The organism is Nodosilinea sp. FACHB-131 (genome assembly GCF_014695395.1).
In the GTDB taxonomy this organism is placed as follows: Bacteria; Cyanobacteriota; Cyanobacteriia; order Phormidesmidales; family Phormidesmidaceae; genus Nodosilinea.
This window is the reverse complement of sequence record NZ_JACJOF010000004.1, coordinates 1-230,686: the sequence shown is the minus strand read 5'-3', so window position 1 is coordinate 230,686 and position 230,686 is coordinate 1. Positions and strand designations below refer to the sequence as shown.

Here is a 230,686-nt window from a genome sequence, read left to right as displayed (position 1 = left end):
GGGCCCCTGGCCCAGCTACCAGAGGTGCCACATGACCTACCATGTCCGCATGTTGGACATGCCGTCGAGCGATCGCCCGCGAGAACGGCTGCTATCTTACGGGGCTAAAAGCCTCTCGGCCGCAGAGCTACTGGCCATTCTGCTGGGCACTGGCCAGGGGCCAGGCAAGCTGTCAGCGGTGGGGCTAGGCCAGCTCATTCTGCAAGAAATGGGGCAAAACCAGCGCGATCCGCTCACCTCTTTAAGGGATGTGTCGGCCCACGATCTGGAGCAAATCTCAGGCGTTGGCCCGGCTAAAGCCACCACCATATTAGCCGCCATTGAGCTGGGGAAACGGGTGCTGCAAGCGATTCCGCCCGAAAAAACTGTCGTAGATGACCCCGCCATTGCCGCCGCCGCGCTCAGCCACGAATTGATGTGGCAAGCCCAGGAGCGCTTCGCCGTAGTGCTGCTCGACGTGCGCCACCGGCTGATGGGCACCAAGGTAATTACTATCGGCACCGCCACCGAAACCTTGGCTCACCCCAGAGAAATCTTCAAAACCGTAATTCGCCACGGCGCCGTGCGCTGCATTGTGGCGCACAACCATCCCTCAGGCAACCTCGAACCTTCCCCCGACGACCTCTCGCTCACCCGTCAGCTCCTTCAGGGGGCGCAGATTCTTGCCGTGCCGGTGCTCGACCATTTAATTATTGGCAATGGCGACTTCCGCAGCCTGCGCCAAACCACCCAGCTCTGGCAAGAAACGCCTCAGGGGGTGTAGAGGTGCGTTGGGTCTTCAGGGCGATGAGACGCATAACGCAGCAATAGCTACCCGAGGGATAGCCGGGGCTCTTCTAAAAGACCAAAAAAAGGAGAGTGCAACGGCTAAAACCCGACCCCGAAAGGATCATGCACCCTCCTACAGTTCTGTCTGAGAGGCTCTTTGGAGGCTTTGCGATCGCCTAGATCGGCGCAGCGGCAGAACCTTCCAGCGCTGGTGCTACGGTTGCTAGGTCAAAGCTGTCGTTGATGTCGCCGAGGGGCGTAGTCAACGAGGCCGTAGCAATGCCGCCACTGACATCAATAACGCCATCGATACCGGCAAAGAAGTCGGCGCCCTGGTTGGTGAAGGCCACTACGTCAAAGGCGGTTTCAAACAGCCCCAATGGGCTTTCGATCGCAGCATCAAGCACGCCGTCGGTGATCGTACCAGTACCGTTTAGGTCTTGAACAAACCCGGCCACATATTCACTAGCCAATGGACCGATGTTAAGATCGGTCGCGACCGGCAGGCTCAGACTAGGGCTGATGGGCACCGAGGCGTCTAAACTAGCCAGTCCGTCAGCGAAATTCAGCGACCCAGTCACCGCCGAGAGGGGCACCGACAGATCGCCATAGACACTTGAGGATGCCACAATATTGCCGCTGTTAAAGTCCACGACACCGTTGATGTCGCTCACCAGAGGCAGCGCCGTAGCGAAGGGGAAGACCGCGTCATCCTCAAAGTCAATGTCGGCTACTAGCTGGCCAAAAGGCGTGGCCAGATCGAGGTTGAGATCACCCCCGGCCACATCCACGGTGCCGCTGAGGGGGCCTAGAGCTGTGGCTAAATCGAGGGTAAACGCGCCGTTGGCAAACGGTACGGTGTCATCAATGGCATTGATGGCATCTAGCACGAAGGTGCTAGCGGCAGCAGCTAGGTCAACCGGTGGCAAGGTAGCTGTTTGACCATCAGTGGCGATCGCCGCCTCTAAGATTCCCCCATCTAGGGTGAAGGTGCCATCTGAGACAGCGGCCAGATCGGCAAAGCCTCGCAGAGTTGTAGGGGCATCAAAGGTGCCCGTTAGGGCCGTGCCATCGGCCAGCAGCAGGTTGGCAGCAAACCGGCCATCTTCCACAGAAATTTGGCCAGTAGCATCGGGCAGGCCGCTGGCCAAATCGGCCACTAGGTCAGCAAAGCTGGGGTCGAAAGCGGCTAGCAGGGTCAACACACTGGTGCTGCTGAAGAAGGATTCGTTGGGAGTAAATTCAACAACAGCTTCTTCTTCGTTGAAAAAATCTTGGTTGGGCGACAAATCAGTATCAGTCAAAGACATAGGGAACACCCTTGCTTTCCTTTAGATAAACATCAGCGACAGATGACCTGTCGCAGGCGGCGGTGGGGCCACCCACTGGTCTGCAATGCTCCGCTGGGTATTGTGCCACAGGAATCTAAGAGTGCCTAGGTAAATTTTTGGGCGATCGCATCGTCATTTCTACCTATTCCCGTAGCCTTACACTGCAAGCCCGTCACTGCCGAAACGGCGCGATCGGCTTGCGCCCTCTACCCCGGACCGCCCTCACACCACCCAACCGCGCCCAGCCGCCAAAGCGATACACCCACACCAGCACCACCACCCAGTGCATCAGCACCACCAACCAAAGTGATCCCGTAATCCAATACGCGCCGATCAGTACCAGCCCCAACCAGCCCGCTAGCACCAAAAAGCGAGGGTCAGAGAGGCCAGCCCCAGCCCCTCTGTACAGGGTTCTATCCAACACAACGTGATACAGAATAAACGCCACAAAGCTGACGATGCCCCACAGCAGCCAGCGATCGCTGGGCACCCCTTCCACCGGGTGGGGCAGCAGTATGACGCGAAAGATCGTTTCTTCGAGCAGGGCAGGGGCAACGAAGCGGCGCAGGGCGTCCAGAGCAAAGCCTACTGGGCTAACCACCGCCTGCTGCCGCACCAAAAATCGTTTTCTCAACCCAAAGGGCAGCGCCACCAGGCCGTAGAGCGACAGCATGACCAGCCCCAGCAAGCCCATGGGCCAGCTCAACCCGGTGGCAAAGGCATCGGCCAGCCGCTGGGTGCCCCGTCCCAAAATGAGAACACCCCCAAAAAAAGTCGTCGGGGGAAGCGGCTGCACCATCGGGTCAAAGCCGCCCACCATGTTGGTACGCAAAAACCACAGCTGACCGCCATGCTCCAAAAAAATGCGGGCTACCCGGTCGTGGGCCCAACGAGGCATCATGCTGTGCCAGGTGAGCATACCGCTCAACAACCTGCGGCTGTTGGTAAGATCGCCGGTTGAGTCAACCCCAGCCAGCGATTCAGCATTGGCTTGCCAGTCGGGACGCACCACACCGTAGGGCACCAGCATCGCTTCGAGGTCGTTGCCCAAAGCGGCAAAACGTCGAGATCGCTCGACCTCTGGGCTATCAGGGTTTTGCTGCACCCAGGCGGCAATCTCAGGCTGGCTGTCGATCTGACGGCGAATCTGCTGAATCGCAATAAACAAGGCCTGGTTCGAGTCTTGCACACAGGACGTGGCGGGGGTGACCGGAGCCACGCCCGTGCCATCGCCAACGCGATAGCGAGCTGCAATCACCTGGAGCTGTAGCAACAGCTCGCGAAACAGCGAAATGCGCATGTCGCCAAACTGAAACGGAGCGATGAAGGCGTCGAGCTTGACCACCACATCGGACACGGGGCGAATGCCGAGCCAGCCCCGCTGCATGTCGCCCATGTAGTCGGCCCAGTCGTGGGCACCAGACACAATGCCGTTAGGGTTGTGGGCGTAGATCTGCTGGTACTGAATATCAAACTGCAGCTCGTTGGTGATAGGTTCGCGCACCACCTGCGCTAGTCCGTAGGCAAAGTGGCCAGTTATGGTGCCGACTGGAGCAAACTCTGCTTTCTCGCCGCCGATGCCGCCGAAGAGGTGAATCACGAGGCCATAGTCGCCCTCTTGCCACTGGGCTTGGGCGGTGTCGGCACTGCCAGCGGTGGCGCTCACCAGCAGGCGCTGAAGGGTGCCTTGGCGCTGGGGCGTGCCTTGCCAGTTGTCGTGATCGACGTAGCGGCGACCTGGGACCAACCCAAGCACCACATCGTCAGGCTGAAGCTGAACCAGGGCTCTGGGCTTAAGGGCCTGCACAGTGAATAGACCGTCCTCGGCGCGGCTGCCATAGATATACCAGCCAGCGCTGCCGGCGGGCGACTCGACCAAGTTTCGCAGGTTAGACATGAAGCGATCGCCTGCCATCGCCGGCTGCTGCGGAATATGCACAGTGCCCGTAGGACCGCTAAAGTTACCCGATCCGGCGTTATAAAACTGAACCCGAAAGTATTCGGTTGGGCAGGGCGGCTCACCAGGGCAGCTCGTAGGCGGCGAAGTCTTGACGGTTTCGTCAGGCCCCAGGAGCTTTACCAGGCCATATTCTCTACCGGTGATTTGAATGGGCTCAAGGCCAACCCGCAGTAGGGGGCGATCGCCTTCTGTGACCACCTCCACCTCGGCCAAACGGACGGTAACGTCATCGTTGGGTCGTGCCCCCGCTAGAGATTGCAGCGGCCCGACCGCCTTGCGGCCATTCAGCCGGGTGGGCAATATGTTGCCGTTGGCCAAAAACCGCTCGGCCTGGCTATTAAAGGCAACATCACGAGTAACGGCCTTCATATAGGCTTGGGATTGGGCATTGGGTTTCCAGGTGAGCTTCACCCTTTGGCCTGCCAGTTCAGGAAAGTCAGGGGAGCTATACCACAGATCCATCCACACCCAGTCGCCCGGGACGGCAGCGTATTCGGCCTCACTGGGGAGAATGAGCCTTCCGTTCCACAGCCCGTTGGGGCGCAGAAAGGGAGCGGTAGGCAGAGGCTTGGGTGGGAAGGTCTCAACTCGGTTAGCGGGCAGGGTGAGGGCGCGGTCGTAGTTGGTGACGGCACCGTTGGGCTCAGCCCCAGTATCTAGGGCCTGAGAGAAGAAGTCGGTGGCCAGTGGCTCGCGGGGTGGCGGTGCTGCACATTCTGTTTTGGCGGCTAGCAATCCCAAAAAGCAGGCTACGGCAACAATGACAGCAACCCGCTGCACCAATCGCTGGAGACGGAGAGGCAACGGCAAGTCTAGACCAGAAGGCCGTAGCATTAGGAACGCCTACCCTGGGGCAGAAAAACGCTAGTAAACCACATTCGGCCCCCCAGAAAGTCAGCCTTAAGGAAAATCAAAGCTTCGCCTTCCTGGGCGGCAGTCCTTAAGCGATGGCTCTCATCAAGAGAGTTAGCCTCAATTGTCCTGGGAGCATCGGGCTACGGTACTGACCCAGCACGATCGCTTTCCTGCCGCGATCGCAGCCCCTCCACGATCGCATTCACAATCACCGCATCGTTCCAGGCGAAGGGCTCTTCGCCCAGGCGCACGATCACCAGCTCCTCTGACGGAATCACGTACACTCGCTGGTGGTGGCGACCGTCGAGATAAAATGTGTCGGCAGCGGCAAATGGGGCCGACGAAGCCCGGTTGACCTGGGGGTAGTCGGCGGTGCGGGCTTTGAGCCAAATGTGCAGGCCAAAGGTTGGCTCCAGTGGCGATGCTACCAACATTTGCTCTAGCCAGCTTTTGGGGATGACCTGGCGATCGCCCACTTTACCCCCGTGCAGCAGCATTTGCCCCAGCCGCACCCAGTCTGGAGCGGTGGCGAAAAAGCAGCAAAAAGGTTTTGCGCTCCCCCCCGGACGGTCTAGCCAGAGAAAGCCATCCCCCGCGCCTAGGGGCTGCCAGAGGCGACGGCTCAGGTAGTCACCAAAGGATTCTCCTGTGGCCCGCTCTAGCACGATGCTGAGCAGTTGTGAGTTGAAGTTGCTATAGTCGAACGCCTCCCCAGGAGCGCTTTCCAAGGGAATATCCAGAATGAGTTTTTGGGTATTCGAGCCGCCGTAGAGCTGCACCAGGTCAGAGCGCAGCGTGTCGATGCGGCTGTCGTTGCGCAAGCCCGACTGCATGTAGAGCAGGTCGGCCAGGGTAATGTCGCCCCTGGGGTCGTTGGCCCATTCTGAGATGTAGGTGTCGACAGGGTCTTGGATAGAGCCGATGTGCCCTTCGTCGATCGCCACGCCGATCAGCAGCGCCAGCAGAGTTTTGACCATCGACATCGAGTTGACGGGGTCATTGGCCTGGTGGCCCTGCCAGTATTGCTCCAGCACCAGGCGATCGCGGTGCATCACCAGCAGCGCCACCGAGTTTTGCTCCTCGGCAAAGTCTAGTGCCTTTTGCAGCGCCTCGGGCGGAATTTCGGTCGGCTCGGCCTTCGCCAGCGGTGGGGCTTGAGGACCAACGCCGGGGACGAGTTGCTGAGGCTGGTACCAGTCTGCCGAGGTAATGGGGGTATCTGGGTAGGTAAGCGATCGCCCCAGCAGTCGCCAATCGACCGAAACCCGCAGCAGCCCACCCACGGCGACTAGACCCACCACCGTCCACAGCCCAGGTCGAAGGACTGCTCTCGTCATACTGTCGTCGAGTTATTCCCTGCGATTCCAGGCTCTATTTTAACTAGCTCGACTAAGCCATCTGCAGCAGCAAGATCCCAGGATTCTTCTTTGCTGTGCCTAGGTCGATCTGTCAACTCAGACCTCTAGGAACTGCACCGACCCTACATGCCCATGATGCAGTAGCCAGAATCGACGTAGAGAATCTGGCCAGTCATCCCCGTGGATAGGTCGCTGCACAGAAATGCCGCTGTATTGCCCACTTCGGTCTGGGTGACGGTGCGGCGCAGGGGAGCAACTTCTTCGACGTGGTGGATCATATCGAGAATGCCGCCCACCGCTGACGAAGCCAGGGTGCGAATGGGGCCAGCGGAAATGCCGTTGACGCGAATATTGTTGGGACCAAGCTCAGAGGCTAGGTAGCGCACGTTCATTTCTAGTGCTGCCTTAGCGATACCCATAACGTTATAGTTGGGCACCACCCGCGCGCCGCCCAAGTAGGTAAGGGTAACAATGCTGCCGCCATCGGTCATCAACGGCTTAGCCCCACGTGCCAGGGTAATTAACGAGTAGGCGCTGACATCTAGCGCTAGCTGAAAGCCTGCTTTAGACGTATTGCTGAAGTCGCCCGTTAGATCGTCCCGATTGGCAAAGGCCAGGCAGTGAATCAAAATATCGAGCTTGCCCCACTTTTCGCCAATGGTGCTGAAGACCTGCTCAACCTGGGCTTCATCCTGTACATTGCAGGGCAAAAACAAGCTGGGGTTGAGGGGGTCAACCAGGTCTTTGACCTTGCCTTCCATCCTGCCTCTCTCGTCGGGCAGGTAGGTGATGCCTAGGTTGGCCCCGGCTTTGTGCAACTGCTGGGCAATGCCCCAGGCAATAGATTTATTGTTGGCAATGCCCGTTACCAGGGCGTTTTTACCAGTCAGGTCTAGCATGGCTCTCGGTGGTGATTCGCATTTAGGAGTCTACGGGAATTTGGGGCCGGTGAATAGGGTATAGCCCGATAGAATGGGTAGACTTGGCACACAGAATTTTGCCTGTTGAATTGAACGTTTACTTCTCTTCTACCCATGGAAGTCATCCCCGCTATTGATTTGATTGACGGTCGCTGTGTGCGGCTGTATCAGGGCGACTATGCCCAAACCGAGGTGTTTAACGACAACCCGGTGGAGGTGGCGCGGCAGTGGGTAGACCAGGGGGCAACTCGGCTACACCTGGTAGATCTCGACGGGGCCAAGTCAGGCAAGCCTGAGAACTGGCGGGCTATTGAGGCGATCGCCCAAGCCGTAGACATTCCCATCGAAGTGGGGGGCGGGCTGCGCGATCGCGCCCGCGTCACCGATCTATTTTCCCTGGGCGTGCAGTACGCCATCCTCGGCACCGCTGCGATCGAAAATCCCGAGCTGGTCAGCGATCTCAGCGGCGAATTTCCTGGCCAGATCATCGTTGGCATCGACGCCCGCGACGGCAAGGTGGCCACGCGCGGCTGGCTTGAAACCTCGGAGGTGGACGCGATCGCCCTCGCTCAGCAAATGGAGCAGCGCGGCGCGGCGGCCGTGATCTATACGGATATCCAGCGCGACGGCACCCTGCAAGGCCCCAACATCCCGGCCATGCGAGCCATGGCCGAGGCCGTGTCGATGCCGGTGATTGCCTCTGGTGGCGTCGGTGCCCTGCGCGACCTGCTGAGTCTGCTGGCTCTAGAGAGCCAGGGAGTTACCGGCGTAATTGTGGGCCGAGCCCTCTACACGGGAGATGTGAGCCTTAAAGAAGCCGTGCGAGCGGTGGGCAATGGGCGGTGGCAGGATGTGCCCCCGTCCCTGGGTGATTCGGCCTTTGCTTAGGGATGGATATGGTGAAGGAGCGGCCTGTAGGCTTATTTTGCACAAGGCAAATCTAAGTATGAACTCTGGTTTATTAGCTCCTCCCTTTGAAGCTGCTGCCCTGGCAGCGGCCAGCACTTCTACCTTAAAAGCTAGTCTGCTGAAGCAAGTAGACGAGCGAGAGGCTGAGCCAATGGCCAAGAAGGTTCGTTTAGCAAACGAGACCCTGTTGCCGCTCTTTAGTGAGTTAGAACGCCGTAACCCTACTCCCGATTTGAATCAACAAATCTCTTTGCTAAAAGGAATTTGGATTCCTATTTGGTCTACTATTCCGTTTCAAGACATCATCCCCGGCCGAGTGCATCACGAGTCCTACCAAATCTTTGACGACAATGGCTTTTACGCCAATTTAGCCCGCTACAAACCGGGCCGTAAAACCCCAATTTTGAGCTGGGTCTCTCGCTGGCTACTCAGTTACGATTTCATGATCATGCAGAGCTACGAAATTCAAGCGCTGGCGGAAGCTGATCACCCCTCAGCTCCAGGGCAACTAGGGCAAGACTATTGGGAAATTCAAAACGTTTGTATCCGGCAGGTTTTGCGCTTTGGTTCGCCTTCCTTTAGTGCTGAGGCGGCTCAAGATTGGTTCGATCAAACTGTAGCCAATTATCAAAAAAATCCTGCATCTCAGCAGCAAACCGCTGTGCCCACACAGGGTAAGAATCGCGTTACGACAAAGCAATACGAGCAAATCGCCAAAGCTCGGCCTCGCCTTGACCATCTATATATCGACCAAGATTTTCGCCTGGTCAAAACCCAACGAGAAAAATCTCAGCGCCCGTCCTACACTGTAGCGCTGCGCCTACCGAGCTAACCCCTACCTTCAGGGGCAAAAGATTCGCTTTTGGTGGCTCCCATCATTTTGCAAACTCTGCCAGTAGTGTTGGAAACTGTTCTGGTGGCGGAAATTTACTGAAGCTATAGGTGGCAGGTGTTGTTGCCCAAGGCAGCTTTTCGTCGGTATAGGTTTCAATGAACGGGCTAAACAACCGAGCATCGTCCATTAGGCTGGCGCGGATGTTCACGAAGTCATCTAGACCCTCGGGACGGGTAAAAAGCCAGCTCATGCAGTGGCCACAGAAATAATGGCGGGTCGCGCCATGCAGGCCGCCAATCACCGGGCTACCCGATGTAATTTTGAAGCTTTGGCTCGGGTGGAGGGCACTTAGCGAAAAGGCGCTGGATGTCATTTGCTGGCAGCCGGTGCAGTGGCAGGCCATGGTAATTAGAGGTTCTGAACTTACTTCAAATTGAACCTGCCCGCATCTACAACGCCCCCTCTTGGGAGAAGTGATATTTGCCAAAATTTATTCCTAAGTTTCTCTCAACGTAGCGCAATCTTGCTTGGCCATCCAAAGTTTTTGTAACGCTGAATTAGCGGGATAGTTGTGGCACGAAAAAGGCCAGTTAGACATTTCAGCTCTACTAACGAGGCAACACATGGGTAGGTAGAGCTACCGAATGACTAGGCCGTGAGCTAGGCATCAATATTTTGAATGAATTCTTTAATCAAACAATATGCTGATTGGCCCCAATCACGTTGGTAGCGGGTAGCGTGGCTGGTATAGCCCGTCTGTTAGATCAACTGTCTCCCGAACCAGTTGCGCGACGCTCTCAACAGCAGCGATGAGTTCCGTAGGAGACGCACCAAGGTGCGCGAGCGTCTTCTGCACCCGAAGCCCGAATTCCCGCGGGGCCTGCTCAAACTCGGCAATCTCCTCAAGGGCCGTCTTGTCGTTGATCAGGTAGGTGCGGTTCAAAGCGAAAAGCACCAATACCAGCTGGTTCACGGCACAGGTTAGGCAAGCTGCCGTCCCATAACTGTCAGAGCGCGTGGCAAACTTGCGGGCGAATCCAGCGAGCCCAAATTCGGCCATCCAAAGATAGTCCTGCATTACGGACCGCCGCAGGGCCTCCGGGTAGTCCGCGACCCGCCGCTTCAGCAAATCGAGCCGTGCCTCGGGATCAAACAGGGGAACACATACCGCGATGTCGCCAAGGTAGGTGCCGCTGAAGTATCCGAAGGGTGGCTGCTGGGAATAGTGAAGCTCGTACCGGCCTGCTTCAGCCTCGGCGATGACTCGCTCCATGTGTTCGAGGCTGCGATAGAGGAAATCGACGCGCTGGCCGCCAATGGTCAGCCAGGCTCCACCGTTAATCCAGGGACCCCACTCATAAAAGTTTGTGACTACTGGTGCGGCGGTGTCGTTGACGGCGTCAGCCAGCTCACGAAGGCTTTGAATAGAGAAAGGATCCGCTTCTGAGTAGAAGATACCGAGATCGATATCTGACTCTGGCTGAGCGCGATCGCGGGCATGCGACCCCCCAAGCACGACAGCCCTAATCCCACGGATCGTGCCAAGCCGCTTTACGAGCGACGATACCAGTTCGCGTTGTTCCGGCGAGAGTTGTTTCATGGCCAGGGTTAGCGATCGCCTCAAACAGAAGAGTTGGTAGGTCTATGGGTTAACAAGACCTCTTTTTGAAGGGGGATTTAGGTAGCCTCACCTTCTCAGGCTAAACCTTGGTCAGGAGCTCTGCACCCTTAGGGTCGATCGCAGCTGGCGCCCGACTAATCCCCGGCAGCAGGTTTTCTACTAGGGTGTGGCTTTCCTCCAGCAGATAGCTCAAGAATGCTTGAGACACTACCGAGAGCTGCTTACCCGCCAGGTGGGCTACATACCAGTGGCGATCGATGGGGAAGTGGTCAACATCAAGGATGGCAAACTCACCCCTGGTGCCCTCAGAGATAATGGTGTGCAGCGACAGCACTGAGATGCCCAGACCACCTGCGATCGCCTGCTTAATCGCCTCGTTGCTGCCCAGCTCCAGCCGCACCTTCACATTCACATCGTGCTCGGCAAACAGCTTTTGCACCGCGTGACGGGTGCCTGACCCTGGCTCGCGCATGATGAACTGCTCGCCATTGAGAACGCTGATGGGCGATCGCGCCTTGCCCACCAGCGGGTGATCCTGCGGCCCCAGCACCACCAGGGGATTTTCAAGAAAGGGGTAGATCTTCAGATCGGGCTGCTCGGGCGGCGTGCTGATGATATAGAGATCGTCATCGTTGTTGGCCATGCGCTCTTGAATCTGCTGGTGGTTCGTCACCTTCAGCGAAATATCAATGCCGGGGAACCGCTGACAAAATGGTCCCAGCAGCCGGGGCACAAAATATTTGGCCGTGGTAATCACCGCCAGGCGCAGCTGGCCCTGTTTGAGACCCTTGAGGTCAGATACCGCCATCTCAAACTGGTCAAGGCCGTCAAAAATTTCCTGGCAGGTTTCTAGCAGCTTTTGCCCTGCCTGGGTGAGGTAGAGGCGCTTGCCAATCTGTTCGAACAGAGGTAGCCCCACCGCCTTGGTTAACTGCTTCACCTGAATCGACACCGTGGGCTGGGTCAGGTAGAGTTCCTCGGCGGCGCGGGTAAAGCTGCCGTGGCGGGCAGTTGCTTCAAAAACCTTAAGCTGGTGCAGCGTGGCATGAATCAACGAACGACCTCCCCAATCAAGCAACGGCGCTTTTTACATAGACGCTATTCTATCAAATCAGGAAGACTTAGTCTGCTTTTTCTATGAATGAGTCGTCACGGAAAGAACCGGCAGGGGGAGGACAGGCTGAAAAAGGGGTTTAAGGTGCAGGGTTTAGGGTGTGAGGTGCAGCCCTAAACCCTGCACCTCACGCCCCAAACCCGCATCTGTAATAACTTTAAGCGCTGTCTGAATGGCTAGCCGCCCGTCTTGATCGTGTCGATTTTGCGCACAAACAGGTCGGAGAAGATGGTGATCACTCGCCGAGGCCGGGTCTTGATGTTGGCGCTCAGGGACATGCCCGATTGCAGCTTCACGGGCTGCCCATCGATCGCAATCGCCTGATCGCCTAGGGTAATCTCTGCCGGAAAGCGAAAGGTGGGGTTGATCTGGTCGGGGGGCAGCGCGTCGGAGCCAATCCGGGTCAGGGTGCCCTTCACATCACCAAACTCGCTGTAGGGAAATGAGTCAATGCGAACATCGACCTCCATGCCCTCGCGCACAAAGCCAATATCGCGGTTGGTGATAAACACCCGCGCCACCAGGGCATCGCTGGGCACAATTTCAAGAATCGGCTCGGTGGAGTTAGCTACATAGCCCGCCTGGTTGGCCTTGAGGTTAAACACCGTGCCGTTCACCGGGGCGCGCAGTTCTTGATAGGTGAGGGTTTGCTGAAGCTGGGCAATCTGGCTGTCAAGCTCTTGCAGGCGGTTGTCGTTTTCGAGAATGGTTTTGGTCAGTTGGCTATCGATGGTGGCGATCTGGTTATCGTTGGCGGCGATCCGCTGCTGCAGGTCATCCTGGGAGGCGATTGAGGTGTTGCGAAATTGCTCCTGGGCCTGGGCGATCGCCAGCTCTAGCCGCTGCCCTTCCTCCACCAAGCGATTGACCTCAGTCTGGCGGTTATTCACCTCCTGCTCCTGCTGGAGGTATTGAATTTCACCAATGCCCCCGGCCTCATACAGCGGCCGAATGCGATCGAGAATATTTTGGTTGACCCGCAGCGCATCGCGGGCATTGGCCAGCTGGGCCTCGGTTTGGGTGAGCTGGCGACGCAGCTGGTCAACCTCCAGGTTAGCGATGCTGAGGCGCGAGTTGAGTTCGGCATTAGAAGCCCGCAGGCGATCGCGCTGGGCGACAGGCAAGCTTTCCCCGGTCACATCCCCCGCTAGCTGAGCGCGGTAGAGAGCGTTTTCGGCCACTAGAGCGGCGCGGTTGCTGGTCAGCTGAATCAAACCGGGGGCGATATCTACCGGGGCGCTGGCCTCAATATTGTCGGCTAGCTGCGATTTGTAGTAAGCATTTTCTTCCCGCACCTTGGTGCGAATGGTCTCCAGGGAGGTGAGCTGAGCCTGGGTAGTCTCGGGGTCAAACCGCAGCAGCGGGTCGCCCACCTCCACAGCCTGTCCCTCGGCGACCAGCACCTCGCGCACTACGCCGCCCACCGGAGCCTGCACCGGCTGCACCATGCCCTTGGGTTCTAGCTTGCCCTGGGCCGGGATAGCCTCCTCAAACTTAGCCAAACAGGCCCAGGCTAGGGTAAACGCTGTCACCCCCACCAGGCTCCACACCACCGCCCGGGACCAGCGAGGCGACTGACGAAGAATCACCGGCTTGTCAAACTGCACCTTTTGCCGCGAGGGCTGGTTGGCCAGCACGACATCGCCGTTTTGGTCGGGGGTGGCGGGGGGGGTAGGGGGGATGCTGTTGATGCGAACCATGGTAGGGGGAGTAGGGGAGTAAGGGGGTGAGGGGGTAGGGGAGATGGGGAGTTTTAATTTTGAACTTTGAATTGGAGGATTAAATTCAAAGTTCAAAATTAAAAATTGGCGTGCCGTTCAGACGCCGGTGAGCTGCTGCTGGTAGAGGGTGAAATAGCGGCCCTGGAGTTCCATCAATTCGGCGTGGGTGCCCAGCTCGACCGCTGAACCCTGCTCCATCACCAAAATCTGGTCGGCCTGCTGAATGGTGTTAAGCCGGTGGGTAATGAAGAACACCGTGCGGCCCTCGGCCCAGCCTTTGAGGTTCATCGAGACCTGGTGCTCGGTGTCGTAGTCGAGGGCGCTGGTGGCTTCATCCAAAATTAGCAGACGTGGATTTTGCAGAATGGTGCGGGCGATCGCAATTCGCTGCCGCTGCCCACCTGATAGGGTCGAGCCCCGCTCGCCGACACGGGTGTTGTAGCCCAGGGGTAAATCCATGATGAAGTCGTGGCAGCAGGCAATTTTTGCCGCCTCAATAATCACGCTGGGCTCAGCATCAGGGTTGGTGAGTGAGATGTTCTCCTGAATGGTGCCCTCAAACAGCAGACTATCCTGCGGCACAATGCCGATCTGCCGCCGCAGCGAATGCAGCTCGACTTTGCTGATGTCGTAGTGGTCGATTAGAATGCGGCCCGACTCGAGCTCGTAGAGGCGAGGCAGCAGCTTCATCAGGGTGCTCTTACCCGAGCCGCTCTGACCCACTACACCAATGAAAATTCCCGCCGGAAACTCCAGGCTAACACTGGCCAATTGCAGTGGTCCTGAGGGCGCAAAGCGAAAGGCCACGTTCTCGAAGGTGACCTGCCCGGTAATCTCAGGCATCGGAATCTGGTTGGCTTCGTCGGCCTCCGTCTCTTGAGGATGGTCGATGATGTCAGACAGCCGCTCCAGGGACAGAGCCGTTTCCTGAAAGTTTTGCCACAGCTGGGCCAAGCGCAAAATCGGCGCAGTCACGTAGCCCGAGATAATCCGAAAGGCGATCAGCTGACCCAGGGTGAGCTGCCCCTCCAGCACCAGGTAGGCCCCCACCCACAGCACCAGCAGAGCCGAGAGCTTGTTGAGAAAGTTGCTGGCCGAGTTGGCGGTGGTGGAGGTCAACACTGTGTTAAACCCAGCGCTAACGTATTCGGCGTAGCGCTCCTGCCACTTCCAGCGGGTGCGCAGCTCAATATTCTGGGCCTTGACGGTCTGAATGCCCGACAGAGACTCCACTAGCAGCGACTGGGTGGCGGCATTGCGCTCAGCCTTGATGCGCAGCTGCTTGCGCACAATGGGGGCAGTCAGCGCTGTCACCAGCACAAACAGCGGAATCGTGGCCAGGGCGACCAGGGTCAGCACCCAGCTGTAGATGAACATCACCACGATGTACAGCACCGAGAACACCGCGTCGAGCACCACCGTCAGCGCCGTGCCGGTGAGAAATTGGCGAATGTTCTCTAGCTCGTTGATGCGGCTGGAGAGCTCGCCCACGGGGCGTTTGTCAAAGTAGCGCAGGGGCAGACGAAACAGGTGGTCGATGATCTCCGACCCCAGAGCCATGTCGATGCGGTTGGTAGTATCGACAAACAGATAGGTGCGCAGACTGGTGAGCAGGGCCTCAAAAATGGCCACCACCACCAGGAAAACGCCCAGCACTTGCAGGGTATCGACGCTGTTTTGCACAATCACCCGGTCAATGATGATCTGCACCATCAGCGGGTTGGCCAAGCCAAACAGCTGCACAAAGAACGAGGCCACAAACACCTCAATCAGCACCCAGCGGTACTTTTGAATTGAGGGCCAAAACCACTGGAGGCCAAACTTTTGCTGGGGGGTTTCGCGGGTGGGCTCTAATAAAAGGACTTCTCCACCCTCGCCCCAGGCCTCGGCAAAGCTCTCAGGGGTGCGGCGAATCACGCCCACCGCTGGGTCGCCCAGAATGTAAGCTTTTTCGCTGGTTTCGTAGAGCACCGCAAAGCTCTCCTGCCAGCGGATCAGGCAGGGGGTATTGAGGCGGCCAAAGGCCCCTACGGGCACCCGCACTAGCTGGGTTTTGAGGCCCATCATCTCACTTACGGAGCCGCAGATCGGCAGCGACAGCTGGCCCATGCGCTCATGCTGGTTGGTCAAAATGCGGCGAATCACGTCCTTGCGAAAGGGCATGGAAAACTGCTGGCTGAGCATGTCGAAGCAGGCCAGCGCCCCATCGACCTCGCCCCGACCCCGCGCGAAGGGGTAGCCGCGGCCCGACGACTTCTCTATAGCTGAGGACGCCTGGGCGCGGGGCCCCAGATCGGCCTCGGTGGCGTAGGGAATGTCGTTGACATCTAGCACCTCTACGGATCGAGCAACGGCTTCTGGCTCTAGATCAGAGGGTTCGGGCAGGGTTTCGGCCAGCACCGCCGGGGTCATGCCTAGCACCCGCGCTCCTTGGGGGCTGAGGATCTCCACGGGCCGATCGAGCGCCAGGGTTGAACCCACGGGCAGGTTGAGCACCGTGCCTCCGCTGAGCACCCAGAGCAGGGCGCGATCGAGCTGGGCTAGGTTGTTAGAACCAGCGGGCAGGGTGACGATCGCCGATTCGTCACAGACAGTCTGGGCCTTGGCCCTGAGATCGCCCACATCGAGGGCGTGGGTTTTGGCATGCTCGGCGACCAGGTCAAAGGCCTCGATCGCATAGACGCGATCGCGTACCTCCCCGCCAAACTCCGGGTACTCGTTGAGCAAACTCAAGAAGGTGTACGACGGCAGGGTGAGGGCCAGCACCTCGCTTGAGGCGATTACCGTTTCGCAGGGCACCCCGCGAATCAAGCTGATCACCCCTAGCATTTCACCCCGGCTAAAGCGACCTAGGGTCACCGGCTGCTGACTGCGCGGGTCGTAACCCAGCAGCCGGGCCTGCCCCTCCAGCAGCACAATCACCTGCTGGGTCAGCACCTCCCGCCGCAGCAATGGCTGGCCGACGCGGTACTTGAGGGGCTGGGCCGTTTGCAAGAGCTGCTGTAACGCCTCGGCAGGCAGCCGATCAAACGGCTCCAGAGACTGAAAAGTTTGCTGAATCGAGAGCGACGTTTGAGTCATAGGAGATTAACGCACGGTGGGGGCAGCCGGGCAGCTTTAATATGCCAAAGCAGGAGCGTAGTATTCACCAGGTTTGATCAATACGCTCGGTCAGCGATAGGCAGATGCACTAAATCGATACACAACGTAATTTAAGCTCGGCGACGGTTTGATGACCTGTCGTAGCTTGCCCCATCGTAAGCGGTTGGACGGTCTCAACAAGATAACGTCGGGTTAAAGTGGCCGACTTTTTACCTTCTAGCCCCCGAACCGTAAAGCCATACCCTGAGAAAAGTGCTGCTGCAGCGAACGACTCACCCGGTTGACCATCCTCTTGTGCCACTTTTATCCTCTGCCGCGTTACATAGGCGGTCTATACAAAGCGCTGGTAGCGTCTATATACAGACAATCCGTCAACAAACCACCGACCGTTGCTATGTCTACGCTGTCCTCTACGTTTTCTGTACCTCGCTGGCTCCAGGCCAGTGCGCTAGGACTAACCCTGGGCCTGGTTGCGGGCTGCGAAAACTACCCTGCTACCGGCAACACCGTCACCACCGGCACCTACGAGGCCACTGCCACCGTTACCCAAACCTGGCAGGTCGACTACGCCCGCAGCTTTGACCGCCGCCAGACCATTCACCAAGAAACCTTCGAGTCTAACTCCCTCGTTAACCGCAACGGCGTGCGCCCTGAAGGTGCCGCCACCGGCCCCGACGACAACGGGCTGTATTGGCCGCCCTTGCCTCCTCGCCCCACTGCTGATGAGCTAGAAGCCCGCAAGCGCGAAGCCATCGAGCAGCGCACCGATCCGATACTGCTCAAGGATGTTAAGTACGCCATCACCTTTGACTACAACGGTCAGCGGCGCACCCTACCCACTACCCGCACCGTCTATCGCGAAGCCTCTAGCGCCTTTGCCGAGCAGCAGGCGCTAGAGGTCACCTTTGGCCCCGGCGAGCAGAGCATTGGCGCAGCGCGGCGAATTGCGAATTTTGATCGGTAGCCCTACCCCCCAGCGCCTCGGTAAATGCGGGCGGCCTGCTCAGGGCTGAGGCGGTTAGCACCGGGCCAGTAAGGTTGCACCGGTTCGGAAAATTTGGGGAGGGCCATCGAAGGAGCACCAGCACCCGGCCTGACGGTGTCGTTAAACTCCAGGGAAAGCCCACCGGGCTTAACCGACTTAGCATGTTCTAGGTCGGCATAAATTTTGCTGTGGGGCGGTATGAAGGCTTTAGAATCCTCGTCGTAGGCCAGAAGCTCGGCGGTATCGAGCTTGTAGATCCAGCCGTGGATGGCCAAGGTGCCTGCGTGCAGCTTTGAGCGCACCGAAGGGTAGGTTTGCAGGTTGTCGATTTGGGTGAGGACGTTTTGGGCCACCAGCAAATCAAGCTTTTCTTTTTTGGGCAAATCACTGTAATGGTCTTCGACCAGCTTGCGGGTGGCTTCGGTGTGGCGCAGCCAGTGGTAGACCAGAGGCATTTTTTCTTCTAGCTCACCGATTTGAAGCAGCCCTTTCATAGCTCCGCACTGGGTGTGGCCGCAGACAATCACCTGGCGAATATCAAGGGCCTCCATAGCGTACTCAATGGTGGCTCCTTCGCCGCCGTTGGTGGCTTCGTAGGGGGGAATAATATTGCCCGCGTTGCGGATGATGAACAGATCACCGATATCCGCCTGGGTAATGATAGTGGGGTCCACCCGCGAGTCGGAGCAGCCGATAAACAACACCCGAGGGTGCTGGCCTTTGGCCAACTGCTGGATCAGCTCTTGGTGGTCGGGAATATAGTTTTCCTGAAACTCACGCAGACCTTGCAGCAGCTTTTCCATAGATCACGCAGGAAGTTAGGGCAATCAGGCCCAGGCGATCGCCTGAACCCGCATCTATTGTTATCCCATATCTAAGGCATCAGCACAGCAAAGATTTACTTATCACGGCAATCATCCCTGCTTTTGAGGGGAAGCAGGACACTCGTCTAGCCCCACAATTGATACCATTCCCACAGCCAGATTGAAAATTCAGCGCAATAATGAGCTTGACTTCCTATTGCTGCGGCTATGCGTAATCCCTTTTGGCGGTTTAAGTCTTTGCCCTGGGCGATTTTGTTTCAGGTGGCTTTGGTAGCGGTGGCGATCGCCACCGCCGCCGACCTGCTGCTAGCCCAGGGATTAGCCCTATTGCTAGCCAACACCGGCAGCAGCCTAATGCCCCTGATGCAGCTGCTGTTCATGGCGCTGCCCATCGCCGCCGGCTTTGGCATCGGTGCCCTAGGCCTCACCATTTTGGAACGCTGGTTTAAGAGTGTGTACATCGACACTGGCGTACTATGGGCGTTGGTGCCCTGCATCGCCCTGGTGCTGTTTGTCAAAGGGTTTTTGCCCATCCCTACCGCGCTGGTTGCCATGTCTTACCCCCTCCTGGTAGGAGTGCTGCTGGGAATTTTTGTGGTGGGCAAACGCCACTGGCGACGCTGGTAGCGGCAGAATCAACCGGGGCAAGCTGAGCAAACCACGTAAGTAATGTCATTAGACATAAGACAGTTGATGAAAGCCATCCTCAAAAGCTTGCTTATCGGTAGTCTGTTGGCTCTGGGCCTGCCCGCCCTAGCAGAAAATCCCCGCATTGAAATTGATTCCGACACTGAAGCGATCAGCGATCAAGCGATCGAGCAGGGGGCCATTCGCGTCGTCGTCAGCTATACGCCGCTCGATTACGACGCCGAAGACGTTAGCGACAACCTGACGATTCAGCTATTTCACAACAACGAGCTCAAGCTGTCCACCACCGACACCGCTGCGATGTTTGCGGGCATTGAGCTAATCGATCTCGACAGCGATGGCACTTCAGAGGTGGTGGTTCAAACCTACAGCGGTGGTGCCCACTGCTGCTTGGCCACCACCACCTACACTTGGCAAAACGAGCAGTTTAACCCCGTTTATTTTGGCTACCTCGACGGGGGCGGCGGCGACTTCAAAGACCTTGATGGCGATGGGCTGATGGAGTTTGTCACCCTCGACAACGCTTTTTTCTACAGCTTTAGCTCCTACGCCGGGTCGTACCCACCCAGCATCATTCTCACCTACGAAAATGGCGAGTACCGCGACACCACAACGCAGTTCACCAATTATTTGGAGGACACTGCGGCTGCTATGCGCTTCACGGTAGAAGACCCAGAGTTTGCCGATCGCAGCGACAAAAACGGGGTGTTAGCGGGCTATGTAGCTCAAAACATTCGCCTCGGCCGCTACCGAGAAGCCTGGCTGTTTATGCTGGCCCACTACGATCGCACCGACGACTGGGGCCTGCAAATCTACACCGACCAGGGTGAATCAGCCGGTGCCTATCCCGACTTTCCCACTGCCCTCTATGCCTTTTTGCAAGAGCTGGGCTATTTGGATGCCAACGGTAGGCCTCAGCCCACCGTCGATCGCTCCCCAGTGGAGGCCGAGCGGGCAAGTTTTCAGTAGCAGTTTTAGGATTCCAGGGCAGACCTTGCCGCAGATTGAGACGATGGCAAAATTCTGAGATCTAGCGCCGTAGCCTCAAAAAAGGGTAGACCGCAATGGCCTACCCTTCACATATTTAACGCTTACGGAGCCGACTAAACAGATTTAGAAGCCGGTGCGACGGTAGTTGCCACTATTGCCGCCGCCAGCGCCACTGCTACTGCGAGCGTCATCGCGGGGGCGAGCTTTGTTGACCCGCAATTCACGGCCCATCCACTCGGCTCCATCAAGGGCTTCGATGATGGTGTCTTCTTGAGCTTCAGCGGCCATGTCCACAAAGGCAAAGCCTCGGGGGCGACCGGTTTCGCGATCGGTGGGCAGGCTGACCCGCTTAACGTCGCCGTATTCTGCAAACACCCGCTCTAAATCTTCGCGAGTGACATCGTAGGACAAGTTACCAACGTAGAGTGACATAGGATTGTCTCCGTACTGTACAAAGTGCAGTGAGTAAACGGAGACAAAGCTGTATCGGAAATCAGAATGAAATGAAACAAGCGAAATCTACCGAAAACTAACTAAGACAATTTTAACACTGCAAATCTGCCCCTGGAAGGGGTCAAGCCACTTCCCAGGAGCAGTCCTTAAGTGTCGTATATCAAGCCTTCAGGCGCTTCAGGATTGTCTTCTAGATACCGATCAAAGCCGGTTTTCTTAGGAATCTGGTGCTGGTGCGACACCTCGGCTCGCATCTCTTCCACCACGTCCCAGGCGGCAGCGGCTTCGGCAGAGGTTTCGCCCTTTTCGGCGGTGATTTGATGGGCGTAGTCGATCGCCTTTTGCAGTTCGTCTTGGAAATCCTTGCTGTCAACGCTCATAGTCGTTTTCCTCGTAGATCATCTTCAAGGTATGGGCCTATCTTACCTGTCTCCCGATCGCAGCAGCCGTTCCTTAAACAAAGCCTTAGCGCAGCCTCCCGAGGGAGGAAAGGGGATAATCAATTAATGCTCGAACACCCCTGTGTACTGAAGCAAATCTAGGGCGACGAAGGTGGGCAAACAGTTAAAACAATCCTGCGCTAGCTCCCACCGGCCCTCGCGCTTGAGCATGGCGGTCAGGGTTTGGTGAATGCTGTGCAGGTAGAGCACGTCATTAGCGGCGTAGCGCAGCTGCTCGTCGGAAAGATTCATGGCGTTGCCCCAGTCAGAGCTTTGGGCGGTTTTGTCGAGCTCGATGCCCTCTAACTCTTTAACCAACTCTTTGAGGCCGTGGCGGGGGCTATAGGTGCGGCTCAGTTTGCTGGCGATTTTGCTGCAAAACACCGGGGCCACGGTAATGCCCAGATTGTGCTTGAGGGTGGCTAAATCGAACCGAGCAAAGTGAAACAGCTTAAGAACGTTCGGCGCTTCCAGTAGTTCTTTGAGTAGAGGGGCTTCTTTTTGGCCAAGTTCGATGCGCACCACCGACACATAGCCCTCGGCGTCGGAGAGCTGCACCAGGCAAAGGCGATCGCGCTGGGGCAGTAGCCCCATGGTCTCGGTGTCGCAGGCAATCGCACTAGCCTGTTGATAGCGAGCCAGCAGGTCGGGGGTGAGGTCGCGATCGCAGATTTCAAAACCGTCGGCCATGGGTCTCCTAATTGTTGTCAGATGGGTCAGGCTGCTAGGGCAACCAGTCGTGGTCTAGAGCCTGCTCAAGGCCAAACCAGGGTTGCTCAGGAATCTCGCAAAGCCGCATGGGGCTACTCTTCAGCGATCGCTTATCACTGCGGCTCAAGCTCTCATTTTCCTCAATCGGGTTCTCCAAATCGAGCGCATCAAAGCTGCGGGATTGCAGATAAGCAACCGTATCGGCTATCCAGAGCTGATAATCCGCATCGTCAAAGACGTTGACTCAACCTTGGCTTCGCTGCTCATCTGCAACTCCTCCTTTGATTGATTTACGAGTTAGACAATCCAGCGGAGGCTAGCTTTACTCCAGCCCGCCCAACGCCTTAGCCACCGTATTCACATCCTTGTCACCTCGACCCGAGGAGTTGATCACAATGCGGGGATTGCCCGTCAGTTGAGGACACAGCGTTTCGAGATAGGCAAAGGCGTGGGCCGTCTCCAGCGCAGGGATAATGCCCTCCAGACGCGACACCCGCTGAAACGCGTCTAGTGCCTCCTGGTCGGTGACGCTGTAGTATTCGGCTCGGCCTGCGTCCTTTAGAAAGCTGTGCTCAGGGCCAACACCGGGATAATCTAGACCAGCACTGATGGAGTGAGCCTCAATCACCTGGCCTTCACTATCTTGTAGGAGGTAGCTCATCGCCCCGTGGAGCACACCAACTCGGCCCTCCGTCAGGGTGGCGGCATGCTTGCCGCTGGCCACACCGCTGCCCGCCGCCTCAATGCCAATCATCCGCACCGTGGGCTCATTGACAAACTCATGGAACAGGCCCATGGCGTTAGAACCACCGCCCACGCAAGCCATCAGAATATCGGGCAGGCCACCAAACTTCTCCTGGCACTGGGCGCGGGTCTCTTCGCCGATAATGGCGTGGAAATCGCGCACCATCATGGGGTAAGGATGCGGGCCGGCGACGGAACCGAGAATGTAGTGGGTGGTTTCCACGTTCGTCACCCAGTCGCGAATCGCTTCAGAAGTGGCGTCTTTGAGGGTGCCGGTGCCCGCCGTCACGCCGCGCACTTCGGCCCCCATCAGCCGCATGCGAAACACGTTCAGCGACTGGCGCTCCATGTCTTGCACGCCCATGTAGATGATGCACTGGAGGCCAAACCGAGCGCACACCGTAGCGGTGGCAACCCCATGCTGCCCGGCTCCGGTCTCAGCAATGATGCGCTGCTTGCCCATGCGCTTGGCCAGCAGCACCTGCCCTAGAGCATTGTTGATCTTGTGCGCCCCAGTATGGTTGAGGTCTTCGCGCTTGAGATAAATATCGGGTCCGCTGCCGTCGGGGCGGCGGTAGTGGGCAGTGAGCCGCTCAGCGAAGTAGAGGGGCGTAGCTCGGCCGACGTAGTCTTTGAGCAGGCCATTCAGCTCGGCCTCAAAGTCGGCCTCGTCGCGGTATTGGTAAAACGCCTGCTCTAGCTCAAAGAGAGCGGGCATGAGAGTTTCGGGCACGTACTTGCCGCCAAACTGGCCAAAGCGGCCCAGGGCATCGGGACGAGCATCGGTTACAGCAGGGCGAGGCGAAAGCGGCGTCTGGGTCACGGTGGCAGCGGGGTGAAGGGTTGTAAGTAGCCCTCATTATAAGGAATGCCCTGACCCGTTGCTAGCGGGTTAGGCCGTGTGCCGTAGCGGAGTCGCGGCCTGCCGCCGTTGCAGCGAATGAATGTGATGAAATAGGTTCCAGCAATATTCCTCTGGCAGTCCACAGGTAGCAGCCCCCCGCATGACCACGCTGGAATACCACTCGTTGGGGGCAATTTCTGCGTGGGTCTTGCTGATCACTGAGTAGGTGCGGGTTTGGGCATAGGCTTGCCCGTTAGCCACTACGGTGACCATTTCGTGGCAATAACCCTCTTCGCGCAGATCCAGGGCGGGGCTGAGTCGCCAGGGCAGGTGGTAGAGTACGCCCTGCACCTTGGCGGTGGGGTCGGGGACAACATCCAATACGCCGCAGTTGCGCAGGCGCGATCGCCGAAAGAACCCCAGCCGATACCCAGCGAGCGTCGCTGGCCCAACCACGTAGGCGTGGGTGCTTTCGCCCAGCGATCGCTTCAAATCGACCGGGCACATGCAAGAGCCGTAGGCAAAGTAGTAGAAGCGATCGTCCGGGTTATGAAACGGGATGACACTGGTCATGGGCGGTCACTGAGAGCGGAGAGTTGAGAGCAACGGGAATTGAGTTAACCTACCCCTAACCCCTACTAGGAGGGGATAGAGGCAAAGGCTATCTAAGAGCAAAGCTCTGTGATTGAAGGACTACAAACACAATCCACGGTTTTCCGGTCGGGATGCCGATGATTGCTGCTGTTACTTTCGTTTATATCACTCTATTTCCCAAGCAGAAAGGTTTCTTGATGAAGCCTTGACAAGTCTTTAAAGTGTCCAAGGGAAGGAAGCTAGAAACCGGGTTTCTAAATCAATGACGTTGATCTTCAGTGGTGTAAAGAAGAAACTCGGTCGCTGCGGGAATGCTCGATCGCAGGATTTCGGTACGATGCGTTTTGCTAAGTGAGTGAGGGGCGCGATCGCACTCCTCCCCTTCTAATCGCCATACGCCCAATGGATATCTTAAAACCACCGCTGGTTATGCCAATGCAGGCAGCGACAACGCTATAACCACAGCGTGACATTGATGATCACGCTGTGGTTTTGCCAATGCAGGGGGTGGTAATGGCAATGCGGTGCCTGGTTATAGCAATGCGATCGCCTGCTATGGCAATGCGTCGGCTGGCTCTACGATGTCGTCCACCGGCAACGCTATGTCACGGCCATCAATATGTTCACCGGAATGAGGCACAGCCTATGTCTAGTAAGGCCCAAACATGCCATTGGCCGGGTTATCGGCCTCGTCGCTACAACAAAAATCGCTGAAGTGCTGCAAAAACTCGGCCTTGGTGAGCCATCCATCCTGGTCGGTATCTAGCGGTGGAAACACCAGTGGCGCATAGACCGGCGACTCATTAAAGGCAGCCAGCAACTGTCCCCATTCAGCCTGGTTAACTTTGCCATCTTCATCCTGGTCAAAGACATCGAAGATGATCTCCATCAGGCTGAGAATGTCGTCATTGTGAGGCTCAGTATCAGATAGACTGTCGTCGTAGTAAGCCAGCCATTCGGCTCGGCAAACTTCGTGATTGTGGGCAGTGTCGGCCTTTTTTTCGAGCCCCTGCCACTTGCGCATCAGCTTGTCTTGCAGCACCAGGCAGCGGGGCGATCGCAGTGACCAGTTGCGCAGAGTAGACAGCTTCTTAAACATCAGCTCGAAGTCTTTTTTGACCAACACCCCCGTGTAGTCAGAGTCGTACATGCTAAACAACTTGGTCAATTTGCGCTGTTGCAAGTCAGTTAGCATGGCCTGTATTCCCCTCTGCGCCGGCAGTTGCTACTACAGTCATTAGCCTATAGCACTTTCAGGTTGCCAGCTGAGTCGGCCATCCCCAGGCTCAGCTAGTTTCTTCATGTGAATCGGGTAGAGCTTTGGCCCAATAGCACGACGGTCAAGGCTCAGCTTGGATGCGATCGCGGCCCTGCTGCTTAGCCTGATAGAGCCGGGCATCGGCGGCGGTAATCAAATTAATGGGATCGAGGGTGACCGAGGGCTGACAGGTGGCAATACCCAGGCTGAGGGTAATCCAAGGGCTAACGATGGATTTTGCATGGGGCAGATGCAACGCCTTCACCGCCTGACGCAGGGTTTCAGCTAGGTAGACAGCGCCGTAGGCATCAGTGCTGGGCAAAACGACCGCAAACTCTTCGCCGCCATAGCGGGCCGCGAGGTGGGTGCCGCGGTGGATGGTTTGAACGATCGTCTGGGCCACCAGGCGCAGGCAGACATCCCCTGCCTGGTGACCATAGTGGTCGTTGTAGAGCTTGAAGTAGTCGATATCCAGCAAGATGAGAGAGAAAGGCTGATGCTCGCGGACAGCGCGTCGCCATTCTTGCTCCAGGTATTGGTCAAAGTGGCGGCGGTTGGCAATAGTAGTGAGGCCGTCTACTAAGGTGAGTCGCTGTAGCTCTTGGTTGGCGCTTTGCAGGGCTAGCTCGGCCTGCCTGCGCACGTCAATTTCGCTCTGGAGCTGCTGGTTGAGCTGCTTAAGCGTATCGGTGCGGGCCGCCACCTGAGCTTCGAGGTCAGCATTGAACTGCTGAAGCAGAGTGGTTTGCTGCTCCAGATTGGCAAATAGCTGAGCCACCGATCGCGACAGCTGAGCAATCTCGTCCCGGCCAGGAAAAATGGGCATGGAAATATGGGTATCCCCTGTGCGAATGCGTTCGGCGGTAGCAGCAATGACCAGCACCGGCTTGATCATCTGCCCCGCAATCCACCAGGTCAGGGCACCGCTGATGATGCCAAGCACTACACCCCACAAAAAAATGCTGCCCTTGAGCGCGCTGGCAGCGGCAAACGCCTCGTCGGTAGACTGGCGCACTAAGACAATCCACCCCAACCCCTCGTAGGTGCGATAGCCCTGGGTGGCAGCGTAGCCGGTAACGTAGGTGTTGTCGTCAAACCAGGGCTCTACTACAAAGCCCGTTTGCCCCTGCAATGCAGCCTGAAAGCTGACCAGTGGTTGAAAGAGGTTGGGAGAAAATTGCTCATAGCTTTGGTCCTGATTAGGGGACAAGAGCACCTGCCCCGTATTCGCCAAAATTTGAATGTCAACCTGACCATAATCTTGCAGCGGGATGAGCAGGTTATCGCGCAGGGTGGTAGCCCACTGCCAGTAGAGGTGTGCGCCCAATACGCCCATCAGTTCGCCCTCTAAAGTGCGCACCGGGGTGGCGATGTCTACCAGGCGAATGGGTTCTCGGCTGGGGTTGGGCAGCAGGTTTGCAAGCAGATTGGCCGGGTGCACGTTCTGCACGTTGGCCTGGGTCTGACCTTCAACAAACCAGGGCCGTTCGGCCACGTTTGCCCCTTCTAACAGGCGGTGGGTGCTGGCTAGCACAACGCCCTTAGGATTGGTCAAACCAATCCAGGCAAAGTCACTAAAGGATTCTTGCAGTCGTTCTAGTAAGACCCGCTTGGACTCGGCTGGCTGGGTTGGCGATCGCATGTCATCTAGCAAAGCTACAGTTTGCAGCTCGTGGTAGTAGATGTACATGTCGCGATCGAGGGCACCGGCGAGCTGGTAGGCCAACTGAGCCATCCGTTCGCCGCGATCGCTCTGGGCTTGGGCCTGGCTGATTTCACCCACAACCGCCGCCAGCAGCATCGAGAAGATGAGGATAGTGGTGGCGATCGCTGCACCCAAGCGGCTGCGAAAGCTGCGGCGCAGGTTTAATTTACCTAACCAAAATCGAACGCGTTTCACAGTCGACGGCTAGCTCACTCCACGGGCAGTATGCCCATCGTAATCGGTAGCCGTAGGGGGAAATAGGCCCGATTTACAAATACCCCGCCGCCTGCATCGTAAACAAGCGGGCGTAGCGACCGTCCTGCCGCAGCAGCTCCTCGTGGCTGCCCTGCTCAATTAGCTTGCCCTGGGCCAGCACAATGATGTTGTCGGCCCGCCGCACCGTCGAAAAGCGGTGGGAAATCAGGATCGCCATCTGATTTTGGGTGGCGGCCCGAAACTGCTCAAACAGACGGGTCTCAGCCTCTGCATCCATGGCCGAGGTGGGTTCATCCAGCACCAGAATGTCAGCCTCGGTGCGCATAAAGGCGCGGGAGAGGGCGATCTTTTGCCACTGGCCGCCCGAAAGCTCCTGCCCCCCAAAGAACCACTTCCCCAGCTGGGTGTTAAAGCCCTCCGGCAGATCCTCAATAAACTCTGTAGCGGTGCCCTTGGCGGCGGCGACCTGCCAACGCTGGGCATCTTCAAAGTCGGTGACATCGCCGACGCCAATGTTTTCGCCCACCTTAAACTGGTAGCGCACAAAGTCCTGAAAAATCACGCCGATGCGCTGCTGCACCACGTCGGCATCCCACTCTTGCAGATCGCGGCCATCCAGCAAAATGCGGCCCGCGCTGGGGGTGTAGAGCCGGGTCAACAGCTTGATCAGGGTGGTTTTGCCGGAGCCGTTTTCGCCCACGATCGCCATCTTTTCCCCCGGTTTCAGGTGAAAAGAAACCCCTTCTAACGCCAGGCGATCGCTGCCCGGATAGCTAAATGACACCCGCTCAAACCGCAGCCCATCGCTGGGGTCAAGGCCCCGATCGGCGGTGCCCATATCCTCCGGCACCGGCTGTTCGAGAAATTCGTAGAGGTTGGCCAGGTACAATCCGTCTTCGTACATGCCGCCGATCGCTGTTAGGGTGCTGGCAAAGGTAGTCTGCCCCTGGCGAAACACCGTCAGGTACATGGTCAACTCGCCCAGCGAAATGCGGCCTGCGATCGCCTCCAGCACAATCCAGCAGTAGGCCAGGTAAAACGATACAGTGCTGAGCAAGCCCAGCCCGTAGCTCCAGCCGCTGCGGCGCACCGTCAGGCTGCGGTCTTCTTTATAGAGGCGCTGAAAAATATCCTGGTAGCGATCGAGCAGCAGCGACCCGAGGCCAAACAGCTTTACCTCTTTGGCAAAATCCTCCCGCGCCAGCAGCGCCTCTAAATAGATTTGCTGGCGGGTTTCGGGCGATCGCCACTTAAACAGGCGAAAGGCTTCCCCGGCAAACTGGGTTTCAGCGATGAAGGCCGGCAGGGTAGCGATCGCCAGCAGCGCCACTGCCCAACCCGAAAATTGCAGCAGCAATCCTCCAAAGGTGAGCAGCGACAGCAGGTCTTGGACCACCCCAAAGGTGCGATTCACCATGCTCAGAGGCCGCGACGACGCCTCGCGCCGAGCCTGGGTCATTTTGTCGTAAAACTCAGAATCTTCGAAGTAGGTCAGCGGCAGGGTCTGGGCCTTTTCGAGAATCATCACGTTGACCCGCTGCCCTAGCAGCACCCGCAGCAGCGATTGGCATAGGGTCAAGCCCTGGCGTGCCCCCGCCAAGCCTGCCACCAATAGCGCTTCCAAAGCCAGGTACATCAGCGCTGCCTGGCGATCAATTGCCAGTCCTGACTGGGCGGCCTTGACCACACCATCGACAATCAGCTTGCCAACGTAGGCGATCGCCGCCGGCAGCAAGCCTGCCACTAGGGTTAGCAACCCTAACGCCACTGTCAGCCGCCAGTCGGTCTGCCACACCAGCTGAAGAGCTCGCTGTCCGTAGCGATACATGGCCAAGGACTGACCCAGATTGCGCCACGACGCTTTTTTGGGGGGAGCCGAAACCCGTTTTACCCTGTATTCACTCATTTTTCTACGATAGCGTCTTGGCTAGGGAGGGTGAGTGGGTAGGGGGATGGGGGGTGGGGAAGGTAGGGAGATGAGGAAGATGGGGGGATGAGGGGTTATTGCATTGGCGGGGCGGCGACACTGGATGAAACTGGGCGATGCTCTTCCATAGGTTGGGAGCTGTTTGACGCAGTGTTTGCCTGCTCCGGTTGTACGCCGGTCAGATATTCGGGGTGATTGAGCTCGCGCACCTTGAGGACGATCAAATACTCATAAAACGCCTGGAGGGTGCACCAGGCCAGCCCGGCGCGACCATCGCGCCAGCCACCGAGGATAAACATCATGTAGAGCCACCGGGTCAGGGGTCGCAGGGGCAGTCGCAGCGAGAGATCCTTTAACGCTCGGCGGCGCTCGACTTCAGACTTGCCCCAAATCATGGCCCGCCAGTCTACGCGGCCTTCCTTGAGCTGCCGCAGGGTTTCGGCGGCCTCATCGGTGGAGTAGCGGTTGTGCTTATCGATCCACCGGTTGAGTCCCTTGCTACAGGTGTAGTGGGGATAGGTCTCCTGCAAAAATCCGGTGGGGCCATCTACAATCTCGCGCTCGGTGTGACCGTAGTCGTCAAACCACACTTTGCCCCGGCGCAGCAGCCGCAGCTGGTAGCGCGGAAACTGGGTGCTGCGGCGAATCCAGCTGCCCATAAACATGACTCGCTCGGCCACGTAGTAACCCACGGTGTCGCTGTCGGGTTGGGCGATCGCCGCCAAACATTCGGCAAACAGCTCTGGCGTCATGCGCTCATCGGCTTCGAGAATGTAGGCCCAGTCGTAGCGATAGGGAACATGCTCCAGCATCCAGGTGCGCTGCTGGCCGTGGCTGGCGAAGGGATGTTCGATGAAGCGGACGGGGTATTGGGTGGCAATAGCTTGGGTGCGATCGCTGCTGCACGAGTCCACCACAATGACATCGTCAGACAGCAAGGCCGACTCTATACAAGCGGCAATATCCCGCTCCTCATTGTGGGTCAATATAAAAATCGAGAACATAGTCGCGGCACGCCCCAACGTTAGACAGGAAATCCTCTCTGGTTTAGAGAACCCATTTTGGCTCCCAAACTGAAATTTACTCAGCAATTGCGCTGCCAACCACAGTTGGGCGACATCTTTACTCCCTCGTCATTGCATCCAACAAATATCAAATAAAAAGGGGCAGCCAGTGGCTGCCCCAACGGGTCATTAATAGGATTTAAACGGTAGGCTGTAACGCTTAGTCGATGGCTCTTTTCAGCGCATCCTTCACATCTTCTTTAGCGTGGGTGGCTTGGGCTTCGGCCTGCTTGGCATGCCCCTCCGCTTTGCTCCTGGTGTCGCCTGTAATTTCACCCGCAGCAGCTTGCACCTTGCCCTCGATATTTTGAGCGGTCGCCTTGACTCGATCTTCAATGGACATAGGGTTAATTTCCTTAACGAAAATCTTTCCTTACTTTAGAGTTAAGCCCAATGGTATACATCTCCAGAAAGTAGCAATCGGGCTCTACATTTCGACAGAGACTGAGGTGGGGATATCCGTCTTGGCGGTGGCATAGAACCCAGCTCAATCCCGCGTTACACTGTTAAAAACGCGTATTTGGGCGTCTTCGGTCTATGAGTTTAGAGATTAAAGCCGTGCAGGCACCGTATGGCGATGCGACGTACCGTACGCCGCCCCCAGATTTGCCCTCCTTGCTGCTCAAGGAGCGGATTGTGTATCTGGGCCTGCCCCTGTTCTCAGGGGATGACGTTAAACAGCAGGTAGGTATTGACGTTACTGAGCTGATTATTGCTCAGCTGCTCTTTTTGCAGTTTGATGACCCCGATAAGCCGATCTTCTTCTACATCAACTCTACTGGCACCTCCTGGCATGACGGCAGCATGGTTGGCTATGACACCGAAGCCTTTGCCATCTGCGACACCATGAACTACATCAAGCCCCCCGTGCACACCATCTGCATTGGTCAGGCCATGGGGTCAGCGGCGGTAATTTTGGCGGCGGGCACCAAGGGCTATCGGGCTAGTCTGCCCCATGCTCGCATTGTGCTCAACCAGCCTCGCAGCGGTGCCCAGGGCCAGGCCACTGACATCGAGATTCGGGCTAAGGAAGTGCTCGACAACAAGCGCTCCATGATGAGCATTCTGGCTAAGAGCACCGGCAAAACCCTAGAGCAGGTGCTGAGCGACTCCGATCGTATGTTCTACATGAACCCAGAAGAAGCCAAGGAATACGGCATCATCGACCGGGTGCTGTCTAGCCGCAAAGAGTTGCCGGTGCCCGCTGGGGCAGGGCTTTAGGCCTAGGTACCAGGTTTAGGAGCAATCGCCCCTTAAGGCCGGTCTTTAACCATCCCACGTCCGTTGTTTTATTTTTAGGTTGAAAGAGCACTATGCCCATCGGCACTCCCAAAGTCCCCTATCGTTTGCCCGGTAGCCAGTACTCCCAGTGGGTCGACATCTACACCCGCCTAAACCAGGAGCGGATTATTTTTCTCGGTCAAGAGGTCACCGACACTCTGGCCAACTCCATCGTGGCAGCGATGCTGTACCTCGACTCCGACGACAACACCAAGCCCATTTACCTCTACATCAACTCCCCCGGGGGGTCGGTGACGGCGGGCATGGCCATCTACGATACCATGCAGTACATCAAGTCTGACGTGGTCACTATCTGTCTGGGTCTGGCCGCTTCCATGGGGGCGTTTTTGCTGGCGGCGGGCAGCCACGGCAAGCGGGTTGCCCTGCCCCACTCGCGGATCATGATTCACCAACCCATGGGCGGCACTGGTCGGCAGCGTCTCCAGGCCAGCGACATTGCCATTGAGGCCAAAGAAATTCTGCGAGTTCGTCAAGAACTCAACGAGATGATGGCCCGCCACACCGGTCGCTCCATTGATCAAATTCAGAAGGACACCGATCGCGACTACTTCATGTCGGCAGAGGAGGCCGTCGCCTACGGCCTGATCGACCGAGTGATTGAAGACCGCACTCAGGAAATCGTCTCTCCTGCCACCGCTGCGGTGTAATTGGCTGCGCCATTTTTGCCGACCGTTGGCAGAATAGGGCCAGCACACGTACCTCATTCTACTGAGTTGGCGAACTATGGCGCTGGCGCATTACTACCGCATATTGGGACTGAGAACCGGGGCCAGCTTTGGCGATGTCAAGCTGGCCTACCGCAACTTGGCCCGGCTCTATCACCCCGACACCAATCCCGGCGATCAGTTAGCAAAAGAAAAATTTATTCAGGTCACCCAGGCCTATCAAGCGCTTGTGAATGCGCTGCCCATGGAAGCCATCACGGCTCAGCGCAAGGCTACTCCTAGCCCAGCCACCAAAGCACCTGCCCAAGCAACTCCACCCCCTGCCGTCCACCGCCCCTCGGTACCCGCCGCCGCTCCACCTGTTGAAGAGGTTGAACTCACGGTTAGCCAAACCCCTGGAGGGTCAGAGGCCGATCAACAGCTTAAGGTGAACAGTTTTAAGCAGCTGCGAGAGCTATTTAAGGGGCAGCGTTTTCCCCGGGCAGTGGCTTTGGTAGAAGGGCTGGTTCAGCGCTTCCCGGAAGACCCGGAGATTCGCCAGTGGCATGCCATCACCTATTACCGCTGGGGTCACGACTTGCTTAACCATGGCAACCTGCAAAAAGCCGAAGCCTGCCTGAAAAAGGCTCGCCGTGTTGACCCGCAAAATCGCTCTCTGCGCCAGGCACTGCACCACGACTTTCAGCGTCTAGAGCAGCTGCGGCAGCATTTCGTACCCCAGGCCCAGTAGCAGCTACTTGCGCTCAGGCTTTCTATCAGTTCGCGATTAGGGTCTCGAACCAGCGCTCAAAGCGAATGGCTAGAGCACTGAGGGAATACTCGGTTTCGGCTTGACGGCGACAGGCGTGGCGATCGAGCTGGTCGATTTTGGCGATCGCATCCACTAGCCCCTGTACATCATCCGGCGGCACTAGCCAGCCCGTTTTGCCCGGCTGCACAATTTCAGCCGGGCCGCCTCGGGCATAGGCAATCACTGGCACGCCGCAGGCCAGAGCCTCGATCGCCACATTGCCAAAGGCTTCGACCCAGCGTGGGGTCATCACTAGGGCGCGGCACTGGCGCAGCACCTGCTGTAGCTCGTGGGTGGGTAAGAACCCTAGGTAGCAGTCGGCGGCGCGGGGAAAGCGATCGCAAAGGGTCTGCCAATAGGCGGCGTCTTCCAGCTTGCCCAAAATCTTTAGCGGAGCCTGGGCAATAGCGGCCGCCTCTAGGGCATCCTCTAGCCCCTTTTCAGGGGAGATGCGTCCCAGCCAGGCCAGGGCATCACCGGGGGTTGAGCAAAATTCGTATAAGTCCAGGTCAATGGCGCTGCTAAGCAGTTCAAAGGCATCGGCTACCCCAAATGTTTGGGCCTGGGTACGCGTGTAGGCCCCCAAGTGCTGGGGAAACTGCTGAGCTACCTGGCAGATGGCTTCATCCATCGCATCGCTGAGGGAGCCCATGGTAACAAAGTGGGCCACCGGAGTAACGAAAAACTCGGTCAGGTAAAAGGGCAACCAGTCGTAGGCCAGGTTGACGATCAGGTCAAACTCATCCTGGTGCTGCCGAGCGTAGCGCCACATAGCGCCCAGCGCACTGTCTGCGGGGAGCACGACCGGCGCGCTGCGTCCTTGGGTATGGGCCGTAGGCTGCAACTGCCCCGGCACCGTCACGATAGCAGCATCCCCTAGGCTCGACCCCTCCGGTGCCAGCACCGTTACTTGATGGCCGCGATCGCGCATTCCCTGGGTGAGGTTGAGCAGGGTGAGCTCGACTCCGCCCCCCAGGCCAGACCCTAGCGGCCCGACGGGAGTTGAGACAAACAACAGGCGACGAGAAAGGGGCATAGAGGAAGAGCTGGAAAGATCAGGGGTGGGGAGATCAGGCGGATGGGCGCTAGTTAGCGGGAGGGAGACGATGACCCTCCGGAGTCAGTCGTTGGCCATCGCTGTCGTGAGGTGCGTCGAGAGAGTTAGTCTCAGGAGGCAGTGCCCCTGAATAGGTCGCTGCAGGGATGCGGTTGAGCTGGTTGAGGGCCCACTGGGCAGTTTCCTGCACGCCAACATCGGGGTCTTGGGTGGCGTGGGCCAGCATGTGGCTGAGCTGAACCACCGTGTCGTAAATCCGGCTCAGGTCGCGAATGGCGTTTTTGCGCACCTCGGGGCTGGGGTCTTGCAGGCCTAGAGCCAAGGCTCGGTGCATGGGCTTGAGGCTGCGGCTACTAATCTCGGCCAGGGCAGCCAGAATCAAGCTTTTTTCCTGGGAATCGGCATCGAGCAGGCCGTCGATCAACGGCTGAATGGCGTCAGAATGGCCGCGCTGACCCAGTTCCCAAATGGCGTGGCGACGTACCGCACCATCGCGGTTGGCTAGCTCATGGATCAACGAGTCCACAATGTCCCCAGGGGTGAGCCGGGTAGTGGGGTCTATCAGGTCGGTGGTCGCTGCAGCCGGGGTAGCCAGACCAAGGGCAGGAGAATCCAACGTCCCCGTGTGCCCTACTGTATTCGGGGGAGCAGTGGAATTGTCTGGGGCTGGGGAAAGCTCAGTAATGCTCCTGGACTGTGAGTCTGCGCTGGGTACTCGTTCCGAGTTAGCGGTAGAACGCTTTGCCGATCGCCCCTGCCCCAAGAACCGCCAGCCCACCAAACAGCCGACCAGCGCCAAACCTCCTAGCACTAGCCAGGTCCAGCGGCGACCAGACTCAGCAGTTTCAACCGCTGGGGTAGTCTCAACCGCCAAAGGTTCAGCCCCTCGGTCTTCATCAGCAGGGGACTGAGCTAGTGCAGTGGTCTCAGCCTTAGACGATTCAGCCAGTGCAGGAGCATCGGCCGTCGCTACCACAGGCGTTGCTGCTGATGGCGCTGGCACTTCAGCCGTCGGAAACAGCACCGGTGCCTCTGGTTTAGGGGATGTATTCTCAGTCAGCAGTTGAGGCGTGCTCATGCGCTGCCAGGTGGCCTGATCGAGAGTGCCGCTAGCGGGTAGACCCGCCTTTGACTGAAAGGCGGCGATCGCCTCCTGGGTCGGCCCCCCATAACGACCATCCACAGGCCCCTGGTAGAGCCCCAGCAGCCGCATCTGCCGCTGAAGCATCGTGACTTCGTCGCTTTCGGTCCCCGGTTGCAGCAGCACGGGGTTAGGATCAGATGCCTCTGTCTGGGCGATCGGCTGGGTATCCAGTTGGGCAGGCTCTAGGTCGGTGGTAGCTTTGGCGATCGCAGCCCCTAACCCTGGCAAAACAGTTACAGATAAACCCGCCGCCAGAGTCAAAACAGCAAACCCCACCCCAGAAGCACTGCGGCAGCTCTGCCCTCTTCCTGGCGTTGGCATTCTAAATCTCATATCGGCCCATAGCTGGCAGCGGCGGTTACCCAGTGTGGATGCCCCTAAGGTAACTTAACCTGCCGAGGGCGGCGTGATCTAGGGTGGATGGGTAGGGAGTGGATGGGTAAGGGGTAGGGGGTGGATGGGTAGCGGATCGGTACCTCTAACTAGGCCATCGTCTACAACAGGATTGCCTGCCTATTTCCTCTTCGAAGATTAAGCCAAGCGGTCAGCTCAGGATGCAACTCTACCCATCCACCCCCTACTCCCCACCCATCCACTGCCTCGCCTAGTCCGGTTCCACTGGGGTACTGTCTGTCGAGGTTGCGGTCTCGTAAGCTAGGGTTAACTGGCGCAGCTTTTGAGTCAGAGCATCGCGCTGGTTGATCAGGTAAATGCTCACCAGGGTAAAACTAACGCCCAGCCACTGCAACGCACTTAAGGTTTCACTCAAAAACAGGTTGCCAAACAGCAGGGCAAATACCGGGGTCAAAAAGGTCAGGGCGCTGAGGCTGGTGAGGTTGCCCTGGGCCGCCAAAAAAAAGAAAATACCGTAGGCCAGGGCGCTGCCAAAGATGGTTGAGTAGGCGATCGCCCCCCAATCCAATCCCGTCAACCCCTGCCAGGGCTGCACTTTCCCCAGGGACGACAGCACAAACAGAGGAATGCCCCCTAGCACCATGTGCCAGCCTGTGGCCACAACAGGGTCGACATGGCGGCAGACGTAGCGAATCAAAATTGTGCCAGTGGCCATCGACAGGGCCGCCAGCAGCATCAGCCATTCGCCGCCTTGCGAGAGGGTTGTTAGGGCGGTGCCCTCAGTCAGCCAGGCCGTGTCGCCATGGAAGAGTGAAAAAATCCATTCGTCGGGCAGGCCTAGCAGGCTAATACCCGCAATGCCCCACAACAGACCAATCCAGCCGAGGGCACCGATGTACTCGCCAAAAAGACCTCGCGCCATGACCGCCACCGCTAAGGGTTGAGAATCAATCATCACCGAGCCCAGGCCGGCCCCAGTCCGCTGCAGACCCGCCGCCAAAAATCCTTGAAATAGTGTGCCATCCACCAGAGCAAAAAGCGCTATCCACAGCCAGCCCTGGCGGCTAATAGTCTGGGAACGGCCCAAAAACAACCCCACCAACAGTACGAGCAGACCCGCAGGCACCAGCCGTACACCCGCCATAAAGAACGGCGTGGTGTGGGGCATGGCTCCCTTCATCGCCACCATGGCTGTGCCCCACAAAAAGAAAGGCGCAATCAGCACAATGGGGTTGCGAGTGACCGGCTGGGGAACGGAGACTGAATCCATAGTGGGGAAATGAAGGGCGATAGTTTCAAAGACCCGCCCAAGGGCGAGCGCAGCGGCCAAAAAGCTTTCTTTAAGGAATGTTAACGCAGTTCGGGGTAGGGCGCTGTCCTTCCCAGAATCGCTCAATCCCTAGCAAGCTGCGGCGCTAGGCCCCGCCACAGTGTTGTTTTGGCTACAATAGACCCTGGCTCTAGCACGTTCAGTGCCGGGGCTATCTGCTATTCACCCTTGTCCGCCTACAGTTGTTGATACCCCTATGATTTGGCCGTTTTCTCGCCGTTCTCGCAAGTCCATTGCCCGCATCGAAGTGACTGGCGTGATCGGGGCCGCCACCCGTAAGCGGATGCTAGAGGCCCTCAAAGAGATTGAGGAAAAGCGCTTTCCGGCTCTGCTGCTGCGTATCGACAGCCCTGGCGGCACCGTGGGCGACTCCCAAGAAATCTACACTGCCCTCAAACGGCTCAAAGACAAGCTCAAAATTGTGGCCAGCTTTGGCAATATCTCCGCCTCAGGTGGGGTCTATATCGGCATGGGCGCCAACCACATTGTGGCCAACCCTGGCACGATCACCGGCAGCATCGGCGTCATTTTGCGGGGTAATAACCTGGAGCGCCTGCTCGATAAAGTAGGCGTGTCGTTCAAGGTGATTAAGTCTGGCCCCTATAAAGACATTCTCGCCTTCGATCGCGAACTCACCGATCCCGAAAAGGGCATTCTGCAGGAGCTGATCGACGTCAGCTATAGCCAGTTTGTCAAAACCGTTGCCGAGGCTCGCCACCTCAGCGAAGAGACGGTACGTAGCTTTGCCGACGGCCGCATTTTTACCGGCGAACAGGCCCTCCAACTGGGTGTTGTAGACCGGCTCGGCAGCGAGGAAGACGCCCGCCGCTGGGCTGCCGAGCTGGCCGGTCTCGACCCTGACAAGGCCGAGTGCATCACCTTTGATGAGAAAAAGCCTCTCCTGCGACGGCTAGTGCCTGGCAATAGCCATGTCGCTGTTTCTGGGCTAGCCTACCCCGCCCTGTCGTTACCTGCCCTCAATGCAACCCTAGAGTGGCTAGAGTTCGAACGCTCCACCAGCGGCATGCCCCTGTGGCTCTATCGTCCTTAAGGGCAAGCACAGATCAGTGCCCTGGTAGGATTAAAGCAGTAAAATGCAGTCAATTCTCCGCCTCAATTGTAGCCGTCGGTGCCGTTGGGGCTTTAAGAATGACCTTTGGAGGCTAACGCGTGGACTGGCGAGTGTGGGCAATTCGGGGAGCGGTAACGGTACCAGAAAATACGGAGGGGGCGATTCGGGAGGCCGTCACAGAGTTGATGGATGCCCTCGAAGAGCGCAACCACCTCGACCCGGCCTGCATTATCAGCGCCACCTTCTCCGTTACCCGCGACTTGGATGCGGTGTTTCCGGCGGCAATCGCCCGCCAGCGGCCTCAGTGGGACAACGTTGCCTTCCTCGACGTGCAGCATATGCATGTTGAAGGCAGCTTACCCTGCTGCATCCGCATCCTGATGCATGTGCAGCTTCCCGTCCCCCACGGCAAAATTCAGCATGTCTACCTGCGCGGCGCCCGCGACCTGCGTCCCGACCTGGTAGTCACAGGCTAGAAGGACGATTTTGACCTGTAAAAACGACCCCAGATTGTGGCTTTGTGAGCCTAAATCTGGGGTCGTTTCTGTTGAGCTATCTCTTCTAATGTCGCTTCAGCCGAATGCCCAAAAATAAGTCGTACAGAAAGCCGAAGAAGTCTTTCATCTGTAGAAGCCCCAGGGACTGGGGAGACCCTTTTTCATCAAGCAGGGGCTGCATCACCTCATAGGTTGGCTTGTACTTGTACCAGGGCACGGAGGGCCACAGGTGATGTACCAGGTGATAGTTCTGACCCATGATCAGCAGATTGAGAATTGGGCTGGGGTAGACCCGAGCATTCTTCCAGCGATCGCGATCTTCAAACGGTCGGTGGGGCAAATAGTCAAAAAACAAGCCCAGGGCAATGCCCACCACGAGAGCAGGTGAAAACCAGTAGTTAAAGAGGTAGCCCAAAAAATCGAACCGACAGGCGATAAATACCAGCAGTCCCACCGCAAAGCGACCCAAAAACCACTCCAGCAGCTCCCAATTGCGCCAGAGACGGCGCTGAAAAAAGTAGATCTCGTGGTAGAAAAAGCGCGCCGCAATTAGCCACAGCGGCCCGCCCGTCGACACAAAATGATCGGGGTCGTTTTTAGGATCATTGACGTGGGCGTGGTGCTGTAAATGCACCCGCGTAAACACCGGAAATGAGAACCCCAGGATCAGAGCGCTGCCGTGGCCCAGCAGGGCGTTCACCACGCGGTTGCGGTGAGCTGAGTTGTGGCTGGCGTCATGAATCACTGTCCCCGCCAGGTGTAGGGACAGCACGTTCATTAGAAACACACACCAGCTGGCCCAATGCCAGCAAAAATAGCCCACCGTAGACAGACTGATCAGCCCGACGGAAGCTATAAACATGAGAGAGTTGAGGCTCAATCCGCCTTCGGTTTTGAGTAACTCAGGGGGAACCGTTTTTCGAACCGTCAGGGCTTCAGCTGCCACCGACATGATGCGTCGCTCCTACACCAGTGCCTTCGGTAGTATACGTTACGGTGCTTTATTAATAAAGTTTTATGACACAGCCTAAAGATACCCACTGTCCGGGCAGCTTGCCGTCGATAGCGCGCCATAGAAGGTGATAGACGAGCGTCACTCGCCTTAGCCCCTTGGCCATTGCCCATGGTCCGTAAAAACGCTGAAATTTTTGCCGGTTTTAGGGTGACGCGTAAAGCCCATCGGCATTCGTGCTACTATCCCTGTGCTTTATGGCTGCTAGTCTACGGGCTTGATTAAGGGTCCCATGCGGTAGCGTTTTACTCTCAGTAGAGGTCGTTTATGCCCCTGCGCAACTCTGTCCGCCGCACCAAAATTGTTGCCACTATCGGCCCTGCCACCCAAAATGCCGACGTGCTGCGGGAGCTGATCGAGGCTGGGGCCACCACCCTGCGGCTCAACTTCTCCCACGGCAGCCACGACGACCACCAGCGCAGCATTCGCCTGATTCGGCAGATTTCCTTCGAACTCAACCAGCCGGTGGGGATTCTGCAAGACCTCCAGGGGCCAAAAATTCGCCTGGGCAAGTTTGAGCACGGCCCTATCCAGCTGGCTAAAGGCGATCCCTTTGTGCTCACCAGCGAGATTATTCTGGGCACCCAGGAGCGGGCCTGCGTCACCTACGACAAGCTGGCCCAGGAAGTGCCCCCCGGCTCCACGATTTTGCTGGACGACGGCAAAGTCGAAATGCAGGTAGAGTCAGTCGATCTGATGGCTCAGGAGCTTCACTGTCGCGTGGTGGTGGGCGGCACCCTGTCGAACAATAAGGGGGTCAACTTCCCTGGAGTTTACCTCTCGGTTAAGGCACTCACCGACAAAGACCGCGAAGACCTGCTGTTTGGCCTTAACCAAGGTGTTGACTGGGTAGCCCTCAGCTTTGTGCGCAACCCCCAGGACGTGCTGGAGATTAAGGAGATTATCCATGCCGCTGGCAAAAATGTGCCGGTAATCGTCAAGATTGAAAAGCACGAGGCCATTGAGCAGATGGAGGCTATTCTCTCCCTCTCAGACGGAGTCATGGTGGCCCGGGGCGATCTGGGAGTCGAGCTACCCGCCGAGGAGGTGCCGATTCTGCAAAAGCGGCTGATTGCCATGTCCAACGCCCTGGGCATTCCGGTAATTACCGCTACCCAGATGCTCGACAGCATGGTGTCGAACCCCCGCCCTACCCGAGCTGAGGTGTCTGACATTGCTAACGCCATTCTTGACGGCACCGATGCGGTGATGCTCTCCAACGAAACCGCCGTGGGCAAGTTTCCAGTAGAGGCTGTGGCCACCATGGCGAAGGTGGCCGTGTGCACCGAGCAGGAGGGGCTGACCCTGGGCGATCGCAAGGACGGTGGCGGAGCCCGCTCAATTCCCAACGCCATCAGCCAGGCCGTGGGCCGCATTGCGACGCAGCTCAACGCGGCCGCCATCATGACCCTGACCAAATCGGGGGCTACCGCCCGCAACGTCTCGAAGTATCGACCCCAAACGCCGATTTTAGCAGTCACCCCCCATGTTCACGTGGCGCGGCAGCTCCAGCTGGTGTGGGGAGTGCGGCCGCTGCTGGTGCTGGATTTGCCCTCTAGCACCCAGACCTTTCAAGCGGCCATGAGCGTTGCCCAAGAAAAGACGCTGCTCAACGACGGCGATCTGGTGGTGCTAACGGCGGGGACGCTGCAAGGGATTTCAGGTTCTACCGATTTGATCAAGGTGGACGTGGTGACAGCGGTGCTGGGGCGCGGCGTGGGCATTGGCGAAGCCTCGGTGAGCGGCCGAGCCCGAGTTGCCCACACCAGCTTGGAGGTCAACGACTTTAACGACGGCGAAATTTTGGTGGTGCCCCATACTAGCGCCGACTTTGTCGAGGCTATTCGGCGGGCGGGCGGCATTGTCACAGAAGATGACAGCCCCACCAGCCACGCAGCGGTCATTGGTCTGCGGCTAGGGGTACCGGTGATTGTAGGGGTTAAAAACGCCACCGAAATCATCCGCGATGGCAGCATTCTGACCCTCGATACCCGGCGGGGGCTGATCTACTCTGGGGCTCTAGGGCCGGTTAAGAATGAGCCCGCCATGAGCTTTTAGTGCGTTTTGGCCAGCCTGATTCTCAGTCGGTTATAACAAAAGACTCCGGCACCTGAATGCCGGAGTCTTTTGCTTTATTGAACTATGCCTTTGGGACGTTAAAATAATGCCCCGGCTTAACCTATTTATAAAGCTCAGTAGACAGGCGAACTGCCAGAATACCAGGCAATAGAGCTACGGCTAGGGCAATAAAGATCTGGGTGTCTGAAAGGGGCATAAAAAATACTCCTCAAGCTGAGTGAATAGCGCTTAAGCAAAGACGCTTGGTCTAGACCGATTGTTAACTAAGATGGGAACTTTCGCGAGGCCGGTCAGCCTAACTGTTACAGAGCTTAACGGGAATCCTCAAGGCAGCGCTAGGGTTTCTAGTTGGGGTTAGCCCTGAGGGGCTGCTAGGCTGAAGAGCCACGATCGCTGCGGTCTTTCTTTTATTCGGTGTGCTTCGCGATGCTTGATATGGATACAACTCAACCCGTCCGTGGTGACTTTGATCGGCAGCTGCTGCGGGTGCAGCGCGATCTGCTGCGCATGGGGGCGTTGGTTGAAAACTCCTGCGTGCTGGCTCGGGAGGCACTGTGCGATCGCAATCTCGATGCCGCCCAGCGGCTCCACCGTCACGATAAGCAGATCGACCAGTTCTACCGCCAAATCGAGATGGACTGCATGCACCTGTTTACGCTCCAGGCCCAGCCCGAGGCCAAGGATCTGCGGCGCGTTGGAGCCTTTATGCAGCTCGTGCGCGACCTAGAACGCATCGGTGACTACGCCGAAGATTTGGGGGAAGTAGCGCTTAAACTCTTTCCTTACCCCGTACACCCGCTGATGGGGCGGGTGCAGACCATGCTCGATCGCTGCCGATCGATGGTCGCAATGTGCCTGCTGGCCCTCTCTGACCTCGACGCCAAGAGCGGCTTAGAGATTAAGCAAAAAGACGACGCTATCGACGCCGACTACGAAGAGCTATACGCCCTACTAGCCCACCAGACCAACCTGACTGGTTCAGTGGAGCCGACAGTACTGCTGGTGTTGGCTATTCGCTATATGGAGCGGATTGCCGACCATGCCACCAACATTGGCAAGCGGGTGGCCTACATTGTCACGGGCGAGCGGAAGTGATGGATTGAGGGAGGGGTGTCAGGTTTAGGGTGTTGGGTATTGGGGGTAGCTCAGGACCTTGCCCCGATACTTTGAACCTCGCGCCTGCTTTACAAAACGTTGCCTTCCATTGACAAAAAGATTTGACAGCGGTCCATTTCCTGAGAAACTGTAGGGTGTAACCGGCTCCCCATCGTTTGAGGGGTTTAGCCTCCCTGAGAGGCTGGGCCTGAGGTGAGGGTTACTTTTCGCTGCCGGGTTCATCTGCGGCTGTAGCAGTTACACTTGGGCGTTGGCTACCCCAGTCTGTCGGTTGTCCTCTCGGCCATAGCTAGAGGAGGGAGCCAGAGCGCTTGTCTGCACCTTGCCTTGAGGAAGACGAATCGAGGCCAGTTGCCGCTACGGCTTCACCCCCAGCACTGGTTTCGGCGTCGCCTCGTTGCTACAGGCAGCGTACTGAGACCGCATCCCTGGTGCTCACACGGGTTGATGACCTGTCGTAGCCCGGGGCACCCCAGTCATGAATAGTTTTAGGAATCAGTCGCTACATGGAACTCTCGATCGCGGCCTTACTGGCAAGCTTTGCCAAAGATAAAACCCACACCCTCAAGGGCCTAGAGAAAAAGCTGCACTGCAACGACGATGCCAGCCAGCGTGACTTGCAAATTGCCGTTGATGCCCTAGAGCGGATTGGGGTGCTGGTCAAAGAGCGAGGCAAGTATCGTCGCGAGCTGGGGGAAAATGTGATTGAGGGCAAGCTGCGCTGCTCAAGCAAGGGCTTTTGCTTTGCCATTCAGGACGAAGAGGGGGCCGACGACATCTACGTGCGTGAGAGCCAGCTGAATACGGCCTGGAACGGCGATCGCGTTCTGGTCAAAGTCACCAAGGAGGGCAGCCGCCGTCGCAGCCCCGAAGGCGAAGTGCAACTCATTCTGGAGCGGGCCAATGCCTCAGTGCTAGCCCGCGTCAAGCAAGAATCTGACGACTACCGCGCCGTACCCCTCGACGATCGCCTGCTGTTTGAGCTAGCCCTGGTGGCCAACGGCGGCAACCTAGCCGACGCCGTCGACCAGCTGGCTCATGTCGAAATTGTGCGCTATCCCCTGGGACAGCACCCGCCCCAGGGCCGGGTAGCCCAAATTCTCGGCAGCGACGCCGAAGCCGCCGCCGACATCGACATCGTCTACTGCAAGCACGACCTGCCCCGCAAGTTTTCTGACGCGGTGCTCAAAGCCGCCCAGGCGCTGCCCACCCGCGTGCTCAAAGCCGATTTCAAAGACCGCCTTGACTTGCGCGAGGCCCTCACCGTAGCCATTGACGGCCCCAACGCCCAGGTGATCGACGACGCCATCAGCCTAGAGCGCACCGCCGCTGGCCAGTGGCGGCTAGGAATTCACATTGCCGATATTTCCCACTACGTCCCGGCTCATTCGCCCATTGACCAGGAGGCCTGCAAGCGCGGCACCTCGGTCTATCTGGGCGATGAGGTGATTCCCATGCTGCCGCCCCCCCTGTCTGGGCCGCTGGGGTCGCTGCTGGCGGGCAAAGACCGGCTGGCGATTTCAGTGCTGGTCACCCTCGACGACACGGGTGCTGTGAAGGAGTACGAGGTGCAGCCCACGGTGGTGGCTGTAGATCACCAAATCTCCTACCAGGAAGCCCAGGGAATATTGGAGCGCGACAACTCCGATGTGCTCAAGAGCCTAGGCATCAAGCCGAAGGCCCTCAAGGCTCTAGAGCCAGTCTACGACCTGATGGATAACCTGCTCTACCTGAGCCAGGCGATCAAGCGGCAGCGCCTCCACCGCGGTTCCTTTGAGCTAAATTTGCCCGAGTACGACTTCCCCGCCGATGCGGGTGAGCCGCTAGCCCATTACCGATCGCCCAAGTTTCAGTACGACGATGAAGGACTGCTGGGGGTGATGGTGACGGCCACTAGCCTGCCCTCCCGACAGATTGTGACCGAGTGCATGCTGCTGGGCAATCAGCTGATCGCTCAGCAGCTCAAGGCGCTGGGGGTGCCCGCCATCTACCGCCTGCACCGCGCCCCCGACGCCAGCGATGTGCAGGAATTGGTCAAGCTGGCCGAAAACATGGAGATTCAGCTCACCCTCGATGACGAAGCGGCGCCCCAGCCTAAGGACTACCAGCGGTTTGTGGAGCAGTTTGCCGCCTCAGGGGCTGAGAAAATTCTCACCTACCTGCTACTCGAGACTATTCAGCCCGCTTTTTATAGCACCCACGCCGACCTGCACTTTGGGCTGGCTCTCACCGAGGGCTATACCCACTTCACTTCCCCCTCCCGCCGCTACGCGGATCTGCTCATCCACCGCATTCTCCATGCAGTGTTTGAGTCGGGCCGCGATCGCCGCTCCACCCGCTCCAAAGATCCGGCTAACCTGCGCCACAGCTCCTGCCACGGCCAGGTCAACTGGAACGTGCTGCCCCCCGAGATTCAGCACGAGCTAGAGGATGACATTCCCCGCATCGCCATTCACCTCACCGAGCGCGAGCGCCTAGCCCAGGAGGCCGAGTCAGACCTGGAGGGGCTGAAAAAAGCGGAGTTTATGCGATCGCATACCGGCGAGGTCTTCCACGGCCTGATTACCGGCGTGCAGTCCTACGGCTTCTTCGTCGAAATTGAAGAATTGCTGGTCGAAGGGCTCGTCCACGTCAGCTCCCTCAAAGACGACTGGTACGAATATCGCGCCCGCCAGCAAAAGCTCGTCGGCCGCAAAAACCGCCAGCAATACCGTCTTGGCGACAAAGTTGATGTGCAGGTCAAAAGCGTCGACTACTACCGTCAGCAGATCGACCTCGTCGCCGTCGGCGGTGGCAGCCAGGCCCCCGAAGACGAAGACAACAACTACAGCGAAGACGATAACGGCGAACCCATCAACAGTCGAGATGACAGCCAAGATGATGGTCAAGACGATGGGCGCGATGAGGGTGAGTAAGTGAGTGAGGGAGACAGGGAGGGTGGGGGAGATGGAGATTGGGGCGCTGGCTTGAATACTAGCAGGTCGTTAGGATGAAGCAGGACAGGTGGGGGCGCAGTCATCTCAACTTGGAATTACCTGCTTCTCTACCTCCCCCATCCTCCCCATCGTCCCCACCCCTTCCCCATGCCTACAACCCCACCCCCTGCACCCTCTCGTCCTCTCATTGTGGGAGTGACCGGCGCATCGGGTTTGATTTATGCCGTGCGCACGTTGCGACACGTGCTCAACGCCGACGGCGTCGTGGATTTAGTTGCATCCAAGGCCTCGCAAATGGTGTGGCAGGCCGAATCAGGTATTCACATGCCCCTCGACCCTGAGAAGCAGGAGCAGTTTTGGCGCGACCAGGCTGAGGTACCCACCGCAGGCAAGCTGCGCTGCCATCCCTGGGGAGATGTGGGGGCTACCATTGCCAGCGGCTCGTACCGGGCAGCGGGGATGGTGGTAATACCGTGCAGCATGAGCACTGTGGGACGACTGGCGGCGGGCCTGAGTTCTGACCTGTTGGAGCGAGCCGCCGACGTCCAGCTCAAAGAAGGCCGCAAGCTGGTGGTGGTGCCACGCGAAACTCCCTTTAGCCTGATTCACCTGCGCAACCTGACGACCCTAGCCGAGGCCGGGGCGCGCATTGTGCCCGCAATTCCGGCCTGGTACCACCAGCCTCAGACTATCGATGACTTGGTGGATTTTGTGGTGGCCCGCGCCCTCGATCAGCTCGACATCGACTGTGTGCCCCTTAACCGCTGGCAGGGGCACCTATCTAACGTCTAACCTCCGCGAGTCACGATAGGATGAGCAAGATGACGCTATAGGGCTGACCATGGCTACCATACGTCTAATTGTGGTCTTACTGGTTTTGGGGGCAGTGCTGCTGCTGGGGGTGCAGAACTTGGCCCCGACTCTACCCCTGGTCTTTTTTGGCGGTACAACCCAGGCTTTGCCGCTTGGCATTTGGCTGACGGGGGCCGTAGGTTTAGGGGCGTTAACCACCCTGGTATTGACGGCCCTGCTAGGGTCCATTGGCCCCGGCGGCGGCAATCGCTCCACGGCCTATAAATATCGGCCTCAGTCCTTCTACGAACCCACCGGTTCATCCTCTGGGACGGCCTCGACGGCTAGCCAGGCTGGGCGCAACGTGCCACCGCCCTACACCACACCCGGATCGAGAAGTGGTGGAGCGGGGCGATCGCCCGCCTCTCCAAGCACCAGCAGCAATAATTCCGCTGACGATGACCCCAGCTGGCGAGCCTGGACAAATTTGAAATCGCCCGCCCAGTGGAGCGATTGGGAATCGCTCAGCCAGGCTCCTAAACCCGAAACTACCTCGTCATCCTCCTCAGCCTCGGGGATAGTCGATAGCGTCACCACCTGGTTTAGCAGCAGCAAGCAGCAGGCCAAACAGCAGCAGCGAGTCAACGAGTCGCTGCGCGAACTCGACACCGACTGGGACGGGCTAGAAAATCGCCCCTACCGAGCGCCTGGAGTCAGTCCAGTAGAGGATCACCTGGATGACATTACCCAGGGCTGGGGACAGAACAGTGACCCCAGCCGCGACCCCAATCGTGACTTTGAAGCCTCCCAAGCGCCGCGCCGAACGTATCGCGATGGCTCGCTGTACTCCTACAGCTATCGCGATGAGAGCGACCCAGCACCTCAGAGCGGCCAGGTTGACAATATCTATGCCCCCCCCGATGACGTCATCTACGGCAATGACCCAGACCCCCGGTATGCTGACACGGCCTATACCAGAGGCTCGGTCTATGCGGCTGACAATAGTGCCTACACTAGAGATGAGGCGAAAGATGACGACCTCGGTGAACCCGAAATCGCTGAAGATGGCGTCGTCGATGCCGATTATCGAGTGATTGTGCCTCCCTACACCGCCGCTGCCGAAGCAACCGTCACCACCTGGACCGATCGCAACGAACCTGCCCCAAACCGCCCCCCCAGCGACGAATGGGACGACGCCGACGACGCCCTCACCCCCTAAATTCTGCCGGGCGTTATTTCGGACGGCCCTAGCCTTGTCCTACCTATCTCCCTCCCCCCACCCACCTACCCATCCACCCATCGACTCTTCCATGACCCTGACCGATCGCCTCAACGGCATTAACCTCTACCTCATCGGCATGATGGGCGCTGGCAAAAGCAGCACGGGCGCGGCCCTAGCCCAGATGCTCGGCTATCAGTTCTTTGATACCGATGCCGTGATAGAGGCAGCGGCGGGGCAGTCTATTCCCGACCTCTTTGCCAGGCAGGGAGAAACCGCCTTTCGCCAGCTAGAAACCGAGGTGCTGGCAGAACTGTCAGCCTACCGTCGCCTGGTGATCGCCACGGGTGGCGGCATTGTCACCCAGCAGCAAAACTGGAGCTACCTGCACCACGGCATTGTGGTGTGGCTGGATGTGCCAACCGCAGTGCTGCAAGGGCGATTGGCGGGGGATGAGGGCCGACCGCTGTTGCAGGGGCAGGATTGGGAAACTAAGCTGACAACCCTTTTAGAGCAGCGGCAGCACCTCTACGCCCAAGCCGATGTGCGGATGACGGTGGAGGCAGGGGATGAGGTGGGGGCGATCGCCGCCCGCATTCTCGACCTGGTGGCCGAAAGAATTAGCGCTAAGACTGATTCTGCCGTGCTCAATTGATACACTACTGGCAGCTTAATTTCCGCCAACCCTATCGGTAGCGCCATGGTTCAGTCTCCTTCTTCACAAACGGACAGCATCCACGAGGCTGAGGCCGCTCGAGTTCGCATCCTCAGCGAGGCGTTGCCCTACATTCAGCAGTTTCGGGGCCGCACGGTGGTGGTGAAGTACGGCGGCGCGGCGATGAAAGACGGCAGCCTAAAAGCCGGCGTGATCCGCGACATTGTGTTTATGTCCTGTGTGGGCATTCGCCCGGTGGTAGTGCACGGCGGTGGCCCCGAAATCAACATCTGGCTGGGCAAGCTGGGCATTGAGCCCCAGTTTAAAGACGGCCTGCGGGTCACCGATGCCCCGACGATGGATGTGGTGGAAATGGTGCTGGTGGGCCGGGTCAACAAGGAGCTGGTGTCGCTGATCAATCAGGAGGGAGGCAAGGCCGTGGGCCTCTGCGGCAAAGACGGCAGCCTGATCACCGCTCGGCCCCAAGGCTCGGCCGATGTGGGTTTTGTGGGCGAGGTGAGCAACATTAACTCGGGCATTATCAAAACGCTGGTGGAGGCGGGCTACATTCCCATCGTGTCGAGCGTGGCCAGCGACGAAACAGGCCAGGCCTACAACATCAACGCCGACACCGTAGCGGGGGAAATTGCCGCTGCCTTGGGGGCCGAAAAGCTGATTTTGCTCACCGACACCAAGGGCATTTTGGAAGACTACCACGACCCTTCTACCCTGCTGCCCAAGCTCGATATTCAGCAGGCGCGGCAGCTGATTGAGACCGGGGTGGTGTCTGGGGGAATGATTCCGAAAGTGAACTGCTGTGTGCGATCGCTCGCCCAGGGCGTCGGTGCCGCCCACATTCTCGACGGTCGCGTACCCCACGCCCTGCTGCTGGAGATCTTTAGCGATCTGGGTATTGGCTCGATGATTGTGGCCTCAGAGTTTCGGGGGTAGGCCCAAAGGAATTTTGTAGGGGCGCAGCCTGCTGCGCCCCTACGCACATTTTTCAAAGAAATGCCGCCCTAGGAAATCACTTCCAAGAAGCTGGGGCGATGGCTGACCTCGGCCCACCAACTATTGAGCTTAGGAATTTCGCTGGTGACGGCGGCAAATTCTGGCGTTTTCGACAGATAGAGCATCACCGGCATGAGGTAGAAATCGGCCAGGGTAATGGTGGGACCGAGCAGGTAGGGGCTACAGGAAGCGATCGCCTCAATTGCCTCCAGGGCCGTCTTCGCCTTGGGTGTCGCGTCGGCCACGGCAGCATCATCGGGTTGCCCGCCCTGGCTGGGCACAATCAGCCGCTGAATGGTGATCGTGCTGATTGCCGGGGTGTAGAGATAGCTATCGACGATCCCCATAATTTGGCGCATGCGGGCCTGGCCCATAGGGTCGGCGGGGGTGAAGGCGCGGTTGCCTACTACCGTATCGAGATATTCCACAATGGCACAGGTTTCGTAAAGCGTTTCCCCATCGATCTCCAGGGTGGGGACCTTGCCAAAGGGATGCTTAGCCAGGTACTCGGGATCGCGATCGCTAAAGATATCGACTTCTTTAAAGTCGTAGGGCGTGTTGGTTTCCGCCAAAATCATGCGGACGGTGCGCACATAGGTACTGATGGTCGGTCCGTAGAGCGTGTATTGGGTCATCTCAGTTAGCCAGTAAGTATCAGTGCCACAAGCGGCCTCTTCAACCTACCGCGATTCGTCTTGTGCCGGTATTGTCCAAGACTCTATCTGCCCCTAGAACCATCGTCCGCAGTAGCGCAGCCCATTGTGGAGCAGGCGTATTCTACCGGGTAGGGATTGTATCATTCAAAAGCTGTCCCCCACGGTGCTTGGGTCATTATTTTTGAAGCCACTATTAGCAAAGTTCAGTCTCAGATAAAACCACTACATGCCTCGCCATCGGTTTCGGGCCAATTTGCAAATTCTAACCCAACGTTTAAGCTGGATTTATATCGGCGCGATCGCCGTTTGGTTTGGGTTGCGACTCGTTTTCTTCGACCGATTTTGGTGGCTGGCGCTGTTGAATACGATCGCGTTTTATTTATTCGTGCCCGTTGTTCTCCTGCTGCCGCTGGGTATTTGGCTGCGAAGGTGGGCGCTCGCGACGGGTCTGACCACTACCCTGTGGTCGCTACCCTGAGGCAGCAGACGCCTTAGAAGATTCTTGGAAAAGAGAACACCAGCTTTAATTCAGCACCTGTAGCCGCTGTAGGGTGGGCACTGCCCACCATTAGGGCAGCTATTCTTCAGAAGTTGCCTTAAACAATTCGCCCAAGACCGCGCCCTCAGCAAAAGAAATCGGCATAGGAGGCGATCGCCCCGCTGGGTTCTGGCCCCTGACCGTAGGCCCGCTGAATATTGTCGAAGGTCATCACCGCCTGGGGGGTGTCATCGGCTAGCAGCTGCCGATTGAGCAGCAGTAGGCGATCGTAGCGGTGCAGGGCCTCGCCCCACTCATGGCTGCAAACCACTAGAGTTTTGCCCTCGGCCTGAAGTTCGGCGAAGATCGCCAGCATTAGGGCTTCGGTCTTTTTGTCGATGCCGGTAAACGGTTCATCGAGCAGCAGCAGGTCAGCATCCTGGGCTAGAGCGCGAGCGAGAAACACGCGCTGCTGCTGACCGCCAGAGAGCTGACCGATGGGGCGATCGCACAAATGCAGCATATCCACCCGTTCGAGAGCCACGGTAACCCGCTGCCGTGCCCGCTGGCTAGGCCGCCGAAACCATCCCGCCAAAGCCGATTGCGCCATCATCGCCACCTGCCCGGCGGTGATCGGGTAATCCCAGTCGATGCGCGATCGCTGGGGCACGTAGGCCACCGACTGCCGCCGTCGTCGCAGCGGCGCACCCTGAAAAAGCACCTGCCCCCGACAGGGCACCAGCCCCAGCATCGCTTGAATTAGGGTGCTTTTGCCCGCACCGTTGGGGCCAATCAACCCGACCAGTTCCCCTGCGTTTAGGGACAGAGAAACGTTCTCTAGGGCTGACATTCCCCGGTAGTTGACAGACAGGTTTTGAACCTCTAGCATGGCACCCATGAAATGATAACCATTATCACTATCATACTAAAGCAGTTGTCCATTTCTGGGAAAAAGTAGGTCATGTTTTTACACCGAACGGCCCAGCCATTGCCGCTGGGGGTAAGGCGGTGGGGCGCTGCGATCGCCCTGGCGGTAGGGCTAGTCGGGTGCAGCGGCAACCGTGGCCCAGTCACAGAATCCGAAGCTGATGCCCCGGTAGCCCAGGCAGACAGCCCAGTGGTCGTTGCCACCACCAGCGTGCTCTGCGACCTCACCCAGCAAATTGCCGAAACCACCGTCACTCTCACCTGCCTGCTCGACCCCGGCACCGACCCCCACACCTACCAGGTCAAACCCTCCGATCGCCAAGCCCTTGAGCAAGCCGACCTGGTGCTCTACGACGGCTACGGCTTTGCCCCCACCCTAATCGAGATGGTGGAAGCGAGCACCACTGAGGCAACGCGGGTGGCTGTTTACGAGCAGGCAGTGCCAACGCCGCTGATGGGCGAGGCCCACGCCCACGACCACAGCAATGAAGCCGCTCATGCAGAGGGCGATGAGCACAACCACGACCACGGCGATGAGCACAACCACGACCACGGCAATGAGCACGACCACCGTGCCACCGCCGATGCCGACGCTGTGCCCGATCCGCACATCTGGCACAGCGCTACCCACAATGCCGCTATGGCCTCGGTGATTGCCGATCGCCTCACCGAAATTAACCCCGATCAAGCTGACCTCTACGCCGAGAATGCCAACCGCCTAGTCTCGCAGTTTGAAGACATTGACCGCTGGATTCAAACCCAGGTGGCTACCATAGCCGCCGACCAGCGCCAGCTCGTGACAACCCACAATTCCTTTGGCTACTTTGCCGAGGCCTACGGCTTTGAAGTCAAGGGGGCGCTCAGTGGTCTCAGCACTGACGAAAAGCCGACGCCCGGTGCGCTCACGGCCCTAGTGGAGCAGGTCAAAGCCGCCCAGGTGCCCACCATTTTTGCCGAAACTACCACCAACCCCCAACTGATTGAAACCGTTGCTAAGGATGCGGGCGTTACCGTAGCAGAGCAACCCCTCTTCGTGGAAGGACCGGGTGGCCCCGGCAGTGCCGCCGCAACCATGCAGGAGGTGCTGGTGGTGAATACCTGCGTGGTGGTTGAGGCACTGGGGGGCAGCTGCGATCGCGATAATGCTCCGCTTTAGGTTGGAGTGGGGTTTAAGGTGTCGGGCAACGGTGACAACTTAAGGCGCTAGGCTAGCCGTCAAGTGCCTTTTGGAGAGAGTGACATGACTCGGAGTTCCAGCCATCGAGATCACGTTCGTCCCCGCAATCAACCTTATGTAGAGAACGAAGAAGTCAAAGCTCGGCTGAACGACCTACTAACGTCAACGGTGTACGCGCAAAGCGGTTTGTATCGACAACTGGGACTGCGGGCGCGAATCTTGACCTTGCCGTTGATGCTGGCCGCTATTCTGACGCTTCTGTGGCGGCAGGTGCCGTCGGTGCATGAGTTGTGTCGGGTGTTAAACCGCGAAGACCTGCTGTGGTGCAAAGCAACTTCCGTGAGTCAACAAGCGCTCTCGACCCGACTGCTAGAGTTTCCTAGCACACTGTTTGAGCAGGTCTTCAAGGACGTAGTGCCGCTGATTCAGCACCGCTGGGGCGAGCGAGTTCAGCGCCCCCTCCCTGAGAGTGTGAGGGTGGCGCTGCGGTCCTTTGAGCAGGTCTGGATTGCCGACGGCTCGACGCTAGAAGCGCTGTTTCGCAAGCTCAAGAGTCTAGAAGACACCCCGGTTGGAGAGCTAGGCGGCAAGATGATGGTCATTCTGGATTTAGTGCGACAGACGCCTGTCGCCGTGTGGATAGAGGCCAATCCCTACACCCATGACACAACGTTTATGCCCCGATTGCATCAAGCCATTGGCCCCAAAACGTTGATGCTTCTAGACCGTGGGTTTTGGGACTTTCGGTTTTTTGAGTTTCTCATCAACCAAGGGGCAGGCTTCATTACGCGGGTGCGGGCGAATGGTCCAATTGAGGTGCTCAAGCCCCTTAGCGAGAGCCCCTGGCATCGCGATTCCCAAGTCCGCTTAGGCAAGGGCTATCAGGGTAATCCCATCCTGACGCTGCGCTTGGTGGAAGTCCGACGAGGCCAGCAGTGGCACACCTATCTCACCTCGGTGCTTGACCCCACCGTCTTGCCGCCAGGAGTCGTCGCGGATCTTTATCAACGACGATGGCGCATCGAAGAGTCCTTCAACCTGGTCAAACGCCTGCTTGGCCTCAGCTACCTCTGGACCGGCTCACCCAATGGCATTCGCTTACAGGTTTGGGCAACCTGGATCATCTACCTCGTCTTGGTCGATTTAGCCGATGACCTGGCCAATGCCTTAAGTCTTCCGGTTGAGCGCGTGTCTCTAGAAATGCTCTTTCGCGGTCTCTATCACTTCTCCGTTGCTCACTCGAAGGGGCAAGCCCATGACCTCATTACCTACTTCGCTGACCCTGCCAATGCTGACCTTGGTACGGTCAAAGCCCGCCGTAAAAAGCCCCCTACACTTACCTTCGACCCCGCACCGACTACCTTGACTGCTGAAGCCTATGCTTAAGTTGTCACCATTGGGTATAGGGTACAGGGTGTAAGGTTCCCTTGAACCCTGCACCTTATACCCTAGACCCTGCTCCTACTCCTTCATCAACGGTCTGAGCAATGCACTCACCCGCAGCACCTCGGCCACCGACCAAGCCTGGGCAAACGTGCCGCGCGGCTCCATTGGGGCGTCGCCGTCAAAAATTTCGCTGATGGTGCCCAGGCAGCCGCCGCCGTGCAGGTGGTGAATCAGCGGGTCGAGAAAGCTGTGGGCCAAGTCGGCGTCTTGATAGACCTGCCAGTGGGCTTGAACAAAAGGCCCGATTAGCCAGCTCCAGACGGTGCCCTGGTGATAGGCTCCGTCGCGCTGCACCAGGTCGCCGCCGTAGTGGCCACGATAGTCAGGGTGGGCCGGATCGAGCGATCGCAACCCGTGGGAGGTCAATAATTGCTGGGCTACTACATTCACCACCGCTCGCTGCTGCTCGGCACTGAGGCAGGGTTCTCCCAGGGCGGCATCGGGCAGGGAAACGGCGAAAATTTGGTTGGGCCGCAGGGCCGCGTCTGCGCCGTCGGGGCCATCCAGCAGGTCATAGCAGTAGCCCAAATCGTCGCTCCAAAATCGCTGAAATCCCTGACGGGTTTGGGACGCCAACTCCTGAAACAGACCGACGGGTTGGCCTAACATTCCCGCAAAATCGGTCATTACCAGCAGGGCGTTGTACCACAGGGCGTTGACCTCCACCGGCTTGCCGATGCGAGGGGTGACTACCCAATCGCCTACCTTGGCATCCATCCAGGTGAGTTGCACCCCAGGCTCCCCGGCAGAGAGCAGCCCATCAGTGGCATCGACCTGAATGCCGTGGCGGGTACCTTTGCAGTGCCAGGTAATCACCTCCTGCAGCTGAGGAAAGAGGTCTTCGATTAACGCCGTATCGGCAGTGGCTTGATGGTAGGCCCGCAGAGCCTCAAAGTACCAAAGGGTGGCATCTACGGTGTTGTAGTGGGGCGCTTGACCATTCTCAGGAAAGGCGTTGGGCAGCATGCCCTGGTCGAGATAGCGGGCAAAGGTCTGCAAGATCAGCCGAGCCAGGGCCGGACGCCCGGTGGTGAGCGTTAACCCCGGCAGGGCAATCATGGTGTCGCGGCCCCAGTCGCCAAACCAGGGGTAGCCTGCAATCACGGTTTTGCCCGGATTGGCCGACGTTAGAGGCGCTAGGTCAGACCATTCTGCCGTCTCATCTGCTGGTGGGGAGGCAGTGGGGATCTCCTGGTTTACCTCATCTTGCGGACTGGCGACAGGCGCAAAGTTCTCCAACGTGAGGGGGGTAGAGGTACCTTCGAAATCTCTGGCCCCAGTGGAATCGTTAGCTTCAAGCACCGTAATGGGGCGGCTGACGATGAACTGGTCGGCAGCCAGGACTAGCTGACTTACCCAGGCGGGCGGCGAGTCGTCGGGTTGGGCCGTCCTGCCCTGGGTAGTCAAATGTTGCTCGTGGGCCAGGCGGCGGAGCAGGGCACTTTGCCCTGAGCGATCGGCCTCGGCCTCGGTGGTGGCCACCAGGGTGAACGACTGGCCCTGACCAAGAGTGGGGGCAAAGGTGGCCGCGTGCAGATGGTCGTCGTAGGGATGAATGCCCCGGTAGGTTTCGACGGCGAGGCTGTAGCCCTTGTGCCAGGTGTGGGCGGGCTGAGCTGGAGCGGTTTCGCTGAGCAAATAGAAGGGCTCAACGTTTCCTTTGGCCTGAATGCGCAGGCCCTGGGGGCAGTCGGCGATCGCCATTTGCCACCCCTGGCCCTGGGTGCTGTGGTGGTGGTGGCGGTGGTTGACCAAGACTTTCAGCGTGAGTTCCATGGGGGCGCTGGCGCGGCTGAGGGTGTAGCGCACGTAGGTGGTGTTGGCCCCAGGCTCCATCCAGACGCGCTTTTCGAGGCGAGCATCGGCGATCGCATAGACCCAGATCGGGATGGTGCCCTCCAGCCGAAACGATTCTAAGTAGAGATAGCCCTCGGGTTGCAGCGTGCCATCGGTCCAGCGATCGCAGTACAGCGCGTGGGACTGACCCAAATAAGTCGCGATTTCGTCAACCTTAGTCACCAGCAGAGTGCGCTCCAGCGGCGGTTTGAGCGCCGCCACCAGCAGCCCGTGATAGTGGCGAGTGAGCACCCCAGCCACCGTGCCGCTGCCGTAGCCACCAATGCCATTGGTAACCAGCCATTCCTGCTGGGTGGCGATCGCCGCGTTACCGCACAGGTGACGCCCCAAGGAAATAGTCATACGTTAATCCACCCGTGTTTTGCCAGCGAGGATATTTACTCGCCGCTACTATAGCCAACCTGCGGCAGGTCGCACTGCTACCTAAAGGGCGATTACATCCTCTGCGGCGAAGCTTTACAAAGATTTCTTCAAATCCCTTGAACTCACCCACCCATCCACCCCCTACCCATCTACCCATCCACCCACACCCTTCCCCTAAAACTGCCCCTGCCAAGAAAGCGACTGCTCAGCGCTGTTAGTTCCCAGCGATCGCACTGCCGTAATTTCAATTTGGGCATACTTGCCCCGGGTCAGCGGCCCCCGGTCAATGGGTAGGCGACCCAGGGCCAGCTCAAAGCGGTTGCCCGCCAGGCTCACCAGTTCCGCTGGCACCACATCGTCGTAAACGGTGACGTAGCGCAGGCGGCGATCGTCCCTGGGGTCGCCATCGGTGGTTCTCAGCGTCAGGCGAAACTGGGTAGTCAGGTAGGCTGACTCCCCAGCCAGATCGAGCACCACAGCCTTGAGGTTGGCCCCGCTGCCCTGCACCCCTCCCGAGGCCAGACGGGTAACGTCGCTGGCCCGCACCGCATTGGTGACGGTGATGGTGAGCTGGTCGGCTTGGCGGCTGGTAGTGTAGTCGGCCCAGAGGCTGTCGGGGAAGGTGGCGGTCAACGCTCCATCGGGCTGAATCTCGGTGCGTACATCGCCGCCCGCAAAGCTGCCCAAGGGCCGGGGAGCTTGCCAGCTGAGACTGACATCCCCTTCCACTCGCCCGGTATATTCGCGGTAGGTGTCGTTGACTCGCGACCCAGGGGCCAGTAGGGCGTTAGCTCCCGATTTCTCAGCCCACAGATTTCGAGAAAGACGCACCGGTTGGCTGGCCAAGGTTTGCAGCCCTACCGACATAGCTGGGGTTTCGCTCAGCAACGGCTCCAGCTGGTTGACAATCCACAGCTGACCGTCAGCACCAGGGGCGCCGTCGCGGCCAAAGGAACCGTTGCTGCCGCTGCTGCCGTCGTAGCAGCGGTAGCGGTTCGCCCGGCATTGATAGTCAGCCTGGCCAGGGGTGCCGGTGCAGGTTTGAATCTCCCAATCGCGCACATCACAGCGACAGCCGATGGTGCCGCTGCCGCCGCGCCCGCCACGTCCAAAGCGCCCGCCGCGAGCGTCTACCGAGAGCCGTTGCAGGGCCGCGCGATCGCCATAGTAAACCGTCAGATTGCCACCGCTGCCGCCACTGCCGCCGCTGCCGCCGTCACCGCCATCGCCGCCGTCAGGGGCGCGCAGGTTGTAGTTGACGTTGCGGGGTTGGCCACCACAGCGGGGACGGTAGCCGTTTTCACCATTCTCGCCGTCTTCGCCATCGCTGCCGGTGAGGCTAAAGCTGGCGGAGGTGCCGTCGGCTACGGTAGTTTGGCTAGTTCCAGCGGTGCCATCGCGTCCCGATCGCCCACTGCGGCCATCGCTGCCATCGCTGCCGTAGGTACGGGTTTCTTGGGCCCAGGCCAGCATCGAGCAGCCGTTTGACCCCGGCAACGGCAAGGTGGTTGCAAGCCCTAGGCAAAGCGGGGCCAAAGCAAAGGCAAGGGCGCGTCTCATGGCGGGTTTTCTCGGTGTGCAAAGCTACCCTAGGGTAGCCACGGGCACGACTAGATAGTGCGATCGTTGTGCCAGAATTTACGGTCAGTTGCTCTGCATTCAAAAAGCCGCAAGCGGTTCAGCTTGTTGAACCCTGTATTAATGGTTCGAGCGTTGCAACACGATGAATTGCTCTATAACAACGGTGTTTGTCGATCGACGACATCCTAAATTGAGCTGCTGCGGTGCTTATGAAGTCATGCATTAACGTCACAAGGTACCGCAGTGTAGATGGGCGATCAGTGCCCTGGAGCATCGGCAAAACTAGGGGGCGCATCGAGTAACCCCAGCACAAAACTTGATTACTGAGCTGCGTTACTTAATTGCGACGGGCCATAGATAAGTAACGCTCGAAGGAAACTTGATTTTCTGATAACGTTACTTATCCACGGGGTGTCGTAGTTAAGTAACGCCTAAGCAAAACTTGATTTTGTCATAGCGTTACTTATGAATGGGGCTTGCCAATCAAGTAACGTCCAAGCAAAACTTGATTTCCTCTCTTCGTAAGCAGTACTCGTTTTCAAGTTCTACCTGGAAATGCCCTTGTAGTGGCTCTGCTACTTGCGCTCAGAAGGCAGTGCCTGCCGCTATTCATTAAGAGCCTTGTCGGTGACGCTATGTTGGATGAACTGCTGACGTTATTGGGCGATCGCTATAGGTTAGCGGTGCATTGCGGTCAGAGAGGGAATTTCATTTATACAAAACGAAAATTTGACCGTGAATGCACCCTACGAGTTTTTTGCGAGTCAAAGGTCTGAAGTAATCTTTAAATCGAGCTGAGGTATTTGTCTGCTACAGCTTACAAGCCTGCATGCGAGAGAAGAGGCTTGTTACCCTGCTACCTCGCTTGTCCCCCGCACTTTGATGTACCAAAGGGAGGTGTCCGCTAGGGCTCAACGTGTCATATTTTATATGCCATGTCCACTTAGCATTTTCTCGCCAGCCCACACAATCTCCAAACTCTTTAAAGGCTTCTTTATAGTATATTCCATCAGCGATACCACCGACTTTCTCAGAGAGATAAATCTCTTTTTGCACACTGAAGCCAAACTTGCCTTGGCTGTACTGCACCCACAGCCGATCAATCGTCAAAAGCTCCTCACAGGGAAAGTTCAATAACTCATCAGGCTCAAAGAACTGTCCCTCCTCTTTACCTACTGTAGTAATCATCAGTCGATAGGTTTCGTCATCTGCTTCTTTCCATTGGCCGTTTTGCAAATATTTCTCTAATCGCTGGTAGCGCGACGTAGTCACAATTTGCGTTAGAACCTTAAGCGCTTCTTCAAGGGCTGGGTCAAGTCTTTTGGTGGTATCTTGCCAGCAAGTATAGGCAAGATCGGTAGCCCCTCGGTCAAGCATGTGCCGCAACAGCCAAGCGGGGTTCACTTGAGAAGCGTAGAGCAAAATAGTCGGTTTCCACCAATCATCTTTAAAGCGGTCATACAGCAGAGCCTCTTGTTGAGTGCGGGCAATTTCGGCAGCGGCTAAGTATTCTTGAAAGCTTAGGTGAGCAAACTCATATTCGTCTTCTTGTTGCACCAGTAACTCGCTAATTTGCACCACCTGGTCTAGAAAGTCTTCTACATTGATGAGTTCTTCCTGTTGTCGTAGGGAGCGGGTTAGTACTTGGCTCAAATCTTGGTAGGCAATACGCTCTAAACGCTGCTGCATCATATATAGCGCCAGCATTTGCAGTGCCACTTGGGCCTCGCACTGGGTGAGCAGCGTATCGAGCTGGCGGGCACGGGGGCGGTCTCGCAACTGCAACTGGCAAATTTCTTTGTATAGCTCTACCCGCCGCTGGGGCAGCCGCACCCTCGGATACCGCCGATGAAAGGTAACAATCATATTCAGTAGCAGCGGGTTTTTAGCCAAATCTTTTAGCTCCTGGCGAGTTTCAATTTGGTGCAGCAGGTCTTGGGCAGCTTCGTTGGCGAGTTTGACCACATCGGGGGTGTCTCTGCCACCGTGGGCGTAGCGCTCTTGGCACTGATACCAGCGCGTTACAAAATCGCGTCGCTGAATAACATCAAAGTCGCGTACCCAGAGAGCAGTCGAAAGCTCTAAGCGGTGGGCAGCGTCTTGGTCGCGGTAGGCTTTGGGTCGTGAGGTGACGATAAAAACTGAGTTGCCGTAGCGGCGCATTTGACTGTTGATCCAGTTTGCTACAGCAGGGCGTTGATCTTTAGCCACTTCGTCAAAGCCGTCAAGCATAATCACCGCATCGCCCCGGCGCAGCATATCCGTCGCCCAGTTAGCCGGTACGGGCATGTCTCTACCTTCTTTTGGCAAGCTGGGGATGTGGTGTTGGGTAATGAGCGTCGGTAGGTCGGGCACGTTTTCGCTGGCTAGTAGGTCGCGATACTTGCGCAGCACCAGCAATATCGGAATCCGCTTTTTGACCTGGTGACGACTGTACTGTTTAGTGGCGTAGATGTAGGCGATGTGCTTGAGCAGCGTGGTTTTGCCATAGCCACCCCAAGCGAGTATCACCAACTGGCGAAAGGGTTTCGTTTGCTCGGCCTTACGCAAAAAATGCCAAATGTTGAGGTTGGTGGCTCGCTCCAGTTCTTGGGGATTGAACGAGTCTGCTGCTGCCTTAAAGCCAGGTAATGTGCCGCTAAGATCCAGCGCTAGGGGCACAAAGACTTCTTCCAGCATGGGGGTGAAAATGCCCTCTTGCTGGGGTACACCCTCAGGGCGGTACGACTGACAATCCCACGTCTGGCACTGCAGGTACCAATCTTCAAATCCGCTGAGGCGAGTTGTGACCTGCTCGGTTCTGCGGTCTATGCTCTGATCAATGGCCTGCCCTGTCTGCTCTAGCCGCCGCCGATTGCCTTTATCGATGGGTTTGAGCAGCGTTGTGCCATAGGCAATGCCCAGCCCAATCACTGCTGAGGCGATCGCTTTAGGAATGCTGCTATCGTCTTTGATGAGTTGCCAAAAAGCGGTTGCCCCACCCGCGGTCAGGCCCCCAGCCGCGAGCGCTTTAAGCAACAGTTCAGCCACTCGCTCATTCAAGGGAGCGTTAGGGCCTTGAGGTGGGGTTGGTGTCATGGGGCGGCAGCAGGGGCAGATTGCCTCTTATTTTGGCCTACCTCAACGAAAACTAATGCAGCATCTACTATGGTTGACAATTAATCCGCTGCCCTACCACTTAGGTAAACCGGTAGGACAAATCGTGCTAGCGTCGAAGCATTGCTTCTCCAAAGACAAGTGCCATGCTGCGAAGCTATGAAGCCATTTACCAAGACGGACAGTTGAAGTGGCTTTCAGAACCGCCGCAGATTGGCTCTGCGCGAGTTATCATCACCATCCTAGAAGACACTACAGCTAACCCTACTCAGCGTGTGGCCTCCAGTGCGATCGCGGGCAAGGGCAAAACCTTGGGCGATATCGTTAGCCCCGTCCTCACAGAAGATGACTGGGAATGTCTGAAGTGATTGTGCTGGATACGCACATTTGGTTTTGGTTCATCAATCAAGAATTTGAGCGGTTTCCGGCCCATTGGAGAACTCAGATCGAAACCTCTGCCCAGGTAGGTGTTTCGCCTGTCTCTTGCTATGAAATTGCGCTCGCAGAGCAGCGAAGGCGCTTAGAATTACCCTGCTCTGTAGATCAGTGGTTTGAAGAAGCATTAAATCCATCAGGCATTACTCTGCTGCCTCTTACTGCTGAAATAGCTTGCCGCGCCGTAGGACTATCCCCCGTACACAAAGATCCGTTTGATCGCATGATTATTGCGACGGCGCTGTTGTTCGAGGGGCAGCTTGCCAGCATCGATAGCTTATTTCCTCAATACCCAGAGCTTGAGGGCTATCTCATGAAGCGATGAGAGCCAAAGTCCCTCAACAATTGTTCTAAGCTACCGAGGCCCGATCGCGCTGCAACTCCTGAATGCGATCTAAACTGCCCACCGGTATCGCGTTGATCAAGGCCTGGGTGTAGGGGGTCTGGGGCTGGCGATAGACCTGCTCGGCGGGGCCAATTTCTTCGACCCGGCCCTGGTTCATCACCATAATGCGATCGCTCATAAACTTCACCACCGCCAGATCGTGGGAAATAAAGATATAGGTAAGGTCAAATTCCGCCTGAATCTCCTTCAGCAGGTTGAGCACCTGCGCCTGCACCGACACATCCAGAGCCGACACCGACTCGTCGCAAATGATGAACTTGGGATTGAGGGCCAAAGCGCGGGCAATGCACACCCGCTGGCGCTGCCCGCCCGAAAACTCGTGGGGATAGCGGTTCATGGCGCTGGCGGGTAAACCGACGCGATCGAGCAGGTAAGCCACCCGCTCCTGCTGGTTGCGTTTGCTTTTGATCACACCGTGGATTTTGAGCGGTTCGGCGATCGCCGCCCCAATGCTCATGCGCGGGTCGAGCGAGCTGTAGGGGTCTTGAAACACAATTTGCATGTCCCGGCGCAGCTGCCGCAGCGGCGATGAGCCCAGCGCCAGCACGTCGCGCCCCTCAAACCAAATCTTGCCGCCCATGGCGGGCACCAGCCGCAGCAGCGCTCGACCCAGGGTAGTTTTGCCGCAGCCCGACTCACCTACTAGACCAAAGGTTTCACCCTTCTGAATTTGAAACGACACATCCTGCACCGCCATCACGTGGCTGCGGGTTTTGCCAAAGATGCCTCGCACCGGGTAGCCCACCTGGAGATTTTCTACCGCCAGTAGAGGACCGTTGGCCGCCAGAGATGCCGCCCGCGTCGTCAGCTCCTCCTCCGTTAGGGGGGCAAAGCGGGCCTGGGCCTCAGCATCGAGCACCCGCTCGCGAATGATGGGGATTGCACCCGCCACCGGTTGGCCCCCGTTGGCGGCAGCAGCGTTGATCTCGGTGCCCGCCAGCTCCACAGACATAAAGTCGGCTACCGTGGGCAACAGCCGCAGCCGCTGGTTGGGCTGGGGGCGACAGGCCAGCAAGCCCTTGGTGTAGGGGTGCTGGGGCTGGGCAAAGATATCCCATACTGGGCCAGCTTCAACAATTTTGCCCTGATACATCACCGCCACCTGGTCGGCAATCTCGGCAATAATGCCCAGGTCGTGGGTGATGAAAATTAGCGACATACCGCGGCGATCGCGCAGTTCGCGCAGCAGGTCAAGAATCGTTGCCTGCACCGTTACATCCAGCGCCGTGGTAGGTTCGTCGGCAATCAGCAGAGCCGGGTTGCAGGAGATCGCCATAGCAATCATCACTCGCTGAATCTGCCCCCCGGACAGCTCATGGGGATAGCGATCAAGAATGGCCTGCTGACGGCGATCGACCTCTTCTTTGAGAGATTCGTCGTCGTGACGCGGCTTTTCGGTTTTGATGGTGGCCGCTAGGGCGGCATCGGCGGGCAGCAGTTTGACCTCCTGCAGCCGGGCGATCGCCTGCTGACGGGCCGCTTCCTTTGAAATATTCTGGTGCTGACGAATCGCCTCCACCATTTGAAACCCAACCGTATATACCGGGTTCAGCGAGCTCATCGGCTCCTGAAAAATCATCGACACCTGGCCACCCCGATAGGCCTGTAGCTGGGTCTCGCTGAGGGCGCCCAGGTCAACGGCGTCGCCCGTGCCGCCATTGAACCAAATTTCGCCGTTGACAACCTTGCCCGGTGGGTTGGGCACCAGCCCCATCACCGCCAGCGACGTCACCGACTTCCCCGACCCCGACTCGCCCACAATGCCCAGGGTTTGCCCCCGCTGCACCTGAAACGAAATGTCATTCACGGCTTGAATGAGCTGGCCGTCGACCTCAAATTGAACGGTGAGGTGCTTAACGTTGAGAATGGTATCGCTCATGAGGTTGCTTACAGACCGACGATTCAGAACAGGGTATCCCGCGGCGCAGTCCCATTCAGAGTGAACCCGGAGCAAACCCCAGTGCAATACTGAATTAGCTGCTTGAAAGAGAATTTTAATTAATCTCAGCAATGGACCATAGTAGATGAATCATAACAGCGTCCCTCCTGCGGATTTCGTTCGCCCCTAACTCACCCATGCTGACCCTCGCGATCGCCATTGTGACCATGTTGATTGGCTCCGCCCTGTGCTCCTGCAGTGAGGCGGCGCTGCTATCAGTGCCAGTTCTTAAGGCCCAACAGCTAGCTGAGTCTAAAAAACCTGCGGCCATAACCCTGCTGGCCATTCGCCGAAAGATTAACCGGCCCATTGCCACCATTGTGATTCTCAACAACCTATTCAACATTGTGGGCAGCGTTTTAGCCGGGGGCATTGCCGCCACGGTTTTTAACGATGCCTTGCTAGGCCTGTTTACCGGGGTGTTGACCCTACTCGTTATCTTGTTCGGGGAAATCTTCCCCAAGGTTTTGGGCGAGCGCTATGCCATTCCCGTCGCCCTGGCTGTAGCTACGCCGGTGCGGTGGGTATCTTGGCTGTTTACTCCAGTAGTACTGCTGCTTGAGAAAGTGACAGCGCCCCTCGTGGGCGACGGCAATCGCCCCAGCACCAACGAGGCCGAGATTAAGCTGCTAGCCACTATCGGCCACCAAGAAGGCATCATCGAAGCCGACGAAGCCGAAATGATTCTGCGGGTGTTTCGCCTCAACGATATGAAGTCGGTCAACATCATGACGCCCCGAGTAGCCGTCACCCACCTGCCCGGCGACCTCACCATTGCCGAAGCCGAGGCCCAAATCCTTAACTCTCAGCACAGCCGCATCTTAATTAGTGACAACGACATCGATCGCATTGTGGGGCTAGCGCTCAAAAACGAGCTGCTCACCGCCTTGATTCGCGGTCAGGGAGACCAGTTGCTCAGCCAGGTGGCCCGCCCAGTGCGCTTTGTAGCCGAGTCCGAACGGGCCGATAAGCTGCTGCAAGACTTTCAATCCGCTCGCGAGCACTTGGCCGTGGTGGTCGATGAGTACGGCGGTGTGTCGGGGGTTGTCACCCTTGAAGACGTGCTAGAGGTGCTGACTGGCGAAATTGTCGATGAGACCGATCGCAGCATTGACCTACAGATACTGGCCCGCCAGCGCGGTAGGCAAATCTTAAGCACCCGTGGCTTCAATGACCCTTCAGAAAGTTAGGCTCACTCAACCATCGAGAGCTAACGCCTGTTTCCACACAATCTTGTGTCAGAATGCTCCCGCCATTATTTTTTAATCAGACCAAAAACCTGCTGCAGCTCATTAACAAACAATGACCTTATCGAGGGCACTTTTTACCAAAAGTATTGGCCTTCAGCTCACTGTTAACTATCGTTTCACCAGCAGGGATCAGCAAGCTCAGGGGCTATATTGAATGTGGAGCTGATGATGCTCCCCTGGCAGATAAAACAGCCAAAAGTCAACCCAGAAAAAGGAGTGAAACGCTGTTAGCTCTACATCTGTCTCGTTCAAACGGCAACACCCAACGCTCAAACCAACCCTTCCTTCAGTAGCAAATGGGAGTTCTAAGCGCGACAAATTCACCTTCTTTGAGGTGTAAGTCTTGTCCCTTATCTCCACGAAAGCTCGCCCCAAAACAGGAAGTTCTTTGGTCAAGAGAATGGGTGTTGTTGTTTTAAAAGAAATCAGTTTTACAAAGGTTTATTGGACTCTTTCTGTAGTTTTGTCACGATGCTGCCTAGGCAACGGTTTGCTACAGTCGGGAAGGCAACTCTCTCCCCATTTCCTTCCCTATGGAGCATTTCCCCGAGGTCGAGCTAGCGCCCGGTGCCCTCTGGAGCAAGATTCAGCAGCAGACGCGCCACGCCCAGAGCTGTGGCGCCCTTCACTCCATCGACACCCGCTACGAGTTTTTAGAGCAGGGGGGCATGCGGTTCTTAGTCAGAATTTTGGCCAACCTGGCTCGCAAGGAAAAGGCCGATCTGGCCCAGCAGAGCCAGCAGCGCGTGGGCAAACCCATCAATCCTTTTTTGCCCTACGACCCAGACCTGTTTGTGGCCAATCTGTCGGCCACCCACCTGTGTCTTTTGAATAAATACAATGTGGTCGACCACCACATTTTGATCGTCACCCGCGCCTACGAAGATCAAGACAGCTGGCTGACCCTAGCCGACTTTGAAGCCCTAGCCACCTGTATGGCCGACATTGACGGGCTGGCATTCTACAACGGCGGTCGCTTGGCAGGGTCTAGTCAGCCCCACAAACACCTTCAGCTGGTGCCACCGCCCCTCTGCCCCGATCGCAGCCCGCTGCCCCTAGCTACCGTGGTGGCCGACTTAGCCCTTGAGCCCAATGCTTCTAACCCGGTAGCGTCTCCCCGACTGCCCTTTCACCACGCCATTGCAGCCCTTAGAGAGGGGGCCTTTCCCAGCGGCAAAATGCTGCTAGAGACTTACCTCGCCCTGCTGACTCACCTAGGAGTTGATTGGAGTCAGCCCCCCCCGGCGTTTCCCTATAATCTATTGGTTACCCGCGAGTGGATGATGGCGGTGGCTCGCCAGCAGGATCACTACCAGTCGATTCCGGTAAACTCGCTGGGGTTTGCGGGGTCGCTGCTGGTTAAAAACTCGGAGCAGCTTGACCTACTCAAAACCATTGGCCCGATGACGGTGCTACAGCAGGTGGCCTGTCCGAGATAGCCAGGGATAATGTGGGTCAAGCCTTAGACCCTAAACCTTAAACCTTGAATCGTGAACCCGCTTGGCCGAGCAAATCGCTCACTTTAGCGAGAAATCAGTACACTGGTCAGTAGAACAGGCTTACTCGACTCTTTAGCTCCGGGAGCTGGCCGTGCCGTCAATCATCGGGATTCTGGCATTAATCATTATTGGCTACACCGTTGGCTCGGTGCGCATCATCAATCAAGGTACCGAAGCGCTGGTAGAGCGGCTGGGGCGCTACAACCGCAAACTCAAGCCAGGGTTAAACTTCATCGTGCCGGTGCTCGACTACATTGTGCTACGTGACAGTGTGCGCGAGCAGATTCTTGATGTGGCTAAGCAGGGCGCGATCACTAGAGACAACGTGTCGCTGGAAGTTGACGCGGTGGTGTACTGGCGGATCTTGGAGCTAGAGCTGACCTACTACGCGATCGAGAACGTTGAACAGGCCATTCAAGAACTGGTCACAACTACCCTGCGATCGGAAATCGGCAAGATGGAGTTTGAAAAGACCTTTTCCTCTCGCGATGAGCTAAACCGGGCGTTGCTCTCCCAGCTCGACGAAGCTACCGAGCCTTGGGGAGTGAAGGTGACGCGGGTCGAAGTGCAGGAAATTATTCCCCCTGAAGAGGTGAGGCGCTCGATGCAGTTGCAGCAGGCGGCGGAGCTGAAAAGCCGGGCCATGGTGCTCGAAGCCCAGGGCGAACAGGAGGCCGCCATTAAGCGAGCTGAGGCTACGGTGCGATCGATTCAAATGCTCTCCCAGGCATTGCAAAACCAGGGAGACACCTCTGAAATTTTGAACTATCTGCTAGCTCAGCGCTACGTAGAGGCCAACCAAAGACTCGGGGAGAGCGAAAACTCCAAAGTGGTCTTCATGGATCCTAAAATGTTGACGGAGGGTATAGTCGAGCTGATGCACACGGACACCGCCTCTCCCAAGAAAGACCCTGATGACTTCCCCAGCCGCCGTCGGTAGCACCCTTACGGTCAAAACATCGCTACCATAGAGGATTGTGCATTCCCTGTGGCCATGACTGTTTCTCCCCTGTCTCCCACTGATTCACCTCTCGTAGACGCTGTTGCCCAGGCAACCCCTTCAGCCGAGGGAATTTTGCCAGCGCCCTTGCTAGGGAAGTCTTTGGAGGAGCTGACCGAGTGGGTGCAGGCCCAGGGGCAGCCGAGCTATCGGGGCAAGCAGCTTTACCAGTGGATCTATCAGCAGGGGGCGCGATCGCTCCAAGACATCACCGTCTTCTCTAAAGCCTGGCGTCAGGCTATGGCTCACATCGATCTGGGACGCTCCACCCTGCACCACCGGGTGGTAGCCAGCGATGGCACCGTTAAGTATTTGCTCAAGCTAGCCGACGGCCAAATTATTGAAACCGTGGGCATTCCCTCGGCCAAGCGGCTGACGGTGTGCGTGTCGTCGCAGGTGGGCTGCCCCATGGCCTGCGACTTCTGCGCCACGGGCAAGGGCGGCTTTATGCGCAACCTAGCCACCCATGAGATTATTGACCAGGTGCTCACGGTCCAGGAAGACTTTGGTCAGCGGGTCAGCCACATTGTGTTTATGGGCATGGGCGAGCCGCTGCTGAATGCCGCCAACACTGTGGCCACTATCCGCTGTCTCAACCGAGATGTAGGCATTGGCCAGCGGGCGATGACCCTGTCCACAGTGGGAGTGCCAGGCCGCATCCGAGCCTTGGCAGCAGAGCAATTGCAGGTGACCTTGGCCGTGAGCCTGCACGCCTCGAACCAAGCCCAGCGATTGCGGCTGATTCCCAGTGCCGGCGCCTATCCCCTAGAGGTACTGCTCGACGAGTGCCGCGAGTACGTAGAGCTGACGGGGCGACGGGTGACCTTTGAGTACATTCTGCTGGCGGGGCTCAACGACCAACCCGCCAACGCCGCCGAGCTAGCTCAGCACCTGCGAGGCTTTCAAAGCCACGTCAACCTGATTCCCTACAACCCCATTGATGAAGCGGACTACCAGCGCCCCAGCGAAGCGAGCATCCGCAACTTTGTCGCCGAGCTAGAGAAGCGCAGGATTGCTGTCACCGTGCGCTACTCGCGCGGGCTAGAGGAAAATGCCGCCTGTGGGCAGCTGCGTGCCTCCAAGCGGTAGAGCTATACCGATGGGGAGATCTCGCCTAAATCAGTGGGTTTGCACGCTTCTGAACGCTTGATAGTTTGTTAAGTTGTGAGTCATAAGGTTTTGCTACTTCCTGCTAAAGGTAGCTGAGTTCTCTTCGTCTTTGTAGGTTTGCATGGCCCTAGCTCCTGTACCGCCGCTAACATCTCTAACGGCTAACCCCCTAGATGTGTCTAACTGGCTGCTGACCCTGTCACAGGTGCGGATGTCAGTCCATGGACAAGATCGCCTACCGCCCCACCAGCCCATGGTGGTGGTGAGCAATCACCGCAGCATTATGGATGCGCCCCTGACGATGAGCGCCCTGGGTCGTCCGGTACGATTTGCCTGTCACCACTACATGAGCCAGGTGCCGGGCCTACGCACGGTGATCAACGCCCTGGGTTGCTTACCCCTAGATGCCCCCGATAAAGGCCAAACTGCTTTCTTTCGGCGGGCCATGAAAGCGCTCAAGGACGGGGAAGCGGTAGGCATTTTCCCAGAGGGGGCGGCCCCGATGGTGAACAAAACCACCCCCGATAATCTCAACACCTTTCATCGAGGGTTTGCCCAACTGGCCCTGCGGGCACCGGTAGACGAACTGGCGATTGTGCCCGTTGCGATCGCTGCCCACCGTGAAACCAACAACTCGGTGGTGCCCCTGCGGTTGCTCAGCCTGTTCGACTCTTCTGAACCGCTGTTCCAGCAGCCGGGCTGGCACCCAGCCGTGTTTTACCAAGAGGTAGACATTATGATTGGTCGCCCGGTGCGGGTGGATAGCCGGCTGCGATCGCACTACCGCAGCAAAGGCAACGGTGCTCTAGCCTCAGAGCTCACCCAGTGCTGCCAAGACGAAGTTGCTATGCTGCTCAAACAAGGGTTTTACTAGGGTGCTTCTGATACCCCAGTGGGTATAACTGTATTGGTCAGCCTATTCGTGCGCCCGTCGTCACCCCTACTTCTCCATGTCTGAACCTGCCATTCTTAAGCTCTATGCCCCCGTCGGTAAAAATCCTCACCATCCCCTATTCATTTATTTACCCGGCATGGATGGCAGCGGCGAGCTATTTGGGCTTCAAAGCGCAGGTCTTAAATCCCACTTTGACATTCGCTGCCTAGTGATTCCGGGCAATGACATGTCCTCTTGGGAAGGCCTAGCCCATCAGGCGGTGCAGCTGATTCGCCAAGAAGCCGGCACCGCCCCGGTATATCTTTGCGGCGAGTCGTTTGGAGCCTGCTTGGCTCTGCGGGTGATGGCCCTGGCCCCTACCCTGGCCAGCCACCTGATTTTGATTAACTCCGCCTCGGCATTCCACCGCTTTCCGTGGCTGCACTGGGTGGCCAGCCTCACCCCCTGGGTCGCCCCACCCCTGTACCAAAGCTCAACCTTGACCAGCCTGCCGGTGCTGGCTAACCTCAGCCGCATTGGGGAGGTTAGTCGCCAGGCTTTAATGAAGGCCATGGGTGGGGTGAGTCAGGCTAGCGCCGCGTGGCGGCTGTCGCTGCTGTCGCAGTTTCGCCTAGAGCCTCTGCGCCTGCAACGGGTGACTGCACCGACCCTTTTGGTGGCATCCTTAGGCGATCGCCTTCTGCCCTCCTTAGAAGAAGCCCAGCGCCTAGCCGCGTTACTGCCTAACTCCCGCATCTATCCCCTGCCCCACAGCGGTCACGTCAGCCTGCTCGAAGACGGCGTCAACCTAGGGGCCATTATGGGGGCGGTAGGGTTTTTGCCTAAAGCCGCGATCGCTAAGGAATCGGCAGCCCAAGAAATTCAGCGTGAACCGATTGCGTCCTAGTAAGCGGATAGCGGATAGGGGAAGCGAGTCCCTAAGCCTGTCCCTTGCCTAGCGTCTTCCTCATCTCCCTCATCTCCCCCACCCCCTCATCTCCATCACTCACTCACCAACTCCACCACCGTCACCTCCGGCGGACACCCTAACCGCCCCGGCGCATAGCTGCCTAGACCCCGGTTGACGTAGAGCTGGTTTTGACCCACAGCGTGTAGTCCTGAAACCCATTCCCAATGGCGCACAATTTTGGAGCGCTTGCGTTTGCGCTTGAGATACGGCAGGTCGAAGGGCAGCTTCGGCAGCACCGACAGCTGCAGAGACTGAATGAGGGCAGACACAGGGCCGATGCCCGGCAGCACAACCTGCCCGCCGTGGGTGTGGCCAGAGAGCTGCAAATCGACCCGCCAGGCAGCCAGAGGTTCTGCTGTGTCCGGGTTGTGGGAGAGCACTAGCCGGGGCTGGGTCGGAGACAGCGAGTCGAGCAGCGGCGCTGGGTGAAACTCCCGCGACCAAAAATCTGCCAGTCCCACCACCGGCAGCTCCTCGCCCAGGGGATAGGCAATCTCGTTCCATAGGGCGCAGATACCAGCCTGCTGGAGCGATTGCAGGATTGTCTTGCGCCCCTTCTTAGTGACGTTGTCGTGGTTACCGAGCACCGCCACCGTGCCAAAGCGGCTTTTGAGCTGGCTGAGATAAGTTACCAAGTCAACAATAGGAGCGGGGTCGCGGGTGACATAGTCGCCCGTTAGGGCAATTAGATCGGGGGCTAGCTCATTGACGCGATCGATCGCCTGCTGCAACAACCCACTCGAGAGGCGCTGCCCATCGTAGTGAAAGTCAGAGAGTTGCACAATGCGGCAGCCCTCTAGCCGCTGGGGCAGATCGCGGATGGGGACAGTCACCGTTTCAACGGTTAGGGGGCCGGTCCGAAGAGGTCGCATGGGCAGTGAGAACGCATTATACGCACGCTAGCCCGTTTACCCGCCGGTTGCCATGAGCCTGGGATATTCTTCAGCGAGCTTTGCTCAATTTGCTTAACACCGCACCACTAGCTTCGCGCTTTGGTTAGTCTAGGCAGAGAAGCCGCTGTAGCTGACCCAAGCTTTGAAAAAGAAGTATCCAGACAGCAGCGCTAGCAGCGCGCGAAACATTATATTTACCGTCTGGTCGGGTAGGCGGGGCAGGTAGCGGGTGCTTACCTGCACCCCAATCGCCCCTGCCGCCCCCAAAATCAAGCCGGTAACCAGCAGCACGTTGCCCGCCTGGGCATGCCACAGACAGGCCCACAGCCCGGTAATCACGATCGCCCCCAGACTGGTCTGCACCGCTACCTTAATCGGCTCTTGCAGCAGCAAAATTTGCAGCGGCACCATCACCACGCCGCCGCCAACGCCAAACAGCCCAGCCAAAAAACCCGCCAGCCCGCCAATGCCCAGGCGAAACACCGTAGGCGATATTGACTGCGATCGCGTTTTGGGCAGCACAGCACCACCGTTCGTTTCGGCCTGCTGCGCCTGACGAATGACCTGTTTTTTAATACCAATTAGGTAGATGTTGAGCAGCAGAAACAGGCCAAAAATTCCCAGTAGGGCATATTCAGGCAGGGCCGTGGCCAGCTTTTGGCCCAGGTAGGCGGTGATCAGAGCGGGCAGGCCCAGCATGGCGACATTGCTGAGGTTGAGAAAGCCCATGCGCCAGTTTTGCACGCTACCAACCAGGGAAATCAGGGCGATCGCCAGGGTGCTCGTCCCCACTGCCTGCACCCCGGACAGCCCTAAGGCCACCATCACTGGCACCATCACCGTGCCGCCGCCAATGCCCAAAAACCCCGCCAGCACCCCGGCCAATAGCCCGGCCAGCGCCAATACCAATCCACTCCCCACCGCATTCTCCCTGGCTGCTCAGCAGCGTCTATCAATCAGGCGATCGCCTCATCTTACCCGCTGGCGAGCCTGTAGATGGTAGCTGTTTGGGGCACTATTGACCTATGTATGCCGATTGAGCTGCTTCAGAGTCTACCTATGCCCAACATCCGCGATACCGACGGAAATATCCGCACTGACTTTGAAAAGGCATTTCGAGACAGCTATCAATTTCAGTACAACTTGCCCTACGACGGGCCGCAAACGGTCAAATTTACGACCCATTCCATTGGAGAGTTAGTACTGCCCTCAGGCCAGTTGATAGCCTGTGATCCGCTCTTACCCCCTGATCTCAGGTACTGCTTTACACAAACTGTAAAGCCGGGGCGCTATCCTGTGGTGCTGAGTCTTGCGGGCTTCAAACCTAGACAAGATAGAAGAATCGCTTGTGCCATGCTACAGGTGAGCCAACAAACGCCAGTTCGATGGGAGCTGGCGATTCTCAATTCTGACAGGCCCGCTAATTATCAAAACTACGGCGTAGATTCAGGCACCGGCAGCTTCATGGATGCCGAGGTTGCCCAAATCTTGAAGCAGATGGATGAACCTAATCCTGACGAGTACGCCGCCGCATGGCAAGAAAGTAGAGAAGCGGCGTGGGCATTGCAAAGGGCAGCTTCCGACAGATTTGAAAATGAATACTGCCAACCCGTAGTTGATGAAATGGAGAGCAATGGAGAAGCAGCCGTCAGCGCTGAATATCCTTACGACAGAAAAGGGGATTGGGCTAATTTTTGCATCAACGAGAGCACCGGGGCCAACGTGATGGCCTTTGGTTCAGGCTGGGGAGACGGTGGCTATGCCTCTTACTGGGGATACGACGACAATGGCCAAATTGTCTGCATCGTCACTGACTTTAGGCTCTTTGGTTTTGGTAAAAATGAGGATGACTAATCGCACTAATCTCTAGCGTCAAGCCTTCTGCATCATGTAACCAATTTCCATGGCCATAGAGATAACTCAGAATCTGGCTTAAGCCTAGGCGGCAGCCACTGGAGCGACAAATTCCTCTGGCCCCAGCAGCGAAATGCAGGGGGTGTGGAAAAATTCTTGAGCGACGGCTTCGGCGTCAAGCACTGTCACCGCTGCCACCATGTCTTGAAACTGCTGGTCATACTCGACCCCCAGTCCCAAAACTTCGTACCAGCCCAACAGCTGGGCGATTTGGGCGTTGGTTTGCTTGCCCAGGGCGTACTGGCCCAGCAGCTTGTTTTTGGCCGACTGTAGCTCATCGTCAGAGAGCACCGTCTCTTGCAGCCGTTCCACCTCAAAGCGCAGACCCTCTAGAGCCGTGGCGGCATTCTCTGGGGCGGTGCCAATGTAGGCCACAAACTGCGACAGCCCCAAGCGAGTGGGGTAAAAGGCTGATACATCGTAGGCTAGACCCCGCTTTTCGCGCAGTTCGACAAATAGACGGCTAGAGAGCCCGTTGCCCAGGTAGGTGTTGATTAGCTTGAGGGCGGCGTAAGCGGGGTGCTTTACCGGGGCAGCCGGGTAGCCCACCATGACGATCGCCTGGTTGGTCTCCTGAGCCACCATTGAGCAGGTGGCAGCGGGAGCCACCGCAGGCAGGGTTAGCACCGGAGGCGGCGTTGCCGGAGCCTGCCAATCGCCTAGGGTCTGCTCAACCTGGGCCTGGGCCGCCTCAGGGCTAATGCGGCCCACAATGGTCACCACTACGTTGTCGGGACGGATGTGTTGGCGATGAAAGTCGATCAGGGCCTGTTGGGTAATGGCCGCAACCGAGGCTTCGGTGCCAATGCCGGGCAGGGCGTATGGGTGCTCGCCGTACATGTCCTGGCGCAGCTGGTTGAAGGCGATGGTGAAGGGCTGCTCCTGCATCGAGCGAATCTGCTGCAAGGTGAGCCGCCGCTCTAGGTCGATTTCGTCGAGGGGAAAGCTGGGCTGCCGCAGAAGGGTGGCAGCTAGGGCAAAAATTTCGGGAAAGTCGGCAGAGACGGTTTTGAGGCTGATGAGGCTGTAGTCGGCGGCGGCATCGGTGCCTAGGCTGGCCCCTACCGACTCGACGGTTTCTGCGATCGCCATCGATGAAAGCGTCTCGGTGCCCTTGGTCAGCAGCCCCATCAAAAAGCTCACCAGCCCCGCCTGATGGGGACTTTCAAAGGCGCTTCCAGCCCGAATAAACAGACGAGCGGAGACAATATCAGCAACGGGATTTTCTAAAACAATCACCGTCAGGCCATTGGCTAAAACGGTGCGGTGCAGGCGCGGCGCTTGAAGAAGAGAAACTGTCACAGGGCAAGAAGTAGGTTAACGAAACGAACAGGGAATGGTTTTGAAATGGTTTGGATTTGTTAGGGCTTGGCGATCGCGGCGCTGGCCAGTCTAACTATAGTCTGCCCAGGCGGCATTAGGCTGGACGCAAAATAGTGGACACATAGCGCAGGGGAGTAAGGTACTGGGCGGCTAGCTGACGCAGGCGCTCCTCGGTGTAGCGCTTTAGGGTGGGGACATAGCTGAGACAGCGGTCGGCGTTGGTAACGGTACCGTAGTAGCCATAGAGACCCGCCAGCTGCCCCGGAGCTTCGGTGGAAAAGGCGTAGTCGTTGCATAGCAAGCGCTTGGCGCGGGCCAGTTCGGCTTCGGTAATCGGTTTAGCTGCCAGTTCGCTGATGCGATCGCACACAATCGCCTCCACTCGGTCCACATCCTTGCCGTCGAGCCAGGCCTGAATAGTAAACAGACTACAGTCGCGCTGAAGTGAAAATCCGGCACTGATGTCTTGTACCAGCTGGCGGTCTTCCCGCAGCTCGCGCACTAGGCGAGACGAGCGCCCCTCCGCCAGAATGGCCGCCAGCAGGTCTAAGCCATAGGCGGTTTCGAGCTGGGCAATGCCGGGGGCCAGCCAAGCGATGCACAGGCGCGACTGCTCGAGGCGCGGCAGGTGCAGGGTTTCGCGGCGCACTCCCGGTAGGGAGGGGATGGGCGCGATCGCCGCCGCTGGACAGGGCAGTGGGGAAGCAAAACCGCGAAAGGCATGCTTGACCATCGCCACCGTGGGCTCCAGGGGAATACCGCCTGTAATCACCACCGTCATGTTGTCGGGCTGATAGTGGGCTTGGTGAAAGCAGCGCATCTCTTCAGGCGATCGCTGCTGCAAAATTTCCGCCGTGCCCAGCACCGGGCGACCGTAGGGATGGTCTTGGTAGACCAGCTCCGACATCGCCTGGTAGCCTAACCAGTCGGGGTCATCCTGGGCCTGGCGAATTTCTTCGAGCACCACCTGCCGCTCACGGCCAAACTCATCGGCGGGGATTGCTGCATGTAGCAGCAGATCGGCCAGGTAGGGCAGAGTCTGCGCCAGCATGTCGGCCGCAATGGTGATGTAAAAGTGAGCGTAGTCGTGGCTGGTGGCGGCGTTGGTCATGCCCCCCTGGGTTTCGATCGCGTAGTCAAACACCCCCGGCGGCAGCTGATCGGTGCCCTTAAAGATCATGTGCTCCAAAAAGTGGGCCATGCCCGCCCACTCCGCCGGTTCACTACAGGCCCCGGCTTTCACCCACACATCGGCCACAACTACGGGCGTAGCCGCAATCTCCTGGTGGATCAGGGTCAGCCCGTTCTCCATACGAATTACACTGGCGGGAAAATCAACCGAATTCAACGGTGCAGGCCCTACAAGAAACCACCAAGCCACCTTGAAACTGACCTGCTAAGCTTTTGCAGTATCTAGGTTTGAGGCTAGCTATGCTGTCAATACTAGCGCTCAAGTAAGCTAAATCACATTTTCTGAGAATTGGGGCGCAGGCTCTTCCCCAAAGCAGTGCAATTAACTGCTGCCCCAGCCCATGGCCCAGGGCTGTGTGACCTCAAAGATCTGGGAGCCGTAGGTTGGATGAAACGTAGTGTAACCCAACAGCAGCAAGCTTTTTGGAGATCCGCGATCGCGCTTCCATCCCATATATTGAATCTGGACAGACCGCTCGGTTTTCTAATGAAAGCGCCGTCATTGCCACACTCCCGAGCAAAAGACAGTGAAAATGACCTTGGGAGCACCTTTCCCCAAGGTTTGGTTAAATTTCCTCCAAAAGCAATTCCCCCATCTGCGAGAGACAGGGGAATGCCAAAAGTTTTGAAGGCCTCACCGCAACGCCGTCTTACCTCAGTTTCCGACCTGGGAAAACCAGGGGGGTGCCGTGGCATTTGGCTTAAAGTTTCCGAGTACAAGCTCGGTCTACTGCCGCCGGTGCAACTTGGCTCCCGTTCGGAACAAACATAGATCGACAAACATTGTTGGTAGTCACCAACGCCGTAGTGAGACCTCCTCTACTATAACCAACAGCCCGGGACAAACCGCAAGGGGAAAACCGACCTTAACCGATCTGCCATCACTACCACCGTGATCTAATATGGCAGCACCGGGCTTGGCCCAGTGTTTTCAACCTCCGCAAACCCCTATGGTTCCTGACGACTCTGCTTCTCTGGCTATAACCGAGGCTGCTGCCGACCCAGATATGCTCTCGGTCGATGTCTCTACTCCAGCGCCTTCGGATATGCCGGAGGCCACTGCTCAAACCCATTCAGATGTCTCGAACGCCCCTGAGGTTGCGGCGGACGCTGCCCCCCCAGTGCCCGCGCCCCCGATCGACCCCCGTACCCAGCTACGGCTGCGTAACGACGGCGAGCACCTAGTGCTGCTGATGCCCAACGGCCCCCAAGCTGAAGCTGAAGGGGGTGCCCTGGGGTGGGGAGAGCTGTTGCAGCACTTTAAACAGCGGCTGAATGGCAGCGAGCCCTTTTGGCAGCCCAATACGGTGGTGCACCTAGCCGCCCGCGATCGACTGCTCGATGCCCGCCAGCTCCAGGCCCTAGAAGAAATTCTTACGGCAGCCCAGCTCACTCTCAAGCGGGTTGCCACCAGTCGCCGCCAGACCGCCATGGCCGCCGTCGCAGCGGGCTACTCGGTCGACCAGCTTGCTGCCGAAGATACCCTGGTGCAGTCGCCTCCCGCCCCCGGCAAGCCCCTGGCCGAACCGCTGTATCTGCAAACCACGGTGCGGAGCGGGGTCGAGATTCGCCATCCCGGCACCATTGTTGTGCTAGGGGATGTCAACCCCGGCAGCTCGCTGGTGGCGGAGGGCGACATTTTGGTGTGGGGACGGCTGCGGGGGATGGCTCACGCGGGGTCAGGGGGCGATCGCAGCCGCTGCATCATGGCCCTGCAAATGCACCCTACTCAGCTGCGTCTAGCCGATCTGGTAGCCCGTGCCCCCGATGGTCCCACCGGAGACTACTTACCCGAGGTGGCCTACGTGGGCAACAACGGCATCCGCATTGCCCAGGCCCAGGCTTTTGCCCAGCAGCACTTCAACGCCACCCTAGAGCGGGGAGCACAGCCAACCGATGCGTTTTAGGTTTAGTAGTCTGCTAAGCCAAAGGTGCCAGGGCAATGGGGGTTTAAGGTATACGGTGTATGGTTCACGGCAGTCCTTAAGCCACATACCCTAAACCTCAGACCTTATAGATCGACCAAATTCACAGTTCTCAGCCTGCACCCATAGCGTATTATTAACGGTTGTTTTCATCGGGTAGTTGGTTCTTTAAGGAAAGTTGGGTTCGTCCATGACTCGCATTATCGTAATGACCTCGGGCAAAGGGGGCGTTGGCAAGAGCACCTGCACCGCCAACCTGGGTATGGCCTTGGCCCAGCGTAAGCAGCGGGTTGCTGTCGTCGATGCCGACTTTGGCCTGCGCAACCTCGACCTGCTACTGGGCTTAGAGAACCGCATCGTCTACACTGCGCTAGATGTGCTGGCGGGCGACTGCACAGTCGAAAAAGCTTTGGTCAAAGACAAGCGCCAGCCTACCCTCGGCCTGCTGGCGGCGGCCCAAAACCGCAACAAAGAGGCGATCACTCCCGAGCAGATGAAGCAGCTGGTAGCCGGGCTAGCCCCCAGTCATGACTTTATTTTGATCGACTGCCCAGCGGGGATTGAGATGGGGTTTCAGAATGCGATCGCCCCCGCTAAAGAGGCGATCGTCGTCACCACTCCTGAAATTTCTGCCGTGCGCGATGCCGATCGCGTGATCGGCCTGCTCGAAGCCAATGATGTGAAGTTTACCAAGCTGCTGATCAACCGCATCAAGCCCAAGATGGTGCAGGAAGACCAGATGATGTCGGTGCGTGATGTGCTCGATATTCTCGCTGTGCCCCTGCTGGGCGTAGTGCCCGACGACGAGCGGGTGATTGTCTCATCTAACCGGGGCGAGCCTTTGGTGCTTGACAAAGAGCTCTCCTTAGCTGGGGTCGCCTTCAACAACGTGGCCCGTCGCCTGCTGGGCGAAGAGGTCCCCCTCATCGACCTCAATGCCACCCACGACGACTTGTTCAGCCGCCTGCGCCGTTTTTTTCGGGGCTAGGGCCGTTTATTGCCACGGTGTTTAATGTTTTCTCTACCTAGCCGCCAGTGCCGATGCTAAGTGAACTTCTCGATAGGCTGTTTAACCGCAGTCGCACCCTGACCCCTAGAGCCGAGGTCAAGCAGCGGCTACAGTTTGTGCTGGCCCACGATCGCGCCGACCTCACCCCCGAAGTGGTCGAAAAAATGCGTAAAGAGATTCTTGAAGTAGTCTCTCGCTACGTTGAGCTTGACCAAGAGCATTTAGAATTTACCCTCGAAAGCGACCAGCGCATGACGGCGCTAATTGCCAACCTACCCATTCGTCGGGTGCGCCCTGAGCTCCCTCCCCGCGAAGAATTGGTTCCTCCTGCCGCTGCCCCTACATCTGCCGCCGAACCTGCGCCTGCCGCCGAGGCCGCTGCCACCAGCGTTAAGCCCTCAGCTGAGCCTGCTGCAACTGAACCCGCAAAGGCTGTAGAACCCGCAGCATCCCCTGAAACCACAGCATCAACCGAATCTCAAGCAGCCACCGACCCCACAAAACCTGCGATCGCCGCCGATGAGTAGCGCCCCCGACGTCTGTGATTCTCTAGCTGCCTGTGTAGAGGCTCTGGCGCTCAGCACCATTCAGCGCCACGTGTTTATCTGCGCTGACCAGACTAAACCCAAGTGCTGCGACAAAGCCGAGAGCATCGTCGCCTGGGATTATCTCAAGAACCGTTTAAAAGAATTGGGGTTAGATCGGCCCACCGCCGATCGCCCGATATCTGTTTTTCGCACTAAGGCCAACTGCCTGCGGGTTTGCCACAAAGGCCCGATCTTGCTGGTCTACCCCGACGGCGTCTGGTACCACAGCGCCACTCCAGCGGTGATCGAGCGCATCATTCAAGAGCATTTTATTGGCGGCCAAGTTGTCGAAGAATTTGCGTTTTTGGAGCACCCTCTGGAAGCCTGACCAAAGCAGATACTCTCCTCTTAAGAGCATTAATCAATCCGAAATCGCTCAAATAGCTCATGGAAGTCCTCGGGCTGTGCTGCGTAGTTCAGCATTTGCTCGCTCAAAACCACCCACTTTTGCGAACTGCGCGTCCATAGATTACCAACGGGCCTAAGCCAGCTTGTGTCATCCAACGTGCCAGGTTTTACATTGGTAATTTTCAAGTTTCTAGCAGGATTGTGAAACAGCCTTGTCCCACAATTTTCACAGAATAGGCAGCTCACTTCGCGTCCACTATTACCGACTCGAACCCATTGCTTTGGCTGGCCCTGAAGAATGACCACTGCTGCGCGAGGAACCGGCATCGACATGCCAAAGGCACTGGAAGACTGTTTTTGACATTCCTGGCAGTGACAGACGTATAGAGTTAGCGGTTCGGAGCGAATCTCATATCGAATTTGCCCACATTGACAACCGCCAGTGTACGGAGCAGACATACTTTTGTGCTCTAAAGAATAGGTTATGGGTATTATCGCCCGCTCCTCCAAGCGCTTGCGGATTCCTTACCCGTGAAGCTTGGTATAATCCCCGGCAGACCTATGGGGTAACAACAGCATGGCAGACTGGCGGCTGATTGAGGGGGGCATTACGGCACCCAAAGGATTCCAGGCAGCGGGAATTACCGCAGGGCTCAAACCCTCTGGTGCGCCTGACCTGGCACTGATCTATTCAGACTGTGAGGCGATCGCAGCGGGAGTTTTTACCACTAGCCACGTGCGCGCCGCCTGCGTTGACTACTGCCGCCAGCGCCTCGAAGCTCGCCCTAGCGCCCGCGCTATTCTGATCAACGCCGGTCAAGCCAACGCCTGCACCGGCAACCAGGGCTGGGTCGATACGGTCGAAAGCGCTGCCTCCCTAGGGTCTGCCCTCAACCTGCCCCCCGAAGCCGTGCTGATTGCCTCGACCGGAGTAATTGGCCAGCGCATCAAAATGGACCAGCTCAAGGCGGGCATTCCCAAGCTGGTCGAAAGTCTGTCGTTTGAAGGCTCTGATGCCGCCGCTGGGGCGATTGTTACCACTGACCTGGTGACCAAATCGGTGGCGATGGAAACCACTATCAGCGATCGCCCGGTGCGCATCGGCGGCATCGCCAAGGGCTCGGGCATGATTCACCCCAATATGGCTACCATGCTGGCCTTTGTCACCTGCGACGCCACCGTGTCGCCCACCCTGTGGCAAGATATGCTGCGCCGCGCCGCCGATCGCAGCTTTAACCAGATCACCGTCGATGGCGACAGCAGCACCAACGATACCCTAATTGCCCTGGCCAATGGCGAGTCGCGCACCCCCGCCATCACCGACGAAGGGGCCGAGGCCGACCAGCTCGAAGCCATGCTCACGGCCGTCTGCCAATACTTGGCCAAATGCGTCGCCCGCGACGGCGAAGGGGCCACCTGTTTGATCGAAGTCACCGTCACCGGAGCCGTTACCGCCGCCGCTGCGGGCCAGGTGGCCAAGACCATTGCCGGGTCATCCCTGGTAAAAGCGGCTATCTTTGGCCACGACCCCAACTGGGGCCGCATTGCCGCCGCCGCTGGCCGAGCCGGCATTACCTTTGACCAAAGCGACCTGCGGGTGCAGCTGGGAGAGTTTTTGCTGATGGAGCACGGTCAGCCCCTGGACTTCGATCGCCCCGCCGCCAGCGCCTACCTGACGGCGGCCACCCAGGGCGAATACCTGAAAACCGATACTGTTGCCATTCAGGTCAGCATTGGCGATGGCCCCGGCAGCGGCCAGGCCTGGGGCTGCGATCTGAGCTACGACTACGTCAAGATCAACGCCGAATATACGACCTAGCCACTTGGGGTTACTAGGTTCGCTGAAAATGTCCATGTCGTTATCCTAGGGCTGCCGCGCCCCCCGTCCCAGCTGCTGGCGGCGGCGGGCCAAGCGCGAGTAGGTCTGCCAGTTTTGGGCTTTACCCTGAAGTCGAGCCTTGAGCTGCTGGGCGGCCAAGGCGTAGCCGCCATCGGCTCCATCAATCAGGTGAAAGTGGCGATCGCGCCGGTCCATAATCAGGCAGGTCATCAGCGCTCGGTCGGACACATGCACCCCATAGACCAAATGGCCCTGGGCCAGCCGACTCTCCAGGTAGGCAACAATCTGGTCGGTCTGAGCAGGGCTGCCGGCAATCACCATGCGCAGCATATCGTCAATTTTTTGATAGTCTGAGGCGGCCCGCACCGAAGCTTTGTAGCGGCCCCAGTCAACGCCGCCCGCTTCCACGTCAAACCGCATCAGGCCTAAACCTAAGAGGCTTTCCAGATAGGCCCGAGCGGTGTAGGTGACGCGATCGCCCCATCTAGTACTTTTGGCTCTAGCTTTTGCCTCGGCCCGCAGCCGCCTTGGGTTGATTGATAGATTGAGGGCCGACGGAGCCACAGGGTGGTAGCTTTCCCCCCCGCCGTAGATGTCGCCGATGGTTTCCAGAATTTCTCGATACAGATATTTGTTGACGTAGCCACCGCTGGGCAGCGCCGCCACCATCAAGCTCAGGGTATGGCCCCGCGGGCTGGGGATATCTTGCCAGCGGCACTCTAGCCCAGCCAGGTTAGTAGTTGACCGATCGCCCGGCGCATCTAGCCGATAAGTCGAATCGGTTTTAATCAATTCAGTGGCGTAGGTGAGGCCACCGCCGATAAAACTGGCCTGGTAATAGCTGGGGCTAAGGCGAATTTTTGCCACTCGCACCGGGTGCTGGGGGGCAATCGCCGCCAGCGGCACAATCCCTACCCGCAGATCTAGCCCAAACGACTCATGGGCCAGCGCCCGAACACCCAGCAGCGCCTCCCGAGCCGTCTGCACTGCCCCAGGGGGCACCAACAGCAGCGCTCCGTCGCCCCCAAACACAAAGGGAATCTCCAAGGGAGCCGTGGCGTTGAGCACCGCCATAATCGAGCTGGCCCCCAGCACGTTGACCTCTTTGTACTGTCCTCGCGCGATCGCCTGGGTCGAATCGACCACATCGGTAATCAACACATACCAATCGTTTGGAGCCTCAACGTAGTTTTGAGGGTTAGCTAATTCTAAAAATTGCTTGAGGGGCGGTAGGTCGGCGTAGAACGTGTCAGAAGACATGGAGAGCAAGCCCAACTGGCAGTAACGATGCGCTAAAAGACCCCAGGTAAACTACCTGTTTCTACATATTGTGAAACCCAAATTGCTGGCTCTCAGGATGCCAGACGTGAGCTACACCATATCTTTGTATGCTGTGCTCATACCTCGATTCTAGAAGGGGCTGGCACGTCGCTCTAGAGAGAGAAGGCAGGTTCTGGCTTCAAGTTTTCAAGTAATGTTGACAGTAGCGCCACGCAACCTGCTATATTATCAAAGCGAAAGCAATGGGGTGTCGCCAAGTGGTAAGGCACCGGGTTTTGGTCCCGGCATTCCTAGGTTCGAATCCTAGCACCCCAGTTTTGAGTCACTCATCTTCGTCTTCCTCATCCTCAATGGCTTGGATGGCGAGGAGAATTTCCTCTTCCTGAATTTCGAAGTCTGCCTCAGCCACCTCTCCCATGTCGAAGGCAAGCTGGAGGGCGAGCAGTTGCTTTTGCAGGCTTTCGAGGTCGTTAGTGGCTACGTCGGCCTGCTCTAGTAGTTTGTTAGCGACCCAGCTGACGCCCTCAATGGGGCCGAGCACGGGGGCAAAGAGAAGTTTAAACAGCATGGAAAAAATTATTAGGGTGCAAGGTGCAGGGTTTAGGGCGCAAGGATTGCCTTGCACTCCTAAACCTTAAATCCCTACTTGAGCTGGGCGAAGTTGTAGGGAGCAGTGAAATTGTTATAGCGAATGCGCAGGCGATCGCCAAAGGTGCCGTCTATAGCTTCCACCGCCTGACTAAACTCGGCCTCGCTCTCCCAGGGAATCAAGAAAGCAGCGTTGTAGATCATCACATCGGTTTGGGGCGCGTTTTCGAGCACGTCCTTTGCCAAGGGAGACAGCGCTTGGCGAAACTGGTCAACAATTCCCTGCTTGCGCTCCTCTAGGGCCGCTTCAATCTGCTGACCAATGAAGATCACCTGCTCCATACCCAGCTGCGTACCCTCTAGCTGGTCGCGCTGGGCCCGTAGGTCAGCATTTTCGGCCATCATCAACTCCAGCTCGGTGGAGGGTTCCCACTGCACCTTAACGCTCACCTCCCGGCAGCCGTTGAGCCGCCCAAACAACTGGGTCAGGTCCTCAGCATAGGGAGTCACCAAATCTTCCTGTACCTGGTCCCAGCTTTCGACAATCAAACCAAACTGAAGCGGCAGCAGCGTGCGGTGGCCCTGCTCCATGGCTGCTTCTAGCACCTTTTCATGGCCCAGCAGATTTTTGCGGCTCGACAGGTAGCGCTTCTGGCAAGCCAGGGAATAGAGAAAGGTAAAGTCGCCCAGCTGTTGAGCCTGCACCACCTGCTCGTCTAAACCCACCAGGGGTAACTCAGCGGGGCCAGGGGCCGGGAAAATACCGTAAAGATAGTAGCGATCAGCCATAGGATAGTCTCTTGGGGGATGCGCCTAGGATGCCCAAACCCTCAAAGCCTTCGACAGGGTAGTCAAAGCTGCTGGGTAGTTAGGCCACCGCTCCTACAGTCCAACGCCTGGGGAAAGGCTGCGCTTAGGGCGATCGCAACTCAAACCGCTGCGAGTGAAAATCTCTAGGAGTAACTCGCTATAGTGTGTGAGGCATTGTCTTGGCGGGTTAGGAGGTCACAACCATGACAACGGCATCGCATACAGCCCCAGGTTGGCTCAGTCTCATTACCGGGCACAGTCAGATTAAGCGACTTGTAGCCCTGATGCTGGTAATTTTGGTTGGTATAGCCAGTGCCGGCTGCGACCCGACTCGGTTTGCCCGAGCCAGCGCCGATGTGCCCCGCCTGGTGCTGAGCGCCCTGAGCGACCCAAAAACCTTCAACCCCATTCTCAGTCAGGAGTCGCCCAACATTTTTGGGTTGACCTTTGAGGGGCTAACTACCACCGATGGGATTAGTGGCGAGACCGTACCCGCCCTGGCCGAAAGCTGGGAGATCTCCGACGACGGCACCATCCTGGTATTTACCCTGCGCGATGGGCTGCGCTGGTCTGACGGCGAACCCCTGACCGTAGACGACGTGGTCTTTACCTACGATGTGCTGTTCAATCCAGCCATTCCAACCAACAGCCGCGACGGGTTTCGCATTGGCACCGAAGGGCGCTTTCCGCAGGTCAGCAAGGTGGACGAGCGCCGGGTGCAGTTTACGCTGCCCGAGCCCTTTGCCCCAATGCTGCGAAACACGTCTTTAGAAGTTATTCCAGCCCATATTTTGCGGCCCACAGTAGAGGGCGCCGATGGCCAAGGCAACCCCCTGTTTCTTTCGACCTGGGGCACTGACACGGCCCCTAAGAAAATCGTGGGCAATGGCCCCTACCGCTTAGCCCAATATATTTCTGGGGAGCGGCTGGTCTTTGAGCGCAACCCCTACTATTGGCGAAAAGACGACCAGGGCAACCAGCAGCCCTACATTGAGCAGATTGTCTGGCAAATTGTCGGCTCTACCGATACGGCTTTCTTCCAGTTTCGCTCGGGCGGGTTAGACCTGGAGAGCGTGCAGCCCGACTTTTTCTCGCTGCTAAAGCGCGAAGAAGAGCGTGGCGATTTCACCATCTACAATGGCGGCCCAGGCATGGGCACCAACTTTTTTGCCTTTAACCTCAACCGCGCTAGCCGCAACGGTAAGCCTTTGGTCAACCCGGTTAAATCGGCCTGGTTCAACAACGTAGCGTTTCGCCAGGCGGTCTCCTACGCCATCGATCGCCAGACCATGGTGAACAACATCTTTCAGGGCTTGGGGCAACCCCAGACCTCACCCATGTCGGTGCCTAGCCCCTTCTTTGCCCCACCCGAGATGGGTATTCGCACCTATGACTACGACCTTGAAAAAGCAAAGCAGCTGCTGCTGGCCAATGGGTTTCAGTACAACGCGGCCAACAACCTGCTCGATGCCGAAGGTAACCGGGTGCGCTTCACGCTGATTACGAACTCTGGCAACAAAATTCGTGAAGCGATTGGGGCGCAAATTAAGAATGACCTGGCCAAGCTGGGCATTCAGGTAGATTTTCAGCCACTAGCCTTTAACTCTCTAGTCGATCGCCTCACCGACAGTTTGGAATGGGAGGCGCTGGTGCTGGGCCTAACGGGCGGCACAGAACCCAACGGTGGTGCTAACGTGTGGCTCCTCGACGGTGCCCTCCACGCGTTTAACCAGAACGCTGGCCCTGGTCAAGACCCCTTGGAGGGTTGGCAGGCCGCCGACTGGGAGCGCCGCATTGCCGATCTATACATCCAGGCCGCCCAGGTAATCGACGAAGACGAGCGCTTTGAGCTGTACAAAGAAACCCAGCAGCTCACCCAGGAATACCTGCCGTTCATGTACTTGATCAACAACCTATCGCTCACCGCTGTGCGCAACCGGGTGCAGGGGGTGAAATTTACCGCCCTCGGTGGCGCCCTTTGGAACATCCATGAATTAACTGTTGAGTAGCCTGTCTTTTGGATTTTGGGCGGCGATGCACCCTGCATAGGATGGCGTGGCTCAGTAGCGATCGAGCAGTAGGCTAACCTCGGCCTCCAAAGTCATGCCTGCCATAGCGGTTAACTCTGCTCGCCGCACCGCCAGATAGGTTTGGGCTAGCGGTGCGCCCAAAGCATCCAACAGGAGAGGATTGGCCTCCAGTGCAGCGAGAGACTCCGCTAGGGATCGAGGCAGCAGGGCAATGCCGCGATCGCCCCTTTCCTCCTCCGACAAACTCCCCGGGTCTTGCTGCACCGGCTCCGGCAGCGAATAGCCCTGGGCAATGCCGTCGAGACCAGCGGCGATCGCCCCTCCCAGTGCCAAGTATGGGTTTGCCGCCCCATCCACCGTCTTCAGCTCCAGATGGGTGGGGCTGGGCAGCGAAAAATTGCTCGGCACCCGCAGCGCCGCCTCCCGATTATCCATGCCCCAAGCGGCGTAGGCGCCGCTCCAGCTGTGGGGTTGCAGCCGCCGATAAGAGTTGGGGCTGGGGGTGGTGATCGCCATCAGGGCGGGCAGGTGATGCAGTAGCCCAGCGGTAAAGGAGCGGGCAGTGTCGGAGAGCCCACCAGCCCCATTGGGCATCAGATTTTGCTCTCCCTCCCACAGACTCAAGTGCAGGTGGCACCCGCTGCCTGCACAGGACTCAAACAGCTTGGGCACAAAGGAAGCAACTAGACCGTGCTGGTGGGCGATCGCCTTTACCGTCTCGCGATAGACTACATGCTGATCGGCGGCAGCTAAGGCATCGGTGTAGCGCACCGAAATTTCCTGCTGCCCCGGCCCCGACTCGGGGTAATACTGCTCTACGGCCATGCCCTGGGCACTGAGGGCATCGGCGATCGCCATCACCACCTCCTGGTGCAGATCCATCGCCAGCGTAGTGGCAAAGGGCAGATTGTCGGCAGGAAGAATGTCTGGGTCACGTTGCTTAAGCAAGTAAAACTCCGGCTCAAAGGCCGCTTTGATCGTCAACCCGCGATCGCTCGCCCGCTGCACCATACGTTTGAGAAACTGCCTTGAACACCAGGGCCAGGGCTGGCCATCCTTCACCATCTCTCCCAGCGCCCGAGCCTGCCCAGGCGCGTAGGGAAGCATCTGTAGCGTCTCCCAGTCGGGCACCAGCCAGACCTCCCCCACCGGCCCCAGCCCGCTACCGGGGGCCACTGCATCAGCTACCACCGGAATTGCCTGCTGCGCCGCCGACAGACCCACGGCAACAGCATCTCCCCCTTCTAGTTGCCGGGTCAGTGCATCAATATGGATTGCCTTGCCGCGAATGACGTTGCCGTTGTCACACCACACCACCCGCACAAAACGAATCTTGCCCTCTTGCAGCCGGCTCAAGATCGTCGAGGCATTCTCTGGCATAGACCTGTCTGGCATAAAATCGTCGTCTGGAGCCTAAGAATCTTGGCCCCCAGCAACCCAATCATAGTAGGCCCCTCCACATCCCTCACCAAACAAGACGGGAACTGAGTAGGTTGCTTGGGTTGGTCCTGATTGCTGGCGATCTATTGATGCGGTGCCGTGGTGCTCCCACCAGACGTTGGCAAGCCATACCAGGCTCCTAGCTCAACTGCGCTGTACATTCTAAAATCAGACGCTGGTTGACCAGCGCGTAGGGTTGCACCACCAACGCCCGACGAAACGCTTGAATTGCCTCCCCATACTGCCCTAAGGCCGCATGGCACAGCCCCAGCCCATGGAGTGCTCCGAAGTGGTAGGGCACCAGCCCAATCACCCGCTCGCAGTCAGTTAGGGCTTCCGCGTAGCGGCGTTGCACAAAGTAGAGTACCGCTCGGCGATTCCAGGCTTCAGCAAAATCCGGCAGTTCACTCACCAAAGTTGAAAGCAGGGCCTCTGCCGCATCCAGCTGGCCGCTATCCACTAAAGCCTGAGCGTCTTGCAAACGCTGGTTGCCCACCTCACCCTTTTGGTAAAACCAGCGCTGCCAGAGAGCAGCGGTTGCTAACTCGCGCTGATACTCGTCGGCCTGCTTCAGGCTCTGCAGCAGCACTTCTAGGGTCGAGTCATCCATGCTTCCTTTGCCTAACCGTTGTGTTGCGCCTTTAATTATCAAGTATTTGACTGAGATTGGCTGTCTAAAAGCGTTTTAGCCGTTAGCCCTCAGGGCTAAAAGCGTTGCAAGTAACAATAAGTGAACTGATTTTTTCAAAGTTGTGAGCAGTTCTAAGCAGATGGGCAGACTACAAATGTGCAAGGAATAAGCCCTACGCACTGAGTCTGTTTCTACCGCTTCTTTGCAGTAGCAGCCAGGTGCATCCAATGGCATTCTCTTTGCAATTTCATTGAACACATTAATCGTTTAGGGATTCAAAATCATGGCTGTCGAAAAAGTAAACTCTTCCTCTAGCTTGGCTGAAGTTGTTGACCGCATTTTGGATAAAGGCATTGTGATCGATGCTTGGGTTCGTGTTTCTCTGGTAGGGATTGAACTGCTGGCTATCGAAGCCCGCGTTGTCATCGCTTCCGTTGACACCTACCTAAAGTACGCCGAAGCTGTCGGCCTGACCGCTCAAGCTGCTGTACCTGCTGCCTAAGAGCGCCGTTTTTGATACCTAATGGGGCAGCGGAATACTGGATCAACCAATGTTTAGCTGCCCCATAAATCAAGCAAACTCAAGGCTTAAATAGCGACTACTAACGGCAATTCTGCCCTCGGCAAGCTTCAGAACAGCGCCTTATTATTGCGCTAAGACACTCAAACATAGCTAAGTTTTAGAGTCTGGCAACGTTCTTCTCTCCGCGCCATTTCCTCTCCTTGCCGTTCTCAAATATTCTCCACATATTTACCCCGTTTCATTTTCACTAAAGGGAGAGCAGTTCTGTGACAGCACTTTATGACCAGTGGCAAGCCGCTCGACAGCTGCGCCAGAGCGAGGTGGTTAACCGACGCGATCAGGTCTCTGCTGACCTAGAGCGCTGGCAGACTGATCGGCTGACCCACGCCGTGCGGCTGCGCCAAGACCTCGACCAGCTGATGGCCGACCTGCGCGCCAACACTACCCTATGGCTAGCTCAAACGACCGCCGATCGCGTCGTCCAGATCCTACCCCGGCAGCAGGCCCGCCAAGATTACGTGCAGCAGCTCCAGGCCGATACCGAAGTGCTGCTCGCCAACTACCAGGCCGATCGCGAAATTAGCGCCGCTGAAGTGCGCCAGCAGCTAGAGTACGACTGCCAGCTCCTCCAGGCTACGGTTAGCGAATTGCGCCTAGAAATTGCCCAAGAGCTACGCCAGGTGCAGCAACAGGTAGCCGACATTCAGGCCCAAACCGCTGTCGATCGGGCGGGCTATCGCCAACAGCAGGCCATGGTGCGGGCCGAACTGCTGCCCCAGCTCACCGCCTACGTCGAAGACCTCCAGGTACAGGTGCAGGCCACCCTCAAAGACTTGACCGCTGTGCGCCAGCAGGCAGCGGTGGTCAACCAGGAGCAGCGGCAGAGCGATCGCGCCGCCCTGAGCGATTCCGTAGACGCCATGTTTACCGAACTGGCCGACTTTCGCCACCAGCTTCAGGCCCAGCGAGCCCAGCTCTCCCACGTGGTCTGGGGCGGCGCTGCCGTAGCCCAGCCCTCAGCCCCTCGCCCTGCAGCGACTCGGCCTGCCGCCACCTCGGTACCCAGAATTCCAGCGCCAGCCAAGGCGGCCCCTAAAGCGGCACCAAAAGCTGTGGTAGCAAAAGCTGCCCCAGCTCCGGCGGCTCCGGCGGCCAAAGCCGCTCCGGCTCGGTCGGCCGTGGCCAAGGCCGCTCCTACTCGTGCTGTAGCCGCAACCCGCTCTGCCCCAGTTGCCACCGTCATGGCCCCAGCTGCCCCAGCGGCGGTTGTGGAACCGCCCCCCGCCCCCGAAGCCCCTTCCCTTGAAGAGGTAGTTTACAACTACCTGCATTTGGCTCAGGGTGCCCGTCTCAGCGAAATTGAGACCGAGCTGGGCATCAACCGATTTCAGGCGGTAGACGCGCTGCGATCGCTCATCCAAAAAGACCTCGTAGTCAAGCAAGATCGTACCTATCTCGTCCAAGAGGAAGCCGTTCTGTGAACACCGTTCTACAAGCCCGCCCCCGCAACTTTGTCTCCACCCCCACTCTAGAGCGCACCAGCCTCAGAGCCCTGCGGTACCTGCAATCGGGGTACTCAATTCACCTCAAAGGCCCCGCCGGCACCGGCAAAACCACCCTGGCTCTGCACCTGGCTGACCTGCTGGCCCGCCCCATCATGCTGCTGTTTGGCGATGACGAGTTCAAGACCTCAGACCTGATCGGCAACCAGTCGGGCTACACGCGCAAAAAAGTGGTCGACAACTACATCCACAGCGTCGTGAAGGTAGAAGACGAGCTGCGCCACAACTGGACTGACTCGCGCCTCACCCTGGCCTGCCGCGAAGGCTTCACCATGGTGTACGACGAATTCAACCGCTCCCGTCCCGAAGTCAACAACGTGCTGCTGTCGGCCCTCGAAGAAAAACTCCTGGTGCTACCTCCCAGCAACAACCGGGCCGAGTACATCCGCGTCAGCCCTCACTTCCGCGCCATTCTTACCTCCAACCCGGAAGAATACTGCGGCGTCCACGGCACCCAAGATGCGCTGCAAGATCGCCTCATCACCATCAACATGCCTGAGCCTGACGAACTGGCCCAGCAGCAAATTTTGGTGCAAAAGGTTGGCATCGACAGCTCCGCGGCTCTGCAAATTGTGCAGTTAGTCAAGGCTTTCCAGTCAGCGGTCGCCCCAGACATGGTCTCCAGTCTGCGTCCTAGCCTCATGATTGCTACCATCTGCCACGACCACGGCATTTTGCCCCTAGCCGAAAATGCCGACTTCCGCGACCTGTGTAGCGACATTCTGCTGGCCCGCTCTAAAGAGCCTACTCCAGAAGCCACTCGCCACCTGTGGAACCTGTTTAACCGCTTTGTAGTGTCCCAGGCCACACTGGTCAACGACCTTACCCTCAAACCCGAGGCCCAGCCCGCAGCCCGTTTCCATGGCGAAGAAGAGGATGACGCCCCACTTCAGCCCCTTGAGACGCTGGTTGAGTCTGCTACAGACAATGTTGTGATTGAGGATAAGCCCGTCATCGAGGCCCAAGACCTTCAGGAGGAAGAACTCGTCGGGTCCGCCGTCCCCGAGACTGAAAGCGAAACCCTAGTAGAAGCGCCCGCTAAGGCTGAGTCTTCGACAGAGATGCTCCGGGTGCAGGTCAGCCCCAACGATGATATTGAAACCCGCATTTTCGACTATCTCGACGCGACTGGTACCGCATCTCTCGTTAACATCGAAGCAGCCCTAGATTTAAATCGCTTTCAGGCTGTTAACGCTATTAAGTCGATGCTCGATCAGAGCTTAATAGAAAAACAGGAAACTGACGGGCAGCTCCAGGGCTATCAGCTGAGTTCTAACTGAAGGTAATCTGCTGTGACCCCCTCCACCCCCACGACCCGCCCCCAACCCGGTCGAAGCATGGCTACTGCCACCCAGGGGTCTTCCCTGGTAGATGTCATTGAGCGGGTGCTCGACAAAGGCATTGTGATTGCCGGGGATATCTCGGTCTCCGTCGGTTCTACAGAACTGCTGAGCATTCGCATTCGCCTAATTATCTCCTCGGTAGATAAAGCTCGCGAAATCGGCATTAATTGGTGGGAAAGTGACCCCTACCTCAGCAGCCGCACCAATGAACTGCTAGAGGCCAATCAACAGCTCCAAACCCGTTTAGAAACCCTAGAAGCCGAACTCAAGGCTCTGCGGTCCGCCGAACCCGTAAGTTAGGCCAGCAACCCAGTCGATTTGTTTCAGATCAACCCCCGGGTTCATAGGATCCAGGGGTTTTCCATTTATTGTTGTTTTCTGAATACCGTCATGTTGACGCTTCGCACCCTTCGACAAATTGCCACTAGCCGTACAATTGCCAGCTTTCGCTCGGCCCCCAGCCGCAGTCAGGGCGATAGGCAAGGCCTGGTGCTCAGGCACCAATGCCTGCGCTCAGTCGATGCCAGCCGCATGGGTCACCAACAAAGTCGAGCCAAAGCAGAAGAAGCCCGTCGCCAATGGCTTCAACAGCAGTGGCAAAATCGGTCATAGCCAGTGCAACAGAGGCAGAATCGCCTTTTGAGATGCACTAGACTGTGGCTATGACTTCCGAAAATGCCGAGCCAGACCTGTTGACCAATCTGGCGCTACAGCCCCCTGCCAAAACCGATGCAGGCCTAGCGCCGCTGCTGCTCACCGTCATTGAGTTGGTGCGGCAGCTCATGGAAGCTCAAGTAATTCGCCGAATGGAATCGGGCGACCTGAACGACAATGACCTCGAGCGAGCCGCCGACAGCCTGCGCAAGCTAGAGGAGCAGGTCATTTCGATGTGCGAAATTTTTGATGTTGACCCGGTCGACCTCAACATTGACCTGGGGGAAATCGGTACTCTGCTACCCAAAGAAGGGAACTACTACCCTGGTCAAAAAAATCAGAACCCGACTATTCTAGAGCTGCTCGATCGCCTCCTTGATACCGGTGTTGTCGTCGAAGGCGACGTTGACCTGGGGATGGCTCAGCTCAACCTCATCCACGCCAAGCTACGTCTAGTGCTCACCTCCAAACCCATCTAGGCCACCCTCCTACCCATCCACCCTCCTACCCATCCACCCTCCTACTTCCCTACCCCTGCCACTGCCACAGCTTAATGGTCTTATCGGTACTGGCACTAGCTAACACTTTGCCACCCGCCTGTACCGCTACTTGATGCACAGGATTGATATGGGCCGATAGGGTATTTTTGAGCGTGCCGTCTTTGCTGTGCCAAAACCGTAGGGTACCGTCGCTGCTACCGCTAACCAGCCGCTGACCGTCGGGGAAAAAGGCCACAGTATTCACTTCCTGAGTGTGGCCTTGGAGAGTATGCAGCAGGGTACCTGCGGTCAAATCCCACAGACGCACGGTGCGGTCTTTGCTGGCGCTGGCGATCAGGCGACCGTCTGGGCTGATCGCTACTTGGTTGACGGTATTAGTGTGGCCAACCAGAACTTTGAGGGTAGTGGCGGTTTGCGCATCCCAAAGGCGTACGGTATTGTCGAGTCCGCCGCTAATCAGCCGCTGGTCGGCAGCGGCAAAGGCCACGGTTTTGAGCATGCCCGCCGAACCTGGCAGAGTTTTAATCAGATTGCCCTGGCTCAGATTCCACAGCTTCAGGGTGCCGTCTTCACTGGCACTGACGATTAGGTTGCCACCGTGGCCAAGGGCGATCGCATTCACATCGCGCAAATGGCCCTTGAGGGTGTGACGTAGCGTTCCATCGCCTATCTGCCAAATTTTTACGGTCGCATCATCGCCACAGCTGACGAGCAGCTGCCCGCGCCGATCAATGGCCACAGCGTTAACACCCCGAGCATGCCCCTTAAGGGTGTGCAGCAAGTCTCCCGTTTGCCAGTTCCAAATGCGAACGCTGTCATCTAGGCTGCCACTGACTAGCACGGGCTGTTGGGCGCTAAAAGCAAGGGCAGTAACCCACGACTGGTGCCCCTTCAAGGTAGTCATGAGCTGCCAGCCCAGGCCAGAGCTTGGCGGCTGCGAGCTAGGTGGCCGTGAGCTGGGGCCATTACTAACTGGCTGGGAGCCCACGGGTCTAAGCGAACCAGAGGCAGGTTTGCCTGAAATCGGCCCCGACTGAGGACTGGGGGTAGGGTTAGCCGGGGGAATCTGGGGCTCAGCTATAGAAGGCAGCGAGGTAGTGGGCATAACCAGGCCAGCCGACTGACCTGGTCTGCTCAGGGGGGGGCGATCGATGCCGCTGAATAGGCTTTGGCCAGACTGATTTGAAACCCAGCCTGGCACCGCACCCTCAATTTTGGGCAGTCGCCGCAAATCATCCAGCACGGCTTGGGCAGTTTGGTAGCGTTCGCTAACCAAATCCTTAGTCATGTAGTTGAGCACCTCCGCCAGGCCGGGGTGAATGGTGCGCCCCTGCTTTTGCAGGTGCTCTTGCCACAGCCAGCGGCCCTCCTGAGGGCTATATAAATCTTCTGGCTTGCGGCCAGTCAACAGATGTAGGCAGGTGGCCCCCAAACTATAGAGGTCACTGGAGGGGTAAGCCTGACCGCTGCGCAGCTGTTCAATAGGGGCATAGCCTTCGGTGCCAATGCGTGTGCCCGGCTCATAGCGAATCGCTTCACTAAACTGTTTAGCCACGCCAAAATCGATTAGCACGGGCTTTTGGTCAATTTTGCGCCGGATGATATTCGATGGAGTGATGTCTCGGTGAATGACGCCGTGCTCGTGGATGAAGTGCAGCACTGGCAGCAGATCTTCCAGCAGCTGGCGCAGGCTTCCTTCGCTGTAGGCCGCTTGGGCCGAAATTTCCTGATGCAGGGTAAGCCCCTGAATCATCTGCTGCACCAGGTAGAGATACTTATTTTGCTCAAAGTAAGCCAACAGCGTGGGAATTTGTGGGTGCTCTCCCAGTTCGTGCAGCCGCACCGCTTCCTGCTCAAACAGCTGTACAGCCTTTAAGAATGACTTGGTGCCTTGAGTTTGGGGAGCAAACTGCTTGATCACACAGCGGGTATTGAGGCGATCGGCATCGAGGGCAAAGTAGGTGCGCCCAAAGCCGCCCCGGCCAATCAGCTTCAGGGGACGGTAACGGCCCCGGAGACGATGCTCTAAAGGGCTGCCGCAGGTGGGGCAAACCGCAGCCAGGGTAGCGTGATTAGGCTGGGCGCAGTGGGGATTGAGGCAGCAGATCATCACAACGGTAAACCCGGAAGCGGAGGCATAGCTTCTGCTTATGCTTACTTCCATTTAACCCGCAATCGGTCGGAGAGGGGGATTTTGCCCAGCCGGCTAAGGCACAGAATGGTGCTGCACAACCAAGGGGAGGCAGGATAACGACGCTAGGTAATTCCTGAGCTAAACAAAAGCGTAGCGGGAGCTGAGGGCGATCGCAGTCTCAATCTTCGTTTTTACTACAGTGCTGGAGCGTTTAATGCTCGGTCAAGGCGTGGAACCGGCGCTATATTTCGTAATAATTGGGCGATCGCGCCAACCGGCCCAAACCCGTGCGGTATGGTGAAGAACAGCTGTTACTGAGCAATCCACCACCGTCCCTATGACCCTGGCCCAGCCTTCCCACAACAAAGCCAAAGCCCTCCGCCCTGGGGCCACCCGCCCCGCCAAAGAACTCTGTAGCGAGTGCGGCTTTTGCGATACCTACTATATTCACTACGTCAAAGAGGCCTGCGCCTTTCTCAATCAACAGTTCCCGACGTTGGAGCAGCAGACCCACGGGCGCAGCCGCGATCTAGAGGCTGAGAACGATGTCTACTTTGGCGTGCACCAGGACATGATGGCCGCCCGCAAGCAGCAGCCCATTGAGGGGGCGCAGTGGACCGGTATCGTCAGCACCATTGCCATTGAAATGCTGACCAAAGGGCTCGTGGAGGGGGTGGTGTGCGTTCAGAATACGGAGAGCGATCGCTTCCAGCCCCAGCCAGTCCTCGCTACCACCCCCGAAGAAATCTTGGCAGCGCGGGTCAATAAGCCCACCCTGTCGCCTAACCTATCCGTCTTGGAACAGGTTGAGCGATCGGGCATGAAGCGCCTGCTAGTGATTGGCGTCGGTTGCCAGATCCAAGCGCTGCGGGCGGTGGAAAAGCAGTTGGGTCTGGAGCAGCTCTACGTACTGGGTACCCCCTGTGTCGATAACGTCAGCCGCGCCGGGCTACAAAAGTTTCTCGAAACCACTAGCCGATCGCCCAACACGGTAGTCCACTACGAATTCATGCAGGATTTTCGGGTGCACTTCAAGCATGAAGATGGCTCTACCGAAACGGTGCCCTTCTTTGGCCTCAAGACCAACCAGCTCAAGGATGTATTTGCCCCCTCCTGCATGAGCTGTTTTGACTATGTGAACGGTTTGGCTGATTTAGTCGTGGGCTACATGGGTGCCCCCTTTGGCTGGCAGTGGATCGTGGTGCGCAACGATCGCGGCCAGGCCATGCTCGACACCGTAATGGACCAGCTCGATACCCAGCCGGTGATGTCGGTAGGCGATCGCAAGGCTGCCGTACAGCAGAGCATCCCTGCCTACGATAAGGCCGTTACCCTGCCCATGTGGGCCGCCAAGCTAATGGGTGTCGTGATCGAGCGCATCGGCCCCAAGGGGCTAGAGTACGCCCGCTTTTCGATCGATTCCCACTTCACCCGCAACTACCTATACGTCAAGCGCAACTATCCGCAAAAGCTAGCCGCCCATGTGCCCGAGTTTGCCAAGCGCATTGTCAGTCAGTACAAGCTGCCCGATTAACTTGTAGGCAAAAAGGGGGTGGCGCGATGATCGCGCCGCCCCCTTATCGATAGAAAAAACCTTAGCGGTTGTGGGACTTGCTACACCACGCTATTGCCCTGAGCCAGCCAGGTTTTTAGTTCCGCAGGAGCCTGAGCCTGGGCCAAAACTGCCCTGAGCTGTTCACCGTCTAGCACCTCTGTCTCAAGCAGCGTTTGAGTGGCAGACTCCAACAACCCCCGATTGAGCTGAAGGATGGCCACCGCCACCGTGCGAGCACCGTTGAGCAGCAGATTCACCTGGCGATCGATTTCAGTAGCCACTTCGGGGCTAGTTACCCGCCTGTCACTCCCTCCATCTAGAAACTGGGCCGAGGCTTTGGCAAAGGCTACAGGTCCAAGGCTGGCACTCATGCCGTATTGGGTCACTGCTTTCTCAGCCAGGTCGGTTGCTTTTTGGATGTCGTCGCTAGCGCCAGTAGAGACTTTGCCAAAAACAATTTCCTCAGCGGCGCGTCCCCCCAACAGGGTGGCGAGTTGTCCCCGCAGTTCGTCTTCAAGCATCAAGAAGCGGTCGTTCTCTGGCATTTGTAGGGTATAACCCAAGGCTCCTAGCCCTCGCGGCACAATAGAGATTTTGGTTACTCGGTTGCCACCCGGCACCAGTGCCCCTACCAAGGCATGGCCCACTTCGTGGTAAGCCACCGTCTGCCGCTCCATCGGCGTGAGCACTCTAGACCGCTTCTCTAGCCCGGCGACCACCCGCTCGATCGCCTCCATAAAATCAGTCATCAGCACTGCTTGACGATTGTGGCGGGCGGCCATCAGCGCCGCTTCGTTAACCAGGTTGGCCAGATCGGCTCCAGCGAAACCAGCGGTTTGCCCAGCAATTTCTGCCAGGTTCACATCCTCACCAAGGGCTACGCCTTGACCGTGAACCTGTAAGATCTCTAGTCTGCCGCTCTTATCGGGGCGATCGACCAGCACTTGACGGTCAAAACGGCCTGGGCGGCGTAGGGCCGGGTCTAAGGTTTCGGGACGGTTAGTGGCAGCAATTACAATCACACCGTCATTGCCGTCAAAGCCATCCATCTCGGTCAGCAGCTGATTTAGGGTTTGCTCACGCTCGTCATTGCCGCCTACAGGGTTGCCGCCACGGGTTTTACCGACCGCATCTAGCTCGTCAATAAACACAATGCACGGAGCCTGGCGCTTGGCTTTATTAAACAAATCGCGCACTCGTGAAGCACCAACCCCCACAAACATTTCCACAAACTCCGAGCCTGCCATGCTGAGGAAAGGTACCCCAGCCTCGCCAGCAACAGCCTTGGCTAGCAGAGTTTTGCCGGTGCCAGGAGGCCCTACCAGTAATACCCCTTTAGGAATTTTGGCTCCCAGCTTACGGTACTTGTCACCATTAGCCAAAAAGTCGACCACCTCTTGCAGTTCCTGCTTGGCCTCGTCTACCCCAGCCACATCGGCAAAGGTGATGCCCGTCTTGCTCTTACCATAGCTGCGGGCCTTGCTTTTACCCATGCCCACAGCAGTGCCAACACCGCCGCCCACGCTACTAAATTTTGCAGCTAGGGCCAGGGCTCCGACCAGCAAGCCTGATGAAATAATCAATCCTGCGATGCTCGCTGGCGTTAAAGGTTCAGGGGCAATGGTAATTTGCACTCCCTGGCTTTTAAGCTTGCTGATCACCTCATCCGTCGGCCCAATCGGTTGCGTAGTATAGCGGCGGCGGCCAAATTCAGGCTTGAGAGTGTAGTCAATGCGATCGCGCCCGATCGTCACCCGCTGCACCTGGGCACTGTTGACCTGCTCCACAAAGGTGCTGTAGACCGACTGCAAGGGGGTTTCCGTTTTCATGGGTCAAATCCTATAGGAGAGGGGCAACAAAGGTGCGAGGAGCTGGGGAAGATCCTCGCCAACCGCTCACTTTCTTGATCTTGCAGTATCTGCCCTTGCCCTTCCATAGGGGAAACGCCCCAAGCTAGCAGTAGTTACCGAAGGGCCAAATGCCAGTTATACGGTGCTTACAACCTGGCCTGGAGGATTGCCGTACTCCCCGTAATCAGGCAGTGCAACTCTCAATCCAAAATCAGTGCCACGTATCACGTATATATAGAGCCAAACGTTCCCCTAGCCTCCCTAGTCAAAGTTGAGGCGAGCCAGCTCGAAGAGGTTTCTATGGCCTACGGGAAAGGGCGGAGCTATCACCCACCCGCGCCAGGAACTCAGCGACCTCAATACCGGTCTCGAAGCCTATGCCCACACCTTGGTCAAGGTCGGTATAGAGCACTAGTCATCTAAGTATTTGACTAGTGCTCGGCATAAAAAAGTTACCTAAATTCGATTAAGTATCGAAAAAATACTCAGTACACAATATGAAGTTCTCACTAAGATAGAAGCCTGAGGTGCACACCCCTAGGCTTACCCGTCGGCCCCCGGCATACTTGGAGAACAGTTAGAAACACAACAGGCGATCGCCATAGTCGTCCTAGCGACTTTACAACCGTGATCGCTTGGCTACAATAGCTGGGTATTTTAGTAGGTAAACGTTGGTCACTTCCGTAGAAGTGCCCTCGACGTTAACTGGCTATTACCAAAGGCCAATGGAGCACCCCCGTTTTCATCCTAGGCGTAGCGGCCCTAACTAGGCACTTGATCGCGCTTTAGGCTCATCATATTTGCTGCTGCTGTAAGGTTTGGCCTCCAACCAAAGCCTTACTCCACGCACGTTATCGGTTTTATTGTTCGGCATATCGGTCTTAGAAACATGAGTCGTCATCTACTGCGAAAGGCTTTGCGGCTTCCTCAGGCAGCAATTAAGCGATTAGTTACTGGGCTGCTACAACTTGTGCTTTTGGCTAACCGACCGGCCCGTTTGGCCCGGTCAGGTTTTGTGCTGCCTACCACGGTGTTGTTAGTGCTTATGGTGGTGCTCACTGCCACCGCTCTTACCTATCGCTCCTTTACCCGCAGCGATATGGCCATCTCCCAGCGCGAGCAGCAGGTCATTTCCAACGCCGCGACGCCGGCGGTCGACCGGGCCAAGGCCAAAATTGAGTTTTTGTTTCAGACCGATAACCGGTTTCCCAGCGGGGTGCCTGCCAGCGACATTCTGGCCGACCTCATGCTGATCACCAACACCTATGCGGGCTATACAGGCCGCGTTACCCGCCTGCCGGGTGCCAACGACCCCTATACTCTTCCTGACGAAACCCGGGTTGACATCAATGACGATGGTGAGCTAGACAACGCCTGGTCATTCAATATCGATCTCAATGGCGATGGCACGGTTGCCGCCAACGAACTAGTTGTCTACTCAATTCTGGTCGACGACCAAGGACCAAAAGCCGCTACCACTACTCGCATTGATGGCCCCGTAAACCAGGCCAAAGCCAATGCCCTAGTAACCCGCACTGGACCTCTAGCCACTACCGAAGCTAGCGCGGCCTGTGCCGGTGCGCTAGCAGAAGGCGGTTGGCAGGTGGTACAGCAGGGCAACAACTCAACCCTTCAAAAGAACTTCCAGGTCAATGCTTTTGTCGCCAACCTCAACGATGCTAACCGCACATTTGAAACCCTAGAGTTTCAGCAGTCGCGTACTGCCGCTCGGGCCAATAAGTGGGGTGCCTGGTTCCGCTACGACCTAGATGTCTCTCCTGGTCCAGAATTTAACTGGAACGGGGCCATGCACACCGATGGCAACTTCTTTACCTTTGCCGGCAGCGGCACTGGCGCGGGGGAAGGCTATAGATCGCACATGGTCAGCTCCCACAACTCCTGCCTCTACAGCAAGGAAGCCTCTGAAATTTCGCTCTCCGAAGTCGACCTCAACGGCGACGATAGAGCCGTTCCAGGCACAGTAGTCAATGGTCAACAGGAGTTCCAGGGGCAGGCCGTTAGGGGCACCATGCGGTTTGACAACACTACCAGTGGCAGCCCTTCCATTATTCACGTTTGGAATGGCGCTGGTGTGCCAGCTAAAATCAACCTTACCCTCAATAACACCAACGACTCCGTAAGAACTAGCGGTTCAGACAACAACGTGCGTCCTTCGGATGTTGCAATGAACCCCCTAGCACTGTTTACCCGTGATGTTACTGAGCACATTAATCCCGGAGTTTGGCAGCGCGATCCTAACTGGGACGGCAATAATGCGGATGGCTTTAAAACTCGTGAACGCATCATCAACGACAAGGTAGTTCGCCCCTTTGTAGACGATTTCTACCGAGCTGACAACCGCTGGGGGCCAAAACCTCGCTACGACAGCCGTGACACCACCCTAGATGTCACTAATAACGCAGCTACCATTGGCGATCGCATTAATGGCCTAGGTCGGCTCACCGACGCAGATAATGGTTTAGACGGGTATTGGGAGCGCCAGGCCATTAAAACCGGTATGCGCCTAATTGTGGGCCAGCGCCTGGAGCTAGGCAATGCCAACGGGTGGAACTCTAGCCCCGTTAGTGCAGCCCTAAACGCTAACAACGGGGCCGACCCTCTCTACCCCGCCAAGGTGACACCCACTACCGCTACTCGATACGGTCGCAGCCACGAGCAGTTACAGCGCAAAGCCCTGCGCGATAACCTGACAGCCGTGCAGGGTATGACCGTGTACCACTACCAAATTAACAGCGGCACCTTCCCCGCCGCCTGCATGGCTACGACGGCCCACCCTGGTACGGCTCAAACTATTCTCAACAGCCGCACCTTCAATAACTACCCAGTTTCCACTACCCGGCTGCGGGCCGACTTCTTAAACGGCACCGGCACCAACGGCTGGGAGTTTGCGCTCAACCCGGCCTTTGATACAGAGAGTGAATTTGCCACGCAGATCGCCTCCGGTCAGCCCTTGGGCAACGCCCTCAGAAACTTGGCCTACTTTGCGGGCGACCCCAAAGGTGGTGCTCCTTCGTTTAAGCCCGTGCAAGATGCCGATGTGCATCCAGCCCCTTACTTCAACATGTGGGGCGACTTTTCCCCCCTGCGGCGAGTCTTTGTCGAATATCTTGATGCAGGTACAACCTACGCCAACCTCAGCCCTGCTGACAAAGCCACTCTGCACAGTGCCGCCTGCACCATTAGCCTGCTGGCCTACAACATCCAAAGCGATTATTTAGAGGCCCGTGCTTTAGTCAGCAACCCCATTGGCAATGTCAACTTTCAGAACATTGCTACTCAAATGCGAAACGCGCTGTTTCGGATTAACAACTATGTGGGCCGCACCGGTGCTGATGACCCGACGATTAGAGGCATCAGTTCGTCGGCACTGTTTGCTCTAATGGGCAAAAGCAGAGATTGGACAGACACCAACGTCAATAACGCTACCTGCGAACCTGGCTTCACAGATTCTCCCGGTTATCAAAAAGCGTGCGACTTTGGCGAGTATTTTGCCGAGTACACCCGTCAAGACTGGATCACAATCCTTGGGAGCCAAGCCACTAACGCGACAGCAGCCGAGGTAGATGCCATTCTCAACTTCACTCAACAAATTGATTATCTGACTAGCACCATTCGCGATCGTGAACTGGGCTTCAGGCAGGGGCTACCTATCACTAGCCTAGGTTCTGGTGGGACTGATACCGTGACTTGGGATCCAGCAACCGGATATACAGAGCCACTGTCTCTGACCTCTATGAGTGCCAACTTCAAGCTGCAGTGCAACCCTAACTTCTTTAAAGGTACCGTTGCTTCCGGTACTGGTGGTAAAGATGATCTTGGCATTCTTGGCTACATTGCTTGTAGCAAGTCGACAGTTATGGGCGTCCGCCACCCGTCGCTGTACTACCTGTTTCCACTAGCCGACCACGATCTCGATGGCGATGGCCGCACCCAGCAGCCCGATGGCACCGTTTTCACCACTAACCCTCAGCCCGCTGAAGAGTACATTACTAACCCCTACGTTCGTGCAGTCAACCCCCCTGGCTCTGCCACGATTCTCTTCCGCCGGGTAGGCAACGGTACAGACCCTGTGCTTGATACCGACAACCTTGCAGCTATACCCAGGCCAACACCAACAACACTCACAAGCTGGACTGTGCCTGCGACTACAGCTACTGGGGCACCCACAGTCGCCAACATCAGCGATCAGGCTCAGGCCTTCAAAATCCTTGGCCCTGGCGGTGCCATCATTCGAGTTCCCTTCTTAGACAAAGGCGTCTACAACGGCCGCGAGCAGCTCAATACTCGAGTGCTAGATATGGATATTGAGGCGCTAACCACTCGTAGGGCCATTGCCGGAGGCGACTTCTGGCTATCGTCCAACCCCGACAACCGAGGCGAGGGTGTCGTCTTTGCCTTCAGAGAAGATGCCGTGCGGGAAGACGAAATTACTCGACCTAAAAACACGTCGGCAACCGTCACTGCGGCCTACTGCGAAACCCTCAATGGCTCTGCCCCCAAGCGATTCAACATCGAAACAGAGGAAAGTTGCCGCATGCGGGTTGAGCCCAGTACCCCTGTCTTCCAAGACCCTCCTCTAACGGCTGAGTTGATTAGTCTCAAACCTGTAGACTTTTTCGCCGACCCACAGCGCAGAGCCCATGGCTTTAGACTGCGAACCTTTAGCGGCAACCCAGCCGACTTTAGCGGCACTGGCTTTTCCCGCCAGGTAGGCATGACCCTTGTTACCGACAACAGCGTCTACATTCAGGGAGACTTCAACCCCCACAGCACCACTGGTGCAATTGCCAACATCATCGAAGAGTTTACGCAGACTCTCTATAATCAAACCCCTGCTGCAGCCTTCGGTCTTCCCTTTTACAACGCCCGCACAGGTCTCAACACCAATACCTTTGCTACGCTCTCAGCAGACCACTGGCGACCAGTAGAAATTTTGGCCGATGCCATTACCATTCTCTCTGGCACTTTTAGGGACGGTGCTGTGGAAGATGGCTTTGTGAAGGTTAGACCGGCAAGCACTGGCGGCGCTGACTCGTCATACATGAATCAAAACCGTCCTACGCTGTCTGCTGCTGAGACCAACTGGGTGCGTGAGAGTACGGCTACAGGCGCGCCAGTGTGGGTTGACCGCAATGGCACCTACTATCGAAATAACGCTGGCACCCCTGCGATTCAGCCGTACTATAGCGTCTACAACAGCGACAGCACATGGACGGATTTCAGCCGTACCGATGATGACAGACATCGCAACCTCCAAAGGGCTACCACGACGTTCGTCAATGGCACCTTTGTCAGCGGGCTGGTGCCCCAGCGGTACCAGCAGGGTTACGGCGGTCTTCATAACTTTGTCCGCTTTCTAGAAGACTGGAACAACGATGTGGATCTACACATTGCTGGCTCGCTGATTCAGCTCAACTTCTCGACCAATGCCACGGGTCCCTTTGAGCATGATGCTTGGCATCCAACCCAAGACCCCGAAGCCGCTGAAAGGCTGGGTTATTACAAGCCGCCCAGTCGTCGTTGGGGCTACGATGTGGCTCTGCTCTATGTGCCTCCGGCCCCTGCAGCCCGACGCTTTGTGAGCATTGGCACCCCCCGCAGCGAGTACTACCGCGAGCTGCCATCCGATGACCCATACATCGTTAACCTGCGCTGTGCAGAAAATGCTGCTGGTACAAGGCTGATGCCTAATTTCTGTACAAAAGCCTAACTAACAACTGCATCCGCACTGTGACACCAGGAGCCGCACATCGTGATTACCAATCGACTCAAACGCCATCTTCACTGGGCTGGGGGGCGCTCCCCAGCCCAAGGGCAACAGGGCCTCACCCTGATTGAATGTCTAGTCGCCATTATTGTTGTGGGTCTCGTTAGCAGCGCCATTGCTCCTGCCCTGGTTATTTCGGTAGCCACTCGGGTACAGAGCCAAAAGGCAGAGCAGGCCCTAGAGCTAGCCCAGTCTGAAATCGATCGGGTGCGACTACTCGTCGAGCGCGCTGAGGCCAATACCGGCAACCTGCCGCCCTCTACTACCATCACTGGCACTAACCCAGATAGCAGAGTTGCCGAGGTGCCAGGGCCAACATACGGTGCCCCTGTGGCCGCCCCCACTACGGCTTTTCAGACCCGTGCAGCTAGCCTCAATGGCAACCAGTTTGCAGTGCAGACCTACCGTACCCCAGGCCGATTTGTCGGCAGTGTGCCCGTTACCTTTGGCATGGGCGTGCGCGTGTACGACTACGAAGCTGTGCTGTCAGGCAGCGGCAACTTATCTAAAGACCCCGCTGCTCTACGCATGGTTGATGGTGCAGGGCAGCGGGGACGACGCCCTCTGGTTGCTCTTTATACCAATGTCACAGTAGGGGATGGCCGTACTTCCCTATGTCAATACATTCAGCATCTCGATACTGCGGCTTCGGTACCTACCGGCTGCAACTAACTGTGCGATCTACAATCATCTCTTGAGGGTGACACCCTATGGCTAATAAAGCCGATATGAATTTAATGCTGGCTTGGCTGCTGCGAGCGAAACAAACTAGTCGGCGGGGCTTTACCCTAATTGAGCTGCTGGTTGCGATCGTGGTTGGGTCGCTCATCGTTGGCACCATGCTGTATTTGGTGGTTGAGATGCTGAGAATCAACCGCCGCGAAGAGATACTGACCCAAACGCAGCAGGACATGCGCCGCGCGATCGATTACATCACTCGCGATGCTGGTGAGGCAGTCTTCATTTACTCAAGCCCTGCTGCGGTACTTGGCCAGCTTAATGACTTTCCACGCACTGGCGAAGTGCCAGTGCTGGCCTTTTGGCGGTTAGACCCGCTAGATCCAACTAATGCTGGCGTTCGAACCTTTTTTAACAGCACATGTTCCTCAGCTTTTTCAGGAACCAAACTTAACGAGTGCAATACTCTGCGACTTCGTCAGGGCTACTATACCCTTGTGATCTATGCCCAACAGCAAAATACTGGCAACGACATTTGGGGTGGCAAGTCTAGAATTGTGCGCTACGAGCTGCCCAAATACACGGCAACTGGGTTGGCCAACCTAACTATCACGCCGGGCTATGCAGAACCGACAGGTAGCACCAATACCTTTGCAAATTGGACCAAAGGAACAGGAGCTACCCCTCGTAACCTGTCAGTGCTGACCGACTTTGTAGATAATACTAATCCAAACGAAGCGACCACTGGCCTTTGCCCAACAGGCTATTTACAGACTCCGGCCAATGCCAATAATTTCTATGCTTGTGTACTGGAAGGTACTACACGGGTTGACAATAACGACAGTAGCCTAACTGTTGGCAGTAACCAAACACTGATTGTATTTTTGCGAGGCAATACCGCCACCGAAAGTTCGGCTCTTGGGTCATTTTCGCAGGCCGGGCGCTTGCCCACATTAAAGTCTGAAGTGCTAATTCGGGGTGTTATCGATAAGCAACCTGGGTTGTAGTTGGTAAGGTGCAGTTCAAGGTTAGTTTGAGTTGAGTTGTTGTACTTTGGTAGCTGCTATGAAACGCCTGCGCACACTAGCCAAACAGTCTGAAGTGGGGTTTACCCTGATTGAGTTGCTGGTGGTTATTGTTATTGCTGGGGTGCTAGCTGGTATCGCGGCACCGAGCTGGTTTGCCTTTTCAAACCGCCAAAGGGCGATCGCTGTACGCAGCGATGTTATTCAGGCGGTTAAAACTGCTCAGCAAGACGCTATACAGTTGCGGCAAGCCAGACAGATACAGGTTGTGACTACTGCGCCTAATCCCACCCTTAGAATTGGCTCGTTAGACTTCAGTACCGGTACCGCAGTATTTAACGGCAGGGAACAGGTACTTGGGGGAGAAGCCAACAAAACAGGGCAAATTACGCTGACGGCATATAGGGTGCTGCCAAACGGCACTAAAGACAGTACGGTCAACAGTATTGCCTTTAACCACCAGGGATTACCTACTGATAGAAATAGTCTACCCTTTGTCATTAATATTAGCGGTGGACCAGGCACGATTCAGCAGTGCGTAATTGTGGCTAACTTGTTGGGTAGTCTCAAAACTGCTAACAACACTGAATGTGATAACCCCAGAGTCGGTCTCAACTAAGCAAATACCACATGGTTAAGAGCTGCAGCTAGGCTATCCGATGCCCAATTGTCTACTCCCGCCTGGCCCCATTTCGTGATAAAAACAATGGGCACGTTTTGCTAAGTGAGGTATCCCATGGTTGCATCTTCCCCATCCCTTGAGGGCCAGGTTGCTATCGTCACAGGGGCTTCGCGGGGCATTGGTCGGGCCGTGGCGATCGCCCTAGGGGCATCAGGAGCTCAGGTTGTTGTTAATTACGCTCGTTCTAGCGCGGCTGCCGATGAGGTAGTAGCTGAAATTACGCAGGCAGGCGGTAGTGCTGTAGCTGTCCAGGCTGATGTCTCCCAAACAGATCAGGTAGACGCGCTGATAAGCGGCACCCTAGAGAAATTTGGCCGCGTCAATATCTTGGTCAACAACGCTGGCATTACCCGCGACACCCTGCTGCTGCGCATGAAGCTTGAAGACTGGCAGGCCGTCATTGACCTCAACCTGACTGGGGTGTTTTTGTGCACTCGAGCTGTGGCCAAGATTATGCTGAAGCAGCGATCGGGGCGAATCGTCAACATTGCTTCAGTGGCGGGTCAGATGGGCAACCCAGGTCAGGCCAACTATAGCGCAGCCAAGGCTGGCGTGATTGGGTTTACTAAGACCGTGGCTAAAGAACTGGCTAGTCGGGGCATAACCGTTAATGCCGTGGCTCCAGGCTTTATTGAAACCGATATGACCGGCGATCTAGCCAACACAGACGACATTCGCAAATTCATTCCCCTAGGACGGTTTGGCCAGCCCGAAGATATTGCAGGCATGGTGCGGTTTTTAGCAGCAGACCCAGCGGCATCATACATTACCGGCCAGGTGTTCAACGTAGATGGCGGCATGGTGATGGCCTAGGCGCGATTTACCATCCGCAATAGCCATAGGGTGGCAGACAGCGATACGAAGTGGGCCAGCAGCGTGTTGGTGTTGGCCTGCACTACAAAAATATCGAAGGCCTCAACGTACTGATTGATGTTGCCTGGTACAAACACGGTGCCGCCTTGGGGCTGAGCCAGCGCCTTGCCCAACAGTGAGCCGATCAGCGCCTGGCTACCAAACAGGGTAATTAACATACCGACCATGCTAACGATGGTGCCTAGCCGCAAAGCCTGAAGAGCATCTTTCGGGCTGGGGCGCTTGGCAATGTCGCGGCTGCGTAGCCGCCGCCCTAGCTGAGTGTAGCGAAAGGCCCAAAAGGCACTGAGGTAGACGGCTACCAACCCTAGGGCAGCAAACAGCAGCCCTACACCAGTGCCGGGATTTGCCGTCCCTCCCGATCGCGCCCCCAAGTTAACCAGAGCAAACATCAGCACCAGGCTGGAGATTGCCGCTAGCACGATCTGTACCCAAAAGCTGATCCAGCCCACTACCCGAAAGGAGCCTGAAATCCGCCGCACGGCGGGGGGTAAGGTGTAGTCAAAGTCTGTAGTCATATCTGTGATTCTAGCCTGTGATTTTAGCCTGGGGGCAAGGTCTTCTGAATGATACATTTGGGGAAAGGCTTGGGGGCATGGATATGGTGGAAGCGATTGACCAGGCAAAGACTTGGGTGCAGGAGTTGTGCGATCGCTGGGGGCCCCGCGTAGACTACCTAGCCATTCGTCTGGAACAGTCGGAGGGTACCGACATTTTTTTGCGGGGTGGGCAGGCAGAAACCCTCAGTGAGGCGATCGCGATCGGAGGACATGTTAGAGCTTGCTACCGAGGTGGCTGGGGCTTTGCTAGCTTTAATGACCTGGAGAGCTTGGCCCCTTGCGTAGAAGCCGCCGTCGCTGCCGCCCGCCTAGTCGGCCATGACGAAACCTTACTGGCACCCGTAGACCCCATACAAATCACTCGCCAATTGCCCCTTACCGGCACCAACCCACGCCAAATCTCCCTGGCCCGCAAAAAGGCTCTGTGCAACCACTATGCTGACCTACTCCAAGGTATAGACCACCGAATTGCCACCACGTCGGTACGCTACAACGATGTGGCCCAACGGGTGCTCCTGGCCACCTCTGAAGGCACTTTGATCGATCAAGCCTGGTCCGACATGGAAATGCGCTTTGCCGCAACTGCCCGCGACGGCGACACCGTACAGACCGGGCGCGAAACCACTGGCTCGCGCAAGGCTTACGAAGATTTAGAGAATCTGGATGATCAGGTCATGGGAGCGGCCCAACGGGCGGTTGCAGCTCTAGATCTGCCTTCTGTGCGAGGGGCCGCTTATGATGTCGTAATCGACCCAATCTTGACTGGACTGTTTGTCCATGAGGCCTTTGGTCACCTATCGGAGGCCGACATGGCCTACGAAAATCCTGACCTGCTGGAGTCGATGAGTTTGGGTCGACGGTTTGGTCCCGACAGTCTACAAATTTTTGATGGCGCCGCTCCCCAAGGCCACCGGGGCAGCTACTTCTATGATGACGAGGGCACCCCCGCCACCACCACTCAGCTCATTGAGAATGGTGTTTTGGTGGGGCGGCTGCACTCCCGTGAAACGGCGGGCAAGCTGGGCGAGCAGCCCACGGGCAATGCCCGCTGCCTCAACTATCACTACTCGCCCCTGGTGCGCATGACCAACACCTGGATTGAGCGCGGCACCACCCCGGTTGATGACCTGTTTGCCGATATCAAAGAAGGCGTCTATGCCCGCAACTGGCTAGAGGGCATGACCAATGGCGAAATGTTTACCTTTACTGCCGGGGAAGCCTGGATGATTCGCAACGGTAAGCTGGCGGAGCCCGTGCGCGATGTTACCCTATCGGGCAATGTGTTTCGCACCCTGGCCGATATTGAAGCGATCGGCGATGACTTCTATTGGGATGAGTCGGGAGGCTGCGGCAAGGGCGGGCAGAATGGGCTGCCAGTAGGCTGTGGAGGCCCTAGCCTACGCATTCGCAATGTGGTGGTTGGGGGCGAGGCCGAAGCCGAGTATGAGTGACAGTTCGGTAAATCAGGGGCGCATTTTACGCAACCTTATGCGCCTGATGGATGTTACCTGTGGCCGCAGCCTCTATGAGGTGCTGCCCCGCGGGGTGCAGGTGTGGTTGCCGGAGCAAGGCAAGGGGGTTTACCCGGATCTGCTGGTGGTGGCTGGCGAACCTCTGCTCCACGATGGCCAGGACGATAAATTGCTCAACCCCTGCGTCATCTTTGAAATCCTATCGGGTCCGACCCCGAGCTATAACCCAGAAGCCTCCACGTTGCCCGATAGCAGCGGCATGTTTCGCCGCTGCCGAGCGATCCCTTACCTGCAAACCTATCTATTTGTGCACCAGACCGAGGCCCGAGTGGAGCAGTTTTACCGGGCAGAGGAGAACTTGTGGGGCATGACGACTCAGAGCGGGCTCGACTCAGTGGTAGAGCTGGCGATTACCGATGCTCGCCTGCCGATGATGGATATCTATGAGCGGGTAGATTTCAGCCTGCTGGTTTAAGGAGATAGCCGGGCGATCGCCCACCCATCATCCTTTCGGCTATACAAAAATCGATCGTGAAGGCGGCTGGGTCGCCCCTGCCAAAACTCAAAGCTGGTGGGCTTGACCCGATATCCCCCCCAAAAGTCGGGCAGGGGTACGTCCTGATTGAGAAATTTTTCCTTCATTTTCTCAAACTGCATCTCTAGCAGCTGTCGTGAGGCAATCACACTGCTCTGCTGCGACACCCAAGCTCCTAACTGGCTGCCGCGGGGACGCGACGAAAAGTAGCGCAGCGACTCTGCTGCCGAAATTTTGCTGGCGGGGCCTGCGATCGCCAACTGCCGCTCTAGGGGGTACCACGGGAACAGCATCGAGACCTGAGCGTTCTCAGCTATGTGCTGGGCCTTGCGGCTGCCATAGTTGGTAAAGAAGACAAAGCCGTCGCGATCGAAATACTTGAGCAGTACGGTGCGCTGGTAGGGAGCCCCCTCCGGAGACACCGTAGACAGCACCAGCGCATTAGGCTCTAATAACTCAGCCTCACGGGCCTGCTGAAACCACAGCTCAAATTGGGCAAAGGGATCGGGGTTGAGATCAGCTAGGTCTAGCCCCCGCTGACTGTAGTCACGGCGCAGTTCACCAATATCCATTGCGTATTTCGGCTTAATCTTTCAGGCTTAAGGACTCGGCATTAAACAATCTCATCCAGAGCGTCTTTGACCCGGGCATAGTGGTAAGTAAACCCGGTGGCCTCGGTGCGCTTGGGTAAGACCTGCTGCCCTTCTAGCACCACCTGAGCCCCGTCACCCAATATGGTTTCTAGCACGAAGTCAGGCACCGGCAGCCAAGAAGGGCGATTGAGAACCTTACCCAAGGTTTTGCAAAACTCAGCCATGCGCACTGGGTTGGGGGCGGTAGCGTTGTAAATTCCTTCCATTTGGGGGTCGTTGAGCGCCTGCATGATCAGACTCACCAAATCGTCGCGGTGAATCCACGAAAACCACTGGCGGCCGCTGCCAATCGGCCCACCGGCAAACATGCGAAAGGGAGTGAGCATTTTGGCCACCGCTCCGCCCATACCCAGCACAATGCCAAAGCGCAATATTACCAAGCGGGTACCGTAATCTTTAACCGACTGGGCCGCCCCTTCCCAAGCCTGACAAACCTGGGAGAGAAAATCGTCTTCGATGGGGGTGCTGGTTTCGTCAAAAGTGGCGCTCTCGCTGGTGCCGTAGTAACCAATGGCCGAAGCGTTTACCCAAACCTGGGGTTTGGGCTCAGCCTTAGCTAGAGCTTCTACGAGTTTTTCGGTGCCTACCTTGCGGCTGTCTAGAATCGCCTGCTTGTGCTCATCGCTCCAGCGCTCTGAGATGGGTGCCCCAGCCAGGTTAACTACCCCATCGCAGCCCGAGAGTACGCTTGTTTGCCAATCGCCTGACTCTAACGGGCTATAACCCACCACCTCCACCCTGGGGAAGGCGGCTTGAGGAAATACCCGACGGCCATGATCGATGCTGCGGGTGAGCACCACCACGGTGTGGCCTTCGGCCTGGAGCCGTTCTACCAGGCGGCTGCCAACGAAACCTGTGGCTCCAGTAATTGCAATTTTCATGGGCACCTGATTCTAGGTAAGGATAGGGTTGTCCCGCTAGCTCAGGACGCCAACGGGCGGTCGCTGCCGAAACTTAGGACAGCTAGCAGGCTCACAACCGCCTGCGATTCAGACTTACAGAAACGTCCTTGAAGGTGGTTGCTGCATGACCCTGCTATAGAAGCGGGCTTGGTCTAGGATAAACCATCTGCCTGAGACGATTCACCCTAGGCCATGCTGTTTGCTTCGGCGCAACGCCCCATAAAGCACATCAAAACCTGCCGAAGATCGTTGCGATCGATGACCAGGGTGGATTCTACCGTTTGCGGGCGATCGCCATCGGAGCTACCAAAAATTGATGGATTACTCTCCAGCTCGCTGACGCGGTACCTTTCTGATTCAGAAATTTGAGGGCCTGAGCAAAGTGGCGGCGAAAACGTTGCGATCGCTCTAAGCTGAATTAAATCCAGCAGCCTTGTGCAATGTTTTATAGCCCTGCTCACCTCGGGCTAGCCTATCAATAGCCTCGACCGTACTCCTGCAAGTTCAACTCAACTGTGCAAGCTTGATCGGTCATGGGGGGTCTAGCGGCGGCGATTGATCAAAATAATGTAGTACAGCAGATTGAGAAACGCAGTAAACGCTGTGGCTACGTAGGTTAGAGCGGCGGCACCGAGCACGGCTCTCGCCCCTTTTTGCTCTTCACCCTGAAGAATGCCCAACTCATCAACTAACCGCAGGGCCCGACGCGACGCATCAAACTCCACTGGCAGAGTCACCACGTGAAATAACAGCACCGTTGCAAAGAAGATCACCCCCAGCCAGGCCAGGTTGAGAATGTTGAAAATAAGCCCTGCCATAATCAACATCGGCCCTATGCGAGAGCCAAGGTTAACCACAGGTACGAAGGCAGCCCGTAGGTTCATGAACTTGTAGCCCTCTACGTCTTGGAGCACGTGGCCACACTCGTGAGCCGCCACCGCCGCCGCCGATAAAGAACCCGATCCGTAGATGCCTTCAGAAAGGCGCACGGCCTTGGCTTGGGGGTCGTAGTGATCAGTGAGTTCACCAGCCACAGGCTCAACTTTGACGTCGCGCACACCCTTTTTAACCAAAATGGTTTGGGCCACCTGGGCACCGGTCATTCCCATATTGGATTGCACCTGAGAATACTTGCGATAGGTGCCTTTGACCCTGTTCTGCGCCCAAAAGGTCAGGATGGCTGTGGGGATAGCAACCACCAGGATGTAGATGGGGTCAAAGAACATGAGCTGGCCCAGGGTAGAGGTGACTGACAATTCGCATTTTTGGAATGATAGCAGCCACGCTAAGGGGATTCTCTAAGCTTTAAGGTGCTCCTAAGGATTGGAGGGAGGTGGGGAGTGGGAGGGTAGGGGGTGGATGGGTATCGGGACATTCCTTATGCCTTACACCTTACGCCTCACCCCTTCACTTCCCTTGCTGGTAAGCAGAGTAGAGGGCTTCTAAGAACGTGTCGGTGGTCATTTCGGTAGGCAGAGTTTCTATCACCAGCTGATTTTTGAAACGGCGGGCTAGCTGATCGCTGACGAGAATTTTGGCCTTGGGGCTCATGGCCTGTCGCCGCTGCAAAAACTCACGCACGGTAGCAAAGTCGTCGGGGGAGAGACGGGTGATATCGACTATGGCCAGCAAGTCTTTGCCGATCGCCTGCGATCGCTCGGACACCTGAATTTCGCCGCTGCTCACGGGGTCGGTCTGCACGACCAGGGTACCAGCCAACCAGTCGCCCACCCGCTTCTCAGTCTTGCTCAGCAACACGCAAAAGAAGCCGATGAAGAGAATATCGTCGATAGGGCGCAGCAGCGATCGCAGAGTAGCCTGGGGCAAGCGCTCGGGCTGGCCGTCATCCCGGATGACGCGAATTTTGGCGTAGCGCTTGCCGGGGGTTTGGCCATACCACCAGGTTTCAAACAGCGCAAAGTAGCCGACGTAGAGGGCAAAGGCAAGCACCGCTGCGATCGCAGTGATCCACAGCTGCACGGTCTCGCTCGGAATCGTCAGCAGCGTATCCATCGCCAGCAGTCGCACCAGCAAGAAACTGTAGACAACGGCGAGCCCCGTCAGCCCGGCACCCAAGCAGAGGTAGTCGAGGGTGAGGGCCACCGCCCGACTACCCACTCCCGCCAGCACGAAGTCTAGTTCAACGCTTTCGGGGGTGCGAATGGTGACGGTGTTGAAGAGGGGCATGAGGGGAGAAGGGGGTGGATGGATGAGGGGGTGGGAGGTGAGGAAAGTAAATTCAAAGTTTTGAATTCTCAATTTTGAATTTTGAATTCATCTACTCCCCATCCTCACCCGTTGGGAAGCCGCTGCGCGTTCACATCCCCTCATCAAGACCCAGTTCGTCATCATGGCGCAGGGAGAAATCTAAGCCCTCACGGCGGCTGCGCAAGTCATAGTAGAGGACGCCTTTAACCGCCTGCCATAGGGGTAGCACTACCAGGCTGCCCACCAGACTCAGCACTAGGCTGAGCACAGCGGCAATGCCATAGACTGTGTCATTGGCGGGCACCAGCTCCAGCAAAATGCTGGGGATGTAGTTAGTCACAGCCAAAATGGGCAGCTGAATTAAAAACGTGGCCAGAAACACCACTTGAATGCGCACAATTGAGTCCTTGGTGAGTTCCCAACTGCGACTCATGCTGCCGCCCGCGTCGGATTGAGGCTCGATGGCTAGCACCACCTCAGAGATAAATAGCCGCGAGGCTATCCAAATCAGCGCGATCAGCAAAATCCCTAGGCCGATCAGCATGCCTAAGGAAATGCCTATTACACCGCCGACCGTTTCATTGATCAGCGCCGATAAAATGCCTGCCGTCAAGAATCCGATGCTACCTCCGGCAATCAGCGCCAGCATTGCCCCTGCCATGTAGGCGGCCATGTAAGCCAGCAGCAGCAGGAAACCCAGAAACAAGAACTGCCCTAGGCGAGGAGCCACTGCGCGCCTAGCATCTAAGGCGGTTTCGGGCTGGCTGATCAGCTCTCGAAACGACAGCCTGCCGATAACGCTGGAGAGCGCGTAGTACTTAGCAGAGCCGTAGAGCAAGGGCGCAAACCCCAGCAGTGATCCTACTAGGCCGCCAATCACAGCCCCCGCCTCACCGCCAGCCCCATAGCCGATGCCAGCCAGAATGGCGATCGCCAGACCCATGCCAAAAATTCCACCCACAAGCCACAGGGTGGCCAGCGCTGCCAACTGACAAAATGTTTTAAATCGGTCTTTGCAGAGCCGCAGAGCCGCGCTCACTACGTCACCGGGATTGAGGGGGCCGAGCTGGCTACCCTGCTGTGCGAATGGGGTCATCGGCTCCGTCTCCTAGGAGTTTTACAACGGTGTGCGTTCATTTCGAGGTTAGCCTACACTTCTTTGTAGAATGCCCGTTTTTCTGGCTTAGCTTCATGAATATTCAGCGTTGGATGGCCCGGCGAGAAGCGAGCTGGCGGCAGCTCGAAACCCTGCTCACCCAGGCCGAGAAAAGCGGGCTCAGGTCGCTCTCTGCCGTCGAGGTGCGACAGATGGCCAGCCTCTATCGGTCAGTCTCGGCAGATTTGGCTCGAGCTAAGGGGCATGGTGTGGGTCAGGCCGTCATTAAAGATTTGCAGCGGCTCACCAGTCGCAGCTATAGCCAAATCTATCAAGGCTCTCGCCGCCAAGAGTGGCAGGCTTTTTGGGATTTCTGTCGCTACGGCTTTCCGGCGGTAGTGCAGCGGAGTTGGGCCTACATTGCCGTGGCTACGGGGCTGTTTGCGATCGGTGGATTTGTAGGCTGGTGGTTTGCCTGGCAAGATCCGGCTTTCTTGACATTGGTGCTGGGCCAAGAATTTGTCGAAGAGGTCAAAACTAGCCAGGAATTGTGGACAGTTTCCATTATGGGCATTGAACCCGTTGCCTCGAGCGGCATCATGATCAACAACATTGGGGTTTCCCTGCGGGCGCTGGTGGGGGGCGTCACGATGTTTATGCCTGAGGTGCCGCTGATTACTCCACCGGGGGCGTTTACGGTGTTCTTGCTGGTGTTTAACGGGTTGATGATTGGCTGCGTCGGCGTGCTGGTGGCCCAGGCCAACTTGGCCTACGACCTCTGGGCCTTTGTGTTTCCCCACGGGGCGCTAGAGCTACCAGCTATTTTTATGGCAGGGGGGGGCGGGCTGCTGCTGGCCCGAGGCATTTTGCTGCCTGGCCCCTACCGCCGCATTGATGCGCTGAAGCTGTATGGTCTACAGGCAGCCCAGCTGCTCTACGGCATCATCCCCATGCTGGTGCTTGCGGGGCTAATTGAAGGATTTTTCTCCCCCCAAACCTGGATTCCCAATGAGTTCAAGTACCTTGCAGGAACGGTAATCTTCATTGCCCTTGTGCAGTACTGTCGCACCCAGCGCCCAACAAAGAGTTTAGTTTTGTGAACAGTAACCAACGCTCAATACGGGTGCAGCAATAGCTATAGAGACTTCCGGGCAGTGCCATTAATTTAAGTGACTATCCCTAAAAGTGGTCTATCTGCCAAAGCGATCGCGAAGGTTATGACTACAATAGGGCAGTATTTCGGTTGGGCTTATTGCCACTTGCCATGTCGCCCTCACCCCCATCCCCGCCTCGCACCCTGCTCAAAACCGTTACCCAGGCCTTTCAGGCTGTGCAAGCCAAGGTTGACTTTGGCAAGCTGGCGGTCAAGCCTGGGGCTCGCGCTGCCGAGCTAGAGGTCACCGTCAACGGCAAGCCCACTACCTATCCCCTGCTGGGCGAGCACTACGTCATGGGGCGCAGCACCTCCCAGTGCGACATCGTGGCCCCCAGCCCCATCGTCAGCCAGGTGCACGCCACCCTCACCCGCGACACCAACCGCCCCAGCCAGCCCTTCGTAATGAAGGATCGCAACTCCACCAACGGCATTTATCGGGGCAAAAAGCGGCTCACCCAGGTGGTGATGAACCACGGCGATGTCTTCACCCTCGGCCCGCCAGAGCTGGAGGATGCCGTCAAGCTGCGGTTTAACGAGCCGCCCCCTTGGTACGTCAAAACTGCCCGCTACACCCTCTACGGCTTTACTGGCCTCTCGCTAGCTGTGGGGGCCTGGATTGTTGGGATAGAGTGGCCCAAAATTCCGATGCGACCTTTGCCCGACTCGGTGCAGGGACCTGTGGTGGTATTGGGTGAAGAAGACGGGGCTACCGTGCCGCTACGGGAGCAGCTGACTCAGTCTCACCAAGAAATGCGCCGCATAAGCGACTTTTCGGCTTACCTACCCCAGGCTCTGATTGCGTCTGAAGATGCTCGCTACTACTGGCACCTGGGGGTAGACCCCCTCGGCGTTTTACGGGCAGTAGTGGTTAATCTGCGCAGTGGTCGTATTAGCCAAGGGGGCAGCACGATTACCCAGCAGCTGGCCCGCAGCGTCTACCGTGAGTACACAGGCACTGAGGATTCGGCGGGACGCAAGATTCGTGAGGCGATCACGGCCCTCAAGCTGGAGACTTTCTACAGCAAAAATTACCTGCTGCTCACCTATCTCAACCGGGTTTATCTAGGCGAAACGCTGTACGGCTTTGAGGATGCATCTCAGTTTTACTTCGACAAGCCCGCCCGCGACCTGACCCTGTCGGAGGCGGCGACTCTGGTGGGTATCTTGCCTGCTCCCAACGCCTTTAATCCCGTACAAAACTACGACGCTGCCGTGTCCAACCGCGATCTTGTGCTCGATCGCATGGTGGCCCTAGGCATGGTTAGCCAGGAAGAGGCGCGGCGGGCGCGGCGATCGCGCATTGAGATCAGCCCCGATGCCACCCGCCAGCTCCAGAGCACCCGTGCCCCCTACTTCTACAGCTATGTCTTTGAAGAGCTAGACAACGTGCTGGGCACCAACCTGGCGCGGGAGGGCAACTTTTATGTGGAGACCAGCGTTGACCTAGATCTCCAGACGGCGGCAGAAGAGACCTTGAGCCAGGATATCGCTACCCAGGGAGCTGCCCTGGCCTATTCCCAGGGGGCTGTGGTCACCCTTGAAACCAGCACCGGAGCCATTCGCGCCCTGGTGGGTGGCGTAGACTTTGCCGAAAGCCAATTCAACCGGGCATCCCAAGCGATGCGCCAGCCCGGCTCAACATTTAAGCTGTTTGCCTACGGGGCGGCCCTAGAGCAGGGCATTTCTCCGGGGCGATCGTTCTCCTGTGAACCGATGAACTGGAGCGGCCAGCAGTTTGCAGGCTGCCGGTCGGGCTCAGGCTCGCTGGATATGTATGCCGGCATGGCCCGCTCTGAGAATGTTGTGGCCCTGCGCATTGCTCAGGAGGCGGGGTTAAGGAACGTCATCAACTTAGCCCAGCGCATGGGCATCGAGTCTGAGTTAGTGGCCTCGCCGGGCCTCACCCTGGGCGAAAGTGTAGTCACCCCGCTGGAAATCACCGGCTCCTTTGCCGCCGTGGGCAACAACGGCGTGTGGAACCGACCCCACGGCGTTTTAAGGGTGCTCGACAGCAGCGACTGCACTGACCTCAACGACATCAACACCTGCCGCGTCATCTACGAGTTTGGCCAGGCCGGAGACGCCGATCGCCAAGCGATCGACTCTAGCATTGCCAGCACCCTGACAGGGCTCATGCAGGGCGTGGTGCAGGGTGGCACTGGCCGCAGCGCCTTTCTAGGCCTGGGGGAAGCAGGCAAAACTGGCACCACTGACGACAACCGCGACCTCTGGTTTATTGGGTTCGTCCCAGGGCGTGACCTCACTACGGGCGTTTGGCTCGGCAACGACGACAATACCTCTACCCAGGGCAGCAGCGGCCAGGCGGCGGCGGTGTGGGGCAACTACATGCGGCAGGTGGTGCAGTAGCTAGTGGTTTGTCAGTAGGCTCAAACATTACTTGACCAGGCCCAGAGTTTGCTCGACTAGGCTCGGAGATTGCTTAACTAGGCTCAGAGTCTACTTAGCTAGGCTTAGAGATGACTCGACTAAGCTCGGAGACTGCTCAACTATATTTAGAGACTACTCAACTAAGCTCAAAGGGTGCTCGTAATAAGCTTAGAGACTACTCGACTAGGGTCATAAACTACTCGACTCAGCTCAGAGACTACTCGGCTAGGTTCGGAGACTACTCAGCCGGGTAAAGAGGATCCCCTAGTTTCTTGTGGTCTTAGTTCTATCCGTCACTCCCTTAAAAAGGGTAAGTCTTTTTGGCCGAGCTCTAGATTAGAGGGGTGTCCTCACCTCCCTTTTTAGGAGGGGATCCTCGCGATCGCCTCCACCCGAATGCGATTTGCCGCCATGCAGCTCAGTTCTCAAGCTGTAACAAATTTAACTTGTCTGTGCAGGCCGAATGAGATATCGTACTGAGCTAAGGCTGTGTGAGTGCAGCTTGTCTTCCCAAAAATTTGGTCAAGCGCCGCTGGAAGGTGCGCCAACACCAACCAGCGGCTAACCCCGTCGGCAGATACAGCTGTCTCGGAGGCTAAGGTGATTATTACCCAAGGCCGTCCTGAACTGCACAAAGTCTGGGGCGGCCAAATTTTGGGGAATTTCCTACCCACCTTGTTTTGGAGGAATTCCTCATGTTGTGTTTGCCATTTTTGGCGTCGTCGGCCCGTTGGGGTGTGGCGACCAGTCCGCTGTTGCTAGCGAATCCAAATGCCCAGCCGGGGCGCGAGCGATTGCGCCATCTGGTGATTGGTTCGCCGGAGGGGGTGCAGGGGGCGATTAACCATCTGCATCTGCTGCAATACGCTGAGCGGCTGGAGTGGAGCCGCCAGTTCACGATACCGGAGTCGGGGATTTTGATTACCCCCGAGCAGGGGGAGGTGTTTAGCTACCTGCTGCGACATCGACAGCTAAGGTAGCAAACGGCCTTTATTTGGTGCCCATTTCAGCAGGGTGGGCACCAGCCAACTACTCTACGCCTTAGCGTTCTGTACTTGAGGCTGAGGCGTCATCGGAAGCATTAAGGGCGGAAGAAGCTTAAAACAGCTATACCAAGTCCAAGGCATAAACGACAAGCAAGAATCCGATTTCTAAGACGTAGCTAACAAACACGCTAGGGTTCAACAAACCATCCCAAACATAGCCCTGCCGCTTTGAGACAGGAGCACGTTTGAAAGAACGGCTCCAAACAGTGTAGATAGCTGGCCCTCTAAGCTGATGCCCATTGAGAAGGATTGTTTCGAGTTCAACAACGCGAGGGTAAAAACCCCTTTGAAAATGCTTCCACTGGCTTTCGAGTATCCAGAAAAAGATTGGGATGGCGCACCCAATCAAGGCGAAGAGGTTCTGCTTTTGCTGCAACGCTAGTCCCAATAAGGCCCCTGTACCGGTTATGCCCAGGGCTTTGATGACCCAAATTTGCTTGTTGTAGTCTTCAATGATGTTCTGTATGAAGAAATATTCTTCCTTCAGCAGGTTTAGCTCAAACCCCTTGATATCGCTAAAGGAAGCATTGGAAGGGTCTTCAATTGGGGAATCAGGCTGTTGGCGGTCAGACATTGCGGACAACTCTGGATACTGAGACTAAGATTAGAGCAAACCTAGCTAGCTATAACGGTTCTACCCACTCTTTTCATAACCGATGACTCAAACTCTAACTTGGCTACACCTATCAGACCTACATGCTTGCAAGCCAAGGACGGGATGGGATGCGAAGCGAGTTACCGATACACTTTGTACCGACCTGAAAAAGATGCAGGAGCAGCGAGGTTTGCGCCCTGATTTAATTTTCTTTACAGGGGATGCGGCTTACGGACAGGTTGGCAGTCAACGCGGTGAGATGATTGCGGACCAGTTTCAGGAAGCGCATGACTTCTTGGAAAGTGTGCGTACAACGTTTAGCCCTGAAGTTGAACAGCGCAACGTCTTTCTGGTGCCGGGTAACCATGATGTAAATCGGGAAGTGATCACGACCTTTGAAAGAGCATGGCTTGAACAGCCTCACTCGATTGATGAAATTGCGGAACTCTTGAATAAAGCAGGTGCAGATTGGCAACAAATTAAAACCAGGCTTAGTGATTATGCTCGATTTCTTGAGAACTATGGCTATGAGCACTTGCTCACGAGCCAAGATCAGTTACGAGAGTACTTGGTTTATGTCAATGCCCGGGAGTTTGCTGGAATCAGAGTAGGAATTTCAGGTTTTAACTCAGCCTGGTCATCAGCAGGAGCAGGTCGCTCAGAAATGGGGCGGCTCTGGATGGCAGGTCGTTTTCAGCTAGAAACACTTATCCAGCAGATGCCCCCAGATAACGATTTTAATATTGCGCTGATTCACCATCCGCCTAATTGGTTAGTGCCTGAAGAAAATCCGATCTTTGGGCGTCAACTTGAGCGAGAGTTTGCCTTTGTTTTGCATGGTCATGAGCATCAAGACTTTGTGCGTATGAACTCAAATACAGGACATACGGTAATTTCAGCCGGAGCCTGTCATGAGTGGTCAGAAAGCAAGAATAATGGCTACAACATTGTTCGTTTGAATTTTGAAACAAGTAATGGAGAAGTTTGGCTGCGTCAGTATGACTCAGCAGGTGGCGGTTGGGTGCCACGTTGTGTAGCGAACCAAACAGATGAAGTGGGATGTTGGCCGCTAACCCATCTCAAGCCTTGGCTCAAAACATTAGTGAGCGCCGATAGGAATGGTCAACCCAATTCGACTATTGATGATGCAAATACCTTAGAGCTTGAAATAAAAGATTCCGCAATCACTAGCTCACAACAGAAACAGGTCATCGATTATGAAGCGCGGTATCGACAAGCAGTTGTCAATAGGCTTGACTACATGCAACTTTTTGGCATTGATGTGCCACGGGAGTCAAAGAAATATTCACTGACAGTAGCCTACGTCTCGCTAAATTTAGCTGACGAAGATGTCGAGGAAGCGGAGGTGGCGGATGAGGAAGAAACTGCGAAGCTAGAACCGACATCAAAATCAGCAGAAGAAGTGTTTGAGGACTTAGGTGTCGGCACTAATCGGTTGCTGATAAGAGGTGGGGCAGGCTGCGGTAAAACCACGCTGCTGCGATGGGCTGCTGTATAGGCAGGTAAAGCTAAATATCGAATAGATAGTGAAGAACTTATACCCAAACTAAATTTTAGCCAACTGAGCTTTAATCAAGAAGCCAAAGGCCGTATCGCTGCAAGAAATGCCGTCGTCATGAGTGACTGGCGAGATAAGGTTCCTTTTGTGATTCGCTTGCGAGACTGCCCGAATGGTAGGTTACCTCGCCCAGAAGACTTTCCATTACCACTTGCGAAGGAACTGCCCGATCCACCTTTAGGTTGGGTTTACGAGGTGCTGAACAATGGCCAAGCTCTCATTATGTTTGATGGGGTAGATGAAGTGCCACCTCTTATGAGGGATGAAGCGCTACAGGATATTAGTCAACTCATTAAAACCTATCCTGATAACTACTATGTGGTGACTACTCGACCCGATGCAGTTGAGCGGGCTGAGTTTTATGAATTAGGGTTTGTGTCTGCCCGTGTTGAGCCAATGGCACCTGCTGACCGCAATACGTTTATTGATCGGTGGCACGAGGCTATGGAGGTGCAACAGCGAAGCTCAAACGAATTTACTGATTTACGACCCTTAGCTAAACGGCTCAAACATCGATTGGATGAAACACCTGCTGTAGCAAGGCTGGCGGTAAACCCGCTGTTGTGTGCGGTGGTGTGTGCGCTGCATCTGCAACGGCGAGAAAATCTGCCTGAAACGCCGGTCGATTTATGTGAAAAGCTCTGCGAAATGCTGCTAGATCGGCGTGATAAAGAGCGACTGAAGCTTTATGAACAGAGGATAATTGATGAGGCCTACGGCAAGATTGACTTTCGAATTCGTAAAGGATTGCTATCAAAGCTAGCTTATCATATGGTGCTCTGTGGTGTGTCTGCTATTTCGGAGACCGAAGCAGATCAACAAATAGCTGAAGCTTTAGCAAGTTACGGTTTTAATGAAGTTAAACCTACCACAATTCGCCAAGCTTTGGTGGAACGAAGTGGAGTGCTTCAAGAGTCAAGCGAGCAGCGAATTGAATTTTTACACAATACTTTAAAGGAATTTTTGGCTGCTGAGCGATTTGTCAACATAGGGGATGTGAAGACTATGGCCGACCATGCTGATGACCCCGCATGGCAGCCTGTCATTTTGTTCGCAGTTGCACTGCCGCGAGATGGATCGAGCTTTGCAACTAAGCTAGTGCGTTCCATTCTTGAAAAAACGCCGCTCAACTCACCAGGTAACAGCCGTTCAAGAGAAGCTAAGAGAAAAGCAGCAAAGTTAAGATCAAAACAGTTTTTCTTTTTTCGGTGTGTCACAAATGCTTATCAACTCAATGATCTAGTTGTAGCTGAAACATTCGATAAGCTTTCAAAGCAGCTTCTACCCCCTCAGAACAAAACCGATGCAGAAGCTTTAGCAACCTGTGGTGAAGCTGTAGTTCCTTACCTCAAATACCGAAAAATATGGAGCGCCACAGTACGGGCTGCCTGCGTGAGGACATTGGGATTGATTGGAGGGCCGCGAGCACTCGGATGCCTTGAATCCTATTTTCTTGATAAGACAAATGCGGTGGGGGAAGAGCTCGCTGGCTTAGTAAAGGATTTCCAAAAAATACCATTCATTTCTCAAACAGTTGAACAAACAGGGAAACTGCCAGACTGGAATTTCAGGAGATTGAGCGATGTGAGTGCATTGGCTAATCTCACCAATCTCACCTCACTCAACCTTGGCTTTACACGGGTGAGCGATGTGAGTGCATTGGCCAATCTTACCAACCTCACCTCACTCAGCCTCCGCTATACGCAGGTGAGCGATGTGAGTGCATTGGCCAATCTCACCAATCTCACCTCACTCAAACTTGGCTCTACTCGGGTGAGTGACGCGAGTGCGTTGGCCAATCTCATCAATCTCACCTCACTTGACCTTTGGTATACGTGGGTGAGAGATGTGAGTGCGTTGGCCAATCTCACCAACCTCACCTCACTCGACCTTTGCTATACGCAGGTAAGCGATGTGAGTGCATTGGTCAATCTCACCAACCTTACCTCACTTGACCTTGGCTCTACGCAGGTGAGCGATGTGAGTGCATTGGTCAATCTCACAAATCTCACCTCACTCAGCCTCGGCGAGACACAGGTGAGCGATGTGAGTGCGTTGGCCAATCTTACTAACCTCACCTCACTCAGCCTCGGCGAGACACAGGTGAGCGATGTGAGTGCGTTGGCCAATCTTACTAACCTCACCTCACTTCAACTTTGGGCTACGCAGGTAAGCGATGTGAGTGCGTTGGCCAATCTCACCAGCCTCACCTCACTTAACCTCCGCTCTACGCAGGTAAGCGATGTGACTGCGTTAGCCAATCTTACTAACCTCACCTCACTTAACCTCGACTCTACACAAGTAAGCGATGTGAGTGCATTGGTCAATCTCACTAACCTGAAATTCCTCAATCTCAAAACTGACAATACAGATGGAATTGATGAATTCAGAGCTGCTATTCCCGATTGCCAAATAACTGTCAGCCCGTTTTAAAACCTTCTCCAGAGGATCTACTGGCGGAATAGTGGTGAGTTTACCCTCAGCATAATGGCTGAATTGCCCCAGCACAGGGGCACCTTTCGCTCTCCCTCACCGATCGCAGGGAATGTTTCACCTATGACCGAGCAAACCATGCAAACGTTCTGCCCGGTTAGGCCAACATAACCCGCATCTTTAAAGAAGGAAAATTCAGGGTATGCCTTACGACAACATCAGTGCCACCATTTCAGACCAATCCATGGCCGAGATCAAAAGGGCGATCGCCGTCATTCAAAACAATTTGCCCTTTCTCATCAACCTCACCCCCGACGAACGCCGCAAGCGCTTCAAAAGGGCGACAAAAGCCTCGCCTTTGTCCGCAACAGCGTCACCGCCACCCAAAACAACCCCGACATTGTCCCCGGCAAGTTTGATATTGCCGAGCTTAACCGCGACTACCAACTCACCGTCGCCCTCAGCGAAGTGCTGGGCCTGCTAGAGCAGCTCACCGAAACCGTCGACGACACCCTGCTCGCCGTCGGCAGCGAATCGATGACCGGTAGCCTGCTGGTTTACGACTACGTCAAAACCGCCGCCCGCCACTCCCCCGGTCTCAAGAGCGTGGCCGACCAGCTGGGCGAACGCTTCAAAGCCATGGGCAAACGCCGCTCCAAAGCCAGCGACATGGCCGCTTAAACAATCGGTTGATCTAAAACAACACAAGCGGGGGATGGCTGACGTGAGTTAGCCATCCCCCTTTCAGCTATATGGGCTAAGTGGTGCAGCAAAGACCCCAGGGCAAATCGGTGGGCCAAGGGCAGGCTTGGCGACAGGGTGGCGATCGCGAGGTTTTGGTCTTTCCCTAGATAGATTCTGAATAGAAAAGATTTTGCTAAGGTCTGATAATCTTCGGACACAGTTAAAAAGCCGAAACAAAACAGCCTTGACTCTCTCAAATAGTAGTGAGGAGGGGTCACTTTGTTTTGCTTAGAAACCTGCGTCTCAAGACATTCCCTGATTTGCACTCGGCTTAGTGTTCTGACTACGGTTGCCCAAGTTTGTTTCCTAGGGCTGTCGGCTTTGAGCTGACAACTTTAGAAAAACTTGGGTAGCCGATCGCCTTTTGTCCATCTATACCCAAGCCCTTCACTCATATGCATGTTGCAGTTTGGCCCGGTGACGTCTATCCCCTGGGTGCCCATTGGGACCGCAAAGGCACCAACTTCGCGTTATTTTCTGAGCATGCAACCGCCGTTGAGCTTTGCCTCTTTGACAAAGACGGCACAGAGACTCGGGTTCCCCTCACTGAAGTCAGCAACTTTGTTTGGCACGGCTACCTACCCGGCATTGGCCCCGGCCAGGAGTATGGCTACCGGGTGCATGGCCCCTACGCCCCCCACGAGGGGCATCGCTTCAACCCCAACAAACTGCTGATTGACCCCTACGCCAAAGCCATTTCGGGAGAAGTGGGCAGCGGGCCTGAGATCTTTGGCTACGACTGGGAAAGCCCCGACGAAGACCTCTCCTTTTCCGATCTCGACAGCGCCGCCCTCATGCCCAAGTCCGTCGTCATCGACGAAACGTTTGACTGGGAAGACGATGCCCTACTGCGCACCCCCTGGCACGAAACCATCATCTACGAAGTGCATGTCAAAGGGTTTACCAAGCAGCATCCCGACATTCCTGAGGAACTGCGGGGCACCTACGCGGGCATGGCCCACCCCGTCGCCATTGAGCACCTGCAACGGCTCGGCATCAGTGCCGTAGAGCTGATGCCGATTCACCACTATCTCTCCAACCCCGGTCACTTGGTCGATAAAGGCCTTAAAAACTACTGGGGCTACGACTCACTTAACTTTTTTGCACCCTTCTCCGGCTACAGCTCCAGCGGCATTTTGGGAGAACAGGTGCAGGAATTTAAGGAGATGGTAAAGGCTCTGCACCAAGCGGGCATTGAGGTGATTCTCGACGTGGTGTACAACCACACTGGGGAAGGCAACCACATGGGGCCGACTCTCTCGCTGCGCGGCGTTGACAATGTCAGCTACTACCGGCTCATGGAAGATGACCCGCGCTACTACATGGACTTCACCGGCTGCGGCAACTCCCTCCATATGCGTAGCCCCCAGGTGCTTAAGCTAATTATGGATAGCCTGCGCTACTGGGTCGGCGAGATGCACATCGACGGCTTCCGGTTTGATCTGGCGTCTGCCCTAGCCCGAGAACTGTACGACGTCGATCGCCTGTCGGCCTTTTTTGACCTGATTCACCAAGACCCGCTGCTGGCTGGGGTAAAGCTAATTGCTGAACCTTGGGATGTGGGCATGGGCGGTTACCAGGTGGGCAACTTTCCGGTCAACTGGTCGGAGTGGAACGGCATCTACCGCGACACGGTGCGCGACTTTTGGCGGGGGCAGGATGAAACCCTGGGAGAGTTTGCCTACCGCCTTACCGGCAGCCCCGATCTCTACTTCCAGATGAATGGACGGCAGCCCAACGCCAGCATCAACTTCGTCACCGCCCATGACGGATTCACGCTCAATGACTTGGTGAGCTACAACGACAAGCACAACGAAGCCAATGGCGAAAACAGTCAGGACGGAGAAAGCAACAATTCATCCTGGAATTGCGGGGTGGAGGGGCTAACGGATGATCCCGAGGTCTTGCAGCTGCGCGAGCAGCAGCGGCGCAATTTTTTAACCACCCTGATGCTCTCGCAAGGGGTGCCCATGCTGCTGGGGGGCGACGAAATGGGCCGCACCCAACAGGGCAACAACAACGGCTACTGCCAGGATAATGAGGTTTCCTGGTTTGACTGGAACCTGCCCAAAGGCAATGAAGACCTGATCAATTTTTGCCGAGAGCTGATCTTTTTCCGGCGACAGCATCCGGTGTTTCGCCGCCGTAAGTGGTTTCAGGGGCAGGCTATCCACGGCTCTGGGGTAACTGATATTAGCTGGCACAGCCCCGATGGCAGCGAGATGGACCAAGAACAGTGGGACATCGGCTACATCAAGTCGATCGCAGTTTTTCTCAACGGCGACAAGATCCCCAGCCCCGGCAAGCAGGGAGAGCGCGTCAGCGACAACGACTTTTTAATGTTTTTCAATGCCCACTACGAGACAATTGATTTTAAGCTGGCTGAGCTGTTTCAACCCTATGAGTGGTCAGTGGTGATCGATACGACGGAGCCTCGATTTGTTACTGAGGAGCGTATCGTCACAGGCGACAAAAATGTTCCGGTGGCGGCGCGATCGCTGATGGTATTGCAGCGGTTAATTTAGTCACTTTCACCCCGCTCTTTAAGGGGGGCAGGGGGGATTCCTATCACGTCCCAGTGTGAAGATCCCCCGCTGCGCGGCCCCCTTAAAGAGCGGGCTCTCCAGATCTCGTTCTCTAACCCCCTTGTTAAAGGGGGCAGGGGGATCAGCCGGCACTCAACCTACAGCAAATCGCTGTTTAAATGCCCTTTTAGCGATCGAGTTTTCTCAGCGACATTAAACAGAGCAGCCAGCTCCATCCCCTGACAACTTATTCTTGTGTTTGGGAATAACTCAGCACGGCAACTAAAGCTTTTTCCTCAGCGGTTAAATCTAGATCGCTGGGAGTCTGTTCTGCCGATCGCCAAACTTCTAACAGCCAGCCCTCCTCGTAGGCTTGGGTCACAGTGGGGTGCACGTAAAACTTGCGGCAGGTGGCAACCCGGTTGCCCAGGTGCTGCGCTGCCCCTTTAATGGCCTCACGAATGTTGGCCTGAGCCTGAGTTTTTGAGGTGAGTTCCCCGAGTTCGTTGAGAATCCGAGCCGTGTAGACGGTACCGGCCCAGGTGCGAAAGTCTTTGGAGGTAAAGTCTTCACCAGTAATGGTTTGCAGATAGCGGTTGACATCGTCAGAGTCAATCGCGTGGTGCTGCCCTTCATCATCTAGGTACTGAAACAGCTGTTGACCAGGGAGATCTTGGCAGAGTTTGATCGCTCGGGCCAGGCGGCGATCGCTTAGTTCAATCTCGTGCTCTACGCCGCTTTTGCCCACAAAGTTAAAGCGAATTTTGCTCGTTCCCACCTCTACATGCTGTTCTTGTAGGGTAGTTAGCCCAAAGGACTGGTTCTGCTCCCGGTACTCGTCGTTGCCAATGCGAATCACGGTGGCATCGAGCAGCCGTACAACAACCGCCAGCAGCTTTTCTCGGGGTAGACCCCGCAGACGAAGATCGCGATCGGTGACCTCGCGAATGAGAGGACGAGCATAGGCAAAGGGAATCAGCCGGTCGAACTTGGTCTGGTTACGAACGGTGCGCCAGTTGGGATGGTAGCGGTACTGCTTGCGGCCTTTGGCGTCGCGCCCAGTAGCCAGCAAATGACCATTGGGAGAGGGGCAGATCCACACCGTTTCCCATGCGGGGGGGATCACCAAGGCCTTGATTCGTTTTAGCTGGTCGGGGTCTGAGATGCGATCGCCCTTCTCGTCAAAGTAGACAAACCCCTTGCCGCTACGCCGCCGTCCCCAACCGGGGCAATCGTCGCAGACGTAGCGCAATCCAGCAGCGCGGGCTGACTGAGCCGGTTCCTCGACAGTTACCGAGGACAACGCCAGACTGGGAGCTGCACTATCAACAAGCGGAGGCGAAGTTGTAGCCATTCAGGTTTTGGACCAGGCAAATTAGTACTTTGCCCATCAGCAATTAATGCGCTGATCCGGCAGTTCTCCTAGCCTAAAAGATGTTAAAGACCCCTTGGCTCTAGCCTAAGTATGGTCTCTAGACTCAACTAGCTCGCTTCTATACCTGACTGGTAATCAGGCTTAACCAAGCAACCTCAGGCGAAGTGAACTGGTCACTGTCCAGCGATACGCGGGTGTCTACGATGAACAAGTTGGGTCTGCTACCACAGATCACCTCGCCAGCAGAGACTTGAATTCTATGTCAGTGTCCTATGGATCAAAGTTCACCAATAACTGAAGCTACCGTAAATTTACTGAGAAACTTATTCTGAAGCGCTCTATGTCTGGCAAAGTTTTCAGATGCTAGAAGGCGCTGCTCTAGAAACTTTGGCCGCGATCGCGCCACCGTTCAGCCCCTTAGACTAAGACTTCGCTCCCCTTCTGCGATCGACCTTATCACTAGCGTCATTACCGAACTAGCAGCTGTTTTGGAGAGCCTCGCATGTCATTTGATTTTATCCGTCCTCGCTTGTCAGCTACTATCTATGACCCCGCCATCAATCCAGACCCTTTAGCAGGCGGGTTCTTAACCTATGGTCAACTGCCAACCTTTCCGATTTTTGTGCAGGCGTTTCCGCCCAGCAACATCTCAGATATCACCGACGTTTTTGAGGTCGCACCTCTCAGCAGAGTCACTAGCAGTGCGGGGGTTCAACTCAACACTAGGGGAACGCGGCTGGCAATTTCGCCGGGCTACAATCCCATGGCCTACTATCTCTCAGACGGGGCGACTAAAATCCCCACCGGACGGTTTTTAACGCCCACTGCCAACCAAGGCTACACTGGGTTTAGCAACTACAGCATCGATCTTGGTCTCGAAAATGTCGATATTTTTAACTTCAACCTTGACTCGGCCAGTCTAGTACCGGTTAATCCCTCATTTCTTGCCTTAAATCCAGATTTGGGTTTTAGCATCGAGTTTGATCTGGCCATTGCCTATGAGCAGAGCAATCCCAATAGAGCTGGGTTTAGCTTCACCCTAATCAGTAACGATCTCAGCAAAGGGGCTGAATTTGGCTTTAAAGAAGCTGGTATTAACAGCGACTATATTTTTATTCAAAACGCGAATCTCAACGCGGCCAGCCAAGGGGAGAAGAGCACAGCTGCTTTAGAAATCAGCAGCAAAAACCAATACCGAGTTATCGTTAAAGGCGATCGCTATTCGCTAGCTGTAAATAACGAAACTCTGTTGACGGGGTTACTTCGCGACTATAATTTTGACCCATCTAGTAGCAATCCTCCCTTTCCTAATGCAATTAACCCCTACGAAACCCAAAATTTTCTTTTCTTTGGCGATAACACTGATCAAGGTTATGCTGACTTCACTCTAGGCAAAATCACCCTCAATATCCCTCCCCTTTTACCCAGTTTTCCCGACTTTAACGGTGACGATACGGCCGATATTGTCTGGCGTAACCAGGCGGGAGGAAAAGTCGGCCTTTGGTTGATGAATGGCACTGACTTTTCCAGTGTAGCTTTCATAAGCCCTGAGGTTGAAGCGGCGTGGGATATCAAAGCTGTAGGTGATTTGAATGGTGACGGTAGTTCCGACCTAGTTTGGCAACACAAATTTTCTAACCAAGCTGCTGTTTGGCTAATGGATGGAGTAAATCTTTTATCGGGTGAACTATTAGACGATGTTGGCCCAGACTGGAAGGTAGTTGAAGCCGGCGATTTTAATAACGATGGTAAGGACGACCTTTTATGGCGACATGCCATCTCTGGTGAAAATGCCGTCTGGATGATGAATGGTACTAAGCGCATCTCCGGCGAACTAATTACTCCCGTCACTGACCTAAATTGGGAAGTAGGAGCAGTGGGGGATTTCTCTAACGACGGCAACATGGATATCTTTTGGCGGCACCGCACTGCGGGCACCAATGTGTTTTGGAGAATGGACGGCACTACCCTTATTGAGGGTATTGAAACCACCGCTGCCCCGGCTGAGTGGCAAGCTCAAGGCGCTGCTGACTTTGATCAGGATGGCGAATTAGATATTCTTTGGCAGAACCGCACGACGGGGGAAAATGCAGTCTGGCTAATGGACGGCTTTACCTTCAGCCAAGGTGGCCTAATACCCACCGTAGATCCGGCAGCGGGTTGGACATCTACGGTATGACCCAGGCCAAACGCCTGCAAGCTCACGACAAGGCAGCTCTAGTTTAAATAGCTAGCGGCTCTGCAATCGCCCCCTGCAAATAGCCCAACCATTCCGTCAGGCTCTCCAGCTGCTTGTCGGGTTTGAGCACGCCTAGGCCGCGCACCACGACTTTGCCCCCGCTGTAGACAAAGCGCGTCTTTAAGTGGCTGGGCAGATTCTCGCTGAGCTTCTTCCATGCGGGTTCTTCCATCGGGGTTTCCATCACCACGTGCTGTTTGCCCTCAGGCTTGATGCGAGAGAAACCGGCGTGCTTGGCCACCAGCTTGAGTTGCAACATGCGCACGAGCTGCTCGGTAGCGTAGGGGATGGGGCCATAGCGATCGCTCAAATCCGCTGCAATCTGCATGAGCTCCACCTTGCTGTTGGCCGAGGCCAGGGAGCGGTATGCTCCCATCTTTTGCTCCAGGTCAGGGATGTAGTCGTTGGGCACAAAGGCGGTGACGTTGAGATCGACCTGGGTGTCTTCGACTTTGGGAATGTCTTGACCACGAATTTCGGCAATTTCCTCCTCGAGCATGTCCATATAGAGGTCGAAGCCGATCGCATCCATCTGGCCCGACTGCTCGGCCCCCAACAGGTTGCCGACGCCGCGAATTTCCATATCGCGCATGGCCAGCTGGTAACCAGAGCCGAGCTGGGTAAATTCTTGAATGGCGCGCAGGCGCTGGCGGGCTTTGTCAGTGAGGGATTTTTTGGGGTAAAACAGCCAGGCGTGGGCCTGAATGCCCGCCCGCCCCACTCTTCCCCGCAGCTGATAGAGCTGGGAGAGGCCAAAGCGGTGGGCGTCTTCGATCAGAATGGTGTTGACCCGAGGGATATCAAGGCCTGACTCGATGATGGTGGTGCAGAGCAGCACTTCGGCATCGCCGTTGCTGAAGGTGAGCATAGTCGATTCCAGTTCGCCTTCGTCCATCTGGCCGTGGGCGATCGCGATTCTCGCCGCTGGCACCATCTCGCGGATTTTGGCGGAGACCTCCTCAATGCCCTCAACGCGGGGCACCACATAGAACACTTGGCCGCCCCGATCCAGCTCTTGGCGGATAGCAGTGCGAATCGCTTCGGGATCGTGGGGCGACAGGTGGGTTTTGATCGGGCGACGCGACGGCGGCGGCGTAGTGATCAAGCTCATTTCGCGCACCCCAGATAGGGCCATATACAGAGTGCGGGGGATCGGGGTGGCGCTAAGGGTGAGCACATCCACCTGGGTTTTGAGGGATTTGATCCGCTCTTTCTGGTTAACGCCAAAGCGCTGTTCTTCATCCACCACCAGAAGACCCAGGCTTTTGAAGGCGACGCCTTTGCCGAGCAGCTGGTGGGTGCCGACTACCACATCGAGTTCACCCGTCTTCAGCCGCTGCAGAATATCTTTTTTCTCCTGCTGGCTGCGGAAGCGGTTGAGCAGCCCCACCTGGATCGGGTAGGGAGCGAAGCGCTCCTTCAGCGTGTGGTAGTGCTGCTGGGTGAGGATGGTGGTGGGGGCCAGCAGGGCCACCTGCTGCCCAGCAGTGACGGCTTTGAAGATGGCGCGTAGGGCGACTTCGGTTTTGCCGAAGCCGACGTCACCGCAGACCAGGCGATCCATGGGGCGATCGCTCTCCATATCGCGCTTGACATCCTGCACGGCCTTGAGCTGGTCGGGGGTAGCCTGATAGGGAAAAGAATCCTCTAGCTCCTGCTGCCAGGGCATGTCGGCAGGGTAAGAAAAGCCCTCCATCTTGGCCCGCTGGGCGTAGAGCCTGAGCAGATCCACCGCCACTTTTTGAATGGCTTTCTTGGCGCGGCCCTTGGTTTTCTCCCAGGCGGTGCTGGTCATTTTGTTGAGCACCGGGGCCTGGCCGCTGGCAGCCCGATAGCGGGAAAGCGAGCCTACCTGATCGGCAGCGACCCGCAGCAGCCCATCGGCGTACTGAATCACCAGGTAGTCGCGGGTTTCGTTATTGAGCACCAGGCTTTCGAGCTTGATAAATTTGCCGATGCCGTGGCTACGGTGGACGACAAAATCCCCCGGCTTCATCTTGTTGGGGTCGACTTGTTTGGAGGCAGCCCGCCGCCGCTTGCGCACGTAGCCGCCGGTCGCCAGGGTGTGCTGGCCAAAGAACTCGCGATCGGTCACCACCACAATGCGGAAGGTGGGCAGCACAAAGCCTTCTAATTCTGCCAACCCGGAATACTTGACCGCCACAGGCACATGCTGGGTGTGCAGCTTGTCGATCGCATTAAAATCCTTCGGGTTAGGAATGAACTGCGCCGGACAGTCGTGTTCCTGTAGAAGGGCGACAGAGCGAGACGGCTGAGCCGAGGCCAGCCAGACCGAGTATTTGCGATCGCACTCCTTGCGAATCGTTTCGGCTAGCTTGCCAAACTGGTGCGGAATCGCCTGCACCGGTCGGCTCGATAGGTTTAGGCCACTGTTGGCCTCGGCGATTTCAGATAGATCAATGCGGGGGAACACCTCGGCGTCGCTGAGGGTATCGAGGAAGGGGCGGTGAATCTTGGGTAGGGAGTAGGGGGTGGATGGGTGGATGGGTGGATGGGTGGATGAGTCTTCCTCCCCATCTCCCCCATCTCCCCCACTTCCCACTCCCCACCCCTGACTCTTCACCTCGTTCCAGTGGTCTTCGACATGTTCGAGCCAGCGATCGCTGTGGGCCTGGCACTGATCAACCTCATCTACCGCCATCAGGGTGTTTTCGGGCAGGTAGTCTAGCAAAGAGGCGGGTTGGGAAAAGGCTAGCCCCAGCCAGCGGCGGGTGCCTTCAGGGAGAATGCCGCTGGCTAGCCCTTCTTGAGCGGCTTCAGACAGCAGGCCTTCCAGTTTGCCCTGGGATCGCAACTGCTCGATGATCACTGGGCCATACTGGGTGGGGGTGAGCACCAAGTGGTCGACGGCATCGAGCGATCGCTGGGTGGCTGGGTCAAATTCCCGCAGGCGCTCTAGCTCGTCGCCAAACAGCTCTAGCCGCACTGGCAGCTCCGACGCCACCGGATACACGTCGATAATGTCGCCCCGCTGCGCCCACTGGCCCTCGGTTTCAACTATTGTCACGCGCTCATAGCCAAGGGTGGCCAATCGCTGACCTAGCGCCTTGAAGTTAATTTCCTGTTTCAGCTCTAGCCGCAGGCAGTAGGGTTCTAGGGCCGAAACCGGCGGCAGGTGAGGTTGTAGTGCCCGCTCGGTCGCGACTACCGCCAGCTTGCGCAACGGCGATTCTGACCCAGCAGCCCGCAGGGCCAGCAGCTCCGCCAAAACCTGTAGCTGCCCCCAGGTCATTTCTGACTCCTGGTCAAAGGGGTCGTAGGGGGAGGCTTCAGAGGTGGGGTAAAAGTGCACTGTGTCCCAGCCCATAGCTTCGAGCTGAGTGGCCCAGCGTCCGGCTTCTTCTAGGGTGGCGGTAATCACCAACAGGGGGCGCTGCTGAGCTAGGGCCAGGGCCGAGGACACTAACCCCTTAGGCAGTCGAGCGACGCCGTTGAGCACCAGTCGGCCCTGCTGGTCGAGCTTAGTTAGCAGTTCTCCAGCTAGAGGAGAGCGCTGCAGGGCACGGGTAATGGAAGAAAAGGCCATAGGACGCGCGACAGGGCAAAATTAGAAGCACAAAACCCCCTCAACTTTGCAAGCAGAGGGCATGAACAATCGGCCTTGGAGAGCCAGCCTCACGTTACTTATTTTAATAATGGCCAAGCCATTATGACAGCTTTGTGGAACTCTACGGAGCTAAAAGAAACGTTTCTGGGTCAAACACCTAAGTGCTTGACAGCGGGAATCGCGCTTGGCGGTTAAGCCCGCCCAGCTGAGTGTAATGGCCAGCAAATTCTATATTTGGGCGACAGATGACGCCGAGCATGCCCTAGTTGAGGGCTCTGTGTGCACTGATGTCAGCGGTTCGTCGGAGCAGCCTGGTGAGAGAGGCCACAGCGGGGCTACTGAGGCTGGCTAGCGGTCTCGCGGGAACGGGGTTTGGCCTGGTGCAGGAGCGATCGCACCTCGTCGTCGGAGGTTTGAGAAAATTCCTCGTACCAAAGCCCCACTGCGTAAAACGGTTGGGGAGTCTCGGCACAGATGATACGGTCAACGGCGGTTCCCACCGAGTCGCAAACCTCGCGGTCACCAACCGGGACGGCTACGATCAATTTCTTCGGGCGCTGCTGCTTGACGGCTTCAATAGCGACCTGAATGGTCGCCCCAGTGGCCAGGCCATCGTCAACCAAAATAACGATGCGATCGCGCAGATCTAGGGGAGCAAGATTGTCGCGATAAGCGTGCTCTCGCCGCCGGAGTTCCTCCTGTTCCTGCTGCACCACGACATCAATTTCTTCAGGTGTAATAGCCAAACGCCGAATTAAATCCTGGTTGAAATATAGGAAGTTGCCCGAGGCGATCGACCCCATGGCGGTCTCCCTAAACCCCGGTATCCCAAGCTTTCGTACAACCAGCACGTCTAGCGGGGCATCAAGGGCATTGGCCACCTGAGCCGCGACCGGCACTCCACCCCGGGGTAGCGCGATGACGATTACATCAGGCCGATTGGCGTAGGGCTGTAGGAGATTGGCCAATCGTTGCCCAGCATCAACTCTACTCTTAAAAAGCATGGCTTTAAGCTCAAAGAAGTATCACCAAATAGCTGAGACACGCAACGGCAATTGACAAAAATCTGTTGGATCAATGCCGTGTTCGCCCTTTCCACCTTTCAGCAACTTTTAGATTGGCAAAAAACTAGGTTTTTAGAGCTAATACTAAAAGTTTGGTTACATGGATAGATGGTATGGTGCCAAACTATTATCGGCTTCTTTCATTAGATGTATTCCTGAGGAAAACTGTGATTTTTTGTCGTTCAAAGGAGCAATTATTGTCAGCAATTAAGCAAGCAAACAAACTATAGAAATGTCTAAATTTTTATGAGGATGCGTTAAGCTAACGCGCCAGCACATCAACTCAAAAGTAACGGTGTGTCGAGCTTACAGCACAACACACCGAACACCAGCATTGGGTCAAGGTGACCCGCGCACTGATCCATTCAGGTCTAAATCTCAGGGTCAGTCGGTATAGATTCGCTCTACCGAGAAGGTGTCAATGGTGTCCTCAAAGCGGTTGAAGGTAACGCGCATTTCGTCATAGGCGCGGGCAGTAGAGACGCCCCCCGGCGTGGGGCACTGCACCTGCAATAGGGTTTGAAACGACTCGTAGGTTGCGTGGGTATACAGCGTTTTCTCGCAAAGGGGGCTGATAAAGCCTTCAATGGCAAGCTGGTTGAGTGCGGCTACTCCCATGGGACTTTGCAGCACAAAGCGCCAAATCAGCGCTTCATCCGCTTCGCTGGCGGGTCGCCAAACTCCTGGCAGAGTCGATGCTTCAGCGGTTTGGGCCAGGCTTGGTTCTGCCTGAGTGACCAGCGAAATGGCGGCCCCACCGGCAACCAGTAAACCGAGGCCAGCAGCTAGCCCAAACCACCGCGATAAGCCTATTTGTGTTTTCATAGCACTCTCTTGTAACTGTTGCCCCATTCTAGAAAAGCTAATAGGAGCAACAATCTGGGTTACCAGATTTGCAACAGCAAACCCCCGTTGCAACAAGGTCACAACGGGGGCAGAGACGGGCTAAGTAAGGTCTAAGCTGACTTGGGTACGAACTCTAGGGAAACCCCGTTCATGCAGTAGCGCTGGCCAGTGGGGGCAGGCCCATCGGGGAAGACGTGGCCCAAGTGACCACCGCAGTTGGCACAGTGCACTTCGACTCGAGTCATAAAGAAGGAGCGATCGGTGGTGGTAGCAATGGCGCCCTCGATGGGTGCATAGAAGCTGGGCCAGCCAGTGCCGCTGTTGAACTTGGTGTCAGAGGTAAAGAGGGGAGTGCCGCAGCCCGAGCAGTTGTAGGTGCCGGGCTCATAGACCTTGTCGAGGGGGCTAGAACCGGCTCGCTCGGTGCCGTGCTTGCGCAGTACGCGAAACTGCTCAGGGGTGAGCTGGTCACGCCATTCTTGCTCGGTTTTGTTGACGGTAAACTGTTCGTCGGTAGTAGCCATAGTATCCAGTTGATTAGAAAAAACTTCAGCGGTGAAATTGCTCAAAAGCCAGCTGCCGCCGACAACGGCGGTGCCCGCTTCCAGTAGCTTGCGTCGCTTCATGGCAGAGTAACGGTAGGGGTGTAAGGACGGCGATCGCCAAGCATGCCGTGGTCAGAACCTTGTTTTATTTAACTTAACGTATCTCTCCTGGGCAACGCTGATAGCGGCCTGAGAATTGGCGGCAATTCCCCTGAATCCCTTTTATTTAGTAGGCTATGACTAGGATTGATTCGCTTCAGGGATTGTCGCCGAGCCCTATGTCAGCTGTTACCTCTGTCTCATCTACTCGCCGCGACCGCGCCTGGCCCTTTTGGCCCCTAGTGCCCCTCTACCCCTACGGTCAGCGACCGACCCAGCGGGTAGAGGTGGTCAAAGACCTGGTGTGGACTTTTGAGCAGTTCCAGGGCATTTTTTACGTGGTTGTGCCGATTCGCATGACGGTGGTGCGGCTGGAGCCCACCGGTCTGCTGGTGTATTCCCCAGTGGCCCCCACGCCCGAATGCGTGGCCCTCGTGCGCGAGCTAGAAGAGCGCTACGGCCCGGTGCACTACATTGTCATGTCTACGGTGACGGGCATTGAGCACAAGGTGTTTGTGGGGCCCTTTGCCCGTCAGTTTCCCCAGGCGCAGGTATATGTGACGCCGAACCAGTGGAGTTTTCCGCTCAATTTGCCGCTGCCGTGGCTGGGTCTACCGCGCGATCGCACCCATATTCTCCCCGACGACAGCGCCCAGGCCCCCTTTGCCGACCAGGTTGACTATGCCCTGCTGCCCCCGATCGACTTGGGGCTAGGGCCCTTTGGCGAGACGGCCTGCTACCACCGGGCCAGTCGCACGCTGATGCTGACCGATGCGATCGTAGCCATCCCAGCGGAGCCGCCGGCGATCGTGCAGATCGACCCCTTCCCACTGCTGTTTCACGCCAGAGACAAGGCTACCGATGCGATCGTCGATACGCCTGAGAATCGCCGCAGAGGTTGGCAGCGCATTGCCCTGTTTGCCTTTTACTTTTGCCCTAGCACCCTGGAAGTGGCCACTACGGGAGAAATGTGGCGAGAGGCAAAGCAGGCCCCGGTGCGATCGCGCCAGCACTACTTCGGCTTCTATCCCTTTCGCTGGCGGTCTGACTGGCCTAAATCCTTTGAGGCACTGCACAACGATGGGCAGCTTCAGGTCGCTCCGATTCTCAAAACCTTAATCTTTAACCGGGGACCCGAAGTAGTTTTAGACTGGGCAAAAACAGTCGCCACCTGGCAGTTCGAGCGCATTATTTCGGCTCATTTAGAGGCCCCTATCGCCGCTACCCCAAGGCAGTTTTTAGAAGCATTTAATTTTTTACGGGCTGATCTATTTGCCAAAAACAATGCGGCTCTGCCAGCGGCCGATTTTGAATTGTTAGAGCAAATTGAAGCGCTGTTGCTCAGCCAAGGCATTTCTCGACCTCGTCAGTCAATTCTCAATTCTCCGGAGAGCAAAAAAGAGGCCTAAGGAATTCTGATCAGGGGCTGCGTTTTAGCATCACAGGCTTAAAAGTCTTTGCTCCATTCACCGTTCTCTACGTGATCACAGCGATTGAGACCGTGGGTGGCCTAGCGGTAATCTCTGCGGTTTCTAGCAGACTGACTTCTAGCTCTTTACTGCCGTCGCCTTGCAGGTAACGTTTTGGGAAACGGCGTTAACTAGCCGTTGCGAAGCGCGCTAAAGTTTCAAATGTTGAGCATCACTCAACATAGTCTGTGGCAATTTCGATCACCAACGAGACGTCGTCGATGGTGACGTAAAACTGGTTGGGGCGACAGCACACCTGGCAGTCTTCAATGTAGGACTGGGTGAGCCCAGCGGAGAGATCGACAAAGGTGGTGCTGATCTCGCCGCAAAAGGCGCAGGCGTACTCGGCGGTAGATTCCATAGGTAACAGTGGCTCAGAACTAACAGGAACATCTCAAGGGGCGACTCGTCCTCAAGAACTAGAGGTATTAGGGCGATCGCAGGCCTACGTCACCCTACCACTCTTCCCTGAGCCCGACTCGCAACAAGGGCACCCCTACTCAAGCATGTTTCTGGAGGTCGTGATGAAAGTTAGTCACTTAGCCGCTTTAGCGCTAGCGGTCATGCCGGTAATCGCCCTAGGGCAAGCTCCCATTGCCCAGGCCCAGCTGTTTGTGTCGTCGCCCATTCAGGCCATCACCCCCAACAGCGAAACCCTCTACCTCAACACCGACGCCACGGTTGAGAAGACCCTCCGGGTCGGGGCTGCCACCAACCTCAACGGGCGCAGTATTCCCGCTGGAGCCATTGTGCGCGGTCAGTTCGAGCCGGCGGAGGGCGGCGTGCGCTACGTCGCCACAGCGGTAGAGGTGGGCAACCAGGTCTACACCGTCAACGCCGTTTCTGAACTGCTGCGCGATATCAAAGACCCTAGAGAAACCAGCACAGGCGCTATTCTTACCGATGCCGGCATTGGGGCAGCGGGCGGGGCCGCTGTCGGCGGCATTCTCAGCGGGCGCGTCTCGGTGGGCAGCATTATCGGTGGAGCCGCAGCCGGGGCGATTATTGGCAATACGACCGCTCAGCGGGTGGTGGTGATAGAGCCCAACCAAACCCTCACCTTGACCTCTCGGTAACGTTTCCCTGCGGGGATGGGGAATGGCTTTGCTTAGCTACCGGAGTAAAGTTCTCGGCAGCTGAGCGCAGCTCAGACTTTGGGATGGCGACATTTGGCGTCGATGTCGGCCAGCTCGGCCTCGATCGCGCGGGTGCTAATCGCAATTTCGTAGAGCGACGTCAGCAGCGAAGCCACCAGCAAGAGTAGGCTGAGAGCAAACAGCACTTCCGCCAGCTGCTGCTGATTTAGGAATAGCCCCAGCATGGATAGCGTGCAGACAATAAAGCTCGATACCCCTAGAGCCTGCATCAGGCGAATCAGGGCAATCCGCTGACGCAGGTTAGCGATTTGGCGCTGCACCAAGCTTTGAAAGTAGTCGCGCTCAGAGCTGTGGAGCTGACGAATCAGCTGGGCCAGCACCAAAAAGCGGTTGGTATAGGCCAGCAGCAGCAGCGAAATAGCGGGAAATAGCAGCGCTGGGGTAGTTAGTTCCATAGCAAAAAAGGAGAGGACATCTTGATCGATATCCTCTCCCGATTAAGCCAGATAAACTCAATTGGACCGATTTGAGGTCCAAGGTAACAGGTGCAAGGGTAAGCCTCAAACCCTGTACCTGTTATCCTAAACCCGCTTACGCTTGGGCCGTAGCCGCCACTTCGCGATCAGCGGCGATCAGGCGCTCGTAGGTAGCGCGCATTTTGAGACCCACCAGCACCTGGAACAGACCACTACCGTTGGTCGAACCGGGGTACTCGCGGTGCTTGAGCAGCAGCTCAGTCATTTCGCCGTAGTACTTGGTAGAGGTGTTGCTGAGGTGGCTCTCGATGTAGATCAGCTCTTCGAGGCGATCGAACTGGCCGTCTACCTCTAGCACCGACACCTCGTGCCCGTAGTAGGAGTCAGGGCCGTAGTGCATGCGAATGCCGGGGTAAGAGCAGGTGAGCTTGCGCCCGCAGGGGATCCAGTCGATGGTAGAGCCTTCGTCGAAGAGGTAAACGGGGTCGAAGCCTTCGATGCCTTCCCGCTGCATGAGGCGCACCCGCAGCACCTTCTTCTCTTCGTCGTTGGGGATGAGCTGGGTAGGCAAAATTTGAATGACCACATCGGCATACTGCTTTTGAATGTCGATGTAGGCTTCAAAGTCGGGACGGCGGGCGTTGATAGAAGCCAGCACGTCTTCGTAGGTGTGACCACGCTCGGCCATGTCGCGCTGAATCTTCCAGGCGATTTTGACTTCGTCGCTGATATCTAGGTAAACGCTGAAGTCGATCAGGTCGCGCACGCGCTCGTCGTAGAGGGGGTGCAGGCCTTCAATGACGATGATGCGGTTGGGGTCAACCCGCTCGGGGGGATCGAGCTCACCGGTTTCGTGGTTATAGATCGGCTTGTCAATGCTCTTGCCTTCTTTCAAGGCTTTGATCTGTTCGTACATCAGATCAAAGTTGTTGGCTTTAGGATCGAGGGCGGTCACCCCGGCTTCTTTGCGCTGCTTGCGATCGAGGCTATGGTAGTCATCTAGGCAGATGACGGTCATGAGCTCAGCGCCAAACAGATCGCTCAAACGCCGCAGAAATGTCGATTTACCGCATCCAGAGTCACCGGCGACACCGATTAGAACTACCTTACCTGGCTTGCTAATCATAAGTTCCCCCTAAAACAACCTTATATACATAGAACCCAGCGCTGCAGCGCAGCAAAAGAAAGCCATTCCTAGACGTGAATCTGGTTTAGCCATTGCCTAACATCCCGAAACCAATCGGCCCAGGGAGTGAATGCCTTGCGACGTCGCGCCAGTGAAGCTCAGGACTTCTGAATAGAGGGAGTACCGAAATTTTCCCTAGCATTCAGACCACCACCGCTTGCCTGGCTGAGAATAAGTTACAGCCCAAGCGCTGACTCTTTTTATACTCCTCTGAAGCAGTTAAACCGCCCTAGGCACAAGACCATTCTGGAGGATAAGTATTTCTACCGCAATTAGTCTCATCCTATCAGAAGCCAGTATCCTTCACAACAGTTTTCGGTGGTGGGCGGATAGGCGACGGCCCAAGCTTTTTTTGCCGAGCGGAGATTTTTAGATTAACTTAACGCTCGCTGCTGCAAAGAACACAATCTTTCTATCAGGATATGACTAGAGTGCAACCATTACTGGGGCAAAGGCTGAGCGTGGGGATTAGTTGCAGTGCGCTCTATCTCCTAGTTCACGGCATTACACCGTCTTACAGTGATACCCTAAGCTAAAAGCATGTCTAGTGCTGCCGCCTTTAGATTGGTCCTAGGACTATCTGAATAGGTTCATTAGAGCATGCGCGACGGGTCATGACGGTGTGCCTCCGTCGCACTTAGTTGGGTCTAGAGAGTCACTGAAATTTAGATATGTACAATCCAAGTGTGAGCGGCGGCAACGCCAGTACTGAGGCCGGAAGCCGCTTGTTTCTATATGAGGTGCAGGGTCTGCGCCAGAGCGTAGAGAATGACCAGATGGCCAGCCCCATTCGCAAGAGTGGCAGCGTCTTTATTACGGTGCCCTACACCCGTATGAATCAGGAGATGCAGCGGATCACCCGCATGGGCGGCAAGATTGTGAGCATTCGCCCCATTGAAGAGGTGGGAACTGCTAGCAATGCTGTGCCTACGCCGATCACTGCGCCTGTGGTTGCGTCCGCCGAAGCTGTTGCCCCAGCTGAGACCGCGCCCACCCAAACCAACCATAAGTCCATGACTCAAGCCGAGCCCAAGGCCGCTGCTGCCAGCGTGCCCGTTAACCTCTATAAGCCCAACAGCCCCTACGTGGGCAAGGTGTTGTCGAATGAGCCCCTGGTTCGAGAAGGCGGGACGGGTATTGTGCAACACATTACCTTTGATCTGTCTGAGGGCAACCTGCACTACGTGGAAGGCCAGAGTATTGGCATTATTCCCGATGGCACCGACGACAAGGGCAAGCCCCATAAGCTGCGCCTGTACTCCATTGCCTCGACTCGCCACGGCGACAACATGGATGACAAAACCGTGTCGCTCTGCGTGCGCCAGCTAGAGTACAAGCACCCCGAGAGTGGTGAGACCGTCTATGGCACCTGCTCAACGTTTCTGTGTGGCATCGAGCCTGGGGCTGGTGTGAAAATCACCGGGCCAGTGGGTAAGGAAATGCTGCTGCCTGACGACCCTGAGGCCACCATCATCATGCTGGCGACGGGGACGGGAATCGCCCCCTTCCGTGCCTATCTGTGGCGCATGTTCAAGGAAGCCGAGCGCAAGAAGAACCCCGACTATCAGTTCAAGGGCCTAGCCTGGCTAATTTTTGGGGTGGCCTATACTGGCAACGTCCTCTACAAAGAGGAGCTGGAGCAGATGCAGGAGCAGTACCCTGACAACTTGAAGCTCACCTACGCCATCAGCCGCGAGCAGCAAAATGCTGAGGGCGGTCGTATGTACATTCAGCACCGGGTGGGCGAGCACGCTGCCGAGCTGTGGGAGCTGATGCAAAAGCCCAATACCCACACCTACATGTGCGGTTTGAAGGGCATGGAAGACGGCATTGACTCAGCAATGGCGGCGGAAGCTAGTAAGCACAACGTTGACTGGGTTGAGTTCCGCAAGCAGATGAAGAAAGAGCACCGCTGGCACGTTGAGACCTACTAAGGTTTTTGGTGTCCGTCAATAGTGGCTGAGGGCGATCGCTTATTTGCCTACATAAAAAAAGGAAGGGTTTAGCCCTTCCTTTTTTTGTGGCCGTTGGTATCTGCGCCCAGGGGGGACAACAATCCCTTTACAATTGGGCTAGCGATCGCAGTTAAGGAAGTCAGACCATTGGTGATGCGTGTCGGTTTGCTGGGGTTGGGGACGGTGGGGTCGGGGACGGCCAAGATTTTGCTGGATCCGGCCCATCGTCATCCGCTTGTGGGGCAGATAGAGCTGGCCCGCGTGGGGGTGCGCAGTCTAGATAAGCCCAGAGCGGTGGCGATTGAAGGCGATCGCCTCACCGTTGACCTGGAGAGCATTGTCAGCGACCCCACCATCGATGTGGTGGTGGAGGTGATGGGGGGGCTGGAGCCGGCGCGATCGCTGATTCTCAAGGCCATTGCCCACGGTAAGCATGTGGTGACGGCCAACAAGGCGGTGATTGCTCGCTACGGCGATGAGATCTTTACCGCCGCCAATGAGGCGGGGGTCTATGTGATGCTGGAGGCGGCGGTGGCGGGGGGCATTCCCGTCATTCAGCCGCTGAAGCAGGCGCTGGGGGTCAACCGCATCCGCGCGGTAACGGGGATTATCAACGGCACCACGAACTACATCCTGACTCGCATGCAGCGGGAGGGGGGCGACTTTGAGGCGATTTTGGCCGATGCCCAGCGCCTGGGCTACGCCGAGGCCGACCCCAGTGCGGATGTGGACGGTCTGGATGCTGCCGACAAGATTGCAATTTTGGCGTCGCTGGCCTTTGGGGGACGCATTAAGCTGTCGGAGGTCTATAGCGAAGGCATTCGCCATGTGACCGCCGCCGATATTGCCTATGCAGATCGGCTGGGGTTTGTGATTAAGCTACTGGCGATCGCCCGCCGTGATAGCGACTTCGACGAAACCTCTGATCAGGCACTGGATCAATTGCAGCTGCGGGTGCATCCGACGCTGGTGCCCGTGAGTCATCCCCTAGCGTCAGTTAGCGATGTTTACAACGCCATTTTGATTGAGGGCGACCCCGTTGGCCAGGTGATGTTCTTTGGCCCCGGAGCTGGAGAGGGGCCAACCGCCAGCGCCGTGGTGTCTGACCTGCTGAATTTGGCGGCAAACCTGCGGGCAGGGACGACGCCTCAATCGACTAACCCCCTGCTGGCCTGTAGTCATCAGCACTACTGCAAGGTTAGCCCCATGGCCGACATTGTCAGTCGCTTTTACGTGCGGCTGCTGGCGGAGGATGAGCCGGGGGTGATTGGCAAACTGGGGCTGTGCTTTGGCCGTCACCGGGTGAGTTTGGAGTCGATTGTGCAGATTGGCCAGCACGAGACGCGGGCGGAAATTGTGATCGTTAGCCATGAGGTGACGGAGGCGAATTTTCAGACTGCGCTGGATGAGCTGCGGGAGTATAAGGAGATTCACAGTGTGGCCAGTGTGCTGCGGGTGTTGTAGGGTGCATTCGCGACGTGGAATCCTATCCATGCTTTGATCTGACATCTGATGGACCGCAATGCACCGCTCACGGTATTGGGTATGTTGCTTGGCCTAGCGGCGCACAATTGGGGTCGCAGCCAAATCTGCTGCTGGGGCCATTTCGCTGGTCCCAGCCCCCCGGCTCCGCACGTCTTTCGGCCTACGAGAGGGACGTGCCGCCGTCCTTCACCTCACGGAAAGGAGGAATTGATCATCGGTTTAAACGTCTGTTCTGCAAATCGACTAGTTGGCAACTCAAGTGAGGAGCGTTGAACCGAAGAGTGGGTATCAAGGAGCATTCGTAGGGCAGGCATTGCCTACCAGCGGTTCACAGCGACGCTCATTCTGAATTGGGCTACATCCAAAATCGCAAATTTAAAGTTCGATATTGGGTTAGTTACACTTTAGCTTTTGCAGTTAGGGCATCTATGGCGAGTATTCAATCGGCGCGGCACCCCTTGCAGCGGTTATTGCGCTACGGGCGCAACTATCGGCCTCAGATCTGGGGGGCCGTGACCAACTCCGTTCTCAATACCATCTTCGACCTGGCCCCGCCCTACCTGATCGGTATCGCCATCGACGTGGTAACCAACAATGAAAGCTCGCTGATTGCCCGCGTGGGGATCACCAGCATTCCGGGACAGCTGGGGGTGCTGTCGGCACTGACGTTCTTGATCTGGACCCTGGAGTCGCTGAGCGAGTATATCTATGCGTGGCTGTGGCGTAACCTAGCCCAGAATTTGCAGCACGACCTGCGGATCGACACCTACAGCCATCTGCAAAGCCAGGATCTCAGCTATTTTGAAGACCGCAGCACGGGCGGCCTGCTGTCGATTTTGAACGACGACATCAACCAGCTGGAGCGGTTCCTCAATACCGGAGCCCATAATCTGCTGCGTTTTTTTACCACGGTGCTGTGGGTGGGAGCGACGTTCTTAATTCTGGCGCCGGGGGTGTCGTGGATGGCGATGCTGCCGATTCCCTTTGTGCTGTGGGGATCGATCGCTTTTCAGAAGCGACTGGCCCCTCGCTACGCCGAGGTGCGCGACAAAGCGGGTCTGATCAGCGGGCGGCTGGCCAACAACCTGTCGGGAATTGCCACGATTAAAAGCTTTACGGCGGAGGGGTATGAGCGCGATCGCGTCACCCTAGACAGCGATGCCTACCGCTACAGCAACCGCCGGGCGATCGCCCTCAGCGCCGCCTTTATTCCGCTGATTCGGATTTTCATTTTGGTGGGCTTTACCCTGATGCTGTTTTTGGGCGGTCTGGCAGTGGCCGACGGCACTCTGTCGGCGGGCACCTACGGCTTTATGGTGTTTATCATTCAGCGGCTGCTGTGGCCCTTTACCCAGCTCAGCGAAATTATGGATGAGTACCAGCGGGCGATGGCCTCGGTGCGGCGGGTGCTGGGCCTGCTGGATGAGCCGATCGAGCTGGTGCCTGGGCGCAACCCACTGCCGGTGGAACAGGTGCGCGGCGAGGTGCGCTACGAAAACGTCAGCTTTGCCTACGCCAACCGCCAGCCTGTTCTAAAGAATCTCTCCCTCCATATTCCTGCTGGGCAGAGCATTGGGGTGGTGGGAGCCACCGGCTCGGGCAAGAGCACTTTGGTGAAGCTGCTGCTGCGCTTTTATCAGCCCCAGCAGGGCCGCATTTTGGTCGACGGCCAGGAGATTCAAGACCTGCTGCCCCAGGATCTGCGCCGCTGCATTGGCCTGGTTAGTCAAGATGTGTTTTTGTTTTCGGGCACCGTGGCGGAGAACATTGCCTACGGCAGCTTTGATGCCACCTTCGACGACATCCTCCACGCCGCTAAGCTGGCGGAGGCCCACGAATTTATCGTGCAGATGCCCCAGGGCTACGACACCATTGTGGGCGAGCGGGGGCAGAAATTGTCGGGGGGCCAGCGGCAGCGGCTGGCGATCGCCCGCGCTATTCTCAAAGACCCACCGATTCTGGTGCTCGACGAGGCAACTTCGGCGGTGGATAACGAGACCGAGGCAGCGATCCAGCGATCGCTGGCGGTGATCACCCAAAACCGAACGACTCTGGCGATCGCCCACCGCCTTTCCACCATTCGCCACTGCCACTGCATCTACGTCATGGCCCACGGCGAAATTGTCGAACGGGGCCGCCACGAAGAACTGCTAGACATGAACGGCATCTACGCCAGTCTATGGCGGGTTCAGTCTGGCCTGCGCTAGCCTGAGCGGGAGACTTAATCGATGGGATTGCTGTCAATTCCATGTCCCTCACCGCCCCAGCTCCTCACGGTCTTGCCTATGTCCACTCCCCTGATCGAGTTTCGTCAGCTACAAAAAGTCTACGGCTCGGGCAACACCGAGGTACGGGCTTTGTGGGACGTGAATCTGTCAATCTACCCCGGTGAGTATTGCGCCATCATGGGGCCATCTGGCTCGGGTAAGTCGACCGCCATGAATATGGTTGGCTGCCTCGATCGCCCCACCGCAGGGGAATATTTCTTTGACAATCAGAACGTAGCCACCCTGGATGATGACGCCCTAGCCCTTATTCGCAACCAGAAAATTGGCTTTGTGTTTCAGCAATTTCATTTGCTGCCCCAGCTCACCGCGCGGGAGAATGTGGAGCTGCCAATGATCTACGCCGGGGTGCGCAGCGAGGTGCGCCACCAGCGGGCGACGGAGGCATTGGTGCGGGTGGGGCTGGGCGATCGCATCAACAACAAGCCTACCCAACTGTCGGGGGGGCAGCAGCAGCGGGTAGCGATCGCTAGGGCGATCGTTAACAACCCTCTCCTCCTGCTGGCCGACGAACCCACAGGAGCCCTAGATACCCGCACCACCGAGGACGTGCTCGGCATCTTCGCCGACCTCCACGCTGCAGGCATCACCGTTGTCATGGTTACCCACGAGCCCGATGTGGCTCGGGCCAGCCAGCGCATTATCTGGTTCAAAGACGGCAAAATTCTCAACGACCACCTCAGCCCCAACGATTTGGCCGAGTCTATTGCCTTAAGGTAATGCAAGCTGTTTCCAATTTACTCGCCTCACTGAACCCTTTAGCGTAGCCATCTATCGCTATCGCTGATGCTCTTTCAATAGTGTGTCCTATGCTAAAGTAAGGTATGCCGTATGACCTCATATCAAGAGAGCTTACTCGGTGAAAATTACCCTAGAGATTCCTGACGAAGCGCTTCAAGAGCAGACGCTCTCTCAAGCCGATTGGTTGCGAGAGATTGCCATTGCGCTGTTTCGGCAAGAGCTCATTACCTTAGGCACAGCCAGCGCTATTGCTGGAATGCATCAGATGGCCTTTCAAGAACTTCTGTTTGATCGTGGCATCGACCTTCATTACGGCTTAGCGGATTATCAAGCCGATATTGAAAGCTTGCGCAATAATTACTGGCGATGATTGTCATCAGCGATACGTCGCCGATCAGTAACCTTTTAAGAATTGAGCAACTGCACCTGTTGAAAGCACTTTATGGCAAATTGTTCATTCCTGAAGGTGTCTATCAGGAGATCAGCAGGTTGGAAGCTTTTGGTATTGAAACTTCCTGGCTACTGAAGACCGATTGGATTGTTGTTCAAGCAGTTCAAAATCAATTGTTGGTTACGGAATTGAAGGATGAGCTAGACCTAGGGGAAGCTGAGGCGATCGCATTGTCTATTGAAGTTGGCGGCGATCGCCTACTGATGGATGAACGTTTGGGCAGACAAGTGGCCCAACGTTTTGGCCTAAAGGTAACGGGGCTACTTGGGGTATTGGTCGCCGCTAAGCAGAGCGATTTGATTACTGAACTTAAGCCACTGTTAGATGCATTAGTTAGTCAAGCTAAGTTTCGGGTTCATCCTGACTTGTACCGCCAAATTCTGCAAGATGTCGGTGAAGCTTGATATCACATAGGAGGCCAAGCCTTTACCCGCAATGGCCAGGAATACTACTGACAGCTTAATTGCCCCTGCCTTTCTGCCCAGTTTTCTGAGGCTGGCAGCTGCCAATATCATCTCAAACCTGATGGTGCCCCTGGCGGGCCTCGTAGATACGGCCTTTCTCGGTCATCTGGACGACATTAGTCACCTGGGTGGGGTGGCCCTGGCCACGGTAGTTTTCAACGTGGTCTACTGGAGCTTTGGCTTTTTGCGCATGGGCACCACAGGTACAACGGCCCAGGCGCGGGGTCGGGGCGATGCCGAGGAACTTTGGCTGATCTTGCTGCGCAACGGGGCGATCGCCCTGAGTTTTGGGATGGCGATTTTGCTGCTTCAGGTGCCGATTCGCGACCTTAGCTTTGCCCTGCTCAGCGCTGAACCCGAGGTCAGAGCAGCGGGTATGGCATTCTACAACGCCCGCATTTGGGATGCCCCAGCAGTGCTGATGAATCTGGTGCTGATGGGCTGGTTTCTAGGCCGCGAAAAGGGTCGCCGGGTAATTGCGCTGTCGCTGGTAGGCAACGGCAGCAACGTGGTCTTCAACACTATTTTCATCAATGGTTTGGGCTGGGCCAGCACTGGGGCAGGGTTGGGCACTGCCCTCAGTCAGTACGTCACCCTGGCAGTGGGGCTGAGCCTCTTGGCTAGAGAAGGCGGCTTCCAAAAGCTTTGGGCAGTAGTGCCCCAGGGGTGGAATTTGCTGGCGATTAAAGGGCTATTTTTGCTGAACCGCGACATTTTGGTGCGCACTTTTGCCCTGGTGCTGAGCTTTGCGCTGTTTACCAATTTCAGCTCGGCTCTGGGCCGCGAAACCCTGGCGGCGAATACGCTGCTGCTCCAGGTGGTGACGCTCTCAGCCTACTTTATTGACGGCATCGCCTTTGCCACGGAAAGCTTTGCGGGGCGCTACTATGGCAGCGGCGATCGCACCCACCTGCGCCGTCTATTAACTTTGGGAGGATTCACCAGCATCGCCTTAGGGCTATCCTTCGCGCTGTCCTTTGTGCTGTTTCCAGCCCCGCTGTTTGGCCTGCTGACGGGCCATCAAAACGTGATCGCGATTGTCGAAGTCTACGTGGGGTGGTTGATTCCTGTTTTGGGATTGGGGGCGATCGCCTACATGCTCGACGGCTATTTTCTTGGCCTGACGGCTGGCCGCATATTGCGCAATGCCACGGTGCTGGCTGCGGGGGTTGGGTTTTTGCCTCTAGCCCTGCTGGCCCAAGCCCTCGGTAGTGCGCATCTGCTGTGGCTGGCCCTGGTGGGATTGATGGCGGCCCGCGCCCTCACCCTACTCTGGGCGGTGCCCAAATCTTTGGCCTAACCGCTGGTTTGTATTCCTACTCTTTTCTTACAACGTTTAGCTATAACTGATAGCCACAGCCAATCCCGCTCAGGATGATGGGGCTGATTTCTTCGGCTGAGGCTTCTATGGCGCTAAAAGAAGAGCTGTTTAATGAAATCTATGCGATCGATGAGGCAAATAATGCATACATGATCGAAGCTGCCCTCGACCACTACACCGATATTTTTAGCGAATGGGATCCTGCTCCCTTTAAACGGCGAGAACTCGATCCAGACTTGCAGTTTTATTTAGAAAGTAGCGCGGACGAAATTCCGCGAAAGTACGACCTTGAGGTGTGTTTTACCTTGCCCCCTAGCACCCGCGACGAAGCCATGGAGCAAGAGGTCAGAGCCGGGTTGAGAAACAGCGTCGACTTTAAACTCTACCTACTCAAAAAAGAAATTAGGCTGCTCAACACCCGCACTGCCCGCTACGTGGTTGCGGGCTTAGGCACGCTTTTGGCAGCCCGACTGGTAGAACCACTGGACATCAACATATTCACCTCTGTACTCACCGAGGGGTTGTTTATTGGCGGCTGGGTGTTTTTATGGGAAGCGGTTTCTCTCTTCTTTTTCTCAAATCGAGATCTATACAACCGCTATCGCACCTACAAGCGGTTGCGCAATTCTGAAGTTATCTTTAGCGAAGCGGCGTAGAGTATAGACTCGGAAAAACCGGGTTTCTATGGCTTAAGAATAGGCTGATAAACTCATCAGAAACCCGGATTTTGCTTCGGGCTACCCCCGGCTGGCCACCGAGCTGCGCTGATTGAGAATCGCCTGGTGAGCCTGCTCCCAGTGGTGGGCCGCAATGCGAATCTGGCTGGGGTCGGTCATACCCTGGGCGCGGTATTCGCGCACGGCTTCGAGGGCCGCCTGGTTGCTGAGCAGAGCCAGGTCGGCACCGTTCCAGCCGTCGGTGCGGGTAGACCAGTCGTTGAGATCGACGGCGACCAAAGGGCGATCGCTGTTGTGCACCTGCAAAATCGCCAGCCGCCCCGCCGCATCGGGCAGGCTGATCTCGAGCTGAAGGTCGATGCGTCCGGCGCGCAGAATGGCGGGGTCAAGGGCACTGGGGCGGTTGGTCGCCCCAATTAGCAGTACGTTGGTGCAGCTCTGGAGACCATCCAGCTCAGTGAGGAGCTGGCCGACGACACGATCGCTCACCCCAGAATCTCCCTGGTACTGGCCTCGGGCGGGCACCAGGGTGTCAATTTCATCAATAAATATTACGCAGGGCGCGGCCTGGCGGGCTTTGGCAAACAGCTCGCGCACCGCCTGCTCGGCAGCACCGACCCAGCGGCTCAGCAGTTCTGGCCCGTTGACGGCGATAAAGTTGGCCCGAGCCTGAGCGGCTACAGCCTTGGCCAGCAAGGTTTTGCCGGTGCCCGGTGGCCCCCACAGCAGCAGCCCTCGAGGCGCTTTAGCCCCCGTTTGGGCGTAGAGTTCGGGGTAGAGCAGCGCCCCTTCCACCGATTCTTGCAGAATCTGCTTGACGGAGTCTAAGCCGCCAATGTCCTCCCAGGCGATCGCAGGCGACTCTACCTCCACCGATCGCAGCACTGAAGGCTTGATTTCTTTAATTGCCTGGAGAAAGTCGGTGTGCACCAGGGTCATGGTGTCGGGTACGGGGCCAGCCAGATCTGGCACCTGACGGCGCAGGGCAAAGTAGGCAGCCTTTTGGCAGAGGGCCTTGAGGTCGGCCCCAACCATGCCAACCGCCAGATCGGCGATCGCATCCAAATCCACGCCATCTAACGGCATGTCGCGGGTTTGAATTTGCAGAATCTCGCACCGACCCTGGCGATCGGGCACGCGGAACTGCACCTCGCGATCGAAGCGACCCGGGCGGCGGAGAGCAGGGTCAATGTGGTCGGGCCGGTTGGTGGCGGCCAGCACGATCACGCCCTTGGTTTGGGCAAAGCCATCCATCAGACCCAGCAGGGTGGCGACCAGGCGCTTTTCGACCTCGCCTTCGACCTTGCTGCGATCGGGGGCCAGGCTGTCGATTTCGTCGATAAATACCAGGCAGGGTGCCGCTTTTTTGGCCTTTTCAAAAATGGCCCGCAGGCGCTGCTCCGCCTCGCCGTAGTATTTGCCCATTACCTCAGGGCCAACGATGGCAATGTAGTTGACCCCCAAATCTTCGGCCAGGGAGCGCGCGGTGAGGGTTTTGCCCGTGCCGGGAGGGCCAACCAGCAGCACGCCGCGCGTGGGCTCTAGACCCAGCTTGGCCAGCACGTCGGGGCGCTTGAGGGGAATTTCCACCAGTTCGCGCAGCTCTTGCAGAGTGGCGGAGAGGCCACCGACATCGCCCATAGTGGGGTGGTGGGGGGAGGATGGGTGTGGGGAAGATGGGGAGGATGAGGGAGTTGGGTAGGAACCCTCGCTGGGGGGTGGTGTGATGATGACTGCTTCGACAGCGGGATCATTCTCAATGTCAGGGGCGCTGGGGTTGCGGTTCATGTGGCTGACGCCGATGTTGGGGATGTTGCCCTGGCGGGGAATGCTGCCCATGCTCCGAGCGTTGATCTGCACGTTGGTTTTGAGCTCGCCGCTTTCGGCTTTTTCTTCTAGCGTTTTAGCCAGTTCGAGCAGTTGTTCAAAGCCTTTGAAGAAGTCATTCATGGGCGTTACTCATCACAGGTTGGGGCTGACAGCGAGGGGATAGGTGCCGCTTAGCGTTCCCCAGACCTAAGGGTTCACTCCCAATCCGCAAAACCGCTGCGTCCTGCCCCAGTCGTTATAAAAATTGAGAAACAACGTTAAGCCGTGATGTCACCCTGCCCTAGAGGCTCAGGGCGCTGTAGCCACCCAAAAATACCAGCCACACCATCACCACCAGCCAGTGCATGGCCGCAACCACCCACCAGGAGCCCGACTTCCAGTAGGCAATGGTGCAGATCAGGCCCAGCAGGGCAGCCGACAACAAAAATACCGGGTTGCTAAAGGTAGCAAAGGCCACGGGGTAGAGGGTCATGGCATTGAGAGGATGCATGACGACAAACAGACCCAGCATAGGCAGCCCCAGCCGCCAGCGGCGGCGATCGCTCATGATCTCGGTTGGGTGGGGCAGCAGCAGCACCCGCCAAAACCCCTCTTCGAGCAGGGCGGGCACCAACAGCACCCGCGCCGCCAGCCGCAGCCCATCACCCCAGGTAATATCGGCCAGGGTGGGGGCCAAAAAATGGCTGCGCAACCCCAGGGGAATCGTCACCAGCCCCAGCGCCACCGTTAGCCCAGCCGCTAGCATCCAGTCCTGAGCCGGTGGCCAAGTAGTTGCAGCCTGCCGCAACCGATGCAGGGTAAGCCGGAGGGCAATATAAGCGCTAAGGCGAAGGTGTTGCAACGGTACCAATGCAGTAGTGGTAGCAAACGATGGCGGCCTTCCTAAGCAGGTTGGCAACCTGAGCCAAGGGAAAGCATCAGCGCAATCAGGGTGACGGTCCCCCAGAGCGCCTACTTCCATAGTAAACAGATTGATTAGGGGGTGGTGTGATGAAGGCTGCCATCTGCTGCTGCCCCTAAATCAGCCGCACCCGGTTTAGACTGCGTGGAGAAAAGTCAGGAGAACTAGCTACTGAATACGAGATTTGAGCGTAACTAAATTCAAGCATCTTTAAAGATTGGGGCATGCTAACAAAGACGTTCTTTTAATTTGACGCTGGTTCGACGGGTGTTGCCAGCTCACTCTGGCAAGGTCAGAAATTCTTAAGATGAAGTTACTAACCGCGTCATGCCTTTGCCCGCAGAGTCCGAGCCCCCCGCTAAGTTAGAAGCATCCCCGTCAGATCTTGGCGGGGACACTGCTAGTGCGAAGGAAGTAGGGGTTAGCCTGCAGCTAGACTCAGCCCTGCCCTGGAGCATCTTTGAGGCCGCCCTTGATGCCATGCTGATTACTGATGACGCCGGGTATTATCTGGCGGCCAACCCAGCGGCCTGTGCACTGCTAGAGCTGCCTGAGGCAGACTTAGTTGGGCGACGAGTGGCCGATTTTTTGCTGTTGGGCGAAGAGTTTGAGACGGTTTGGCAGGATTTTTTGGCGGCGGGGCAGACGCGGAGGGAACAGCAGCTGCGGCTCGACAACGGCACTATCAAAACGGTGGAGTTCGCGGCGACAGCTCACGTTCAGCCAAATCATCACCTGTCGATTTGGCGGGATATTAGCGATCGCAAGCAGTTTGAAACCGAGCGCGATGCTCTGTCTCGGCAGCTAGAGCAGTGGGTCATTAGCAGCTCTGAAAAATTAGAGATCACCCAGGCCGAGCTGCGATCGCAGCAGCAGCGCATCGACAGCATTCTCAACTCGCTGGAGTGCGTGGTGTGGTCGGTTGATCCCTTAACCCTGGAAACCATCTACGTCAACGCCGCCTCCACTGACCTCTACGGCCACCCCCCAGAGGCTTTTTTAGCCGATGCTGACCTTTGGTTTAACTGCATTCATCCCGACGATTACCCACTGCTTTTGGCAGATATTGAGGCCCTGAGCTACCAGGGCAAAATTGATCGGGAGTACCGGATCTTTCGTGCCGATGGCACCATGTGCTGGGTGCGGGGGCAGGCCCGCCTGGTGCGCGATACTGACGGGACCCCCCTTCGCATTGACGGCACTACGCTGGATATCAGCGATCGCAAACGGGCCGAGTTTGCCCTCAGAGACCACCAGGCCACCCAGCAGGCCCTGCTCGAAGCCATCCCCGATCTGATGATGCGCATCGACGAAAACGGCAACATTCTCGACCTGATTTCGGGCGGCGAGATTACCCTCTATGGCCCTATTGCCCCCGATCGCGGACAATCGCTTTACGTCAACTTTCCTGAGGAGCTGGCCGACCAGCGCATGCACCACGTGCGGGTTGCCCTATCTACGGGCACCCGTCAGCGCTACGAACACACTATTGAAATCAACGGCGAACTGCGCCACGAAGAGTCGCGGATAGTGCCCATCAGCCAAAACGAGGTGCTGGTGATTGTGCGCGATATTACCGAGCGCAAGCGGGCCGAAGTCACCCAGGCCGACCTCAACCAAAAGCTCAAGCTGGTCAATGCCGAACTCAACCGGCTGGCCACCGTCGATGGTCTCACCGAAATTGCCAACCGCCGCAGTTTTGATCAGGCCCTCGACCTGGAATGGCAGCGGGCCCGCCGCCAGCAAAAATATTTGTCGCTGATTCTCTGTGACATTGATTACTTCAAGCCCTACAACGACAACTATGGTCACTTGGCAGGTGATGACTGCCTGCGCAAAGTGGCCCAGATGCTAAGCACTGTGGTCAAGCGGCCAGGCGATCTGGTCGCCCGCTACGGCGGCGAAGAATTTGTGCTGCTGCTGCCCGATACCACCCTTGATGGCAGTATTGAAATTGTCGAAAAAGTTCAGGCGGCGATCGCCCAGTGCCCGCTGCCCCACGATTATTCGAAGGTGAGCTCAAACTTAACCCTGAGCTTTGGCCTCGTGTGCCACTGCCCCGCCGTCAAAGAGCACTCCCCCAGAGAGCTCATCCATCGCGCCGACCTAGCTCTCTATGAAGCCAAGGCCCAAGGCCGCAATCGGTACGTGGTGGGCGACAGCTTTACCTAGTAGGTTGTCCAGCTAAAGGTGACAGATTGTTTGGGTTTAAGGGTCAAGGGTTCAGGGTCTAGGGTTTAGGGTCACGACATGCCTTAAACCGTACACCTTAGACCGTGAACCCTAGCTATTCGAGCTTGTCACAATTAGCTTGGTTAAGTACTAGCCGTCAGCTAAGCAGTTCGCAGCACAGGCCAACTGGCCGGTTGATGTTAACAGCCATCTAGCCCACACTGGAGTTTGGCTAAGCATGAGATTCCATGACTAACCCTGAGTTTAATGTGGCTATGGCCCCGGCGGCCTTGAGCGTTGGCGGTTTAGTCGACTACATCAAGGCCGTTTTAGAAGACGACCCCACCCTGCGCCAGGTCTGGGTGGTCGGCGAAGTGTCTAGCGCCAACAACCACGCCAAGGGGCTGTTTTTTACTCTCACCGACCCCGACACCGGGGCTGCCATCAATGCTGTGGCCTGGCGCAGTCAGCAGGCGCGGCTCACGACCCTGCCTGCCGTCGGCGAACAGGTGATTGCTCTGGGCACGGTGAAAGTCTATCCCCAGCGCAGCAGCTACCAGCTGACGGTGTGGCAAGTGCTGCCCAGCGGCGACGGCCTCAAGGCCCTGCGCTATCGCCAGCTGCGCCAGCGGCTTGCCGCTGAGGGTCTGTTTGACCCCGAGTTTAAGCGCCCGTTGCCCGCCCTGCCCCAAACCATTGCGGTGGTGTCGTCTCCCCAAGCGGCGGCATGGGGAGACATTCAACGATCGCTGCGGCACCACCATCCCGGCCTGCACTTGCTCTTCTCGCCGGCCACGGTGCAGGGCGACACCGCCCCCGCCTCAATTGAGGCCGCGATAGCTCGGGTGGCCCGCGACGGTCGCGCCGAGGTGCTGATCCTGGCTCGCGGCGGCGGGGCCAGCGAAGATTTGGAGTGTTTTGACGATGAGCGCGTGGTGCGGGCGATCGCCAACTGCCCCATCCCGGTGGTGACCGGCATCGGCCACCAGCGCGACGAATCGTTGGCCGATCTGGCGGCGGATCTATGTGCCCATACCCCGACGGCGGCGGCGATCGCCGCCGTTCCCGCCCTGGCCGATCTAATCGAAGCTCACCACCAGCGGGTAGCCCTGCTCAAAACCCTAACCGCCGAGCACCTGCTCAATGCCCAAAGCGATGTGCACCGCCTTAGGCAACGATTGCTGCGCACTCGCCTCGACCAGCAAATCGAGCAGCAGATCATTCACCTCAAACAGCTCAAGCGCCGACTGGTGCAGGGGGTGCAGGTAGAAATGAGACAGGCAAGCGATCGCACCGCTGCCCTACGCAGCCACCTGATGACCCTTGACCCCGACACCGTGGTTAAGCGAGGCTATGCTCTAGTCCGTGACGAAGCCAGCCAGCTCGTTACCCAAGCCAGCAGCGTCACCCCCGGCGAAACCCTCCAAATACAGCTCGCCCAGGGCCACCTCACCGTCCAAGTCACCCAAATTCACCCCCTCATCTCCTAACTCCCTTATCTCCTATCTCCATCCACCCCCTACCCATCCACCCCTTCACCCCCATGCCCAAGAAAGCCGCCGACCCCTGGAACTACGAAAACACCGTCGCCACCGTCGAAGGCATCATCGCCGACCTCGAATCGGGCAGCCTGCCCCTAGCGGCGGTGCTGAGCCAGTTTGAACAGGCCGTGCAGGCCCTCCAGCAGTGCGAAACCTACCTGAACGAGAAGCAGCAGCAGGTAGACTTGCTGATTGAAACCCTGGCTGACCACTGAACCTAACCTCAATGATTGGGCTTACAGCCAGTGAAATCTGGCTTAGAGCAGTTCAAAACGGCAAGATTCAAACCTATCGAGCATTCTTTGCTCTTCTATTTTTGTTCTTCTGCTACAGCTAATCGTCTCTAGCCCAGTCGCTTACTCAATACGAATGATGTCGCGAAAGCCAAACCAGTTATAGCGGTGGGCGACCCACGGCAGGCCCACGAACACAATCAAGAGCAAACAGAACATGGCTACTCTTTGGGGCATGGTTGTGGTCAGTGTTTGCCCGGCATAGCTCAGCAAAAAGGTAGAGGGAATCATGCCCAGCAGTGTAGCCACGGCATAGACCTTGACCGAGAGCTTGAGCATCCCTGCCCCGTAGCTCACCCCATCAAAGGGCAGCACCGGAAACAGGCGGCTGAAGAAAATCAGCCAGCCTAAATACCGTTCGCCACGGTGCGCGTCTACAGAAATAGATTTACCTGTCAGCGACCGAATGACAGCACTGCCCAGGGTGCGCCCCAGAAAGTAGGCCATTAAACTCCCCAAAAATCCACCGATGACGCTGTAGACGCCAGCCATTGGCATGCCCCACACCATACCAGCCGCGACCGCCAGGGGCGCACCCGGTACCGGGCTCACCACCACCGATAGCGCCAGCACAGCGATGTAGGTAACGGGTCCCCAATGACCCATTTGTTGAAGGGTTGGCTTCAGCGCGGTGGGGTTGAATAGGTCAGGACTAGGCCCAAGCACCAGCCAGCCAGCCGCCAGAGCACAGGCCACAGCGATCGCCAGGGCCGCTCCATTTGGGCGTAGCCAAAAATTCCTCAAAGGCTGGGGTAGGGCTATTGAGGTCAACCTCTTTAGCTTGCCGTAGGGTTTACGGTTCTGTAGTTCTAAAATTTTTGAGCAGGGTGGCTCCTAGCGATCGCAACCGGTCTGGGCTAGGGAATGACAAAAATTTTTAGGTCAGCCTCAAGCCATTCCTAAAATTAAGGCTCATCCTAAAGAAGACCGAACTCTCTTCTAGCCCCATGAACCCAGAGCACCAGCGCCTAAAAGCGGCCTATGTATCGCAAACGCCGTGGCAGAAATGGGGGCCATATTTAAGCGATCGCCAGTGGGGCACCGTGCGCGAAGACTACAGCGCTACGGGTGCAGCGTGGGATTATTTCTCTCACCAGCAGTCGCACTCGCGGGCCTACCGCTGGGGCGAGGATGGCCTGGGCGGCATCTGCGACGACCAGCAGCTGCTCTGCTTTGCCCTAGCCCTCTGGAATGGGAACGATCCCGTGCTCAAGGAGCGCCTGTTTGGGGTTACCGGCAGCCAGGGCAACCACGGCGAAGACGTCAAGGAATACTACTTTTACCTCGACAGCACCCCTACCCACAGCTATCTAAGGTTTCTCTATAAATACCCCCAGGCCGAGTACCCCTACGCTGACCTAGTGGCCGAAAACCAGCGACGCGGGTACGACCAGCCCGAGTACGAGCTGCTGGATACTGGCGTGTTTGGCGAAAACCGCTACTTTGACGTGTTTGTGGAATACGCCAAGGCCGGTCCCGAAGACGTTTTGATTGCCGTTGAAGTGGTCAATCGCGGCCCTGAACCAGCCACAATTCACCTGCTGCCGACCCTGTGGTTTCGTAACACCTGGGCCTGGGGTGATGACATAGAAAAGCCAGAGTTACGCAGGGGCAAACGGCCGTTTGCCCCTACAGGGGATGTTGTGATAGAGGCCACCCACCCCACTTTGGGAAACTACTGGCTCCACTGCGAAGGAAGCTCGACTGATGCAACCCCGCCCCTATATTTCACCGAAAATGAGACCAACCATGCAGCCGTATTTGGCAGCACAAATTCCTCACCCTACGTCAAAGACGGCATTCACAAGGCGGTGATTCATGGGCAAACAGATGCAGTGAATCCCGCTCAGGTGGGCACAAAAGTCTCGCCCCACTATCAATTTTCTCTTAGGTCGGGGGAGCGGCAGACAGTACGCCTCCGACTGACAGATCAGCCCACCCTGGAAGATTCCTTTGGTGACGACTTTGCGAAAATCCTCCAAACTCGGCGGCAGGAGGCAGATGATTTCTACCAAGCCCTTACGCCTTTTGAGCTAAGTGACGGTCAGCGGCAAATTCAGCGACAGGCGATCGCAGGTTTGCTCTGGAGTAAGCAGGTTTACACCTACTCAGTGGAACAATGGCTGCGCGGGGATTCAACCAGGCCAGAGCCGCATCGCCACCGCAACCGCCACTGGCAACACCTCGACACCGCCGACATCATCTCCATGCCCGACAAGTGGGAATACCCCTGGTTTGCTGCCTGGGATCTGGCCTTTCACTGCATTCCTTTGGCCATGGTTGACCCCGAATTTGCCAAGCAGCAGCTCGACCTGCTGACGCGGGAGTGGTATATGCACCCCAACGGCCAGTTGCCCGCCTACGAGTGGGCCTTTGGCGACGTCAACCCACCCGTCCACGCCTGGGCTACCTGGCGCGTTTATAAAATTTCTCAAAAGATGACCGGGCCAAGCGTAGACCATCGGCCCTTTCTAGAACGCGTTTTTCAAAAACTGCTGCTCAACTTTACCTGGTGGGTCAACCGCAAAGACGCTGAGGGCAAAAACGTTTTTGAGGGCGGCTTTCTCGGTCTCGACAATATCGGCGTGTTTGACCGCAGCGCCCCGCTACCCACCGGCGGCAACCTAGAGCAGTCCGACGGCACTAGCTGGATGGCAATGTACTGTCTCAACATGCTGGAAATGTCCCTGGAACTGGCGCTTGAAAACCCGGTTTACGAGGATATGGCCACAAAATTCTTCGAGCACTTCATCTACATTGCCGAGGCCATGAACCACATCGGCGACGACCAAACCCGCCTGTGGAGCGAGGAAGACGGGTTTTTCTACGACGTGCTGCACCTACCCGACGGTGATGGTCAGGGGCCAGCTCGTGACCATCGCATCCAGATGAAAATTCGCTCACTGGTCGGGCTAATTCCCCTCTGCGCGGTCATGACCTTAGAGCCCAAAACCTTGGAAAAACTGCCCAGCTTTGCCGAACGGCTGGAGTGGTTCATTCAAAATCGCCCCCACCTGAAGCGCAATGTGGCCTGCATGGAAACCCAGGGCACCGGAGCGCGGCGCATGCTGGCTCTGTGCTACGCCACTCTAGGCCAGGTCGAACCACGCGATCGCCTGCGCCGCCTGCTCGAAAAACTGCTGGATGAGTCCGAATTCTTGAGTCCCTACGGCATTCGTGCCCTGTCGAAATACCATGCTGAGCACCCCTACAGCTTCCACGCCAATGGCCAAGAGTACCGAGTTGACTACGAACCAGCGGAGTCGAGCAGCGGGCTATTTGGCGGCAACTCCAACTGGCGGGGGCCGATCTGGTTTCCGGTCAACTATCTGATTATCGAGTCGCTGCAAAAATTTCACCACTATCTAGGTGACGACTACAAAGTCGAATGCCCCACCGGTTCTGGGCAGTGGATGAATCTGTGGGAGGTCGCCAGCGAGCTATCCCAGCGGCTGATCGCCATTTTTGAGATCAATGCCGACGGCGATCGCCCCGTCAATGGCGGTACTGTTCCCCTACAGCAAGACCCCCACTGGCGCGACCATGTGCTGTTTTACGAATACTTCCATGGCGACAACGGGGCCGGGCTGGGAGCCAGCCACCAAACTGGCTGGACGGGGCTAGTCGCCAAGCTCATTCAGCAGCAGGCCGAATATACCTGCGATCCCCAAAGGGACACCTGATTCAAGTCGGCTCCCGGACTGGAATACCGCAGGCTTGACGCGGCGTGAATTGCCTTGGCCCAGAAGCCACAGTTTGTCCCAGTGGCGATATTTGCAGAAAACGATCGCGATCGCCCCCTAAAACCCCTGCAAAAGCGCAAGACCAAACCTTAGTGACAACCGGTGACAGCGTGGGCGGCACCCAGCGAACTGTGGCTTTCCATTGTGTGGCCTCTGCACCAACAGCTGACGACGATGGCACCGTAGACGCCAAATTCTGCCAAACCTACCGCTATCAATCAGGTGAAGTGACGGCGATCGCCCAGGCCGAGGCCCTCCAAGGTCGAATTTTGGTTCCGGGCTCGCCGTTCGATTGAGCGGCATCATCGACTCACCCGGCAGTGGAGTAGAAGTTAGATTTAACGGTGGCGATCGCTCTTGTTCCTTTGGCAGCGGCCTTTTCAGTCAGGACCTGGAGCTTTCTGAAGGGGAGTACGTTCTCACAGGCGCGTACAACTTGAATATGGTCTTTTCAGGTGCTGACCCACTATCAAGCTGTCCAATTATTCTGCACGCCAAGGTGGAGACACTAGGGGTTCGGTAGATTCAGCATCACCCACTAATAAAGGCAGGGCCTAAATCTTGAAGCCTGCTTCCCACTTCTAGCGGCCCAACTAACCCTAGAAACCCTAAGCCCAATTCCTCTTCCTGAGGAATTGGGCTTAGCCACAGAAGTGCCGTTTGAAACATTCTTAGGAACTCACAGGTTTTGCAGAACAAGCCAAAGGCTCAAAGCCTGGGAATGGTTTCTGACTTGGGACTGATAGCTGAACCGTCGCGGAGCAGGTTGCGAAAATGCGGCAGATAAAGTACAAGTGTACTTATTCGGCATCCCCCATGGTCGCCTTGATCTGATTCACAAATTCCTGATGGTCGATCACCGGCTTCGAGATATAGCCATTGGCACCGCTCTGGCTCAAAAAATTCTCGCGATCGCCCTCCATGGCGTGGGCCGTCACCAAAATCACCGGTAGGTTAGCCGTAGCGGGGTCAGCCTTCAGCAGCTGGGTAATCTTGATGCCATCCATGGGCTTGCCCTGGTACATGCTATGGGCCAGCGACACATCCATCAAAACCACGTCAACTTCACCACTGCGGGCAATGGTCATCACCTCTTCGACATCTTCTGTATGCTTAACCGCCAGGCCCCCGCGCTTGGTCAATATTTTAGAAAATACTCGGGCATTTACCAGGTCGTCTTCAACGAGTAAGACGGTCTTCATTACGTGTGTCCATCCCTGTCATCAGAGGAATATGGTCTTTGAACGGAAATGCTTGGGTTGGGGCGCCAGCTTTATCTAGACAGCCGAGGCAGCTACAGCCCTAGCCCTCCTGGGTAAGCTTTTCTAGGCAAGTGCCCCATGGCGGGTAGACTGGATTGCCTAAACGCTTGCCATACCCACAAGCTTGCCTATAAGTTACAGCATTGTTAACGCCGATTCATCAAGGCTCATTAAATTTAGACCGTGCGTTAGGCTGCGAAATGCCAATTTACGCCTAGGCTATGGCTAAACTCAGCTACAGCTCGGTAAGTTAGCCACAATCTATCTCACCTACCCCGTTCCCCTTTTTTCATCCAGGATCCCCGCCCATGGCCGACCAACTCGACATTCTTGCTGGGCAGATTGTGCCTACCTCGCTCCACACCGAGGTGCAGCGGTCGTACCTGGAATACGCCATGAGCGTGATTGTGGGCCGGGCGCTGCCCGACGTACGCGATGGCCTCAAGCCGGTGCACCGCCGCATTCTCTATGCCATGCACGAACTAGGGCTAACCCCCGATCGCCCCTACCGCAAATGCGCCCGCGTAGTCGGCGATGTGCTGGGTAAGTATCACCCCCACGGTGACCAGGCGGTCTATGAGGCCTTGGTGCGTATGGTGCAGACGTTCTCCAGCCGCTACCCCCTGCTGGATGGCCACGGCAACTTTGGCTCGGTCGACAACGACCCCCCAGCGGCCATGCGCTACACCGAAACGCGCCTGTCGCCGATCAGCAACGAGGGGATGCTGACCGATATCAGCGAGGCCCTGGTTGACTTTAGCGACAACTTTGACAGCTCCCAGCAGGAGCCGGTGGTGCTGCCCACCCAGTTGCCCAACCTGCTGCTCAACGGGTCTTCGGGCATTGCCGTGGGCATGGCTACTAACATTCCGCCTCACAACATGGGCGAAGTGATCGATGGCCTAGTAGCGATGATCGATCGCCCCACCCTCTCCGACGACGACCTGTTTCGCCTCATCCCCGGCCCCGATTTCCCGACCGGGGGCGAGATCATCGGCACCGAGGGCATTCTCGACGCCTACCGCACCGGGCGAGGCAGCATTCCCATTCGCGGCCTTTGCCAGTTTGAAGAAGTGCATCCTGGCCGGGGGCGACAGCGGCGCAACGCGATCATCGTTACCGAGCTGCCCTACCAGGTAAATAAGGCGGGGTGGATTGAGAAAATTGCCCAACTGGTGAACGCGGGACGGCTGGAGGGGATTGCGGATATTCGAGATGAGAGCGATCGCGACGGCATGCGGGTGGTGATCGAACTCAAGCGCGACACCCCAGCCCATCGGGTGCTGCAAGATCTCTACCGCACCACGCCGCTGCAAACCAACTTCGGCGTGATTATGCTGGCGCTAGATAACGGCCAGCCTCGCCAGATGCCTCTGCGCGACGTCATGCAGGCGTTCCTCGACTTTCGTGAAACCACCCTCACCCGCCACTACCAGCACCAGCTCGAAAAAACCGAGGCCAAGCTGCACATCACCGAGGGGCTGCTCACCGCGCTCAACAACCTCGATGCGATCATCGACATTCTGCGCAACGCCGCCGACGGCACCACCGCCAAGCAGACCTTTCAGCAGCGGTTTGACCTCAGCGAGCGCCAGTCGGACGCGATCTTGGCCATGCCCCTGCGCAAGCTCACCGGCATGGAGCGCCAGGGCCTAGAAAACGATTTTGCCGAACTCAGCCAGCGCCGGGACGACCTCACCCGCCTGCTGAGCGATCGCAAAGAGCTGCTCAAGGCGATGAAAAAAGAGCTGAAGGCGCTCAAAAAGAAGTTCAGTGACCCCCGCCGCACCCGCATTCAAACCGACGCCGAACGGGCGGAAGAATCACAACAGGTCGAAGAGATCATTGCCGAAACCGTCGAAGAAGCGACGATCGTAGAGTTTACCCAAAAGGGTTACGTGCGGCGGTTTTCCCAAAAATCCTACCAGCGGCGGCAGGCTCGGCTAGAGGTTGACCCCAACCCCAAACTCCATGAGGTAGACGACGACCCAGTGGTGCAGGTTGAAGCCGCCCTCACGACCCACGAACTGCTCACCCTCACCCGCGATGGTCGGGCCTTTACCGTTGCTGTCGGGGCTGTCCCTGCTAACCCGCGGCAGGGCAAGGGGGCACCCCTGGTGCAGCTGCTGCCGGGTTCGGTGCCATCCGCCGCCGATGCGATCGCGTCCCGGTTGGTGCTTCGCGACGATTTGCTAGAGCACGACCTGATTCTCGTCACCCGCAAGGGCAAAATCAAGCGCGCTCCGCTGAAAGAATTCACCAACCTCACCGGGCGCGGCCTCACCGCCATCAAAGTGAAAGACGGCGACGAACTGGCCTACGTCACCCTGGCCGAGCCAGGCGATGACCTGGTATTGGGAACGACCGGCGGCCGACTGCTGCGCTTCCCGATCGATGATGACAACCTGCAAGTTATGGGCCGCGCCGCCCAAGGCCCCCAGGGTATTCGCATGGGCAAGCAAGAAACCCTGACCGGCTGTGTGGCTGTGCAGTCGAGCAAGGATTGCCTGCTGCTGGTGTCGGCGGCGGGCTATGCCAAGCGTTTGCCGGTAGAGGGTTTGCGGGTGGCCAAGCGCGGCGACATTGGCACCCAATCGTTTCAATTTAGCCTCAAGACCGACAGCCTGATGGCGCTGCTGCCCGCAGTACCCAAGGAAGCCGTGACGGTGTTTACCAGCGCTGAGCGCACCGCTGTCATCCCGATCGCATCGGTGCCCCGCCAAGGCAGGACTGGGGAGAGCGATCGCATCGTCAAACCCAACAAAGGCGAAACCATCACCCAAGTAATTCGCATCACCCCACCCGATCAGAGCACCTTAGCCGAAGCAGAGTAAGATAAATTTTGGATTTTAGGTTGGCGATTTTGGCGTTACTGACTCGCCGCAGGGTGCGTTGGCGCTAGCAAGTCACCACTCGCCACGTTTCTCCCAAGCTCCTCCACCTGTCGCTGTCAACGCCTAGTCCCTGTAATCCGTGGACTTCAAAGAGATTACAGGACAGCCCTACTCAGCATCACTTCAAAACTGTCTTCCTGCCCCTCTACCTGCTCAGTTTCCCGTGGCTCAAGTCGCAATCGAAAACGTTTACAAAACCTTTCCTAAATCTCGCCAATCCCATGGGGCAGAGGCCACTGAACCAGATGCGGCAGACGCGGCGGCGGTGCTTAAGCGCATCAACCTCACTGTTGAGGACGGCGAATTCATGGTGCTGGTCGGCCCCTCGGGCTGCGGTAAAAGCACTCTGCTGCGGCTGATTTCGGGGCTGGAGGCAATTACGGGAGGCAGTATCTGGGTGGGCGATCGCAAAGTCAACGACCTGCCCCCCAAGCTGCGCGACACCGCCATGGTGTTCCAGAGCTATGCTCTCTACCCTCACCTGACGGTCTACGACAACCTCGCCTTTGGCCTGCGTCGCATGGGGGCTGACCTCGAACAATCCCTGCCCTCTCTAGAGTCGAGCCAGCCGCTTTCTCCCAGCGACTCCCCTGCCAACCAGGAGCTAGAGCGCCTGCTTACTGAAAGCCGTTGGTGGGAGAAGCCCCTGGTCTCAATCACGCGCAGGCTGCCCCCCAGCCTGCGCTATGTCTCTGAGGCCGAACAACTGATCGACGAACGGGTGCGGGCCGTGGCCAAGATGCTGCAAATCGACCTGCTGCTCAACCGCCAGCCCCGACAGCTTTCGGGCGGGCAAAAGCAGCGAGTGGCCCTGGGTCGAGCCATGGCTCGCAATCCCCAGGTATTTTTGATGGATGAGCCCCTGTCAAACCTGGATGCCAAACTGCGGATGGAAACCCGCGCCCAGATTGTAAATTTGCAGCGGCAGCTGGGCATTACCACCATCTACGTCACCCACGACCAGGTGGAGGCTATGACCATGGGCCATCGCATCGCCGTGATGAACCTGGGTCAAATTCAGCAGGTGGCCACCCCGCTGGAGCTGTATAACCGCCCCGCCAATCGCTTTGTGGCTGGCTTTATCGGCTCGCCACCCATGAATATTGTCCCTGTTCAGGTGCAGGCTCCATTTTTGCTGGTGCATCCTGAGTTTCGCCTGTCGCTGCCCAGCGATTGGGACGATCGCCTGCTGCCCTACGACAACCGCGAAGCGCTGCTGGGCATTCGCCCCGAGCACCTCAGTTTGGCCCTGCCCGCACCCAAAAATATTCGCGGTCACATCACCCACCTAGAGGCCCTGGGCAGCGAAACTTACATAACGGTGCGGACCGAGGGACTGACGCTGCTGGCCAAAATTCCCCCCGACGAGGTGGTGCGAATTGGCGATGAGGTGTGGCTGGCGATCGCCTCCGAAAAAGCCCATCTGTTTGATCCAGAGAGTGACGCCTCCCTTTGGAGCTGCTAACCTTTTGTAGCCGCAGAGATTCACATCAACGAGCCATGCCAATGAGGGAAAGCACCTTGCGTAAATCCCGTTCTGGTAAAACCCAGCTACTCTCAGGGCTAACTTTGATCGGCGCGATGGTCGGGGTCTTCTTCTTAGTGCAAGCGCCCTGGGCGCAGCCGCTGCGAGCCCTAGCACTGTTGGCCCTGCCTGGGTTGCAGGGGGCCTTGACCGCTCGGCAGGCTCTGCACCAGCACCGATTAGCGCCATCAAGGTCAGGGCTGACGATCGCAGAGCTGATCGGGGCGGGGCTGCTGGGGGTAGCCGCCGGCATCGCCTTGCTGGGCGCTAGGTCGCTGCCGGTGCTCTATAGCAGTTGGGTTGTAGCCGCGATCGCCACCCTAATCTTGGTAATTGCCACCGCCCTTGAGCTGCTGCGAGCGATGAGCCGCAGACAAAATCAGCGCCCGGTGCTGCTCAAGCTGTTGCTGCAAAGCCTGGCGCTGATCTTCTATGGCCTACTGCTGCTGTGGATGGGGCTGCTGTTTCTGCTGTCGCTAACGGGCGAGTCATACATGGGGAATTGAGCGGGGGTAGTTGACGGGAAGCGATCACCCCGAAAGCCTGCCATTTTTCCAAGCCACCTCGACCGAATCACTCATCTTGCCGCACCTTTAGACTGATTTGCCTAAAGACTGCATTGTGTAGCACTTGCCCTGCCACCGCTATCTCTTGACCATCCACCCAGGCCTGCTCCAGGGTCGCCCCGTGCAAGTGTAGGTTCACCTTTTCGTAGGGAAACTCGTAGTCTCCCTGCGATCGCCAAGTGAGGGTTAAGGTCTGCTCCCGCTGGCTTAGATGCCACTGGTCTAGTCGCGAGTCGCCGTAGCCTTCTCCGGCATCGCTGTAGAGCTGACCTTGGCTTTCCCCCTCCCCATCAGGGCCCAAGGCCGGTGGGTAGAGGTGCAGGGTCAGGTCTTCACCTTCAGCCAGGGGCAAAATGCTGCCTCCCCTTACCAGCAGGGGAATTTGCTCCAGCGGAGCCGGTAGCTCGACGGTTTGCCCACCCTGCCATAGCGTGTCATCCCAAAAGCTGTACCAATTGCCGGGGGGGAGGGCAACTTGGCGGCAGCGCTCTCCCTGGGTCATCACTGGACACACCAGCAGCGCGTCCCCCAGACAAAAGGCATCCTCTCGGTTCCACAGGCTTTCGTCTGTCGGGTCCAGCCAGAACAGCGGACGCACAGGGGGATATCCCCATTCGGCGGTCTCCCACACCAGAGTGTAGAAGTAGGGCATGAGCTGCTGACGGAGCTGCAAAAAGCGGCGCGCAATGCTGAGGCAGGGTTCGCCGTAGGTCCAGGGGGCGCGGTGCCCCACGCTGACGGCGCTGTGGGTGCGGTAAAAGACCATGAAGGTGGCCATTTGAAACCAGCGCAGGTATAGCTCAGGCCCCGGATTGCCCAAAAATCCGCCAATGTCAGGGCCGCAAAAGGCCACCCCCGACAGCCCCAGACCCAAAACGGTGGCTACGGTCTGACGCAGCGCCTCCCAGGTCGAGACGATATCGCCGGTCCAGGTCCAAGCGTAGCGTTGCAGCCCAGCCCAGCCCGATCGCGTCACCACAAAGGGACGAATATGGGGCCGGTGGCTCCGCAGGCTTTCAAAGGCGGCACGGGTTTCGAGCATGCCGTAGACATTGTGGGCTTCGCGGTGGTCGCCGCCGCGCCCCTCTAGCTTGTGCTGAGTCGCCAGGGGCAGGGTGGGGTCGCCCCAGGCCACAAAGGCCGCCGGTTCATTCATATCGTTCCAAAAACCGGCTACTCCCGCCTGAAGCAGGTAGGAAAACTGGCGGCTCCACCAGTCGCGCACAATTGGATCGGTAAAGTCAGGGAAGACCGACCGCCCCGGCCAGACGGGGGCAACTACCAGATCGCCGTTGGCGTAGGTGCAGAAAGCATCGAGAATTTGCCCTTCTAAAAACAGGTTGCTGTGGCGGTTGTGCTGAATGCCGGGATTGTTGATCGCGATCAGCCGCACGCCATTGACCGCCAACTCCGCCGTAAACTGCCGAAACTTGGGGAACCGCTGGGGGTCGATGGTGAAGGCGCGGTGGTTGACCTGGCAGTCAATATCTACATGCAGGGCGCTGAGGGGCAGGTCGTGCTGCTGAAAGTTTTGCACCTCCTGGCGCAGGGTGGCCTCGGTGCGATAGCCCCAGTGCGATTGGTGATACCCCAGGGCCCAGCGGGGCGGCAAGGGTGCTCGCCCGGTGAGCTGGGTATAGCGCTGCATGAGCTGGGGCGGCGCACCGATCGCCAGGTAATAGCGCAGGGCACCGGCCTCGAAGGTGGTGGTGGCTTGCTGGCCCAACCGTAGCTCGCCCCGAAAGGTGTTTTCGTAAAACACCAGATAGCTGCCCTGCTGGTGCAGACCCAGGTACACCGGAATGCAGATATACATCGGGTCGGTGCCGGGTTCGTAGATGTTGCCGGGGTCGTAGTTCCAGAACTGGTAGGTTTTGGTCTGGGCTGGGCCGCTCTGCTCTGAAACTACGGGTCGCCGCAGGTTAAAGGTTGCCGCCCGTTCCCCCAGACCGAAGAGGCACTCTTCGTCCCGCAGGGGGGTAGTCTGCTGCCACCCTTCTCCCAAACGCTGGGGAGGGAGTTCTTGGCGAATCTGGCCGGTCTGGTCGGCGATCGCCAAACTGCCGTCCCAACCTACGCTGATCGTGAGTTCAGAACTAGAGAGCACCCATCCCTGAGACTGCTCTTCTAGTTGGGTGGTGACAGCAGGCCAGGGGTGGTCGGCTAGGCCATAGGGCAGGGGCAGCCGACCGGGCTGCCAGGTGACGCGAACGAAATCTGGTGTTAAAAAGGCGAGTTCGAGGGAGGCGTGCTCAAACTCAATCTCAGCGCCCCGCTCGGTAGGGGTGGCATGAAGTCCTTTGCCTACGGGCATGGGGGTAGTTGCTGGCGGGGTTTGGTAGGGGCGATCGCGGCGATCGCGCTGCCACGAGTACCAAATCGCGTAGGGCATGTACCTAAGAAACCACAAGGCTTGCAGCACAAATTTCAGCCTTAGCCAGAGTGGTTTTAGCACAGCCATTCTTTTGCTTACCCCCAGGTGGTTCCTCTCTGACAGGCTAGGGGCAAGCTGAGGCCACGGCTTCCCCTAAAGGCCCAAAGAATTTGTCTACCCACAGAGAGAATTAGCTCTTGGCCTGTATCCCCTTCCCCCTCTGCCCGCAGCTAGATGAGAATAACCTTTCCGCTAGGATTTAATGGGGCCAAACACCTCGCCCTATTTTGAGAGCAGTCGTGCCTTTTTCTCCTTATCTGGCCATCAATCAGCAACTGGCTGCCCAAGGAATTAAGCCCCAGTACGTGACCGGCATGGATTCTGCCACCCAGGGGCTACAGTCGGCGGCCAACTATCTCAACGGAAAGGATTTGCCAGCTGGGGGTCCGGTGCCTCAGTTGGCGGTAGGGCTAGCTCAGGCCATCGGCAGTTTGCCCAATGCAATCAACGATGCCATCATCACCGGGTTAGGCTGGCTCGATGCCTCTAGCCCAGGGGCTTTAGAGCAAGTGCGGTCCGAAACCCTGGCCCAATGGGCGGTTAATCAATACCCCCAGCGGCAGTATCCGGCGATGATGGTGGGCTCCTCTAACGGAGCAGTCTCTCATTTATGCGCGGCCCTGGGCATTCCCTGGCTGCCCCAAACCTTGCTAGTTTGTGCCCGCCACTCAAGCGACAAAGATGATCCCAAGCAGGCCCTGACCTGGGCCGAAGACCGGGTGCAGCGGTTGCTAGCGGCGAACCCCGACCTGGCAGCCTACCAAATGCACGACCCCAACCAGGACCGGTTGAAGGTGGGACAGGTGGCCTATTTTCGGCTCAAGCGCAGGCGGTTGGGGGCCGCCTATCGGCAGTTTTTGCAGCAAAACTTGATGCCGGGGGGCACGCTGTTTTTGGTGGAATGTCAGTACAAGTGGCCGGCCACCCAGGTCAGCGATCGCCATTTCTTCCAGGTAGGCGGCAAGGGCGGCATTCATCGCGAAGAGTACGTTGAAGGCAGCCCTCGGGTAGCCGAGTTTCTCAAGCAGCAGGGGTCTGAGCATAGCCATTGGCACAGCCCCCCTTCCGATGGCGACTGGCCCGAGGCGGAATGGGGTTTTGAGCCCGCCCTGCGTGAAGATGTGATGGACTTTGCCGAGGAGCACGGGCTGAAGGTGCAGCGGATTGTGTTTGACGATCCGCAGTCCCTCAGCCCGCTGGTGGCCGACCTGCATCGCTGGTGGTACGACAATCGGGGCATTCCCAGCGATCGCCTATTAGCTGAGTCGTTTGTTTATCTGCATCCCTGGCTGTGTTTGCGCCTGGGTCTGGTGCCCTACTGGACAGTGTTTAACGACAAAACCTCCCTGGGACTGCTCAAGGACTATTTGCAAACCACTGAACCCTACAACGACATCTATCTCACCCTGTTTTCAAACGGGATCAACTCCCTGGGAATTGCGCCGATTGAGCAGTGGCGATCGGAAATCCTGTCTCAGGCTCGCCGCCGGGGCGAATTTTTAGGCGTCAAAGAACAGCGCTTTCCGCGAGACAATGCCTCGATCATTCAGCACTACCTGGATCTAAAGCAGATGCCGGGGCAGTTCCCCATGCCTGGGCCATTGACTCTGCACCAGCTGGGGGAGTTTTTGGGCGAAAGGGGCGATCGCTACGCCGTAGATTGGCTGAGCTAACCCTTCGCTGTATCGCTTTCGGACGCAGTGGAAATCACTGTAGTTTGCTACCTAACCCGCCCTACAGGCGTTGTTTAGTTTGGGTGCCTACACCGGGTGGAAGAAGAACGAAGCTCCGAGAATGGCAAAGGTGGAAAGTAGCAGCACCCCCTCCAGCCAGTTCGACTTGCCATCCTGGCTGATCAGGTTGACGACGGCGACGGCGATCACCACCGCGATCGCCTCAAAGGGGCCAAAGTTCAAGTCCATGGGCTGGCCAATAAAGTAGCCGATGAGCACCAGAATGGGGGCTACCAGCAGCGCCACCAGCAGGCTCGATCCCATGGCGATTGATACCGACAGATCCATGTTGTTCTTCACCGCCATGCGCACGGCGGTGACATATTCCGCCGCACCACCCACCAGGGGCAGCAAAATCACCCCGGTAAACAGGTCGGTCAGCCCCAGGCTGTTGGCAGTTTCTTCCACCGCTCCCACAAAAATTTCAGACTCAACGGCCACGCCAATCGTAGCGGCCAGCAGCACGCCAATCCAAAGCACCAGGTTGGGCTTCTCGGCGCCGTGCTCACCCTCGCCGTGAGCGCCCGCTTGGTCGCTCACGCCCACGTCGTAGAGGTAGCTGTGGGTCTTGAGAGAAAAGAGCAGCGTTAGCCCATAGACCACAATCATCACCACCGCCACCGTCAGCGACAGGCGGCTAATCGCGGTTGGCTCGACAATATTCGAAGTATTGATCACCATGGCGGGCAGCACGATCGCCGTCACCGCCAGAGCCATAGTGCTGCCGTTGATGCCCGCGACGTTTTGGTTAAACTCCTGCTCTTTGTAGCGCAGCCCGCCAAAGAACATCGAGAGCCCCAAAACCAACAGCAGGTTGGCCAAAATCGAGCCGGTGATGCTGGCTTTGACAATGTCAATCAGACCAGCCTTGAGGGCGACCAGGGCAATGATCAACTCCGTGGCGTTGCCAAAAACGGCATTGATCAACCCTCCAATGGTCGGCCCGGTCACCACGGCCAGCTCTTCGGTGGCGGTGCTCAGCCAAATCGCCAGGGGCACAATAGCCAGCGCCGACAGCACAAAGATGGTTAGGGCACCCCACTCCAGCCGTTCTGCTGCGATCGAGATGGGAATAAAGAGCAGCAGGCCCAGAGAAATAATGTTTTTGATCGACATAGATAACCAGCTAAAGGAATAGGTGGGCCAGGAAGCAGTACTTTCCCCACGCAGAATTTTTCTGCCCATTGTCGGTTGAGAGGCTGTTCTGCGCAATCACCTTAGCAAATTCCACCGTTGCAAAGCACCTGTAACACGTCCGCAGAACAGCCTCAGGTGCGTACGCTGGTTGGACACCGCAGTCGATAGTCCCAATTTGTGCCGCTCGGTCACCCTGCTAACAGCTGCATCATCTGCTCCTGGCTGAGTACGCTGCCCACGACCCGCCGCACGGGTTCTGGAGAAACCTGAATCAGGGTCGGGGTCGCCGTAATATTAGCGGCCTCGGCTTCGGCAGGGTGAGTGGTGACGTCAATCACCTGGAGGGTGTAGGCACCAGGCAGGGTTGACTCTAGCGTGGTGTACAAAAACCGCAGCATTTTTTCGGTGACAGCCGTGTCGGTAGCCCTGACAAACAGCTTGAAGCAGTGCGCTTGGGGCAGCGGGTCAACCGCTAGCGGTATTTCCAGCAGCGGTGTAGTGGGCATGGGGACAGCGATCGCCTGCTCGACGCGCATCACCAAATCGTGGCATTCCCATAGTTCGGGAAAGGTGGACTGGTACGACTCGATCAGCGCTACTGAGCATTCTTCGGCGCTGGTGTAGTTGGGCTGCCACTGCAATTCCCCCAGGCCAAACAACGCATTGAGCAGAGGCTGAAACCGCAGGACACGGGGGTAAGCCTCGGCCACGGTCACAGGGGTTTGGGTAGCGGAGTTGACCCAACGATCTACGGTAGCGGTAAAGCAGGGCAGCAAAAAATAGGGCGGCTCCGGCAGCTCCAGGTGGGTCTGTAGAGCCGCACAGAGGTCGATGTGCCAGTGGGCTCGCTTTTGCTCGTCGATGCAGTAGACGCAGTCGCCCCCTGGGGTAAAGAGAGCAATACCTTTGAAGCTAGAGGCAACTGCGCCCACCGCAGTGCCGTTAGACACGGCCGCGCAGCATTTGGGCCATTTCGTTTTGCTTGGGCGACATTTCCAGCGCGGTCTCTTCGGTGATGCGCCCCGACTCGTAGAGGGCGTAGAGCGACTGGTTCATGGTGCACATACCGTCAAAGGTACATTTGGGAATCAGCGCTTCGACTTCGTCGAGCTGCCCCCGCAAAATGTAGTCTTTGATCGCATCGGTGTTGATGAGGATGTCGTGGAAGGCGGCCCGCTTGCCGTCGGTGGTGCGGCAGAGGCCCTGGGCAATGACCGCCACCAGCGACTCCGCCAGGGAAACCCGCACCGGAGCCTGCTGCTCCGGCTCGTAGAGGTTGAGAATCCGCTCTACAGTCTTAACGGCGCTGTTAGTGTGCAGGGTGCCCATCACAAGGTGACCGGTCTGGGCCGCTTTGAGGGCGGTGTTGACGGTTTCTTTGTCCCGCATCTCACCGACTAGAATGATGTCGGGGTCTTCCCGCAGGGAGGCTTTAAGGGCGTTGTCGAATTTTTGGGTGTGCATACCCACTTCCCGCTGCTTGATCAGCGATCGCCTGCTGGTGTGCACAAATTCTACCGGGTCCTCAATGGTGATGATGTTTTTGGGCATCTCGGTGTTGACATAGTCAATCATCGCCGCCATGGTGGTCGACTTACCCGAACCCGTAGGCCCCGTCACCAGCACCAGCCCCTTGTGGTAGTGGCACACATCGCGAAAGATAGGTGAGAACCCCAGCTGGTCGAGGGTGAGAATTTTTACCGGAATCAGACGCAGCACCATAGCCGGCCCGCGCAGGGAGTCAAAGATGTTGATCCGGATGCGGGTGAAGTCGTACTGAGCAGCTCCGTCAAAGTCAAGGGTTTGGCGAAACTCTTGGATTTCTTCGGGCTTGAGGATTTCTTCGAGCCAGGCGTAGAAGGTGGCTTCGTCGGTGACTGGGTACTCGGTCGTTGCAATGTCACCGCGATCGCGGAATCGCGGTACCTCTCCCACGCCCATGTGAATGTCAGAGAAGCCCTTATCAAAGGCCTCGCGCACAATTTTTTCTAGGGTCAGACCGCTGCCCACCTTGAGGGTTTCTGCCGCTTTGGGCATGGGCGGCGGCGAAGGCGGACGGTGACGAGCTTGCCCTGGGGCAGGCGCAGCCTGAGCCGCTGGGGCTGGGGGCTGATGCGCGGCTGGAGCCTGAGCCGCTGGGGCCGGAGGCTGATGCACGGCCGGGGCTTGACCCACCGGAGGCTGCTGCGCTGCTGGGGCCTGGTGGGCCGCTGGAGCGTGACCCGCTGCCGCTGCCTGGGCTGCCGCCTGACCTGCTGCACGAGCGGCAGCCTGGGCCCGAGCTTGAGCTGAGGCCTGGGCCTGGGCCGCCGTTTGGGGAGGTCTGGGAGGCGGTGGTGGTGCAGGTTGGGCCCCGGGGGCGTTGGGTAACTCAGCCATGAAAGGATTCTCCATGATGGACTCTACAGCGACAGGTACGACAGCTGGGCCGGGGCAGGGCAGCCCGTTTGCCCGTGGAATACAGTCAGGTTGCCCACATTGGGTGCAGAACTTAGCTAGTCCATTACCTCTGGCAATGCTACGACAGTGTAACAACGGTCGTAGGGTTTGATGGGCTGGTTATAACCCCTGAGTATACAACCTGTGCCCAATTAGCTCATCAGCGTGCGTCCCAGCAGGTGGCCGTGGCTAAATACCGATCGCATCAGCCCCCAACGCACCGGGTTAGGGGCACGGCCAAACAGCCCCAGCATGGCCTGCACTACCTCAGGCAGCGAGAGATTGTCGGTCAGAAACCCAGCCCAGTCATCGGTGGGCAGGTTAAAGAAAGCATCAAAAAACTGATGCAGCTGCGGCGCGTCAAAGGCCATCAAATTTTCGAGGCCGAAGAGATAGAGGTAGTGCTTGCGCACGCGTTCGGCGGGCCATAGGGCTTGCCAAGCCTGGCGGGCCGCTTGCTCGGGGGTAGTTTGGGGTGAGCTGAGGGCAGAGGCGATCGCCTTGGCTAACCCCGGCCCCCGCCGCAGCAGCGCCCCTACCATATAGCCCGATGCTGGGTGCACCATGCTAGCGGCCCCACCAAAGCCCACCACCCGCTGGGTAAAATCGGGCAGCGGCTGGTTCATCGGAAACAGGCACCGCTCCACATGGTGCGTTTCTTTAATCTCAATACCCCGGTGGGCCAGGCGCTGGTGCAGGCGCTGTGTCAGCACCTCCATAGAAATGGCAGGATGGTGGGCTAGCGAGGTTTCTTCCACAAAGTACACCCCATCGCCCAAATCCATCGCGTAGAGAAACGTGGCCGGTTCCTGGCGCTGAGCTGGACTGAGGTAGTCGTCGCGGAAGTCCATCAGCACCATTTGCTGGGGGTCAGTAGGCGGCTTAGAGAACCGCCCCACAATGCCGTAGGCCGCCTGAAACGCCAGATCTGGTGCAGCCGGACGCTGCACCAGCGCCGCCTGATGCCCCGTAGCATCGACTACCAGCCGGGCAGTAAGCATTTCACCCGCTGCGGTCGTAACCTGGGTATGGGTGGGCCTATGGTCGATGTGAACGGCTTTACCCCGATGCCAGGTGACCTGGTGCTGCTCAGCCTGACTCAGCCAGTAGGATTGCAGGCGATCGTTGCTCAACAACCCATACTCGCGGTGCAGGGGCACAGGGCCGCTGTTGACGTGCACCAGGCAGTCCTTCCAGCGATGTTCTAGAAACGGCACCAGGCCCACATCTTCGAGTTCATCGACCCAGATGCCGTAGGTATTGGGCCAGGGGTGCGCTGGGTCGCCCAGGGCTAACCCCTGCACCGCCAGCCCCATCTCTGCTAAGGCTGCCACTAGCGACAGCCCTGCCGGCCCCGCGCCAATGACCAACACATCCTGCATGAACTGCCTGCAACCTCGTTTGCTGTGAACCCCTATCTTACAAAGATTGCGGTCGTTATTGAGCAGATTGGGATAGGGGGAGAAAGGGTACGGGAGGCAGGTGATAGTCGCTTCGAGGTGCTCCTCGGCTCTAATTTCCCCCTCCCGCAACTGGGCAATGTATCATTCAGAGGCGATTTAACCCAAATTTGTGGCCATGGCAAATCTTGCAAGCGATCCCAATGTACTGGCTACGGTAGTGGGCATTGTGGCCTTAGCTTTGGCCCCTTTGGCGTTTTTGCTGTGGTTTTTCTACACTCGCGACAAGCTCAATCCAGAGCCACGCGGTCTGGTGCTTAGGATTTTTGGCTTCGGGATTCTGGCTTTCATTCCAGTATTTTTGGTGCGGCAGTTTGTTCCCCTACCGGCCTGGCTGATGGCGGTGGTGGTGGTACCCGTGCTGGCCGAACTAGCAAAATTCTGGGTGGTGAAGGCAGGCGTATCTAACCACCCAGAATTCGATGAACCCGTGGACGGTATTATTTTTGCCGCCGCAGCCGGTCTGGGGTTTGCCACCCTGGAGGTGATTGGCTCTATGCTCTATGCCTACTTCGCTGTGGCGCGGCTAGGCGTACCGGGGAATGCCTTAGCCGCCGCTTGGCCCGCCGTGCTCAGCATGTTTGCCCTGCGGGGACTGCTGAGCGGTCCCGGCCATGCCCTATGGTCGTCGCTGTGGGGCTATGCTCTGGGGGTAGCAAAATTTGCTCCTGGTGGACAGGGTGGGGGGCTGGTTCGCAACGGCCTAGTGGCGGCCATGCTGTCCCATGCTGCCTTTAATGCCCTGGCGCTGGAGTCGAGCTGGTGGCTCAACCGGGTAGGCCTGGTGCTAGTGATTGCAGTGCTGTGGTTTGTGGTGATGCGCTGCCTGCGCTATGCCCTGGCCCTGGCGCCCAACCCCCAAGGCAATTCTGGGGAAACGACGAGATGAATGAAGGGGGAGGGCAAGCGGCGTTTACCTCTACGGAAGAGCCGATCTACTGCTGCATTGAGACAGTTCTCTACCTTGCCACCTCCCCAGATTAGTACTGCAATAGGACGGTGATCGGCACATTGGGGAGCTTAGTGCGGCCCTCTAGACCGACCAACTCAATCACAAAGCCATACCCGGCAACGGTGCAGTCGGTTTGCTCGACCAGCTGGGCGGCGGCCGCCGCAGTGCCACCCGTAGCAATCAAATCGTCGATAATCAGCACCCGGCTACCCGCTGGAAAAGCATCTTGGTGCAGTTCGAGGGTGTCTTTGCCATATTCCAGCGCGTAGCTGGCGGTGTGCACAGCGGCGGGCAGCTTGCCGGGCTTGCGCACTGGGGCAAACCCTACCCCCAGCTTGTAGGACAGGGGCATACCAAAGATGAATCCCCGCGACTCGATGCCCACGATGTAGTCAGGGCGATGCTCAGCCACCTGCTCAGCAAACAAGTCGATGGTGTATTGCAACGCGGTGGGGTCACCTAACAGCGGCGTAATGTCGCGGAAGAGAATGCCAGGCTTGGGGAAGTCGGGAATATCGCGGATATGGGCTTTGAGATCCATCAGGGATGCGGGGTCAAGGGCGTTGATATGGTATCACCGTGGGGGATGGGGCGGTGAGGAAGATAGGGGAGATAGTGAAGCTGAGGAAGATGGCAAAGGTTTCATGCCCTGATCTCGTCATGCTTCTACCGCCTTGTTGTGGAGAAGTTGTCAAACCAGCCGCGTTTCCAGAAGAAGTAGATTTGCAGCACGGCAATCAAGGCCATCACTGAGAGGCAGATGATATAGCCCCAGTACCACCCCAGCTCAGGCATGTTCAAAGGTGATTTTTCGGTGTTGAAGTTCATACCGTAGACGCCAGCAATAAAGGTGAGGGGAATGAAGATGGAGGAGATCACCGTCAGCAGCTTCATGACTTCGTTCATGCGGTTGTTGATGGAGGACAGGTAGACATCCATCAGACTGGAGGCGATTTCGCGGTAGTTTTCAATGATGTCAACGACTTGCACAATGTGGTCGTAGACGTCTTGCAGGTAGACGCGCACTTCCTGGCAGATCAGATCGTCACTGTCGCGAATCAGGCCGTTGATGACGCTGCGCTGGGGCCAAATATAGCGGCGCAGCTTCATTAGCGCCCGGCGCATGCGGTGAATTTTTTTGATCGTGGCATTGGTGGGGTTAGCAACCACTTCTTCTTCAAGATTCTCGAGGGTCTCGCCAATCACCTCTAGCACTGGGAAGAAGCTGTCGACGATGGTATCCATCAGAGCGTAGGCCAGGTAGTCGGCCCCCTGGGTACGGATGGTGCCGGTGCCACGCCGGATGCGATCGCGCACTGGGTTAAACGAGTCCCACTCGGGCTCTTCCTGAAATGTGACCAAAAAGCCCTTGCCCATCACAAAGCTCACTTGCTCACTGCCTACGCCAGAGCCGGTTTTTTTGGGCTGCACCATCTGCATGATGATCAGAATCTTGTCGTCGTAAAAGTCGATTTTGGGGCGGTGGGGCACGTTGACAATGTCTTCCAGCATCAGGGGGTGGAAGTCAAAGGTCTGGCTAATTTGCCGCAGGGTATCTTCGCTGCCCAGCCCTCGAGCATCGAGCCAGGTAACGGTTTCGGGCTTGCCGAGAGCCTCGCACTCAACTGGGTGATCGATCGTGGCGGTACGCAAGGTGTCTGGGCCATAGTCCATCAAATGCAGCTCTGTGGGCAGGGCATCGTCAGGGATATTCAGCGTGCCAGGGAGCGTGCCAGGGGTCGAATAGTTGAAGTCAATTAGTTTCTTTCTGCCCTCGTGGGGCGAGGCGTTGAGGGTGTTAGAGGCCGCCGCCCTCAACGCTTCTACGTCAACCGGCTTGGCCCGCGACTGACTAGCTTGGCCTGGCGAGGAGGATGGGTGGCCCCCTGGGTTGGGTGTGCGGCGCGACATAGCTCTGACTCTCAACGATTCCACATAAAGCATAGGGGCACAGCCGTAACTGTGCCCCTATGGGTTGATCATTTGTTCAGAGTAGTGGGGTGCAGGCCAGGCTACATCATGCCCATGCCGCCCATGCCACCCATGCCACCCATGCCGCCCATGCCACCCATGCCACCCATGCCGCCCATGCCGCCCATGCCAGGGTCACCAGCGGGAGCGGGAGGCTCAGGGATATCGACCACCAGGGCCTCGGTGGTGAGGAGTAAGCCTGCGATCGAGGCCGCATCTTGCAGTCCTGAGCGCACGACCTTAGCCGGGTCGATAATACCCGCCTGAATCAGGTCTTCGTAGGCACCCGTGAGGGCGTTGTAGCCCGTGGGGAAGCTCGTGGCCTTCACCTTCTCGACAATCACAGAGCCGGGTTGGCCCGCGTTGTCGGCGATTTGGCGTAGGGGCGCTTCCACCGCCCGCATGACTATGTCTACACCGATCGCCTCTTCAGCAATCAGGGACGCTTTAAGCGACTCCAGCTTGGGGGCTAGGTGCAGCAGAGTCGCGCCGCCGCCGGGGACGATGCCTTCTTCGACTGCGGCCTTGGTTGCGCTGAGGGCGTCTTCGATGCGCAGCTTGCGATCTTTGAGCTCGGTTTCGGTGGCGGCCCCGACTTTGATCACGGCGACGCCGCCCGCTAGCTTAGCCAGGCGCTCGGAGAGCTTTTCTTTGTCGTAGTCAGAGTCGGTGACGGCCAGCTCTTTACGAATTTGGGCGATGCGCTTGTCGATGTCGGCTTTGTTGCCCGCATCGGACACCAGGGTGGTGGTGTCTTTGGTGATGGTAGCTTTGACAGCCAGGCCCAGCATGGACAGGTCGGCGGTATCGAGGCTGAGGCCCACCTCTTCGGAGATCACCTGACCACCAGTGAGCACGGCGATGTCTTGCAGCATGGCTTTGCGGCGATCGCCAAAGCTCGGCGCTTTCACCGCCGCTACATTCAGCACACCGCGGGCCTTGTTGACCACCAGGGTGGCCAGGGCCTCGCCTTCAATGTCTTCGGCAATGATCAGCAGGGGAGCACCCTCGCGAGCCACCTTCTCTAGCACCGACACCAGATCTTGAATGGAGCTGATTTTTTTGTCGACGATTAGCACGCGAGCGTTGTCAAGCTCGGTCACCATGCGCTCTTGGTCGGTGACGAAGTAGGGGGAAATGTAGCCGCGATCGAACTGCATCCCCTCCACCACATCCAGCTCGGTGTAGAGAGACTTCGATTCTTCCACGGTGATGACGCCGTCTTTGGTCACCTTATCCATGGCTTCGGCAATCATTTTGCCGATCTCTTCATCGCTGCCAGCGGAGACAGTGGCAACCTGGGCGATGGTGGCGTTGCCTTCTACGGGCTTGGCCACGGCGGCAATTTCACTCACCAGCAGGGCAACGGCTTTGTCGATGCCGCGGCGCAGGCTGACGGGGTTGGTGCCCGCTGCCACGTTCTTGAGACCTTCTTTAACCATGGCCTGGGCCAGCACGGTAGCGGTAGTGGTGCCATCACCAGCCAGGTCTTTGGTCTTAGAGGCCACCTCTTGCATGAGGCGAGCGCCCATATTTTCAAAGGAGTCTTCTAGCTCAATCTCTTTGGCAATGGTGATGCCGTCGTTGACAATCTGTGGTGCCCCGTACTTTTTCTCAAGTACGACGTTGCGCCCCCTGGGGCCGAGGGTAATTTTAACGGCGTCAGCTAAGGCGTTGACGCCTTTTTCGAGGGCCTGCCGCGAAGCCTCATCAAAGGAAATTCTTTTTGCCATGTCGTCCTGTCTTTCAGCTCTCCAGAGACAAACTTAGCACTCGCTATGCCAGAGTGCTAACCTCGCTAGAGTACCGCTGTGAGGGACGGTCGGTAAGTCGCAATAACCGATCCTCTACGGCAGAGGGTGCAAATTCCCCTAGCGCTACGACCGGGGATCCGGTTAGTTCCCCGCTTTCTTGTCGAAAACGGAGTACCTATATGGTTCAAGAATCTGACGCAGAGGGCATGGCCCCTTATTTTAAGTAGTGTCTAGCGATGTTGCGAAGCGTCTCAAGCACTCTTTTGGTCTATCTTCTCTTTTTGCAAAAGAAAATCTATGTAGTCTTGAAGGTGCAACAGCCTTGACTGAGACAGCTGGCGTAACTTGGCTAAAATTTCCTCTTCTTGTCGTAGCTGATTGAGGGAGATGATTTGCGAGGCGTCTACCTCAACGGTGATGCTTGGTAGGTCAAATCCCTCCAAGCTATAGCCATCTTCTCGACCTTCACGGCTAGGATAGTGCTCCACTACAGTGGCAATGTCGCCTCTTTTAAGGTGATGCTCTGGCAAGTCTTTTGCTAAGGCAACCTGGGAAAACAAAGGGAATAATTCTGCCATTAGCTTGCTCCTTTATCTGGCACTAAAGTCACAAATTTAGCTGTTCCGTTCGTCACCATCCAAATAGTTAGAATACTCAACTCAATCCCATTAACGCCTCAAAGTTTAGTCCGTATGCAATATTTATGGCCGTGACGGGTTGTTTCAAGAAACTCTGCTGACTGAGATAGGCCTTGAGCTCGTATGTCTTGTTCAAGCTGCTGCCAATCCTATATGCGGCTAACCGTTGGACTAGCGCCATAACACACTCTTCAAACTGACTATATGCGAGTGTTAGCTGCTCTTAAGTACTGTCTCAACTTTCGAATACAGTGCATCGGTCGTATCACAAGTCTCCGAAGCCTCAGCAGTCACTCCCCAAAATTCGTCGCTGAATATCTCGATGGCTATCAGAAGGTGTTCGGCAGCTAGATTAAGGTTTATATTCTGCGCTGGGATATGCAATCCATTGTTGGTGCGTGAAAAATACAGAGACTCTTCCCTAAGCCGTGAATAGTCTCCTAATTCATAACCTTCAAATATCTCTTTAGCTCTTTCATCACCGATACTATCGCCAATGCGATCACCTATTAGGTAAATAGGATCGACCGAAATCCTATGCTTTTTCCCATGATGAAAGAGAGGATCCTTATTTCGATTTACTCTTTTCCTTCCACCTCCCCAAGCACGCATATGACCAGCTTTTATTTTTGCAATTTCTTCAAAGACGGTAATAGACAAGAAAACGGAAGGAGCGTAACTACCATTCACAAACAAAACATATGATGCTCGAATTAAATCACAAACATGAGCGACAGCAGCGTTGTACTCTTCACGACCATATAAGCCTATATATTCATCAGAAATTACTAAAGAGGCTTCAGATTCTATGTGATATCCCTTTTTTTTCACAGTATCTCCGGTGCTGTCAGCCATATACTAAGTGCCGCTCTGACACATAAGGCTCCTGATTTTCAGCATTATCTAGTAGGCCTGCGGGATAACACCTAGATCTTAAGGAATTGAACATTATATCTGTTGAATGAGTCCGTAGCTTTTGTTCTTTATTCAGCGAATTTGGGGGTGAAATACAAGACTTCGGTATACTATTCGTCACTTTCGCTGGATAATTCCTTGAAGTCAGGGGTTATCCAGCATCTCCCACGCTATCTCCGTGTTATGCATTCCCGTAGAGCAGAGCTTTCTGCAAAATTAGCCTACATCCCCACATACTCCTGGAGAGACTTCACTTGGAGAGGGTGTTGTTGCAGGGAGTGGATAGCCGAGGCTGTGGCTTTGGCTCCGGCGATGGTGGTGATGATTGGTACCTTGTAGGCCAGGGCCGTGCGGCGAATGGAGCGATCGTCCTCCAGGGCGGTACTGCCTGCTGGGGTGTTGATGATCAGCTGAATTTTGTTGTTTTTGATCGCGTCTTCGACATTGGGGCGGCCTTCGTGCACCTTGAGAATGAGGTTGACGGTGAGCCCCTCATCCATGAGGGCGGCGCGGGTGCCGGAGGTAGCGATTAGTTTGAGGCCCATTTCGGCCAGCTCTTTGGCAATGGGGATGACGGCGGCTTTGTCGCGATCGTTCATGGAGATAAAGACGGTGCCGGCGAGGGGCAGCTTTTGGTTGGCCCCCAGTTCGGCCTTGGCAAAGGCTTTGCCAAAGTCAACGTCGATGCCCATAACTTCGCCCGTCGAGCGCATTTCGGGGCCAAGCAGGGCGTCGGTGCCTGCAAACTTGTCGAAGGGCAGCACGGCTTCTTTAACGGAGATGTGCTGGGGAATCACCTCTTCGGTGAAGCCCAGGTCAGCGAGGGTTTTGCCCGACATTACCCGCACCGCGATCTTGGCTAACGGGTGGCCGATCGCCTTCGAGACAAAGGGCACCGTGCGCGAGGCGCGGGGGTTGGCCTCGATGATGTAGACCTGGTCGCCCTTGACCGCAAACTGAATATTCATCAGGCCGATCACCTTGAGGCGCTCGGCCAGCTTCACCGTCCAGTCGCGGATAGTGGCGAGGGCAGCGTCGGGCAGGGTCATGGTGGGGAGAGAGCAGGCCGAGTCGCCGGAGTGGATGCCTGCCTGCTCGATGTGCTCCATAATGCCACCGATGACGACCTGGCCGGTGTGGTCGGCGATCGCATCCACATCCACCTCGATCGCGTTCTCCAAAAACTTGTCGATCAAGATGGGGTGGTCGGGCTCCACATGCACCGCGTAGGTCATATAGCGCTCCAGGTCGGTGTCGGAGTAGACGATTTCCATAGCGCGGCCACCGAGCACGTAGCTGGGACGCACCACCACCGGGTAATCAATCTGCTGGGCCACCTTGAGGGCATCTTGGTAGCTGCGTGCCATGCCGTTGGGGGGCTGCTGAATGTCGAGTTCGCGCAGAATGGCCTCGAAGCGTTCGCGGTCTTCGGCGGTGTCGATGGAGTCGGGGGAGGTGCCCCAGATCTGGGTGGGGGGGTGGATGGGTGGATGAGCGGACGGGTCGGCGGCGGGCAGGGAGGCGAGGTACTGCTGGAGGGGAACGGCCAGTTTGAGGGGGGTTTGGCCGCCAAACTGGATGATGATGCCGATGGGGTTTTCGGCTTCGATGATGTTGAGCACGTCTTCTTTGGTCAGGGGCTCAAAGTAGAGGCGATCGCTGGTGTCGTAGTCGGTCGAGACCGTCTCGGGGTTGGAGTTGACCATGATCGTCTCATAGCCGTCATCGCGCAGGGCAAAGGAGGCGTGGCAGCAGCAGTAGTCAAACTCGATGCCCTGGCCGATGCGGTTTGGGCCGCCGCCTAAGATCATCACCTTGGGGCGATCGCTGGGCAGCACCTCGGTCTCGTCTTCGTAGGTGGAGTAGTAGTAGGGGGTAAAGGCCTCAAACTCGGCGGCGCAGGTGTCGACGGTTTTGTAGACGGGGATGACGCCCAAACCCTTGCGGTACTGGCGCACCGTGTCTTCGTCGGTTTGGGTAGCGTAGGCGATTTGGCGATCGCTAAAGCCCTGGCGCTTGACCGCCCGCATCTGCTCGTAGGTCAGCTCGTTGAGGGGGGTGCGCTTGAGAAACTTTTCGGTCTGCAACAGGCCGAAGAGCTGGTTGAGAAACCAGGGGTCGATAGCGGTGAGGTCGTAGATATCGTTGACAGTGAGGCCAAGCTGCATGGCGTGGCGCAGATCGAAGATGCGATCGGGGTTGGGGGTGCGCAGCTTGGGCCGAATTTCGTTGAGGCTGGGCAGCTTTTCGGCGCGATCGCAGCCCCAGCCCGCCCGACCAGTCTCCAAAGAGCGTAGCGCCTTCTGGAACGACTCCTGAAAGGTGCGGCCGATTGCCATCGCCTCGCCCACCGACTTCATCTGGGTGGTCAAAGTCGAGGTGGTGCCGGGGAATTTTTCAAAGGCAAACCGGGGAATTTTGGTCACCACGTAGTCAATGGTGGGCTCAAAGCTGGCCGGGGTTTTCTTGGTAATGTCGTTGGAAATCTCATTGAGGGTGTAGCCCACCGCCAGCTTGGCGGCAAATTTTGCGATCGGGAAGCCCGTTGCCTTCGAGGCTAGCGCCGAGCTACGCGACACCCGAGGGTTCATCTCGATAACAATAAAATCGCCATTGTCCGGGTTGACCGCAAACTGAATATTCGAGCCGCCCGTCTCCACGCCGATCTCACGGATGATTTTCACAGAGGCATCGCGCAGGCGCTGATATTCCTTGTCGGTCAAGGTTTGAGCGGGGGCCACGGTGATTGAGTCGCCAGTATGCACCCCCATGGGGTCGAGGTTTTCGATCGAGCAGATAATTACCACGTTATCCGCCAGGTCGCGCATCACCTCCAGCTCGTACTCCTTCCAGCCCAGCAGCGACTGCTCAACTAGAATCTGCGACACCGGGCTGGCATCGAGGCCCGATCGCGAAATCGTTTCAAACTCTTCCTGGTTGTAGGCAATGCCGCCGCCGGTGCCGCCCATAGTGTACGCCGGGCGAATGATCAAAGGGAACGTGCCGATCTGCTTGGCAATGTCCTTCGCTTCATCCATGGTCTCGGCTAGGCCCGAGGGGCATACGGGCACCTCGATGCGCGCCATCGCTTCTTTAAATAGCTTGCGATCTTCCGCCATTTCAATGGCTTCGAGCTTGGCCCCAATCAGCTCGACGCCGTAGCGCTCTAGCACGCCGGTTTTGGCCAGGGTCACTGCTAGATTTAGCGCCGTCTGGCCGCCCATGGTAGGCAGCATGACGTCGGGGCGCTCCCGCTCAATCACCCGCTCGACGATTTCGGGGGTCAGCGGCTCAATGTAGGTGCGGTCCGCTGTCTCCGGGTCGGTCATAATCGTCGCCGGGTTGGAGTTGATCAGCACCACCTCATAGCCCTCCTCCCGCAGAGCTTTGCAGGCCTGGGTGCCAGAGTAGTCGAACTCGCAGGCCTGGCCAATGACAATCGGGCCAGAGCCGATCAGCAGAATCTTTTTGATGTCATCACGGCGAGGCATAGGCTGCACGGGTGCGTAGGAAAAATCCAAATCATTCTAAGGGTTAATTGCCAGATTCGTTTGCTTAGGTTGCGGCATTCCGGCAGGATTCTCGGGGGCTGTAAGCCAATGTCAGCGTTTAGTGAATTTAAGCAAAAGTCCCAAAGCGGTGGAGGGGTTTTGGGTTTTGGGTTTTGGGTATCGGGTACAGGGTTTACCGCTGACGAATCGCACCTAACACCCGACACCTAACACCCAACGCCCTATACCTTGCCCCCCAACCCCAAAAAGTACCCGCGCGGGTACTGCGATCGCCCCAACCCCCTTGCCATGATGGGGCCATCCACCGAGTTGAACTACACGAGGTATGCCATGACACGGCACGGTCAAATGTATCTCAGAGACACGGCGCCCCCGCGCTTTCGCGTTCCGGCGCGGGGCCGCTTCGGCAGAATGTTCCGCTGCACGCGCCCCTTTGCTCAAGACACCCCCGCCGTTCGCCAAGCCCTGATGGAGCTGGGCAAAGCCGAAGGCATTATGGACCCCGGCCCAGCCAACAACCCCGACAACCCCGCGATTCCAGCTGGGTTTACCTTTTTGGGCCAGTTCATCGACCACGACCTTACCTTCGACCCTACCTCTAGTCTAGAGCGCCAATCGGATCCTGAGGCGATCGAGAACTTCCGCACCCCATCCTTTGAGCTGGATAGCGTCTATGGCGCTGGCCCCACCGCCAGTCCCTTTCTCTACGACAGCAGACCCGAGAATCGCGGCAAGCTGCTGATCGACGGCGATCGCCCCCACGACCTGCCCCGCAACAGCCAGGGCACCGCGCTGCTGGGTGACCCCCGCAACGACGAAAACCTGATTGTGTCGCAGCTGCACCTGGCTTTCGTTAAGTTCCACAACGCGATGATCGACAAGCTTAAGGCCGACGGCGTGAACCCCGGCCAGCTGTTTGACGAAGCCCAAAAGCTGGTGCGCTGGCACTACCAGTGGATTGTGCTGCACGAGTTTCTGCCGCTGCTGGTGGGCCAGAATGTGGTCGACACCGTGCTGCAGCGGGGCCGCCGCTTTTACAGCACTCGCTGGCGGCGCGAGCCCTACATTCCGGTGGAATTTTCGGTGGCGGCCTACCGCTTTGGCCATAGCCAGGTGCGCGGCGGCTACGCCATCAATGATGGTCCTCCCGGGGGGCGTCCTTTCGGTGCGGCAATTTTTGTCGCTCCTGGGCAAACCGGCGAGGACCTTTCCAGCGGCAGGTTCTTAGAAGCCCGTAAGGTAATTGACTGGCGGAAGTTCTTTCCTATAGAAGCAGGGATAAACCCTCAGCTAAGCCAGCGCATTGATGCCACCATCTCGCGGCCCCTGTTCCAGCTGCCGTTTATTCCGCCCAATATGGCGTCGAACCCGGCCTCGCTGGCTCAACGTAACCTGCTGCGCCATCTGACCTTTGGGCTCCCCTCAGGTCAAACCGTCGCCGGCAAAATGGGAATTGCCCCCTTGTCTACCGCTGACTTGGCGGATGTGGCCGCGATCGATGCCGGTCTGGCCCACAACACGCCCCTGTGGTTCTACGTGCTGCGGGAGGCCGACAAGCGCGCCGATGGCCGATCGCTCGGTCCTGTAGGCGGCCGCATTGTGGCGGAGGTGTTTATCGGCCTGCTGCAATCTGACGAGCTGTCGTACCTCTGCCAAGAGCCCAACTGGACACCCAGACTGGGAACCGGCGGTGACTTTAAGATGGCCGACCTGCTGAAGTTCGCTGGCGTAGCTGAGCCTCCTGTTCTGCCTACCCCACCTGCTCCTGCACCTGCCCCAACCACTGAGACACCTCAACCCGCCGAGGTGTCCGCTAGCTAAAGCTCATCTCTAATGGCTACCTGATTTGTAGGGGCGCAGCATGCTGCGCCCCTACAGCCGATCGGGCGAGCAGGGACGGGCTAGGGGCTGGGGACCGAGCTGGCGCAAAGCGCTGAGGTAGTCTTCAAGTTCGCCAAACTCAGCGGGGTTGAGGCTGTAGTAAATCCAGCGGCCATCCTGGCGGGCGGAGATCAGTCCGGCCTCGCGCAGGGTTTTGAGGTGAAAGGAGAGTTTTGACTGGGCAATCTCCATGCGATCGCACAGATCGCACACGCACATTTCCTGCGATCGCAGCAGCTCAATTACCTCCAGCCGCAGCGGGTCAGACAGGGCCTTAAAGCGCACCAGTAAGGTATCAGACCGTTTCTCTAAGGCCGTGGTCATTTGCTGCACCACCGAAGACAATATCTAGACTCAGGGTAGCAAAGCGAGGAGACATCGGCTGAGGATATAGAGCAGCTGCGATCGCCGCCAAATGCTACGATAAATGCCGCTTTGCCATTCTCCCTGCTCCTCGGAACGCTGCATTTTGACCCAGGCTTTTTCCTTTAGCTGCGACGCTCGCTGTAGCCACACCCAGGCGCGGGCGGGCACCTTCACCACCCCCCACGGCCCCGTCCACACGCCTCGGTTTATGCCTGTGGGTACCCTTGCCAACGTCAAAACCGTTACCCCGGCTCAGCTCGCCACCACCGGGGCGCAGATGGTGCTCTCCAACACCTACCACCTACACCTGCAACCGGGCGAAGACATTGTGGCCGAGGCGGGCGGGCTGCACCGCTTCATGAGCTGGGATGGCCCGATGCTGACTGATTCGGGCGGGTTTCAGGTATTTAGCCTCAGCCAGATGCGCACGATTACTGAAGACGGGGTGACGTTTAAATCGCCCAAGGATGGCCGCATCATCAATATCCGCCCCGAAACCTCGATTCAGATCCAGAACGATCTGGGGGCCGATGTGATTATGGCCTTTGACGAGTGCCCCCCCTACCCGTGCAGCCGCGAGACAATCAAAGCCTCCACCGATCGCACCTGGCGCTGGCTCCAGCGCTGCGTTGAGGCCCACAAACGACCCGATCAGGCCCTGTTTGGCATTGTGCAGGGGGGCGTCTACCCCGACCTACGCACCGAAGCGGCCCAGCAATTAGCAACGCTAGATCTGCCGGGCTATGCGATCGGCGGGGTCAGCGTGGGCGAGCCGCCAGAGCTGATCGAAACTATTGTGAAAGCCACCGCCCCCTGCCTGCCCGAGCACAAGCCCCGCTACCTGATGGGGGTGGGCACCTATCGGGAAATGGCCCAGGCGATCGCCGCTGGGGTAGATCTGTTCGATTGCGTCATCCCCACCCGCCTAGCCCGCCACGGAGCGGCTCTGGTGGCAGGCGATCGCTGGAACCTCAAAAACCAGCGCTTTCGCCGCGACTACACCCCCATCGACGACACCTGCCCCTGCTACACCTGCCAAAACTTCAGCCGCGCCTACCTCTGTCACCTGATCCACGCCAAGGAGATGCTGGCCTTTACCCTGATCTCGATCCACAACATCACCGAGCTAGTGCGGTTTACTCAGCGGATCCGGGAGGCGATTTTAGGCGATCGCTTCGCCACAGAATTTGCCCATTGGTTAGCGCCAAACCCGACAGCCACATCTGTAGACGCCCCCCCACCATGATAAAATGCGAAGAAAATTTACCAATTCTCAGATTTCAGCCAGGGCGCTCAGGGTTAAGGCTCGGCTTAGGTCTGAGACTGGTCTGTCCCGGCTGTGTAACGAGAGGATAATCATTAAATGGAAGTCGCAATGCTGCTGGCCAAACTGCCCGAGGCCTACTCCCTGTTCGACCCCCTGGTAGACGTGCTGCCCATCATCCCCGTGTTTTTCCTGCTGCTGGCCTTTGTGTGGCAAGCTTCCGTCGGTTTCAAATAAGTCTTTTACAGTCTCAGTAACGTTAAGCCTCAGTGTTAGTAACGCTGGGGCTTTTTAATGGGCAGTGCCAGGCTGCTGTAGATCTAGCTATCCGCCTTGCCCCATGGATTGCTCCTGTGGAGTTGGTTGAGGCACCAAACCCTAAGCACTGTATCTAGGTAGGCTCCGGTCATGACTTGGCAAAGCCGTTACCGCTGGGCATTGATATACTGAGCCAGCGCTATAGCCAGTACGCCGCCCTAGTTTTTGCCAGTGGTAGTAACTCAGGTCCTCAGTGCATGGCTAACCCTACACTCTGCTCTATCAACCCTACCGGCAATGGTCAAAGAGCTTGACTCAGGCAACAGTTTTAGGCTTTCGATAAAATCCTTAGAGGATGATTCAGACCCAAGGGTTGTCCACGCTGGTGTGCAAGCGCTCTGTAGCAGCATTACTCAGTTGAGCCAACTTGAGCAGACCAAGTTTGCTTTTCTTCCCAACCCGCAGTACAGCGTTTTAGCCGAGGCAGTAGCCCATCCTAGAGCGGTCGAGCCCAGCTTATATGCCGGGCTTCAGTGCCGAGCACCCCTGAGCAAACTCAGAGTAGTTTTGCGGCACGTGGGCAATTGGCTTGAGCGCACCGCCCAAAAAACCCTATTTGTCCTAGAGATTCCGCCCAGCCACACTATCACCCTACAGACCAGCCAGGCCAAGGTCTTGGCTCAACTGCTAACCCTGGGCGAAGCCCTGCTGCCGCCCCACGAGTTTTACCGCACCCAGGCCGAGGGCTATGTGAGTACCTTTGGTGAATTAACGCCGGCCGCCAACGCCAATTTAAGTCTGGTGCAGCAGCGGGTGGGGCTATCGATCGAAGAGGCTAACGAGCTCAACGTCACAGCTACGGGGCCTTTCAAAACCCTGGCCGAGAAATATCAGCACTTTCGCCGAGAGTTGCTGGTGTGCAAGCAAGCCAGCGATCTCGATGAGAATTTTTGGAACGTGATGCGGGCCAAAGCTATCAGCATGGGTTTGCCCGAGGCCGATGCTCAGTTTCTTAAAGACGAGCGCCTGAATGCTCTGCACCAGGAGGCCGAGCAGACGCGGCAGCAGGCTGAAGCTGAGGCCGCCGCTGAAGCTCAACGTCAGCACGAGCGGCAGCAGCGGTTGCTGGGCTACCGCCACCAGTTTGAAGAAATAGTCATCGACTCGCTGCCCCAGGGCGTTGCCCGCAAGCACATTGGGCCAGCTGGCGATCAACCAGAGGCGGCACTATTTCACCAAAGTGTTATGGCCGACCTGGCTGGTTCCGATTTTAACCGAGGCCGCCTGACCCAGGCGCGCGAATACTATAACCTCGACCCACAGGAGGCCAAGGCCCTAGAGAAAACCGTTTTAGATGAGCTGTATTTATTATCTGACCTACTATAGGTTGCAGAGGATGAGCCGTTGGCTAAGGCCCAATCTTGGTGCGTCTGTGAGGTATTGGCTTGGCGCAAAATATTGCATGTTTAATCAAGTTTGTCGATCCTCAGCTCAAGCATGATGAGCTAGATACTGAGGTTCACTACTTAACTGAAGACCTGCGCGATCTAGATGGCATGAGCCAAATTCGCTTTGACCCCATCTTAGAAGTTAGAGATGCAGCAGAGACTAGAGTAGGGATTAGATTTTTTGCCCATTCAGATTTGCTAGTCTCTATTCTGAGGCGGCTGCGCGATCGCCTCTACTACAAGCCCCTCGAAACCTGGTTTCTCTTCCAAATTTCAGACCTTAATTTGCAAATTCGCACTGATCAGGCCGAAGACCTCGTAGACCTAATGGCCACCGCCCAGAGCGGGCTGCTATTCTCCCCAGTGCGCGACTATCTCGCTGAAGCCGAAACCTACAGCCGCACTCAGGGTGAACTCTCGCCCACCGAACTCGACAATCTTAACCTGCTGCGTCAGCGCCTCGGCCTGTCAGCAGAACAGGCTGAACTGCTCAATGTCAGAGCGGTTGGCCCTTACAAAACCCAGGCCGAAAAGCGCCGTTATTTTGACGAAACCACAGCCGCAGAGTTTAGCCGTCTGCGGCAAATAGATGCAGACCAGCCCTTTGCAGCCAAAGACCCCTGGCCAGTGCTGCAAGAACTGGCTGAAAACTTAGCCCTGCCGATTCCTGAAGCAGAGGCTATATACCAACAACATCGGCAGCGCTATGACGAGGCCAAACTCAAAACCGAGCAACAGACTGCCAAAACCGCTGTCGATGCCAGCCTTGTGGCCGAAACCAAGGCCGCAGATGCTCACCAAGATCAGGTTCAGCAGGCTCGAGAGCACCTAGAGCAATACCTGTCCCTCTGCCGCCAGGCCATGGCCAACAGCCTGTACCCCTCCGAGTTTGACCAGGGGCGCCTCGACCAAGCCCGCCGACTGTGGGATATCTCCATTGATGAAGCGCTCACCATCGAGATTGCCGTGCGCAATGAGCTGTATGGCAGCCTTGAGTCTGCCGCTGGGGTCGACTACAGCCGCCTGCGCGACCTGCTGCTGCAACAGGCCTGGCAAGAAGCCGACATGGAGACTGAAGCCGTTATTCTCAAAGCCCTCGATCGCGACATGCAGCCCGTCACCGCCGCCACCGTACAGCGGCTGCCAGCCATCGATCTAGCCACCATTGATGCCCTTTGGAACCGCTACAGCAACAAGCGCTTTGGGTTTAGGGCCCAGCAGCAGGTACACCGGAGCCAGCAGCAAATTCAGCAGGACGATCGCCAGCAGTGGCTGGCCTTTCAGCAAGCCCTCGGCTGGCGCGAGCCGCCGTCGCTGTTTTACCAGGGCTACAGGCCCTACCATGACCTCGATTTCAGCCTCGAAGCGCCCCTGGGCCACCTGCCGACCTGGCGCTGGTGCTGCCCAAGCCTGAGCGATCGCTATTGCCTCAGCCTCGACGTTATGGCCGCTGTCATCCACCACCTGAGCCTATGCATGCCCTTAGACCCGGTGCCAACCCCAGCCGTCGATCCAACTGCCCCAACGGTACTCACTGGAGGGCAAACCCGTGCTGTCTAACACCTTCAACAGCCCCACCTTTAACAGCCATTTAGAAGAAAGCCTCAGCGAACTCAGCCTGCTGCTCGATGAAGAAGACTGGGAGGCGGCGGATCGGCTGACCGCAGACCTGCTGCTCGACGCGGTGGTGCAGAACTACAGCGGTGAACCAGGGCTGTCGCCCGAGACCGAGCCCCGCCATCGGCCTCACCTGTCGACCGAAGCTCTAGCAGGTCTACCCTGCCAACTGCTGCACGCCCTTGACGATCGCTGGCAGAGAGCCAGTGGCGGGCATTTTGGCTTTTCGGCTCAGCTTCAGGTCTATGCCGCCACGTTAGAAACCATCGACTTTGATCCGGCCCTGCGCAACTGGTCTACCCCCCATCCTTTTTTTGAAGAAGTGGGATGGCTGATGCTACTGTCGCTGCGGCCTGTAGGGTTTCTGCGGTTTTACAGCTGGCTAGACTTTGACCTTGAAGCCCCCAGGGGTCACTTGCCCGCCCTGTGGTACTGGCGGGTGCCGCGCATCGCATCGCTGCAAATGGGCGGCTTCTTGACCGGCCAAGGAGGAGGCTTTGGCGATCTGGCCCGGCTCGACGCGATGATGCTGCGGCTGTCACGCTGCCACCAGCTTGGCGGCTAGGGTCAAATGGTCAGGATCTACCGGAGTAGTCGTTACTCCAGAGCTGGGGCGGTGAGTTCCTGGGGCTGCACCTGAATGGTGACATCGGCCAGGTAGGGCAACTGCTGGTGAAGGTGAGTCCTGAGGTGGGATGCGATCGCATTCCCTGCCGCCACCGACAGTCCCGGCTCTACCGCCAAACTCACCTCGCCATACAGCCGATGGCCCAGCCACCGCGCCTTGACCTGAGTTACCGTAGCGGCGGCGCCCTCGACCCCGTGCGCTATTTCGTGGCGCAGGCGATCGACCATCTCGGGCTCCACCCCATCGAGCAAGCGAGTAAACACTGTTTGGGTCGATTGCCACACCACCCGCAGCAGCACCAGGGTGATCACTAATCCCATCACTGGATCGGCCCAAGGGTAGCCCAGTCCCACGCCCAGGGCACTCACCAGCACCGCCAGGCTGACCAAGCCATCGGCTCGGGCATGCAGCCCATCGGCCACCAGGGCAGCACTGTTAATCGCGCGCCCCACCCGCAGCCGAAACAGGGCCACAACTTCATTGCCGATGAAACCAATGACGGCCGCCACCGCCAGTGCCCCGAGGTGATCTAAGGGCTGAGGATGACGCAGGCGCTCAATTGACTCATAGCCGGTAATCAGGGCACTCAAGAAAATCACCGCCACGATCGCCACCCCCGCCAGATCCTCCGCCCGGCCATAGCCATAGGCAAAGCGGGGCGAGGGTTTGGCCCGAGCCAGCAAAAACGCCACCCCTAACGGCACCGAGGTCATGGCATCGCCCACGTTGTGAATCAGGTCGGCCATCAAGGCAACGCTGCCCGAGAGGGCAAAGACAACGGCCTGGGCGATCGCCGTAATCAGCAACCCTACAAATGACCACTTCACCGCCCATAGCCCCCGCTCTGAGGCCACAATCTCAGGGTCTACAGCGCCGTGGGTGTGGCTGTGCCCGTGCCCGTGGGCATGATCGTGACTGTGGGAGTGATTGAGTTCGGCAGCGGAGGTCAAGGCGGTTTCCGCAGGGATGCTCGTTTCGAGGCGGTTTCCATGGCTGGGATGCCCCAGATACGCTTCGTGAATCGCGCTCTCGATCGCGTCAGAGTTGGGAACTGGAGAAGCCGGGTTAGGCATAGTTAGCAAAAGCGCTACTGAAGCGTTATGGTACCTGCTTAAAACCAAGTCTTGCTACCGCAAGGCCGCATCAAGCCTAGTAGTCTGCCAAGCCAAAGGTGACAGGTCAGTGAGGGTTTAAGATCCAAGGTGTCAGGTTCACGGCCTGCCTTAGACCCGACACCCTGAACCCTAAACCGTTGGAGCCTGTCACAATCAGCTTGGTCAAGGACTAGTCTGTCCAAGCGTATTTTGCTTTAAACGACAAAGTCGGGAAGGCATGGGTTGCCTCCCCGACCGTCAGTTAGCCCTGGATCAAAGGACTGTGGCGGTTAACCACGGTCAGACTTCTTTACCAGGTGCGCCTCTAGGAACCACAGACGCATGTCAATGGTGCGAGAGATCTCGGTATAGAGATCGGCCGTGTCGGCATCGCCCAGCTCATCGGTGGTGCCGATGGCTTCGCGCACGTGCTTACCGTAGGCAGCAAAGCGCTCAGCCAGGGCCTCAACGTGCTCAGCCCCCTCCACAGCATCAATCGGATACTCGGGCAAAATCGACTCGCTAGCGGCAATGCGGGCCGTACCCATAGCAGTACCCCCCAGAGCAGTCACCCGCTCGGCCACCAGGTCGACATACCCTTCTAGCTCACCGGCCAGTTCGTCAAACAGCTCGTGCAGTTGATAAAAGTCCATGCCCTTGACGTTCCAGTGGGCCTGCTTGGTCTGAGTTTTGAGATCGAGGGTGGCAGCCAGGGTCTGGTTGAGCACGTCACAAACCTGCGATCGCACCTCAGCCGACATATCAATGCGGGTGGGATAAAACCCGCGCTTGGTCTTACTTTTTTCAACGGTTGCAACCATAGGGCCTCTCTTTATTTCTATCAATCGAACGAATAGCCAACAAACCTGTGCTTTTGCCGTCAGGCCTAGTCTTGAAATCCTACCACTATGCCCTCGGCTCTTCTAAATCATACTCGTTATGACTTCGACTTGCAACATTTTAGCCAGAGTTTGTTGTCTGAGAAAGCTTTAGCGCGCGCTCGACTACCGTGTCCCACTAACAGGCACAGTGAGCCATAGCGACTGTCAGCCCCCCAACGTTACTGCTGTGGCGGCAAGCAGTTTGTATTAAAAGGCAGAATCGACAGCCAATGTTAAGGATTGAAGTGCTACCAGGCTACTGGCCAAACTCAAGGCGCACCTGCTCGACCAAATCTGCCGTCACGGCTTCGGCCTCGGTCTCGCGGGCCACATCTTCGATCCTCTTGCGAGCCTGGGCACGCACAAAGAACGGAATATTTTTGAGCTTGGCCTGGGCATCAGCCGTCCAGGGAAGACCATTAACCATTAGCGAAGTCTGCTCCCAATTGCAACGAATGCCCTAATCCTATATGGCGCCTCGGGGTCAATGTAAGGTTTTTGCCAAGGTGTAACGTTCCGTCAGGAATTACCTGCATAAACGGCGTAGATTACGGTGTCGGTTAGAAATTTCCTCCCTCAGCCCACCCCTCCGCAGACTCGAGCAGCCCCAAAAGCACCGCCCAGCCCCTGGAACTCCAGCCACTGTTCTAAAGTCCTGGCGGTTTGGGAACACTGAAGCCAGGTTGGCAAATGGCCTATCGGCACAAGTTTAGTACACGTTACTAGAGCACGTCATGGTAGCAACACCCCACTACAGCAAAAACGAAGCCTCCGCCCGGCCCGATCGAGAATTCAGTCTCCCCAGTTTGGGGGATGAGGATGAGGGAGCATCCCTATCTCTCAAAGGTTTCTCTGCGGCTGATACCGACGAGGGCGACTTCGAAGCCGATGCCGCCGAGGTGCTGAAGGGCCGTCGCACCACTGACCTAGTGCGCCTCTACCTGCAAGAAATTGGCCGAGTGCGCCTGTTAGAGCGCCACGAAGAGGTCTCTGAAGCCCAGTGCGTTCAGGGCTACATGCAGCTTTTAGCCGACCTAAACCAGGCTGCGGAAACAACCGGTGGCATTTTGGCCACCTACAGCAAGCTGTTGCAAACCCGCGATCGCCTGTCTTCCCAACTGGGCTATCGCCCTTCCCTAGAGCGCTGGGCCGCCGAGGCCGAAGTGCCCATCGCTGAACTCAAGCCCACCCTAGCCGAAGGTAAGCGCGCCTGGGCCGCCCTCACGACCCTCACTGTACCCGAGCTAGAGAAGGCCATCTCTGAAGGCATTCGCGCCAAGGAGCACATGATTAAGGCCAACTTGCGCCTGGTGGTGTCGGTGGCTAAAAAGTACCAAAACCGGGGCCTAGAACTGCTGGATTTGATCCAAGAAGGTACCCTGGGCCTAGAGCGAGCGGTGGAAAAGTTTGACCCCACCAAGGGCTACCGCTTTAGCACCTACGCCTACTGGTGGATTCGCCAGGGCATTACCCGGGCGATCGCCACCCAGAGCCGCACTATTCGCCTACCTGTCCACATCACCGAAAAGCTCAACAAAATCAAAAAGGCCCAGCGCAAACTCTCCCAGGAGAAAGGCCGCACCCCCTCAATTGAGGATATCGCTCGCGAGCTCGACATGACTGCTGCCCAGGTGCGCGAAGTGCTGCTGCGCGTTCCCCGCGCCGTTTCACTCGAAACCAAGGTGGGCAAAGACCGCGACACCGAGCTGGGCGACCTGCTCGAAACCGACTGCATGTCGCCCGAAGACATGCTGATTCGTGAGTCGCTACGCCGCGACCTGCAACAGTTGATGGCTGACCTCACCACCCGTGAGCAAGACGTGATCAACATGCGCTTTGGCCTCGGCGATGGCACCCCCTACTCGCTGGCCGAGATTGGCCGCGCCCTAGAGCTATCGCGCGAGCGAGTACGCCAGATCGAGTCGAAGGCGCTGCAAAAGCTGCGCCAGCCCAAGCGCCGCAATCGCGTCCGCGACTACCTCGAAGCGCTGAATTAGAGACCCTGCATAGCTACCTCAAGCCCCCTTGTTTTTAAGAAAAGCAGGGGGCTTTTTCTTGGGTATAACCGTTGGCCTAACTTGCCCGCCTCACACTGTCTAGCAGTTTGAGGTTGGCCCGTAACCACTTATTTACCTTAGCGCAAAGTCAGGAGCGAATTATCGAACTTTTATATGGAGAAATGCTTTTGTTGACAACATAAGACTTTCCTTACACCTTATTCGATCACTAGCGAAGAATCTGATCCTCCAACCAGTCTGAGAACATATCTGGAGAGGTCATTTTTTGGAATAAGGGATCAATAGATAACCGTTTGAGACATCTGATGGAGATAGACTTCATAGAATCTATCTCTAGGTCGGTTATCTCGTATTTTCCGTCATGAACGAGCTTTGAACGTGAATTATAAAGTTCTTTCACGGTATTTGCTACTTCGTTTCGATTCTCTGGTTTCTTTGCAATGAGATGAGTAACGCGTGTTCGCAACCGATAACTCAACTCGGCATTAGGATTGTCTACTAATATAATGCTTTCGAGTGCAATAGCATATAAGAGAAAAGCTTCCTCCCGCCTATTAGAGACAATTGCTCTTCCTGCCCACTGAATAGCGGTAATTAGAGCTTTTTCAAAACTGTTTAAATTGTTTTTTTGAAGAATACTAATAATGTAGTTGAAGCCAATATCATTGTTTTTGTCTGATTCGACGATTCGTGAGATTTCGAGCTCCTGCAATGGACCGACTTTCTTGCTTGCAGTATTGTAGCTCGCTCCATCAGCTTCATTTAATATAATGGTTTCAAAGAGATACGGCTCTAAATCTCCTGGCAAGTATGTCAAAGCATTTGGGTTAAATGGAGTTAGTGCACTAAAAAAATTGAGTATATCTAGAACTCTTCGTAATTTTTTGATTGCGATTACCTGAGCAGCTTCATAATCTTTTGCTTCTACAACAACTAGACTACATATCTTTTTGTAAAAGCTTCTGTCAATGTCCTCTTTCAGTCCTTCCCATTTAAAGTTTTTCTGAATTGTATGTTTCGCTACTATTTCTTTAAATTGATTGACGAGAAGGTCATCAAAAACAGTAAATTCAACTTGCCCAATGGAGAATGGTAGACCTTTCTCCTTTATTCCGCATACTGGTATGAAGCAACGATATGGAATTCGTTTGGCAGTAAGTTTTCGCTTTAAGTTTTCTACTATCTCATCAATTCTTAAATTTTCAGGGGTGGAACAATCATTTGAACACAATGCTTTTAATAATGCTTCTTGAAAAGCCCCTTCCACAGTTTTCAAGCTTAAGTCATCATCTCTAACTGAGCTTGATGCTAAATCTCTTAAGCACTCACGATATCTTGAAGATTCTTTATAGTTTAAGTGCAAACCACCTAGCCCTTGACGTTCGAAGTATAATACCTTCTCTCCATTTTCTTCTGTTTTTGAGTTCAAAAATTCAATTAATAATTTCACGCTCCGAAGCGATTCATCCATTTTTCTCTGTTTCATTTTGTGGGCTTAATCCCTTTAACAAATTAGTTTATGTATCATATAAATCTAAATCCATATTGAATTCTATTCAACATTTTTTTGGATTTCTATAGTCTGCTACTTCCCTCTACAGGGCAGACAGATAGAGAATAGACTGCATAATAGCTTTCCTAGGAGCAAATAGGCAGAAGGATCCTATCTATTTACCTCGTCACAGCATCGTGCTATCTTCAATCGCCACGGTTGACGAGGAGCGTCTGTACCAGTATTCTCTACTTTAAGCCGTTCAACCCGACCGGCGACCATGCAGAACTCGAAAACTTTGGCGCTGCCTGAAGGTGTTGCAACCACCAACAGACAGCTAACCCCGCAAATCTAGCACGCAGATTGCCGGGCTAAGGTCGATCGTACCCTAGCTCTCCCAGTTTGCACCTCAGCTGCGGTTAGCTAGGGTTTTCGCGTTCTGTCTTCCTCAAACCCCTAGAAGGAACACAGAACCGATGTTTGAATATCTTGAACCCGACGCCAGCGGCGCGTCGCACATTCCGCCGTCTCACTCTGCACAACCTCAGCCTCGCCCCGAGCGAGTGCGCCACCTGCTCTACGGCAGCCTAGTGGGCATCGATCGCACTATCAAAATCCTCCACGCCTACGGCTACGCCGACCCCAACGACTGGAGCGACCCCATCCCCGTGCCGCCCAACAGCGGTGCATCGAGCGCAGCCCTTTCAGAAGGAATGACATGGATGGTCATTCTGACGAAAACCTTGCTCATTGAGTAAGCAGAACACCACTGGGGGTTGAGCCTGCCTACACCTCTGGCTCTACTCCCAGCGCTTTTAGCTGCTCGGCCAAGCGATCGCCCCGTTCCTGGGCTGCTGCTGCCGCTTCTTCTGGGGTGGGCACCAGCTCACCAGAGGGGTGAAAGTAGCGTAGGGTCTCGTCCTGGACACCCAGAAATAAGCCCAAGACCTCGCTCCATCGCTGATTAACTTCATTGGGAGCGATTACATCATAGTGCTGCCCCACTAGTCGGTAGCCTTCAAACTCCAGCGTTTCAGGCGAAAACCAAAAATATTCTGGGGTTCTAAAGCGGTCTTGATAGAGCACTTTTTTGAGACTACGGTCAGTTTTTGCAGTAGCCGGAGACAACAGTTCGATAATTAGATCGGGGTACTGCCCGCCTTCCTCCCACACCACCCAAGATTTTCGGGGACGGCGCTGGGTTTGGTTCACCAAAAAGAAGTCGGGGCCTCTAAAGTCTCGGTTTTTAAGCTGTTCGCGGCTGAAGTAGACAGTGAGATTAGCGCCAATGAAAAAGTCAGTGCGATCGCGCCACAGCCACTCAAGACAAGCCACCAGCAGCGCCAGTTGAGCGTAGTGCAGCGAACTTTCCATCTCTGGCTCATTGCTCTCCAGCTGGGTTGCATCTGGCATTAGATCTGCCAGCTGTTGCGCGGTCATTACCATCGCCGATCCTCAGTGCCAGGTATCCCCATTGTAAGCTCAGCGGCTCTAAACGCCCTTACTGCGGGGAGAGCGCAGCTCACACATTCAGTACCGTGAGCTGGCTCAGCAAGGGGTCAACCAGGGTTTGGTGCTTGTTGGCTAGCAGCTGCTCCATATAACTGATCAGTCGCTGGCCCTGCTCCAGGTTGGGCACGTAGACCTGGCCATTGGGTCGGGTGAACAGCGGCGTAGTGGCCAGAGTCGCCAGTTCATCGCTGGCGGGCACTAGTGCCGAGGGGCCACCACTGGTGCTGGGTAGCAGACCGGGCGGCAGGCGACCCTCTAGCAGCGCCATGAGGTGAGCCTGACAGGCATCGACGTTTAGACCCCGTTCTTTGAGCAGGTGCAGCATGCCGCTGAGGGGCATGGGCTGCTCGGGCAGGGTCCGCAGTACCTCCATCAGCAAGAACATGTCGCTGTACTGGTGGCGGGTGAGGTCGAGCACTTGGGGATAGCGCACCAGGTTGACCAGCCCGTAGGTGACCCGGCTACAGCTGGGGGGGCGATCGCTGTGGTACGTATCCTGCACAATGGTGGCATTGGGGAACTTTTGCCGCAGCCAGCGGGCGATCTTGGGCAATGAGGCGCTGCCGCCGGTGCAGATCACCTGGTTAATGCCCTGGGTATTGAGCCCGACCTCGCTCAGCAGCCGGTTGACGTGGCCGTTGATGCGCTGAATGTAGGGCAGAATAATCCGGTCTTCCAGGTCTTTGCTGCGCACCACCCAGCGCTGATCGGCCAGCTCTAGCTCAAACTGGGGCTGGTGCTGAAGAATAATCTTCAAGTGTCGCGCCGCTTCTAGCGCGCTCTGGCCCAGCAGAGAGGTTTCTAGCCGCTGGTAGAGGCGCTGGCGGCGAGCTATATCAGGCTCGGCAGGGCGGGGCATTTCGCAACCATCGAGGTCGAGATCGCTCCAATGAGTGCCATCTAGCTCGGGCATCGCGGCCTGCCAGCCCCAGCCGGTGGATTGCGGCGATCGCCCAGAGCCCTCAGCGGGGCGACTTTGACGACGTTCGGCGGGGTGCAGCAGGTGACAAATAATGTCGAGGTCGATGGCGTCGCCTGCATAGCTCATCGAGTGCAGGGCAAAGTCGCTGTAGGAGAGTTCACCCAAGGCTCTGGGCAGATCGACAATGCCCACCTCGGTCACGCTGGCTCCGGCGGAGAGCACCACCGTGCCCCCAGTCCAGGGGCAGGCGTAGAGAGCCTGCTGCTGTATGGGCTGACCGTTGCCCTCGGGCAGCGGGGTTGAAGGATCGGGCAGGCCCGAGAGCACGGCGGCGATCGCGTCTTCTACAAAATAAATATCGTCGGGGTTGGCGGTGAGTCCTGCCCCTAGCACCGCCTCCCGCAGGTTAAAGGTGTAGGTGTCGGGCCAGTTGGCCGGGTAGCTGACAACGACCCCGTTGAGGGCTTGCAGCGCTCGAGCGATCGCCTCAGCATCAAGGCCGACGGCACCCACCGTAAAGGCGGCCTTCGGGGTTAGCCCCACGGGCAGGGTGGCCAACAGCCGAGTCAGGCTGTCCTGGAAGACGGGCAGGGGAATGCGATCGCGATCGGACCACTGCACCTGAGGTTTGAGACCGTCTGCCCCGGTGAATGGAATGCCCAGCTTGAGATAGGGCTTTAGCGCTTTGAGCAACACCGCACCCTGGTCAGCAGTATCGCCATCGCTCCAGTTCACGGTCAGGGCCGACGAGCCCACCGACTGCACTTGGTAGCCCTCGCCGTTGGCCTCCACCGAGGCCAGTGACGGCAGGCGAAAGAATTTGTCGGCGGTCACCCCAGAGATAGCATTATCGACCCAGTAGAGGGGATAAACCTGGCCACCCCGACGTTCCAAGAGCACTGCCGACAGACCGGTGGTACCCACATCCAAACCCAAAAACCACAGGGGGGTGGGTGCGGCAGGCGCTGGCTCAGCATCCACTGGTGGCCCTGGAATAACCGCATCGGATTGATCGATCTCCAGGTTGGCAGGAATCTCGGGTTCGACGGCGGCGGGTTCAAGTACCTCAGGTTCAACGGTTTCAGGCGCAAGGGTTTCGGGCGCAAGGGTTTCGGGCGCAAGGGTTTCGGGCTCGGTAGTTTCAGGTGGCTCTACGACCGGCGCAACTAGGCCGCTTGGATCAGTGGCCAGGGTGGATTCAGGGCCAAAGTCCATGCCTGCCAGTAGTTGGTCAAGCTCTAGGAAGTCTGGTGGGGCTTCTGGTTCCTGGATCTCGGGTTCCTGGGTCTCAAGTTCTGAGGCCGCTACGTCTGGTAAGTCTGGCTCTGACCCTGGGGCGATCGCATCCAGTTCAACAGCATCCGCCTCAAGGGCAGCGGTCTCATCAAAGCTGTCAAAGGTGTCGAAGGTGAAGTCATTGGCTGTCACCGGTTCAACGGCGATCTCGTCTACGTCCTCAATGGGCTCATCAAAGATGTATGCAGATTCATCCTGAGCGGGTTCTGCGTCCAGAGACCATTCCGTATCCAGTGCTGGAGCAGGTGGCTCTACAGAATCGTCCAAACTGCTTAGGCTAGCCTCTGCCCCAGCGGCTTCATCCTGGGCAGGGGTAGAGTCTCCCAGCCAGTCTTCTATAGAAAAATCTAGGTCGGCCTGTGGGTCAGCGGCAGGTTCTGGCTCAAGGCTCAGGTCTAGATTCAGATCTAAACTGGTGGGCTCATCTACCGAGGGGCGATCGCGCCCTAAGCCAAACTCAACCGGCAGCGGAGTATCGAGGGGGAAGCGAGGCTCTGGTTCGGCGATCGCCTCACCGCCATCTAACAGCCCCAGATCTAATGCACCGAGGTCTAGGTCACTAAAGTCTTGGGATTCAGAGTCTAGGGTGTCAGGCTCAAGGTTGAAGTCGAGGTCTAACTCAAGGCTTGGCTCTGAGGAAACTGGGGTCAGGGGTTCTCCCAACAGCGCATCGAGATTGATGAAGTCAATCATTGCCTCCATTGAATCGGCTGTCTCTGCGGCCGCCGATTCAATCGGGTCGGGTTCCGGCTGAGGCTCTGCTAACGGTGGTAAAGTTTCTTCAAAATTGGCCCCAGCAGCATCCAGAATATTGTCGAGACTGATTTCCCGTTGCCAGTCGGTGGCTGTCTCTACCGGGGCGTCGGCAAGCACAGTATCGTCAGCCACCAAATCGCCCAAGGCATTTAAATCACCTAGCCCAGGCTCATCGGCGCTGGGCTCGTCTAGGCTCAGATTCAGGTCATCTAGAGTAATCGAGAGATCTGACGCAGCGGGCTCCGAGGGCGTAGCGGACAGCCCCCAGGTTTCTAGGGTGAGCGCTGGCTCCGTTGGCTCAGCACCTAGCAGATCGCCTAAGCCAGGCTCATCCACGACGGGCTCATCTAGGCTCAGGTTTAAGTCATCCAGAGTAATCGAGAGATCGGAGACAGCGGGCTCTGAAGGTGCAGCAGACAGTCCCCAGTCTGGGATCAGCGCTGACTCCGTTGGCTCAGAATCTGACGGATCGCCCAGGCCAAACTCATCGGCGACGGGCTCGTCTAGGCTCAGGTTCAAGTCGTCTAGAGTGATTGAGAGATCTGAGGCAGCGGGCTCCAGGGGCGTAGCAGGTAGTCCCCAGCTTTCTAGGGTAAGCGCTGGCTCCGTTGGTTCAGCACCGAGCAGATCGCCTAAGCCAGGCTCATCGGCGACGGGCTCATCTAGGCTCAGGTTTAAGCTATTCAAAGTAATCGAGAGATCTGGCGCAGCGGGCTCCAAAGGTGCAGCCGATAGTCCCCAATCTGGGATGAGCGTTGACTCCGCTGGCTCAGCCTCTAGCGGAGCAAAGGCGTCAGGCAACTCACCTTCTAGATCGAGCTCCTCTAGAGTGAGATTTTCTGAGGCCGGCTGTGCAGCAGAATCCGGTGAGAACAAGTCGGCCATAGTGTCGCCCGGCGGGTCGGGTTGGCGGGCCGAGTCGAGGGGGCCGCTGGCACCCGGACCTAAGTTAAAATCAGCCAGCGTAAACTCAGCCGGGGGTGACGTAGGAGCCGCTGGACTAGGGGTTTCCCCAAACCCAGTGGAGGCTAGATCATCTAGGGTGGTTTCTTCCAGTTTTGGATTGGGAGCCAGCGGTGTCAACGGATCAAGGGTCAGCTCTCCCAACAAATTCTCTAGGGTCAGGGAAGGACCTGTTGCCCCCGTGGTGGAGGTAGAGGGTGGTGGGGAGGGTTGATCTGGCGCGGGGGTAGATAATTCGGTGAGAGCGTCAAGGGTTAAACCCGATTCGCCCAGGGCAGGTTGCTCGGGTTCTAAGCTTAGATTGAGCTCCGCCAAGATAGAGGCCAGAGAATCGCTAGCGGCCGAAGCCGTAGGGGCCTCATCCACGGCACCAAACAGATCTCCGGACTCAGTCTGCTGAGGCTGAGTGGTTTCGCCAAACAGGTCGATCGCAGGTTCGGCTGCGGGTGCTTCTGGCACAGCCGCATCCCCAAACAAGTCGAGACCAGCTTCGTCTGGCTGAGGGTCATCTAGAGTAAGCGCTGAGATATCAAACAGATTTAAGCCGCCATCTACATTAGTTATGAGGGAAGGCGTCTCTGGCTCTGGCTCGCCAAATAGATCGAGGCCTGGGGCCTCTGCCGCAGGGGCGGGCAGGTCGAGGGGCTCATCCCCTACATCGGCTATGGGGCTGTCAAACAGATCAATGCCGGCAGGTTCATCTACACCAGGCGACGGCTGATCAATCTGACCAAACAGATCAACTGCATTCTCCCCGGCAGCGTCATCCGAGGCGGGCGATGCGAATAGATCAATGCCCAGGTCATTTGCGCCTGGCTCACTCACGGCTTCATCAACCCTAAAGGCCGACGGGTCAGAGTCAGGGCTGACGTTCTCCAGGTTAGGTGAATCGAAGACAGGGGACGGCCGATCGCCTTGATCTGTCTCTAACTGGTCTAGGGTGAGGTCTGCCAACGCTGCGTCGCTGAACAGGTCAATGCTGGGTACTTCCTCAGAGAAGGTCGGCTCTGGCTCTAGCGTCTCAAGTTCTAAGCGATCGAGGCTAGACCAATCTGAAGTTGGCTCCGCTGCGGGCGGTTCTACCGGTGGTTGCTCCAGAGAGTCAATATCCAGATCGCTCAACGTCACCTGATCTAAGGCGGCGGTAGCAGGGGTGTATGCCTCTGAGCCAAACAGGTCGAGGTCTTGAGCCGGTTCTGAAGTAGTGGGCTCGTCGCCGAACAAGTCGAAACCAGGCTCCTTTGGCATGACGGCCTCGGTGGGGCGATCGAAGGTAGCGGGTGAGGTATTGTCAGGGGCAGGCTCTTGATCGGCGAAAAGATCAACGCCACTAATGGAAGAAGGGGGCACCTCGTCAGGCGGGCTAAATAGCTCTGGAGAATCAGTCAGGTCAAGCTCTAAGTCGATTGGCGACAGGTTGTCAGAGGCCACCTCGGTTTCTAGATTCTCCAGGTCTTCCTGGAGCTGGTCAACCATGGTGTCATCCATAGTCAGGTCGTAGGCACCAGTGATGGGCAGGGCGTCTTGGGCCAGCAAGTCTTCTTCGGGGGAAGCGGCCATAAACCCGCCCAGCAGGTCTTCGCCATCGCTAGCGGCAGTCTCTGAGTTCCCCGCCTCTCCAGGGCTGGCGGGCAGCAAATCGTCGAAGGATTTGATGGTGTCAGGAAGGTTAAACCCAGCCCCAGCGGGTGCTATGGAGTCGAGGCGATCGCTCGTTTCCCCCAGCAGGCTGCCCAGGTCAAGGCTGGTGAGGTCGGTAACCGCGTCGGTGTCGGCCGTCTCAGCTGACTGGGTAAGCAGGGTTAGGTCGTCAGGACGAGGTAAATCACTGGTTGGCTCCGGAGAGGCGATCGCATCGGGCTCATCTGCGGGGGGCGCTTCCTCACTCAGACGGTCGATCGCCAAAAAATCATCTAAGGCATCCCCTGAGTCAGCCGCAGGCGCGGCCTCAGCAGAGTCAGCAAAAAATCCGCCGCCAAACAAGCTCTGGTAGAGATCGTCTAGGGCTGATTCAGCCTCTACCCCAGCCGCCACCACCTCAGTAGCGGAGTCATCCCCGTTGGGCAGCGACACCGCTGGGGATGGATCGGGGGCAGCAACATTCAGGCTGTTAAGCAACTGCAAATCAAGGGGCGAAGATGCGCCATCCTCGGCAGCGTCCAAATCGGCTTCCAGGTTGTCATCAAGCTGGAGCTCGGTAATCTCATCTTCAAATTGCAGCAGGGTGATCTCGTCGTCGCCTAGATCATCTAAATCGTCAAAGCCAATATCTAGGGCCTCAAGCTCCAGCTCTGCTTCCAGATCAGCCGATTGATTCTCCCCCTCGGTAAAGGTATCTCCATCTAAGGTCTCAGGGGTAAAGGTCTCAGGCTGAGGCTGGGGCAATTCGCGGCGCTGACCCGACTCTAAATAGGTCAGAGTCTCGGCGTTAATTTGCTGACCCAAATGCGTCACCAGGGCGCTAAACATCAGCTCGCCCTGCTGGCCCAGGGTGTGCATCTGGTTGAGCCCCTGGTTGAGTGAATCTTGGTAGCTGTAAATGCTCTGTTGCAGTGTGTCAAACACCGATCGCAGCGACTGATCGAACCCCAGCATGAGCTGGTCAGACTGGGCCTGCAGCTGCTTGAGAAACTCAAGCCGCTGCATAGGCGTGAGGCCAGGGGCATCGCCATCGGCAAACCCCTGGGGAGACTGCATCAGCCCATAGGCCGTAGCCGTAGCCGACTCAAGCCGCTGCACCGACTGGTTAACCTGAGCGCTGAGGCGAGCCTCAAGCTGCTGGGTCATCTGCTGTAGGGCTGCCTCCCAGCTGGGGGGCAGCTGGTGAAGGTTGGCGCCCTGGTCGATCTGCACGCGCTGCTGCTGAAGCTGCTGCACCTCTTGCAGCAACAGCTCCCGCTGCTGCCGGAGGGTCGCCACCTCGTTGCGCAGAGGGTCAAGAATCTGCATGGTCTGCCCGCGCAGGTACTGCATTTCTTGCAGTAGCGCCTTGAGCACCTGGCTAGCGGCAGCGGTAGTCGGGTCGTTGGGCAAGCCGCTAGTAGGCGCAGCCTGGGCTTCGGGGGTGGCTTGCACCTCGGCCAGGTAGGCCCGGGCACGGGCCAGCAGCTGGCGCTGATTGGCATCATTCGACATCACCCAGGGCAGCCGTGGCGCGGCTTCCCCCAAGATTGAGTCAATTTCGGCTACCAGAGCTTCCAGTTCGTCCTGCTGCACGGCTACCCCTTGTGTTTACCTTGTACCCCAGCGATTGCCAAAGTGTATGTCAGGCGACTGCAAAAATCACGTCAGGCCATACCTTAGCGCCGCTGATTTCAACGGATGCGCCTCTACCCTGCGAAGTCACTAGAAGGGGCTGTTGGAGACACCTCTGATGGAGCCAGCCCTAGGGACGATGGCCCTTCTAGGTCGGTCCTTGACCATCGCCCTGGTCGAGTAGTGGCGGAATGATATAGTGCTAAGACTTTGGATTCCGCCGCTAGGCCACCAGGGGAAGATTCTACCCCTAGCCTGGGATAGGATGGGTTGAAGCGATTTAATATCACTAACTTAAACAAAAAAATTAATGTTGGGGTGATAAATGGATGCCCGCTACAACCCTCGAGATACAGACGCCGATCTTAAATTAATTCGTTCGGCGCTGCTATTTCAGGATCTGCCAGAGGAGGCTGTAGCCGAAGCCACCAGCCACGTGGTCTCTCGTCGTCACCCGGCCAACCAGGTGATTTTGCTTGAGAACGACTGGGGCAGCTCGGTTTACTTCATTTTGGAAGGCTGGGTCAAAATCCGCACCTACAACCTCGACGGCAAAGAAGTTACCCTCAACATTTTGGGCAAAGGCGAGCTGTTTGGCGAAATGGCCCCTCTCGAAGAGGTGCCCCGCTCCACCGACGTGATTACTCTGGTGCCCACAGTCATTGGCAGCATGCCCGCCAGCGACTTTGTCAAGCTGCTCAACACCGAGCCCCTGGCCGGCATTCGCCTGTCGCAGCTGATGGCGCGGCGGCTCAGGCAGGTCAACCGTCGCCTGCGGCTGCGCGAGTCTGACAGCACCTCGCGGGTAGCCGACATCATTCTCTTTTTGGCTGACGGACAGGGGCATCGTAGCGCCAGCGGCATCGAAATCCCCAACCTGCCCCATCGGGAGTTGAGCAGCCTCAGCGGCCTAGCTCGGGAGACGGTGACCCGCGTACTGAGTAAGCTAGAAAAGAAAGGGCTAATTGTGCGGGACAAAGACCTGATGAGCATTCCCGACATCAACGCCCTAGAACGTCTGCTGGTTTAGCCATTCATGAGTCACCCCCCTGACCCCGCCCCTGGGGCTAAGTTTGTGCCCCCGGTTGACGACGCTGCGAGCGAGTTCGATGGGCTAGACACCTACCTAGAGTACCGTGCCTCGGAGGCCGAGTCCGATGCCCCTGACCTGTCGCACCGTCTCAAGTCTGGCCCTCTGGCTATGGTTGAAACGGCCTTTTTGGCCAGCACCGCCGCGCTGATCTGGCTGGTGAATACCTATTTTCCGCCGGGGCCGATCTTGCGGCTGTTGTTTCCATTGCCGATGGCTTTGGTGTATCTGCGCTGGGGGCCAAGGGCCGCATGGATGTCGGCGCTGGTGTCGGGGCTGCTGCTGTCGGTGCTGATGGGGCCACCCCGCAGCCTGCTGTTTCTCATACCCTACGCGCTGCTGGGGGTGCAGCTAGGCTTTTTTTGGGTGCGGCGGACCAATTGGTATGTGTCGATCGCCGTAGGGTCGCTGCTGGGCACAATTGGGTTTTTCTTTCGCCTGTGGCTGTCGTCGGTGCTGGTGGGCGAAGACCTGTGGGTATATCTGACTACCCAAGTCACCCAAATGCTGAACTGGGGCCTAGAGCGCCTGGTGGGCTTGGGCGTGCTGGATGTGGGCGTGCTGGGCCAGGCCAATGTGGAAGCCGTGCAGATCTTGGCTCTGGTGTCGGTGCTGGCGAGTAATGTGGTGTACCTGTTTACGGTGCATCTGGCAGCTTGGCTGCTGCTGAGTCGGCTAGGGACGAAGATTCCGGAGCCGCCGGGGTGGGTGCAGGATTTGCTGAAGGAGTAGATGAGTGGGCGAGTGGGCGGGTGTATGGGTGGATGGGTGGATGGGTGGATGGGTAGATGAGCAGGTAAGGGAGATGGGGAGTGGGGGTGAGGGGCTGATTGAGGTTTATACGCAGCGGCGGCAGGGGGAGGATTGGCTGGGGCGGGTGCGGGGGTTGCGTCCGGGGCTGGTGCTGACGCTGGGGTTTACGGAGACGGGACTGGTTGAGGGAATTTCGGCAGCGGGGGCGACTCCGCGCGATCGCCGCTACACTGCCCTAGCCGATGCCGAGTTTATGATCAATGGCCTCACATCATCCCCGACGTTTCCGCTGCCGCCGCTTCAGGCCGGGGCTTCTCCAGCACTGATTTCTAGAGCCGTCATTGCCGGGCAGGGCATTCCCCTTATCGTTCTGAATGCTGGATTGCCCCAGCCGCCAACGGTACCCTATGTCGATCTTGGAGGAAAACCTGCGCAGTGTCTGAGCACGGGGGCAGCTTTACCGTTGGGGGTGGTGCAGCATCTCTGGCGGCAGGGGTTGGCTCAGGAGGAATTGCTGGGTGACGAAAGCGACTACCTGCTGCTGGCGGAGTGCGTGGTGGGGGGCACGACTACAGCCTTGGGGCTGCTCACCGGGTTGGGGGTGGATGCGATGGAGCGAGTCAACAGCAGCCACCCCACCTGTAACCACGATCAGAAGAAAGCCTTAGTTGTTAGGGGACTATCTCGCGCTGGCTTGCCAGATCGGCCCCATCCTCTAGCGGTGGCGGCGGCGGTGGGTGACCCGATGCAGCCGGTGGTGGCGGGGATGGCGATCGCGGCTAGTCGTACCAAGCCGGTGTTGCTGGCGGGGGGCACGCAAATGCTGGCGGTCTATGCGCTGATGGTGGCAATGGCGGCGGCAGAAGGCTGCGAGTGGAATCCGCAGAATGTGGTGGTGGGAACCACGCGCTGGGTGGCGGAGGATGCTACCGGGGATACGGTGGGGCTGGCGGAGCTGACGGGGGCCTGTTTGCTGGCGACGCGGTTGAGCTTTGCAGAGTCGCGGTTTGAGGCGCTGCGAGCCTACGAGCGGGGGTTTGTGAAGGAGGGCGTGGGAGCGGGGGGATGTGCGATCGCAGCCTCGCTCTACCAAAACTGGGGCCAGCCGGAGCTATTGGGGGCGGTAGAAGCGTTGCTGGAGCAAAAGTCTCTGCGAGATAGATCCCAGGGTTCTGGCTTTAGTGCTTTGCCTTAAGCAAACGCCCCTACTAGAACCCTGGGATCTGAGGCTGTAGGCTACTCCAGCAGAATGGTTTTGGTCATGATCACCATCCACTGGGCAGGGGCGGGGGTGGCCGCTTCGGCGCTGGGCGGCACGGGGATGGGGTCGCTCCAGTCGTTGGGGTCGGCGTAGCCGAGGGCATGGAGAATCTTGATGGTGCGGTCTAGGGCGGCGAGGCTGCCGTAGAGCATGTGGCGCACTTTTTCGGGGGTGAGGGGTCGGGTGCCTTTGCTGTCCCCACTGGGCGGCAGCGGTAGGGAACCGGCCTCTGGGTTGTCGTTGGCGTCTGGTTCGAGATATTCAAACATCGGTTCTGTATTCCTTTTATGGGTTTGAGGAAGACAGAACGCGAAAACCCCAGCCACCCGCAGCTGAAGTGCAAACTGAGGGGGCTAGGGTACGATGAGCCTAGCCTCGCAATCTGCGTGCAAGATTTGCGGGGTTAGCTGTCTGTTGGTGTTCCAGCACCTTCAGGCAGCGCTAAGATTTTCGAGTTCTGCATGGCCACCGTTCTGCTCAAACGGCTTAATGGATGATAATAGTGGTGCGATCGCTCCCCGTCAACCGTTTAGGGAAGGGAAAGGGACATTAGCGACGGAAAGACTCTAAAAATCTCTGCATGAGATCCTCAGAAGGTCTATTATGCGGAGTAATATTTGGTTAGGCCTCTGTTTCAGGATGTCATAAAGGCCTTAGCACTAACAGGAATTTGACAACTGTGAATACGCCAAAAAGCAGTATAGGAAATCTAGTTAGATCCTCATATTCTGAATTTTCGGACATAGCCGACTATATCTGGAAAACTCCAAAATTCATCAAGCAAGAGATGGAGCTAGAAATTCAAAAGCTTGCTATTTACTATCCAAACAGCAAAAAAGATCAGGCAATAAGATGGAAGCATGAATCGCGAAAACTCTTCAAAACTTTCCCATACTTAAATTCGACTAGCAACCTATTCAGTGTGGTATCTATTTTTGAAGTCTATCTTTTGAGGCTAGGTCATGAACTGGAACAACATACAGCCATAAAACTTAGAGATATTAGTGGTCAAGGCTCTATGAGAATATTTAAATATTTGAGAGCGCTGTCTGTCCAGCCCGAAAATCTAGATTTGTGGTTGCAAGTTCAATCAGCAATCAAAATCAGAAACTGCTTTGTACATGCCTGTGGAATTCTCTCCTGGTCACGAGATAAAACCGAAATCCAGAATATTTATAAAAATAAGTTGTTTTTAAGCAGAGAGCACAGGGAGAAGCATAATTTTGCGTTTGACGAAGTAACTATCTTCACCACTGATTTCGGCGAAAGACTAGAAATCAACAATATGTACGCATGGAAATTGTCGTTTTATTTCCGAGATTTCTTTGTTGAGCTATGTCGGCTATCAATATCGAAGTTGGCTTAGGAAAATTTCATATTGAAGCTACATAGCACTTTATTGAGTAGGATGAACATATTATTGCTGGAATTTTTATGTCTGTCTATCGCGGCACAAATTCATCGTCAAGAAAGTTTAATTCAGCTTCACAGGTTAATTCTTAGTTAATTCAATATTTCTCTCCTCATTCGCAGCATCTAGTACACCTACATATAACTGCTGGCTGATGCGAAAGCTGGCTTGATTAATCAAATTATCCATGATGGGCCTAACATCTATAACTAGCTTTTGGCGTTTCGCCAATAAAAGAATCTCTAGCGCTCCAGCAACCTTGATATCCTAAACTGTTTGCAGCTTGTCTACTAAGCCGTTCATCAATAATTAATCGAGTCGCTTTCACCTGAACAGCAAGCGCGATCGCTTCAGCTCCATCAATATTGACGCGTGTTCTTAAATCTCTAACTAACTCTTGGCTCTCAACCGAAAGAACATCTAGCCAATATACTGACGGAACTACCGTAAGTACAATATCGCCACATCTCTAACCTTAAATCTTTTGATAAGAACGAGCAGTTTAAGCCAGACTGGTTAAACCATCGGCATACTATTAAACTGAAGACACGCACCTATTAAGGGCTACTTTAGTGCTCAGCGAACTTGACCGCATTACAGTCGATCCAGCGGTGTGTCTTGGTCAGCCGACCATACGGGGTATGCGCATCACGGTAAGCTTTCTCCTAAAGCTGCTGGCTAGCCAACTATCTGTGCAAGAGATTCTAGAGTCATACCCAGAACTAGAGGAAGAAGATATTCGCCAGGCTCTCAACTATGCGGCTTGGGCGGTATCCGATCGCACGATTAGTTTCACGTCGGCATGAGCAATCTACGCTTCGTTGCTGACGTTCACGTCTCTCCTCTAACCGTCACAGCGCTAAAGTTACAGGGCTACGACATAGTACGTTCTACAGATCTGTTGCCCGCAACTGCCGCTGATGCCGAGATTTTGGAGTTTGCGAGAGTAGACGGTCGCATCGTTGTAACGCAAGACCTAGACTTCTCTATGCTGGTAGCGCTCAGTAAGTAAAGTCAGCCAAGTCTGATCACATTACGGTTATCTTCTGCCAAGCCTGACGTGGTCACTCAGAAGCTTCTAGATGTTTTGCCCACTCTCGAGTTAGAACTAACCGAAGGCGTAGCAGTGACTATAAACGACGACACTGTGCGCATTCGCAAGCTTCCAATGCAGTGAAACACTTACCCTTCAATCGGTGGTGTGGGCAAAACCACAAGCTCACCAATATCAATATGGGGAGGTTGCGAGAGCGCAAAGAGCACTGTCCGAGCTACATCATCAGGACGCAGTGCATCGGGCTTTGGGTCATCAAAAAACGGTGTGTCCACCATCCCCGGTTCAATCAGAGTGACACGCACCCCCGTGCCTCGCATCTCCTCGCGCAGGTTATAGCCGATCGCTGAGACAGCCCATTTTGAGGCGGAATACATAGAACCTTTCAGCACTGTGCGTCCTGCAATCGAGCCAGTAATGATGACGTGACCTCTGGCTTTCTTTAGTTCTGCTAGGCTGGCCCGCAGCGTGTAAGCAACGCCCAAAATATTGGTATTGACGATGCGCTGCCAAGACTCAACTGGAGCCCCCGAAAACCCACCCGGCTCACCGCCACAACCAGCATTAGCAAACACCGCATCTATACTGCCAAACGCCTCTACTGCATTGGCTACCAACTTTTCTTGAGCCGCATAGTCGGTAACATCACAGGCAAAAGTCCGAACGTTATCGTTACCCAATTCCTTCGCCAATTGATCCAGCTTTTCAGTAGAGCGGGCAGCCAAGACGAGGTTGAAGTTTTGCGCGGCTGCCTGTCGGGCAGTTGCGGCACCGATACCTGTAGATGCGCCGGTAATCAGTAGAGTTCTAGAACTCGACATATTTAAGTCTCCCACTCTGCAACGAATCTCATGGTTATCTTGCCACAGATGCCGATTGGGCAAGGGCGGCTAGGGTTTGGGGAGCTAGATCAAATCACGGTCGATGCGCCATTTCTGCCTATCCCAAAGGCAAACACACCGCAAAGCAGGTATGCCCCGGCTCAGATTCCACAGAAATGGTGCCGTGGTGGCGATTCTCTACAATGCGAAGCACCGTTTCGAGGCCCAGCCCTGAGCCTTTGCCCACCCCCTTGGTGGTAAAAAACGGCTCATAAATACGCGACTTAATCTCTGGCGGAATGCCCGGCCCCGTATCGATAATTTCTACCCGAGCATCGCCCCGGAAATGACACGTACGCAAGGTAAGCGTCCCCTTCTCGCCCATCGCATCGATCGCATTGTCAATCAAATTCGTCCACACCTGATTGAGCTCGCTGCCGTGGGCCATCAGCTTGGGCAGCGTCGCATCGTAGTTGCGCTCCACCTTAATGCCCTGCTTTAGCTTGAATGCAAACAGCCGCAGGGTGTCTTCCAGCCCTTGGTGCAGGTCAACTATCTGCTGCGCGCCCTGATCCATATAGCTGTATGACTTCATCGATTTGATCAGGGTGGCAATGCGCTCGGCCCCGTGCTGGCCGCTCTGAATCATCGACATCACTTCAAAGGAGAGGGCCAGCCAGCGAATGCCCATGTCGTGCAGCTGCGTGGGGTTGTCGCGCCAGGGGACCATCAGCTTTTCCAACGTGGGAATGTCGATACCCGCTAGGGCGAGAGGTTCGGCCAATTTCCAGGCTTCGGTTGCGCCGTAGTCTTCGAGCCAGTCGAGCAGTTCCTCTTCGCGATCGCTCACCGTCCCCGCATCGGCCCCGCACTTGAGAATGGTCTCGTAGCCAGCATCGCGCACCCGCTGCCACTCCGCCGATTCTGCTTCGGTGGCGTTGGTCTGGCCATAGAGCATATTCATTTTCTCTAGCTCGCGAATGGCGGGCACTATTTCGCTGAGCGAGCGCACCAGCGCCGCCGCTGGGTTATTCAGCTCATGGGCCAGCCCCGCCGAAAGCGTACCCAGAGCCGCCATCTTTTCGCGCCCGCGCAAAAACGACTCCAGCCCCCGCACCCGCTTCTGCATCAGGCGAAACACCACGCGCTCAAAGTCGCGGCACTCGTGTAGCAGAGTGAGAAAGTCGGCCCCGGCAATGCTGTGAACCTGACAATCTGACATTGCCTGTAGCGTCACCGGCGCGGGCTCATCCGTCAGCACCGGAATTTCGCCAATATAGCCAGGGCCTTCGTGCTGGCCGATGGGCATGGCGATGCCTTCGCTCTGGCGGGTAATGCCGAGGCGACCCGAGGCAATGACGTAGATCGTGGTGGTCAAGTCACCCTCTTTGACCAGGTAGTCGCCCTTAGAGAGTTGGAGGGAAGTGGCGCGATCGCACACCCACTCCAACCGTTCCTGGGGCAGGTGGTTGAAGGGCTCAATCGCCTTCAGATGTTCTAGACAAAGTGCCGACGCGCTCATCGCACCGCCCCCAAATACTGGTGAACAAACTGCACGCAGATCGATCCTTCACCCACGCCAGAGGCCACCCGCTTGATCGAGCCGCAGCGCACGTCGCCTACCGCAAACACGCCGGGCAGGCTAGTCTCCAGCAGAAAGGGAGGCCGATCCTGTGACCACACCTGGTGGGGCGGCACACCAGCACTGGCCAAATCTGGGCCGGTGAGCAGGTAGCCCCGGCCATCCCGCTGCACCAGATCCTCCAGCCAGTCGGTGTGGGGAGTAGCCCCAATAAAGATAAATAGAGACTGAGCCGGCACGGTTTCAGTAGCCCCCGTAATGGCGTTTTGCAGCACCAGCGCCTCCAGCTGCGTACCGCCCTTGGCTTCGATCACGCTGGTATGGGTCTGCACCGTGATGTTTGACGTTGCGGCGATTTGGTCAATCAAATACTGCGACATGCTCTTGGTCAGCGAGTCGCCCCGCACCAGCATCGTCACCGACTTGGCATACTTGGCAAAGTTCATCGCCGCTTGCCCGGCGGAGTTGGCCCCGCCAATGATATATACGTCTTCCCCTTCACAGGCCAGAGCCTCGGTTTGGGCCGCACCGTAGTAGACCCCCGCCCCAGTAAACTGCTCCAGCCCCATCGTGCCGAGCCGCCGCCACGAGACCCCTAGGGCCAAAATTACCGCGTGAGCGCTAATTTCGCTGCCGTCGCTAAGAGTCAGCAGCCGGTAGTCATTGTCGCTTCGCAGGGCCTGCACCGACTGAGGGGTGAGAATTTCGACCCCAAAGCGGCGGGCCTGGCTGACAGCGCGGCGGGCCAGGTCGCTGCCGCTCAGCCCCACCGGAAAGCCCAGGTAGTTCTCAATGCGGGAGCTGGTACCCGCCTGGCCACCGGGAGCTTCACGCTCGATCAGCACCGTGTGCAGCCCTTCCGATGCGCCGTAGACCGCCGCCGCCAGCCCGGCGGGGCCGCCGCCAACAATTACCAGGTCGTAGAAGGGCTTGGCAGCCGTAGTTTGCAAACCAATGCGAGCCGCCAACTCGGCGGTGCTAGGCTGGCGCAGGGGTTCCCCATCGGGGAACAGCACCAGGGGCAGTTTGGCCTGGGTCACGCAGCCCGCCAGGGTGCGGGCCTCCTCGCTGCGCTCCACATCGAGCCAGCGGTAGGGGATCTGGTTGCGGGCCAGAAAGTCTTTGATTTCGTGACTTTGGGGGTTCCAGCGATCGCCCACCACCCGAATGCCTTCAAAGGGGGGCCGAAAGTTGGCCTGCCAATCGGCCAGCAGATCGTCAATTACCGGGTACAGCTGCTCCTCTGGCGGATCCCAGGGCTTCATCAGGTAGTAGTCGAGGCCAACCTCGTTGATAGCGCGAATGGCGGCATCGGTGTCGCTGTAGGCGGTGAGCAAGGCCCGCTTAACGTCGGGCACCAGTTCTATAGCCTGCTCTAGAAATTCCACCCCGCTCATCTCGGGCATGCGTTGATCGACCAGCAGCAGCGCCACCGGGTCGCCGCGCTGAAGGATTTGTTGAAGGGCTTCGAGGGCAGTTGCCCCAGAGCTGGCCCGCATAATGCGGTAGTGCTCACCGTAGTGCCGCCGCAGGTCGCGGGCGATCGCTTGCAGCACATCGGGGTCGTCATCGACGGTGAAAATAATCGGTTTGGCCATAGCAAACACCTAAAGGGGGGCCTGAAGGGGGCACTCAGTCTGGCCCTTGGCGGTGAAGAGATGACAGCCAAAGGCGTTGCTGCCCAGTGTAGCCGACCGACCTTGCGAAAATCTGCGTGGGGCTATACCTCAGTCGTCGCTCACAGGCCTACAGATCCACCGGGTGCTGCCCGTAGTAGGGCAACACTAACGACCAATCAGGGCGATCGCCCCTCAGCCAGCGCCCATAGGCCAAGGCCAAAACCTGCACTACCGTCGCCGCCAGGTCATCCCCAGCGATCGCGCGATGCAGAGGTTGGGGATAGCTGGTCAGCACCTGCTCCCAGGCTGCTGCCGTCAGCACCTGGTCAGGGTGGGATGGCTCTAAGCCATTGGCGGTCGGTTGATAGATGGCGGTAAACAACTGCTCTCGCCGGGCCGGCATCTCCACGGCAATGTCTGAAATAGACCCAGTCGGGGAATTGTCTAGGGCCTGTTGGGCGATCGCCGCCAAGCTCGATACCCCAAACAGCGGTATCTCTAGCTGCTGAGCCAGAGTGCGCGCCGTCACTACCCCAATTCGGGTGCCGGTAAAGCCCCCCGGCCCCTGGGCCACTGCCAAAAACGAGAGATCTGTCCAGCTATAGGGCGCGATAAACTCCATCAGAATGGTGTGCAGCTGGGTTGACAGGTCGCGCCCCAGGGGCCAGGTCTGGTGGCGGGTTTCGCCGTCAAAATTGCTCAGGGCCAGCCCCAGATCAGGGCCGCAGGTGTGAATCGCTAGGCCTAGCATGAACGTAGATTGGGTATCCAAAAGACCAGAATAAGAATACAGGAGCCAGGAGAGCAGACCCACTGCTGACGCAAAATCAGCCGCTTCCTCGCACTACTGGCGATCGCATCCACGACACCTGGAGCATTCGCGGCTCAACCAACGTCATGTATCTAAGGTCGGGGCTCTGTCGAATACCTAGTCAACTTTCAGTAACTTTTATAAAGCCTTTTTCGTTACATAGAAAAATCGCTAGATGCTCTCAATAATGAGGGTATCCGGCCGTCGGTCTTGGTATCTGGTATTGCTACGGTTGCCCCCATGAAAAAACGCTGCCTCCCCACCTGCCTTATTCTTCGCAACTTGTGCGTAATCTTGACTCTAGTTGGCGGAGGCGTACTGATAGCGGCAGACATCCACGCTTCAGCCAACCAGCAACCGCAGCAGACGACCGCTCTGAAGCAGCTGTTTGTCTATCAAATCTTGCTGAGTGCAGAGCAAAACCAGGAGTAGGCATGATCCGGCAGCTTCATGGTTGACTCCAAAGCGGCAGCGATCGCCTTTAAGACAGCCGTGGTCAGCCACCTCAACCAGGTAGCCCCAGCGACCGCCCGAGCCATGTTTGGCGGCTACGGGCTGTACTGCGAGGGCATTATGTTTGCCCTCATCGCCCACGAAACGCTGTATTTCAAAGTCGATGCCAGCAACCAGGAGCGCTTTACCGAGGCGGGTATGGGGCCGTTTGTGTATCACCGCGACGGCAAGGCTGTGACCATGTCGTATTACCAGCTGCCCCCTGCCGTCTATGACGATTTGGGCCTGCTATACAACTGGGTCGAGGCTTCGGTAGCGGCCGCCCGGCGAGGCAAACAAAAGTAGGGGCACCGCATGCTGCGCCCCTACAAATTCACGCTGCTGAGCTGAGATCTTCGCGTACAGATTTACTCTGCAAATGGTCGTTCCCCTCAATCTCATTTAAGAGACGACCACTTGCTCTAGAGCGATCCCTCAAACTCCGATCGCAGAGGGCACCGGGTCTTTCTTCGCCTTCCTGGGCCGGTTGATCGGGTCCAGGTAGGTCTCTAAGCGCCTAAAGGCAATAGATGCTAGGGAGGTCATAATCAAATACACAAGCGCCACCCCAAAATACACCTGAAAGGCGGCGTATGTGCTTGCCACGATCAGCTCACCTTGGCGAAGTAGCTCGTTAAACCCAATCACCGAGGCTAAGCTGGTGTCTTTGATCAGGGTAATGAACTCGTTGCCCAACGGAGGGACAATGCGCCGAAACGCTTGGGGAAAAACAACATAGCGCATGGTTTCTACCGGGTTCATAGCGAGGGATTCGCCCGCCTCCCATTGGCCGCGATCGATGGATTGAATGCCGCCTCGCAGAATCTCTGATAGGTAGGCAGCCACATTGAGACTGAGCGCCAAAATGGCGGCAAAAATTTGGTTGAAGCTGATGTCAATGCCTAGCCCCTGGAACAGCGCTGGCAGGCCGAAATAGATCATATATAGCTGCACTAGCATGGGCGTGCCGCGAAAGAAGTCAACGTAGATGCGGCACAGCCAGCGCAGGGGCTTGATAGGCGAGATCATGGCAAAGGCCACTAAAGAACCGCCAATCAGCCCGAAGAAAAATGAGGCTGCGGTCAGCAGAATCGTGATCCAGGCCCCCTTAAACAGGTTCTTAAAGAGTCTTCCCCAGGCAAAGCCGCTACTGGTGCCGCTGGTCGCCAGGGCTGGGGCTACAGTCGGCAGAACAGGTGGGTCAGACAAAAACCACTTGCGATAGATCTGGGCGTAGGTGCCGTCTTGGATGACAGTTCCTAGAGCGGTATTCATTTCATCGAGCAGCGCTGAGCCCTTTGGCAGAGCAATGCCGTAATACTCCTCGGTGACAAGTTCACCGACAATTTTTGCCCCCGTTAGGTTTGCTTCGTTGATTGCATAAAGCGTTACTGGCAAATCGTTAACGACGGCATCCACGTTGCCGTTGATCAGCTCTTGTAGCGCCAGGGGGGCATTGTCAAACTGTCTGACCGTGGCCCCTTCCACAGAGCTGGCTTTCGCGGCACCCGTGGTACCGATCGCCACTGCAATCCGCTTGCCTGTCAGATCTTCGAAGGACTTGATCTCTGAATCGCTCTCTCGTACAGCGATTGCCAACCCCGCCTCAAAGTAAGGCCGGGTAAAGTCTACGGTCAAGGCGCGATCGGCGGTAATGGTCATGCCGCTAATGGCCGCGTCAATGCTCTTGCCCTGGATGGCGGGCACCAGTCCGTCAAAGGGCAGGCTAGTGAATTGCACCTCCTTACCTGCCGCTTCAGCCATGGCCGTCATCAGCTCAATGTCAAACCCGATAAAAGCCCCTGTGGCTTCATCCTTCATTTCAAAGGGGGGAAAGGCTGGTTCGGTGCCTACCTCCCAGACTGCCGGGGTATCTTGGCCCAGGCTAGCGAGTTGAGCTGCCCCGAGCCCGATCAGCAGTCCCAGCACCAAAGCTAAACAGCGCCTCAACCAGCGTAAGCCAAACGGATGAAAAACCATGTCGGCGACACTCTACAACAAAAGCTTCCGGCAGCTCCGGGCGATCGCAACCGGATTGTGTTGCACAATAGTCAATTCCCTTTGGGATTAAATGTATTCCGCGATACAGATGCCTCCGGTTGCCAGTGATTCTCTAATAGAGATTAAGTTCTGTCATTGCGCCTGCCCATGACGACTACCATGACCGCGATCGCCACGCCCGTGATTGCCTGCGAAAACTTGTACAAAAGCTACGGTTCGCTGGATGTCTTGAAAGGGGTGAGCACCACCTTTACCAAGGGCGATGTGGTGTCGATCATTGGCCCCTCGGGCTGCGGCAAAAGCACGTTTCTGCGCTGCCTCAACCGGCTAGAGGCGATCAACCAGGGCCACCTAGAGGTGATGGGCCAAGACATGTCAGCCCCAAAACTACCTTGGAAGGCGCTCTACCACCTGCGCAGCCAGGTGAGCATGGTATTTCAGCACTTCAACCTGTTCCCTCACCTGACGGTGATTGAGAACCTCATGCTCTCGCCTCGCAAGGTGCTCAAGCATTCCGACGCCGACTGCCGCGACCTGGCCAGCCAATACTTGGCTAAGGTGGGTTTGGGCGATCGCGCCGATGCCTACCCCGAGCAGCTCTCTGGCGGGCAAAAGCAGCGGGTAGCGATCGCCCGCAGCCTCTGCATGCGCCCCGAGGCCATTCTGTTTGACGAGCCCACCAGCGCCCTCGACCCCGAACTGGTGGGTGAGGTGCTGGGCGTCATGCGCCAGCTCGCCGAAGAGGGCATGACCATGATTGTGGTCACCCACGAAATGCAGTTCGCCCGCGAAGTCTCTAACCGAGTGCTGTTCTTCAACAACGGCGTCATTGAAGAAGAGGGCATCCCTGCCGAGGTGTTTAGCAACCCCCGCAGCGATCGCCTCAGATCTTTCCTCAGTCGATTGAGTCAGCATCAGTAGGGTCTAAGGTACAAGGTTTAAGGTATGGGGTGTAGGGTCTAAGGGATTGCCCGAGACCTTATACCTTGCACCCTGTACCCAAGCTTCTTCTCTTCTCCGTCACCGATCCCAGCAAAATTCCATCTACAAAGATTGATCTAAGCGTGGATCAACGCTAAGATTAGAATCTTTGGAAATTGCTTCCAACGTTAGACATTGTTCGGAGAGTAAACGTTTATGGCGCGATATAGAGGCGCTCGCCTGCGGGTTGTACGCCGCTTGGGTGAGCTACCGGGTCTGTCCCGCAAGTCCCCCCGTAAGGCTTATCCGCCGGGGCAGCACGGCCAAGACCGCAAGAAAAAGTCTGAGTACGCAGTCCGGCTTGAAGAAAAGCAGAAGCTGCGGTTTAACTACGGTCTGACCGAAAAGCAGCTGCTTCGCTACGTGAAGAAAGCTCGTCGGGCCGGCGGTTCGACCGGTTTGGTCATCCTACAGCTACTCGAAATGCGGCTCGACAACACCGTGTTTCGCCTTGGGTTTGGGCCGACCATTCCCTCGGCGCGGCAGGTGGTTAACCACGGCCACATCTGCGTGAATGGCCGCGTGGTGTCGATTCCCAGCTATCAGTGTCGCCCTGGCGATGTGATTACCGTGCGCGATCGCGAAGCTTCCAAAAAATTGGTCGAAGCCAACCTGGAATTTCCCGGTTTGGCCAACGTGCCCGCCCACCTTGAGCTTGACAAAGCCAAGCTCACCGCTAAGGTCAATGGCGTCATTGAGCGCGAGTGGGTGGCCCTTAACGTCAACGAACTGCTTGTGGTTGAGTACTACTCCCGTAAGGCCTAAGGCTGCTGGTCATTACTGGAGATTGTTTGCTGGCCGACAGGTCATCGCTTACCGCCCATAACGCATTACTCTTACTCAATTAATTTGTAGTTTGGCTCCTGGCCCGTCAGCTAGGAGCCATTTTTTTGCGCTCCTCAGCTTGCGACTCCGATTGGACGTCTCTGGGGCAAATTCGTGAGAATAAAACTACTCCCTATTGCGGCTGAGCCTATGCCTTGCCAATTGTGCCAGCGTTCCGTAGACGATCTCACCGAACACCACCTGGTGCCGCGCCAATACACCCGGCGACGTCACCTGCCCACCAGCGAGACGGTGCTCCTGTGCCGCCCCTGCCACAAGCAGATTCACACCCTATTTGATAATCACACCCTGGCCCGCGACCTGAATACGTTAGAGCAGCTACAGGCAGAACCCAGACTCCAGAAGTTTGTCGCCTGGGTGCGCAAACAGCAGCCCCATAAGCGGGTGAGAAGCTACCGGTAGGCGGTGCTAGGTTTTAGTCCTGGCCGTGGCGCTCTCAGCAGAGGTGGTTAGTTTGCCGTTGTTGTGGTGCACCACCAGCACTGAGCAGTCGGCGTGGTGCATGACGTAGTTGCTTACGCTACCCAGCAGCAGTTCGCTGAGACCCTTGCGTCCGTGGCTGCCCACCATAATCAAATCAGCGCCCCAGGATCTAGCTATGTTGCAGATGGTGGCGGCAGGTTCTCCAGAGGTCTGGGTAAATTCGGCAATAACGCCCATGTCTCGGGCGTGGTCGAGTTCTTGTCGAAGCTGAGCAATACCTTGGGCCTCAAATTCTTCCCAGCGTTTTTGGTAAAGCCGCCAGGTGGAGTCTTCGAGCACGGGGTAGTAGGCCTGGTACGAGCGAATGGGAATGCCGGGGCTGCCTTCCTCGTAGGCCGAAAGCACGTGCACGAGCATGAGGTCTGCCTGGGTAGCTTTAGCCAGGTCGAGGGCTTTTTGTAAGATCTCTTGCCGGTGGGCAGAGTTGTCGAGAGCAACCAGAATTTTTTTGAACATGGCGGTGAGTCTCCTGTTTGACAGGCCCGCGTTTTAGGCTCTTTAGGTGCAGCGATAGAGACAGTGATGGAGCCAGGCCAGGGGCAATGCGGCTACACCTCTATTATAAAAAGCCCTGTAATCTAGCAGGGCTGGCCGCAACAATGCCTTACGGGAAGGGCAATAATCGGGCGGCGGGCTTCATGGTTCTTAAGGAGATACGATGACCCTTCTAGGCCGGTCTTTGACCATCACGCTAAGACTCTTTAAGGGCTACTAACCCTTGGCTGAAGCACGGCATGCTCAATAAATATGTATGGTTAACTTCTTCGCCTAACGGCTGCGGCGTTGCAGATAGACCGGCATTCTATCTACGGGATAGATCAGCAAATTCTGTCTCAGGTTTTCCACCGACGATCGCCCGTTTACCAACTCCCAGTTAAAGTGCCGCAGCAGTTGAGCCAGCATCAGGGTTGACTCCAGCATGGCCAGGTGTTCGCCCAGGCAGCGGTGGGGGCCAGAGCCAAAATCAATCATCGGCGGGGCTGGGGTTTGGCGGTCTTCCGTGAGCCAGCGATCGGGCCAGAATTTGTCGGGCTTTGGATAGGTCTCGGGGTCGCGCCCGGCACCCAGCATCGACCAAAATAGACGCGCTCCGGCCGGTACTGCAACACCGTCAACGACGATGTCTCGGGTCGCTTGCAGCGACGTGGTGCCCGACGCAACGGAATAAAGCCGCAGGGTTTCTTTGACCACCCCTTGCAGGTAGCTCAGCTGCTTGAGGCTGGCCAGAGTGATAGCGCCTTGATCGTCAAAAACGCGATCGACGGTGGCTTGAGCTTTTTGAAACACTGAGGGGTTGAGGGCTAGCTCGCCCACCGCCAAGGACAGGGTGTGGGCGGTAGTATCTGTACCGCCAATCAGCAGTTCCACAATTTCGGGCAGCAGGGTGGCGCGAGTGTAGCGAGGCTCTTTGGCGGCAATTTTGACCAGCATCGACTGTTGGAATAGTGGGCTGGCTTTTTCTAAAGCGGCGGGGTCGCCGTCGCGCAGTTGCAGGGCCAGGTCGATACGCGATCGCAAGCAGTCCTCTAAATAGTGGCGAGCCGCCCAGTAGTCCTTGCTCGCCTGAGTGGGCAGATATTTTCTCCAAGCCTTTTCGCCAACGGCCATACGCAAAAACCGATAGGTCAAAACCGCCATGGCGTCGTAGGTCGGCTCAATCTCCAGGGGCGGGCCTTCGGAGCTAGGCTGCTTGGGGTCGATGGGAATGCCCAGCACCAGAGCCGCAATCACCCGCATGGTCAGCTCCACAAAGAGTGGGTCCATAGGTACCGGTTCCCCCGGCGGGGTGGCTTGCAGCTGGGTCACAGTCTGGTGACAGGCCTGATCGACCAGGGCGAAATAGTGACTGACGCCGCCAGAGCTAAACTCGGGGGTCCAGGCCTTGCGGCGCCACTGCCACTCGGCCCCATCCAGCCCGATCATGATCGGCCCCATCAGGTCGTTCCAGGCGCGCTGCGACTGACCGGTGCGCACTAGGCTACCGTCGCGGGTGCCCTGCATAATCGTGCTATCGATCAGTTTGGGCTGGCTGAGCACCAGCACCGGATAGCCAACCCAGTAGACATACTTGGGGCCAAATTCCTTGGACCAGTCGAACAAGATCTGAAAGAGCTGTCGATTTTTGACCGCTCCTAGCAGTTGGGGAATGTTGCCCAGCAGCCAGTGCTGGGGCGGAGAAGGCAGCGATCGCAGCGACTTAAAGCGCTGTTGTTGAGCCCACCGTTGCCACACCAGCAGACCGATCGCTCCCAGGCTAAGCGGCAGCCAAACAAGCGGAGCACTCAACAACTGAGCCATAGGAAGTATCCGCAGAGGACAAAGATGCGCCGATTATACAGGCCTGGGTTTGGCTATCTAAATCCGATCAATCACACTTAATTAAAGATGCGTTTGAGTGCAGGAATACGGCTCAACACAAAGTAGTCCAACAGCAGCACAACGGCCAGTGAAAGACCAACCAGGGGAAATACCAGCCCCAGAACGGCAACAATTGCCAGTGGAGTGCGCCAGTTCTGGACATAGGCGGGCATGGCGGGGGCTCCAATTAGCCCAGCACTCTGGGGCCGACGCTGCCACCACATCACAACTCCGGTGATGGCCAGCAGCATCACGACCAACGCCGCCACCAGCATGAGCAACTGATTGGCAAACCCAAAATATCTCCCCATATGAATGGCCGTTCCCATCTCCACGGCTTTAGGAACTAGACCATAATCTTGCCAGCGCACATCGGCCAGCACGGTGCCGCTGTACTGATCAACATGCAGGGTCACTTCCTGGGTTGGATCAGGAGGAAAGGCCGAAATCGTAAATACCCCGGTTTCTCCTGCGGGCAACGTCACGTTGAAGCCAGGAGGTGCGCCTTTAGCCTGCGCTAGGGCGATGACAGCGTCAAGGCTAACGGGGGTGCCAGAGGCCAAGCCAGTCTGAGCCGGTGCCGACTCGCCGTGGTGACCCGAGTGATCAGTTTGGCCCGAGGGAGCAGATTGAGGTATGGGCAGCTGTTCTACGGCCCAGGGCACCACCTGACCCCGCTGGTTTAGCGAGCCTGTCAACACAGCAGATTGAGGAATGTCGTCCCACATTTGGGCCGGGAACTGACTCGACACTTGGGCAAAGGTGTCTCCCCAAAAACCAGTCCAGGGTAAGCCGGTAAGAATCAGAAAACCAATCAGAAGAACGCCATAGAACCCCGGTACGGCATGTAAGTCTCGCCAAAATACCCGTTTGTTCTGGCTCCAAAGACGCGGGATTAAAGTACCCAAAACAGCAAACTTCTGGCGGGGCCACCATAGATACAGCCCTGTGATCAGCAGCACCAAACCCCAGCAGGCGGCTAGCTCAACTAGATAGTCGCCCATCTTGCCAATCAATAACTCGCCGTGAATCTTTCGGGCGACCGCCTGGAGGTTGTTGTCCTCATTGCGATCGCCTAAAACTTCTCCGCTGTGAGGGTCGACGAACACCATCAAATTGCGCTTATCTGCCGTTGTTACTAGCACCTCAGTGCTGCGGTTGGCGGCTACGGGCGGCGTAACCTGAGTAACCACTGCTTCGGGATAAGCCCTTTCGACGGTTTGTATCTGCTCTACGTAAGGCAGCACTGTAGAACTAGGCTGCACAAACATGAGGTTGTTATACATGGCCGCGTCTAGCTGGGGCTTAAACAGATAAATAATGCCCGTCGCGGCTAGGATCACCATGAAGGGAATTACAAACAACCCAGCATAGAAGTGCCAGCGCCACACCGTGCGGTAAAACCGGTTTCCAGGCGATAGAGCTACTGGAGATTGATTTACAACCAGGTTGGAGGGATTCATGCCGGTATTTGCCCAAAGTCAAGACTCCGATTAACATGCCTGATGCGCAAAGATGTTGTCAAAAGACACGGCGTCAACTCCTTGCGCGCCATCCGACATGAGAAACCCCAATTCAAAACAGGCACCCTGTCGGGGTTTAGCCAAACGGATTCGGTATTACACATTGTTATTTTTTCAGCAGCACCTCATCGTCAAACCGCTTTAGCCCCAGCCGGGGGGCTAGAGCCAGGCATTTCCCCAAGCACTCAAAAGATCAGCAGGTTTAGCTCTTCTTCAGGGGAAACTGGAGTGGACGCACCATAGTGGCCAGCAGGTGTTCGATCACAGCCGGTAGATCTCTACACAGACCGGTATGCACCCGTGAGGTTTGAATGATTGTGCTGCGGGGGGCAACCAGCCAGCCAAACCGTTCTCGCTGGGGCAGTTGACCAATGGAGCCAGCCTGAATATCACCAGCACAGATAATCGGAATGGTGTTTAAGTAACCTTCGACTGTTTCTAAGTCTAGGGTAGGGTCAAGGGCGAGCAGCCGTTGCGGAATGAGTTCAATTTTGGCTTCGAGAAATTTGCGCGTCGCGCATGAAACAATCACACCTACGTTGACAAACTCTTCTCGCTCAACCTTAGGCACCACCCGAATGATGGCGTAATCATAGGTGACCTGATCGTGCACGAATGGCCTCCTCTAAAAAAGCGTGGGGTGGCTCTAGCCGCTTCAGCAGATACTCAATATAAGCCTCGCGATGGTGTTGGCTATTGGTAAACGGAGAACCCTCCAGCAGCCAAGGCTCTGGAATTAGGTTGACGATGCCAGTGATGACATCTGGGGTTAGCTGAGCCGTCATGGTGGCATCGACCTCTAGCAGCTGACTGGCAAATCGCAGCAAGACGTGATCTTTGATGCCGGGGAAGGGGGTGCGGCTACGCTCTAAGTAGTTGTTCCAGCTGTGGTGAAAGTAGAGGGCAACGCCGTGATCAATCAGCCAGAGGCGGCGGTGCCACATCAGCATGTTGGTGTTGCGGGCGGTGCGATCGATATTGGTGACGTAGGCATCAAGCCAGACAATGGCCGAGGCCAGGGCGGCATCGGGCTGTTGGGCAACGGGGTCAAAGGTGATGGAGCTGGGCAGGTAGTCGAGGGCCAGATTGAGGCCTACACTGGCTCGAATCAAATCTTGAATTTCGGGGTCGGGTTCGGTACGGGCCAGTTCAGCATCGACTTCGATCAGGACAATTTCGGGCACCAGCAGGCCGACGGCCCGCGCAATTTCTCCAGCCACGAGTTCAGCAATCAGAGATTTCACCCCCTGACCGGCACCCCGAAACTTCAGCACATACATGCCATCATCGTCAGCTTCCACAATGGCGGGGAGAGAGCCTCCCTCCCGCAGGGGAGTGACGTATCGGGTGGCAACAACGGTTCGCAAATGGATTCTCGGTTACAGAGCCTCAGCCCATTTTAGTGGAACCGACCGTTGCGATCGCTCCAGGCAAGGGCCGGCGAAAAAAGTATTGAGCGATTTGCTCAGGCTGAAGGGGTAACGAATGCAGGCGCTAAGGGCGATCGCCCGCTGGCTACAATCCCTACCCGGATCGCCCGGTCGGGTAACTGCCGTAACTACCATCTGGGGAAAAATCAGTCATTATAAATAGGCATAGTAGTGTCTTTGTACCGTTGACCCATGGGCGACTTCAACATTCAGGCTCCCTTTGAACCTGCGGGAGACCAGCCAAAGGCGATCGCGGGCCTGACCAAGTTTCTGCAAGACAACACCAAGTACCAAACCCTGCTGGGGGCCACGGGCACGGGCAAAACCCACACCATCGCCCGCGTCATCGACAACATTGGCAAGCCGGCTTTGGTGCTGGCCCACAACAAAACCCTCGCCGCGCAGCTCTGCAACGAGCTGCGCGAGTTTTTCCCCGACAACGCCGTCGAGTATTTCATTAGCTATTACGACTACTACCAGCCCGAGGCCTACATTCCCACCACCGACACCTACATCGCCAAAACCGCCTCGATCAACGACGAGATTGACATGCTGCGGCACTCGGCCACCCGCTCTCTGTTTGAGCGCAAAGATGTGATTGTGGTCGCCTCGATCAGCTGCATCTATGGTCTAGGGATTCCGTCGGAATACCTGAAAGCCTCGATTCCGCTGCACGTGGGCATGGAAGTCAACCAGCGGCAGGTGCTGCGCGATCTGGCCTCGATTCAGTACGAGCGCAACGATTTAGACCTGGGCCGAGGCAAGTTTCGCGTCAAGGGCGACGTGCTGGAGATCGGCCCCGCCTACGAAGACCGCATCATTCGCATTGAGTTCTTTGGCGACGAGATCGACGCTGTGCGCTACGTTGACCCGATCACCGGCGCCACCCTGCAAAGCATGGAAGGCATCAGCATCTACCCAGCCAAGCACTTTGTCACCCCCGACGATCGCATCGAAGAAGCCTGCCAAGCAATCAAAGATGAGCTGCTAGAGCGGCTGGCGGAGCTGGAGAAAGAGGGGAAGTTACTGGAGGCCCAGCGCCTAGAGCAGCGCACCCGCTACGACCTGGAGATGATCCGCGAGGTGGGCTACTGCAACGGGGTGGAAAACTACGCCCGCCACCTAGCCGGTCGTCAGGCGGGAGCGCCGCCGGAGTGTCTGCTCGACTACTTCCCCAAAGACTGGCTGTTGGTGATTGACGAGTCCCACGTCACCATTCCTCAAATTCATGGCATGTACAACGGCGATCGCAGCCGCAAAATGGTGCTAATCGACCACGGCTTTCGCCTCCCCAGCGCCGCCGACAACCGCCCCCTCAAAGCCGAAGAATTTTGGGAAAAGGTGAATCAGTGCGTCTTTGTCTCCGCCACCCCCGGCAACTGGGAGATGGAGATTTCAGGCGGCAAGGTGGTCGAGCAGATTATTCGCCCCACCGGCGTGCTCGATCCGGAGATCTTTGTGCGCCCCACAGAAGGCCAGGTGGATGACCTGCTGGGCGAAATCAAAGAGCGGGCCGCGCGCCAGGAACGGGTGCTGATCACCACCCTGACCAAGCGTATGGCCGAAGACCTGACCGACTATTTCGACGAGCACGGCATTCGCGTGCGCTACCTGCACTCCGAGATCCACTCCATCGAGCGCATTGAAATCATCCAAGACCTGCGGGAGGGGCTCTACGACGTGCTGGTAGGGGTCAACCTGCTGCGGGAGGGACTCGATTTACCCGAAGTTTCCCTGGTGGCGATTTTGGACGCCGATAAGGAAGGGTTTTTGCGGGCGGAGCGATCGCTGATTCAAACTATCGGCCGCGCTGCCCGTCACGTGCAGGGGCAGGCGATTCTCTACGCCGACAACTTGACCGACAGCATGGCCAAAGCCATTAGCGAAACCGAGCGCCGTCGCGCCATTCAAACCGCCTACAACGAGGAGAACGGCATTACGCCCACCTCGATTATTCGCCGCAATAGCAACTCGATTCTGTCGTTTCTCGAAGTGTCGCGCCGCCTCAATGCCCACGAGCTAGAGGAGGTTTATGAGCACAAAGAAGAGCTACCCCTGGAAGACATTCCTGAACTGATTGGTCAGTTCGAAAAGCAGATGAAAGAGGCAGCGAAGAACCTTGACTTTGAGGAGGCGGCTAAGTTTCGCGATCGCATCAAGTCGCTGCGCGATCAGCTCTTGGGTAAGCGATCGTAGAGCATCATCCCTAGAGATCGCCTAGCTCAATGCCCTGTAATCAGGAACAGGGTTGCTAGCAAAAAGATTCAAATCCCTCTCCCAAGTTTGGAAGAGGGGTTCGGGGTGGGGGCCTCAAGGCTGAGAGAAGCCTTTTCGATCTACTGAGGCTTACTCAATCAGCAGAGTTTTGGTTCAGGATGACCATCCAGGTCTGGGCTCTGCTAGGCGATTCGGTCTCGATCGCGCTGGAAGGCACGGGGATCGGGTCGCTCCAATCGTTGGAGTTGGCATAGCCATAGGCATGGAGGATTGGTAGTACTAGAGAGGTAATGATGCGTTGTAGTGGTGAATAAAATTCCACAGCAAGCCAATGTGATTGCGCAGACTTTTAGAGAAGGCTAAGCTGCGTCTGACAAAGCGTGAAACCCGCTGTCTGAGAGTATTGTTGAATCGCTCAATGTAACT

Annotated in this window: 189 protein-coding genes, 1 tRNA gene, 1 other RNA gene and 2 pseudogenes; 99 read left to right on the top strand and 94 right to left on the bottom strand. The window is 56.9% G+C overall.

The window, feature by feature from the left end:
• The first annotated feature begins 31 nt into the window (after positions 1-31).
• Positions 32-763, top strand: a complete 732-nt coding sequence (gene radC / locus H6F75_RS01870; protein WP_190748655.1) for a DNA repair protein RadC — start codon at positions 32-34, stop codon at positions 761-763.
• A 181-nt stretch (positions 764-944) separates the two neighbouring features.
• On the opposite strand, the gene H6F75_RS01865 is transcribed toward radC, so the two are convergent.
• The 4 genes from H6F75_RS01865 to fabI form a co-directional block, all read right to left on the bottom strand.
• Complete coding sequence (locus H6F75_RS01865; protein WP_190748653.1) at positions 945-2,078, bottom strand: hypothetical protein; 1,134 nt, start codon at positions 2,076-2,078, stop codon at positions 945-947.
• A 193-nt stretch (positions 2,079-2,271) separates the two neighbouring features.
• Positions 2,272-4,893 carry a CPBP family glutamic-type intramembrane protease gene (locus H6F75_RS01860; protein WP_190748651.1) on the bottom strand — a complete coding sequence of 874 codons (2,622 nt, stop codon included), beginning with the start codon at positions 4,891-4,893 and terminating at the stop codon, positions 2,272-2,274.
• 161 nt (positions 4,894-5,054) lie between these two features.
• Positions 5,055-6,251 carry a serine hydrolase gene (locus tag H6F75_RS01855; protein ID WP_199303699.1) on the bottom strand — a complete coding sequence of 399 codons (1,197 nt, stop codon included), beginning with the start codon at positions 6,249-6,251 and terminating at the stop codon, positions 5,055-5,057.
• A 143-nt stretch (positions 6,252-6,394) separates the two neighbouring features.
• Positions 6,395-7,171: an enoyl-ACP reductase FabI gene (gene fabI, locus H6F75_RS01850; RefSeq protein ID WP_190748649.1), complete on the bottom strand. Its 777-nt coding sequence runs from the start codon at positions 7,169-7,171 to the stop codon at positions 6,395-6,397.
• A 135-nt stretch (positions 7,172-7,306) separates the two neighbouring features.
• Here fabI and hisA point away from each other — a divergent pair, with 135 nt between their 5' ends.
• Both hisA and H6F75_RS01840 read left to right on the top strand, forming a co-directional pair.
• Positions 7,307-8,080, top strand: a complete 774-nt coding sequence (gene hisA / locus H6F75_RS01845) for a 1-(5-phosphoribosyl)-5-[(5-phosphoribosylamino)methylideneamino]imidazole-4-carboxamide isomerase (RefSeq protein ID WP_190748648.1) — start codon at positions 7,307-7,309, stop codon at positions 8,078-8,080.
• 58 nt (positions 8,081-8,138) lie between these two features.
• Positions 8,139-8,933, top strand: coding sequence for a hypothetical protein (locus H6F75_RS01840; RefSeq protein ID WP_190748646.1), 795 nt, complete (start codon positions 8,139-8,141; stop codon positions 8,931-8,933).
• A gap of 43 nt (positions 8,934-8,976) precedes the next feature.
• On the opposite strand, the gene H6F75_RS01835 is transcribed toward H6F75_RS01840, so the two are convergent.
• From H6F75_RS01835 to H6F75_RS01815, 5 genes are all read right to left on the bottom strand, one after another.
• Positions 8,977-9,423: a GFA family protein gene (locus H6F75_RS01835; RefSeq protein ID WP_279308274.1), complete on the bottom strand. Its 447-nt coding sequence runs from the start codon at positions 9,421-9,423 to the stop codon at positions 8,977-8,979.
• A 231-nt stretch (positions 9,424-9,654) separates the two neighbouring features.
• A complete protein-coding gene (locus tag H6F75_RS01830; RefSeq protein WP_190748642.1) occupies positions 9,655-10,536 on the bottom strand; it encodes a nucleotidyltransferase domain-containing protein in 882 nt (293 codons plus the stop codon).
• A 100-nt stretch (positions 10,537-10,636) separates the two neighbouring features.
• On the bottom strand, positions 10,637-11,611 hold the full coding sequence (locus H6F75_RS01825; RefSeq protein WP_190748640.1) for a LysR family transcriptional regulator: 975 nt from the start codon (positions 11,609-11,611) through the stop codon (positions 10,637-10,639).
• Positions 11,612-11,847: 236 nt separating this feature from the next.
• Entirely contained in the window at positions 11,848-13,371 is a 1,524-nt protein-coding gene (locus H6F75_RS01820; RefSeq protein WP_190748638.1) for an HlyD family efflux transporter periplasmic adaptor subunit, read from the bottom strand.
• A gap of 117 nt (positions 13,372-13,488) precedes the next feature.
• Positions 13,489-16,473 (bottom strand): peptidase domain-containing ABC transporter, encoded by a 2,985-nt coding sequence (locus H6F75_RS01815; protein ID WP_190748636.1) that lies wholly within the window; start codon positions 16,471-16,473, stop codon positions 13,489-13,491.
• 415 nt (positions 16,474-16,888) lie between these two features.
• Between H6F75_RS01815 and H6F75_RS01810 the strand changes: the two genes are divergently transcribed.
• Complete coding sequence (locus H6F75_RS01810) at positions 16,889-17,458, top strand: hypothetical protein (RefSeq protein ID WP_190748634.1); 570 nt, start codon at positions 16,889-16,891, stop codon at positions 17,456-17,458.
• A 2-nt stretch (positions 17,459-17,460) separates the two neighbouring features.
• Here the strand turns inward: H6F75_RS01810 and H6F75_RS01805 are convergent, their stop codons facing one another.
• Complete coding sequence (locus H6F75_RS01805; RefSeq protein WP_190748632.1) at positions 17,461-18,282, bottom strand: carbonic anhydrase; 822 nt, start codon at positions 18,280-18,282, stop codon at positions 17,461-17,463.
• Between the two features lie 228 nt (positions 18,283-18,510).
• Here H6F75_RS01805 and H6F75_RS01800 point away from each other — a divergent pair, with 228 nt between their 5' ends.
• Complete coding sequence (locus H6F75_RS01800) at positions 18,511-18,930, top strand: peptide chain release factor 1 (protein ID WP_190748630.1); 420 nt, start codon at positions 18,511-18,513, stop codon at positions 18,928-18,930.
• A gap of 66 nt (positions 18,931-18,996) precedes the next feature.
• A complete protein-coding gene (locus H6F75_RS01795) occupies positions 18,997-19,920 on the top strand; it encodes a hypothetical protein (protein WP_190748628.1) in 924 nt (307 codons plus the stop codon).
• Between the two features lie 144 nt (positions 19,921-20,064).
• On the opposite strand, the gene H6F75_RS01790 is transcribed toward H6F75_RS01795, so the two are convergent.
• From H6F75_RS01790 to H6F75_RS01740, 11 genes and pseudogenes are all read right to left on the bottom strand, one after another.
• The gene (locus H6F75_RS01790; RefSeq protein WP_190748626.1) at positions 20,065-20,373 is read right to left on the bottom strand and encodes an RNA-binding protein; all 309 of its coding nucleotides are present in this window, start codon (positions 20,371-20,373) and stop codon (positions 20,065-20,067) included.
• A gap of 167 nt (positions 20,374-20,540) precedes the next feature.
• A complete protein-coding gene (locus H6F75_RS01785; RefSeq protein ID WP_190748624.1) occupies positions 20,541-20,774 on the bottom strand; it encodes a Calvin cycle protein CP12 in 234 nt (77 codons plus the stop codon).
• A 123-nt stretch (positions 20,775-20,897) separates the two neighbouring features.
• Positions 20,898-21,524 carry a ribonuclease D gene (locus tag H6F75_RS01780; RefSeq protein ID WP_190748622.1) on the bottom strand — a complete coding sequence of 209 codons (627 nt, stop codon included), beginning with the start codon at positions 21,522-21,524 and terminating at the stop codon, positions 20,898-20,900.
• Between the two features lie 157 nt (positions 21,525-21,681).
• Positions 21,682-21,732 (bottom strand): annotated as a pseudogene (locus H6F75_RS28955) (hypothetical protein); the annotation flags it as partial.
• A gap of 135 nt (positions 21,733-21,867) precedes the next feature.
• A complete protein-coding gene (gene trpB / locus H6F75_RS01770; RefSeq protein WP_190748620.1) occupies positions 21,868-23,112 on the bottom strand; it encodes a tryptophan synthase subunit beta in 1,245 nt (414 codons plus the stop codon).
• Positions 23,113-23,181: 69 nt separating this feature from the next.
• Positions 23,182-23,706 (bottom strand): gamma-glutamylcyclotransferase, encoded by a 525-nt coding sequence (locus H6F75_RS01765; RefSeq protein ID WP_190748618.1) that lies wholly within the window; start codon positions 23,704-23,706, stop codon positions 23,182-23,184.
• Positions 23,707-24,376: 670 nt separating this feature from the next.
• A complete protein-coding gene (locus H6F75_RS01760) occupies positions 24,377-24,922 on the bottom strand; it encodes an EF-hand domain-containing protein (protein WP_190748616.1) in 546 nt (181 codons plus the stop codon).
• Positions 24,923-25,067: 145 nt separating this feature from the next.
• Complete coding sequence (locus H6F75_RS28380; RefSeq protein ID WP_190748614.1) at positions 25,068-26,885, bottom strand: diguanylate cyclase; 1,818 nt, start codon at positions 26,883-26,885, stop codon at positions 25,068-25,070.
• A gap of 73 nt (positions 26,886-26,958) precedes the next feature.
• Positions 26,959-28,812: an ABC transporter ATP-binding protein gene (locus tag H6F75_RS01750; RefSeq protein ID WP_242019578.1), complete on the bottom strand. Its 1,854-nt coding sequence runs from the start codon at positions 28,810-28,812 to the stop codon at positions 26,959-26,961.
• A 95-nt stretch (positions 28,813-28,907) separates the two neighbouring features.
• Entirely contained in the window at positions 28,908-29,837 is a 930-nt protein-coding gene (locus H6F75_RS01745) for a glycosyltransferase family 2 protein (RefSeq protein ID WP_190748612.1), read from the bottom strand.
• Between the two features lie 220 nt (positions 29,838-30,057).
• Positions 30,058-30,240, bottom strand: coding sequence for a CsbD family protein (locus H6F75_RS01740; RefSeq protein ID WP_190748610.1), 183 nt, complete (start codon positions 30,238-30,240; stop codon positions 30,058-30,060).
• A gap of 194 nt (positions 30,241-30,434) precedes the next feature.
• On the opposite strand from H6F75_RS01740, the gene H6F75_RS01735 reads away from it, so the two are divergent.
• From H6F75_RS01735 to H6F75_RS01725, 3 genes are all read left to right on the top strand, one after another.
• Positions 30,435-31,118 carry an ATP-dependent Clp protease proteolytic subunit gene (locus H6F75_RS01735; RefSeq protein WP_190748608.1) on the top strand — a complete coding sequence of 228 codons (684 nt, stop codon included), beginning with the start codon at positions 30,435-30,437 and terminating at the stop codon, positions 31,116-31,118.
• A 92-nt stretch (positions 31,119-31,210) separates the two neighbouring features.
• Positions 31,211-31,846, top strand: a complete 636-nt coding sequence (locus tag H6F75_RS01730) for an ATP-dependent Clp protease proteolytic subunit (protein WP_190748606.1) — start codon at positions 31,211-31,213, stop codon at positions 31,844-31,846.
• 76 nt (positions 31,847-31,922) lie between these two features.
• Positions 31,923-32,594, top strand: coding sequence for a DnaJ domain-containing protein (locus H6F75_RS01725; protein ID WP_190748604.1), 672 nt, complete (start codon positions 31,923-31,925; stop codon positions 32,592-32,594).
• A 25-nt stretch (positions 32,595-32,619) separates the two neighbouring features.
• Here the strand turns inward: H6F75_RS01725 and H6F75_RS01720 are convergent, their stop codons facing one another.
• From H6F75_RS01720 to H6F75_RS01710, 3 genes are all read right to left on the bottom strand, one after another.
• Entirely contained in the window at positions 32,620-33,690 is a 1,071-nt protein-coding gene (locus H6F75_RS01720; protein ID WP_190748602.1) for a glycosyltransferase family 4 protein, read from the bottom strand.
• Between the two features lie 49 nt (positions 33,691-33,739).
• On the bottom strand, positions 33,740-35,176 hold the full coding sequence (locus H6F75_RS01715) for a peptidoglycan-binding protein (protein ID WP_190748600.1): 1,437 nt from the start codon (positions 35,174-35,176) through the stop codon (positions 33,740-33,742).
• Positions 35,177-35,459: 283 nt separating this feature from the next.
• Complete coding sequence (locus H6F75_RS01710; protein WP_190748599.1) at positions 35,460-36,479, bottom strand: DMT family transporter; 1,020 nt, start codon at positions 36,477-36,479, stop codon at positions 35,460-35,462.
• Between the two features lie 256 nt (positions 36,480-36,735).
• Here H6F75_RS01710 and sppA point away from each other — a divergent pair, with 256 nt between their 5' ends.
• Entirely contained in the window at positions 36,736-37,590 is an 855-nt protein-coding gene (gene sppA, locus H6F75_RS01705; protein ID WP_190748597.1) for a signal peptide peptidase SppA, read from the top strand.
• A 119-nt stretch (positions 37,591-37,709) separates the two neighbouring features.
• On the top strand, positions 37,710-38,087 hold the full coding sequence (aroH, locus tag H6F75_RS01700; protein ID WP_190748595.1) for a chorismate mutase: 378 nt from the start codon (positions 37,710-37,712) through the stop codon (positions 38,085-38,087).
• Between the two features lie 85 nt (positions 38,088-38,172).
• On the opposite strand, the gene crtR is transcribed toward aroH, so the two are convergent.
• Positions 38,173-39,060 carry a beta-carotene hydroxylase gene (gene crtR / locus H6F75_RS01695; protein ID WP_190748593.1) on the bottom strand — a complete coding sequence of 296 codons (888 nt, stop codon included), beginning with the start codon at positions 39,058-39,060 and terminating at the stop codon, positions 38,173-38,175.
• 327 nt (positions 39,061-39,387) lie between these two features.
• Between crtR and pyk the strand changes: the two genes are divergently transcribed.
• Positions 39,388-41,178, top strand: coding sequence for a pyruvate kinase (gene pyk, locus H6F75_RS01690; protein WP_190748591.1), 1,791 nt, complete (start codon positions 39,388-39,390; stop codon positions 41,176-41,178).
• A 121-nt stretch (positions 41,179-41,299) separates the two neighbouring features.
• Here pyk and psaM read toward each other — a convergent pair whose 3' ends face one another.
• Positions 41,300-41,395, bottom strand: coding sequence for a photosystem I reaction center subunit XII (psaM, locus tag H6F75_RS01685; RefSeq protein ID WP_190748589.1), 96 nt, complete (start codon positions 41,393-41,395; stop codon positions 41,300-41,302).
• A gap of 239 nt (positions 41,396-41,634) precedes the next feature.
• Here psaM and phoU point away from each other — a divergent pair, with 239 nt between their 5' ends.
• The 6 genes from phoU to argB all read left to right on the top strand — a co-directional run bounded on the left by phoU (position 41,635) and on the right by argB (position 48,868).
• Positions 41,635-42,294, top strand: coding sequence for a phosphate signaling complex protein PhoU (gene phoU / locus H6F75_RS01680; RefSeq protein ID WP_190748587.1), 660 nt, complete (start codon positions 41,635-41,637; stop codon positions 42,292-42,294).
• Positions 42,295-42,821: 527 nt separating this feature from the next.
• Positions 42,822-45,230: a ribonuclease R family protein gene (locus H6F75_RS01675; RefSeq protein ID WP_190748585.1), complete on the top strand. Its 2,409-nt coding sequence runs from the start codon at positions 42,822-42,824 to the stop codon at positions 45,228-45,230.
• Between the two features lie 168 nt (positions 45,231-45,398).
• The gene (locus H6F75_RS01670; protein WP_190748583.1) at positions 45,399-46,043 is read left to right on the top strand and encodes a flavin prenyltransferase UbiX; all 645 of its coding nucleotides are present in this window, start codon (positions 45,399-45,401) and stop codon (positions 46,041-46,043) included.
• Between the two features lie 49 nt (positions 46,044-46,092).
• Complete coding sequence (locus H6F75_RS01665; RefSeq protein WP_190748582.1) at positions 46,093-47,262, top strand: hypothetical protein; 1,170 nt, start codon at positions 46,093-46,095, stop codon at positions 47,260-47,262.
• Positions 47,263-47,353: 91 nt separating this feature from the next.
• Positions 47,354-47,917, top strand: coding sequence for a shikimate kinase (locus H6F75_RS01660; protein WP_190748742.1), 564 nt, complete (start codon positions 47,354-47,356; stop codon positions 47,915-47,917).
• A 45-nt stretch (positions 47,918-47,962) separates the two neighbouring features.
• Positions 47,963-48,868, top strand: a complete 906-nt coding sequence (argB, locus tag H6F75_RS01655) for an acetylglutamate kinase (RefSeq protein WP_190748580.1) — start codon at positions 47,963-47,965, stop codon at positions 48,866-48,868.
• A gap of 68 nt (positions 48,869-48,936) precedes the next feature.
• Here argB and H6F75_RS01650 read toward each other — a convergent pair whose 3' ends face one another.
• Complete coding sequence (locus tag H6F75_RS01650) at positions 48,937-49,563, bottom strand: glutathione S-transferase family protein (RefSeq protein WP_190748578.1); 627 nt, start codon at positions 49,561-49,563, stop codon at positions 48,937-48,939.
• A 247-nt stretch (positions 49,564-49,810) separates the two neighbouring features.
• On the opposite strand from H6F75_RS01650, the gene H6F75_RS01645 reads away from it, so the two are divergent.
• The gene (locus tag H6F75_RS01645) at positions 49,811-50,062 is read left to right on the top strand and encodes a hypothetical protein (protein WP_190748576.1); all 252 of its coding nucleotides are present in this window, start codon (positions 49,811-49,813) and stop codon (positions 50,060-50,062) included.
• Positions 50,063-50,207: 145 nt separating this feature from the next.
• Here H6F75_RS01645 and H6F75_RS01640 read toward each other — a convergent pair whose 3' ends face one another.
• A complete protein-coding gene (locus H6F75_RS01640; protein WP_190748574.1) occupies positions 50,208-50,951 on the bottom strand; it encodes an ABC transporter ATP-binding protein in 744 nt (247 codons plus the stop codon).
• A gap of 72 nt (positions 50,952-51,023) precedes the next feature.
• On the opposite strand from H6F75_RS01640, the gene H6F75_RS01635 reads away from it, so the two are divergent.
• A complete protein-coding gene (locus H6F75_RS01635) occupies positions 51,024-52,145 on the top strand; it encodes a metal ABC transporter substrate-binding protein (RefSeq protein WP_190748572.1) in 1,122 nt (373 codons plus the stop codon).
• An 84-nt stretch (positions 52,146-52,229) separates the two neighbouring features.
• Positions 52,230-53,552 carry an IS4 family transposase gene (locus tag H6F75_RS01630; RefSeq protein ID WP_190748570.1) on the top strand — a complete coding sequence of 441 codons (1,323 nt, stop codon included), beginning with the start codon at positions 52,230-52,232 and terminating at the stop codon, positions 53,550-53,552.
• A 75-nt stretch (positions 53,553-53,627) separates the two neighbouring features.
• Here the strand turns inward: H6F75_RS01630 and H6F75_RS01625 are convergent, their stop codons facing one another.
• The 3 genes from H6F75_RS01625 to H6F75_RS01615 all read right to left on the bottom strand — a co-directional run bounded on the left by H6F75_RS01625 (position 53,628) and on the right by H6F75_RS01615 (position 60,491).
• Positions 53,628-55,811, bottom strand: coding sequence for an amylo-alpha-1,6-glucosidase (locus tag H6F75_RS01625; RefSeq protein ID WP_190748568.1), 2,184 nt, complete (start codon positions 55,809-55,811; stop codon positions 53,628-53,630).
• 195 nt (positions 55,812-56,006) lie between these two features.
• On the bottom strand, positions 56,007-57,392 hold the full coding sequence (locus H6F75_RS01620) for a collagen-like protein (protein WP_190748565.1): 1,386 nt from the start codon (positions 57,390-57,392) through the stop codon (positions 56,007-56,009).
• A gap of 831 nt (positions 57,393-58,223) precedes the next feature.
• On the bottom strand, positions 58,224-60,491 hold the full coding sequence (locus H6F75_RS01615; protein ID WP_190748563.1) for a GUN4 domain-containing protein: 2,268 nt from the start codon (positions 60,489-60,491) through the stop codon (positions 58,224-58,226).
• A 164-nt stretch (positions 60,492-60,655) separates the two neighbouring features.
• Here H6F75_RS01615 and H6F75_RS01610 point away from each other — a divergent pair, with 164 nt between their 5' ends.
• Positions 60,656-60,877 carry a hypothetical protein gene (locus H6F75_RS01610; protein WP_190748562.1) on the top strand — a complete coding sequence of 74 codons (222 nt, stop codon included), beginning with the start codon at positions 60,656-60,658 and terminating at the stop codon, positions 60,875-60,877.
• The gene (locus tag H6F75_RS01605; RefSeq protein WP_190748560.1) at positions 60,865-61,269 is read left to right on the top strand and encodes a type II toxin-antitoxin system VapC family toxin; all 405 of its coding nucleotides are present in this window, start codon (positions 60,865-60,867) and stop codon (positions 61,267-61,269) included. The genes H6F75_RS01610 and H6F75_RS01605 overlap by 13 nt, the downstream gene beginning before the upstream one ends.
• A gap of 25 nt (positions 61,270-61,294) precedes the next feature.
• On the opposite strand, the gene H6F75_RS01600 is transcribed toward H6F75_RS01605, so the two are convergent.
• Positions 61,295-63,229, bottom strand: coding sequence for an ABC transporter ATP-binding protein (locus H6F75_RS01600; RefSeq protein WP_190748558.1), 1,935 nt, complete (start codon positions 63,227-63,229; stop codon positions 61,295-61,297).
• A gap of 197 nt (positions 63,230-63,426) precedes the next feature.
• On the opposite strand from H6F75_RS01600, the gene H6F75_RS01595 reads away from it, so the two are divergent.
• From H6F75_RS01595 to H6F75_RS01570, 6 genes are all read left to right on the top strand, one after another.
• The gene (locus H6F75_RS01595; RefSeq protein WP_190748556.1) at positions 63,427-64,479 is read left to right on the top strand and encodes a hemolysin family protein; all 1,053 of its coding nucleotides are present in this window, start codon (positions 63,427-63,429) and stop codon (positions 64,477-64,479) included.
• Positions 64,480-65,072: 593 nt separating this feature from the next.
• Positions 65,073-65,978: a DUF4922 domain-containing protein gene (locus tag H6F75_RS01590; RefSeq protein WP_190748554.1), complete on the top strand. Its 906-nt coding sequence runs from the start codon at positions 65,073-65,075 to the stop codon at positions 65,976-65,978.
• Between the two features lie 151 nt (positions 65,979-66,129).
• A complete protein-coding gene (locus tag H6F75_RS01585; RefSeq protein ID WP_190748552.1) occupies positions 66,130-66,978 on the top strand; it encodes an SPFH domain-containing protein in 849 nt (282 codons plus the stop codon).
• Positions 66,979-67,032: 54 nt separating this feature from the next.
• Positions 67,033-68,127, top strand: a complete 1,095-nt coding sequence (gene rlmN, locus H6F75_RS01580) for a 23S rRNA (adenine(2503)-C(2))-methyltransferase RlmN (protein WP_242019577.1) — start codon at positions 67,033-67,035, stop codon at positions 68,125-68,127.
• A gap of 142 nt (positions 68,128-68,269) precedes the next feature.
• Positions 68,270-69,022, top strand: coding sequence for a lysophospholipid acyltransferase family protein (locus H6F75_RS01575; RefSeq protein WP_190748550.1), 753 nt, complete (start codon positions 68,270-68,272; stop codon positions 69,020-69,022).
• Positions 69,023-69,098: 76 nt separating this feature from the next.
• Positions 69,099-69,929, top strand: coding sequence for an alpha/beta fold hydrolase (locus tag H6F75_RS01570; RefSeq protein WP_190748548.1), 831 nt, complete (start codon positions 69,099-69,101; stop codon positions 69,927-69,929).
• Positions 69,930-70,024: 95 nt separating this feature from the next.
• Here the strand turns inward: H6F75_RS01570 and H6F75_RS01565 are convergent, their stop codons facing one another.
• Together H6F75_RS01565 and H6F75_RS01560 are read right to left on the bottom strand one after the other, a co-directional pair.
• The gene (locus H6F75_RS01565) at positions 70,025-70,864 is read right to left on the bottom strand and encodes a metallophosphoesterase (RefSeq protein ID WP_190748546.1); all 840 of its coding nucleotides are present in this window, start codon (positions 70,862-70,864) and stop codon (positions 70,025-70,027) included.
• 129 nt (positions 70,865-70,993) lie between these two features.
• Complete coding sequence (locus H6F75_RS01560; protein WP_190748544.1) at positions 70,994-71,806, bottom strand: TSUP family transporter; 813 nt, start codon at positions 71,804-71,806, stop codon at positions 70,994-70,996.
• Between the two features lie 138 nt (positions 71,807-71,944).
• Between H6F75_RS01560 and H6F75_RS01555 the strand changes: the two genes are divergently transcribed.
• Positions 71,945-72,739 (top strand): DUF4241 domain-containing protein, encoded by a 795-nt coding sequence (locus H6F75_RS01555; RefSeq protein ID WP_190748542.1) that lies wholly within the window; start codon positions 71,945-71,947, stop codon positions 72,737-72,739.
• Positions 72,740-72,823: 84 nt separating this feature from the next.
• Here the strand turns inward: H6F75_RS01555 and H6F75_RS01550 are convergent, their stop codons facing one another.
• The 3 genes from H6F75_RS01550 to ssrS form a co-directional block, all read right to left on the bottom strand.
• Positions 72,824-74,101: a pitrilysin family protein gene (locus H6F75_RS01550; protein WP_347710599.1), complete on the bottom strand. Its 1,278-nt coding sequence runs from the start codon at positions 74,099-74,101 to the stop codon at positions 72,824-72,826.
• Positions 74,102-74,216: 115 nt separating this feature from the next.
• Positions 74,217-75,470, bottom strand: a complete 1,254-nt coding sequence (locus H6F75_RS01545; RefSeq protein WP_199303698.1) for a pitrilysin family protein — start codon at positions 75,468-75,470, stop codon at positions 74,217-74,219.
• Positions 75,471-75,943: 473 nt separating this feature from the next.
• Positions 75,944-76,127: non-coding RNA, 6S RNA (gene ssrS, locus H6F75_RS01540), on the bottom strand.
• 136 nt (positions 76,128-76,263) lie between these two features.
• Here ssrS and minC point away from each other — a divergent pair.
• From minC to H6F75_RS01520, 4 genes are all read left to right on the top strand, one after another.
• Entirely contained in the window at positions 76,264-77,220 is a 957-nt protein-coding gene (minC, locus tag H6F75_RS01535) for a septum site-determining protein MinC (protein ID WP_190748540.1), read from the top strand.
• 208 nt (positions 77,221-77,428) lie between these two features.
• Positions 77,429-78,226 (top strand): septum site-determining protein MinD, encoded by a 798-nt coding sequence (minD, locus tag H6F75_RS01530; RefSeq protein WP_190748538.1) that lies wholly within the window; start codon positions 77,429-77,431, stop codon positions 78,224-78,226.
• A 53-nt stretch (positions 78,227-78,279) separates the two neighbouring features.
• A complete protein-coding gene (gene minE / locus H6F75_RS01525; protein ID WP_190748536.1) occupies positions 78,280-78,774 on the top strand; it encodes a cell division topological specificity factor MinE in 495 nt (164 codons plus the stop codon).
• Positions 78,767-79,162, top strand: coding sequence for a ferredoxin (locus H6F75_RS01520; protein ID WP_190748534.1), 396 nt, complete (start codon positions 78,767-78,769; stop codon positions 79,160-79,162). Before minE ends, H6F75_RS01520 begins: the two co-directional genes overlap by 8 nt.
• Before the next feature lie 29 nt (positions 79,163-79,191).
• On the opposite strand, the gene H6F75_RS28700 is transcribed toward H6F75_RS01520, so the two are convergent.
• The gene (locus tag H6F75_RS28700; RefSeq protein ID WP_190748532.1) at positions 79,192-79,641 is read right to left on the bottom strand and encodes a GFA family protein; all 450 of its coding nucleotides are present in this window, start codon (positions 79,639-79,641) and stop codon (positions 79,192-79,194) included.
• A 118-nt stretch (positions 79,642-79,759) separates the two neighbouring features.
• Here H6F75_RS28700 and argJ point away from each other — a divergent pair, with 118 nt between their 5' ends.
• Positions 79,760-81,001, top strand: a complete 1,242-nt coding sequence (gene argJ, locus H6F75_RS01510) for a bifunctional ornithine acetyltransferase/N-acetylglutamate synthase (RefSeq protein WP_190748530.1) — start codon at positions 79,760-79,762, stop codon at positions 80,999-81,001.
• 45 nt (positions 81,002-81,046) lie between these two features.
• On the opposite strand, the gene H6F75_RS01505 is transcribed toward argJ, so the two are convergent.
• Positions 81,047-82,282, bottom strand: coding sequence for a DUF3095 domain-containing protein (locus H6F75_RS01505; protein WP_190748528.1), 1,236 nt, complete (start codon positions 82,280-82,282; stop codon positions 81,047-81,049).
• 264 nt (positions 82,283-82,546) lie between these two features.
• Here H6F75_RS01505 and H6F75_RS01500 point away from each other — a divergent pair.
• Positions 82,547-82,618 (top strand) — tRNA-Gln (locus H6F75_RS01500).
• A 7-nt stretch (positions 82,619-82,625) separates the two neighbouring features.
• Here H6F75_RS01500 and H6F75_RS01495 read toward each other — a convergent pair.
• A complete protein-coding gene (locus H6F75_RS01495) occupies positions 82,626-82,871 on the bottom strand; it encodes a gas vesicle protein GvpG (RefSeq protein WP_190701148.1) in 246 nt (81 codons plus the stop codon).
• A gap of 74 nt (positions 82,872-82,945) precedes the next feature.
• On the bottom strand, positions 82,946-83,680 hold the full coding sequence (locus H6F75_RS01490) for a GvpL/GvpF family gas vesicle protein (protein WP_190748527.1): 735 nt from the start codon (positions 83,678-83,680) through the stop codon (positions 82,946-82,948).
• 305 nt (positions 83,681-83,985) lie between these two features.
• Here H6F75_RS01490 and H6F75_RS01485 point away from each other — a divergent pair, with 305 nt between their 5' ends.
• Positions 83,986-85,710 carry an ABC transporter substrate-binding protein gene (locus H6F75_RS01485; RefSeq protein ID WP_279308276.1) on the top strand — a complete coding sequence of 575 codons (1,725 nt, stop codon included), beginning with the start codon at positions 83,986-83,988 and terminating at the stop codon, positions 85,708-85,710.
• A gap of 51 nt (positions 85,711-85,761) precedes the next feature.
• On the opposite strand, the gene H6F75_RS01480 is transcribed toward H6F75_RS01485, so the two are convergent.
• Together H6F75_RS01480 and H6F75_RS01475 are read right to left on the bottom strand one after the other, a co-directional pair.
• On the bottom strand, positions 85,762-87,126 hold the full coding sequence (locus tag H6F75_RS01480; protein ID WP_242019575.1) for a glutamine synthetase family protein: 1,365 nt from the start codon (positions 87,124-87,126) through the stop codon (positions 85,762-85,764).
• A gap of 184 nt (positions 87,127-87,310) precedes the next feature.
• On the bottom strand, positions 87,311-87,781 hold the full coding sequence (locus tag H6F75_RS01475; protein ID WP_190748524.1) for a tetratricopeptide repeat protein: 471 nt from the start codon (positions 87,779-87,781) through the stop codon (positions 87,311-87,313).
• Positions 87,782-88,085: 304 nt separating this feature from the next.
• Between H6F75_RS01475 and gvpA the strand changes: the two genes are divergently transcribed.
• From gvpA to H6F75_RS01445, 6 genes are all read left to right on the top strand, one after another.
• Positions 88,086-88,304 (top strand): gas vesicle structural protein GvpA, encoded by a 219-nt coding sequence (gvpA, locus tag H6F75_RS01470; RefSeq protein WP_073608715.1) that lies wholly within the window; start codon positions 88,086-88,088, stop codon positions 88,302-88,304.
• 287 nt (positions 88,305-88,591) lie between these two features.
• Positions 88,592-89,806 (top strand): hypothetical protein, encoded by a 1,215-nt coding sequence (locus H6F75_RS01465; protein ID WP_190748522.1) that lies wholly within the window; start codon positions 88,592-88,594, stop codon positions 89,804-89,806.
• Positions 89,803-91,167: a gas vesicle protein GvpN gene (gene gvpN, locus H6F75_RS01460; protein WP_190748520.1), complete on the top strand. Its 1,365-nt coding sequence runs from the start codon at positions 89,803-89,805 to the stop codon at positions 91,165-91,167. The genes H6F75_RS01465 and gvpN overlap by 4 nt, the downstream gene beginning before the upstream one ends.
• Before the next feature lie 57 nt (positions 91,168-91,224).
• Positions 91,225-91,530: a gas vesicle protein gene (locus tag H6F75_RS01455; RefSeq protein WP_190514919.1), complete on the top strand. Its 306-nt coding sequence runs from the start codon at positions 91,225-91,227 to the stop codon at positions 91,528-91,530.
• Between the two features lie 90 nt (positions 91,531-91,620).
• Positions 91,621-91,842 (top strand): hypothetical protein, encoded by a 222-nt coding sequence (locus H6F75_RS01450; protein WP_190748518.1) that lies wholly within the window; start codon positions 91,621-91,623, stop codon positions 91,840-91,842.
• Between the two features lie 50 nt (positions 91,843-91,892).
• Positions 91,893-92,363, top strand: coding sequence for a gas vesicle protein K (locus tag H6F75_RS01445; RefSeq protein ID WP_190748516.1), 471 nt, complete (start codon positions 91,893-91,895; stop codon positions 92,361-92,363).
• A 49-nt stretch (positions 92,364-92,412) separates the two neighbouring features.
• On the opposite strand, the gene H6F75_RS01440 is transcribed toward H6F75_RS01445, so the two are convergent.
• Positions 92,413-94,548: a serine/threonine-protein kinase gene (locus H6F75_RS01440; protein ID WP_242019573.1), complete on the bottom strand. Its 2,136-nt coding sequence runs from the start codon at positions 94,546-94,548 to the stop codon at positions 92,413-92,415.
• Positions 94,549-94,855: 307 nt separating this feature from the next.
• Here H6F75_RS01440 and H6F75_RS01435 point away from each other — a divergent pair, with 307 nt between their 5' ends.
• A complete protein-coding gene (locus H6F75_RS01435) occupies positions 94,856-96,052 on the top strand; it encodes a Coenzyme F420 hydrogenase/dehydrogenase, beta subunit C-terminal domain (protein ID WP_190748514.1) in 1,197 nt (398 codons plus the stop codon).
• A gap of 80 nt (positions 96,053-96,132) precedes the next feature.
• Here H6F75_RS01435 and ftsH read toward each other — a convergent pair whose 3' ends face one another.
• The gene (gene ftsH, locus H6F75_RS01430) at positions 96,133-97,902 is read right to left on the bottom strand and encodes an ATP-dependent zinc metalloprotease FtsH (RefSeq protein ID WP_190748512.1); all 1,770 of its coding nucleotides are present in this window, start codon (positions 97,900-97,902) and stop codon (positions 96,133-96,135) included.
• Between the two features lie 910 nt (positions 97,903-98,812).
• On the opposite strand from ftsH, the gene hpsA reads away from it, so the two are divergent.
• From hpsA to fabG, 5 genes are all read left to right on the top strand, one after another.
• Complete coding sequence (gene hpsA, locus H6F75_RS01425; protein WP_190748510.1) at positions 98,813-103,654, top strand: hormogonium polysaccharide biosynthesis protein HpsA; 4,842 nt, start codon at positions 98,813-98,815, stop codon at positions 103,652-103,654.
• Positions 103,655-103,696: 42 nt separating this feature from the next.
• On the top strand, positions 103,697-104,383 hold the full coding sequence (locus H6F75_RS01420) for a prepilin-type N-terminal cleavage/methylation domain-containing protein (protein WP_190748507.1): 687 nt from the start codon (positions 103,697-103,699) through the stop codon (positions 104,381-104,383).
• 38 nt (positions 104,384-104,421) lie between these two features.
• Positions 104,422-105,396 carry a prepilin-type N-terminal cleavage/methylation domain-containing protein gene (locus tag H6F75_RS01415; RefSeq protein WP_190748506.1) on the top strand — a complete coding sequence of 325 codons (975 nt, stop codon included), beginning with the start codon at positions 104,422-104,424 and terminating at the stop codon, positions 105,394-105,396.
• 58 nt (positions 105,397-105,454) lie between these two features.
• Positions 105,455-106,033, top strand: coding sequence for a prepilin-type N-terminal cleavage/methylation domain-containing protein (locus H6F75_RS01410; RefSeq protein WP_190748504.1), 579 nt, complete (start codon positions 105,455-105,457; stop codon positions 106,031-106,033).
• 117 nt (positions 106,034-106,150) lie between these two features.
• Complete coding sequence (fabG, locus tag H6F75_RS01405) at positions 106,151-106,909, top strand: 3-oxoacyl-[acyl-carrier-protein] reductase (protein ID WP_190748502.1); 759 nt, start codon at positions 106,151-106,153, stop codon at positions 106,907-106,909.
• Here fabG and H6F75_RS01400 read toward each other — a convergent pair.
• The gene (locus tag H6F75_RS01400) at positions 106,906-107,487 is read right to left on the bottom strand and encodes a DUF3611 family protein (protein ID WP_190514778.1); all 582 of its coding nucleotides are present in this window, start codon (positions 107,485-107,487) and stop codon (positions 106,906-106,908) included. The genes fabG and H6F75_RS01400 overlap by 4 nt on opposite strands.
• Positions 107,488-107,570: 83 nt before the next feature.
• On the opposite strand from H6F75_RS01400, the gene H6F75_RS01395 reads away from it, so the two are divergent.
• Complete coding sequence (locus H6F75_RS01395) at positions 107,571-108,980, top strand: TldD/PmbA family protein (RefSeq protein ID WP_190748730.1); 1,410 nt, start codon at positions 107,571-107,573, stop codon at positions 108,978-108,980.
• Positions 108,973-109,476: a Uma2 family endonuclease gene (locus H6F75_RS01390; protein ID WP_190748500.1), complete on the top strand. Its 504-nt coding sequence runs from the start codon at positions 108,973-108,975 to the stop codon at positions 109,474-109,476. The genes H6F75_RS01395 and H6F75_RS01390 overlap by 8 nt, the downstream gene beginning before the upstream one ends.
• On the opposite strand, the gene pdxH is transcribed toward H6F75_RS01390, so the two are convergent.
• From pdxH to H6F75_RS01365, 5 genes are all read right to left on the bottom strand, one after another.
• Complete coding sequence (gene pdxH / locus H6F75_RS01385) at positions 109,473-110,108, bottom strand: pyridoxamine 5'-phosphate oxidase (RefSeq protein WP_190748498.1); 636 nt, start codon at positions 110,106-110,108, stop codon at positions 109,473-109,475. The genes H6F75_RS01390 and pdxH overlap by 4 nt on opposite strands.
• A 41-nt stretch (positions 110,109-110,149) precedes the next feature.
• Positions 110,150-111,070 (bottom strand): TIGR01777 family oxidoreductase, encoded by a 921-nt coding sequence (locus tag H6F75_RS01380; protein WP_190748496.1) that lies wholly within the window; start codon positions 111,068-111,070, stop codon positions 110,150-110,152.
• 563 nt (positions 111,071-111,633) lie between these two features.
• Complete coding sequence (locus H6F75_RS01375; protein WP_190748727.1) at positions 111,634-112,317, bottom strand: zinc metallopeptidase; 684 nt, start codon at positions 112,315-112,317, stop codon at positions 111,634-111,636.
• Between the two features lie 181 nt (positions 112,318-112,498).
• Entirely contained in the window at positions 112,499-113,278 is a 780-nt protein-coding gene (locus H6F75_RS01370) for an RDD family protein (protein ID WP_190748495.1), read from the bottom strand.
• A 130-nt stretch (positions 113,279-113,408) separates the two neighbouring features.
• Complete coding sequence (locus H6F75_RS01365; protein WP_190748493.1) at positions 113,409-114,395, bottom strand: hypothetical protein; 987 nt, start codon at positions 114,393-114,395, stop codon at positions 113,409-113,411.
• Between the two features lie 95 nt (positions 114,396-114,490).
• Here H6F75_RS01365 and H6F75_RS01360 point away from each other — a divergent pair, with 95 nt between their 5' ends.
• The 3 genes from H6F75_RS01360 (at position 114,491) to H6F75_RS01350 (ending at position 118,919) form a co-directional block, all read left to right on the top strand.
• Entirely contained in the window at positions 114,491-115,495 is a 1,005-nt protein-coding gene (locus tag H6F75_RS01360) for a stage II sporulation protein M (RefSeq protein WP_190748491.1), read from the top strand.
• A 164-nt stretch (positions 115,496-115,659) separates the two neighbouring features.
• On the top strand, positions 115,660-117,918 hold the full coding sequence (locus H6F75_RS01355; protein WP_190748489.1) for a transglycosylase domain-containing protein: 2,259 nt from the start codon (positions 115,660-115,662) through the stop codon (positions 117,916-117,918).
• A 716-nt stretch (positions 117,919-118,634) separates the two neighbouring features.
• Positions 118,635-118,919 carry a hypothetical protein gene (locus H6F75_RS01350; RefSeq protein ID WP_190748487.1) on the top strand — a complete coding sequence of 95 codons (285 nt, stop codon included), beginning with the start codon at positions 118,635-118,637 and terminating at the stop codon, positions 118,917-118,919.
• Between the two features lie 127 nt (positions 118,920-119,046).
• Here the strand turns inward: H6F75_RS01350 and H6F75_RS01345 are convergent, their stop codons facing one another.
• Entirely contained in the window at positions 119,047-119,559 is a 513-nt protein-coding gene (locus H6F75_RS01345; RefSeq protein ID WP_199303697.1) for a hypothetical protein, read from the bottom strand.
• Between the two features lie 82 nt (positions 119,560-119,641).
• Between H6F75_RS01345 and H6F75_RS01340 the strand changes: the two genes are divergently transcribed.
• The 4 genes and pseudogenes from H6F75_RS01340 to glgX all read left to right on the top strand — a co-directional run bounded on the left by H6F75_RS01340 (position 119,642) and on the right by glgX (position 126,861).
• The gene (locus H6F75_RS01340) at positions 119,642-121,099 is read left to right on the top strand and encodes a metallophosphoesterase (protein WP_190748485.1); all 1,458 of its coding nucleotides are present in this window, start codon (positions 119,642-119,644) and stop codon (positions 121,097-121,099) included.
• 117 nt (positions 121,100-121,216) lie between these two features.
• Positions 121,217-123,592, top strand: a complete 2,376-nt coding sequence (locus H6F75_RS01335; protein ID WP_190748483.1) for a leucine-rich repeat domain-containing protein — start codon at positions 121,217-121,219, stop codon at positions 123,590-123,592.
• A gap of 202 nt (positions 123,593-123,794) precedes the next feature.
• Positions 123,795-124,273 (top strand): annotated as a pseudogene (locus H6F75_RS28695) (hypothetical protein).
• Positions 124,274-124,731: 458 nt separating this feature from the next.
• Positions 124,732-126,861: a glycogen debranching protein GlgX gene (gene glgX / locus H6F75_RS01325; protein ID WP_190748481.1), complete on the top strand. Its 2,130-nt coding sequence runs from the start codon at positions 124,732-124,734 to the stop codon at positions 126,859-126,861.
• Between the two features lie 247 nt (positions 126,862-127,108).
• Here the strand turns inward: glgX and H6F75_RS01320 are convergent, their stop codons facing one another.
• Positions 127,109-128,215 carry a DNA topoisomerase IB gene (locus H6F75_RS01320; protein ID WP_190748479.1) on the bottom strand — a complete coding sequence of 369 codons (1,107 nt, stop codon included), beginning with the start codon at positions 128,213-128,215 and terminating at the stop codon, positions 127,109-127,111.
• A gap of 784 nt (positions 128,216-128,999) precedes the next feature.
• On the opposite strand from H6F75_RS01320, the gene H6F75_RS01315 reads away from it, so the two are divergent.
• The gene (locus tag H6F75_RS01315; RefSeq protein WP_190748477.1) at positions 129,000-130,415 is read left to right on the top strand and encodes a VCBS repeat-containing protein; all 1,416 of its coding nucleotides are present in this window, start codon (positions 129,000-129,002) and stop codon (positions 130,413-130,415) included.
• A 43-nt stretch (positions 130,416-130,458) separates the two neighbouring features.
• Here H6F75_RS01315 and mfd read toward each other — a convergent pair whose 3' ends face one another.
• From mfd to msrB, 4 genes are all read right to left on the bottom strand, one after another.
• Positions 130,459-134,022 (bottom strand): transcription-repair coupling factor, encoded by a 3,564-nt coding sequence (gene mfd, locus H6F75_RS01310; protein WP_190748475.1) that lies wholly within the window; start codon positions 134,020-134,022, stop codon positions 130,459-130,461.
• 356 nt (positions 134,023-134,378) lie between these two features.
• Positions 134,379-135,047: a phosphoribosyltransferase gene (locus tag H6F75_RS01305; RefSeq protein WP_190748473.1), complete on the bottom strand. Its 669-nt coding sequence runs from the start codon at positions 135,045-135,047 to the stop codon at positions 134,379-134,381.
• Between the two features lie 444 nt (positions 135,048-135,491).
• Positions 135,492-135,932, bottom strand: a complete 441-nt coding sequence (locus H6F75_RS01300; RefSeq protein WP_190748471.1) for a hypothetical protein — start codon at positions 135,930-135,932, stop codon at positions 135,492-135,494.
• A 131-nt stretch (positions 135,933-136,063) separates the two neighbouring features.
• Entirely contained in the window at positions 136,064-136,579 is a 516-nt protein-coding gene (gene msrB, locus H6F75_RS01295) for a peptide-methionine (R)-S-oxide reductase MsrB (protein WP_190748469.1), read from the bottom strand.
• Positions 136,580-136,776: 197 nt separating this feature from the next.
• Here msrB and H6F75_RS01290 point away from each other — a divergent pair, with 197 nt between their 5' ends.
• Complete coding sequence (locus tag H6F75_RS01290) at positions 136,777-138,006, top strand: DUF4336 domain-containing protein (protein WP_190748466.1); 1,230 nt, start codon at positions 136,777-136,779, stop codon at positions 138,004-138,006.
• A gap of 232 nt (positions 138,007-138,238) precedes the next feature.
• On the opposite strand, the gene H6F75_RS01285 is transcribed toward H6F75_RS01290, so the two are convergent.
• Positions 138,239-138,427, bottom strand: coding sequence for a CPXCG motif-containing cysteine-rich protein (locus H6F75_RS01285; RefSeq protein ID WP_190748464.1), 189 nt, complete (start codon positions 138,425-138,427; stop codon positions 138,239-138,241).
• A 163-nt stretch (positions 138,428-138,590) separates the two neighbouring features.
• Between H6F75_RS01285 and H6F75_RS01280 the strand changes: the two genes are divergently transcribed.
• Complete coding sequence (locus H6F75_RS01280) at positions 138,591-139,142, top strand: hypothetical protein (RefSeq protein ID WP_190748462.1); 552 nt, start codon at positions 138,591-138,593, stop codon at positions 139,140-139,142.
• 71 nt (positions 139,143-139,213) lie between these two features.
• Here H6F75_RS01280 and H6F75_RS01275 read toward each other — a convergent pair whose 3' ends face one another.
• Together H6F75_RS01275 and H6F75_RS01270 are read right to left on the bottom strand one after the other, a co-directional pair.
• Positions 139,214-139,618 (bottom strand): DUF2721 domain-containing protein, encoded by a 405-nt coding sequence (locus H6F75_RS01275; RefSeq protein WP_190627451.1) that lies wholly within the window; start codon positions 139,616-139,618, stop codon positions 139,214-139,216.
• Between the two features lie 136 nt (positions 139,619-139,754).
• Entirely contained in the window at positions 139,755-140,765 is a 1,011-nt protein-coding gene (locus H6F75_RS01270) for a phosphoribulokinase (protein ID WP_073608680.1), read from the bottom strand.
• A gap of 731 nt (positions 140,766-141,496) precedes the next feature.
• Between H6F75_RS01270 and petH the strand changes: the two genes are divergently transcribed.
• The 8 genes from petH (at position 141,497) to H6F75_RS01230 (ending at position 150,183) form a co-directional block, all read left to right on the top strand.
• Positions 141,497-142,759: a ferredoxin--NADP reductase gene (gene petH, locus H6F75_RS01265; protein WP_190748460.1), complete on the top strand. Its 1,263-nt coding sequence runs from the start codon at positions 141,497-141,499 to the stop codon at positions 142,757-142,759.
• Between the two features lie 174 nt (positions 142,760-142,933).
• On the top strand, positions 142,934-144,244 hold the full coding sequence (locus H6F75_RS01260) for a homoserine dehydrogenase (protein ID WP_190748458.1): 1,311 nt from the start codon (positions 142,934-142,936) through the stop codon (positions 144,242-144,244).
• A gap of 449 nt (positions 144,245-144,693) precedes the next feature.
• Positions 144,694-146,472: an ABC transporter ATP-binding protein gene (locus tag H6F75_RS01255; RefSeq protein ID WP_190748455.1), complete on the top strand. Its 1,779-nt coding sequence runs from the start codon at positions 144,694-144,696 to the stop codon at positions 146,470-146,472.
• A gap of 78 nt (positions 146,473-146,550) precedes the next feature.
• A complete protein-coding gene (locus tag H6F75_RS01250) occupies positions 146,551-147,270 on the top strand; it encodes an ABC transporter ATP-binding protein (RefSeq protein WP_190748454.1) in 720 nt (239 codons plus the stop codon).
• Positions 147,271-147,409: 139 nt separating this feature from the next.
• On the top strand, positions 147,410-147,661 hold the full coding sequence (locus tag H6F75_RS01245) for a UPF0175 family protein (RefSeq protein WP_190748452.1): 252 nt from the start codon (positions 147,410-147,412) through the stop codon (positions 147,659-147,661).
• Positions 147,658-148,146 carry a DUF3368 domain-containing protein gene (locus tag H6F75_RS01240; RefSeq protein WP_190748451.1) on the top strand — a complete coding sequence of 163 codons (489 nt, stop codon included), beginning with the start codon at positions 147,658-147,660 and terminating at the stop codon, positions 148,144-148,146. Before H6F75_RS01245 ends, H6F75_RS01240 begins: the two co-directional genes overlap by 4 nt.
• Positions 148,147-148,177: 31 nt before the next feature.
• Positions 148,178-149,506, top strand: a complete 1,329-nt coding sequence (locus H6F75_RS01235) for an MATE family efflux transporter (RefSeq protein WP_190748450.1) — start codon at positions 148,178-148,180, stop codon at positions 149,504-149,506.
• Between the two features lie 107 nt (positions 149,507-149,613).
• Positions 149,614-150,183: a hypothetical protein gene (locus tag H6F75_RS01230; protein WP_190748449.1), complete on the top strand. Its 570-nt coding sequence runs from the start codon at positions 149,614-149,616 to the stop codon at positions 150,181-150,183.
• An 81-nt stretch (positions 150,184-150,264) separates the two neighbouring features.
• Here the strand turns inward: H6F75_RS01230 and H6F75_RS01225 are convergent, their stop codons facing one another.
• Complete coding sequence (locus H6F75_RS01225; protein ID WP_190748448.1) at positions 150,265-152,154, bottom strand: AAA family ATPase; 1,890 nt, start codon at positions 152,152-152,154, stop codon at positions 150,265-150,267.
• A 160-nt stretch (positions 152,155-152,314) separates the two neighbouring features.
• The gene (locus H6F75_RS01220) at positions 152,315-152,875 is read right to left on the bottom strand and encodes a CPBP family glutamic-type intramembrane protease (protein ID WP_190748447.1); all 561 of its coding nucleotides are present in this window, start codon (positions 152,873-152,875) and stop codon (positions 152,315-152,317) included.
• A 387-nt stretch (positions 152,876-153,262) separates the two neighbouring features.
• Between H6F75_RS01220 and H6F75_RS01215 the strand changes: the two genes are divergently transcribed.
• From H6F75_RS01215 to xseB, 3 genes are all read left to right on the top strand, one after another.
• Positions 153,263-155,107: a diguanylate cyclase gene (locus H6F75_RS01215; RefSeq protein WP_190748445.1), complete on the top strand. Its 1,845-nt coding sequence runs from the start codon at positions 153,263-153,265 to the stop codon at positions 155,105-155,107.
• 248 nt (positions 155,108-155,355) lie between these two features.
• On the top strand, positions 155,356-156,597 hold the full coding sequence (gene xseA, locus H6F75_RS01210) for an exodeoxyribonuclease VII large subunit (RefSeq protein ID WP_190748436.1): 1,242 nt from the start codon (positions 155,356-155,358) through the stop codon (positions 156,595-156,597).
• Positions 156,598-156,650: 53 nt separating this feature from the next.
• Positions 156,651-156,863: an exodeoxyribonuclease VII small subunit gene (xseB, locus tag H6F75_RS01205; protein ID WP_190748434.1), complete on the top strand. Its 213-nt coding sequence runs from the start codon at positions 156,651-156,653 to the stop codon at positions 156,861-156,863.
• 141 nt (positions 156,864-157,004) lie between these two features.
• On the opposite strand, the gene H6F75_RS01200 is transcribed toward xseB, so the two are convergent.
• Positions 157,005-157,685 carry a TVP38/TMEM64 family protein gene (locus H6F75_RS01200; protein WP_190748432.1) on the bottom strand — a complete coding sequence of 227 codons (681 nt, stop codon included), beginning with the start codon at positions 157,683-157,685 and terminating at the stop codon, positions 157,005-157,007.
• A 203-nt stretch (positions 157,686-157,888) separates the two neighbouring features.
• Here H6F75_RS01200 and H6F75_RS01195 point away from each other — a divergent pair, with 203 nt between their 5' ends.
• Together H6F75_RS01195 and H6F75_RS01190 are read left to right on the top strand one after the other, a co-directional pair.
• On the top strand, positions 157,889-160,624 hold the full coding sequence (locus H6F75_RS01195; RefSeq protein WP_190748430.1) for a glucosidase: 2,736 nt from the start codon (positions 157,889-157,891) through the stop codon (positions 160,622-160,624).
• Positions 160,625-160,776: 152 nt separating this feature from the next.
• A complete protein-coding gene (locus H6F75_RS01190; RefSeq protein ID WP_190748428.1) occupies positions 160,777-160,980 on the top strand; it encodes a hypothetical protein in 204 nt (67 codons plus the stop codon).
• Between the two features lie 504 nt (positions 160,981-161,484).
• Here the strand turns inward: H6F75_RS01190 and H6F75_RS01185 are convergent.
• Positions 161,485-161,886 (bottom strand): response regulator, encoded by a 402-nt coding sequence (locus H6F75_RS01185; RefSeq protein ID WP_190748426.1) that lies wholly within the window; start codon positions 161,884-161,886, stop codon positions 161,485-161,487.
• A gap of 368 nt (positions 161,887-162,254) precedes the next feature.
• Here H6F75_RS01185 and gyrA point away from each other — a divergent pair, with 368 nt between their 5' ends.
• From gyrA to H6F75_RS01170, 3 genes are all read left to right on the top strand, one after another.
• Entirely contained in the window at positions 162,255-164,780 is a 2,526-nt protein-coding gene (gene gyrA, locus H6F75_RS01180) for a DNA gyrase subunit A (RefSeq protein WP_190748424.1), read from the top strand.
• Between the two features lie 223 nt (positions 164,781-165,003).
• Positions 165,004-166,305: an ATP-binding cassette domain-containing protein gene (locus H6F75_RS01175; protein ID WP_190748422.1), complete on the top strand. Its 1,302-nt coding sequence runs from the start codon at positions 165,004-165,006 to the stop codon at positions 166,303-166,305.
• 56 nt (positions 166,306-166,361) lie between these two features.
• Positions 166,362-166,871, top strand: coding sequence for a hypothetical protein (locus H6F75_RS01170; RefSeq protein WP_190748420.1), 510 nt, complete (start codon positions 166,362-166,364; stop codon positions 166,869-166,871).
• A 67-nt stretch (positions 166,872-166,938) separates the two neighbouring features.
• Here H6F75_RS01170 and H6F75_RS01165 read toward each other — a convergent pair whose 3' ends face one another.
• Complete coding sequence (locus H6F75_RS01165; RefSeq protein WP_199303693.1) at positions 166,939-169,323, bottom strand: glycoside hydrolase family 31 protein; 2,385 nt, start codon at positions 169,321-169,323, stop codon at positions 166,939-166,941.
• 281 nt (positions 169,324-169,604) lie between these two features.
• Between H6F75_RS01165 and H6F75_RS01160 the strand changes: the two genes are divergently transcribed.
• The gene (locus H6F75_RS01160; protein WP_190748416.1) at positions 169,605-171,038 is read left to right on the top strand and encodes a hypothetical protein; all 1,434 of its coding nucleotides are present in this window, start codon (positions 169,605-169,607) and stop codon (positions 171,036-171,038) included.
• A gap of 87 nt (positions 171,039-171,125) precedes the next feature.
• Here the strand turns inward: H6F75_RS01160 and cax are convergent, their stop codons facing one another.
• From cax to crtL, 4 genes are all read right to left on the bottom strand, one after another.
• Entirely contained in the window at positions 171,126-172,214 is a 1,089-nt protein-coding gene (gene cax, locus H6F75_RS01155; RefSeq protein ID WP_190748414.1) for a calcium/proton exchanger, read from the bottom strand.
• A 209-nt stretch (positions 172,215-172,423) separates the two neighbouring features.
• Positions 172,424-173,185, bottom strand: a complete 762-nt coding sequence (locus H6F75_RS28950) for a circadian clock KaiB family protein (RefSeq protein ID WP_199303692.1) — start codon at positions 173,183-173,185, stop codon at positions 172,424-172,426.
• Positions 173,178-174,614 (bottom strand): type IV pilus twitching motility protein PilT, encoded by a 1,437-nt coding sequence (locus tag H6F75_RS01145; protein WP_242019569.1) that lies wholly within the window; start codon positions 174,612-174,614, stop codon positions 173,178-173,180. Before H6F75_RS01145 ends, H6F75_RS28950 begins: the two co-directional genes overlap by 8 nt.
• Positions 174,615-174,826: 212 nt before the next feature.
• Positions 174,827-176,056, bottom strand: a complete 1,230-nt coding sequence (crtL, locus tag H6F75_RS01140; protein ID WP_190748410.1) for a lycopene beta cyclase — start codon at positions 176,054-176,056, stop codon at positions 174,827-174,829.
• A 196-nt stretch (positions 176,057-176,252) separates the two neighbouring features.
• Here crtL and H6F75_RS01135 point away from each other — a divergent pair, with 196 nt between their 5' ends.
• Entirely contained in the window at positions 176,253-177,023 is a 771-nt protein-coding gene (locus tag H6F75_RS01135; protein ID WP_190748408.1) for a PrsW family glutamic-type intramembrane protease, read from the top strand.
• A gap of 91 nt (positions 177,024-177,114) precedes the next feature.
• Here the strand turns inward: H6F75_RS01135 and H6F75_RS01130 are convergent, their stop codons facing one another.
• The 6 genes from H6F75_RS01130 to carB all read right to left on the bottom strand — a co-directional run bounded on the left by H6F75_RS01130 (position 177,115) and on the right by carB (position 185,855).
• Positions 177,115-177,627 carry an adenine phosphoribosyltransferase gene (locus H6F75_RS01130; protein WP_190748406.1) on the bottom strand — a complete coding sequence of 171 codons (513 nt, stop codon included), beginning with the start codon at positions 177,625-177,627 and terminating at the stop codon, positions 177,115-177,117.
• A gap of 125 nt (positions 177,628-177,752) precedes the next feature.
• The gene (gene corA / locus H6F75_RS01125; protein ID WP_190748404.1) at positions 177,753-178,997 is read right to left on the bottom strand and encodes a magnesium/cobalt transporter CorA; all 1,245 of its coding nucleotides are present in this window, start codon (positions 178,995-178,997) and stop codon (positions 177,753-177,755) included.
• Positions 178,998-179,098: 101 nt separating this feature from the next.
• Positions 179,099-180,790, bottom strand: a complete 1,692-nt coding sequence (gene groL, locus H6F75_RS01120) for a chaperonin GroEL (RefSeq protein ID WP_190748402.1) — start codon at positions 180,788-180,790, stop codon at positions 179,099-179,101.
• A gap of 272 nt (positions 180,791-181,062) precedes the next feature.
• Positions 181,063-181,389, bottom strand: a complete 327-nt coding sequence (locus tag H6F75_RS01115) for a DUF4926 domain-containing protein (protein ID WP_190748400.1) — start codon at positions 181,387-181,389, stop codon at positions 181,063-181,065.
• A 273-nt stretch (positions 181,390-181,662) separates the two neighbouring features.
• Positions 181,663-182,304: an AbiV family abortive infection protein gene (locus tag H6F75_RS01110; RefSeq protein ID WP_190748398.1), complete on the bottom strand. Its 642-nt coding sequence runs from the start codon at positions 182,302-182,304 to the stop codon at positions 181,663-181,665.
• 281 nt (positions 182,305-182,585) lie between these two features.
• Complete coding sequence (gene carB, locus H6F75_RS01105) at positions 182,586-185,855, bottom strand: carbamoyl-phosphate synthase large subunit (protein ID WP_190748396.1); 3,270 nt, start codon at positions 185,853-185,855, stop codon at positions 182,586-182,588.
• A 351-nt stretch (positions 185,856-186,206) separates the two neighbouring features.
• On the opposite strand from carB, the gene H6F75_RS01100 reads away from it, so the two are divergent.
• On the top strand, positions 186,207-187,697 hold the full coding sequence (locus H6F75_RS01100) for a heme peroxidase family protein (RefSeq protein ID WP_190748392.1): 1,491 nt from the start codon (positions 186,207-186,209) through the stop codon (positions 187,695-187,697).
• Between the two features lie 51 nt (positions 187,698-187,748).
• Here H6F75_RS01100 and H6F75_RS01095 read toward each other — a convergent pair whose 3' ends face one another.
• Positions 187,749-188,081 carry a metalloregulator ArsR/SmtB family transcription factor gene (locus H6F75_RS01095; RefSeq protein ID WP_190748391.1) on the bottom strand — a complete coding sequence of 111 codons (333 nt, stop codon included), beginning with the start codon at positions 188,079-188,081 and terminating at the stop codon, positions 187,749-187,751.
• A 145-nt stretch (positions 188,082-188,226) separates the two neighbouring features.
• On the opposite strand from H6F75_RS01095, the gene tgt reads away from it, so the two are divergent.
• The 5 genes from tgt to H6F75_RS01070 all read left to right on the top strand — a co-directional run bounded on the left by tgt (position 188,227) and on the right by H6F75_RS01070 (position 193,275).
• Entirely contained in the window at positions 188,227-189,369 is a 1,143-nt protein-coding gene (tgt, locus tag H6F75_RS01090; protein WP_279308273.1) for a tRNA guanosine(34) transglycosylase Tgt, read from the top strand.
• A gap of 117 nt (positions 189,370-189,486) precedes the next feature.
• Entirely contained in the window at positions 189,487-189,624 is a 138-nt protein-coding gene (locus H6F75_RS01085) for a photosystem II reaction center protein K (protein ID WP_017299971.1), read from the top strand.
• Positions 189,625-190,062: 438 nt separating this feature from the next.
• A complete protein-coding gene (locus tag H6F75_RS01080; RefSeq protein WP_190748388.1) occupies positions 190,063-191,031 on the top strand; it encodes a hypothetical protein in 969 nt (322 codons plus the stop codon).
• 59 nt (positions 191,032-191,090) lie between these two features.
• The gene (locus H6F75_RS01075) at positions 191,091-192,653 is read left to right on the top strand and encodes a GUN4 domain-containing protein (RefSeq protein WP_190748386.1); all 1,563 of its coding nucleotides are present in this window, start codon (positions 191,091-191,093) and stop codon (positions 192,651-192,653) included.
• Positions 192,643-193,275: a GUN4 domain-containing protein gene (locus H6F75_RS01070; RefSeq protein WP_190748384.1), complete on the top strand. Its 633-nt coding sequence runs from the start codon at positions 192,643-192,645 to the stop codon at positions 193,273-193,275. Before H6F75_RS01075 ends, H6F75_RS01070 begins: the two co-directional genes overlap by 11 nt.
• A gap of 32 nt (positions 193,276-193,307) precedes the next feature.
• Here H6F75_RS01070 and H6F75_RS01065 read toward each other — a convergent pair whose 3' ends face one another.
• From H6F75_RS01065 to H6F75_RS01055, 3 genes are all read right to left on the bottom strand, one after another.
• A complete protein-coding gene (locus H6F75_RS01065) occupies positions 193,308-194,411 on the bottom strand; it encodes a cation diffusion facilitator family transporter (protein WP_190748383.1) in 1,104 nt (367 codons plus the stop codon).
• 311 nt (positions 194,412-194,722) lie between these two features.
• Complete coding sequence (gene dps, locus H6F75_RS01060) at positions 194,723-195,253, bottom strand: DNA starvation/stationary phase protection protein Dps (RefSeq protein ID WP_190748382.1); 531 nt, start codon at positions 195,251-195,253, stop codon at positions 194,723-194,725.
• 316 nt (positions 195,254-195,569) lie between these two features.
• Complete coding sequence (locus tag H6F75_RS01055; RefSeq protein WP_073608637.1) at positions 195,570-195,740, bottom strand: PCP reductase family protein; 171 nt, start codon at positions 195,738-195,740, stop codon at positions 195,570-195,572.
• Between the two features lie 307 nt (positions 195,741-196,047).
• Between H6F75_RS01055 and sigC the strand changes: the two genes are divergently transcribed.
• Positions 196,048-197,310 carry an RNA polymerase sigma factor SigC gene (gene sigC / locus H6F75_RS01050; protein WP_190748381.1) on the top strand — a complete coding sequence of 421 codons (1,263 nt, stop codon included), beginning with the start codon at positions 196,048-196,050 and terminating at the stop codon, positions 197,308-197,310.
• Between the two features lie 229 nt (positions 197,311-197,539).
• Here sigC and H6F75_RS01045 read toward each other — a convergent pair whose 3' ends face one another.
• Positions 197,540-198,802, bottom strand: a complete 1,263-nt coding sequence (locus H6F75_RS01045) for a HEPN domain-containing protein (protein ID WP_190748380.1) — start codon at positions 198,800-198,802, stop codon at positions 197,540-197,542.
• 497 nt (positions 198,803-199,299) lie between these two features.
• Between H6F75_RS01045 and H6F75_RS01040 the strand changes: the two genes are divergently transcribed.
• The gene (locus H6F75_RS01040; protein WP_190748379.1) at positions 199,300-199,581 is read left to right on the top strand and encodes a hypothetical protein; all 282 of its coding nucleotides are present in this window, start codon (positions 199,300-199,302) and stop codon (positions 199,579-199,581) included.
• 28 nt (positions 199,582-199,609) lie between these two features.
• Here the strand turns inward: H6F75_RS01040 and H6F75_RS01035 are convergent, their stop codons facing one another.
• Complete coding sequence (locus tag H6F75_RS01035) at positions 199,610-200,269, bottom strand: Uma2 family endonuclease (RefSeq protein ID WP_190748378.1); 660 nt, start codon at positions 200,267-200,269, stop codon at positions 199,610-199,612.
• 76 nt (positions 200,270-200,345) lie between these two features.
• Positions 200,346-207,488, bottom strand: coding sequence for a hypothetical protein (locus tag H6F75_RS01030; protein WP_190748376.1), 7,143 nt, complete (start codon positions 207,486-207,488; stop codon positions 200,346-200,348).
• Positions 207,489-207,852: 364 nt separating this feature from the next.
• On the opposite strand from H6F75_RS01030, the gene H6F75_RS01025 reads away from it, so the two are divergent.
• The 3 genes from H6F75_RS01025 (at position 207,853) to cobT (ending at position 210,565) form a co-directional block, all read left to right on the top strand.
• On the top strand, positions 207,853-208,557 hold the full coding sequence (locus H6F75_RS01025) for a Crp/Fnr family transcriptional regulator (protein ID WP_190748375.1): 705 nt from the start codon (positions 207,853-207,855) through the stop codon (positions 208,555-208,557).
• 6 nt (positions 208,558-208,563) lie between these two features.
• A complete protein-coding gene (locus tag H6F75_RS01020; RefSeq protein WP_190748373.1) occupies positions 208,564-209,349 on the top strand; it encodes a DUF2232 domain-containing protein in 786 nt (261 codons plus the stop codon).
• A gap of 94 nt (positions 209,350-209,443) precedes the next feature.
• Positions 209,444-210,565, top strand: a complete 1,122-nt coding sequence (gene cobT / locus H6F75_RS01015; protein WP_190748722.1) for a nicotinate mononucleotide-dependent phosphoribosyltransferase CobT — start codon at positions 209,444-209,446, stop codon at positions 210,563-210,565.
• Between the two features lie 41 nt (positions 210,566-210,606).
• Here the strand turns inward: cobT and H6F75_RS01010 are convergent, their stop codons facing one another.
• Positions 210,607-210,900, bottom strand: coding sequence for a hypothetical protein (locus H6F75_RS01010; protein ID WP_190748371.1), 294 nt, complete (start codon positions 210,898-210,900; stop codon positions 210,607-210,609).
• Positions 210,901-211,310: 410 nt separating this feature from the next.
• Here H6F75_RS01010 and H6F75_RS01005 point away from each other — a divergent pair, with 410 nt between their 5' ends.
• The 3 genes from H6F75_RS01005 (at position 211,311) to H6F75_RS27655 (ending at position 213,054) form a co-directional block, all read left to right on the top strand.
• Positions 211,311-211,997 carry a hypothetical protein gene (locus H6F75_RS01005; protein WP_190748369.1) on the top strand — a complete coding sequence of 229 codons (687 nt, stop codon included), beginning with the start codon at positions 211,311-211,313 and terminating at the stop codon, positions 211,995-211,997.
• Between the two features lie 617 nt (positions 211,998-212,614).
• The gene (locus H6F75_RS00995; protein WP_190748365.1) at positions 212,615-212,848 is read left to right on the top strand and encodes a DUF433 domain-containing protein; all 234 of its coding nucleotides are present in this window, start codon (positions 212,615-212,617) and stop codon (positions 212,846-212,848) included.
• Positions 212,845-213,054: a DUF5615 family PIN-like protein gene (locus tag H6F75_RS27655; protein WP_199303691.1), complete on the top strand. Its 210-nt coding sequence runs from the start codon at positions 212,845-212,847 to the stop codon at positions 213,052-213,054. The genes H6F75_RS00995 and H6F75_RS27655 overlap by 4 nt, the downstream gene beginning before the upstream one ends.
• Before the next feature lie 170 nt (positions 213,055-213,224).
• Here the strand turns inward: H6F75_RS27655 and H6F75_RS00985 are convergent, their stop codons facing one another.
• The 4 genes from H6F75_RS00985 to tsaB all read right to left on the bottom strand — a co-directional run bounded on the left by H6F75_RS00985 (position 213,225) and on the right by tsaB (position 217,869).
• On the bottom strand, positions 213,225-213,917 hold the full coding sequence (locus H6F75_RS00985; RefSeq protein ID WP_190748363.1) for an SDR family oxidoreductase: 693 nt from the start codon (positions 213,915-213,917) through the stop codon (positions 213,225-213,227).
• 118 nt (positions 213,918-214,035) lie between these two features.
• Entirely contained in the window at positions 214,036-215,439 is a 1,404-nt protein-coding gene (locus H6F75_RS00980) for an ATP-binding protein (RefSeq protein ID WP_190748361.1), read from the bottom strand.
• A complete protein-coding gene (locus tag H6F75_RS00975; RefSeq protein ID WP_190748359.1) occupies positions 215,436-217,097 on the bottom strand; it encodes a response regulator in 1,662 nt (553 codons plus the stop codon). The genes H6F75_RS00980 and H6F75_RS00975 overlap by 4 nt, the downstream gene beginning before the upstream one ends.
• Positions 217,098-217,245: 148 nt before the next feature.
• Complete coding sequence (tsaB, locus tag H6F75_RS00970) at positions 217,246-217,869, bottom strand: tRNA (adenosine(37)-N6)-threonylcarbamoyltransferase complex dimerization subunit type 1 TsaB (protein WP_190748357.1); 624 nt, start codon at positions 217,867-217,869, stop codon at positions 217,246-217,248.
• 354 nt (positions 217,870-218,223) lie between these two features.
• Between tsaB and H6F75_RS00965 the strand changes: the two genes are divergently transcribed.
• A complete protein-coding gene (locus tag H6F75_RS00965) occupies positions 218,224-218,361 on the top strand; it encodes a hypothetical protein (RefSeq protein WP_206754658.1) in 138 nt (45 codons plus the stop codon).
• An 18-nt stretch (positions 218,362-218,379) separates the two neighbouring features.
• A complete protein-coding gene (locus H6F75_RS00960; protein WP_190748352.1) occupies positions 218,380-218,727 on the top strand; it encodes a TfoX/Sxy family protein in 348 nt (115 codons plus the stop codon).
• Positions 218,728-218,856: 129 nt separating this feature from the next.
• Here the strand turns inward: H6F75_RS00960 and H6F75_RS00955 are convergent, their stop codons facing one another.
• Positions 218,857-220,401 (bottom strand): ABC transporter permease subunit, encoded by a 1,545-nt coding sequence (locus H6F75_RS00955; protein ID WP_190748351.1) that lies wholly within the window; start codon positions 220,399-220,401, stop codon positions 218,857-218,859.
• Positions 220,402-220,569: 168 nt separating this feature from the next.
• Here H6F75_RS00955 and H6F75_RS00950 point away from each other — a divergent pair, with 168 nt between their 5' ends.
• The 3 genes from H6F75_RS00950 to H6F75_RS00940 all read left to right on the top strand — a co-directional run bounded on the left by H6F75_RS00950 (position 220,570) and on the right by H6F75_RS00940 (position 222,651).
• Positions 220,570-221,343: an amino acid ABC transporter ATP-binding protein gene (locus tag H6F75_RS00950; RefSeq protein ID WP_190748349.1), complete on the top strand. Its 774-nt coding sequence runs from the start codon at positions 220,570-220,572 to the stop codon at positions 221,341-221,343.
• Positions 221,344-221,559: 216 nt separating this feature from the next.
• Positions 221,560-222,168: a 30S ribosomal protein S4 gene (rpsD, locus tag H6F75_RS00945; protein WP_190748347.1), complete on the top strand. Its 609-nt coding sequence runs from the start codon at positions 221,560-221,562 to the stop codon at positions 222,166-222,168.
• 210 nt (positions 222,169-222,378) lie between these two features.
• The gene (locus H6F75_RS00940) at positions 222,379-222,651 is read left to right on the top strand and encodes an HNH endonuclease (RefSeq protein WP_190748345.1); all 273 of its coding nucleotides are present in this window, start codon (positions 222,379-222,381) and stop codon (positions 222,649-222,651) included.
• Positions 222,652-222,657: 6 nt separating this feature from the next.
• Here H6F75_RS00940 and H6F75_RS00935 read toward each other — a convergent pair whose 3' ends face one another.
• The 5 genes from H6F75_RS00935 to H6F75_RS00915 all read right to left on the bottom strand — a co-directional run bounded on the left by H6F75_RS00935 (position 222,658) and on the right by H6F75_RS00915 (position 227,980).
• Positions 222,658-223,188, bottom strand: coding sequence for a universal stress protein (locus H6F75_RS00935; RefSeq protein WP_190748338.1), 531 nt, complete (start codon positions 223,186-223,188; stop codon positions 222,658-222,660).
• A gap of 312 nt (positions 223,189-223,500) precedes the next feature.
• A complete protein-coding gene (locus H6F75_RS00930) occupies positions 223,501-225,030 on the bottom strand; it encodes a cytochrome P450 (protein WP_190748336.1) in 1,530 nt (509 codons plus the stop codon).
• Positions 225,031-225,107: 77 nt separating this feature from the next.
• A complete protein-coding gene (locus H6F75_RS00925) occupies positions 225,108-226,553 on the bottom strand; it encodes a PepSY domain-containing protein (protein ID WP_190748328.1) in 1,446 nt (481 codons plus the stop codon).
• A 262-nt stretch (positions 226,554-226,815) separates the two neighbouring features.
• Complete coding sequence (locus tag H6F75_RS00920) at positions 226,816-227,226, bottom strand: DUF3037 domain-containing protein (protein WP_190748326.1); 411 nt, start codon at positions 227,224-227,226, stop codon at positions 226,816-226,818.
• The gene (locus H6F75_RS00915; RefSeq protein ID WP_190748324.1) at positions 227,204-227,980 is read right to left on the bottom strand and encodes a HipA family kinase; all 777 of its coding nucleotides are present in this window, start codon (positions 227,978-227,980) and stop codon (positions 227,204-227,206) included. Before H6F75_RS00915 ends, H6F75_RS00920 begins: the two co-directional genes overlap by 23 nt.
• 255 nt (positions 227,981-228,235) lie before the next feature.
• On the opposite strand from H6F75_RS00915, the gene uvrB reads away from it, so the two are divergent.
• The gene (uvrB, locus tag H6F75_RS00910; protein WP_190748322.1) at positions 228,236-230,239 is read left to right on the top strand and encodes an excinuclease ABC subunit UvrB; all 2,004 of its coding nucleotides are present in this window, start codon (positions 228,236-228,238) and stop codon (positions 230,237-230,239) included.
• A 300-nt stretch (positions 230,240-230,539) separates the two neighbouring features.
• On the opposite strand, the gene H6F75_RS00905 is transcribed toward uvrB, so the two are convergent.
• Positions 230,540-230,686, bottom strand: a 147-nt coding sequence (locus H6F75_RS00905) for an IS1 family transposase (RefSeq protein WP_242019556.1), incomplete at its 5' end; no start/stop codon positions are given.

What these genes read in the sequence shown, in the direction of transcription:
- H6F75_RS01765 (WP_190748618.1), bottom strand. Translation starts at nt 23,706, where the DNA reads ATGACCAGTGTCATCCCGTTTCATAACCCGGACGATCGCTTCTACTAC.
- H6F75_RS01555 (WP_190748542.1), top strand. Translation starts at nt 71,945, where the DNA reads ATGCCCAACATCCGCGATACCGACGGAAATATCCGCACTGACTTTGAA.
- H6F75_RS00960 (WP_190748352.1), top strand. Translation starts at nt 218,380, where the DNA reads ATGGTTGACTCCAAAGCGGCAGCGATCGCCTTTAAGACAGCCGTGGTC.
- sigC (WP_190748381.1), top strand. Translation starts at nt 196,048, where the DNA reads ATGGTAGCAACACCCCACTACAGCAAAAACGAAGCCTCCGCCCGGCCC.
- H6F75_RS01145 (WP_242019569.1), bottom strand. Translation starts at nt 174,614, where the DNA reads ATGGCTGAGTTACCCAACGCCCCCGGGGCCCAACCTGCACCACCACCG.
- H6F75_RS01600 (WP_190748558.1), bottom strand. Translation starts at nt 63,229, where the DNA reads ATGAGCGATACCATTCTCAACGTTAAGCACCTCACCGTTCAATTTGAG.
- H6F75_RS01575 (WP_190748550.1), top strand. Translation starts at nt 68,270, where the DNA reads ATGGCCCTAGCTCCTGTACCGCCGCTAACATCTCTAACGGCTAACCCC.
- H6F75_RS01785 (WP_190748624.1), bottom strand. Translation starts at nt 20,774, where the DNA reads ATGAGCGTTGACAGCAAGGATTTCCAAGACGAACTGCAAAAGGCGATC.
- H6F75_RS01570 (WP_190748548.1), top strand. Translation starts at nt 69,099, where the DNA reads ATGTCTGAACCTGCCATTCTTAAGCTCTATGCCCCCGTCGGTAAAAAT.
- H6F75_RS01355 (WP_190748489.1), top strand. Translation starts at nt 115,660, where the DNA reads ATGTCGCCCTCACCCCCATCCCCGCCTCGCACCCTGCTCAAAACCGTT.
- H6F75_RS01565 (WP_190748546.1), bottom strand. Translation starts at nt 70,864, where the DNA reads ATGCGACCTCTTCGGACCGGCCCCCTAACCGTTGAAACGGTGACTGTC.
- H6F75_RS01650 (WP_190748578.1), bottom strand. Translation starts at nt 49,563, where the DNA reads ATGACCCAATACACGCTCTACGGACCGACCATCAGTACCTATGTGCGC.
- H6F75_RS01490 (WP_190748527.1), bottom strand. Translation starts at nt 83,680, where the DNA reads ATGGCTGATCGCTACTATCTTTACGGTATTTTCCCGGCCCCTGGCCCC.
- mfd (WP_190748475.1), bottom strand. Translation starts at nt 134,022, where the DNA reads ATGGCCTTTTCTTCCATTACCCGTGCCCTGCAGCGCTCTCCTCTAGCT.
- H6F75_RS01215 (WP_190748445.1), top strand. Translation starts at nt 153,263, where the DNA reads ATGCCTTTGCCCGCAGAGTCCGAGCCCCCCGCTAAGTTAGAAGCATCC.
- H6F75_RS01085 (WP_017299971.1), top strand. Translation starts at nt 189,487, where the DNA reads ATGGAAGTCGCAATGCTGCTGGCCAAACTGCCCGAGGCCTACTCCCTG.
- uvrB (WP_190748322.1), top strand. Translation starts at nt 228,236, where the DNA reads ATGGGCGACTTCAACATTCAGGCTCCCTTTGAACCTGCGGGAGACCAG.
- H6F75_RS01410 (WP_190748504.1), top strand. Translation starts at nt 105,455, where the DNA reads ATGAAACGCCTGCGCACACTAGCCAAACAGTCTGAAGTGGGGTTTACC.
- H6F75_RS01830 (WP_190748642.1), bottom strand. Translation starts at nt 10,536, where the DNA reads ATGAAACAACTCTCGCCGGAACAACGCGAACTGGTATCGTCGCTCGTA.
- crtL (WP_190748410.1), bottom strand. Translation starts at nt 176,056, where the DNA reads ATGCAGGATGTGTTGGTCATTGGCGCGGGGCCGGCAGGGCTGTCGCTA.
- H6F75_RS01780 (WP_190748622.1), bottom strand. Translation starts at nt 21,524, where the DNA reads ATGGCCGACGGTTTTGAAATCTGCGATCGCGACCTCACCCCCGACCTG.
- cax (WP_190748414.1), bottom strand. Translation starts at nt 172,214, where the DNA reads ATGTCGATCAAAAACATTATTTCTCTGGGCCTGCTGCTCTTTATTCCC.
- pdxH (WP_190748498.1), bottom strand. Translation starts at nt 110,108, where the DNA reads ATGGATATTGGTGAACTGCGCCGTGACTACAGTCAGCGGGGGCTAGAC.
- H6F75_RS01795 (WP_190748628.1), top strand. Translation starts at nt 18,997, where the DNA reads ATGAAAGCCATCCTCAAAAGCTTGCTTATCGGTAGTCTGTTGGCTCTG.
- H6F75_RS01035 (WP_190748378.1), bottom strand. Translation starts at nt 200,269, where the DNA reads ATGGTAATGACCGCGCAACAGCTGGCAGATCTAATGCCAGATGCAACC.
- crtR (WP_190748593.1), bottom strand. Translation starts at nt 39,060, where the DNA reads ATGTCGGTGGCAGCTGAAGCCCTGACGGTTCGAAAAACGGTTCCCCCT.
- H6F75_RS01025 (WP_190748375.1), top strand. Translation starts at nt 207,853, where the DNA reads ATGGATGCCCGCTACAACCCTCGAGATACAGACGCCGATCTTAAATTA.
- msrB (WP_190748469.1), bottom strand. Translation starts at nt 136,579, where the DNA reads ATGAAGCGACGCAAGCTACTGGAAGCGGGCACCGCCGTTGTCGGCGGC.
- H6F75_RS01260 (WP_190748458.1), top strand. Translation starts at nt 142,934, where the DNA reads ATGCGTGTCGGTTTGCTGGGGTTGGGGACGGTGGGGTCGGGGACGGCC.
- H6F75_RS01315 (WP_190748477.1), top strand. Translation starts at nt 129,000, where the DNA reads ATGGCCTACTATCTCTCAGACGGGGCGACTAAAATCCCCACCGGACGG.
- H6F75_RS01045 (WP_190748380.1), bottom strand. Translation starts at nt 198,802, where the DNA reads ATGGATGAATCGCTTCGGAGCGTGAAATTATTAATTGAATTTTTGAAC.
- H6F75_RS01745 (WP_190748612.1), bottom strand. Translation starts at nt 29,837, where the DNA reads ATGTTCTCGATTTTTATATTGACCCACAATGAGGAGCGGGATATTGCC.
- H6F75_RS01270 (WP_073608680.1), bottom strand. Translation starts at nt 140,765, where the DNA reads ATGATTAGCAAGCCAGGTAAGGTAGTTCTAATCGGTGTCGCCGGTGAC.
- H6F75_RS01660 (WP_190748742.1), top strand. Translation starts at nt 47,354, where the DNA reads ATGACCCTGACCGATCGCCTCAACGGCATTAACCTCTACCTCATCGGC.
- H6F75_RS00985 (WP_190748363.1), bottom strand. Translation starts at nt 213,917, where the DNA reads ATGTCGAGTTCTAGAACTCTACTGATTACCGGCGCATCTACAGGTATC.
- ftsH (WP_190748512.1), bottom strand. Translation starts at nt 97,902, where the DNA reads ATGAAAACGGAAACCCCCTTGCAGTCGGTCTACAGCACCTTTGTGGAG.
- H6F75_RS01805 (WP_190748632.1), bottom strand. Translation starts at nt 18,282, where the DNA reads ATGGAAAAGCTGCTGCAAGGTCTGCGTGAGTTTCAGGAAAACTATATT.
- H6F75_RS27655 (WP_199303691.1), top strand. Translation starts at nt 212,845, where the DNA reads ATGAGCAATCTACGCTTCGTTGCTGACGTTCACGTCTCTCCTCTAACC.
- H6F75_RS01670 (WP_190748583.1), top strand. Translation starts at nt 45,399, where the DNA reads ATGCCTACAACCCCACCCCCTGCACCCTCTCGTCCTCTCATTGTGGGA.
- H6F75_RS01665 (WP_190748582.1), top strand. Translation starts at nt 46,093, where the DNA reads ATGGCTACCATACGTCTAATTGTGGTCTTACTGGTTTTGGGGGCAGTG.
- H6F75_RS01435 (WP_190748514.1), top strand. Translation starts at nt 94,856, where the DNA reads ATGACCCTGGCCCAGCCTTCCCACAACAAAGCCAAAGCCCTCCGCCCT.
- H6F75_RS01815 (WP_190748636.1), bottom strand. Translation starts at nt 16,473, where the DNA reads ATGACTCAAACGTCGCTCTCGATTCAGCAAACTTTTCAGTCTCTGGAG.
- H6F75_RS01335 (WP_190748483.1), top strand. Translation starts at nt 121,217, where the DNA reads ATGAGTGACTGGCGAGATAAGGTTCCTTTTGTGATTCGCTTGCGAGAC.
- H6F75_RS01135 (WP_190748408.1), top strand. Translation starts at nt 176,253, where the DNA reads ATGGCAAATCTTGCAAGCGATCCCAATGTACTGGCTACGGTAGTGGGC.
- H6F75_RS01440 (WP_242019573.1), bottom strand. Translation starts at nt 94,548, where the DNA reads ATGGAAGTAAGCATAAGCAGAAGCTATGCCTCCGCTTCCGGGTTTACC.
- H6F75_RS00940 (WP_190748345.1), top strand. Translation starts at nt 222,379, where the DNA reads ATGCCTTGCCAATTGTGCCAGCGTTCCGTAGACGATCTCACCGAACAC.
- H6F75_RS01505 (WP_190748528.1), bottom strand. Translation starts at nt 82,282, where the DNA reads ATGTCTTCTGACACGTTCTACGCCGACCTACCGCCCCTCAAGCAATTT.
- gvpA (WP_073608715.1), top strand. Translation starts at nt 88,086, where the DNA reads ATGGCTGTCGAAAAAGTAAACTCTTCCTCTAGCTTGGCTGAAGTTGTT.
- H6F75_RS01390 (WP_190748500.1), top strand. Translation starts at nt 108,973, where the DNA reads ATGAGTGACAGTTCGGTAAATCAGGGGCGCATTTTACGCAACCTTATG.
- hisA (WP_190748648.1), top strand. Translation starts at nt 7,307, where the DNA reads ATGGAAGTCATCCCCGCTATTGATTTGATTGACGGTCGCTGTGTGCGG.
- H6F75_RS01250 (WP_190748454.1), top strand. Translation starts at nt 146,551, where the DNA reads ATGTCCACTCCCCTGATCGAGTTTCGTCAGCTACAAAAAGTCTACGGC.
- H6F75_RS01065 (WP_190748383.1), bottom strand. Translation starts at nt 194,411, where the DNA reads ATGCCTAACCCGGCTTCTCCAGTTCCCAACTCTGACGCGATCGAGAGC.
- H6F75_RS01255 (WP_190748455.1), top strand. Translation starts at nt 144,694, where the DNA reads ATGGCGAGTATTCAATCGGCGCGGCACCCCTTGCAGCGGTTATTGCGC.
- H6F75_RS01100 (WP_190748392.1), top strand. Translation starts at nt 186,207, where the DNA reads ATGACACGGCACGGTCAAATGTATCTCAGAGACACGGCGCCCCCGCGC.
- H6F75_RS01290 (WP_190748466.1), top strand. Translation starts at nt 136,777, where the DNA reads ATGTCAGCTGTTACCTCTGTCTCATCTACTCGCCGCGACCGCGCCTGG.
- H6F75_RS01450 (WP_190748518.1), top strand. Translation starts at nt 91,621, where the DNA reads ATGTTGACGCTTCGCACCCTTCGACAAATTGCCACTAGCCGTACAATT.
- xseB (WP_190748434.1), top strand. Translation starts at nt 156,651, where the DNA reads ATGCCCAAGAAAGCCGCCGACCCCTGGAACTACGAAAACACCGTCGCC.
- tsaB (WP_190748357.1), bottom strand. Translation starts at nt 217,869, where the DNA reads ATGCTAGGCCTAGCGATTCACACCTGCGGCCCTGATCTGGGGCTGGCC.
- carB (WP_190748396.1), bottom strand. Translation starts at nt 185,855, where the DNA reads ATGCCTCGCCGTGATGACATCAAAAAGATTCTGCTGATCGGCTCTGGC.
- H6F75_RS01620 (WP_190748565.1), bottom strand. Translation starts at nt 57,392, where the DNA reads ATGAGACGCGCCCTTGCCTTTGCTTTGGCCCCGCTTTGCCTAGGGCTT.
- fabG (WP_190748502.1), top strand. Translation starts at nt 106,151, where the DNA reads ATGGTTGCATCTTCCCCATCCCTTGAGGGCCAGGTTGCTATCGTCACA.
- xseA (WP_190748436.1), top strand. Translation starts at nt 155,356, where the DNA reads ATGACTAACCCTGAGTTTAATGTGGCTATGGCCCCGGCGGCCTTGAGC.
- H6F75_RS01625 (WP_190748568.1), bottom strand. Translation starts at nt 55,811, where the DNA reads ATGACTATTTCCTTGGGGCGTCACCTGTGCGGTAACGCGGCGATCGCC.
- H6F75_RS00930 (WP_190748336.1), bottom strand. Translation starts at nt 225,030, where the DNA reads ATGGCTCAGTTGTTGAGTGCTCCGCTTGTTTGGCTGCCGCTTAGCCTG.
- groL (WP_190748402.1), bottom strand. Translation starts at nt 180,790, where the DNA reads ATGGCAAAAAGAATTTCCTTTGATGAGGCTTCGCGGCAGGCCCTCGAA.
- H6F75_RS01280 (WP_190748462.1), top strand. Translation starts at nt 138,591, where the DNA reads ATGAAAGTTAGTCACTTAGCCGCTTTAGCGCTAGCGGTCATGCCGGTA.
- H6F75_RS01055 (WP_073608637.1), bottom strand. Translation starts at nt 195,740, where the DNA reads ATGGTTAATGGTCTTCCCTGGACGGCTGATGCCCAGGCCAAGCTCAAA.
- radC (WP_190748655.1), top strand. Translation starts at nt 32, where the DNA reads ATGACCTACCATGTCCGCATGTTGGACATGCCGTCGAGCGATCGCCCG.
- H6F75_RS01370 (WP_190748495.1), bottom strand. Translation starts at nt 113,278, where the DNA reads ATGCCCCTCTTCAACACCGTCACCATTCGCACCCCCGAAAGCGTTGAA.
- H6F75_RS01605 (WP_190748560.1), top strand. Translation starts at nt 60,865, where the DNA reads ATGTCTGAAGTGATTGTGCTGGATACGCACATTTGGTTTTGGTTCATC.
- H6F75_RS01520 (WP_190748534.1), top strand. Translation starts at nt 78,767, where the DNA reads ATGAGTAGCGCCCCCGACGTCTGTGATTCTCTAGCTGCCTGTGTAGAG.
- H6F75_RS00975 (WP_190748359.1), bottom strand. Translation starts at nt 217,097, where the DNA reads ATGGCCAAACCGATTATTTTCACCGTCGATGACGACCCCGATGTGCTG.
- H6F75_RS01615 (WP_190748563.1), bottom strand. Translation starts at nt 60,491, where the DNA reads ATGACACCAACCCCACCTCAAGGCCCTAACGCTCCCTTGAATGAGCGA.
- H6F75_RS01810 (WP_190748634.1), top strand. Translation starts at nt 16,889, where the DNA reads ATGTCTACGCTGTCCTCTACGTTTTCTGTACCTCGCTGGCTCCAGGCC.
- minE (WP_190748536.1), top strand. Translation starts at nt 78,280, where the DNA reads ATGCTAAGTGAACTTCTCGATAGGCTGTTTAACCGCAGTCGCACCCTG.
- H6F75_RS01230 (WP_190748449.1), top strand. Translation starts at nt 149,614, where the DNA reads ATGGCGCTAAAAGAAGAGCTGTTTAATGAAATCTATGCGATCGATGAG.
- H6F75_RS01020 (WP_190748373.1), top strand. Translation starts at nt 208,564, where the DNA reads ATGAGTCACCCCCCTGACCCCGCCCCTGGGGCTAAGTTTGTGCCCCCG.
- H6F75_RS01110 (WP_190748398.1), bottom strand. Translation starts at nt 182,304, where the DNA reads ATGGCTGACAGCACCGGAGATACTGTGAAAAAAAAGGGATATCACATA.
- H6F75_RS01855 (WP_199303699.1), bottom strand. Translation starts at nt 6,251, where the DNA reads ATGACGAGAGCAGTCCTTCGACCTGGGCTGTGGACGGTGGTGGGTCTA.
- H6F75_RS01305 (WP_190748473.1), bottom strand. Translation starts at nt 135,047, where the DNA reads ATGCTTTTTAAGAGTAGAGTTGATGCTGGGCAACGATTGGCCAATCTC.
- H6F75_RS01820 (WP_190748638.1), bottom strand. Translation starts at nt 13,371, where the DNA reads ATGGTTCGCATCAACAGCATCCCCCCTACCCCCCCCGCCACCCCCGAC.
- H6F75_RS01495 (WP_190701148.1), bottom strand. Translation starts at nt 82,871, where the DNA reads ATGCTGTTTAAACTTCTCTTTGCCCCCGTGCTCGGCCCCATTGAGGGC.
- H6F75_RS01320 (WP_190748479.1), bottom strand. Translation starts at nt 128,215, where the DNA reads ATGGCTACAACTTCGCCTCCGCTTGTTGATAGTGCAGCTCCCAGTCTG.
- rlmN (WP_242019577.1), top strand. Translation starts at nt 67,033, where the DNA reads ATGACTGTTTCTCCCCTGTCTCCCACTGATTCACCTCTCGTAGACGCT.
- H6F75_RS01590 (WP_190748554.1), top strand. Translation starts at nt 65,073, where the DNA reads ATGGAGCATTTCCCCGAGGTCGAGCTAGCGCCCGGTGCCCTCTGGAGC.
- H6F75_RS01595 (WP_190748556.1), top strand. Translation starts at nt 63,427, where the DNA reads ATGCTGACCCTCGCGATCGCCATTGTGACCATGTTGATTGGCTCCGCC.
- H6F75_RS01195 (WP_190748430.1), top strand. Translation starts at nt 157,889, where the DNA reads ATGAACCCAGAGCACCAGCGCCTAAAAGCGGCCTATGTATCGCAAACG.
- H6F75_RS00980 (WP_190748361.1), bottom strand. Translation starts at nt 215,439, where the DNA reads ATGAGCGCGTCGGCACTTTGTCTAGAACATCTGAAGGCGATTGAGCCC.
- fabI (WP_190748649.1), bottom strand. Translation starts at nt 7,171, where the DNA reads ATGCTAGACCTGACTGGTAAAAACGCCCTGGTAACGGGCATTGCCAAC.
- H6F75_RS01340 (WP_190748485.1), top strand. Translation starts at nt 119,642, where the DNA reads ATGACTCAAACTCTAACTTGGCTACACCTATCAGACCTACATGCTTGC.
- H6F75_RS01735 (WP_190748608.1), top strand. Translation starts at nt 30,435, where the DNA reads ATGAGTTTAGAGATTAAAGCCGTGCAGGCACCGTATGGCGATGCGACG.
- H6F75_RS01345 (WP_199303697.1), bottom strand. Translation starts at nt 119,559, where the DNA reads ATGTCTGACCGCCAACAGCCTGATTCCCCAATTGAAGACCCTTCCAAT.
- H6F75_RS01275 (WP_190627451.1), bottom strand. Translation starts at nt 139,618, where the DNA reads ATGGAACTAACTACCCCAGCGCTGCTATTTCCCGCTATTTCGCTGCTG.
- glgX (WP_190748481.1), top strand. Translation starts at nt 124,732, where the DNA reads ATGCATGTTGCAGTTTGGCCCGGTGACGTCTATCCCCTGGGTGCCCAT.
- H6F75_RS01395 (WP_190748730.1), top strand. Translation starts at nt 107,571, where the DNA reads ATGGTGGAAGCGATTGACCAGGCAAAGACTTGGGTGCAGGAGTTGTGC.
- corA (WP_190748404.1), bottom strand. Translation starts at nt 178,997, where the DNA reads ATGTCGCGCCGCACACCCAACCCAGGGGGCCACCCATCCTCCTCGCCA.
- gyrA (WP_190748424.1), top strand. Translation starts at nt 162,255, where the DNA reads ATGGCCGACCAACTCGACATTCTTGCTGGGCAGATTGTGCCTACCTCG.
- H6F75_RS01380 (WP_190748496.1), bottom strand. Translation starts at nt 111,070, where the DNA reads ATGAAAATTGCAATTACTGGAGCCACAGGTTTCGTTGGCAGCCGCCTG.
- H6F75_RS01130 (WP_190748406.1), bottom strand. Translation starts at nt 177,627, where the DNA reads ATGGATCTCAAAGCCCATATCCGCGATATTCCCGACTTCCCCAAGCCT.
- H6F75_RS01235 (WP_190748450.1), top strand. Translation starts at nt 148,178, where the DNA reads ATGGCCAGGAATACTACTGACAGCTTAATTGCCCCTGCCTTTCTGCCC.
- H6F75_RS01165 (WP_199303693.1), bottom strand. Translation starts at nt 169,323, where the DNA reads ATGCCCTACGCGATTTGGTACTCGTGGCAGCGCGATCGCCGCGATCGC.
- H6F75_RS01730 (WP_190748606.1), top strand. Translation starts at nt 31,211, where the DNA reads ATGCCCATCGGCACTCCCAAAGTCCCCTATCGTTTGCCCGGTAGCCAG.
- H6F75_RS01475 (WP_190748524.1), bottom strand. Translation starts at nt 87,781, where the DNA reads ATGGATGACTCGACCCTAGAAGTGCTGCTGCAGAGCCTGAAGCAGGCC.
- H6F75_RS01115 (WP_190748400.1), bottom strand. Translation starts at nt 181,389, where the DNA reads ATGGCAGAATTATTCCCTTTGTTTTCCCAGGTTGCCTTAGCAAAAGAC.
- minD (WP_190748538.1), top strand. Translation starts at nt 77,429, where the DNA reads ATGACTCGCATTATCGTAATGACCTCGGGCAAAGGGGGCGTTGGCAAG.
- H6F75_RS01710 (WP_190748599.1), bottom strand. Translation starts at nt 36,479, where the DNA reads ATGGATTCAGTCTCCGTTCCCCAGCCGGTCACTCGCAACCCCATTGTG.
- H6F75_RS01445 (WP_190748516.1), top strand. Translation starts at nt 91,893, where the DNA reads ATGACTTCCGAAAATGCCGAGCCAGACCTGTTGACCAATCTGGCGCTA.
- H6F75_RS01300 (WP_190748471.1), bottom strand. Translation starts at nt 135,932, where the DNA reads ATGAAAACACAAATAGGCTTATCGCGGTGGTTTGGGCTAGCTGCTGGC.
- H6F75_RS01365 (WP_190748493.1), bottom strand. Translation starts at nt 114,395, where the DNA reads ATGACCCCATTCGCACAGCAGGGTAGCCAGCTCGGCCCCCTCAATCCC.
- H6F75_RS01095 (WP_190748391.1), bottom strand. Translation starts at nt 188,081, where the DNA reads ATGACCACGGCCTTAGAGAAACGGTCTGATACCTTACTGGTGCGCTTT.
- H6F75_RS01225 (WP_190748448.1), bottom strand. Translation starts at nt 152,154, where the DNA reads ATGAATGACTTCTTCAAAGGCTTTGAACAACTGCTCGAACTGGCTAAA.
- H6F75_RS01360 (WP_190748491.1), top strand. Translation starts at nt 114,491, where the DNA reads ATGAATATTCAGCGTTGGATGGCCCGGCGAGAAGCGAGCTGGCGGCAG.
- H6F75_RS01675 (WP_190748585.1), top strand. Translation starts at nt 42,822, where the DNA reads ATGGAACTCTCGATCGCGGCCTTACTGGCAAGCTTTGCCAAAGATAAA.
- H6F75_RS01240 (WP_190748451.1), top strand. Translation starts at nt 147,658, where the DNA reads ATGATTGTCATCAGCGATACGTCGCCGATCAGTAACCTTTTAAGAATT.
- H6F75_RS01040 (WP_190748379.1), top strand. Translation starts at nt 199,300, where the DNA reads ATGTTTGAATATCTTGAACCCGACGCCAGCGGCGCGTCGCACATTCCG.
- argJ (WP_190748530.1), top strand. Translation starts at nt 79,760, where the DNA reads ATGGCAGACTGGCGGCTGATTGAGGGGGGCATTACGGCACCCAAAGGA.
- psaM (WP_190748589.1), bottom strand. Translation starts at nt 41,395, where the DNA reads ATGCCCCTTTCAGACACCCAGATCTTTATTGCCCTAGCCGTAGCTCTA.
- H6F75_RS01485 (WP_279308276.1), top strand. Translation starts at nt 83,986, where the DNA reads ATGCTGGTAATTTTGGTTGGTATAGCCAGTGCCGGCTGCGACCCGACT.
- H6F75_RS01800 (WP_190748630.1), top strand. Translation starts at nt 18,511, where the DNA reads ATGCGTAATCCCTTTTGGCGGTTTAAGTCTTTGCCCTGGGCGATTTTG.
- hpsA (WP_190748510.1), top strand. Translation starts at nt 98,813, where the DNA reads ATGAGTCGTCATCTACTGCGAAAGGCTTTGCGGCTTCCTCAGGCAGCA.
- H6F75_RS01645 (WP_190748576.1), top strand. Translation starts at nt 49,811, where the DNA reads ATGCCTCGCCATCGGTTTCGGGCCAATTTGCAAATTCTAACCCAACGT.
- pyk (WP_190748591.1), top strand. Translation starts at nt 39,388, where the DNA reads ATGCCCCTGCGCAACTCTGTCCGCCGCACCAAAATTGTTGCCACTATC.
- phoU (WP_190748587.1), top strand. Translation starts at nt 41,635, where the DNA reads ATGGATACAACTCAACCCGTCCGTGGTGACTTTGATCGGCAGCTGCTG.
- H6F75_RS01400 (WP_190514778.1), bottom strand. Translation starts at nt 107,487, where the DNA reads ATGACTACAGACTTTGACTACACCTTACCCCCCGCCGTGCGGCGGATT.
- H6F75_RS01610 (WP_190748562.1), top strand. Translation starts at nt 60,656, where the DNA reads ATGCTGCGAAGCTATGAAGCCATTTACCAAGACGGACAGTTGAAGTGG.
- H6F75_RS28700 (WP_190748532.1), bottom strand. Translation starts at nt 79,641, where the DNA reads ATGTCTGCTCCGTACACTGGCGGTTGTCAATGTGGGCAAATTCGATAT.
- H6F75_RS01480 (WP_242019575.1), bottom strand. Translation starts at nt 87,126, where the DNA reads ATGCCAGACAGGTCTATGCCAGAGAATGCCTCGACGATCTTGAGCCGG.
- H6F75_RS01715 (WP_190748600.1), bottom strand. Translation starts at nt 35,176, where the DNA reads ATGCCAACGCCAGGAAGAGGGCAGAGCTGCCGCAGTGCTTCTGGGGTG.
- H6F75_RS00925 (WP_190748328.1), bottom strand. Translation starts at nt 226,553, where the DNA reads ATGAATCCCTCCAACCTGGTTGTAAATCAATCTCCAGTAGCTCTATCG.
- minC (WP_190748540.1), top strand. Translation starts at nt 76,264, where the DNA reads ATGGTTCCTGACGACTCTGCTTCTCTGGCTATAACCGAGGCTGCTGCC.
- H6F75_RS01740 (WP_190748610.1), bottom strand. Translation starts at nt 30,240, where the DNA reads ATGTCCATTGAAGATCGAGTCAAGGCGACCGCTCAAAATATCGAGGGC.
- sppA (WP_190748597.1), top strand. Translation starts at nt 36,736, where the DNA reads ATGATTTGGCCGTTTTCTCGCCGTTCTCGCAAGTCCATTGCCCGCATC.
- H6F75_RS01415 (WP_190748506.1), top strand. Translation starts at nt 104,422, where the DNA reads ATGGCTAATAAAGCCGATATGAATTTAATGCTGGCTTGGCTGCTGCGA.
- H6F75_RS01860 (WP_190748651.1), bottom strand. Translation starts at nt 4,893, where the DNA reads ATGCTACGGCCTTCTGGTCTAGACTTGCCGTTGCCTCTCCGTCTCCAG.
- petH (WP_190748460.1), top strand. Translation starts at nt 141,497, where the DNA reads ATGTACAATCCAAGTGTGAGCGGCGGCAACGCCAGTACTGAGGCCGGA.
- H6F75_RS01455 (WP_190514919.1), top strand. Translation starts at nt 91,225, where the DNA reads ATGGCTACTGCCACCCAGGGGTCTTCCCTGGTAGATGTCATTGAGCGG.
- rpsD (WP_190748347.1), top strand. Translation starts at nt 221,560, where the DNA reads ATGGCGCGATATAGAGGCGCTCGCCTGCGGGTTGTACGCCGCTTGGGT.
- H6F75_RS01790 (WP_190748626.1), bottom strand. Translation starts at nt 20,373, where the DNA reads ATGTCACTCTACGTTGGTAACTTGTCCTACGATGTCACTCGCGAAGAT.
- H6F75_RS01725 (WP_190748604.1), top strand. Translation starts at nt 31,923, where the DNA reads ATGGCGCTGGCGCATTACTACCGCATATTGGGACTGAGAACCGGGGCC.
- H6F75_RS00950 (WP_190748349.1), top strand. Translation starts at nt 220,570, where the DNA reads ATGACGACTACCATGACCGCGATCGCCACGCCCGTGATTGCCTGCGAA.
- H6F75_RS01840 (WP_190748646.1), top strand. Translation starts at nt 8,139, where the DNA reads ATGAACTCTGGTTTATTAGCTCCTCCCTTTGAAGCTGCTGCCCTGGCA.
- H6F75_RS00955 (WP_190748351.1), bottom strand. Translation starts at nt 220,401, where the DNA reads ATGGTTTTTCATCCGTTTGGCTTACGCTGGTTGAGGCGCTGTTTAGCT.
- H6F75_RS00935 (WP_190748338.1), bottom strand. Translation starts at nt 223,188, where the DNA reads ATGTTCAAAAAAATTCTGGTTGCTCTCGACAACTCTGCCCACCGGCAA.
- H6F75_RS01010 (WP_190748371.1), bottom strand. Translation starts at nt 210,900, where the DNA reads ATGTTTGAATATCTCGAACCAGACGCCAACGACAACCCAGAGGCCGGT.
- H6F75_RS01350 (WP_190748487.1), top strand. Translation starts at nt 118,635, where the DNA reads ATGTTGTGTTTGCCATTTTTGGCGTCGTCGGCCCGTTGGGGTGTGGCG.
- H6F75_RS01635 (WP_190748572.1), top strand. Translation starts at nt 51,024, where the DNA reads ATGTTTTTACACCGAACGGCCCAGCCATTGCCGCTGGGGGTAAGGCGG.
- H6F75_RS01865 (WP_190748653.1), bottom strand. Translation starts at nt 2,078, where the DNA reads ATGTCTTTGACTGATACTGATTTGTCGCCCAACCAAGATTTTTTCAAC.
- H6F75_RS01640 (WP_190748574.1), bottom strand. Translation starts at nt 50,951, where the DNA reads ATGCTAGAGGTTCAAAACCTGTCTGTCAACTACCGGGGAATGTCAGCC.
- H6F75_RS01285 (WP_190748464.1), bottom strand. Translation starts at nt 138,427, where the DNA reads ATGGAATCTACCGCCGAGTACGCCTGCGCCTTTTGCGGCGAGATCAGC.
- H6F75_RS01750 (WP_242019578.1), bottom strand. Translation starts at nt 28,812, where the DNA reads ATGAGTGAATACAGGGTAAAACGGGTTTCGGCTCCCCCCAAAAAAGCG.
- H6F75_RS01630 (WP_190748570.1), top strand. Translation starts at nt 52,230, where the DNA reads ATGACTCGGAGTTCCAGCCATCGAGATCACGTTCGTCCCCGCAATCAA.
- H6F75_RS01375 (WP_190748727.1), bottom strand. Translation starts at nt 112,317, where the DNA reads ATGTTCTTTGACCCCATCTACATCCTGGTGGTTGCTATCCCCACAGCC.
- H6F75_RS01720 (WP_190748602.1), bottom strand. Translation starts at nt 33,690, where the DNA reads ATGCCCCTTTCTCGTCGCCTGTTGTTTGTCTCAACTCCCGTCGGGCCG.
- dps (WP_190748382.1), bottom strand. Translation starts at nt 195,253, where the DNA reads ATGGTTGCAACCGTTGAAAAAAGTAAGACCAAGCGCGGGTTTTATCCC.
- argB (WP_190748580.1), top strand. Translation starts at nt 47,963, where the DNA reads ATGGTTCAGTCTCCTTCTTCACAAACGGACAGCATCCACGAGGCTGAG.
- H6F75_RS01185 (WP_190748426.1), bottom strand. Translation starts at nt 161,886, where the DNA reads ATGAAGACCGTCTTACTCGTTGAAGACGACCTGGTAAATGCCCGAGTA.
- H6F75_RS01760 (WP_190748616.1), bottom strand. Translation starts at nt 24,922, where the DNA reads ATGCTAACTGACTTGCAACAGCGCAAATTGACCAAGTTGTTTAGCATG.